This is a genomic window from Salmonella sp. SJTUF15570 (assembly GCF_043357055.1).
GTDB classification, from domain to species: Bacteria; Pseudomonadota; Gammaproteobacteria; order Enterobacterales; family Enterobacteriaceae; genus Salmonella; species Salmonella enterica.
This window is the reverse complement of record NZ_JBEUKJ010000002.1, coordinates 1-226681: the sequence shown is the minus strand read 5'-3', so window position 1 is coordinate 226681 and position 226681 is coordinate 1. Positions and strand designations below refer to the sequence as shown.

The following is a 226681-nucleotide window of genomic DNA, read 5'->3' as shown; positions in this document are numbered from 1 at the left end:
ATCTTTACCGTGCTGATCATCGCCATCCTGGTTGTGGGCTCCATCTGGATTATGTGGAACCTCAACTACAACATGATGATGCACTAAGAGCGGCGAGTATGATGTTTAAGCAATACCTGCAAGTAACGAAACCAGGCATCATCTTTGGCAACCTGATCTCGGTGATCGGGGGATTTCTGCTGGCCTCAAAGGGCAGCATTGACTATCCCCTGTTCATCTATACGCTGGTCGGGGTGTCACTGGTTGTGGCGTCGGGTTGTGTATTTAACAACTACATCGACAGGGATATCGACAGGAAGATGGAAAGGACCAAGAATCGGGTGCTGGTCAAAGGCCTGATTTCTCCTGGCGTCTCGCTGGTATACGCCACCCTGCTGGGTATTGCTGGCTTTATGCTGTTGTGGTTTGGCGCCAATCCTCTGGCCTGCTGGCTGGGGGTAATGGGCTTCGTGGTCTACGTTGGCGTGTACAGCTTGTACATGAAGCGTCACTCCGTCTACGGAACGCTGATTGGTTCTCTCTCCGGCGCAGCGCCGCCGGTGATTGGCTACTGCGCCGTAACGGGCGACTTTGACAGCGGCGCGGCGATCCTGTTGGCTATTTTCAGCCTCTGGCAGATGCCGCACTCTTACGCCATCGCCATTTTCCGCTTTAAGGACTATCAGGCGGCCAATATCCCGGTTCTGCCGGTGGTAAAAGGAATCTCAGTCGCTAAAAACCACATCACGCTGTACATCATTGCGTTTGCCGTTGCAACGCTAATGCTCACGTTGGGCGGTTATGCCGGTTACAAATACCTGGTGGTCGCCGCGGCGGTCAGCGTTTGGTGGCTCGGCATGGCGCTACGCGGTTACAAAGTGGAAGATGATAAGGTCTGGGCGCGCAAGCTGTTCGGCTTCTCTATCATTGCGATTACCGCGCTGAGTATCATGATGTCCGTTGATTTTATGGTGCCGAATTCGCAGAATCTGCTGACTTACGTCTGGTAACAAGCGTTGCTATTGAAAAAACCGCTGTGTCGCAAAACGGCGGTTTTTTTATTCATTTCATCAGGCAGTAACACCCCACGAGTTATCAATTCTGAATAATATGTAAATTATCCGTTTTCAGTAAATCAACTTTTTTACCATTGATTGTTGCCGTCGCTGACTTCACGGTGAAAGTAAGTTTATGGTAATCACATAAGTCACCGTTTTTCATCAGGAGATATCCCATCGACTTAAAAGAATCCCCCATACCCTGTTCAGTACCCAGAGTATTGAGACCCAAAGGAGGAAAAGCGACCACTCTTTCGTCGCTAACTCCAGCATCATTTTTTAATATCAATTCCACATGTAAGTTCGCAACATGAATTAACTTTTTCGTATTGACAACAAATCCAATCTGACACAGTGGAATATTATCAATCCTGCCAAATAATCCCGCATATTTTTCTAATGTTAACTCAGGAAGTTGCTGACTAAAATCATTACGACTCTTTCGATCTTTTTCACAATAATCAAGATAATCGCGTTGTGTCATCTTTTTTATATAGCTGTTATCGTAATAGTGCCAGGATTGTTGGCAATCGACATCTACACCCTGGCCATTAAAATACATCTGTGCTAAATAATCAGCGGCCGCCTGTAATTCTTTCTCATAAGCTTTTTTAAAAAAATACAGCGCTTTATCGTAATCAACGTTAACCAGTACGCCAGAATAGTACACACGACCTAACGTATACAATGCTTCTCCATTACCTTGCTGCGCCGCCATTTCATACCATTTCCTGGCTTTCTCTCCATCTGGTTGTAATCCCAATCCGGCGTGTTCATAAAGAAAACCTAACAGCGTCTGTGAGTCGGCATCCCCCTTCTCGGCCGAAATTCGGAGCCATTTCAGGGCTTCAGCAATATCTATCGTTTTCGTTGCATTATTAAAATATAAAGTAGAGACCAGTTTTGCCGTCTGATACGCGACCTTAGGATCACCCTCTCTCGCCCAGAGTATCGCTATCCGCGCAAGATGTGATGAGTCAAAACCTATTCGACTCAGCAGTTTTCGCTCATCTGATTGCGGGGCATAAAAATAGAAACTTAAGCCTTGAATAAAATGAGGACGAAATGAAAGGTCTCGATATGCCTCAAGTTTATTACTATAAACACTCCCAATTATACGTTCAATCACCTTTTTATCGAGATTGATATTGGATAAATTAATTTTTTCTCTAAGCTGTTTTGCTAATGTTTTCGCTTGTGTAATATCCTTTTGGGTACCGATGCCATACTCATAGAAATAAGCCGCATTAAAGCAACCATAATCACCGTCCAAATTACAAGCCTGTTCGTAGTACTTTATTGCCTGCGGAATATCCACAGATACTGAAACGCCGTACTCATAAATAAACCCCAACTCCGCCAACGCTTGAGCGTTATTATCTTTGGCTAACGCCTTTAGCTCATTTAGCGCCTGAACATCTTTCTGCGCAATACGGCTATACAACGCGTCAATATCATCACCTGCCTGGCATACCGATGCGAAAGAAAGCCCAAGCAGAAGCAAAAGATTCCATTTCCGTTTTATCATTTTTCATTCCCTTATTTTTTATCTAAAAAGCGCACACTGTCAGCTTTCAGCAAATCAACATTCTTATCGTTAATCGTTGCCGTAGCGGATTTCAGCGTAAAATGGATATCGCCGATCCCGTGACAAAAATCTTGAGTATACAGAGGGAGATCGTATGAGGTAACGAGAGGATCAACAGCATGATTTTGCATATCTATCCCCAGAGTATTCAAACCGAATGGCGGAATCATTAACGTTTCCTCAGTTGCCACTCCATCATCATTTTTCAGCTCAAGCGTAATATGCAAATTCGCCATGTTACGGATTTTATCTGTGCCAATCTGAAAAATTAGTGCGCATTCTTTCGGTTTAGCCGTTATCCCGCGAGAGAAAATACTCTCTTTTTTTAGGGTTACTTTGGGTAAAGCATCCGCGTTGTTTTTTCGACTCTGAATATCCGCTGCGCATTTACTTAAAAATATTTTTTCCTCAACCTTCTTACCTACATATCGAGATGCTTTCTTGTAATACGACCAGGCTTTATCACAATCAGGTGCAGTACCTAAACCGTTATAATACATCCAACTCAACGGCATCGTTGAACGCGAATTAGTACCATCATTTTCAACCTGCGTAAATAATGCCAGCGCTTTAGCGTAATCAGTGCGCCCTGTTGCGCCAGAATAATAGATTTTACCTAGCGCAATCTGTGCATCGCTGTCACCCTGCTCAGCCGCCTGCCCATACCATTTTTGTGCTTCCTGAATGTCTGGCTTAATCCCCCACTCATCGCCCTCTCCCCCCGAATAAATACCCCCCAAGAGAGATTGGGCCTCAACGACGCCTTTTTCCGCGGCGGCGCGAAACCATTTCAACGAGGCTGGCCTGGCCTTATAAGGCTCATCCACATAATGACCGGAGAAATCATTAAGGGCGAGTAACCCCAGTTGATAATCCATTTGTGGATCGCCGTCCTGCCCCCATAGCGTAGCAAGGCGGAACGTTTTTTCCTGATTAAATCCGATACGACTAAAAAAAAGCGCATCGCTCTCTGGCCTATTATTTAGAAGATTAAATAGTGCATTAATAAATTCTGGCCGCTGCGATTTATCCGTATCGGCCAATGCTTTTGCCGCGTAAATTTCTTGCGAAAACTTATCGATATACTCTTGCTCAATCAATAAATTATCCAGATTCATTTTCTTAGCATACATATTGGCCTGAGCGCTATCTTTCGCCACTCCGTCGCCATACTGATAAGCATACTTCACATTATAACAGCCGTAGTTACCGCCAAGCTCACAGGCCTGCTTGTAATACTGCAACGCCTGTTCGCGATTCATCGGTACATTAAGGCCGTATTCATGGATAAACCCCAGTTCATCCAGAACCGAAGCTCTTTTTTCCACAGGCAAAGCATCAAGATCCTTCTGGGTAAGCGCAGCATATTTTACATCATCTTTACCGTTGTTCTCTGATGCATTTACCTGGCTAACAAATAAAATACCCGCTAAAATACATAATGATAAACATTTAATTTCCATAACGAATTCACTCCTTGAATAATATAATAAATGCGACTGCTGACGAATTTTCTACCTGATAAACGCGCGCCATCACGCGGAAAGTTTGCTATCAGTCTCGGCGTTGTTGAATAAATCAAATTTTCAGAAGATGGACGAATCTGATCATTGCAGTCGTTTCAGAATCGGGCCCCTATGGCAAAGCAAAAGTTTAAAGTCACCCACCGGCCAGCCACACTCAGGCAGCGCGGTTCGCTGACAGTCTGGCTTGACGAGTTCTGCTATTGCAACATGGAGCAACAGCGCACACCGCCTGAAGGCCGTGGCTAACCGCTACACTATACTGATATGGCTCAGATAGCCACTACAGCTCAAGGAGATCGGAATATGAATGAGCACAAGGCTATGCTGACTCTCCCGATCGTCCCTATCGTGTTAACAATTTATCTCTTTTTTAGCTCAACTGTTTCAAAAACATAATATTTGCTAATTAACCCTCTATTTACCCGACACACTCCCCGCACTACACTACTCCCAGCTTTTATACAGAGGTGGCAATGAACGATTATAAAATGACGCCAGGGGAGCTGCGCGCCACATGGGGTTTAGGGACCGTCTTTTCGTTGCGTATGCTGGGCATGTTTATGGTTCTACCAGTACTGACCACATACGGTATGGCGCTACAGGGCGCCAGCGAAGCATTAATCGGCATTGCGATCGGCATTTACGGGCTGGCGCAGGCTATCTTTCAAATTCCCTTTGGGCTGCTGTCCGACCGCATTGGCCGCAAACCGCTGATTGTCGGCGGACTGGCGGTATTTGTCGCGGGCAGCGTCATTGCCGCGCTCTCCCACTCAATCTGGGGCATTATTCTGGGGCGAGCGCTACAAGGGTCCGGCGCTATTGCCGCCGCCGTCATGGCGCTCCTGTCTGACCTCACCCGCGAGCAAAACCGTACCAAAGCGATGGCGTTTATCGGCGTCAGCTTTGGTATCACCTTCGCGATTGCGATGGTATTAGGGCCGATTGTTACCCATAGTCTGGGATTGAACGCGTTGTTCTGGATGATCGCCGCCCTCGCCACTCTGGGCATTCTTCTGACGATCTGGGTGGTTCCCAACAGTACTAACCATGTGCTGAATCGCGAATCCGGGATGGTCAAAGGCAGCTTCAGTAAAGTGCTGGCGGAGCCGAGGCTGCTCAAGCTCAATTTCGGCATTATGTGTCTGCATATTTTATTGATGTCCACCTTTGTCGCCCTGCCCGGCCAGCTTGCCGATGCCGGTTTCCCTGCCGCCGAACACTGGAAGGTGTATCTGGCAACCATGGTGATCGCCTTTGCCGCCGTCGTGCCTTTTATTATCTATGCTGAAGTCAAACGGCGGATGAAGCAGGTATTCCTGTTCTGCGTGGGGCTCATTGTCGTCGCAGAAATCGTGTTGTGGGGAGCGGGCCAACATTTCTGGGAGCTGGTGATTGGCGTACAACTCTTTTTCCTCGCCTTTAATCTGATGGAGGCGCTGCTGCCTTCGCTTATTAGCAAAGAGTCGCCCGCGGGGTATAAAGGAACGGCGATGGGCGTCTATTCTACCAGTCAGTTTCTTGGCGTGGCGCTTGGCGGCTCGCTGGGCGGCTGGATAGACGGCACGTTTGATGGGCAAACCGTTTTCCTTGCCGGGGCCGTACTGGCGATGGTATGGCTGGCGGTGGCAAGTACCATGAAAGAGCCGCCCTATGTCAGCAGCCTGCGTGTGGAAATTCCAGCGGATATCGTTGCTGACGACAGGCTAAAACAGCGGCTGTTAGCAATGAAAGGCGTAAGCGAAGCGCTGATCGTGGCGGAAGAGCATTCCGCTTACGTCAAAATCGACAGCAAAGTGACCAATCGCTTTGAAGTTGAACAGCTTATCAGCAAAGGATGAATACTGCATTGCCGGATGGCGGCGAGGCTCTATCCGGCATAACAACTTAATCGCGGAAGTTTTTGAACTGGAACGGCTGGCCCAAATCGCCGCCGCGAACCAGCGCCATTACCGATTGCAGATCGTCACGTGATTTGCCCGTCACGCGAATCTCTTCCCCCTGAATTTGCGCCTGCACCTTCAGTTTGCTGTCTTTAATCAGCTTGACGATTTTCTTCTGCACGGCGCTTTCAATGCCCTGCTTCAGCTTCGCTTCCACATACCAGGTTTTACCGCTATGCACGAACTCGTCCGGTACATCCAGCGAAGCGCCTTCAATACCGCGTTTAAGCAGCTTGGCGCGCAGAATATCGAGCAACTGATTGACCTGGAAATCGGACTCGCTCAGCACCTTGATGGTTTTATTGGCATCGTTTAGTTCAATAGTCGCCTCTACGCCACGAAAGTCAAAACGAGACTCAACCTCGCGAACCGCGTTATCCACGCCGTTACGCGCTTCCTGCAGATCAACTTCAGAAACAATATCGAAAGATGGCATCTTTTCTTCTCCCTTCATTTTCGTTGCGTTGCATAATACCTGCAACGAGGCTTAACGAGAAGCTTAGCTGATGACGCTATAATTAGCGCCATAACACCTGGCGCTGTTGCAGGTGAGGAGGAACAATGAAAATTACTGTACTGGGATGCGGAGCCTTAGGACAACTTTGGCTTTCGGCACTGTGCAAACACGGACATGACGTACAGGGCTGGCTACGGGTGCCACAACCTTATTGCAGCGTAAATCTGATCGATACCGATGGTTCCTTTTTCAACGAATCACTGACGGCAAACGATCCGGATTTTTTGGCGAAGAGCGAACTGTTATTAGTCACGCTGAAAGCGTGGCAGGTTTCCGACGCAGTACGAACTCTGGCGTCAACCCTACCGGTGACGTCGCCTATCCTGCTCATTCATAATGGAATGGGAACCATAGAAGAACTGCAAAATATCCAACAGCCGATGTTGATGGGGACTATCACCCATGCTGCGCGCCGCGACGGTAATATCATTATTCATGTCGCTAACGGTACTACGCATATTGGCCCGGCACGCGAGCAAGACGGCGATTACAGTTATCTCGCCGATATCCTGCAGGGGGTACTGCCCGATGTCGCCTGGCATAACAATATCCGCGCAGAGATGTGGCGCAAACTGGCGGTCAACTGTGTTATCAACCCGCTCACCGCGCTTTGGAACTGCCCGAACGGCGAGCTGCGCCATCATACTGATGAAATCAACGCGATTTGCGAAGAGGTCGCCGCCGTGATTGAACGTGAAGGCTACCACACATCGGCAGACGATTTACGCTATTATGTTGAGCAAGTGATTGACAGTACGGCAGAAAACATCTCATCCATGTTGCAGGACGTGCGCGCCATGCGCCATACCGAAATTGACTACATCACCGGTTATTTACTCAAGCGCGCCCGCGTGCACGGTCTCGCCGTTCCGGAAAATAGCCGCCTGTTTGAAATGGTAAAGCGAAAGGAGAGTGAGTATGAGCGCTCAGGCACTGGTATGCCTCGCCCCTGGTAGTGAAGAGACCGAAGCGGTCACCACTATCGATCTGCTGGTTCGCGGCGGAATCCACGTCACTACCGCCAGCGTCGCCAGCGATGGCAACCTGACGATTGTCTGCTCGCGCGGTGTAAAGCTACTGGCGGATGCGCCGCTGGTTGAAGTTGCCGACGGCGATTATGACATCATCGTGTTGCCCGGCGGAATTAAAGGCGCCGAGTGCTTTCGTGACAGCCCGCTGCTGGTCGAAACCGTAAAACAGTTTCACCGCTCCGGGCGCATTGTCGCAGCCATTTGCGCCGCAGCCGCCACAGTGCTCGTGCCGCACGATATATTCCCTATCGGCAATATGACCGGTTTTCCGGCACTGAAAGATAAAATCCCCGCCGAACAGTGGCAGGATAAGCGTGTGGTGTGGGATGCGCGGGTAAAATTATTAACCAGCCAGGGACCGGGTACCGCTATCGATTTTGGTTTGAAAATCATCGACCTGTTGGCTGGTCGTGAAAAAGCGCATGAAGTGGCTTCGCAACTGGTGATGGCGGCGGGGATTTATAACTACTACGAATAAGAATGATTGCCGGATGGCGGCGTAAACACCTTATCCGGCCTACAAAACGGTACAGTCTGTAGGCCGAATAAGCGACAGCGCCATCCGGCAGTTATTTTACGGGCGTTCGCCCTGCGCCAGACGCGCATTAATATGCGCAATCACCCCAGGTAAATCCGCCAGTGAATCCACCACGTAATGCGCCCCGGCGGCGTACAGCTTGCTGGCCGCGTGCTCGCGGCGGACCGCAACGTCCTCTTTCGACATAGTCTGATAGGCGTCCCATGTTGCGCCGAATTCGTTACCCGATACCGCCAGCCCCACCGTCCACATCCCCGCGTTAAGCCCCTCGCTAATGCCCGGCGCGGCATCATCTACCTTCACACAGTGCGCGACCGCATCAATGCCCAGCGCAATCACGTTTTGCAGCGCCATCCACGGCCCCGGGCGGCCACCCGCGGCCAGGTCGTCCGTTGCCACCCAATGATCCGGACGATAACCATGCTCAGCGGCGGCGGGGACCAGGCGCTCCATCACCGCTCGTGGGTAACCGGAGCAGGAGCCTATCTTAATGCCCTCGACTCGTAGCGCCGCGATCGTGTCGATAACTCCGGCAATAGGAGAAGAAAAATCGACAACTTTAGCAATCTGTAACGGCATGAAAGCGGCGTAGATGGCATCAATATCTGCTGCGCTCATGGAGCGGCCAAACTTTGCCTGCCAGCGCGCGTCAACAGCAGGTAATTTTCCCAGCGCTTCAATGTGTTGCCATTTACCCAACCCCATTGGCACGCGTGCTTCGGCGAGGGTGATCTCCACATCAAATGCCTGACGGAACGCCTCGACGAAAATTTGCGTCGGCGCGAAGGAGCCAAAATCGACGGTGGTGCCCGCCCAGTCGAGAATAACAGCGTGAATACGGTTCATCATGGTTCCTTATTTCGTCCAGTACATGGCGGTACGAATGGCGGTCAGCAGGGCCGTGATATCGGCGGCATATACTTCGCCAATGTTGCCGATGCGGAAGCAGTCGCTTTGCGACACTTTGCCAGGATAGATAACAAAGCCCTGCTCTTTGAGGCGGCGATAAAATTCGCTAAAGCGATACTGCGGGTCTTCCGGTGAATAAAAGGCGGTGATAATGGGCGAGTGAAGTTCGTCATCCAGCAGCGTGTTAAAGCCCAGCGCCCGCATTCCGGCCACCAGGCTGCGCTGATTTTGCTGATAGCGTTGATGACGTGCCGCCACGCCACCTTCTTCCGCCAGCTCTTTCAACGCCTGGGCAAACGCGAGGACGGTATGAGTGGGCGAAGTAAAACGCCATTTGCCGTGGTTATCCTCCATGCAACGCCACTGGGCGTAGAGATCTAACGACAGCGAGCGGGAATGCCCTTTGCACGCGGCCAGTTTTTGCTCGCGGGCAATCACGAAGGCAAAACCCGGCACGCCCTGAATGCATTTATTGGCGGAGCTGATCAGATAGTCGATGTGTAATGCTGCAATATCCATAGGGATGCCGCCGAAGCTGCTCATGGCGTCAACGATGTAGGTTTTGCCATAGCGATGCGCCAGAGCGCCCACCTCATCAATGGGGTTGAGCATCCCGGTGGTCGTTTCGCTATGCACCATGGCGATATGGCTGATCGTCGGGTCGGCGTTGAGGATCGCGTCGATCGCCTGCACGTCCGGGCGCGCAACTTCGCCGCAGTCGTAAGCGTGATGGGCGATACCCATAAGGCCGGCCATCTCGACCATTCGTGCGCCGTATGCACCGTTGCTGACGATCAGCACCTTATCCTGCGGCCCCAATGCGCTGCCCAGTACGGCTTCCACAGCATAGCTACCGCTGCCTTGTAGCAGTACGGAGGTGTAGCCTTCGGAGGCCGTTGCCAGTTCGGTCAGCTGCTGGCGGATCTGTTCCACCACGCCGATATTGTAATCATCATCCCAGGTACAGCTATCGAACAACATCGCTTCTTTCACGGTACGAGAGGTGGTGAGCGGGCCAGGAGTCAGCAACAGATAGTTACGCGAAGTCATGTTATTTACCTTTGGTCTATACCAGATTGCATTTATCATGACGATCTTTGCCGCGACGGGTCAAAGAGAAAATCGCGCTGCAACAAAAAATTCATCTCTGCTTGTATAATGGCGGCAGGCAAAACGGAAGCGAGTAAGCATGAAATCTATCCCGGGCGATATCCCGCAGTACCTGTTGATCAAGGCGCAGCTTCAGGCGCGTATTCAGAGCGGTGCGTTGAAAAGCGGTGATAAACTGCCGTCTGAACGCGAACTGTGCGCGATCTTCAACACCACGCGCATTACTATTCGCGAAAGTCTGGCACAGCTGGAGTCCAGTGGGCTTATCTGGCGCGCCGATCGTCGCGGTTGGTTCGTTACGCCGGAACGCCTGTGGCTGGATCCGACCCAGAACACCAACTTCCATAAGCTTTGCCGCGAGCAGGGGCGGGAGCCAAAAACCGCGCTACTGAGCGGCGTGTTAACCACCGTGCCTGTCGAGGTCATGGAGCCCCTCCAGCTCCAGCCGTTTGATCAAATCTATCTGCTGACCCGTCTGCGTTACGCCGATGGCCGCGCCGTGTGCTACTGCGAAAACCATTGTTTGCCCGCCCGCGTGCCTGAGCTGCTGCAGTACGATCTCAACGGCAGCCTGACCGAGGTATACGAGTCGCACTACAACCTCGTCTATACCAGCATGCATCTGTCGTTCTACCCCACCGCCATGCCTGCGCAGGCCGCACAGGCGCTGGGAGTTATGGAAGGACGCCCGGCGCTGTTGCTGCGCCGTCTGAACTACGATCAACACGGGCGAGTGCTGGATCTGGATATCGAATACTGGCGTCACGACAGCCTGCGCATTGAGGTAGATACCCACTAGCGGGTGCGCCGGATGTTGGCTGCGGGCCTTATCCGGCCTGTCAATCGTATCGTCTCACGGCTATCCGGATAAGCGCAGCATCCTCCGGCGTGGACTGATTTATTTCTCTTTCATCGTTTTGTCATATAAGCCGTTTAGCGTAAAAAGCAAACCTGGTATAGGCCAGGAAATGCAACGTACGCTATGAGGCTATTACGATGAAACTTTCCCGACTTGCTCTGCTGCCTGTCTTCGCTCTCGCCAGCGCCCCGTCATGGGCGGAATCGGTGGTCACAGTGTACTCCATCGACGGGCTGCACGATGGCGATAACAGCTGGTACCAGGTGCAGTTTGACGCATTCACCAAAGCGACCGGCATTAGCGTACGCTATGTTGAAGGCGGTGGTGGCGTGGTAGTGGAACGCCTGGCAAAAGAGCGTACGAATCCGCAGGCCGACGTGCTGGTAACCGCGCCGCCATTCATTCAGCGCGCCGCCGCCGAAAAGCTGCTGGCGAACTTTAACACCGACGCCGCATCGGCTATCCCCGATGCCAACAACCTTTATTCGCCGCTGGTAAAGAACTATCTGAGCTTTATCTACAACAGCAAGCTGCTGAAAACTGCCCCGGCGAGCTGGCAGGATCTGCTTGACGGTAAATTCAAAAATAAACTCCAGTATTCCACGCCAGGTCAGGCCGCTGACGGCACGGCGGTGATGCTGCAGGCTTTCCACAGCTTCGGCAGTAAAGATGCCGGTTTTGCGTATCTCGGCAAGCTGCAGGCCAATAACGTCGGGCCATCTGCCTCTACCGGCAAGCTAACCGCGCTGGTTAATAAAGGTGAAATCTACGTCGCTAACGGCGACCTGCAAATGAACCTCGCGCAGATGGAACGTAACCCGAACGTGAAAATCTTCTGGCCGGCCAACGACAAAGGCGAGCGCAGCGCGCTGGCCATCCCTTATGTCATTGGCCTGGTCCAGGGGGCGCCGCAGAGTGAAAATGGTAAAAAGCTGATTAACTTCCTGCTGAGTAAAGAAGCGCAGACTCGCGTCAGCGAACTCTCCTGGGGAATGCCGGTACGCAGCGACGTGACGCCGAGCGACGAACATTACAAGGCCGCCACTGCCGCGTTAGAAGGCGTGCAGAGCTGGCAGCCAAATTGGGATGACGTAGCCGTTTCGCTGTCGGCAGATATTAGCCGTTGGCACAAAGTGACCGAAAGCGAGTAAGCCTGATGCTGATGAAAACGACTGCCGTTCACGTCCCTGCATCGCAGGGGACATCGGGGATAGTCCTCGACTCGCTGCGCGTTGCGTATCACGGCAACGTGGTGCTTAAACCGCTCTCTTTGACGATTGAACCTGGCGAAGTGCTGGCGCTGATTGGCCCATCAGGATCTGGAAAAACGACGGTGCTGCGTGCGGTTGCGGGCTTTGTGCAACCTGCAGGCGGTCGTATTCTGATTGGCGATACGGACGTCACCCATCTGCCACCCTATAAACGCGGGTTGGCGATGGTGGTGCAGAACTACGCCTTGTTCCCGCATCTGAAAGTGGAAGACAACGTCGCTTTTGGCCTGCGTGCGCAGAAGCAGCCAAAGGCGCTAATTAATGAGCGTGTAACGCAGGCGCTGAAAACGGTTGGCATGAGTGATTACGCCACCCGTTATCCGCATCAACTTTCCGGCGGCCAGCAGCAACGCGTGGCCATCGCCCGCGCGATTGCCGTGCGCCCGCGCGTGCTGTTGCTGGATGAACCACTGTCAGCGCTGGACGCACAGATTCGTCATAATATGGTGGAAGAAATCGCCCGTCTTCACCGTGAGCTGCCGGAACTCACTATTCTCTACGTCACCCACGATCAAACGGAAGCGCTCACCCTTGCCGATAAAATCGGCATTATGAAGGATGGCTCGCTGATTGCTCACGGCGAAACCCGCGCGCTATATCAGCATCCGCCCAATCGTTTTGCCGCCGAATTCTTAGGCCGCGCCAATATTCTCTCCGCCATCGCGCTGGGGATAACGGAGGCTCCGGGGCTGGTGGACGTCAGCTGCGGCGGTGCGGTGATTCGCGCGTTCAGCCGGGGCAGCCACCACGGTTACAACAAACTGCTGTGCATTCGTCCTCAGCACCTCAGCCTGACGCCGCGTTCGGCCGACAGCAACCGCTTCAACGCCACACTGCAATCGGTACACTGGCAGGGCGATTTAACCCATCTGTTGTGTGACGTTGCTGGCGAAACGGTGCGGATGGTGTTGACGCATGTCAATCCGCTGCCGCGCGTGGGCGACAAGCTGGCGCTGTGGTTCGAACCGGATGATGCGGTCCTGATTGAGGTATAACCATGTCACTCATTTTACCTCTGGAAAAACCGGCGCTTAACCTACGCCCGCTGCTGTGGCTGCTGCTCCCGTTGCTGGTGCTGGCGACGCTGTTTTTCTGGCCTCTGTCGCTCATCGTTGAACAGGCGCTACGCGGTGCCAATGGCGACATCGGGCTCGAGACCTTCCGCCAGGTGGTCGACTCGAAACGCTTTGTCGGCGCGTTGCTGAACACGTTGCAAATCGCCTTTTTCGCCACCGCCGGTTGCCTGCTGCTGGGCAGCGTGATGTCGCTGATTCTGGTGTTTATTCCTTTCCCCGGAAGCGAGTTGATTGGTCGGGTCGTCGATACTTTTATTGCGCTGCCGACCTTCCTGATTACGCTGGCGTTCACCTTTATTTATGGGTCAGCGGGTCTGCTCAACGGTACGCTGATGAGCCTGTTTGCCTTTGAGCTACCGCCGGTGGATTTTCTCTACTCGATGCAGGGGGTCATTCTGGCGGAGATCACGGTGTTCACTCCGCTGGTGATGCGGCCACTGATGGCCGCGCTGCGGCAAATTGATAAAAGCCAGCTAGAGGCAGCCAGCATTCTGGGGGCGCACCCGTTACGGGTGATTGGGCAGGTGATTTTCCCGGCGGCGCTACCGGCGCTGATGGCTGGTGGCAGCCTGTGCCTGCTGTTGACCACTAACGAGTTTGGCATCGTACTGTTTATTGGCGCGAAAGGGGTTAACACCCTGCCGATGATGGTTTACAGCAAAGCGATTCTGGAGTCCGACTATACGGTCGCCTGCATGATTGCGTTGATTAACATTGTCTTGTCGCTGGGGCTGTTCTCTCTCTATCGCCTGGCGGCATCGCGTACCGGCGTAAGGAGCCAGCCATGCTAATTTGGTCACCTAAAGGACGCGCAGCGGCGGGCGTTGTGGCTAGCGTACTGTTTATCGTGTTCTTTTTCCTGCCGCTGGCGGTGATTCTGATGTCCAGCCTTAGCCAGCAGTGGAACGGTATTCTGCCGAGTGGCTTCACGCTGAACCACTTTGTTAACGCTCTGCACGGTGCGGCATGGGATGCCCTACTTGCCAGCCTCACGATTGGCTTTTGCGCCAGCCTGTTTGCGCTGCTTTGCGGCGTTTGGGCAGCGCTGGCGCTGCGTCAATATGGGGTGAAAACGCAGAAATGGTTAAGTATGGTGTTCTATCTGCCGAGTGCGATTCCGTCAGTGTCCGTGGGCCTGGGCATTCTGGTTGCTTTCAGCCAGGGGCCATTGCAAATGAACGGCACCCTATGGATTGTGCTGACAGCGCACTTTGTGCTGATTTCCGCCTTTACCTTCAGTAACGTGTCGACCGGACTGGCGCGAATTTCCGCCGATATTGAAAACGTCGCGTCGAGTCTGGGGGCATCGCCCTGGTATCGTCTGCGTCACGTGACGTTGCCGTTATTGATGCCGTGGATGATGTCAGCGCTGGCGCTGAGTTTATCGCTCTCCATGGGGGAGTTGGGCGCGACGCTGATGATTTATCCGCCGGGCTGGACGACGCTGCCGGTGGCTATCTTTAGCCTGACCGACCGTGGAAATATCGCCGATGGCGCGGCGCTGACTATTGTGCTGGTGGCCATGACGCTGCTGCTGATGATGAAGCTGGAGCGCATTGCAAAACGGTTGGGACAGAAATAAAACGGTAGGCCGGGAGGACATAGCCGCCACCCGGCAAAGGAATTACGGGCGATACACCTTCACATTGACAAACCCCTGCTCGCGCAGATAGAGCGCCTGCAGGCGACTCATTACGCCGCGTTCGCACCATAGCAGCCAGGTTTTGCTCTGATCGAGATCGCCAAATTTAGTGCTCAGCTTGTAGAAAGGCAGCGAAACCACGTCCACACCTTCCACTTTCAGCGGCTTGTCATCCTGCTCGTCGACAGAACGGATATCCAGAATCACATCGTTGGCGCCAAAACCGCTAACGGTTTCTACTTCCACCACCTCCTGCTGGGTCTGCTGGGCGATTTCACGAATATCGACGTTGTTCGCTTCTTCTACCACCTTATCGAGAATACTGAAGTCGAAATTTTCTTCTTCGGCTTCAATTTTCGCTTTAATGGCTTTCACCGTCGGACTTTTTGAAATCACGCCACAGTATTCCGGCATCGTACGGGCAAAATCTTCCGTACCAATCTGGCGCGCCAGGTTGATAATGTGCTCTTTATCGTAAGAGATCAGCGGGCGCAGGATCAGCGTGTCAGACACGTTATCGATCAAGCGCAAATTGGTTAGCGTCTGGCTGGACACCTGGCCCAGCGCTTCGCCGGTCACCAGCGCCTGTACGCCGTAACGTTCCGCTACTTTCGACGCCGCGCGTACCATCATACGTTTGAGCACCACGCCCATCTGGCCGTCGTCAACTTTCTCCAGAATCTCGCCGACCACCGGTTCGAAGTTAATCGCCACAAAACGCACGCGATGGGAGCTGCCAAAGCGGTTCCACAGGTAATGCGCCACCTGGCGAACGCCGATTTCATGCGCCGCGCCGCCAAGGTTAAAGAAGCAGTAGTGTACGCGGCAGCCGCGACGCATCAGCATATAGCTGGAGACGCCGGAGTCAAAACCGCCGGAGATCAGCGACAGCACATCTTCCTGGGTGCCAATCGGGAAACCGCCAATACCTTCATAACGCCCTTTGATCAGCAGCAGGCGATCATCTTCCACTTCCAGATGCACCGTCACATCCGGGTTAGTGAGCTTCACGCGCGCCGATTCAATATGCTGATTTAATCCGCCGCCAACATAGCGCTCCACCTCAATGGAGCTAAACTCATGCTTACCGCGACGTTTTACGCGCACGCAGAAGGTTTTGCCTTCAAGCTGCTCGCGATACTGCGCCAACGCTTTCTCGAAAATGTCGTGCATATCGGTGAACGGCACATCTTCGACTTCAAGAATATGGTGAATCCCCGGAATGCGGGTCAGCGCGTCGCGAATCGCCAGACGCTGGTTTTCATCTTTGGCGCGAACTTCAATGTTATCCCAGTGACGGACAACCGCGAGGGTCTCATCGTAGTGCTTTAAAACGTTACGGATGTTCCCGGTTAAAATTTTTATAAAGCGCAAACGCACAGATTGGCTTTTGATAGTGATTTCCGGGAACAATTTAATGATAAACTTCATGGCGGCAATGGTTCTTTAGCAAGCTATCTAAGGCTTGTCGTGGAGAAATAGTACAGCAGCCCATACCTACGGCTGCATCCAGGCGCGGAAGTATATCACTATCACGGACATCTTGCGCATTTCCCCTTACCATTGCGCGTTATTTGCTTATCAGTGTGAGTCCGTTACCATAGACTTGTGCTGCCATTACAGAGAGTCAAACAGTCATCATGCCGAAGAAAAATGAGGCGCCCGCCAGCTTTGAAACTGCGCTGAGCGAGCTGGAACATATTGTTACCCGCCTGGAAAGCGGCGATTTGCCGCTGGAAGACGCGCTGAATGAATTCGAGCGCGGCGTACAACTGGCGCGTCAGGGGCAGGCAAAACTTCAGCAGGCGGAACAGCGCGTGCAAATTTTGCTGTCTGATAATGAAGAGGCTTCACCTGAGCCTTTTATCGCGGATAATGAGTAAATGGACTTTACGCAGCAGCTACAGGCTTGCGTAACGCAAGCGAATCAGGCGCTGAGCCGTTTTATCGCGCCACTGCCCTTTCAGAACACTCCCGTGGTCGAAGCCATGCAGTATGGCGCATTATTAGGCGGTAAACGCCTGCGGCCATTTCTGGTTTACGCCACCGGTCAAATGTTTGGCGTCAGTACGGCAACGCTGGATGCGCCAGCTGCGGCGGTCGAATGCATTCATGCCTATTCGCTGATCCATGACGACCTGCCAGCAATGGACGATGACGATTTGCGTCGCGGCCTGCCGACTTGCCATATTAAATTTGGCGAAGCCAACGCAATCCTGGCGGGAGACGCGTTGCAGACACTGGCGTTTGCCATTATCAGCGACGCGCCGATGCCGGAAGTCGCCGATCGCGATCGTATCGCGATGATCGCCGAACTGGCGAACGCCAGCGGCATCGCCGGTATGTGCGGCGGTCAGGCATTGGATCTGGCGGCAGAAGGCCAGCGGATCACTCTGGACGCGCTGGAACGCATTCATCGCCATAAGACCGGCGCGCTCATTCGCGCCGCCGTTAGACTTGGCGCGTTGAGCGCGGGCGATAAAGGACGGAATACTCTGCCGATACTTGACCGCTATGCAGAGAGTATCGGCCTTGCCTTCCAGGTTCAGGATGACATTCTGGATGTGGTGGGCGATACTGCAACGTTAGGTAAACGTCAGGGCGCAGACCAGCAGCTTGGCAAAAGTACCTACCCTGCACTTCTGGGTCTTGAGCAAGCCCGGAATAAAGCCCGGGACCTGATAGAGGACGCCCGTCAGTCGTTACATCAGCTGGCCGCGCAATCACTGGACACCTCGGCACTGGAAGCGCTAGCGAACTACATAATCCAGCGTGATAAATAAACCCCATATCCAATGAGCTTGCGATGAGTTTTGATATAGCCAAATACCCTACCCTGGCATTGGTCGACTCCACCCAGGAGTTACGACTGTTACCGAAAGAGAGTCTGCCGAAACTCTGCGACGAGCTACGCCGCTACTTACTCGACAGCGTAAGCCGTTCCAGCGGGCACTTCGCTTCCGGGCTGGGCACGGTAGAACTTACCGTGGCGCTGCATTATGTCTACAACACCCCGTTTGACCAGCTAATCTGGGATGTTGGACACCAGGCTTATCCACATAAAATCCTTACCGGTCGTCGCGACAAAATCGGCACCATTCGCCAGAAAGGCGGTCTGCATCCGTTCCCGTGGCGCGGAGAAAGCGAATACGATGTGCTGAGCGTTGGGCATTCCTCCACCTCCATCAGCGCCGGTATCGGTATTGCCGTAGCGGCGGAGAAAGAAGGCAAAGATCGCCGCACCGTCTGTGTGATTGGCGACGGCGCCATCACCGCCGGTATGGCGTTTGAAGCAATGAATCACGCAGGCGATATCCGGCCCGACATGCTGGTCATTCTGAACGACAATGAAATGTCGATTTCGGAAAACGTCGGCGCGCTCAACAACCATCTGGCGCAGCTACTTTCCGGTAAGCTTTACTCTTCTCTGCGCGAAGGCGGAAAAAAGGTCTTCTCCGGCGTACCGCCAATTAAAGAACTGCTCAAGCGTACCGAAGAACATATTAAAGGCATGGTTGTGCCGGGCACACTGTTCGAAGAGCTGGGCTTTAACTACATCGGGCCGGTCGATGGTCACGATGTCATGGGGCTTATCAGCACATTGAAGAACATGCGCGACCTGAAAGGCCCGCAGTTCCTGCATATCATGACCAAGAAAGGCCGCGGCTATGAGCCCGCGGAAAAAGATCCGATCACTTTCCATGCGGTGCCTAAATTTGATCCTTCCAGTGGATGTTTGCCGAAAAGCAGCGGCGGTCTGCCAGGCTATTCAAAAATCTTCGGTGACTGGCTGTGTGAAACCGCCGCCAAAGACAGCAAGCTGATGGCGATCACCCCGGCAATGCGCGAAGGTTCCGGCATGGTGGAATTTTCACGTAAATTCCCGGATCGCTATTTTGACGTCGCCATCGCCGAGCAGCATGCCGTCACCTTCGCCGCAGGTCTGGCGATTGGCGGCTATAAGCCCGTCGTGGCGATCTACTCTACTTTCCTGCAACGCGCCTACGATCAGGTTATCCATGACGTCGCTATCCAGAAACTGCCGGTCATGTTCGCCATCGATCGCGCCGGTATCGTTGGCGCGGATGGACAAACACACCAGGGCGCGTTCGATCTCTCCTATCTGCGCTGCATCCCGGATATGGTGATCATGACGCCAAGCGACGAAAACGAATGTCGCCAGATGTTATTTACCGGGTATCACTATAACGACGGCCCGACGGCAGTACGTTATCCACGCGGTAATGCGCAGGGCGTGGCGCTAACCCCGCTGGAAAAACTGCCTATTGGTAAAGGCCTTGTGAAGCGTCATGGCGAAAAACTGGCGATTCTGAACTTTGGTACCTTAATGCCTGAGGCGGCGAAAGTCGCCGAAGCGCTGAACGCCACGCTGGTCGACATGCGCTTTGTTAAGCCGCTGGACGACACGTTAATTCTGGAGATGGCCGCGCAGCATGACGCGCTGGTGACGCTGGAAGAAAACGCCATTATGGGCGGCGCTGGCAGCGGCGTAAACGAAGTGCTAATGGCCCATCGTAAACCTGTACCTGTGCTGAATATCGGTCTTCCGGATTTCTTTATCCCGCAAGGAACGCAGGAAGAAGCCCGCGCGGAACTGGGGCTCGACGCCGCAGGCATTGAAGCCAAAATCAAGGCCTGGCTGGCATAATCCCCTCTTTGCTCCTGCTATGCTTGAAGAGTGACGGGTATAACAGGAGCGGAGTCATGCAATACAACACGTTAGGAAATACAGATCTTCGGGTTTCCCGCCTTTGTCTGGGCTGCATGACATTCGGCGAGCCGAGTCGCGGCAATCACGCCTGGACGCTTCCCGAAGAGAGCAGCCGTCCCATCATCAAGCGCGCCCTGGAGGGCGGCATTAACTTTTTTGATACCGCCAACAGCTACTCCGACGGCAGCAGCGAAGAGATTGTCGGTCGCGCGCTGCGTGATTTCGCCCGGCGCGACGAGGTGGTGGTAGCGACGAAAGTCTTCCATCGCGTCGGCGATCTGCCGGAAGGATTGTCCCGCGCGCAAATCCTGCGCTCTATTGACGATAGCCTCACCCGTCTGGGAATGGAGTATGTCGATATCCTGCAAATCCACCGCTGGGATTACACCACGCCGATAGAAGAAACTCTGGAAGCGCTAAACGACGTGGTAAAGGCGGGTAAAGCCCGCTATATCGGCGCTTCCTCAATGCACGCCTCACAATTTGCCCAGGCGCTGGCGCTACAAAAACAACACGGCTGGGCGCCGTTTGTCACCATGCAGGATCACTATAACCTGATCTACCGCGAGGAAGAGCGTGAGATGCTACCGCTGTGCTGGCAGGAAGGCGTCGCCGTGATTCCGTGGAGTCCGCTGGCGCGCGGGCGCTTAACTCGCCCCTGGGGAGAAACCACGGCCCGGCTGGTCTCGGATGACGTGGGTAAAAATTTATACGCTGAAAGCGATAAAAATGATGCGCAAATAGCGGAACGGCTGGCTGGCGTCAGCGAGGCGCTTGGCGCAACGCGAGCGCAGGTCGCGCTGGCCTGGCTACTCAGTAAACGAGGCGTCGCCGCGCCGATTATCGGCGCTTCGCGTGAAGAGCAGTTAGATGAGTTGCTGAATGCCGTTGATTTAACGCTCAAACCGGAGCAGATTGCCGAACTCGAAACGCCGTACAAACAACATCCGGTGGTGGGATTTAAATAATCTGCCATTGCCCGATGGCGCGGCGCTTATCGGGCCTGCGAAATCGACATATTGTTCGGGGATAGGCCGGATAAGGCGTTTACGCCGCCATCCGGCAAACCCTTTAAATAATACCGAGCGGCCAGTGATGACCGATAAAATACAGTATGCCAGCGGATATCACGCCGGCGACGATATCATCGATCATAATTCCCATGCCGCCGTGCACGTTGCGATCAAACCAACGGATCGGCCAGGGTTTCCACATATCCAGAATGCGGAAAATAACGAACCCGGCAGCCACCCACTGCCAGTCCGTCGTCGGCAACGCCATTAGCGTTATCCACATACCGATAAATTCATCCCAGACAATACTGCCGTGGTCGTGTACGCCCATATCTTTCGCCGTCTGATGGCAAAGATAAACGCCAATGCAGATCCCAAACATCACAACCAGCGAATAAAGCTGCCACGGCAGAAACGTCATCAAATACCAGAAGGGGATCGCCGCCAGCGAGCCCATCGTGCCCGGCACCACGGGGCTCAGCCCGCTGCCAAAGCCGGTAGCGAGCAGATGCCACGGGTTGCGCAAATTCAAGCGGCTTTTCGCAACATCTTTATGGCGTGGCAAAATGGTCATATCCTTTCCAGTCAAAAGTGACAGGTTCTCCGTCACGCACAAAGGCGATCCCTTCGATATCCGCCGTCATTTGCCCGATACAGGTAAACGGCACGCCCAGATGACCAAGCGCGACATCCAGCGCGCCACGGTTCAGCTCCGGGACGGTAAAGCACAGTTCATAATCTTCGCCGCCGGATAACATCCAGCGAAGCTTTTGTTCGGGATCATTGGCATGTCCCCACAGTTCTTCGGAGTCAGGCAGCGCCTCCAAATCGATTCGCGCGCCGCAGTTGCTGGCTTGCAGAATGTGACCAAGATCGGAGATCAAACCGTCGGAAAGATCGATCGCCGAACTGGCGAGATCGCGTAGTGCCTGTCCTTGTAAAATACGCGGCGTCGGGCGCAGATGGCGTTTGACCAGATAGTCGGCATCCCCCCAGCTTCCCACGCGAAAATCACCCCGTAGAATCGCCAGCCCGGCAGCGCTATCGCCCAACGTGCCAGTAACATAAATCCAGTCGCCCGGTTTTGCGCCAGAACGTTTCAGCGCCCGACCGGCTGGCACAAGGCCATGAATACCGAGCGTCATCGACAGCGGGCCGCGCGTGGTATCGCCGCCAATGAGCTGCATGTCGTAGTAATCCAGTTGTTCAAACAGGCTGTCGCTGAACGCGGCAAGCCACGCCTCATCGACGTCAGGAAGCGTGAGCGCCAGCGTTAACCATGCCGGATCGGCGCCCATCGCCGCCAGATCGCTTAAATTCACCGCCAGCGCTTTATACGCCAGATCGGCAGGATCGATATCGGGTAAGAAATGGATGCCCGCCACCAGCGTATCGGTACTGATCGCCAGGGTCTGCTTTTCAGGAATATTCAGGAGCGCGCAATCGTCGCCAATACCGGTTTCAACATCAAGACGAGAGCTTCTTACACGGTCAAAATAACGGGCAATCAGGGAAAACTCGCCACATGCCATACGTTATGCCTCAGCAGAAAAAAAGAAAAGGCCGGAGACGGCGGGTATCATCCATCGCCCGCTATCTTTCCGGCCTGTGAATCACTTTTTGTTGGGACGAATCACCGGAGCTGCTTTATCCAGTACGCCGTTGACGAATTTGTGGCTGTCTTCAGCGCCAAAGGTTTTCGCCAGTTCAATCGCTTCGTTGATGGCCACTTTATAAGGCACATCGCTGCGTTTTGACAGCTCAAACAACGCAATACGCAGCACGGCTTTTTCAACCTGTCCCAGCTCTTCAAGCAGGCGGGACAGATACGGTTTCATTAAACCATCCAGGTACGCGCTGTTAGTCGCCACCCCGGATAGCAGTTCACGGAAATAGAGAACGTCGACGTCTTTTACGTCCTGTTCCGCCAGGAACTGGTATTCAACATCAGCGATGTCGTTCTGGGACAACTGCCAGGAGTAAAGCGCCTGGACGGCACACTCACGGGCGCGGCGACGAGCAGCAGGTTTCACGGAATTCCCCTTACAAAAAATCAGGCCTTAATGGCTTTCAATACATTAATCATTTCAAGCGCGGTCAGCGCAGCTTCTGCGCCTTTATTACCGGCTTTTGTACCAGCACGTTCGATGGCTTGTTCAATACTCTCGGTGGTCAGAACACCAAAGGCTACCGGCACGCCGCTGTCCTGGGCAACGCTTGCCAGGCCATTGCTGGCGCCGCCTGCCACATATTCAAAGTGCGCAGTCCCCCCGCGAATCACGGTTCCCAGCGCAACCACGGCGTCGTATTTACCGCTTTTCGCCAGCGCTTCGGTCGCCAGCGGCAGTTCATAGGCGCCAGGCACCCACACTACGGTAATATTATCATCTTTTACCTGACCAATACGCGTCAGGGCATCAACCGCGCCATCCAGCAGGCTGTCGTTGATAAACTGATTGAAACGCGCAATAGTGATGGCGACACGAGCGTCAGGGGCTGCAACGTTAGCTTTAATAATGTTCATATTCTCTCTTCCAGGGTTCATTTGGCCCCGCAGGGGGGCGGATTTTATCATAATAATTTGAGCGCTGCTCCCCTTTCGACGGGAGAACTCATGCGCTCACCATATGCAGGCAAACATCCGGGCCGACATGACGTATTTCGCTGAAGGTAAATTGCGGCGCGTCGGCGAGCTTCTCAAGCCCCGGCAATTCGCATAATCCCCGCGCCTGGGTTCCCAACAATTTAGGCGCGACATAGACAATCAGTTCATCCACCAGCCCGGCTTGCAGCAACGCGCCCGCCAGTCCCGGTCCGGCTTCAACCCATATGCTATTAATCTGCTGCCTGCCTAACTGCATCATCAGCACAACCAGATCCAAATGTCCGTTGTGCGCCGGCACGCTGATAGTACGAACCGAATCGGGCCACGCGCAGCTATCTTCCTGGGTACGCGCGATCCACGTTTCGCCAGGCTGCTGCACAATACGATGCGCAGGCGTTACCCGGTTTTGGCTGTCGATAACAATTCGCACCGGCTGGCGCAGATTTTCCTGCGGGTAAGACGCTTGCGTAGAGGCGTCTAACTCCGCCCAACGCACCGTCAAGGCCGGATCGTCAGCCAATACCGTCGCGCTACTGGTTAAGATAGCGTGGCTTTGCGCACGCAAGCGCTGAACGTCGCGCCGGGCCTGCGGCGAGGTGATCCACTGGCTTTCGCCGCTGGCCATCGCCGTCCGTCCGTCGACGGAGGCGCCCAGTTTAAGCTGAAGATAAGGGAATCCGGTACGCATCCGTTTGAGGAAGCCTTTATTGAGCGCCTCCGCTTCACTCATCATTAACCCGTGGCTGACCGCAATACCCGCCTGTTGCAGGCGATACAGTCCGCGCCCGGCGACCTGTGGGTTCGGGTCCTGCATCGCGGCGACCACGCGCGCGACGCCAGCCGCAATCAGCGCATCACAACATGGCGGCGTTCGCCCATGATGGCTACAGGGTTCAAGCGTGACATAGGCGGTTGCGCCTTTGGCTTTTGCGCCCGCCATCCGCAGCGCATGGACCTCGGCGTGCGGCTCTCCGGCGCGCTGGTGATAACCTTCGCCGACGATGTCGCCATTGTTAACAATGACACAGCCGACATTAGGGTTCGGGTGAGTGGTGAAACGTCCACGCTGCGCCAGTTTTAGCGCTCGCGCCATGTAAAACTCATCCTGCATGGCTTAGTCCTGTAGGCGAGCGATTTCTTCGCCAAAGTCTTTGATATCTTCGAAACTGCGATAGACGGAGGCAAAGCGAATATACGCGACTTTATCGAGTTTTTTCAGCTGCTCCATGACCAGGTTGCCAATCATCTTGCTGGGAACTTCACGCTCCCCAGTGGCACGTAATTGTGACTTAATATGGTTCAATGCCATTTCAACATCATCTGCGCTGACGGGTCTTTTTTCCAGCGCTCTCAACATGCCGCTACGCAGCTTATCCTCATTAAAGGGTTCGCGCACATCGTTGCTTTTTATCACGCGCGGCATGACCAGTTCAGCCACTTCAAAGGTCGTAAAGCGTTCATTACACACCAGGCACTGCCGACGGCGGCGCACGGACGAGCCCTCGCCTACAAGACGAGAGTCAATGACTTTGGTATCTACGGCGAAACAAAATGGGCAATGCATACGGCGTCCTGACCAGATGATTTAGGAAATGCTATTTTACCCTGAACTGGCGCGACAACAAAGGCGGAGCGCTTTTGAGATAAAGGATCGGTGCCTTTGTGCGTATAGCGCACTACCATTACGCTATCGAACCATGAAGGAAATGATCGACATGACAAGACGTTACCTAAGAATTCTCCTGGTGGGAAGTCTCTTGAGCCTGACCGCCTGCGCGCCGCAGAGCGAAGTTCGCCAGATGCATCAAAGCATTAGCACCCTGAATAAAGAGATGACCCAACTGAATCAGGAAACAGTAAAAATTACCCAACAAAATAAGCTGAATGCGGAGTCAACCCGCGGCGTCTATTTGTTGCCTGGCGCCAATACGCCTGCCCGGCTGGAGAGTCAGATCGGTACGCTACGTATGACATTGCTGGAGATTACGCCTGTCGCAGACGGCGCTCACGCAACGTTACGCATTCAGGGCGAGTCCCGCGATCCGCTGCCGGCATTCAGCGCTACCGTAGAGTACGGGCAAATTCAGGGCACTACGGAGAACTATCAGGAGGTGAATGCACAGAGCCTTCTGGTAAATGCCCCTGCCAGCTTGCTGGCGCCCAGTGATGTCAATATTTCGTTACCGTTGAAGGGGATCACACCGGCGCAGTTAGGCTTCATTCGCATCCATGATATTCAGCCTGTTAATCAATAAACGTTCTGGCGGAGCGTTTTGTGCGTTCCGCAACATCCCCCGCGCGACTTTTGTTGCCCTACTGACATTTCCGTCATTTATGACATGGATTGGTAATATTCATGAAAGATAGTACTGTCGCCGCGCCTAAAATGCGCAAACGTGAACGCAATCGATTACGTAAATGATAGATATGTGAAACAAGACATATTTTTGTGAGCAATGATTTTTATAATAGGCTCCGCAGAAACACGAAATATTTAGAAACGCAAATTGCGTTCTTTTCACTCCCGTAAGGGATTTCAAACAGTGGCATACATATGAAAAAAACTTTACTCGCAGTCAGCGCAGCGCTGGCGCTCACCTCATCTTTTACTGCTAACGCAGCAGAAAATGATCAGCCGCAGTATTTGTCCGACTGGTGGCACCAGAGCGTAAACGTGGTAGGCAGCTACCATACCCGTTTCTCGCCGAAATTGAACAACGACGTCTATCTGGAATATGAAGCATTTGCCAAAAAAGACTGGTTTGATTTCTACGGCTATATCGATATTCCCAAAACCTTTGATTGGGGTAACGGCAACGATAAAGGTATCTGGTCCGACGGTTCTCCGCTGTTCATGGAAATCGAACCGCGTTTCTCGATTGATAAGCTGACCGGCGCAGACCTGAGCTTCGGCCCGTTTAAAGAGTGGTATTTCGCCAACAACTACATCTACGATATGGGCGATAACAAAGCCAGCCGCCAGAGCACGTGGTATATGGGTCTGGGGACCGATATCGACACCGGCCTGCCGATGGGCCTGTCGCTGAACGTGTATGCGAAATATCAGTGGCAAAACTACGGCGCGTCCAATGAAAACGAATGGGACGGCTACCGTTTCAAAGTGAAATACTTCGTCCCCATCACCGATCTGTGGGGCGGTAAACTGAGCTATATCGGCTTTACCAACTTTGACTGGGGATCTGATTTAGGCGACGATCCGAACCGTACCAGCAATTCCATCGCTTCCAGCCATATCCTGGCGCTGAACTACGATCACTGGCACTACTCGGTCGTTGCGCGTTACTTCCATAACGGCGGACAGTGGCAGAATGGCGCAAAACTGAACTGGGGCGACGGCGATTTCAGCGCGAAATCTACCGGCTGGGGCGGCTACCTGGTCGTGGGTTACAACTTCTAAACCTGCAAAAAAGGCCAGAGGTCGCCCTCTGGCCCGTTTCGGGCGCATGCTGCCATGCGGCGACGAGTCGCGCCCACTTCACATTACTTCCGGCGATGCCACCAGCCTAAAAACAGACCTGTCGCAATCCCGACCAGCGTTGGTGCCGCCAGATCGTGCCAGATAGTAATGCTCAACTCTGTGAGCGTCATATTGCCGCCTTTGTTGCAATGGCAACGGTTCGCGGCTATCCTCAACTTGTCTAGGGTCAAGTTAGCCCCCGTAATGTTGCCGGTGAATACCGAACAATGTGCGGGGGTTTTCTCTTTCCAGCGACAAGGCCACCGGGGATCAAGCCCCCGCAACATTGCGCCTCACCGGGTTGCCCCGGCTTACCGCTGATTCTACTCTGCTCGCCAGTATCGGCAGGACTTAAAAACAAAAAAATCCCAACCTTGCGATCGGGATTCCAGTGACAATGTATGCGTTACAGGACGTTTGGGTCTGGCGACAAACTCCGGGGCTGAAAAAATGTCGGATTGCATCCGACCTACGAAAACTAATAATTCATTTATATTGCGGATTCCGTTGGGTGGAGCGAAGCGTAACCTAACATTCAACAGCACCAACAGCTTTGTCAGCAGCCTGCTTATTTCTTTTTGTTCATCATCGCTTTCAGATCGGCAAACGGGTTATAAGTCGCCTCGCCGACATCTTTTTGCGCATCTTCCCCGGCAATGACCGTCGAACCGTACTGATCGGCTTCGGTATATTTAGAATGCTCATGATCGTGGCAGTAGAGGCACAATAGCTCCCAGTTACTGCCGTCTTCCGGGTTATTGGTGTGGTCATGATCGATATGATGCACCGTCAGCTCACGCAGATTTGAATACACAAACTCACGGGAACAACGTCCGCACACCCACGGAAACAGCTTCAGCGCTTTTTCACGATAGCCGCTTTCCAGGCGCGCGTAGTTTTTGGGGATGATAGCCATGATAGTTCCTCATGCAATCGAGTTTATTCTGGATAATAAAAAGCCGCAGCACCCTGCGATGTTGCGGCTTTTTTCAGTCATGTTAACGCCAGCTTACGGCAGAATGGACGGCTGATCCGCCCCTTCTTTTTCGACTTTCTGCTGCAGCATATGCTCGCGCTTCATACCGAGTTTCAGCGCCAGCGCCGATGCGACATAGATAGAAGATGCCGTACCAATAGAGACACCGATCAGCATCGTCAGCGAGAAGCCTTCCAGTACCGGACCGCCGAAGAGGTACAGCATCAGAATTACCACTAACGTCGTACCGGAGGTAATCAACGTACGGTGTAGCGTCTGGGTCAGCGACACGTTAAAGATTTCGTAAGGCGTCCCGCGACGGATTTTGCGGAAGTTTTCACGAATACGGTCGGAGACCACGATACTGTCGTTCAGCGAGTAACCGATCACCGACATCAACGATGCCACAATGGTCAGGTCAATCTCGATATGGAAAAGCGACAGTATCCCCAGCGTAATGATCACGTCGTGCGCCAGCGCGATGACCACCCCTGCCGCCAGTCGCCACTCAAAGCGGAAACCGACATAAACGAGGATAGAGATCAACGCCACCAGCAGCGCCATGGCGCCGGTTTGCGCCAGATCGGCGCCCACGCTTGGCCCCACGAATTCAATACGCTTCACGGCCGCGTTCTGGTTGGTGGCTTCATTAATGATCGTCACCACTTTGCTACCCAGTACCTGACCGCCGGTTTCACCTTCGGTTGGCGGCATACGCACCATAATGTCGTGACTGCTGCCAAAGTTCTGCAACTGCGGCTCTTCATAGCCCGCTTTTTGCAGCGCTTCGCGCATCACGTCCATTTCAGCCGGTTTTTCCAGCGTGATTTCAATTACCGTGCCACCGGTGAAATCCAGCCCCCAGTTAAACCCGCGTACGCCCATAATGACAATGGCCGCGATCAGCAACAGCCCGGAGATGCCGAATGCCCAGAAGTCCCAGCGCATAAAGTCATAGACTTTACGGCCGTGGTTTAGTTGTTCAACAGTGTATTCCTGTGCCACATCGCACTCCTCAGATTGACAGCTTAGTGACGCGCTTGCCGCCATATAGCAGGTTTACGATAGCACGCGTACCGATAATCGCGGTAAACATCGACGTCGCCACACCGATACCGGTCGTAATCGCGAACCCTTTAATTGCCCCGGTACCGACAGCATACAGAATGATGACTTTAATCAGCGTCGTGATGTTCGCATCGAAGATGGAACTGAACGCGCCGGCATAGCCTTCGTTTATCGCCTGCTGTACCGTGCGGCCATTACTCAACTCTTCTTTGATACGTTCGTTAATCAGAACGTTGGCGTCGACCGCCACCGCAAGGGTTAACACGATACCCGCAATCCCCGGCATACTGAGCGTTGCCCCCGGCAACAGCGACATGATACCGACAATCAACACCAGGTTAGCCACTAACGCGCTGGTCGCAATCAGACCAAACTTCTTATAGAAGAAGATCATGAACAGGATGGAGACCACCAGACCGGCCAGACAGGCTTCCAGGCCCTGCTTGATGTTCTGCATACCCAGAGTCGGGCCAATGGTGCGCTCTTCAACGATCTGAATCGGCGCAATCAGGGCACCCGCACGCAGCAACAACGAGAGCTGACGCGCTTCGTTCGGGTTGCTGATACCAGTAATACGGAAGCTGTTACCCAGCCGGGACTGGATGTTGGCAATGTTAATCACTTCTTCCTGTTTCACCAGTACGGCGCGACCGTTAGCGTCTTTCTTACCGCTGTCTTTATACTCCACAAACAGGGTCGCCATCGGTTTGCCGATATTGTCCTTAGTGAAGTTAGACATGATATTGCCGCCTGCGCTATCCAGCGAGATGTTAACCTGCGGTTGGTTATATTCATCCTGGCTGGACGTCGAGTCGGTGATATGGTCGCCGGTGAGGATCACGCGTTTGTACAATACCACCGGCTGACCTTCGCGGGTCTGTTTCACTTCGGAATCGCCCGGTACGCGCCCGGCAGCAGCGGCGGCCTGGTCAACGTTGGTATTCACCAGACGGAATTCCAGCGTCGCGGTCGCGCCGAGAATTTCTTTCGCGCGAGCGGTATCCTGGATACCCGGCAGCTCAACCACAATACGGTCTGCGCCCTGGCGTTGTACGACAGGCTCCGCGACGCCCAGTTGGTTAACACGGTTACGCAGAATATTAATGTTCTGCTGAACGGCGTATTCGCGCGCTTCGCTCAGGCGCGCATCGGTCATTACCGCGCGAAGTTGATTGCCGCTCTGGCTGGAAATCACCAGGTCACGATGACGCGGCGTCAGATAGGCGATCGCCTCATCACGCGCTTTGCTGTCACGGAACGTGATGCTCAACCCATAATTATTTTCTTTACGAACGGTGGTATAAGGAATGCCTTTTTCACGCAGATCGCTGCGCAGGCTATCGATATTTTGTTCCTGGAGTTTACCTAACGCGGTATCCATATCCACTTCCATCAGGAAGTGAACGCCGCCGCGCAGATCAAGACCGAGCTTCATCGGATCGGCGTGAATAGCCGCCAACCAGCGCGGCGTAGCCGGCGCAAGGTTAAGCGCCACGACATATTTATCCCCCAGCACGCTCATCAGCGCTTCACGGGCGCGTAGCTGGGTATCGGTGGTGTCGAAGCGCGCAAGAATAGCGCCCTCTTCCAGTGCCACAGACTTAGCGGGAATTTTTTCTTCTTGTAACGTTTTCTGGACCTGGATCAGCGTTTGCTCACTGGCGGCGACGCCGCGCACGCCAGTGATTTGAACAGCCGGATCCTCACCATACAGGTTGGGAAGTGCGTAAAGCAGGCCGACGATAATTACGACGACCAGCATGATGTACTTCCACAAAGGATAACGGTTTAACACGGCAGTTCCCTTTGGGAAAACGAAATATTACAGCGCCTTCATGGTGCCTTTCGGCAGAACGGCAGCTACGAAGTCACGTTTGATAACCACTTCCGTGGTGTCATTCAGCGCGATGGCAATGTAGCCGGCTTCCGCTACTTTGGTCACTCGACCGACCAGACCGCCATTCGTCAGAACTTCATCACCTTTCGCAATGGAGTCCATCAGCTTTTTGTGCTCTTTGGTGCGCTTCTGCTGCGGGCGCAGGATCATGAAATAGAAAATCAGACCAAACACCACCAGCATTAAAATCAGAGACATCGGGCTGCCCTGCGCTGGAGCACCTGTTGCCGCTACCGCATCAGAAATAAAAAAGCTCATTCAAATTCCCTCATTATTAAAATTAATCAACGTTCAAAGGTGGAACGGGTCGCCCCTGACGTTGGTAAAACTCGGTTACGAAGCTCTCTAATTTACCCTCTTCAATAGCCTTGCGTAAACCCGCCATCAAACGCTGGTAGTAACGCAAGTTATGAATGGTATTGAGACGCGCACCTAATATTTCGTTGCAACGGTCGAGATGATGCAAGTAAGCGCGTGAATAATTGCGACAGGTGTAGCAATCGCACTCGGCGTCAAGCGGGCTGGTGTCGCTTTTATGCTTTGCATTACGAATCTTCACCACGCCGTCGGTCACAAACAGATGACCATTGCGGGCATTTCGCGTTGGCATGACACAGTCAAACATATCAATACCGCGACGCACCCCTTCCACCAGATCTTCCGGTTTGCCCACGCCCATCAGGTAACGCGGTTTGTCAGCCGGGATCTGCGGGCAAACGTGCTCCAGAATGCGGTGCATATCTGCTTTCGGCTCACCGACAGCCAAACCGCCGACAGCGTAGCCATCAAAGCCAATCTCTACCAGACCTTTCACCGAGATATCGCGTAAATCTTCGTAAACGCTGCCCTGAATGATGCCAAAAAGCGCATTCTTATTGCCAAGGCTATCAAAACGGTCGCGGCTACGCTTCGCCCAACGCAACGACATCTCCATCGAGCGTTTAGCATAGTCCCAGTCTGCCGGGTACGGCGTACATTCATCAAAGATCATCACGATATCGGAACCGAGATCGTACTGGATCTCCATCGACTTTTCCGGATCGAGGAAAATCGGATCACCGTTGATCGGGTTACGGAAGTGCACGCCTTGCTCGGTAATCTTACGAATATCGCCGAGGCTGAAGACCTGGAAGCCGCCGGAATCGGTAAGAATCGGCCCTTTCCACTGCATAAAATCGTGCAGGTCGCCATGCAGCTTCATGATTTCCTGACCCGGGCGCAGCCACAGGTGGAAAGTGTTGCCGAGAATAATCTGCGCGCCGGTCGCTTCCACTTCTTCCGGCGTCATGCCTTTCACGGTACCGTAAGTACCCACAGGCATAAAAGCAGGCGTTTCCACTACGCCACGATCAAACACCAGACGACCGCGACGCGCGCGACCATCGGTGGTATCTAACTCAAATTTCATTATCACTCCTGCGTCAGAAAAACAGTCCGACGTTTAACGACTCGCTACGGAATGATTCCATAGCTAATAAATTCCCGAAGGCGTCATCGGCGCAGCCAGTTTGGGGTCGACCAGCGCACAACCACCGGAGCGTACACGCAGTACGTGAGGATGGCGAGCACTGCCCGGCGTCAAAATGGCAAGTGAGATAGCCTTCTTACGGACGCTCAGAAATAGCCTGCGGATTGTACGTGATAAACATCGCGTCCCCGTAGCTAAAAAAGCGATATTTTTGTTCTACCGCAGTCTTATAGGCATTCATGGTGTGTTGATAACCGGCAAATGCGGAAACCAGCATAATCAACGTCGATTCCGGCAGATGGAAGTTGGTGATCAGCGCATCAATCACTTTGTATTGATAACCTGGATAAATAAATATTTGCGTATCGCCGAAGAACGGCTCTATCAAATCGCTTTTTGCCGCCTGCGCCGCGCTTTCCAGCGAGCGTACCGAGGTCGTGCCGACGGCGATAACCCGGTTGCGGCGCGCTTTCGCCGCCAGCACCGCGTCGACCACCTCTTGCGGCACCTCAGCATATTCGGAGTGCATGATGTGATCTTCAATGGTATCGACACGCACCGGCTGGAAAGTGCCCGCGCCGACGTGTAGCGTAACAAACGCCATTTCGACACCTTTCTCACGAAGCGCCGCCAGCAGCGGCTCGTCAAAGTGCAGCCCGGCGGTCGGCGCGGCGACGGCGCCCGGTTTTTCACTGTAGACCGTCTGGTACAGTTCGCGATCGGCGTCCTCGTCCGGACGGTCGATGTACGGCGGCAACGGCATATGGCCGATGGCGTTGAGAATATCCAGCACCGGACGCGGGTCATTAAACTCAACTTCAAACAGAGCGCCGTGACGCGCGGTCATGGTCGCGTGGATACTTTCGTCGTCGCCCAGTAGCAGTTCCGTGCCCGGTTTTGGCGCTTTAGAAGCGCGAATATGCGCCAGGATGCGTTTATCATCGAGCATACGTTCGACCAGCACTTCTATCTTGCCGCCGCTGGCTTTACGGCCAAAGAGCCGCGCCGGGATCACGCGGGTATTATTGAAGACCAGCAAATCGCCAGGGTTGAGCTTATCGAGCAGATCGGTGAAAGTACCGTGCGTCAGCGCGCCCGTCGGCCCCTCTAATGACAGCAAACGGCAGCGACTGCGTTCCGGCTGTGGGTAGTGGGCAATCAGGGATTCGGGTAGTTCAAAGGAAAAATCGGTAACGCGCATGACTCTGACTCAGACTAAAATAAGAGGCGGGTAGTCTAGTGCCGGGGCGTTCCCGCTGCAACCGTTACCCGCTTTTTGGACAGAGAATCAATAATGAATTTTCTTGCTCACCTGCATCTGGCGCACCTTGCCGACAGCTCGCTTTCCGGTAATCTTCTGGCCGATTTTGTCCGCGGTAACCCGGCAACGCATTATCCTCCTGACGTGGTAGAGGGTATTTATATGCATCGGCGTATTGACGTCATGACCGACAACCTGCCGGAAGTTCGTGAGGCGCGAGAGTGGTTCCGCCATGAAACTCGGCGCGTGGCGCCCATTACGCTGGACGTCATGTGGGATCATTTTTTATCGCGCCACTGGACGCAAATCTCCCCTGATTTTCCACTTCAGGCGTTTGTCGGCTACGCCCATGCGCAGGTCGCGACGATTCTGCCCGACTCCCCGCCGCGCTTTGTCAACCTGAATGATTATCTTTGGTCAGAAAAATGGTTAGAGCGGTATCGCGATATGGATTTCATTCAAAACGTGCTGAATGGCATGGCGAATCGCCGTCCCCGGCTGGATGCCTTGCGTGATTCCTGGTACGATCTGGACGCGCACTACGACGCGTTAGAAGAGAGCTTCTGGCATTTTTATCCGCGTATGATGGCACAGGCCGCCCGCAAAGCGCTGTGACGGCCTGATAGCGAGGGCGTGCGTCAGATCCGCCGTTGGCAGAAAGATGGTTCGCTGTCATAAAGGGGTCATCATTACGATTTATAATGACCCGATCGATAGGCAAAAGCTGTCTCATTGATTGTCAAGACCGCATTGTTTTGTCGCTTCGCCCTCCCTATACTGCCCGCGTTGCGTTCTAAAACCCTTAATATTGCAGGAGAATTATTATGGTACTGGTTACTCGTCAGGCCCCGGATTTCACCGCTGCGGCGGTACTGGGTAGCGGTGAGATTGTTGATAAATTCAACTTCAAACAGCACACCAATGGTAAAACGACCGTTCTGTTCTTCTGGCCGATGGACTTCACTTTTGTTTGCCCGTCTGAGCTGATCGCCTTTGATAAACGTTATGAAGAATTCCAGAAGCGCGGCGTTGAAGTAGTCGGCGTTTCTTTCGACTCTGAGTTTGTCCACAACGCATGGCGTAACACCCCTGTCGATAAAGGCGGCATTGGCCCGGTGAAATACGCAATGGTCGCCGACGTGAAGCGTGAAATTCAGAAAGCTTACGGTATCGAACATCCGGACGAAGGCGTTGCGCTGCGCGGCTCTTTCCTGATTGACGCAAACGGTATTGTTCGCCACCAGGTCGTAAACGATCTGCCGCTGGGTCGTAACATCGACGAAATGCTGCGTATGGTCGACGCGCTGCAGTTCCACGAAGAGCACGGCGATGTCTGCCCGGCGCAGTGGGAAAAAGGCAAAGAAGGCATGAACGCCTCTCCGGACGGCGTGGCTAAATACCTGGCTGAGAACATTTCCAGCCTGTAAGTCAGTGCATTGATAAAAGGCTCGCGAATGCGAGCCTTTTTTATGCGTGAGGTGTTACGAACCACCTCGCCTCAACGATTCATCCATACGGTCGCGGAAATCGCGGGTAAACGAAGTCTTCCCTCGCGGATGTCACCGCTTCCCGTTTTACATTGCCATCCGGCCACGTTCAGCAACAGCAACGCTTCCAGCGCCACTTCACAGGCCTCGCCCCGGTTAATCGCCACCAGCGCCCGCTGCTGCTGATAAACTCGCACGAATACCACTACGTCACCTTCGGCATACAGCGCCTGGCATCCGCCACGACGCAGCGCCAGGCTGCGCTGACGCAGTTTCGCCATACGCTGGTACAGCGCCAGCAAGCTGCCGTCCTGCTTGCGTTCATCCCACGGGAACGGTTTGCGGCACATGGGGTCATTTGCGCCGTCCACGCCGACTTCATCGCCGTAATAAATACATGGCACGCCGGGCCAGGTAAACAGCCAGACCACCGCCAGCGGCAGGCGCGCCGCGTCTTTACCCAGCAGGGTTTTAAAGCGCGCAGTATCATGGCTGTCGAGTTGATTAAACATGCGCAGTTGTTGCTGATGTGACAGCCCGGCGCGGTAGTTATCCATCCACGCGATACAGGTCCTGGCATCGATATGCTGTGGTTCGTAAGCGATATCAGTATTGGCGAGAAATCCCCACAGCGGGAAGGTGAAGCCGCGATAATTCATGGCGGCATCTTCCGCATCGGCCTGTAGCCACTGCCGCGCATCGCCGAAATGTTCCCCCACAATATAGGCTTCGGGCTGCGCCTCTTTTGCCGCCCGGGTAATACCGGCGACGTGCTGCAAATTATGACGCGCCCCGCCCGCCTCGCCCAGCATATGTACGACATCCAGCCGCCAGCCGTCCATATTCCACGGAGCCTTTAGCCAGTGACGAACGATACTGTCCTCACCGCGATAGATCTCATCCACCAGCGTTTCTGATTGATAATCGAGTTTCGGCAGGCTCGGATAACCCAGCCAGTCCAGCGCCACGCCTTGTGGTGAAAAGGAGTACCAGTCGCGCCACGGCGAGTCCGGGTGATGGCACGCGCCGCCAGTGCTGCGGTTATGCCTGTCAAACCACGTATGCGAGTCGCCGCTATGGTTAAACACGCCATCCAGCACCAGCCTCATGCCCTGCGCCTGGGTTTCACGCCGCAGGCGTAGCAGCGCCCGATCGCCGCCAAATTGCGGATCGACATGACGATAATCTTCCGTATCGTACTTATGGACGCTCGGCGCGGTAAATACCGGATTCAGATATAGCGCTGTGACGCCCAGTTTTTTCAGATACGGCAGCTTCTCACAAATGCCATTCAGACAGCCGCCGTAAAAGGTGGAACCACCCGCCTGGGGGGTGAGCGGTTCATCCCACTCTTTACGCACGATGTCGTGACCGGCAGCATGGTGGTAATACACCTTATCCTGCCCGGCTTCACGAGACTGGCTGCGGGCAAAACGATCCGGGAAGATCTGATAAAAAATTTGATCGGCGACCCACTGCGGGCCGCTGTCCGGAACATCAACGGCAAATTGTTCCAGACGCGCGGGCGGAAAGCAGCTAAATCCCTGCGGCGTAAACCAAAGCTGGCGGTCGTGCCAAAGCAATTTAAAGCTGTAACGGCGACGGGGTTGCCCTAACGCGATATTGAGCGTCGCTCGCCACGCCGTCACGCCCGGCTGCGGCTGGCGGCGCTGTTTGCGCATCGCCAGTGAGATTTCTTCATTATCGAATTCTGAGCGCAACGTCACGCGAGACGGCGGATTTTCTCCGCTCAGCCACAGCGTAATGGTTAATTTATCGTTATGTTGCTTCACAAATGGGGCAACCGGTAAGTGCCAGGCATTCAACATCTCGTATCCCCTCTACTGAAAATGGGGCCACCTTGCCATAGAGATTTAAAGGATAACTCATCATCCAGGGGTTTATTAGGGGAGGAGACTCCAGGAGGAGAAGCGGCTCCGCTTATCCGGTCTACCGTTGCCTACAGACCGGATAAGGCAGAGAAAAACGACTACGCCTGCGCCAATTGACGGTCGCGACGGCGTTTAAATATCCAGCCAATCAACAGCAGAACTATCCAGGCGAAGCCCACATACAGTGAGATGCGGGTATCCGGATGGTAGCCGATAAGCGCAATAATGAAGACCAGGAAAATCAGACCCGCTATCGTCGTTACGACACCGCCCGGCACCTTAAATTTCAGCGCTTTTACCTCTTCCGGCGGTAAACGACGACGGAAGGCGATTTGCGACAGCAGGATCATAATCCATACCCATACCGTCGCAAACGTCGCCAGCGAAGCAATCACCAGGAAGACGTTTTCCGGCATGATGTAGTTCAGGTAAACCGCAAACAGCAGCGCAATCGTCATCACCAGCACAGTAACCCACGGAATACCACGGCGTGACGTTTTGGCAAAAATTTTCGGCGCGCTCCCCTGCTCCGCCATACCATGCAGCATACGGCCTACGCCAAACACATCGGAGTTGATAGCGGAAAGCGAGGCGGTCAATACCACAAAGTTCAGAATGCTGGCGGCAAAGGTAATCCCCATATGCTGGAACGTCAGCACAAATGGGCTGCCGTTTGTGCCGACCTGATTCCACGGATAGATAGACATAATGACGAACAGCGTGCCGACATAAAATACCAGGATACGCATCGGTACTGAGTTAATGGCGCGCGGAATGGATTTCTCCGGGTCTTTCGCTTCCCCGGCGGTGATACCGATAATCTCAATCCCGCCGTAAGCGAACATCACCATTTGCAGCGACATGATCATTCCCAGCCAGCCATTGCTGAAGAAGCCGCCGTTGCTCCACAGGTTATGAATGCCGGTCGGCTGCCCGCCGTTGCCAATTCCCCACACAATGATGCCGATACCCGCGACAATCATGATAATAATGGTGGCGACTTTGAAGAAGGAGAACCAAAACTCCAGCTCGCCGAACACCTTGACGCTCATCAGGTTGATGGCGCAAATGATCAGCACCACGCTAAGTACCCAAATCCAGTGCGGCACGGCGGGGAACCAGACTCCCATGTAAATGCCGAACGCGGTCACGTCGGCAATGGCGACGATCAGGATCTCAAAACAGTAGGTCCAGCCGGTAATGTAGCCCGCAAGCGGGCCGAGGTTTTCCTGCGCATAGCGCGAAAATGAGCTGGCGGCAGGGTTGTGAACGGACATTTCCCCCAATGCGCGCATAATGATATATGCCGCGACCCCGCCAATAATATAGGCCAACAGCACGCTCGGCCCCGCCATTTTGATGGCGTCCGCCGAGCCGTAAAACAGGCCGGTGCCGATTGCCGAACCTAATGCCATAAAGCGAATGTGCCGGGTGCTCAGCCCACGCTTTAGCTTATTATTGCTTTCCATCAATTTCTGACCTATCAACACAATAAAAAACCACGGGGCGTTAAGCCCCGTGGTGTACACATATGTCAGCGATTTTAGTGAGCGCTGGAGGTCACCTGCCGACCCGCCGCGCGATCCCAGATAATCGCCAGGATCACCATCACCACCGTTGGCATCAACCACGCCAGTCCCTGTTCCGCCAGCGGCAAACGCTGACTCCAGGCTGGCAGCATATCGCCAAAAGCAGATGCTTTGATGCCGTCAAGGATACCAAAAAGCAGACTGATAAACATTGCCGGCGCGATGATACGGGTGGAATTATGCCACCATGAGCGGGTAAAACTTAATACAACCAGTGCGATACACGGCGGATAGATAGCCGTCAGCACCGGAATGGAGATTTGAATCAGATGGCTCAGTCCAAGGTTTGACACCACCATAGAGAAGCCGCCGAGAATAAAGACCAGCGTGCGGTAAGACAGCGGAATATACTGCGCGAAAAACTCAGCGCAGGCGCAGGTCAGCCCCACCGCCGTCACCAGACACGCGATAAAGATCAGCGCCGCCAGCAGGAAGCTTCCCGCGCCGCCAAAGGTATGCTGAACGTAGGCATGAAGAATCGCCGCGCCGTTCGCTGACTGATCGACCAGCGTCGCGCTGTCAGAACCTAAGCGGAACAAGGCAAGGTAAAGCAGCGTCAGCCCCACGCCCGCCATCAGGCCGGCCCAGACCGTGTAACGCGTCAACAGGCGCGCTTCGGTCACGCCGCGAGAACGCGCCGCGTTCACAATAACGATACCAAACACCATCGCGCCCAGCGTATCCATCGTCAGATAGCCGTTCACAAATCCGTTAGAAAAGGCCGCATTCTGATAAGCGTCCAGGGCGTTGCTGATTGGACCGGCAGGCCAAACGATAGCCGCGACGGAAAGGATGACCAGCGCAATAATTTTCAACGGCGCCAGAAAATTCCCCACCGTATCCAGCAGCTTACCCGGATAGAGGGAAACCAGAATAACGATAGCGAAATAGACCACGCTGTAAATCAGCAACGGCATTGCAGAATCGCCGGTCAACGGAGCAATACCGACCTCAAACGACACCGTCGCGGTACGCGGCGTCGCAAATAACGGCCCGACGGCCAGATAGCAAACGGTCGCCAGCAGGAGTCCCGCCACTTTACCAATCGGCGTACTGAGGCTGTCTACGCCGCCGCCGACTTTCGCCAGCGCCACAACAGTAAGAACCGGTAGCCCTACGGCGGTAATCAGAAAGCCAATAGCGGCTGTCCAGACGTGTTCACCCGCCTGCAAACCGACCATAGGAGGAAAGATAATATTGCCTGCGCCAACGAACAGCGCAAATGTCATAAAGCCCAGGGCGATGATATCGCGCGATTTTAACTGATGGGTCATAAAGTCTTACTGCCTGTGGATGGTGATGTTGTAAACATTAAAATTTTTGCCTTTCCCGGAGGATTATAAAGCGGCGTTTTTTATCAATTTCAGCGGGAAAAGCTCCCGGACCGATGCGGCGAAGAATTGTTTTTCGATTTACCGCGCAAATGCAGTCGTAATGACAGCACCTGAAGCGCAATTTAAACGCTTATAACGTTTTAAAGCAAGGTGGGATCTAAAAACCAGATGAATATAGCGATATGAAATTTACAACCAGAATAAAACACCATTCTCATGAAAAAGTTATGGCTAATCATGCGAACAAAAAATCACCAAACGTTGAATGTTTCAACGAGCCCGTCTTAACTGCAAAGAAAATAAGCCAGCATCCGCTGGCTTATGGAAAGTTATACTTACGAAAGGCAATTAATCACTATTTTTGGCAAGTAAACGTTCCGGCAGCACAAAGCTAAATCGCGTTCCTTTGCCAGGCGAACTGTCGATTTCAAGGCGGCTTTCATGGTGATTCAACGCATGTTTCACAATCGCCAATCCCAGGCCGCTGCCGCCCGTTTGCCGCGAACGCGCTTTATCGACGCGGTAGAAGCGTTCGGTCAGACGAGGAATATGCTCGGCAGCAATCCCCGGACCGTTATCTTGAATGCAAAATTCAGCGCCATGCGCGGCACGTCGCCAGCTCACCGTAATATGCGTTCCCGCCGGCGTATGGTTTACCGCGTTATACACCAGGTTTGAGATCGCGCTACGTAGCTGCTCTTCATTGCCCAGAACGCTAAGACTATCGTCGACCTCAAACGTAAAGGTATGTTTCTGCTGGCTGAGCGTCTGCGCTTCACGCTCCACGACCCGCAGCATCATCGGTACATCCACTTTTTCATTTAATAACAGCGCCGGAGCCGCCTCAATTTTAGACAGCGTAAGCAGTTGTTTTACCAGCCCTTCCATACGATACGTTTGCTCGCGCATCGTATGCAGCGCTTTCTCTCGCGTCGCCCCTTCCAGCGCCTGTTCCTGCATCATTTCCAGATAGCCTTGCAATACCGTCAAGGGCGTACGCAACTCATGGCTGACGTTGGCGAAAAAGTTACGTCTGGCGCCTTCAAGCTGATGCATTTGCGTCACATCGCGCGCCACCATCAGGAGTTGTTTATCGGTATAAGGCATGACGCGGATCTCCAGGTGCCGCCCGGTATTGAGCACCAAATGAAGCGGACGGGTGAAATCACGCGTTTTTAAATACTGGGTAAACTCCGGATAACGCAGTAGATTGAGAATATTCTGCCCGTTGTCATCCGGCCAGCGTAGCCCCAGTATCTGTTGCGCCAAACCGTTACACCAAAAAATGCCGCCCTCTTCTGTGGTCAGTACCACGGCATCAGGCAGCGACTCCGCGCCGCTGCGAAAACGTTTAATCAAGTTCCCCAGCTCGCGACGACGCTTCTTATTTCGCAACTGCATCTGGTGTAAACCGTATAACAGCGGTTCCCAACTTCCCCGTCCCGGCGGCGGCGTCATACTTCTGTCGACCCAAAGCCACCAGGAAAGACGTAATAAATTCCAGAAATGCCAGACAAGCAGTCCCGTCACCGCCGCCAGTAAAAACCACGGCAGATAACCAAAAAAAGCGCTAAGGATAAGCGCGGGGATGCAACAGAGCACCAGCTCCAGCACCAGCCTTTTCCATGACAGCCGTTCCAGCACGCGTCATACTCCCTCAAGAATGGAAAGCCTTCTCCGCCAGAAACCTGTGTTCTACTGGCGGAAAAGGCATTAAAAGCGGGTCGAAAAACGATACCCTGTCCCGCGTACCGTTTGCACCATCCGGTCGTGGCCGCTGTGCTCCAGCGCCTTACGCAAACGGCGAATATGCACGTCGACCGTCCGGTCTTCAACGTACACATTGGTGCCCCAGACATGATTGAGTAGCTGCTCGCGGCTGTAAACCCGTTCCGGGTGCGTCATAAAGAAATGGAGTAATTTAAATTCGGTCGGCCCCATATCCAGCGGGCTGTCGCCGGTCATCACGCGGTGAGAGCCAGGATCAAGGCTCAATCCCTGCATCTCGATCACCTCTTCGACCGCCATCGGCGAGATACGCCGCATAACGGCTTTAATGCGCGCCACCAACTCCTTGGGGGAAAACGGCTTGGTAATGTAATCGTCAGCGCCGGTTTCCAGCCCGCGCACACGATCTTCTTCCTCACCTCTCGCGGTCAGCATAACCACAGGAATATCCCGGGTCATGGCCTCACGTTTGAGATGTTTAATAAACTGTAACCCTGACCCGCCGGGCAACATCCAGTCAAGAAGGATGAGATCCGGCCAGGGTTCATTAAGTTTATTCACCGCACTGTCGTAATCTTCGGCTTCTACGGGCTGAAAGCCATTTTGTTCGAGCACGAAGCACACCATTTCACGGATCGGCGCCTCATCTTCTACGACCAGAATACGTCTCGCCATAATTTGCCCTGTTAGTCGTTAGTTATCAATGCCGCGCCATTATGCGTCAGATTTATGACAGATTTATGAAAAAAAAAGGCGGCATTGACAGCATGTTGATGATTTATGACACCGGTGAAACCGTGCATTACCGTGTACCGGCGGTAAATTGCGCCCAAAAATGGAGGGGCTGACGTGTATAATCCCGTTCACGCTTTTTTTGCATGGAACAATTATGCGCATCCTCCACACCTCTGACTGGCATCTGGGACAAAACTTCTACAGTAAAAGCCGCGCCGCGGAGCATCAGGCTTTTCTGGACTGGCTGCTGGAGACCGCGCAGGCCCATCAGGTGGATGCCATTATTGTCGCTGGCGATATTTTTGATACCGGTTCGCCGCCAAGCTATGCCCGAGAACTTTATAACCGTTTCGTCGTTAATTTACAGCAAACGGGCTGTCATCTGGTGGTGCTGGCCGGTAATCATGATTCCGTCGCCACGCTAAACGAATCGCGCGACATTCTGGCGTTTCTCAATACAACCGTGATCGCCAGCGCGGGCTATGCGCCGCGGCTACTTCATCGTCGCGACGGGTCTCCGGGCGCCGTACTGTGCCCCATTCCCTTTTTGCGCCCGCGCGACATTATTACCAGTCAGGCGGGGTTATCCGGCAGCGAGAAACAGCAGCAACTTCTTCATGCGATTGCCGATTATTATCAACAGCAGTATCAGGAAGCGTGCCTGCTACGCGGCGAACGAAAGCTGCCGGTTATCGCGACGGGACATTTAACCACCGTCGGCGCCAGCAAAAGCGATGCGGTTCGCGACATTTATATCGGTACGCTGGATGCCTTTCCGGCGCAGCATTTCCCCCCCGCGGATTATATCGCATTGGGACACATTCACCGCGCGCAATGTGTCGGCGGCACAGAGCATATCCGCTATTGCGGCTCGCCCATCGCCCTCAGCTTTGATGAGTGCGGCAAAAGCAAATGCGTGCATCTGGTGACCTTCGAGCAGGGGAAATGGCAAAGTACCGAAAGTCTGGCTGTCCCCGTGACTCAACCGTTGGCGGTTTTAAAAGGCGACCTGGCATCAATTACCGAACAGCTTGAGCAGTGGCGCGGCGTTGAGCAATCGCCCCCCGTCTGGCTGGATATTGAAATCACCACCGATGATTATCTGCACGATATCCAACGCAGAATACAGACATTAACGGAGTCACTCCCCGTAGAGGTATTACTGGTGCGCCGTAGCCGCGAACAGCGCGAGCGCTCGCTGGCGAACGAGCGGCGGGAAACATTAAGCGAGCTTAGCGTGGAGGAGGTTTTTGCGCGGCGTCTGGCGCTGGAAGCGTTAGATCCCCCGCAGCGCGAGCGCCTGAATCAGCTCTTTTCCAGCACGCTCTACGCGTTGAATGAGGAGCATGAGGCATGAAAATTCTCAGTTTGCGTCTGAAAAACCTGAACTCGCTGAAAGGAGAATGGAAGGTCGACTTTACCGCCGAACCGTTTGCCAGTAACGGGTTATTCGCCATTACCGGCCCGACCGGCGCGGGAAAAACCACCTTGCTTGACGCCATCTGCCTGGCGCTGTACCACGAAACGCCGCGCCTGAATACGGTATCGCAATCGCAAAACGATTTGATGACGCGCGATACGGCGGAATGTCTGGCCGAAGTGGAGTTTGAGGTAAAAGGCGAAGCCTGGCGCGCGTTCTGGAGCCAGAACCGAGCCCGAAATCAGCCTGACGGCAATCTCCAGGCCCCACGCGTAGAGCTGGCGCGGTGTTCAGACGGAAAGATCTTTGCCGATAAGGTAAAGGATAAACTGGAGATGATCGCCACGTTGACCGGGCTGGACTACGGGCGCTTCACCCGTTCGATGTTGTTATCACAGGGGCAGTTCGCCGCCTTTCTTAACGCCAAAGCGAAAGAGCGCGCAGAGCTTCTGGAGGAGCTCACCGGCACTGAGATTTACGGGCAGATCTCCGCACAGGTATTTGAAAAACATAAATCAGCCCGTCTCGAACTGGAAAAGTTACAAGCGCAGGCCAGCGGCGTCGCCCTATTGGCGGACGAACAGTTACAGCAACTGGAAGCCAGTTTGCAGGCGCTTACTGACGAAGAGAAACGCCTGCTGGCCGACCAGCAGGGACAGCAGCAGCACCTTCACTGGCTGACCCGAAAAAACGAGCTCCACACTGAATTACACGCCCGGCAGCAGGCGCTGTACGCGGCGCAAGAGGCGCGAGAAAAAGCGCAGCCGCAGCTCGCGGCGTTGACACTGGCGCAACCTGCTCGCCAGTTGCGCCCGCACTGGGAGCGCATTCAGGAACAAACCCGCGCCGTTGAGCGTGTTCGCCAGCACAGTGATGAAGTGAATGCTCGCTTACAAAGCGCATATCGCCTGCGCCAGCGTATCCGCGCCTGCGCGCATCGACAATTCACGCAACTGAACGCCACAGGGCAGCGGTTGAAGACATGGCTGGCGGAACACGACGGCATCCGCGTCTGGCGCAGCGAACTGGCGGGGTGGCGAGCATTATTAACACAACAATCCCACGATCGGGCGCAACTGAGCCAATGGCAACAGCAGTTGCTGAGCGATACGCGTCAGCGTGATGCGCTACCGCCGCTCACGCTCGACCTCACGCCACAGGCGCTGGCGGAAGCCAGAGCATTGCATACCCGGCAGCGTCCGCTACGCCATCGTCTCGCCGCGCTTCAGGGGCAAATTCTCCCGAAACAAAAGCGTCAGGCGCAGCTACAGGCAGCTATCGCGCGTCATCATCAGGAGCAGGCGCAATACACCCAACGTCTGGCGGATAAGCGTTTGAGTTATAAGACTAAAGCGCAGGAGCTTGCGGACGTTCGCACTATTTGCGAGCAGGAGGCGCGCATCAAAGATCTGGAAAGCCAGCGGGCGCACTTACAGTCCGGCCAGCCGTGTCCGCTTTGCGGCTCGACGACGCACCCCGCCATCGCCGCCTATCAGGCGCTGGAACTGAGCGCGAATCAAACCCGCCGCGACGCGCTGGAAAAAGAGGTCAAAACGCTGGCGGAAGAAGGCGCCGCGCTGCGAGGACAGTTAGATGCCTTAACGCAACAATTACAGCGGGATGAAAGCGAGGCGCAGTCGTTGTTGCAGGAGGAGCAAGCGCTTACTGAGGAATGGCAAACGCTGTGCGCTACGCTGGGCGTTCAGCTCCAGCCGCAAGAAGACCTCGCGGGCTGGCTGGCCGCCGCGGAAGAGCATGAGCAACAGTTGGATCAGCTCAGCCAGCGTCATGCTCTACAAACGCAAATCGCGGCGCATACTGAACAGGTAGCGCGCTTTACCGCGCAGATTGCGCAGCGTCAGGCGTCGCTGACGGCTGATTTGGCGCAGTATACGCTTTCCCTTCCAGCGCCAGAAGACGAAGCCTCATGGCTGAATGAGCGCGCTGACGAAGCGAAAATATGGCAACAGCGTCAGACCGAGTTCGCGGATTTGCAAACGCAGATCGACAGGCTTGCCCCGTTGCTGGAAACGCTACCGCAAACGGATACCGCGGATTCCGACGACGACGTGCCGCTGGATAACTGGCGGCAGGCGCATGATGAGTGCGTGTCATTACAAAGCCAGTTGCAAACCCTGCAGGAACAGACGACGCAGGAACAGCAGCGCGCCGCCGAGGCGATAGCGCACTTTGATGCGGCGTTAAAAAATAGCCCGTTTGACAGCCAGGCAACGTTCCTGGCGGCGTTGCTGGATGAAGAGACGGTGACCCGTCTGGAAAAACAACAACAAACGCTGGAAAGTCAGCTACAACAAGCGAAGGCGTTAAGCGCGCAGTCCGCGCAGGCGCTGGCTGACCATCAGCAACAGCCGCCCGCCGGTCTGGACCCAACGTGTACGGCGGAGCAGCTCGCGCAGCGGCTGGCGCAGTTGGCGCAACAACTGCGTGAAAACACGACACGCCAGGGGGAAATCCGCCAGCAAATTAAACAGGATGCAGATAATCGGCAGCGCCAACGGGCGCTGATGGCGGAAATGAAACAAGCCTCTCAGCAAGTGGAAGACTGGGGCTATCTCAATGCGCTGATCGGCTCTAAAGAAGGTGATAAGTTCCGCAAATTCGCCCAGGGACTGACGCTGGATAATCTGGTCTGGCTGGCGAATCATCAGCTCACCCGCCTGCATGGCCGCTATTTATTGCAGCGCAAAGCCAGCGACGCGCTGGAACTGGAGGTTGTCGATACCTGGCAGGCCGACGCCGTGCGCGATACGCGAACGTTATCAGGCGGCGAAAGTTTCCTGGTCAGCCTGGCGCTGGCGCTGGCGTTATCAGATTTGGTCAGCCATAAAACGCGCATTGATTCTTTGTTCCTCGACGAAGGCTTCGGCACGCTTGATAGCGAAACGCTGGACGCCGCGCTGGATGCGCTCGACGCGCTGAATGCCAGCGGGAAGACCATCGGTGTGATTAGCCACGTGGAAGCCATGAAAGAACGTATTCCTGTGCAGATAAAAGTGAAAAAAATCAATGGGCTTGGTTATAGCAAACTGGACAAAGCGTTTGCTGTGGAGTAACGCGAGGTCATCCTGCGCACAGCATACTGTCATGACATAGCATAATAATGAATACACAAAGATGGATAAGGAATGGTATTACCTCGCGCTTATCCGCAAGCTATACGTTGATTGGCTGTGACAATTCACAGCCACAGCGCGCAACATGCGCCTTTATTTTCGGCAGGTGGTATGAAAAAAGTTATTTTTTCTTTGGCGCTGGGTACGTTCGGACTGGGGATGGCCGAGTTTGGCATTATGGGCGTGCTGACGGAGCTGGCGCGCGATGTCGGGATAACGATTCCCGCCGCCGGGCATATGATCTCGTTTTACGCCTTCGGCGTCGTGCTGGGCGCGCCTGTTATGGCGCTCTTTTCCAGCCGCTTTTCGCTTAAACATATACTGCTGTTTCTGGTCACGCTGTGCGTGATGGGCAATGCCATATTTACCTTTTCCTCGTCATATCTGATGCTCGCCGTCGGCAGACTGGTTTCCGGCTTTCCGCACGGCGCCTTTTTTGGCGTCGGCGCCATTGTCCTGTCAAAGATTATCCGCCCCGGGAAAGTCACCGCCGCCGTCGCGGGTATGGTTTCAGGAATGACGGTGGCGAATCTGGTGGGCATTCCGGTCGGCACTTACCTGAGCCAGGAATTTAGCTGGCGCTACACCTTTTTATTGATCGCGGTTTTCAACATCGCCGTGCTCACCGCAATTTTCTTCTGGGTGCCGGATATTCGCGACAAAGCCCAAGGCAGCCTGCGCGAGCAGTTCCACTTCTTGCGTAGCCCCGCGCCGTGGCTCATTTTCGCCGCCACGATGTTCGGCAATGCGGGCGTTTTTGCCTGGTTCAGCTATATCAAGCCATTTATGATGTACATCTCCGGTTTTTCGGAGACGAGCATGACGTTTATTATGATGCTGGTCGGGCTGGGGATGGTGTTAGGCAATCTGTTAAGCGGCAAACTCTCCGGCAGATATACGCCGCTGCGCATCGCGGTAGTGACTGACCTCGTTATCGTGCTCTCTCTCATGGCGCTCTTTTTCTTCAGCGGATACAAAACGGCATCGCTGACTTTCGCGTTTATCTGCTGCGCTGGCCTGTTTGCGCTCTCTGCGCCGCTGCAAATCCTGCTGCTGCAAAACGCCAAAGGCGGCGAACTGCTGGGCGCGGCGGGAGGGCAAATCGCCTTTAATCTCGGTAGCGCGATTGGCGCCTGGTGCGGCGGGCTGATGCTGACGCTAGGTTTTGCGTACCACTACGTGGCGCTTCCCGCCGCCCTGCTCTCGTTTTCCGCCATGTCGTCATTGCTGGTATACGGACGTCTAAAACACAAGCAGCCATCGGTCACGCCGGTTGCCGGATGACGCGCCATCCGGCTAAAAACGTTACGCCAGCGGCCACAGCCAGGCCGCGCCGCGCACGCCGCTTGAATCGCCATGCCGCGCCTTACGTACCGGCGTCTCGCACTCGCCGCCAAAAACAAACGATTTCATCAGCGACGGAACCGTCTTGTACAGGCGTTCAACATTGCTCATACCGCCGCCCAGCACAATGACATCCGGATCCAGAATATTCACGACATGAGATAATGCTTTCGCCAGCCGCAGCTCATAACGGCTTAACGCCAGTTCCGCCACGGAGTCCTGCGCGTCGACCAGACGAATAATCTCATCGCCTTTTAGCGCGTTACCGCTCAAACGCTGGTAATCCGTGGCAAATCCCGTACCGGAAATAAAGGTTTCGATACAGCCTTGTTTACCGCAATAACAGGGAATTTCTTCGCGGTAACGCAACTCATCGTCATCCATCCACGGCAACGGATTGTGGCCCCATTCACCTGCCGTACCGTTGCCGCCGATGTGCACCCGGCCATTTAGCGCTACGCCCGCGCCGCACCCGGTACCGATAATCACCGCAAATACCGTTTGCGCCCCCGCCGCCGCGCCATCTACCGCCTCTGATACCGCCAGGCAATTGGCATCGTTGGCTAACCGCACTTCACGCTTCAGACGACGGCTCACATCGCTATCGAACGGCTGGCCGTTAAGCCACGTAGAGTTAGCGTTTTTCACCACGCCGGTGTAAGGCGAGAGAGAACCGGGAATGCCAATGCCGACGCTACCGGTCTGGCCGGTCGCCTGTTCCGCCATGTCGACCAGCGTAGCGATGGTTTCTATCGTTTGCTGATAATCCTCCCGCGGCGTAGGCAGACGATGGCGAAACCGCTGCTCTCCTGCATCATCAAGCGCAATGACTTCCGTTTTTGTGCCGCCTAAATCGATACCAATACGCACATACCGCTCCTCATTTTTTGGGAATATCAACAGGGTAGAATTCACCGTTCTGATTGGCAATGCAAGCCTGCCGACAATTCGTTACTATACCGCCTGGATTTAACGACAAGGCCGTGGAAATTATCATGCTGTGGTTCAAAAATTTAATGGTTTACCGTCTTAGCCGCGATATCACATTACGCGCCGAAGAGATGGAGAAACAGCTCGCCTCAATGACGTTTACCCCATGCGGTAGCCAGGATATGGCCAAAATGGGCTGGGTTCCGCCGATGGGCTCTCACAGCGATGCGTTAACGCACACCGCCAATGGCCAAATTATTATTTGCGCGCGCAAAGAAGAGAAAATCCTGCCATCGCCAGTGATCAAACAGGCTCTGGAGGCGAAAATCCAGAAACTGGAAGCCGATCAGGGACGCAAGCTGAAGAAGACGGAAAAAGATTCCCTGAAGGATGAAGTGTTGCATTCGTTGCTGCCGCGCGCGTTTAGCCGCTTCAGTCAGACAATGATGTGGATTGATACCGTTAACGGCCTGATTATGGTTGACTGCGCCAGCGCGAAAAAAGCGGAAGATACTTTGGCGCTACTGCGTAAAAGTCTTGGCTCGCTGCCGGTCGTCCCGCTGGCGCTGGAAAATCCGATTGAGCTGACGCTCACAGAGTGGGTGCGCTCCGGTACGGTCGCTCAGGGTTTCCAGTTGCTGGACGAAGCCGAATTGAAAGCGATGCTGGAAGATGGCGGCGTGATCCGCGCGAAAAAGCAGGATCTGGTCAGCGACGAGATCGCCGTTCATATTGAAGCGGGTAAAGTGGTCACGAAGCTGGCGCTCGACTGGCAGCAGCGTATTCAATTCGTCATGTGCGACGACGGCTCCATTAAGCGTCTGAAATTCTGCGATGAGCTGCGCGATCAGAACGAAGATATCGACCGGGAAGATTTTGCCCAACGTTTTGACGCGGACTTTATCCTGATGACCGGAGAGCTGGCGGCGCTGATTCAAAGCCTGGTGGAAGGATTAGGCGGCGAAGCGCAGCGCTAACCAGAGGGTCCCTCTCCGCCGGAGAGGGGACTCACCGTTACAAATAGCGGCACAGATACGAGGTGGGCTCAGCAACCTGGAGATGAAACTCGCTGTGGCCAGGCACGTTAAACACCTCACCGGCTGTATACACTTTCCATTCGACAGCTCCCGGCAACAGTACCTTCAACGCGCCGCTCACAACCGTCATCTCTTCGGGTTCGGCGGTGCCAAATGTATACTCCCCTTCCGCCATCACACCAACGCTGGCCCGGCCGATGCTACTGCTGGTAAATCCAATAGACTTCACTTTCCCGGAAAAGTATTCATTGCTTTGTAGCATAATCAGGCCCCGTCTCATTATTAAATTAACACCCAATATAGAGTCCTGACGTTCGGCCTGTCACGTAAAATTAGACAAGCAGTTCTGAAGCTAACCGCGCAATCAAAACATTAGAGAGTAAAACCGGCACATCCAGCGCCTGCTGTAAAATATCCCGATGACGCTGATGAAAACCCAGACAATCCAGCATAATGACGTCCGCGCCTTGATCCAATAGCGCCTGCCCGGCATCAATTAACTGTTGCTCAGAACCGTGAACCGGATTCGCCAGCGAATACACCGGCGGCATTTGCAATACCTGCCATTTTTTCTCCTGGGCCGCCAGAAGTTCTGCAACAGGCACAATCACGCCCACCTGATGTCCATCCACAATAGAGGCGACAAGCGGTGGAATAATACGCAGCGGTTCAAGCAAAATAGAATTACGGGCTGCCATACTTTTAATCGCCGCGGTGCTCATCAGTATAATGACATCGTAACCCTGATTATCCAGCACCTCGACAACGCTCTGTAAATCTCGCTCCACTTTCTGGCGGGAAACATGGGCTATCTGGTTATCATTCAGCAACGTCAAAAGCGGATCGTCGCCAGGCTCTACAGCGTAATCCGCCATAACGTCTTCCCGGCTCATTTTTCCCAGCAGGCTATGATGGGTGATGTGTTGTTCGTCGATGTATTCCGTCAGAAGCGGTAACACTTCGCTCATTGGCACAACGCCGATTGTGAGGATTGCCAACGACGCACTCATTTTTATTCCACCTTATTACTTCGTCGTAATTCCCGGGCAAATATTCACACGCTCACCGCGCTACCTGCCCTACAAATCTCAGAAAGCGTAGCAGCAGATGAGCAACGTATTGTGTAAAGATTCCAAATAACTCCAATATTGTATTGTTATCGCTTAATTTACGGTTTTAGTTGCCAGTATAAATGTTTCAAGAATGTGATGGAGATACAATTTAGGGGTACTCAGAATCCCTTCCGAGTGGTTCATGCGTCTATGATTTATCCGGATCTTCGTAACGTTTTTTCGCATCCATCGCTTCTTCTGCGGTCGGATGCTCGCTGATGAGCGAATCAGGTTTCGGATGGTCAGCCCGTAGCTGATACCACGTCACCGTCTGGCCCGGCGTGCCTTTTTCAATGGTGACGATATAAGCTTCCCGCGGATAAGGTGGTCTGGTTGGCATAGCGTTTCCTTTATTCTGGGTGAGCGTTAAGTATAGACATCTCCCTGTAACCGTTGCGTCGAGGGCGGCAGCGCCGCGATAATTTCAGAAACGACCTGGGCCGGCGTTTTCGTCGCGTCAATAATGTAATGCGCCGTTTCGCGATACAACGCGTCACGCTGCTCAAGCACTTCCCGAACCTCTTCGCTCAACGGCTTGCCGGTGAGGGTCGGGCGCAGATCCGCTTCAGGTTCAGCCTCAAGCCGGTTAACCAGCGTGGATACCGGCGCGCACAGATAAATCACTACGCCAACACGGTGCATATAACGTCGGTTATACTCCGTGAGAATAATACCGCCCCCCGTCGCCACGACAGTCGAAGGCGCGCTTACCGCCTCCAGGGCCGCGGTTTCCCGGGCGCGGAACCCTCCCCAGCCTTCTTTTTCAACGATATCAGCGACGCTCATCTGCACGTGCGATTGCAGCCAGCGGTCGGTATCTGCAAACCGAAAACCGGTTGCCTGCGCCAGCGCCATACCGATGGTGGTTTTCCCACAGCCCCGCGGGCCAACAAGATAAAGAGGTTGCATCATAGCAGGCGTTCCCCCAGGAACTGCGCATACGCAGGATTTGATATCAGCAATGTTATAATCATATCATCTAACTAGTACAACGCATAAATGTAAATAATAATTTACACAAAGGTACTAAAGTCACAATATTAGTACTATAGCAAGAATCAGAAATGAATAAACTGTAAATTTTTCATTACAGGATTTATTTTTTACGCTGGCTTTCCAGCCACCACTTATCCAGCTCGGCGGCAAAATGCTGACGATCGCGCGGCGAGAGACTGTTTGGTCCTCCCGTTTGTACGCCGCTGGCGCGTAGCGTGTCCATAAAGTCACGCATCGTCAGACGTTCGCGAATCGTGGCGTCGCTATAGCGTTCTCCCCGGGGATTAAGAGCCGCAGCGCCTTTTTCCAGCACTTCAGCCGCCAGCGGAATATCCGCGGTAATCACCAGATCGCCCGCTTCGCATTGACGCACGATTTCATTGTCCGCCACGTCAAACCCGGCGGCCACGCGGAGCGTGCGGATAAAACGCGAAGGCGGCACGCGCAAGGCCTGATTGGCAACCAGAATAAGCGGCAACTGCATCCGCTCGGCGGCGCGGTACAAAATTTCTTTAATGACATTCGGACACGCATCCGCATCCACCCAGATGGTCATAATGTCTCCCGTACGGTATACAATCTTTTATTGTCTCGCGCTTTTGTCTTTCATCAAAGTGCTGTTTCTCCTTCTGCCCGTTTTCAATCCGCGTTAAGCTAACCATTCCCCATAACACACAAACATAGGGAGTGACGAGATGGAGAAGAAAATCGGTTTTATTGGCTGCGGTAATATGGGCAAGGCTATTCTTGGCGGACTGATTGCCAGCGGTCAGGTACTTCCCGGCCAGATCTGGGTCTACACCCCCTCCCCCGATAAAGTTGCCGCCCTGCATGACCAGTACGGCATTAATGCGGCGCAAAGCGCGCAGGAGGTCGCTCAGGTCGCGGATATCGTTTTCGGCGCGGTAAAACCGGGCATTATGGTGAAAGTGCTCAGTGAAATCTCCTCCAGCCTGAACAAAGACTCGCTGGTGGTCTCTATCGCCGCAGGCGTAACGCTTGATCAGCTTGCGCGCGCGCTGGGACACGACCGTAAAATCATTCGCGCTATGCCGAATACGCCGTCGCTGGTCAACGCAGGAATGACCTCCGTCACGCCCAACGCGCTGGTCACACCGGAAGATACGGCTGATGTGCTGAATATTTTCCGCTGCTTTGGCGAGGCGGAGGTGATTGCTGAGCCGATGATCCATCCGGTGGTTGGCGTGAGCGGATCTTCGCCGGCCTATGTCTTTATGTTTATCGAGGCGATGGCGGACGCAGCCGTTCTTGGTGGTATGCCTCGCGCTCAGGCTTATAAATTCGCCGCGCAGGCCGTCATGGGGTCGGCGAAAATGGTACTCGAAACCGGAAAGCATCCCGGCGAACTGAAAGATATGGTGTGCTCGCCTGGCGGAACGACGATTGAAGCCGTACGCGTTCTGGAAGAACGTGGCTTCCGCGCTGCGGTAATAGAAGCGATGACGAAGTGTATGGAAAAATCAGAGGCGCTCAGTAAATCCTGAAGCCCGGCTGGACGTCATGCCGCCACTTCGGTGCGGTTACGTCCGGCATTCTTTGCTTTGTAAAGCGCCATATCCGCAGACTTTAACCATTCCCGATAATGACCGATTTGTGGCGTTAACGGCGCCACGCCCACGCTGATACGTAACATGACTTGCGGCGCGCCCGGCAAGCGTAAGGTATTTAGCCGTTCATGCACTCGCGACATGGCGGTAATCGCGCTGTCTGCCGGCGTTCCGCACATAATCACCGCAAATTCGTCGCCGCCAAAGCGCCCGATAATATCACTCCCGCGTAGCGTTATCTGTAATTGACGCGTCAGGGCGATAATAGCCTCATCCCCAACATCATGCCCCCAGGTATCGTTAATGCTCTTAAAATGATCGATGTCGATAATCAATAATGTCGCCTCCCGATGGTGGCGTCGGCTGTGATCGAATTCATTACGTAATAAAATTTCCCAGTGGCGTCGGTTATAGACGCCGGTCATGCCATCCCGCGAGCTCATCGCCTGCAAGCGTCGCTTATGTTCCGCTAATTTAATGGCCGTTTGATAACTTACCCAGGCGAACAGAAGCGGATACAACATAATGACGGGCAAAGAGAGCGTGACTTCCAGCGATGAGCTTCGCATAGCGACGGGTAGCCCGGTAAGCTGCAACGTCACCAGACATGACGCCAGCAAAAGGCCCATTCCGACAGTGAATAGCCGCCGCCCGCCAGCCCCCATCAGATTCATGCTCATCATCATAAACAGCGCGGCGGCAGGCAACATATTGACGCCCATCAGCGCGATCCACATGCCGGAGAGGATCGCATCCACTTTCAGGTTGTAAATTTCCTGGCGTAGCGGATCAAGGGCTTTCGCCGCCCACTGCCACGCCAGATGCGGCCAGACAAAAGACCAGCCGACCAGCAATAGCCACCAGCCGCCAAAGACAGGTTGCGACACTAACACGGCGGCTACCGGTAAAAACATCCCCCCTAACCCCACCGCACGCGGTAGCCTGATGCGCCGGGCGAAGCGCAATCCGGAGCGCTGACGATCATCAGAAGGGTCAGGCGGCGCTACCGCCTGTTCAACCGCTTTTCTGTAAAAATTTTCATCATTCATTATTTTTGGGAACATTTAGAAACAATTTTCCCAAATTATAGAAACAGAGCGCATGGAGGGAGTATGAAATTTCGGGTGAGTGTTTTTCAGGACTCACCCGATAGCACTACGCCGCTTTTTTCAGGCAGGCGCTCATAAACTTGCTACGGTCATCGCCTTTCAGTGATTGTTCCGTCGCCTGAACATTGCATTCACGCATTTTCTGCTGTTGCGGCGTCAGGCTTTTCTCGCCAGGGGCTGACTGACTGTTTTTCAGGCAGTCGCTAAGGTAGGTTTTACGCGCATCGCCTTTCAACGCTTGCGCTGTCGCCTGCTGATTACAGGTCGTCATGCGCTGCTGTTGCGGCGTTAACGGTTTCTCGGTTGCGCCGACGGCGGTTAAAAAGACCAGGCCAAAAAGTAAAGTCACCAGTAATGTTATTTTCATAGCACCATCCTTTTGTCAGTGTACGCATTACACGTTGTCCCTTTGGGAAATATCCCAGGGACTTTATATAAGTCTGGCTGTTACTGGCAAAAATACCACCCGGCAGTAAAAGTATTACTTACCGTTAGCAATATATGTTTTATTGATTGACAAACCGTAGGCTAATGTGCAACTCGATTATCCACAGTCACGCAGGATGCAGAAGAACAACGCATAACGTTACACTGTTATTACCATAGCCGCTTCGTTTTTATTTCGCTCTGTATTACCCAGAAGAAAATAAAAACGAAGCGGCTATGGTATTTCATAAAAGTAACGTTATAACAACTGTATTGTTTTAAAATACGATTAGTGCCGGGGGTGTCTCAGCAACTTTTTTACATATTGGCGCAGCAATTCCGTATCGTGATCAGGAACGCTGGCATCCGGCTTTACGCCTTCAAGTGCCCCCTCTACCTGACGTATCAACATCTCCTGCTCGTTTTGCGCCATGTTACGTAACATTGCTGTGACGATAATCTCTAACGCTTCTACCTGAGCAACCAGTTCTTTCGACTCTTCTTCTTTTTGGGCTAGCTTAAGCAACAACTCTGCTATGAGATTTTTCATGACCATATTTCCTTATTAGTTCCAGGGTGACGTTATCACTATGAAGAACCACTGCCTAGAGGCTGAAAGTACTATTTTTATGATACAGGAAGAACTTTACACAAATAATTATCACTGTCGCCGCAGCGAAACGTTTCTCAGACCGAAAACGAGACGATAATAAACCATCAAAAAACAATAATCACGCTATATCATAATTTAAGGTTATGCCATCTATAGAAAAACTTCACGGATAAAGAATATATCTTTTAATTTAAACCATATCGTAACGGCAGAAGCGCCGTTACGATGCACCGCTATTGGCCTTTCGCTTTTTGCGCGTTACGCCGACGACGTAACGCCAGGGTCAGTTGCCCGATATTGATCAACACGATCGCCGCCGTAGCGATAAAAACCCAGCGGAAACCGGCCATCGCCGATACCGTCGCGCCCATCAACGGCCCAACCACGTTGCCCAGGTACATAAATGACTGGTTGTAGCCAAAAATACGTCCGGTAATTTGGTCACTGGAGTATTTCACCAATAACGTTTGTACGGCGGGTAACATCGCGCCATCGGCAAAGCCTAACAAGAAACGCAACAGCCCCAACTGGAACGGCGTGGTGACCCAGGACATCGCGAAGAAAAGCAGCACTGCGCAGATAAGCGTGGCCATCAGAATTCTTTCCGTGCCGATTCTGTCGCCAAGTTTTCCCAGGCGAGGCGCGGAGATAAGCGCGGAGATACCGGGCACCGAGGCAATTAACCCGCTAAGAAAGGCGATGTTATTACTGTCCGGCATCATTGATTTGATAAACAGCGCCAGAATTGGACTGATGGAACCATTACAGAGTTGAATGACCATCGTGGTAAAAAACAAACTGATCACCAGCGCAGGATAAGGTAACGATGCAAAAACGGCTTTACCGCTCAGGCGTTCGCTTTTCCTGATGACCGGACGCACGCCTTCTTTAATTAAAAATAGCGTGACCAGAAAGCTCACCACCAACAGCATGGCGGTAATCAGAAATACCGCCCGCAGCCCGATATGATCCGCGACAAAGCCGCCCATTAACGGCCCGCCGATAACGCCGCTAATCTGCGCGGTAGAAAGCGTACTGAGCGCCCAGCCGCTACGTTCGCGCGGTACCTGAGAGGCTACCAGCGCCATGGCATTGGGGATATAGCCTGACGTTAACCCCATGATTCCGCGCAGCAGGAAAAGTTGCCAGACATGGGTCGCAAATGCCTGCAGTAGAATAGCTATCGCCATCCCGAGCGACGCGCGCAATAGCATCAGTTTACGCCCTTTACGATCGGCGAGACTGCCCCACATCGGCGACACAATGGCGGAAATAAGAAACGTGATGCTAAACGTTAACCCCGACCACATTGATAACGCTTCATGGGAAGAGACGCCAAGCTGGGAAATATAAAGGGGTAAGAATGGCAGGATTTGGCTGATTGCCAGCCCGGTAAAAAAACATCCAAACCAAACGGAAATTAGATTAACTTTCCAGGATTCCATAAGACTCGTAACGGTAAGTAGCTGAAAATACGCGTTAGCTTAGCAAGTTCTCTTTTTCCTGGTGGTTCCAGAGGTGCGATACGTCACACTTTGCTATTTTGTCTCCCCGTTCATCATTTTTGTGAAACATGTCACATTATATAGCCGCGCAAGGCAGACGTTTATGCTTTAACGACACACGCCGTAGCCCCGCATTCCAAGATGAAAATGGTTAGCATGAGCAGCGTTATAGTCAGGCCCGAGCCCATTGCCATAATAATGGCAACTGGCGTTTAACATAGCGCGTAACCAGGGCCCCGTCTCCTGACGCCCCCAGCCGCGCAGAACAGTGATTTTTCGGCCATCTGATAGCTGAAACCCGCTGACATCCAGCGCTTCTGCGCTGGCATGTTCACTGCGACGCGCATCCGGGCGGTGATAAATATTACGGCAGGCATAGCTGCCCAGATGTTCGATGCGGGTCAGGCGGCGCTTCATCCACGTTTCTGTTAAAGGTTTTGCCTGCTGTTCGACAAACAGCGCGGAGCGCAGCGCCAGCGGGCAGGAGGCTAAAAAACTGCTGCTCAGTTTGACCTGACCAAAATCTCTGACGCGCACAACATGGGACAAGGGACATTCACCAGCGCTATCCGCAACAGGTTGTGATGAAATTAATCCCTGTTGATTGGCCGCCGTCAACAGCTCCCGGCACTGCGACGGCGTCAGGCGCTGTAGTTTGAAGGTAGTGATCCAGCCTGGCGGATCGGCAAGTTGTAGCGGAGCAAAAGGATTATAATAAGAGGGAAGATAACGATATCCCAGCCCGCCAATACCGCCCAACAGCACAATAATCAGAAAACCCTTACCTCTCACGCGGCCTCCGTTCTCACATCCCATAAACATTATGGCAGAACCCCGCGAAACCCGCGTTTTGTCGTGGTAATGTATACGCTTTGCATTCGATGGAATGGGTTTTTAAGATGGCGAAATTGCGGGTAGGAATAGTATTTGGCGGTAAGTCGGCGGAACATGAAGTGTCTTTGCAATCAGCGAAAAATATCGTTGATGCGATCGATAAAACCCGCTTCGACGTGGTGCTGTTAGGGATAGATAAGGCAGGACAATGGCATGTTAACGATGCGGAAAATTATTTGCAGAATGCAGACGATCCGGCACATATCGCGCTACGTCCTTCGGCAATCAGTCTGGCCCAGGTGCCTGGCAAACATCAACACCAATTGATTAACGCCCAGAACGGGCAGCCGCTACCGACGGTAGATGTTATTTTTCCTATCGTCCACGGTACGCTGGGCGAAGACGGCTCATTGCAGGGGATGCTGCGCGTCGCAAACTTACCGTTTGTCGGTTCAGACGTGCTGAGCTCCGCAGCCTGCATGGATAAAGACGTCGCCAAACGACTGCTACGCGATGCAGGACTGAATATCGCCCCGTTTATTACACTCACCCGAACGAATCGTCACGCGTTTAGTTTTGCCGAGGTTGAATCCCGTCTGGGACTGCCGCTGTTCGTTAAGCCCGCCAATCAGGGCTCTTCGGTCGGCGTCAGTAAAGTCGCTAACGAAGCGCAATATCAGCAGGCGGTCGCGCTGGCTTTCGAATTCGATCATAAAGTGGTGGTGGAGCAAGGGATCAAAGGGCGCGAGATCGAATGCGCCGTATTAGGTAACGATAACCCACAGGCCAGTACCTGCGGCGAAATCGTACTGAACAGCGAATTTTACGCCTACGATACTAAGTATATTGATGATAATGGCGCACAAGTTGTCGTGCCTGCGCAGATCCCTTCCGAGGTGAATGACAAGATCCGCGCGATCGCGATCCAGGCTTATCAGACGCTGGGATGCGCGGGTATGGCGCGTGTCGATGTCTTCTTAACGGCAGACAATGAGGTCGTGATTAACGAAATTAATACGCTGCCAGGTTTTACCAATATCAGTATGTATCCAAAACTCTGGCAGGCGAGCGGATTGGGCTATACCGATTTGATCAGCCGTCTGATTGAGCTGGCGCTGGAACGCCATACGGCGAATAACGCCTTAAAAACCACGATGTAATAGCGCACGCCCGATAGCGCAACGTTTATCGGGCGTCTTTTACCTCACCATCTTCGCGCCGGCGAATGATGAACCCCGCCAGCCAGAAGCTAATAATCCACGTTACCAGCCCAACACCATAGGTTTGCCATCCTTTCGCCTCAAATCCCAGCAATCCTACGACGCCATTCAAAATAAAGATAAGGCCAATAGAGAAGGCATAGTAGTGCCAGTCACGACGAATTTTTACAGGCAAACGCATAACGACTCCGACGTATTAACAGCAACAAAAACGTATTTTTGCATACTTCTGGCGAGCGAGTCTGTGGGGGATACGGAATTTCTTAAATGTTAATTGATTTTGATAAAAGTGATCGTTTTGTGACAACTAACAAAAATTTACGCGATGGATACATTCCATATGTGAAATTACCATGATTCTGATATTGACAAACACAATGACCTGTCAGACTTCACAGTAAGCCGATGGCATAACGCCAGATCGTAGCCGATCATCCTGGAGGTCTTTATGGCTGATTTCACTCTCTCAAAATCGCTGTTCAGCGGGAAGCATCGAGAAACCTCCTCTACGCCCGGAAATATTGCTTACGCCATATTTGTACTGTTTTGCTTCTGGGCCGGAGCGCAACTCTTAAACCTGCTGGTTCATGCGCCGGGCATCTATGAGCATCTGATGCAGGTACAGGATACAGGTCGACCGCGGGTAGAGATTGGGCTGGGCGTCGGGACGATTTTTGGCCTGGTGCCCTTCCTCACGGGCTGCCTCATTTTCGCCGTTATCGCCGCGTTTTTACGCTGGCGTCACCGTCACCAATAAACCTTAGCGCGCTGGAGAAAATATCCCAGCGCGAAATTTATCGCCCCATACACCGCGCCCGCCGCTCATCAACTCGTTTAGCAAACCAGGCGGTCGTCAGCTTGCGCGTGATCTTCGGGCTTTCCAGTTGAATACCGGGCAACATTTCCCGCGCAAGCGTCTTGCCCGTTTTGGCCTCGGCCAGTTTATAGACTTTCTTGTAGAGCGCCGTTTTTTCAAACGCCAGGCTATCGCCTTTCTCCAGTTGGCTGCGAATTTCGCGCTCACTCATTCCCAACTGCCCTGCCAGTTTGCGCACCGCTAACTCTGTTTTGCCCGGTTCCTTGCTGTTATAACGAATCAGATCGCCATCCAGCGCCAGTTTTACCCCACTGGCTTTACTGACGGCATTCTGGAACGCAGCGTTACGGCTGGCGTACCATCCCGCGTTGAAGTCGGCGAAGCGGAAAACAGGCGCGCTGTAGTTCGCCGGGTAATTCAGCAAATGGTAGGTTCCAAACCACAATCCGCCACGGCGCGTAAAGACCTCCTGACGTACCGTACCCGCCATATTCCACGGATAGCCTTTCGCGTGCTGTTCGGCAAAGGCAATGCTGACCTGCATCGGGCCGCCCGTATGCACCGGGTTATATGCGCCAAATAGCGTCTGCCCCATAGGGACCATATTGATAAAGTCGTCAAAAATAGCGCTAAGCTGTTTTTCGGTTTTTACCGTGTCCAGGCGTTCGCTATAGCTCTTGCCGTTGGGGGAGTTAATTTTCAGCGCGGTGTGCACCAGAAACAGCGGAATGTGTAGTCGTTCAGCGCGGCGATCAATCTCCTGCCAGGCGATTTTACTTAGCCCCGGCACGACAGGATCCGCCTGATAACCGGACTCCTGCTGGGCGACAGCCAGCACCGAACAGATATTTTCTACCGTCGGCGCCAGCCCCTGGCTCTTAAACGTTGTCGCGATATCTTTCGCCCAGGCCTCTCTGTCTTTGACACTGGCCGGCATTTTCTGACGTACTACGCTTGCCACGTCGACAGGCTTCTCGCCCTTGCTCACCGGCTGCCCGGATTGACTACTACAGCCAGCCAATATGGCGACCGCCAGAAAAGGCAGAGGATAAAGACGGGACGCCGCCGACATAACGTTTCCTTCTGTTAGCTAAAAGAGTGGGTCACTTCCTGAACTGGCTGACCATCCAACTGACGTTCAAAGCTACGTAAACGTTTATAAATAGACATCAGCTCCACCAGCGTCGTCCAGGAGTTAATCAAATACTGGAACGAACCGCGCACCTGGCCAAACACGTTGGTAATTTGCGTCATCAGACCCAGCGTAATCGTACCGGCAACAATGGAAGGAAACAGCAGGAACAAACCGAAAACGTTATCGACCTGCAAATAGAGAATGCGCGCGATGTTGAAATACATATAGTGAAAGTAGAGACGGAAGTAGTTATGGCGCACCGCGCTAAACAGTTCACGGACGGTGGGCGGCGTGGCGCGGCTGGCGTCATCTTCACCGTAGACCAGCTCCTTACGATAAGCGGCTTCCACTCGCTGATTTTTAAATTCCAGCCCCGGCAATTTGATCCCGACGACCGCCAGCAGGCCCGTCCCCATTAATGACCAGACTATGGCGGCAATGACCAGGCCGTAAGGGATATGCCCTACGATGGGTAAATCCGGCACATGTGCTGACAGGGTGACTAACACCGGCAGAAAGGCGATGAGCGTCATGATGGCATTGATAAAACTCACGCCCATATTCTCCAGTGTAGAGGCAAAACGCATGGTGTCTTCCTGCACACGTTGGGCGGCCCCTTCGATATGGCGCAGGTACTGCCAGTGCGCCATATAGTGCTCATTCATTGCGGTACGCCAGCGAAATACATAGTGGCTGACAAAGAAGTTGTTCAGCACACCGATCACCACGGCGATAAGCGCAATACCGAGAAACACCCCCACTTCATGATAAAATTGACCAAGAGTGACCTTGTGCGGCGAGCTGAGCGCCGTTTGAATCAAATCATAGAATGGTGCGTACCAGGCGTTAACCGCAACGCCAACCTCCACCAAAAACCAGGTGACAAAAATAATGAGCGAGGTGCCAAGTATCGACCAGTACTGCCAGCGGTGCGGGCTATAGATGAACCAGAACGTTGCAAATAATCCCACGCAAATCAGGTAATAAGCATAAAAAATCAGATAGTCCAGCGACCAGAAGCGCGCTGCGCTGATAGGCACTTCATCGGATGCCCCCACAAGTCGCGCCACCCAATCTCCTCCTCCCGCCTGCCAGAAAATGACGGCGATCAGCGCCCAAACAAACGCCGACATGAAAAACGGCCCTGGCTTTGGGAAAAAAGATTTAAACATCATGCTCTCCTGCTAACTTCTTCTCTTTATTACGGCTGCTGTGACGGCGGCAATATCACGCCATGCCCACGCAAATGAAAGGGCTAAACCAGGCATTGTGACCTACGTTGTGACGCTTAGTTCGCACTTCTGCTCAACAGAATTGTTTCGACGAGTTTCATCCTAAGCAGGCAGGCTGACGCTATCAGGTTATCACAAGCGCTCTATCACAAAAGTAAACATTCTCCATCACGAAAACCCGCCGTTACGTTTTTTCACCCACTTTTTTCTCTTTAACGTTTTGCAATGTGCCGCCGGGTAGTATAAATACGCATAACCACCGTTATTTCACTTATGGACATCACCGTTGAAACGTAGTCTGCTTTTTACTGCCATGCTGTTTGCGGCATCACTTACTTCTGTCCAGGCGGCTCAGCCGATTGCCGATCCGGTTTTTGCCTCTGATATCGTTGATCGTTATGCCGAGCATATCTTTTATGGTAGCGGTGCCACGGGCATGGCGCTGGTGGTGATCGACGGCAATCAACGCGTGTTTCGTAGTTTCGGTGACACCAGACCGGGCAATAATGTTCGTCCACAGCTTGATTCGGTCATTCGTATCGCTTCTCTCACCAAGCTCATGACCAGTGAAATGTTGGTAAAATTGCTCGATCAGGGAACGGTAAAATTAAACGATCCTCTCAGCAAATATGCGCCTCCCGGCGCGCATGTCCCGACGTATCAAGGCACGCCGATTACGTTGGTCAACTTAGCGACCCACACCAGCGCGCTTCCGCGAGAACAGCCCGGCGGCGCGGCGCATCGTCCGGTATTTGTCTGGCCAACCCGCGAACAACGCTGGAACTGGCTCTCCACAGCAACGTTAAAAGTCGCGCCCGGTTCACAGGCGGCCTATTCCAATCTGGCGTTCGACCTGTTAGCCGACGCGCTGGCGACCGCCTCCGGCAAACCTTATACGCAACTGTTTGAAGAAAAGATTACTCGCCCGCTGGGAATGAAAGACACCACGTTTACCCCCTCTCCCGATCAGTGTAAGCGTCTGATGGTGGCAGAGAAAGGCGCAAGCCCCTGTAATAATACGCTGGCTGCCATTGGCAGCGGTGGGGTCTATTCTACGCCAGGAGATATGATGCGCTGGATGCAACAGTATCTGTCGTCAGATTTCTATCACCGTAGCCAACAGGCCGATCGTATGCAAACGTTGATTTATCAGCGCACACAGTTAAAGAAAATCATTGGGATGGACGTACCGGGTAAAGCCGACGCGCTCGGTCTGGGCTGGGTCTATATGGCGCCAAAAGACGGACGTCCAGGCATTATCCAGAAAACAGGAGGCGGCGGCGGTTTTATTACCTATATGGCGATGATCCCGCAATATAATATTGGCGCTTTTGTGGTCGTAACCCGTTCCCCCCTCACTCGTTTTACCAATATGAGCGACGGGATTAACGATTTGGTTACTGAGCTAAGCGGCAATAAACCGATTGCTATTCCTGCATCCTGAGTCGTCGCGCCTCGCGCTATATCAGACGAGGCGCAACCTTTTGTTAATATTCGGAGGGCAAACGGTTAATACTGATCAGTTTGCCTTTATTCATTTCAATGTAATTACCCTTACGCAGGGCCGCGAGAACTTCCGCCACCACCGATCGCGATACGCGCGTTCGTTGATGAATATAATTCATAACACCAATACGTGAGCGAAGTTCTTCATCCCACTCAATCATTGTCATTAACGTCGCACGAATCTGGTCGTAAGAATTATTACCAATGAGCTGCTTGTCACGAAGTTCCAGTACCTGACTTTTCCATACTATCCAACAGAAGGCTTCACGCCACAGTTGGTTCTGCTCAATGATGGCGAGAGTTTGTGATGATGAGAGGCGATAACCGATGCAACCGCTCTCCGCAATTAATTTATATTGTGCCTCTTTTTTCGCCACACCATCGGCTAAGCCGAAAATAAAGGGGGCCTGCACAATACCAATAAGAACTTTATCACCCCGAACTAACGAAACAACCCCCTCTAAAATAACAAAGGTATGGGTATTACTTTCATCAGGTGAACAGATAATCTCTTTATCATTAACAAACTCGAAACGCGTACCATGCTTAGAAAGGCATTTATCGAGTCTGTAGAATTCCTGTAGTGGCTTGCTTAAAGATAACATATGCATTCCTTGCAATAATGCCCGTCAAGTCCTTGACGGGCATTTTTCAGTTTAAATTACCTTTATTTCTCCTGAGAGAAAATGATTACCAGGTATATTTAACACCAACGTTTGCAGACCAGTCTTGATCAACATCACCGCCGCCGAGGTAGTTAGCATCGGTGTAGGCGCTGAAGTTCTTCGTGAAGCTGAACTGAGTACCCAGACCAACACGTACCGCAGAACCTTCTACGCCGTTGTCGATAGAGTCGCCGTTTACGTCAGCATCGTTGTTGGAGTCGTCGTAAACGTAAGCCAGTTTGAAGTACGGGGTCAACGCCTGATCTTCGCTGTAAGTGAAGGTATAACCTGCATCTACACCGAGTTCATAACGCATGCTGTCGTAAGACTGACCGTCAACTTTCATGTCGTTGCTCAGCTGGTAGTCGTCGCCAGACTGGAACAGACCGGATACGCTGCCGTAAGGCGTTACGTAGCCTGCATCACCCAGCTTCAGATCATAACCCAGTTTCAAGCCGAAGCCCCAGGCGTCAGAAGAGGTGTTGCCGTCAACGTAAGTACCGTCGCTCATATTAGCAGACAAATCGTTGTTGAAGTGAGAGTAGCTCAAGTTACCGTCAACAAAGATGTTGTTTGCGAAACGAGCGGAAGAGTAGATGTAGGCAGACTGGCTGTCCTGATCCACCTGACCGGTACGATCGCTCAGATCGCCTTTCGCGAAGCCTGCTGCCGCACCAACGATCCACTTAGCGTTGTTACCGTCAACTTTGGTATCAACACCGACCATGATGCCATTAACATCCTGATCGTAGTTAATGGTGCCGTTGTCGCCGTTGAAGTTACCGCCGAAGTAGCTTACCCATGCGCCGCCGTTATCCGCCAGGCCATGACGAGCGTTGGTCAGACGAGTACCAACGGTGTCTTGTTCCAGGTTCCAGATATTGGTGTTCGCAGAAGGAATGCTCAGCGCCATGTTAGCGTAGTCGGTCAGTTCCATCTGTTCCAGCACGACAGTGTTGCCTTCCTGCTTAGCCTGATAGGTGTAAGCACCCAGGTCAGCTTTGTTTGCTGCAGAGAAGGTCGCGTCGGTGTTTACGTCATTGACACGAATCAGCTCGTTGCCTTTGTAATCCGCAACAGAACCGGCACCAGTAGCGTTGTCGATGCGCACTTTATAGTTACCAGTTGCGGCTACAACGTTGTCAGTGTAGCTATTATCCGCTTCACCGTTAGCACTGTAAGTAGTATCAGCAGTGTTATCACCGTTGTAATAATCACCATTACCATTCACGGTCAAATGACCGTCAGAAGTCATAGCGATGACACCGTAACCATAGGTAGCGTTTGATGTATCGGTTGTGTTGGTGTGGCCGTTAACCAAATCAGCATTCAGCACATAGTCGCTGTTGTTGATGTTAAATACACCAGCGTTGGTCAGTTCCAGAGTATCTGTACCGAAAGAATCGGCATCAAATTCACCAGCACCGATGCTGAATTCACCGCCGTTTGATACGGTAATAGTGTTAGCATACAGATAAGCAGTTTCGTTTGTCAGATCAACTTTACTGTAGCTATCAACCGTCAGGTGATCGGTATCAACTTCACCATAGGAACTGAGGTTCATCGTTGAACCATTGGTCAATGTGATGGTGTCTGCGATTAAAGAAGAACTATCAGCTACGTTAACCTGAGAACCATTATTAACAGTTAGGGTATCGACGTTTGAAGTGTTTACCGTATCCCATTCAGAACCGTTATCCAGCGCTACAGTGAAGATACCGCTCTGGAAGGTCTTGTCATCAACAACGTTGCCCCATTTATCCACAGTAGAACTTGGTTCTAAGCTGTTAGTACCATCTTCAAGATCGTACATATCAGCCGGTGCGATATACTCATAGCTAAAGTATGCGTCACCTACCCACTTACTACCGTTATCCAGTTTGAGGTTCAGTTCATCAACGTTATCGTTGTCGTGACTCCAACCGCCATTCGTATCTTCTACGCCATCATTGTTGGTGTCATAACCGATTGGGCTGAAACCATCGCTGGCGCTGATAACACCATCGCCATTGGAATCAGCATTCGCGTCGTCAGCATTGTTGAAGTTACTCGTAAACACAACATCACCCATCAACGTTGAACCGTTGGTGAATGTAACGTTGTTCTTCATCGAATAGTATGAGTCAGGATCATCTGAGAACGATAAAGCAGTGTCATTCGGATTATGGTACCAGGTTCCTGTCGTTGTATCATAAACAGCGTTGCCAGAATAATCGCTTGGCTCTGAAGAGTTACCAAACCAACCGCTACCCTCAAGCGGAGTCACAGCCCCTGATGTAACAGTGGAATTGTCAACGACAATAGTGTTGTCCCAAGTATGAACATAAGCGCTATCCCCACCAGTAGCATATGTTGCGTCGTAAGTATCGCCCTGGCTCAGAGTAATACCTGCAACACGAGAGTTATTGGTGATATTAATATTACTTTCGACATCCAACGTTACAGCAGTGCCTAAAGAAGCTAATTCGGAAGTACGCCAATCTTCCGTAGTAACTTTTCCATCAGCATTATTATAATCATCGGTGAAGTAGAAATATTCATAATCATCATCGATAGTGGAGTTAGCGATATTGAGGGTAAATGTATCGCCATCATCCCAGTCATGATCAACATATGCTGTGTCATCCCACATATGTTGGGAAGTAATCATGCCATGGATGGTAGAATTGGTGATATTCAGTGTATTCGTAGAATCTGCGGTGTAGTCATTGTTCAGATAATACGTAGAAATAACACCATTTACAGTATCGTTGTTAAAGGATTGATCGAAATCGGTAGTTGCAGGATTGTAATAAACATAACCACCGTAAGTTACATAATCGGTGTCAGTATTGATCCCAGCGTACTGGGTAGTTGCGTCGTCATGATACCCAAAAGTGTTATAAGTAGTAGCATTCGCCTGAGAAGTGATTGCCAGAGTGCAAGCCAATGCTAATTGTGAGACTACAAGTTTCTTTTTCCAGGAGTGCATTTGTCATCCCTCCTCAGGGACGTAATATAGTTGATCCATCAATTATCAATGCATAAAAACATACAGATGTTTAGCAAGAAGGATTATGCGGCGTCATTGCTAAAAGGTTCAATTATTCTTTATCCTCAGTCCGGATTCGGATATGAATTAAAAGGACGTAATAAAAGGAAAATTTATAATTGAAAAGCATTCTTTTTCATGGTCTTACAAGAAAATAAAAAAACAAAACACATATAAGATAAATATGGATTAAAGAAAAACAAAATAAACATGAATAATGTTGAAACCCACATTTACTTAAATGACGATGAAATAAAACTAAAAACAACGTAAAACTAATTCTTATTTAAAATGATATAGTGCCTGAGGTATTAATCTTCGGTATATAAAAGAAGCGCCATGTTCTGCCGCCGCCGGGGCTGCGCCTGCTACGTTAAGGACCGTTTTCGTAAAACATCTGCCTGCAGATTCAGGTATACTGGGCCTTCGATTCCACAAACATCAGGCAGACCATGACAGACCTTATCCATCGCCCTCGCCGCCTGCGCAAATCCGCTGCGCTGCGCGCTATGTTTGAAGAGACAACACTTAGCCTGAACGACCTGGTGTTGCCGATCTTTGTTGAAGAAGAACTCGACGATTACAAAGCTATTGATGCCATGCCCGGCGTAATGCGTATCCCGGAAAAGCAGCTGGCGCGAGAGATTGAACGTATCGCAAATGCTGGCATTCGTTCCGTTATGACCTTCGGCATTTCTCACCATACTGATGACACCGGCAGCGATACCTGGAAAGAAGACGGCCTGGTGGCAAGAATGTCCCGCATCTGTAAGCAAACCGTACCGGAGATGATCGTCATGTCCGACACCTGCTTCTGCGAATACACCTCGCACGGCCACTGCGGCGTGTTGTGCGAACACGGTGTGGATAACGACGCGACGCTGGCCAACCTCGGCAAGCAGGCCGTTGTCGCGGCGGCGGCTGGAGCAGATTTTATTGCGCCCTCCGCGGCAATGGATGGACAAGTCCAGGCTATCCGCCAGGCGCTGGATGCCGCCGGTTTTACCGATACGGCAATAATGTCCTACTCCACTAAGTTCGCCTCTTCTTTCTACGGCCCCTTCCGTGAAGCAGCGGGCACCGCGTTAAAAGGCGACCGCAAAACGTATCAAATGAATCCGATGAACCGCCGTGAAGCGATTCGCGAATCACTGCTCGACGAAGCCCAGGGCGCGGATTGCTTAATGGTGAAACCGGCCGGCGCGTATCTGGACGTGCTGCGTGAAATCCGCGAACGCACAGAGTTGCCGCTTGGCGCTTACCAGGTGAGCGGTGAATATGCCATGATTAAATTTGCTGCTATGGCTGGCGCCATCGATGAAGAAAAGGTCGTGCTGGAAAGTCTGGGCTCGATTAAACGCGCCGGCGCCGATTTGATTTTCAGCTACTTCGCGCTGGATCTGGCTGAGAAAAATATTCTGCGTTAATTCTGTTACAGGGCGGCGCGCTGCCGCCCTTTCCCGACTTTACACCCCACTATTCAGTCGCTGAGCCTGACCCGTTGCCGGACGCGGCTTATCCGGCTTACGGCTATTCCTCGATCGCCTGGCGAATTTGCTGCAACGACGCGGGATCGTCAATGGTTGTCAGATCGCCCGGATCGCGGCCTTCGCAGATCGCCTGGATCGTGCGGCGAAGCATCTTTCCGGAACGCGTTTTGGGGAGCTGCGAGACAAACCAGACATGCGCCGGACGACCAAAGTGACCGATCTGGTTGTCCACCAGCGCCATAATCGCGTTTTCCTCGTCGCGCGCCGCCTCGCGATCCGCCAGCGTATCGCTCTGCTTCGGAATGACAAACGCCACCGCTACCTGCCCTTTCAGAGCGTCTTTTATCCCCACTACCGCCACTTCCGCTACGTTCGGGTAGCTGGAGATACTTTCTTCTATTTCTCGCGTCCCCAGCCGATGACCCGCAATATTAATCACATCATCGGTACGGCCCAGAATAAAGTAATACCCCTCGGCGTCGCGGATTCCCCAGTCGAAAGTGGCATAAACCTGACGGTTAAACAGCGACCAGTAAGTCTTCACAAAACGCGCATCGTCGCCCCAAATAGTCTGAATACAGCCCGGCGGCAGCGGCCCTTCGATCACCAGCATCCCCTTTTCATTTATGCCGCAGGGCTCGCCGGTGACTTCATTGAGTAGCTGGACGTTATAACCGTACATCGGCACGCCGGGACTTCCCAGACGCGGCGGCCTGTCATCCAGCGCACGCGCCAGCGCCATGATCGGCCAGCCGGACTCCGTCTGCCAATAATTGTCGATAACCGGCACACCCAGCGTCTCCGTCACCCAACTGGCCGTCGGCTCGTCCAGCGGCTCACCGGCCAGATAAAGCGCCTCCAGCGAGGAGAGATCGTGATTGCGGATTTGCGCCGTCGGGAATTTTTTCAGCACGCGAATCGCGGTCGGGGCGGAAAACATCCGGTTAACCTGGTATTTCTCGACAATTTTCCACCAGACCCCGCAGTCCGGGTACGTCGGCAGTCCTTCGTAAACAATAGTCGCCATGCCTGCCAGCAGCGGCGCGTAAACGATATAGGAGTGGCCGACGACCCAGCCGATATCCGATGCGCAAAAGAATACGCCGCCCGCCTTGCCGCCAAAAATGGTGTCCATCGAGGTTGCCAGCGCCACCGCATAACCGCCGACGTCGCGCTGGACGCCTTTCGGTTTGCCGGTAGTGCCGGAGGTGTAAAGAATGCACGAAGTTTCATTGGATTCCAGCCACGCCACCGGCACTCTCGCGCCGAAATGCTGCTGGCGCAACGTGGCAAAATCCAGATCGCGCCCATCCACCCACGCCATTTTCGCCAGCCCTCTGTCCACCAGCAGAACGTGTTTCGGCTGATGCTGCGCCTGCGCAATAGCGTCATCAAGCAGCTTTTTATACGGCAGGATTTTACCGCCCCGCGCTCCGGCATCCGCCGACACAATCAGCGCCGGTCTGGCATCGTCAATGCGCGCCGCCACGCTGTGCGAGGCAAAACCGCCAAAGACCACCGAATGGATCGCGCCAATGCGCGCGCAGGCCAGCAGGGTTATCTGCGCTTCGGCAATCATCGGCATATAGACCAATACGCGATCGCCACGCTGCACGCCCAGCGACAGCAGCATGGCGGCCACAGCGTTGACTTCATCATGCAACTGGCTGAAGGTAAATGTGCGCTCTTCATCGGTCTCTGATGAGACGGCAATCAGCGCCAGCGCCTCCGGCTGTTTATCCAGCCAGCGGTCAACGGCGTTATGACATAAGTTAGTGGTGCCGCCGCAAAACCAGCGGGCAAACGGTGGACGGCTATGATCCAGCGTCTGCGTAAACGGCTGTCGCCAGTCGATACGTCGGGCCTGCTCGGCCCAGAACGCCTCCGGTTCGTTAATGGAACGCTGATAAAATTCGCTAAAAGACATCACGCTCTCCTGTTGAACTTACGCCTTACTGCTGGCTGGCTCAGATGACATATAAATCGAGGTATTCGTTAACCGGCATCTGCTCCAGGCGGGCTCTGTCCAGGGAGACATCCAGAATGCGTTGCTGCTGGCGAGTCGGGAACTGACGCGCCAGGTTAATTTTAAATTTTTCGATAAGCTTCGGAATACCGTCGGCGCGGCGACGCGCATGACCAATCGGATACTCCACGACAACCTCGCCAAAGCGTGAGCCATCAGTAAACTCCACGGTGATCGCATTGCCGATAGCTCGTTTTTCCGGGTCGTGATAGTCGGCGGTAAAAGCCGGGTCCTCATAACACACGATTTTCTCGCGCAGGGCGTCAATACGCTTGTCCTGCGCCACCTCGTCTTCATAATCCGCCGCGGTTAACCGTCCGAACAGCAGCGGCACGGCGACCATATACTGGATACAGTGATCGCGGTCCGCCGGGTTATTGAGTGGGCCTTTTTTATCGATAATGCGGAGACAGGCTTCGTGGGTGCGGATGGTCACTTTCTCGATATCCGCTGCCGTTTTGCCCGCGGCCTGCATCTGCTCATACAGCGTCATCGCCGCTTCGACGGCGGTTTGCGAGTGGAATTCTGCCGGGAAAGAAATTTTAAATAGCACGTTTTCCATGACGTAGGAGCCGTAAGGTCGCTGGAAACGGAACGTTTCACCTTTGAATGAAACGTCGTAGAAGCCCCAGGTTTTGGCGGTGAGCGCCGAGGGATAGCCCATCTCGCCGGTTTTCGCCATCAGCGCCAGACGTACCGCGCGCGAAGTCGCATCGCCCGCCGCCCAGGATTTGCGCGTACCGGTATTCGGCGCATGACGATAAGTGCGCAACGACTGCCCATCCACCCACGCCAGCGATACCGCGTTGAGGATCTCATCGCGCGTCAGCCCCAGCATTTCAGCGACCACCGCGGTCGAGGCCACTTTCACCAGCAGCACATGGTCAAGCCCGACACGGTTGAAGGCGTTTTCCAGCGCGATGCAGCCCTGAATTTCATGGGCTTTGATCATCCCGCTCAATACCTGTTTCATGGTCAGCGGCGCTTTGCCGGCGGCGACGGCATTGCGTGACAACCAATCCGCAATCGCCAGAATACCGCCGAGGTTATCAGAAGGATGGCCCCACTCGGCGGCAAGCCAGGTATCGTTAAAATCGAGCCAGCGGATCATCGCGCCAATGTTAAAGGCTGCCTGTACCGGATCGAGCTGGAACTGGGTGCCCGGCACGCGTGCGCCGTTGGGCACCACCGTGCCTGGCACGATTGGCCCAAGCAATTTTTTACAGGCCGGGTATTCCAGCGCTTCCAGACCACAGCCGAGCGTGTCGAGCAGGCAATAATGCGCGGTGTCGTACGCCACCTTTGAGGTGATCTCGTAATTCATCACGTAATCCACGATATCGACGATTTCGCGGTCAAATTCCGGGCGGATGTTCAGTTCTTGGGTAGACATAGGGTACGTTTCCTGCGTTTTATTTTTAATAAGAGTGAGTTAGCAACGATCGTCTATCGAGACAAACGGACGATCTTCCGGCCCGGTATAGTTGGCAGAGGGGCGAATAATCTTGTTGTCCTGACGCTGTTCAATAATGTGCGCCGCCCAGCCGGTTACGCGGGCGATGACAAACAGCGGGGTGAACATTTCGGTAGGGACGCCCATCATGTTGTAGGAGACCGCCGAAAACCAGTCGAGATTCGGGAACATCTTTTTTGTCTCCCACATCACCGTTTCCAGACGGTCAGCGATGTGGTACATCTTCAGCGAGCCGCCTTCTTCTGAAAGCTGTTTCGCCACCCGTTTGATCACCTGATGGCGCGGGTCGGCGATGGTGTAAACCGGATGTCCAAAGCCAATCACCACCTCTTTGTTTTCCACACGTTTACGGATATCCGCCTCTGCCTCGTCCGGCGTTTCATAACGCTGTTGAATTTCCAGCGACACCTCATTCGCCCCGCCGTGTTTCGGGCCGCGCAGCGCGCCAATCGCGCCGATAATCGCGGAGTAGACATCCGAGCCGGTTCCGGCAATCACCCGGCTGGTAAACGTCGAGGCGTTGAACTCATGCTCGGCGTACAGCACCAGCGAAATATGCATCGCCTTTTCCCAGCTTTGGGTTGGCTTTTCACCGTGCAGCAGATGCAGGAAATGGCCGCCGATGGAATCATCGTCGGTTTCCGGCTGAATACGTTCGCCGTTGTGGCTGTAGTGATACCAGTAAAGAAGGATAGAGCTGAGCGAGGCCAACAGCTTATCGGCAATATCGCGCGCGCCGGAGACGGTATGTGCCTCTTTTTCCGGCAGGGTGCAGCCCAGCGCGGAAACGCCAGTACGCATCACGTCCATCGGGTGCGAGGCCGCCGGTAACGCTTCCAGAACGGTACGGACATTGGCGGGTAATCCGCGCAGCGCTTTTAATTTGCTTTTATACGCGTTCAGCTCGTCGCGGGTCGGTAATTTTCCGTGGATCAGTAAATGCGCGACTTCTTCAAATTCGCAGTGCTCCGCCAGATCGAGAATGTCGTAACCGCGATAGTGCAGATCGTTACCGCTTTTTCCCACGGTACACAGAGCGGTATTTCCGGCAGGTACGCCGGAAAGCGCGACCGATTTTTTAGGCTTAATGACATGCGTGTTGTTTTGCAGGATCGTCGTGTCTGTCATATTGTCCTCGTCATTATTGTAATGTGTAGGGTATTGAGGTGTGTAGGCCGTACCGTAGGCGGGATAAACGTAGTGCTATCCGGCATTGCCTGATGGCGGCTTCGCCTTATCAGGCCTACAGGCTACGATTTTTTATTCCTGTACAGCGCGTCCAGCTTCTCTTCGAACTGGTAGTAATTGATGCTTTCGTACAGCTCGTTGCGGGTCTGCATGATGTCGATCACGTTCTTTTGCGTCCCTTCCTGGCGCAGCACGGTATAGACTTTTTCTGCGGCGCGGTTCATGGCGCGAAACGCCGACAACGGATAGAGCGCCATCGCCACGTTTGCGCTGCGCAACTCGTCGGTCGTAAACAGCGGCGTCGCGCCAAACTCAGTGATGTTGGCGAGGATCGGCACCTGCGCCACGTCGGCGAACTGGCGGTACATCGACAGTTCGGTGATCGCCTCCGGGAACAGCATGTCAGCCCCCGCGTCCACGTAAGCCTGCGCGCGATCGAGAGCCGCCTCCAGCCCTTCCACCGCCAGCGCATCGGTACGCGCCATGATCACAAAGTTCGGATCGGTGCGCGCATCCACTGCCGCCCGAATTCTGTCTACCATCTCCTCTTTCGAGACGATCGCTTTGTTTGGACGGTGTCCACAGCGCTTAGCGCCAACCTGGTCTTCAATATGCAGCGCGGCGGCGCCCGCTTTGGCTATGGACTTTACCGTCCGCGCGACATTAAAGGCGGAGGAACCAAAGCCAATATCCGCATCCACCAACAGCGGCAGCGGGCAAACATCCGTGATGCGCCGGATATCGGTTAACACATCATCCAGCGTAGAAATCCCCAGGTCCGGCAGTCCGAGCGAGCCCGCCGCTACGCCGCCGCCAGAAAGATAGATAGCCTGATACCCGGCCCGTTGGGCCAACAGAGCATGGTTGGCATTGATAGCGCCGACAATTTGTAATGGATTCTCTTTAGAGAGCGCGGCGCGAAATGCCAGCCCCGGCGAATGTAAAGACATATCTCGTCCTCATGTTAGTAAATTGTTACTCAGAATGTATTCACCAAAGCAAAGGCTATGCCAGGCAAAGAGGCTGCGAGAAAATTAAATACAATGAGATTTAAAAACAGGTAATTACAGTCATTCCTGTTATGAATAAGCGCGATTAAGGGAAAAGAAAAACGTGTCAGCTAACGTTTCATGAAACGAATCGCCCTGTTTCATTGCAACATTTATGAAACACGTTTAAAACAAAAAATCGCCCCTTAAAGATGAACCTACTGCGATGACGACTGCTCACAGCGCTCCGCGCGATAATAGCGATAAACCGGTGATCTGGACGGTCTCCGTAACGCGTCTGTTCGAACTGTTTCGGGATATCAGCCTGGAATTCGATCATCTGGCGACCATCACGCCTATTCAACTCGGCTTTGAAAAGGCGGTGACCTACATTCGCAAAAAACTGGCGACCGAGCGCTGCGACGCGATTATCGCGGCGGGTTCGAACGGGGCCTATTTAAAAAGTCGCCTGTCAATACCGGTGATCCTCATCAAGCCCAGCGGATTCGATGTATTACAGGCGCTGGCGAAAGCGGGAAAGCTCACCTCGTCTATCGGTATCGTGACCTATCAGGAGACCATTCCGGCTTTACTTGCCTTTCAGAAAACGTTTCACCTCCGTCTTGAACAGCGAAGCTATGTCACCGAAGAGGACGCGCGCGGGCAAATTAACGAACTTAAGGCCAACGGTATTGAAGCCGTCGTCGGCGCGGGATTAATTACCGATCTGGCGGAAGAAGCGGGAATGACCGCCATCTTTATTTATTCCGCGGCGACCGTTCGTCAGGCTTTCCATGATGCGCTGGATATGACCCGTCTGACACGGCGCCAGCGCGTGGATTACCCATCCGGCAAGGGATTACAAACCCGGTATGAACTGGGCGATATACGCGGCCAGTCGCCGCAAATGGAGCAGCTCCGCCAGACGATTACGCTCTATGCCCGCTCCCGTGCGGCAGTGCTGATTCAGGGGGAAACAGGGACCGGAAAAGAGCTGGCGGCGCAGGCGATTCACCAGACGTTTTTTCACCGCCAGCCTCACCGTCAGAATAAGCCATCCCCTCCCTTTGTCGCCGTCAATTGCGGCGCGATTACCGAGTCGTTGCTGGAAGCGGAACTGTTTGGTTATGAAGAGGGCGCGTTTACCGGTTCACGACGAGGAGGCCGGGCGGGGCTATTTGAAATCGCACACGGCGGCACGCTGTTTCTGGATGAAATCGGCGAAATGCCCTTGCCCTTACAAACCCGACTTTTGCGCGTACTGGAGGAAAAAGCCGTCACTCGCGTCGGCGGACACCAGCCGATCCCGGTGGAGGTCCGGGTGATCAGCGCTACGCATTGCGATCTGGATCGGGAGATAATGCAAGGACGTTTTCGCCCCGATCTCTTTTATCGCCTGAGTATTCTGCGTCTGACGCTTCCTCCTTTGCGCGAGCGGCAGGCTGATATTTTGCCGCTGGCGGAAAGCTTTTTAAAACAGTCGCTGGCGGCGATGGAAATTCCGTTTACCGAATCGATACGTCATGGATTGACACAGTGTCAGCCGCTTTTGCTGGCCTGGCGCTGGCCCGGTAATATTCGCGAACTGCGTAATATGATGGAGCGCCTGGCGCTTTTTTTAAGCGTCGATCCCGCGCCAACGCTGGACAGGCAATTTATGCGGCAGTTATTACCTGAGCTTATGGTGAACACAGCAGAACTGACGCCTTCAACCGTGGATGCGCACACGTTACAGGATGTACTGGCGCGCTTTAAGGGCGATAAGAGCGCCGCGGCGCGTTATCTGGGGATTAGCCGCACCACTCTGTGGCGTCGTTTAAAAGCTGGTGCCAAAGACCAGTCGGATAATTAAGACAAATGACAGCGTCCTGAATGCCTGATGGCGCTACGTTTACTGCAGGCCGTCATCCGGCAAAACGGATGACGGTTGCCTGGAATAAAAATACCCGCCGGAAACCCAGGCGGGTATTTTTATGATGCAACGCTTTTATTTCTTTTTATAAATATCAGCCGTACCATGAATTTTATTTTCTGTCTGCCCGGACGTCAGCACCACCACATCCGCCCCTTTTTCATCCGCCTTTTTGATTAAATCTTCTCTGGCATCCAGCGGCGACATTTCCCCGGTGGTGGAAATCGTGCCAATTTTCGTGTATTCGGAGGCGACTTTATCAAAGTCCGTTTTTTTCATGATTTCTGCGGCATAAACGTTTGTCACGACAAACGCTAATGCGCCAAGCATAACCTTGTAGCCAGTTTTCATAGCAAAACCCTCGTTTTATTATTACGCCATCATCGCTTTATCAGAACAAAAAGGCCGTTCGGACTGATTAAATAAGTAGTGTAGATTGCTGGAAAAATCCAGTCAGCCCCCGCTCTGTCGGCGTAACAACGCGGATTAAAACGCCCCTGCTTTGTGATCTCACTCGCAATCATCTGGTTTGACTATTAATAAGATGAAGGGTATTTCTTGAGGCTAAGAGAAGAGTTGCCTATGGAGCCGTTTCATGCCGTTGTGCTTACCGTCAGTCTGTTTGTGTTAACCTTTTTTAATCCCGGCGCGAATCTGTTTGTGGTGGTGCAAACCAGCCTCGCATCAGGACGCCGGGCGGGAGTCATCACCGGCCTGGGCGTCGCCACGGGAGACGCCTTTTATTCCGGGCTGGGGCTTTTCGGTCTGGCGACGCTCATTACGCAATGCGAAGCGGTATTTTCTCTTATCAAAATTGTCGGCGGCGCCTATTTATTATGGTTCGCCTGGAACAGTATTCGCCACCAGGCGACGCCGCAAATGAGCACGCTCCAGACGCCAATTGCCGCTCCGTGGACGATTTTCTTTCGCCGGGGATTAATGACCGATTTATCCAATCCGCAAACCGTACTGTTTTTTATCAGTATTTTTTCCGTAACGCTTAGCGCAGAAACGCCCACATGGGCAAGGTTAATGGCCTGGGCCGGAATTGTGCTGTCATCCGTTATCTGGCGTATTTTTCTCAGCCAGGCCTTTTCGCTCCCCGCAGTCCGCCGCGCTTATGGGCGTATACAGCGCATTGCCAGCCGTGTTATCGGCGCCATTATCGGGATGTTTGCGCTCAGACTTCTCTATGAAGGCGTGACGCACCGCTAATGTTTGCCCGGTAGCCTTTGCTACCGGACGATAAGCGTTATCAAAACGCCCATGACACGCTGCCTACAATGCTACGCTCGGCGCCAAAATAACAATAAGAGAGCGAATTACAGGCAGCGACATAGCGTTTGTCCGTCAGGTTATTTACGTTGAGCTGGGCGCTCAAGCCATTTAACCCAATGCTGGATAAATCATACCCTACCACCATATCGACCAATGTATAGGACGGCAACGTGTGGGTATTCAGGCGATCGCTGGTCACGCCGTTGACGTACCGGATGCCGGAGCCCAAAGTCAGCCCCTCTAACAGACCGCTTTTCACATCGTAGCTTAGCCAGGCGCTGGCCTGGTTCCGTGGAGCATAAACCGCGCGCTTACCCTGCTCTTGCGGGCTACTTTTCTTATAACGGATATCAGTATAGGTATACGCCGCCTGCAAACGGACGCTATCCGACAAATGGCTAATGGCCTCCAGTTCCACCCCTTTAGACTCAATTTCACCAATCGAGCGGTACGGATCGGTAGGTTCTTCTTTGGTCGCGATATTGGTCTGGTTAATACGATACACGGCGGCGCTAAACTGGCTGTTCCCCCCCAGCGGTTCGTATTTTACCCCCGCCTCCCACTGCTTGCCTTTCATCGGTTCCAGCACATTGCCGTTTTCGTCGGCGAAGCTGGTCGGCGTAAACGCGGTAGAATAACTGAGATAGGGGGCGACGCCATTGTCGAACAGATAAAGCAACGCAGCACGGGTGCTGACGTTGTTTTTATCGAGATCGCTGCGTGAATCATGAAGTTTGTCGATGTTAGACACGCTGACCCGATCGTAACGACCGCCCAACGTAAAGCGCCAGCGATCCCATGACATCTGATCCTGTAAATAGTATCCGGTCTGCCGCAGCTTATGTTTTTCACGGCTATACAACGTAATGTAATCCGGCTGAGCGCCATAAACGGGGTTGAAAGCGTCAATCGGCGGAAACGCGCCATAATAGCCAGTAGTATGGTTACTGCGATCCTGATAATCGATCCCCGCCAGCAGACGATGATTAATCGCCCCGGTATCCACACTGCCGTCGAGCTGATTATCCAGCGCGATAGCCGACATTTTCTCCCCGGAGCCGGAATAGCCGCGATTCAGCGCCGTTTCATTCAACCAACCTGCGGCATAGACCTGATTCAACGTCACTTTGGTATGCAAATAGCGCAATTTTTGCCGTACCGACCAGCCGCTATCGAACAGATGCTCAATGTTATAACCCACCATATTTTCACGGCGATCGTATTTGTCGTAGTCATCTTCACCTTCAAAGAAAGTGTTAGAAATTTTTCCGCCGTTATAAGGTACAACCGTGCCTTGATAAGGCAGTCCGGAGTGGCTACCGCCTTCCGGATCACGGTGCAGATAGGCCATAAGATCAAGGCGCGTCCGATCGGTAATTCGCCAGGTCAGGCTCGGCATCAGCGCATAGCGTTCCTCTTTCAAGGGGGTAAACTGCGAATCGGCGTAACGTGTCATGCCGCTAAGACGCGCCGCCACACGTTCATTGTCATCCAGTGGGCCGGTCACATCAAAAGCCGCCCCGCGCTGGTTGTGATTGCCGGCAAACAGCTTCACCTCTCCCCCGGCATCAAACGCCGGTTTTCGCGACGTCAGCGCGACAATGCCGCCTGGCGATGAACGTCCATACAGAACGGACGCCGGGCCGCGTACCACCTCGATATCTTCCAGAAACCAGGGGTCAACCACCAACGAACTGTGCGAATTGGTGTCGCCCATCATTTTTAACCCGTCGAGATAGACGTTATCCAGACTACCGTCCGAAAAACCACGCAATACGATGTAATCAAAGCGGTTAGAGGCGCCTATCTGATTACTGTATACGCCTGGGGTGTAGCTGACCGCCTGACGCACGCTGGTTGCGCCCTGCTCTTCAAACTGCTGGCGGGTAATAATGGATACCGACTGCGGCGTTTCAATATCTGGCGTCGCCAGCTTGGTCGCGCCACTCTGAACGGGCGAGGTGACAATGACGGTATCATTTTTTGTGGTTTCCTGGGCAAAAAGAGGAAAAGTCGCGCCGCCGATAGCTCCGCCTATCAATAGCGCCATACGCGTTGTCGCAAACATGAACATCTCCAAAGGCATCTTTATTGTAAATAAGAATTATTACCCTTTAGAGATGACGGACCACTATGCGTAACGCCAGATTGCCTATGCGCAATGATAAAAAATCACCCAAAGCGGCAGAAAACCGGGTTAGCGGCGGATATTACCGCTCTGGCGGAGCGCGTTACGCACAGTGTCGGGACGCCGTCAGAGACGCGTCACGCAGCTCGCCGGGCGAGCAGCCATAACGCCGACGAAATGCCGTCGCAAAGTTTGTGGCATGTTGATAGCCTGACATCCAGGCGGCCTGCTGCACGCTGTATCCCTCCATCAGATAACGACGCGCGCGCGCCAGGCGGCAATCACGCAGATAATCAAACACGGTACACCCATAGGCATGGCGAAACTTGCACCGCAGGCTACTTGGACTCATTGCCGCCCGACGCGCCAGTTCGTTCAGCGTGTAGGCTTTTTCCGGCGTCTGCTCCAGTAAACGCCGAATGAGCTCCAGCCGCTGATATTCACCGGTGACGGGAAGTCCGCGTTTTTGCGTTGCGGGCTGACATAGATTGAGCGCATAGCCCAGCAATTGCAGCATGATGCCTTCCAGCATTAACTGGCGTGACGCCGCATGAGGTCCGGGCTGCTGCGCATAACGTAGCCCCGAAAGCAGAAACTCCGGCACCTGCCAGACCCTCGCCGAGGCCGCGCTACGTTCCCACTCGTCTGCCAGCGAGACAGGCAAACGCTCCCGCCACCCGCCGTCCGGGTACATTCCCAGCGATAAGGTGCGCAATTTGCTGTCTGCGCCGTGATGGGCGCGTATCGTCTGCTGCTCACTCAGTTGCGAGCAAAACGCCATCCCCGCGCTCAACAAAAAGGTCTGCTCATTGACAGCCAGCGCAACGTTACCTTCCAGCACCACCAGCATATACAGCGGACTGCTATGGCGAGAGGTGGTTTCATAAGGTTGTAACACGTGAACATCCGAGCGTGTAATGCAAATCCCGCCGGGAAGCGCTATCTCTTCGATATCGCCATGAAGTACGGGACTACTCTGCGTATACTGCGGTAACGCAGGGAAGCGGTAATCAATGCCATAACGCTCGCCAAACGCGATGAAGTCACTGACGGAAAAGATCTTTTTCATCGCCGGGGCGGCGGAAGAGTGACAGGAGATCGGAGACATTATCAATACCGTTTATCTGCGTTATACCAGAGCGTTAGCCACTGTGTAACCATATCACTGCGGCCCGGGAACGACAATAAAGATGAGAATAATTATCAACCGCTATTGAGGGGAGAAATAAGGCGAACAAAGGTGATCGATAAACGCCGATCTGTCGATAAAAACGCGCTTTCGCGAGAGACGAAAGCGCGTCCGGGGGGTATCAGTCAGGAGCGAAATCCTGCGGAGGTCATGAGCAGTCTGAACAACATTCCGACGCCCGCCAGCAGAAGCACGCTGGCGCACCATATCGCGACCATCCATACGACTCGCCGCGACCATTTTTTCACTTTAACCATCAGTGATATCCCTCTCCATGTCGCACTTTTCCACGGAAGACGTAGTAGCTCCAGAAGGTATAAGCCAGAATAATCGGGATGATTATCAGCGCCCCAACCAGCATAAAGCTTTGACTTTGCGGCGGCGCGGCGGCGGCATACAGCGAAATATCCGGTGGAATAATATTCGGCCAAATACTGATGCCTAACCCGCTGAACCCCAGAAAAATCAGCCCTAGCGTGAGAATAAATGGACGCGCATGGGATTCTGGTTTTTTCACGCTGCGCCATAGCCAGACGCTAAAAGCCAACACCAGCACAGGCACCGGCAGGAAGTAGTATAAATTGGGCAGCGTGAACCAGCGCTCGGCGATGTCGTCGTGGGTGAGCGGCGTCCACACGCTGACGCCTCCCATCACCAGCAACAAGACGATCAACAACGGGCGCGACAGCGCGCACATCCGGCTATGCAGCGGATCTTCGCTTTTCATAATCAGCCAGGTAGCGCCCAGCAGCGCGTAGGTGACAACCAGACCGACACCGCAGAACAGGTTAAACGGCGTCAGCCAGTCAAGCTGCGAACCGCTAAAGGTTCGCCCTTCCACCTGAAAACCGCTCACCACCGCGCCCACCACAACCCCCTGGGCAAAGGTCGCCAGGATTGACCCGACGATAAAGGATTTATCCCAGAACGCGCGATGCGACTCGGTGGCTTTAAAACGGAATTCAAAAGCGACGCCGCGAAAGATAAGACCAAGCAGCATAACCACCAGCGGGATAGTCAGCGCGTCGGTGATGACGGCATAAGCCAACGGGAACGCGCCAAAAAGCCCGGCCCCGCCCAGCACCAGCCAGGTTTCGTTCCCGTCCCATACCGGCGCGACCGAGTTCACCATAACATCGCGATCGTGTTTATCGCGAATAAACGGAAACAGGATACCGACGCCCAGATCGAACCCATCCATTACGATATACATCAGCGTGGCGAACACGATAATAGCAAACCAGATAACCGGAAGATCGATGGTCATTCGCGTTTCTCCTGCTCAAGCGATTCTCCCACGGCAGAGATAGGACGCGCGGGTCTGCCATCGGTTTCAGCGGTCGGTGTCTCCGCCGGCTGCGGCCCTTTCTGGATAAGGCGAATCATATAAATATAGCCAACCCCAAAGACCAGGGAATAGACCACAAAGAAGGCCAGCAAACTGATGCTCATCTGCAAGGTGCTGTGCGCGGAAACCGCATCACGCGTTCGCAGCAGGCCATAGACCACCCACGGCTGACGTCCTACTTCAGTCGTCACCCATCCGGCAAGGATGGCGATAAGCCCGGACGGCCCCATCCACAGCGCAAAGTGCATAAAGGGCCGCGAATGATACAGGCGGCGTCGGTAGCGCAGCCACAGGCTGGCCAGCCCCAGGAAGATCATCAGTACGCCCATGCCCACCATCAGACGGAAAGACCAGAACACCACGGTAGAGTTGGGGCGATCCTCTTTGGGATAATCTTTTAGCGCAGGCACCTGTTTGTCCAGGCTATGCGTCAGGATCAGACTGCCCAACACCGGGATCTCAAGCGCATAGCGGGTCCGTTCCGCCTCCATATCCGGCCAGCCTACCAGCGTAAGCGGCGTTGGCTCGCCGGGCGTATTTTCCCAGTGCCCCTCAATCGCGGCGATTTTGACCGGCTGATGCTTCAGGGTATTAAGGCCGTGCATATCGCCAATCAATGCCTGAACGGGCGCCACCACGACCGCCATCCATAACGCCATCGAGAACATACGGCGGATAGCCGGCGTATCGTTACCTTTCAGTAAATGCCAGGCAGCGGACGCGCCGACAAACATCGCGCTACTTAAAAACGCCGCAACGGACATATGCAACAGGCGATACGGGAACGACGGGTTGAAAATCACCGCGAACCAGTCCACCGGGACCACCTGACCGTTGTGAATTTCAAATCCCTGCGGGGTATGCATCCAGCTGTTAGACGCCAGAATCCAGAACGTCGACATTAACGTGCCCAACGCCACCATACAGGTAGACAAGAAATGCAGGCCCGGCCCGACTTTGTTCCAGCCAAAAAGCATCACGCCTAAGAATCCCGCTTCCAGGAAGAATGCGGTGAGCACTTCATAGGTTAATAAAGGCCCGGTGATACTGCCGGCGAACTGGGAGAAACCGCTCCAGTTCGTTCCGAACTGGTAAGCCATGACCAGACCGGAGACCACGCCCATCCCGAAGTTGACGGCAAAAATTTTGAGCCAGAACTGATAGAGCGAGCGCCAGACAGGATTACGCGTTTTTAGCCATAGACCTTCCAGTACCACCAGGTAACTGGCTAAGCCAATCGTAATCGCGGGGAAAATAATATGAAAAGAGACGGTAAAGGCAAACTGGAGTCTCGCTAAAAAGAAGGCATCAAACTCCATGTTCCCTCCCGTTTATATATAGTCACTTCGTGTAAAATATTCACTGTTCGCAACCAGGTTGAAACGAAACGGTTATTTTCCCCAAACGTAAAAACGTCGGGGAATATCCAGATAAATTACGATTTTTTTTGCGGCTGGCTGTCAGGCTTATCGCCCGACTCTGGCGCTTCGGAGGGGTCGTCTTTTTCGACAGCGAAACGGTAGTATCTATTTAGCATAACATGTCTCCCTTAGTTACATTCACTTGGCAATATCTACCTGGCCGTTATAAAAATAACGGCAAAACAAAAAAAAGCGTCTTCAAGACTATTTGCAATTTCAGCAAAATACGCGTAGCTGAAAGTTAAGAATAGACGTAAAACGATAACCTTCAAGTCAACGCGGTTTACGGGACGGGGGATTAGCACAGGGAGAATGACCGCAACGCTCGCTGCGCGGCGGCCATTTTATATGGTCTATCAAAAAGATAACCGTTAAGGTTCATTCAAACCCGTTAGTTTGCCTTCCCCTCAATCAAGCCATTGATGGTAGAAAATACCGCCGGCGCGCTGGTCGCTTCCGCAAACTCGACATTGATATTTTGCCGACGCAGCATATCGAAGAATTTACGTTGCGCATCAAGAATAACCTGATCGCCTACGCGCATATTTTCTGCTTTAGTTTCAACCAGTAAATAAACGCTGTCGGCGTCCTGACGCTCAATACGGTACACAAAATCCGGCGTAGTAGAGCCCCCCGTATATTTGGGGATCTGAATGGCCCGCTTAGGCAGTTTGCCAAACACAGAAACCTGTTGCGGATAATCGTATTTTAATAGCGGCAATTCTGGATCGACGCTGTCATAACGCAACGGCGGTATTTGATAGAGAGAACGGGGATCGTCTATCGCATTCTCATCCACATTTTTCCCCACAATTTCAGCGCTAATCTCCTCTCTGAACTGCCGTGCCGTGGAATCAAATACCGACGTTGAAGCCTGAAAATCGAGAGGCAGATAATCGTGGCGCTGCGCAAAATGCGCATTAATCCGCGTCTGTAATGCGCGGGTCATATTGTCCAACGAGATCTCGCTTAAATAGCGTGAATCTCCGTGCAAAACATCACGCAGCATCGCCATTAACACCGGGTGCAGGACGTTAACCGGCAGACTGGTGCGTAACGCCAGTTGCTTAAGAAAATGGCCATATTTCATGCCCGCCATAAATTCGCTGGCGGCTAATTCGCCTTCCCGCTGCGCCACTTCAAAACGGCCATTATCTTCATTCGATACCAGCCGTTGTTGAACCTGGCTTGGCTTCTGGCGTATATACAGCGCCGGATCGCGCAGCACCTCGGCGGCAATCTGTTCCAGAGACGCGCCGCTACGCTCGAATTGCAGCATATAACGGCGGGAAAACTGCTCCCAGATACTGCTAAGTTGTTCCCAATTCTCTTTGCGTAACCTGACTCGCAGTCGGGAGGCGGGCTTATTGTCACGAATGCGATCCGCTCGCACCCGCGCCTGCGTCAGCTCAGGGTAGAACTCCAGTAGCCACGCAAAGCCACTTTTGGTTTCCCCGTTAAGCGTGACGCTGGGTTTAAACTCATTACTCCGGTTGATCAGTTTTTTATCATCCAGATCTTCCAGCAAACGAAGCTCCGTAAACGCAGGATCGACTTTTTGCCGCTCGGTGACGATGAGTGTGATCATCGCCTCATCCAGTTTCTGCTCGTTAAGCTGAACTTTGCTGTCGCGATTAATCTCATCAACCAGCATACTGGCAAACGCTTTTTCATCATAACCAATCAGAAACGACAGTCGGGACGGCCACTCTTCCTGATGAACGCGATGGCCGTTTTCATCTACCGGTAGCCGCAGGCCGCGCCCCACTTCCTGAATTTTGCTCGACTCGCTACCGGAAGAACGTAATTTAGCAATGACAAAAACATTCGGGTTATCCCAGCCTTCGCGAAGCGTCCATTTTGAAAACAGAAAGCGGCGCGTTTCCCAGTTGCCGTGATGGTCTGAAAAACTGAGCAACTTCTCTTTATTTTTCAGAATATCATCTACCTCAGCCTGGATCGCCTCATCGCCGCTTCCGCGGTCTTCGCCAAAGTAACCAGCGTGGACGTTTTGGTTATCCGAGTGCAGGCTGGCGAGCGTGGCCTGCAGAAACGACAGATACTCCACTTCTCGCGGCAGGGTCTTGCGCTGATAATCGTCAATCAGTTGCGTCAGTTTCTTTTTCAGCAAACGCTCAAAAGTGACTTTCAACCAGCCTTCGTCATCACGATAGCTTTTAATACTGTCAATAAAGAAAAGGCTTAAGGTCTTAATACGCGGGGCATTATTTTCTGGCTCATTGCTGCGTAAGAAATTTGCCTGCTCGGTATCAAAATGCTTATCAATGGCGTCCTGAATAATCAGTTCCTGGTAGCTCGCGCCAAAGGTTCCTGGCACCAGCGCCATCCCTGCCTCCAGCTCCAGATCGTTCGACAACATTTTACTGCCGGCATATTCAATACTGCCCTCAAATCCTGCATCGACATCGGCGAGATTTTCGCCCACGCCAACCTCGGCAATTTTGCTCCCCCGTCGGAGGATTAATTTCTTTGCCGTGACGCTGTCAACGATATAACGATTGTTGGCCTGTTCTTCGGGGAGATTCGGGTAATAAATATCAATACCTTTCACCAAACCATCGTTAAAACTGTCCACCGCGTTGAGATCAAACTGCGGTTGCCGGCGATAGTAATCTTTACGTACACATTTATTTTTACCCTTACCTTCGACAATATCCGGGAAGGTAGCGCCAAAGCGGACGATCATTTGCGGCTGAATGGCCTGAATCGCTCGATAAAATTTGTTATCTCGCGCAAAACGATGCGGTTCATCAATAATGACCACCGGTCGCGTCATTTGCAGCCCTTTAACAGGCGACGTCAGCCCACCCAGGAGCGTTTGATCGTAATCGTCTCGCGTCATACTGGCGGAATTGAGCATTTGCGCATTGATCAGCAAAACCTGAATCGTATGGCTATCACGACGGCTGGCATCAGTAAAACTTAATAGCTGGGCCGGAAAATTTTTACGCCCCGACTTTACTTTAAAATCACCGGCGTTAATGGTGCAAAGTTCCATCCGCGTATTTTCGTAGAACTGTGAAAAATGCTGTCTGGCGTAATCGCTGGTGATAAAGTTCCGCGCGCCTTCTTTAATGGCTGGCGTCGGCACCACCAGCACAAATTTGAAGAGGCCATACTTCTGATGCAGTTCATACATCAACCGGGTATAGACATAGGTTTTGCCCGTCCCGGTCTCCATTTTAACGTCAATATTGGCCTTATCGTCGTAACGTTCCTTAATCAGCGGATTAGCATAGTGATTATGATCGGCCTGCGCGTGATCGATACCGGTGAAACTCGCCAGAATCGCCGCTAACGCCTGTTCCTGATGGGGAAGTTCTTCCAGTAAAATATTCATCATCATCCCCTCTTAATAACGCTTCACCAGGTTCACTTTTTGATCAAGCTGTTTTAAGCCGATTTCCAGTTCACGAATGGATTCAAGGTCGAAAGAGTAGCCGTAAATGACAATGGTCTGAACCGGAAGCTGGTGCGTACCAATGTGGTTGAGAAGATCGCGGGTCTGCTCGGTTCCCCATCGTTCATCAATCAGATACAGGCGCGTATTATCAACATACCTGGCGCAATAGCCGGAAAAATCAACGGTCTGTACGTCAATATCCATTTTATAACCATCGGCGACCAGCCATGTCGTTAATAAGGTCTCTTCGCCGCTTGCGCCGCCCGGCACGCCCAATCCTCTGGCGGAAAAAGGATTGATCATGTCGGTAAATCCTGACTCGGTAAAAGCGGCCAGTTGACCGCTGGTATTGATAAAATGGCCGGTAGCAATATCGAAGCTATCCAGATCGTCCAGCGTCTGCTGTGTCGGAGTGGCAAAACGATAATGTTTAAAACCGAGATCGCTATTGGTCGCGGGATTGTTGGCGCGGATCTTCGCCGCAACGCGTGTAATTCGCTCGCGGCTGATTTCATCAATAGTGTTATAACCTGCTTTTTTCGCGATAGTGTTATTGCTTAATGCCTGATCGATAGTACACAGAATAAACGTGCGCTGCCCCCCATCTTCTTCATTCAGCGCCATCACCGCATGGGCCGAAGTACCGGAACCGGCAAAAAAGTCCAGAACGACGCCGTCTTTATCGATAGCGAGCTTAATGATTTTCTTCAATAATGCGGTCGGTTTCGGCGTATCAAAAACGTTGTCGCCGAAGAGATCCAGAATCTCCTTTTTCCCCTCTTTATTCGACGCTACGTTATCCCAGTAATTGGTCGTTGGCTGCCCTTTACTGTGATGCGCGTACATGACTCGCTGGGGAATACCGCCGTTATCTTTGCCAAAATAGACCAGATTATCGGCCACCAGTTTTTGGTAACTGGCTTCAGGATAAGCCCATAGTCTTTCGTGTACCGTACCGTTCGGCGTGGTAATTTTATAGGTATAGCCGCCGCCGCTCAGCCCTTTTGACACCGTTAACGGCACCGGGCGCCATTTCCCTTCTGGAAACTGTTCGGTCGGTTCTTTATAGGATTTCTGAATATACTCTTTAGAAAGCGGTTCTAAACGTAAAGCGCCCTGACCGGTTTTGGCATAAACAAGAATGTATTCCCCCTGGATGGAAACGTTATCAGAGTCGTTAGAAATCTCTTTTTTGCGCTTCCACATCACATTGGTGACAAATCCGCCTTCGCCAAAAATCTCATCCATCATTAATTTAAGATTGGCGTACTCATTATCGTCGATAGAGATAAAAATAAATCCGGTATCTTTCAGGAGCTTCCTGGCCAGGAAAAGACGCGGATACATGAAAGATAACCACGCGGAGTGCGTCGATTTACCCTGAATGGATTTTAAACGTGCCAGTTCAGTATCATTAAGACCAAACATATCCTGCAACGCCCGATCGCTATATTCAAAATGATCGGGATAGACAAACCCGTCCGATCCGGTGTTATAAGGGGGATCGATATAGATCATATCGACGGTATCGGCGTAATTATTTTGCAGATGGCGTAACACATCCAGATTATCTCCGGTCAGAAAAAGATTATGGCTGTTTTTATTTTCTGCCAGAGTATTGTGTTCCACGTCAGGAACGATAACGGTAACGGATTTTTCACCCGCCTGTTTTTTTGCGTAATCTTTGCCAATAAAATCAATCTGATAACCGCTAGTCAGCTCATCAATATTACGCGCTTTCAGCGCGCGCTCAAATCTGGCGAGATCAAATCCGCCTTTCGCGATCAGTTCGCCCTGCTCGTTATAGCGATCGGCGATAAAAAATTCCGGTAATGCACGTTGTAACTCAGACAGAAAGGCGCTATTCGGGGCAACAGACTCGTTGTGTTTTTGGTTATCTTTCAACATGATATCTTCGCTCCGTTGACAATTTTAAGGTCCAACAATCAATTTCTTATAAAGAAAAAAGTAAGCGATGATTGTAATGGTCACGAAAGGCAGATGCCATCATTAACCTTTGTTGTTCGTTGAAAGGGCGTAAAAACCACAGGAGGAAGGAGCGCTCCCGGCGACAGTATGCGCCAGGAGCGTAGTGTTTACGAGCGATGACCGATGGCCGACTCCGGGAGGGCGTCGCTATCTGTACCGGAGATGACGACTCCCCGGGTCTCGCGACCAAATGCCACAAATACACAGATTAAAATAGCCACCGCGCCAGCCACGATCGCCATTGCCAACCCGTAATTGCCACCATGCGTTTCCGCGATGCGGGCCTGTAACGTCGCATTAACCGACGCCAGTAAATTACCGAGTTGGTAAACAAACCCTGGCAGCACGGCGCGCGCATTCGCCGGAACCAGCTCGTTCAGCCAGGTCGGCACGACACCCCAGGCGCCCTGCACCATAAACTGCATCAGGAACGCGCCCAGGCCAATCGTGAATGATCCGCTGGAAAATGCCCATAGCGGGAGTACCGGAAGCGCAAGAAAGGCGGCGATCATGATCGCTTTTTTACGCCCAATACGTTCCGATAGCGTACCGTAGAAAATACCGCCGAGCATGGCGGCAATGTTATAAAAAATCGCAATGATACTGATCAGATGCGGATCAAAACCATGCTGCATCTTCAGGAAGGTAGGATAGAGATCCTGCGTGCCGTGACTGAAAAAGTTAAAGAACGCCATGACCAGCACCAGATACAGACACAACTTCCACTGTTTGCGCAGAACAGGAAGCAGCGCGGTATTCTCTTTACGCGCTCTGGCCGCCAGCCAGACGGGGGATTCCGGCACTTTAAACCAGATATAAGGCAGCAAGACAACAGGCAGGGCGCCAATCAGGAACATGCCGCGCCAGCCTACCATACTGTAGAAGAGGCCAAAAATAACCGAGGCGAACAGATAGCCGCAGGGATAGCCCGCCTGAAAAATGCCCGACATCAGGCCACGCGAACGATCGGGAATGGTTTCCATCGCCAGTGATGACGCGACGCCCCATATCCCGCCCATCGCCACGCCGTACATGACCCGAAAAATCAGAAATGCCATGAAGGTGGGCGACCAGGCGGAAAGCAGTTCAAATACCGTAAAGAACAGAATATTGAGCATCAGTATCGGTCGACGTCCGTACTTTTCCGCCATTCGGCCAAATAGCAGCGCGCCAATGGGACGTACCGCCAGGGTCAGCATAATCGCAATGGAAACGTCCGATACGGAAGCGTGAAACCATTCGGCGAGATCGCTAAGTACAAAGACAAGGATAAAGAAATCAAACGCATCCAGCATCCAACTGGTAAAGCTGGCAAACGCCACATGTCGTTGTGTCGTCGTCCAGTTCAGGGGGGTGTACATAGGTAGTGTCCTGCATCAAAAAATAACATCAAGCTTTGAAGCGGCGAAACGCTGGAACGCTCCCGTCGTCAAAGCGACGTAACAAGGTAGCGTTGCGCTACTTATTTGTTATCTTTTTGTATATAGCAGGTAAAATGTTAGCAAAAATAGACAAATCATTACATATTATTAACAAAGCTTACTGGCACATGATTTGTCACATTTTTTATGGGGATTATCTCACGCCAAGAAAAGCGAAGCGTGGCTAGCGTATCGCGACCGGCCTGTCGCCAGACCGATCGCCATTGCCGATTACCTTTCGCGCGGCGGGAAACCGGCCTTTTGCAGGGCGGCGGCAATCTGCTCCGCGGATAGCGACGTTTCAACGTCAACCAGACGCGTCGCCGGGTCGGTTCTCACCGTCGCATTAGCATCAAGAGTCAGAATCGTCTTTTTTACCGTACTGGCGCAGCCGCCGCAGGTCATGTCATCAATATGGAACTGCATAGTGAACTCCTTTTGTTTGGGAACTGTTGCCAGTCTGGGCCTTGCCAGTGTTGGAAGGTCAAGCGTAATCTCAGGACTTACAGACGCTTTGCCAGTCCGTGGCGACGAGGACGGCGCAATACCGCTCCGGTACGCGCCTCCGGCTCGCTATCGTCAGGTTGTCCAAGCGTATGCAGAATGGGGCAATCTGGCAGCGCGTCGCCGGCGCAGCAGTGAATCAGCGCTTTGAGGGTTTGCGCCATGTGCTGCATGTTCTGGATACGTCTGTCCAGTTCATCAATGTGCGTCTGCGCCAGGCGTTTGACGTCAGCGCTTTGCCGCGACTGGTTATTCCAAAGATTCAGTAAGTCGCTGATTTCAGCAACTGAAAAACCGAGGTCGCGCGCGCGGCGTATAAAATGCAATTGATTAACATCAGCCTGGGTATAGGCCCGATAGCCGGAATCCGTCCGACTTGCCGCGGGAATCAGACCAATCTGTTCATAGTAGCGAATCATTTTGGCCGAGACTTTCGATGCTTTAGCTGCTTTACCGATGTTCATGACGCTCCTCCTCATGTCGTGGATGTGTCGGATGGGGTTGCCATCGGCGCCCGGAAACGGCGCAGCCGCAAAGCGTTGCCCAGCACGAACACGCTCGACATCGCCATCGCCCCTGCGGCGAATACCGGTGACAATAATATGCCCCAGACCGGAAATAGCGCGCCTGCCGCGACAGGAATCAGCGCCGTATTGTAAGCAAAGGCCCAGAACAGATTCTGGTGGATATTGCGTATGGTCGCTTTAGACAGCGCGATGGCATTCGGCACGCCTTGCAGGTTGCCGGACATTAGTACGACGTCGGCGGATTCCACCGCCACATCGGTGCCGGTGCCAATCGCCAGCCCCACGTCGGACTCCGCCAGCGCTGGCGCATCGTTGATGCCATCGCCGACAAACGCCACCTGCCCATACGCCGCTTTCAGGCGCCGTATCGCCTCGACTTTCCCTTCTGGCAATACCTCGGCAACCACGTCATCAATTCCTAACTGTCTGGCGATAGCCTGTGCCGTGCGGGCATTATCGCCAGTGATCATGGCGACCTTAATCCCGAGCTGATGTAAAGCGTTAATCGCGGCGGGCGTACTGGGTTTGATCGGATCGGCCACGGCGATAATCGCCGCCAGTTGACCGTCAATAGCCGCATAGAGCGGCGATTTCCCTTCCTGTCCTAACCGTTCGGCGGTGGTGGCGAAGCCGCTAATATCCACGCCAATTTCGCGCATATAGCGATCGGCCCCCACGTCAACACGCGTACCGGCAACGGTAGCGTATACGCCCATCCCGGTCACCGATTCGAAGCCGCTCATGCCTAGTAGCGCGATCCCTTCCTCTTCTGCCGACACGACAATCGCACGGGCAATCGGATGCTCTGAACGCGATTCTACCGCCGCGACTTTCGCCAGCACCTCACGGCGTTCAAAGCCGCTGGCCACGTCGAGATCGGTCAGTACCGGGCGGCCTTCGGTAAGCGTCCCGGTTTTGTCTACGGCCACCACCTTAGCGTCTTTGAGTAGCTGTAACGCCTCCCCCTTACGGAACAGCACGCCCATTTCCGCCCCACGACCGGTTCCCACCATAATAGAGGTCGGCGTCGCCAGGCCCATCGCGCAAGGACAGGCGATAATCAGAACCGCAACGCCATTGATCAGAGCGAAAGTCAGCGCTGGCGACGGCCCAAACGCCAGCCATACCACAAAGGTCAGCGCAGCAATAAGCATTACCATTGGGACAAACCACAGCGTCACTTTATCCACGACGGCCTGAATCGGCAGTTTTGAACCTTGCGCCTGTTCCACCAGACGAATGATTTGCGCCAGCATGGTCTGTCCGCCGACGGCGGTCGCCCGCAGCGTGAGCGCGCCTTTTTGGTTTACGGTACCGCCCACCACCGCGCTTCCTGCGGATTTCTCTACCGGTATCGGTTCGCCGGTAATCATCGACTCGTCAACGAAGCTGCGGCCTTCGGTCACTTCGCCGTCAACCGGGATCCGCTCGCCTGGCCGAACCTCCACACAGTCTCCCAGCACAACCTCGTCGACAGGGATATCCACGATGCGGCCCTCGCGTAACACATGCGCGACCCGCGCCTGTAGCCCCACCAGACGTTTAATCGCTTCGGAAGTCCGCCCCTTCGCCCTTGCCTCCAGAAAGCGCCCCAGCAGAATAAGCGCGACAATCACTGCGGCGGCCTCGTAATAGACGTTTACCGTCCCTTCAGGCAACAGGTCGGGCGTAAAGGTCGCCACCAGCGAGTAGCCGAACGCCGCTGCGGTTCCCACGGCGACCAGCGAGTTCATGTCCGGCGCCAGACGCGCCAGCGCCGGGAACCCTTTAAGGTAAAAACGGCGACCGGGGATCGTCAGCACCAACAGGGTCAGTGCAAATTGCCAGTACCAGCTTTGTTGCAGGCCAATCGTTTTTATCACCCACTCGTGCATACCAGGAATAAGGTGCGAACCCATTTCAAGCACAAAAACGGGGAGCGCCAGCACGCTGGCGAGAATCAGATCGCGCTTCAGCCTGACGCGCTCGGCCTCTTTTTTCTCTTCAGAGTCGTCTTCTCCCTGCCCCGCCGTCTCTACCGGTCGCGCCTCATACCCCGTTTTTTCAATCGCCGCGATCACCGCCTCCGCCGACGCCGTCCCGCGAACGGTGGCGCGCTCCGTCGCCAGATTCACCGTAGCGTCCGTTACGCCAGGCACAGCCTTAATACCTTTTTCAACGCGAGCGACACACGACGCGCAGGTCATACCTTCAATAAGCAAGCTTATCGTGTCGTGACGATTTTCTGACTGACTCATGACGACTTCCCCATCCTGACTATTCGGTATCAGAAAGCCTAAAGCTTGCCATTGTGGGAAGGTCAAGCGTATTCAGGCTGCACGGTTCGGCGAGAATGTGAGATGGCTCATAAAAGAGGATGATGCGAGACATTTACGCCACGATGCCGACCTACGTCCCGTAAAAACCCGCCAGGAACGCTTGACCTTTCCTTCGTTGTAACGCCTAGCCTTTGCCAAAAATTCTGCGGCAGCGTTGCGGAATGGCCGACACGCTGCGGTAAAGAGGGAAACGACATGCGTAGAACATTCAAAATTATGTTGATAGCCGGCGTCATCGCCGCCATCGGGGGCGTGATTTATATGGCCGGCGAAGCACTATGGGATAAAGACAACGCCGTCGGACCACCGGCCAGCGCGCCGCCTCCACCGTCGGTACCGGTTGCTAAAGCCCTTAGCCGCACACTCGCGCCTACGGCGGAATTCACCGGTTTTCTGGCCGCGCCGGAGACCGTGGAGCTGCGTTCGCGCGTGGGAGGAACCCTTGACGCCGTCAGCGTTCCGGAAGGACGTCTGGTAAGCCGCGGACAACTGCTGTTCCAGATCGATCCGCGCCCGTTCGAGGTCGCCCTCGACACCGCCGTCGCGCAATTACGTCAGGCTGAAGTACTGGCCCGCCAGGCGCAGGCGGATTTCGATCGCATTCAACGACTGGTCGCCAGCGGCGCCGTATCACGTAAAAACGCTGACGATGTCACCGCCACGCGTAATGCGCGACAGGCGCAGATGCAATCGGCCAAAGCCGCCGTCGCCGCAGCGCGCCTTGAACTCTCCTGGACCCGTATTACCGCGCCCATTGCCGGACGCGTTGACCGCATACTGGTGACCCGGGGCAATCTGGTCAGCGGCGGCGTAGCGGGTAACGCCACGCTTTTGACGACTATCGTGTCTCACAATCCCATGTATGTGTATTTCGATATTGACGAAGCCACCTGGCTGAAGGCGTTACGGCATACCCGCTCCGACAAAAATCCACCGGTAGTCAACATGGGGTTAACCACCGATAACGGGCTGCCTTATCAGGGCGTACTCGACTTTATGGGCAATCAGATGAACCGCAGCACCGGCACTATCCGGGCGCGCGCCGTGATTCCTGACCCCGACGGAATGCTTTCTCCCGGCCTGTTTGCCCGAATCAGTTTGCCCATCGGCGAGCCGCGGGAAACCGTGCTAATTGACGATCTGGCGGTGAGCGCCGATCAGGGCAAAAACTATGTGCTGATCGTCGGCAAGGAGAATCAGGTGGAGTATCGTCCGGTTGAGCTGGGACAAATGGTCGATGGACTCCGCGTCGTTACACAGGGAGTACAGCCGGGAGAAAAAATCATCCTCAAGGGGCTGGTGCGTCCTGGCATGACCGTTGCGCCGCGTCTGGTGCCGATGCGACAGAATGTGACCGACAAACAGACCGCGACATTGACTAAAGCGGACGGCGACAGTGCGCCGAAGGCGGTGCGCCAATGAAATTCACCCACTTTTTCATTGCACGACCCATCTTCGCCATCGTCCTGTCGCTGTTAATGCTGCTGGCTGGCGCTATCGCCTTTTTAAAACTGCCGCTGAGTGAATATCCGGCCGTTACGCCGCCCACGGTACAGGTTAGCGCCAGCTACCCCGGCGCTAACCCGCAAGTGATTGCCGATACGGTAGCCGCGCCGCTGGAACAGGTGATCAACGGCGTTGACGGCATGTTGTATATGAATACCCAGATGGCCATTGATGGTCGCATGGTTATCTCTATCGCCTTCGAACAGGGAACCGATCCTGATATGGCGCAAATTCAGGTGCAAAACCGGGTATCCCGCGCGCTGCCTCGCCTGCCCGAAGAAGTCCAGCGAATTGGCGTTGTAACGGAGAAAACGTCCCCCGATATGTTGATGGTGGTTCATCTTGTCTCGCCGCAAAAACGCTATGACTCGCTTTACCTGTCTAACTTCGCCATCCGGCAGGTTCGCGACGAACTGGCCCGTTTACCCGGCGTCGGCGATGTTCTCGTCTGGGGCGCGGGCGAGTACGCCATGCGCGTCTGGCTGGACCCGGCGAAAATCGCCAACCGCGGTCTTACCGCCAGTGATATCGTTACGGCGTTGCGGGAACAAAACGTACAGGTCGCCGCCGGTTCCGTCGGGCAACAGCCGGAGGCCTCCGCCGCTTTTCAGATGACGGTAAACACGCTGGGCCGCCTGACCAGCGAAGAACAGTTCGGCGAGATTGTGGTAAAAATCGGCGCTGACGGCGAGGTGACGCGTCTGCGTGATATCGCCCGCGTCACGCTGGGCGCAGATGCCTATACGCTGCGCAGTTTACTGAATGGCGAAGCGGCGCCAGCGTTACAGATTATTCAAAGTCCGGGCGCCAATGCGATTGACGTTTCTAACGCGATTCGCGGCAAAATGGATGAGTTGCAGCAAAACTTCCCGCAGGATATCGAATACCGGATTGCCTATGATCCTACGGTCTTCGTGCGCGCATCGCTACAATCGGTGGCGATTACGTTGCTGGAAGCCCTCGTGCTGGTCGTCCTTGTCGTGGTGCTGTTCCTGCAAACCTGGCGGGCGTCCATTATTCCTCTGGTGGCGGTTCCCGTTTCGCTGGTCGGCACCTTTGCCTTGATGCACCTGTTTGGCTTTTCGCTGAATACGCTTTCGCTGTTTGGTTTGGTCCTGTCGATAGGCATCGTTGTTGATGACGCCATCGTTGTGGTCGAAAACGTGGAACGGCATATCTCGCAGGGCAAAAGCCCCGGAGAGGCGGCAAAGAAGGCGATGGATGAAGTCACTGGTCCCATTCTTTCTATTACCTCGGTGCTAACGGCGGTCTTTATCCCTTCCGCATTCCTGGCGGGCCTGCAGGGTGAGTTTTATCGTCAGTTCGCGTTGACCATCGCTATTTCGACCATCCTTTCGGCCATTAACTCGCTGACGCTCTCCCCTGCGCTGGCTGCCATTTTGCTAAGACCGCACCACGATACTGCGAAGGCTGACTGGCTAACGCGGTTGATGGGCACGGTCACTGGCGGTTTTTTCCATCGCTTTAACCGTTTCTTCGACAGCGCGTCGAACCGCTATGTTAGCGCCGTCCGTCGGGCCGTGCGCGGCAGCGTCATTGTGATGGTGCTCTATGCCGGCTTTGTGGGGCTGACCTGGCTTGGCTTCCATCAGGTGCCGAACGGGTTTGTGCCTGCGCAGGATAAATACTATCTCGTCGGCATCGCCCAGCTCCCAAGCGGCGCATCGTTGGATCGCACAGAGGCGGTCGTGAAACAAATGTCCGCTATCGCGCTGGCGGAACCCGGCGTTGAAAGCGTCGTCGTCTTCCCCGGCCTGTCGGTTAACGGCCCGGTAAATGTGCCAAATTCGGCGCTGATGTTCGCCATGCTAAAACCCTTTGACGAGCGTGAAGATCCTTCACTTTCCGCTAACGCTATCGCCGGAAAGCTAATGCACAAATTTAGCCACATTCCCGACGGGTTTATTGGCATCTTCCCGCCGCCGGTTCCAGGGCTTGGCGCGACGGGCGGCTTTAAATTGCAGATTGAAGATCGTGCGGAACTGGGATTTGAAGCGATGACAAAGGTGCAAAGCGAGATTATGTCTAAGGCGATGCAGACGCCCGAACTGGCCAATATGCTGGCCAGTTTCCAGACGAATGCCCCGCAATTACAGGTGGATATCGACCGGGTAAAGGCGAAATCAATGGGGGTATCGCTCACCGACATCTTTGAAACGTTGCAAATTAACCTCGGCTCGCTTTACGTCAACGATTTCAACCGATTTGGCCGTACCTGGCGGGTGATGGCGCAGGCCGATGCGCCATTCCGTATGCAACAAGAGGATATCGGCCTGCTTAAAGTCCGCAATGCGAAGGGCGAGATGATCCCGCTTAGCGCTTTCGTCACGATTATGCGCCAGTCGGGGCCGGACAGAATCATCCATTACAACGGCTTCCCCTCGGTAGATATTAGCGGTGGACCGGCTCCGGGCTTCTCCTCCGGACAGGCGACGGACGCGATTGAAAAGATCGTGCGTGAAACGTTGCCGGAAGGGATGGTCTTCGAATGGACCGATCTGGTTTATCAGGAAAAACAGGCCGGCAACTCTGCGCTTGCTATCTTTGCGCTGGCGGTGCTGTTGGCCTTCCTGATCCTGGCGGCGCAGTACAACAGTTGGTCGCTGCCCTTCGCCGTCCTGCTTATTGCGCCTATGTCATTACTCTCAGCCATTGTCGGCGTGTGGGTATCTGGCGGAGATAACAATATCTTTACGCAGATTGGTTTCGTGGTGCTGGTCGGCCTGGCGGCCAAGAACGCCATTTTGATTGTCGAGTTTGCCCGCGCCAAAGAACACGACGGCGCAGACCCGCTGACCGCCGTGCTGGAAGCGTCCCGCCTGCGTCTACGTCCTATCCTGATGACCTCATTCGCCTTTATCGCAGGTGTAGTACCGCTGGTACTCGCGACGGGTGCCGGCGCGGAAATGCGACATGCGATGGGCATCGCCGTGTTTGCCGGCATGTTGGGCGTCACGCTCTTCGGCCTGTTATTGACGCCTGTATTTTACGTGGTGGTTCGCAGGATGGCATTAAAGCGTGAGAACCGCGTTGATTCACATGATCAACAAGCATAATGATGGGAATGGCATAATGAAGATCACTTTTACAGGCTATCGGCAGACCGCCACGCTGGCGACGCTTGCTTTCGTCACCACGCTTGCTGGCTGTACGATGGCGCCGAAGCACGAACGCCCCGCATCGCCGACTGCGATGGTCTATCCCTACGCAACGTCAACCGTTTCTGGCGCGCCGGATGCCGCTGACATTGGCTGGCGTGATTTCTTCCACGATCCGCTTCTACAGGAACTGATCGCGATCGCGTTACGCAATAATCGGGATTTACGCAAGGCAGGGCTCAATGTTGAAGCCGCCCGGGCGTTATACCGTATTCAGCGCGCGGAGATGCTGCCGACGCTCGGCATCGCCACCGCCATGGACGCCGGTCGCACTCCCGCCGATCTCAGCGTCACGGACGAGCCTGAGATTAACCGACGCTACGAGATGGCTGGGGCGACGACGGCCTGGGAACTGGATCTCTGGGGGCGAGTGCGAAGCCTTAGCGACCAGGCATTAGCCGCCTATATGGCGCTTGATGAGACGTACATTGCGGCGCGAATGAGCCTGGTTTCCGAAGTCGCCAGCGCCTGGCTGACGCTACGGGCTGACCGGGAGCTGCTGCGCTTAACCGAAGATACGCTGGCCGCGCAAAAAAGTTCATACACATTGACAACCCAGCTTGCCCGGACAGGCAACGCCACACAGCTCGATCTGCGTATGGCGGAGATCGCGCTGCGTTCTGCGGAAATCAATCGCGCGGCGTATACGCGACAGTTGGCGCGGGATCGTAACGCGCTTGAATTGCTGTTGGGCCAGCCGCTCACGCCTGAACTGTCGCGTCGACTAAACGAAGCGGTCACGCTTACGGAAGGCGCGATCCCGACCACACTGCCAGGCGGATTACCGTCAGATCTGCTGGTACGCCGCCCGGATATTCGCGCCGCCGAGTACAGGCTGCGTGGCGCAAACGCCCGGATAGGCGCAGCGCGCGCCGCCTTCTTCCCGACCATCAGCCTGACAGGCGCGGCGGGAACGGCCAGCGCGTCTCTTAGCGGACTCTTTGAACCGGGATCGGGAAGCTGGCGTTTTCTACCGCAAATCACCTTGCCTCTCTTTCACGGCGGCGCATTACGCGCTGACCTGGATAGGGCGCATGTCCAAAAACAGATTGAAATCGCCAGGTATGAAAACGTTATTCAGCAAGCCTTTCGCGACGTGGCGGATGGTCTGGCGGGACAGCGTACGCTGAATGACCAGGTGCAATCAGAACAACGCGCGGTTGAAGCCAGTCAAATCGCCTATGAGCTGGCCGGACTCCGTTTTCAGGAAGGCGTCGATGACTACCTTACGCTGCTTGATACCCATCGTATGCTTTATGGCGCGCAACAGCGCCTGGTACGCACACGGCTCATGCAACAGCTAAATATCATTAATCTGTATAAAGCATTAGGCGGCGGTTGGCGGGAATACAGCGAGAAAAAGCAAGGTTAGCCCAAATAGCGCGCGCGTCGCCAGTGCGGCGCGCGCGCTAAACAGGCATATATTGCCTGCAAAATAAGGTTAACGAGGGCAACGATAAACGTTCCCGCTTAACGTGACATTGGTTTGTTTGCTTGAGCCAGAACCGTGCCATGAACTTCCTGTCTGGCCTGCACGCTGGGTTAACAGGACTACCGTATTTCCGCCCATTTTATAAGCTTTGTTTTTCAGATCGTTACGGGCCCCCGTTTCCAGGTTACTGTTGGAAGTCCAGCCACCGGTAAAGAAATTCCCCTGGCTGCCCGTGATATCCCCTAAGTAGCTGCATTCCTTACCTGGCTCGCTGGTCATCACCCGTACCTGTTCAGCGCCATAATTCAACGAATTAGCGCTACATGCGGTTAAAGCCAAGCCGACGAAACATACTAAGATCTTTTTCATACTAATACCTGGTCTATTAATCATTAAATAATAACGCGTTCTTGCTTCTGAACGCCGTCAAGGAACTATATTTAAGATGTAACGAATGTCTTTCATTTGCTGAAGAAAAGTCTCTGTCATGATGCTATCATGTATGCTTGAGGCTATTTCTTGTTCAGTTTTTTCAATATGCTCTCTGAGCCTTATTTTTGTTTTTTCGTCAAGCGCCGAGATAAGTATCTTAATGGCAAGCAGCATAGTAGGATTGATGCTTTCACACTCTCTCATCGTTAACTTTTTCATCTTGTTTGCTTCAAGCCTGATCGGCGTTTTTGTCTACACGGCAAATTTTAGATGCGAAGATATGGCGACTTCTTTGGTAAATAAATAGCAAATGGAAAAAGCGTTTGAAGCCATATTTACGACAGATACGCAATCTATGAATGTACAAAGTCTTACGACTCATGCCATAGCTACTGGCGATCTGACTCATCGACTTTTTATATAAAAAGTGCCATAACAACTCCTCCTCCTTTTTTGTCAACGGCGCAAGTTCACCGACCGCTACTTCGTTTGCACAAGCGTATTTAATGAAATGCTCAATAAAAACAGGCTTTGCCAAATCGGGATCGATATCAGGATCTCTATCGCAGCCATGTGGATAAAGTTTTCCAATATCTCTGCGCGTGAGCCAGATTCGACGAGCATGTGGATAATGCTGCATGAGCGCCTTAAAACCTTTCCAGACCCCCTGAATCAAAACTCGTCCATCAATAATAATTATGATATCTTCGCTAGCTGATATCTGACACGAATTATATTCTCCATTGAGTGGGAACATAAAGCACTTCCCATCCTCAAAGAGTGAAGCGATGCCTAAATAAGTATAATAATCATCCGTTAAAACTATACCTATCGTTTTTAACGGAAGTTGTTCCGATAGTGAATTTATCATAATTTCATCAATAGAATAACGCTACGGTGAGTGTTTTATCTTCCTCTTAAGATTACCTGAGCGCTCATAACCATCCCTATTCTGTAGCAGCGCCATATTATTTTTAATTCCTTGCCATAAACGTAACGCTTATACTTTTAATATCAGAAGCGATAACCTACGCTGACACCAAATGTATTGGTATCCACAGCGAAGAAACGACTGGCTTCCCATGATGCATCGATAGATATACTCTTAACTGGATTAAATATTACGCCAGCGCCGTAGGCAAAGGAGTCTTCTTTTGAGTGTTTATTAAATTTCATCGTCGCTATACCCGCATTGCCGTACAGGCTCACATAGTCATTAAAACGATATGTTGGTCCAAACATCAAAGAACCATAGTCCACAGAATCGGAACCATTTTTATGCAATTTCCCCTCTTTCCAGGTGTAATTCTCCATTTCATTGCGCGTCGCGGTGAATGAGCCTAACATCCCCCAGGTCTCATTGAACTCGTAACGATATTTAAAATTAAAGCCTCGCAGATCTTTGCTATCGCTATTTTTCAATGAACTGAGATGAGTTTGTGCATAACCAAACGATACGGTGTGCTGATCGTTAGCCAAAGCTAAAGGTGACGCTAATAATAAACCTAAAAAAACAAGGAACGAAGACCGTCTTTTCATTAAAACCACTCCATTTTTGATATATAATTAAGGCGGTACCGGAACTTATGGCACACAAATAGCATTTAGATTAAGAGCACCTAATGCGCTTATTACCAGTCATGCCAACTGCGGAGGTAATATAACCTGATATATTCGATAATGGATATGAAATCAGTCTTACAGAGTTCTTACTTTTTTATTAATGGCGGATTCATAGTTGCTTCAGACCCGATCCTGGCATCACATCCGTCAGGCGGACAGCGAGAGGTTATCAGCGAGTATCAGTCACCTCCTTGAAGAGTTAAAAATTCATAACTAATTGTTTTATATGTATTTTAATTGATTATTGAGTTAACCTTTACCCTTGCGGAGGGCAATTTCGCAACTCGCTGTCTGACGCATTCAGACAACATTCAGATCTACTGCGCGGTACAAACGTTATAAAGCTGCCGATTAAGAGAATAAAAAAAGGTTTTCTCACCCACTTTAGATATTCGAATCTCATTAGCCGCTTCCGGATGCAGAACCCGTAAATATGATAACAGATCGCCAGCCGTGTCCGTGGCAAAGACTTTTACCTGGGATACTTCGAACGTATAAACACCAGGCGCTGTTCGATGTAAATTTTTCATATACACGTCCCGGTATAATATTTTTACACCGTTATCTTTTGTTTTTATTTCATATTGAAGCGTAATTCTCTTCATCTTAAAATCAAGAACAAGACTGCCATCGGCATGGATATCTTTAGGTTGTATCGTCGTTACCGTTCTTGTCGTACATAAAAATTCATTAGTATTAATAGAACTATGGTTACTGTTTCGTACCCAAACTACCATCAGTACGACTGAAACAGCCAACATTCCAAGCGTCGCAACGCTTAATAACGTTCTTTTATGGAAATGCATTTCGGCTCCGCTATATCAAGTTGGTTAAGACACTGGACAAAAATATTTGTATTAGGAACGCGAATGTAATAAATGATTTTTCCGTTTTGTTTATGTATTTCATTACTCATCTCAGAGTACGCTTCAACGATATCCGTCAGATGGGTTTTATCATGCCCGACACTATAAAAAGTGTATCCATCATACGAACCCTGGAGGGTAAAGTAATCAATATTTTCACCCTTAACTTTATACATCATAAAAAACATCAGAAGCGCGGCCAGGCAAAAGTAGAGCCAATCTTTTCTATTCACAGCGCCCGGTATTGGGGTAATAATAGTGTCATCGTGCCGCACTTCAACCGTCGATACTTCTGTTTCAGCAACAGAAGGCAACGGCGTATTTTGCGCCTCATCACTCAACGGTTCAATGGAAACTGAGAGTAAAACACCCACGCGAGGACGAGTCACAACAGACGCCCCCTTAAGACCAATTTTATCAAATGATCCTCGTAGCTGGTTAATCAGTTTATAATAACTGGCATCAGAGACCACGACACCTTTGCGCCCCCAGACATAGTTAATTAAATCATCTTTTTTAAAAAGGCCTTCATGAAAAGCGATAAGCAAACTGCGTTCCGATTCAGATATCGTTATCGACTCTCCGGCGCAGGAAAGCGTCATTCGTTCACAATCAAGAATAACTCTTTTGTCAATCAGATAATTGTTCTGACTCATAAAAATATCCGCCCCAGTGCTATCACGTTTCTTCACGGCATAAACATATTACCAGGATATATCGCGCTATTGAATTTTTTTCCGTAGCGAGCTCCTGTATTATTCAGCCACCAGGCCACTCGCAGATTCGTTTTCCCCCTTGAGCAAACCATTTTGCCTCTGGGCCGACTTGCCAAGCCAGCTCATAAAGTCATTAGCCCCCATCGGCCTGGCATAAAGAAATCCCTGAACGAATCCTACCCCGTGGCTTAAGATGTAACGCAATTGGTGCTGGGTACTGACCCCTTCGGCAACCACATTGAGTCCCAGTCGCTGACTCAGCGTAATGATAGTATCCAGGACAGGAACATCATCGCTGCTGGTATCAATGGTATCGATAAACGTTCTGTCTATTTTAAGATAGTCTACAGGTAATTGTTGGAGATAGGAGAGTGAGCAATAGCCGGTCCCAAAATCATCAATCGCTATTAACACGCCTTTTTCACGGAGCGTTGAAAGTTTTTCCGCGACCTGTGAAGGTTCTACAATCAGGCTACGTTCGGTGAGCTCCAACATAAGCGTTATCGTTCCCAAACGAGTCCTGAGCGCCTCTATATCTTGTATAAAACCGTCATCCATAAGATGCGCAGGCGATATATTTACGCTGATATAGAAATCATCCGGTACAGTCCAGTTTATCACGTCATGAGCAATCAGTTCGAACAGATGACGAGAGAGTGGAATAATCATGCCTTCATTTTCTGCGGCGGTAATAAAAATATCCGGGGTTATAAAACGGCCATCCGGTTGCGGCCAGCGCATTAGCGCCTCCACGCCACCGCAACTACCGTGTTTAACATTAAAAACAGGTTGATAATGTACCGTAAACTCATTGTGCGTTATTCCCCTGGCAATCTCCCGGGCCAGAGATAAACGTTTTAAATACCAGCGCCTGTAGAACAACATCATCCCTACAGAAAGACACAATGACAGCGGAACAAAAATAAAAAGGTTTTGTAACCAGTATGCCGATAACGTTGAGAAGGGGGTTCGCACCATCAGCTGGATAGTGTGATCGGTTGAGGCGAACCGCTGCGTTAAAAACGCCTTACCGCGCAACGTCGCAGCGCTGGTAATCGCCTCCCCTGCGCCGAATGTCAGGCTAAAGGCTGATGCTCTCTCTGCTGCCAATATCTCCATGAGCTCCTGGACATACTGCGAATCCACAATGACGAAGGCCGCTTTATTCGCTGCTACTTTTTTCACATAAACCACAACAAGGCGATCGGGTCCTTCGGCCATACTACCGATAGATCGCAACCACCGTTCCGGATAAGAAGCAGGTAAAGAAAGCCCTGCCAGCCGGGAAAAATGATAGCGTTCGGTTCCTGTGACAAAGGAGCAAGTGATATCACCATTTTCCAGAAACCCAATGTCACGGACATAAGGAGTGAAGGCCCGCGTTCTGGACAGTTCTTTCAGCGTATCAGTACAGGAACTCTCAGCCAGTCTGGCGGCTTTTCCGGCGACTTGCCAGGAGGCGGCAGATATATCCGCGCTAAACCGCAGCAGCGTATTGGCGCTGACGGCGATATCTCGTTTTAGCTGGAAGATACCCGCGAGTAACCCCACCAATATCATTACGATCAGTGGAACGGCAATAAACAACATCAGAAATAGCTTTCTTACTTTCAAATCATTGCCCTCTTACCGGCCTTCCTTTTGCCACTGTACGCTTTTATAGGATAACTAAAGTAACATTAATATAGAAAAGCAATATTGAGAGATAGGTTATACGTTCTTAATGATAGCAAGATGGCACTCCCTGTGCCGAAAATAGACAAGAAAATATCAATACCCAACAGGTGCAGGATACTATCGTTAAAATAAGCGATAGCAGATATCTAAATTCAATATGTTAGCCAGATGCCAGGTTCGCTGCCTGATGAGGCATAACCATCACGGAACGAATTCCCATCAATACAGGGATTATTGGCTACAACTCAACGTTACTACTGGTGGTACACACATTATACAAATGTCGATTAAGCGAAAACATGTAGGTATTTTTCCCAATTTTGACCATCTTTAACTCATTAATCGTACCAGGCTGTAACAGTCTCAACCAGGAAAACAAATCGCCAGCAGTATCAGACTCAAAAGTCTTAACTGAATTGACTTTAAAAGTAAATGTTTTCATACCCGTTCTGCGCAGTTTGCTGATGCAGATATCACGAAAAAAAAGCCGTTTCTCTTTCGTATCGGTAGTAACATCGTAGTGCAGGGTAATCCTGCCGGATTTAAGATCCAGCACAAGCCCACCATCCATGTACAATTTTCGTGGTTCAATATACGCTTCTGATTTTGTCGTGCATATAAGATTATTGGTTCTATAAGAGTCACGATTTACCCACTCAAGCGCTATTACCGATCCGATTGCGACAATGGCGATAAATATTACAAATATAATCAGTAACGTTCTTTTACTGTAATACATTTTGGCACCGCCATTTCAACAGGATTTAAGCATTGCAGAAAAATATTCATATTAGGCTCCCTGATATAATAAAGATGGCGTCCATTTTGCCGGTAAATTTTAATTTTCAGAGAGTTAAAAGCAAAAACTACTTCACTTAATGTGACCTTATCCTCTTTTGTTTTATAGATTGCATAATCGTTATATTCGCCAAGATATGTAAAAAAACTATCAGGGCTGTTACGAACAGGCGCTTTATATATAGTAAATACACCATAGAGCAATGCCAGAAGAATGGCTCCTGTTAATACCACAAATACGCTGTGACGTTTAATTTTGTAAAATATGTTCTCCCGAGTCGGGGAGCCTTTAACGTTTTCATCACTCACCTTTAGGGAGGTGATTTTTTTTATAGGTTCAATGGCAACAGACAGCGATACCCCCACCCGAGGGCGAGTTACGATATCAGATGGCTGTAGACCGATGCTACTAAACTCATTTCTCATTTGATTAATGAGTTTATAGTAACTTGATTCTGAGACGCAGCCTCCACGATTTTCCCAAACAAAATGAATAATATCTTCTTTTTTGTAAAGACCATGCCAAAAAGCAAGAAGCAGATGGGTCTCAGCTTCTGATATTCTGATTATCTCATTACCATGCGATAAGGTCATCTTCGTACTATCAAATACAACACGCTTATCAAGTAAAAATATGCTTTCATTCATGACAATCCTAAAGGTAACTGCATCCATCATTCAGACGACATATTATCATGCTCAAAAAAGAATTCAGCCCCCTAATTAACCTGAGTTTAACTTATAAGTCTCACTTATAGTAAACAATAATTGACACAAGTATTACCTGCACATTACAAATCAAACAGTTATAGGTAAATCTGAACACTTTTCTTTACCTTAACGCAAACTCAGGAAACTTCTGAAAGGCCAAAAGTAAGAAAAAAGTAAGACTAATTATACTGTTTCAGAAGCACATTTCAGAAAATTTACCTTAATCTCACCATCGTATTATCCATCGGGAGGTTTAACTGATGCGGATTTTACATAGCAAAAATGAGCAGGTTTGTATTGCAACATAGTCTATCTATTCAGACGCGGAGAGAATTGTTACCGGATTACACTCAATCAAATGATAACACTATCAGTTGTACTAATGAGATGTATGGACGAAAGCGCTTATCGCTCTATTTCATGATAAGAGAAATAAGTCTGTTTGTTTTATATCGCATTATCAATAGTCAGGAGGGTATAGCTCACATCCAAAAATAGAGTTAATGATCGTTATTTTTACCACTCCTCCATAAGCACGAAACATTCGGGCGAATTGCACTCGTCCTGAAAAAGTAAAGATTAATACAGGAACATTATCATATGTCTATGAAAAAATATTTAGCAATGATCACAGGCTCGCTTCTTGTCTCCAGCAGCGCGATGGCTGTTTCTGATAACACCATCACCTTTCAAGGGGAAGTCTCTGATGAAACATGCTCTGTCGTGATTAATGGTAATCAGGCTAAACCCGTCGTGTTATTGCCAACAGTAAGTACTAAAGATTTATCAGAACAAGGGAAAACTGCGGGGCCAATAACGTTTGATATTGGGCTGTCCGGGTGTACCGGCTCTAAGGACAAAACAACAAAAATTTCCACTGTCTTTGTCGGTAATCAGGTCACCAGTAACGGTAACCTGGGTAATACTGGCAGCGCGAAAAATGTTGAAGTCCAATTACTCGACACTTCAGGGGAGCCAATCAATCTGACCGGCGGCTTTACTGGCGACGGCGACCTACAGCTGGAACCAAATGCTTCTGAAGCGAGCGCGACTTATACCGCGCGGTATTACTCTACCGGGAAAGCAGAGGCTGGGACAGTCGCTGCCACCCTTCAATACGCCGTTTCGTATAAATAATTGTCGCTACGGTCTGGCGTTGAAACGCCAGACCATTTTCAATCGCCAGGGAGTTGTTGAGATGAAAATGGATACCCGACATTCCGCATTATATTACTTAATAGTTTTTCTATTCCTGGCCCTACCCGCCACAGCATCGTGGGCGAGCGTTACTATTTTGGGTAGCCGAATAATTTACCCATCAACAGCCTCCTCCGTAGATGTGCAGTTAAAAAATAATGATGCAATACCTTATATCGTACAAACCTGGTTTGATGATGGCGATATGAATACCAGCCCGGAAAATAGCAGCGCGATGCCGTTTATTGCCACGCCGCCAGTATTTCGTATTCAACCCAAAGCAGGCCAGGTGGTACGCGTAATTTATAACAACACAAAAAAATTGCCGCAGGATCGTGAATCAGTATTCTGGTTTAACGTATTACAGGTACCACCAACGAATATTGGCAGCGACAGCGGGCAAAATAAAATGTTGGTGATGCTGCGCTCAAGAATAAAACTTTTCTATCGTCCTGACGGGCTAGGTAAACCTGATAATCTGGCGAAAAAACTACAGATTAAAACGGTAAATAAGGGTTCCGGAAAAAGCGGTATTGTTATTGTTAATCCGCAGCCCTGGTTTGCCTCTTTAAGTAACCTGAATGTAAAAGTGAACGGCGCTTCGTATAACCTGGATGCTGACATGATTGCCCCTTTCTCCAGTCAAACCTGGTGGCTGCCGGGCAAACGGTCACTCAAATCCTTCTCCGGTACAGTCACCGTTACTTTGGTTAACGACCTGGGCGCAAGGATAAGCGAGAGCTACGATGTCCCCCACCATTAATTTGAACCGCAAAAGCCTTGCGCTATTGATCGCCATAGTTTGCTCAGGCTCCGCGCAGGGTGAAGAGTATTATTTTGATCCTGCGCTACTTCAGGGGGCCACTTACGGACAAAATATTGCCCGTTTTAATGAACAGCAAACGCCTTCCGGAGACTATCTTGCCGACGTTTACGTTAATGGCACGCTGGTAGCCTCGAGCACTAATATTCGATTTAATGCTGTAAAAGAGGGTCAACAAGCTGAACCCTGCCTGCCCTTATCGGTGATGAAAGCGGCACAGATAAAATCACTCCCCGCGACCGACGCTGCGACCGACGCTGCGACCGAGTGTCGCCCGCTCAGGGAGTGGGTGCCTCATGCCGGTTGGCAGTTTGATAGCGCCACGCTTCGCCTGTTGCTGACGATTCCAATGACCGAACTTACGCACAAACCGCGCGGTTATATCTCCCCTTCAGAGTGGGATAGCGGCGCGCTGGCGCTGTTTTTACGCCATAACACAAACTGGACCCACACCGAAAATACCGACAGCCATTATCGCTACCAATACTTATGGAGCGGTTTAAACATGGGCGTTAACCTCGGACTTTGGCAGGTCCGTCATCAAAGTAATCTGCGCTATGCCAATAGCAACCAGAGCGGAAGCGCCTGGCGCTATAATAGCGTTCGAACCTGGGTGCAAAGACCTGTCGCGTCTATTAACAGTATCCTGTCGCTGGGCGATAGCTATACGGACTCCAGCTTATTCGGCAGTCTGTCTTTTAACGGAGCTAAACTAGTCACCGACGAGCGGATGCGCCCGCAGGGCAAACGCGGTTATGCGCCGGAAGTTCGGGGCGTAGCGGCCAGTAGCGCGCACGTGGTAGTAAAACAACTGGGGAAAGTGATTTATGAAACCAACGTTCCGCCGGGCCCATTTTATATTGACGATCTGTACAACACCCGTTATCAAGGCGATCTGGAGGTAGAGGTTATCGAGGCCAGCGGTAAAACCTCACGTTTCACCGTGCCTTATTCTTCCGTGCCGGATTCGGTACGTCCCGGTAACTGGCACTATTCGCTGGCCTTCGGCAGGGTTCGTCAGTACTACGATATTGAAAATCGTTTCTTTGAGGGAACGTTCCAGCACGGCGTTAATAACACCATTACTCTCAACCTCGGTTCACGAATTGCGCAGCGTTACCAGGCATGGCTGGCGGGCGGCGTCTGGGCCACCGGTATGGGCGCGTTCGGCCTTAACGCCACCTGGTCGAATGCGCGCGCAGAGCATAACGATCGCCAGCAAGGCTGGCGCGCGGAACTCAGTTACAGCAAAACGTTTACCACCGGCACTAACCTGGTACTGGCGGCTTATCGTTATTCAACCAACGGCTTTCGCGATCTTCAGGACGTGCTCGGCGTACGCCGGGAAGCAAAAACGGGGATTGATTACTACTCCGACACGCTGCATCAGCGCAATCGCCTGTCCGCGACGGTAAGCCAGCCGTTAGGACGGCTTGGCACGCTTAACCTCAGCGCCAGCACCGCAGACTACTACAATAACCAATCGCGTATAACACAGCTACAAATGGGGTATAGCAACCAGTGGCGGAATATAAGCTACGGGGTGAATATCGCACGACAGCGCACCACCTGGGATTACGATCGCTTTTATCACGGCGTTAACGAACCACTGGACGTGAGTAGCCGACAAAAATATACCGAAACCACAATGTCGTTTAATGTCTCTATACCGCTGGATTGGGGCGAAAACAGAACGTCTGTCGCCATGAATTATAACCAGTCCAGTCAAAGCCGTTCCTCAACCGTATCCATGACCGGCAGTAGCGGTGAAAACAGCGACCTGTCATGGTCGGTTTATGGCGGCTACGAGCGTTATCGCAATAGTAATAGCGATAGCAGCGCGCCAACGACGTTTGGCGGTAATCTACAACAAAACACCCGGTTTGGCGCACTTCGCGCCAACTATGACCAGGGTGATAACTATCGTCAGGAAGGACTGGGCGCGTCCGGCACCCTGGTACTCCACCCTGGCGGTCTGACGGCTGGCCCCTATACCAGCGATACCTTTGCGCTTATTCATGCCGATGGCGCGCAGGGCGCGATCGTACAAAATGGCCAGGGCGCTGTGGTTGATCGCTTTGGTTACGCCATTCTGCCTTCGTTATCTCCTTACCGCGTCAATAACGTTACGCTCGACACCCGTAAGATGCGCAGCGATGCCGAACTGACGGGAGGAAGTCAGCAGATTGTGCCGTATGCCGGCGCCATCGCGCGTGTCAATTTCGCCACTATCAGCGGCAAAGCAGTGCTGATCTCCGTGAAGATGCCGGATGGCGGCATACCGCCAATGGGCGCTGATGTTTTCAACGGTGAAGGCACAAACATCGGCATGGTCGGCCAGAGTGGGCAGATTTATGCCCGTATCGCCCATCCGTCGGGTTCTCTACTGGTGCGCTGGGGAACAGGGGCAAACCAGCGTTGCCGGGTTGCCTACCAACTCGATCTTCACACCAAAGAACCGTTTCTCTATCTGAACAAAATCTGCGAGAAGGAATAGCACAATGCTTTTTAGTTTCCGAACGCTATTGTTTATCACCAGCCTGTTCGTCAGCGCCGGAACATGGTCTTCATGTATCAAAGTCACCGATAAGAGCGCGCTCTCTGACGCGGCGATAAAAGCGGGCTACACGGCGCAAAACTGGATCGGCGCAACTGACACAAATACCGGTAATATCGGTTTGCCAACGGTGATTAGCATCAGTAATAGTGAAACATTTCAACCCTCCGGCACACTATTGGCCAGTGGGATCGGTAACTTCCTGACGGCCGCCACCGAAACGCCCTATTCCAGTAAACAGGTACTTTACCGCTGCGATACCGCCGATGCCGGGAAGCTCTATGAGATGTATTCGACAAATGGCGATAGCGCTTTTGCGGGGGCATTTTTTACTCCCGAAGTAGAAGGCGCCTATTATGATGTGGAGCGTAATGTTGCTGTCCGTATGACAAACCTCAGTACCGGCGAATATTACAGCCGTTTCTGGAAAGAACGCCAACTTACCGCAGACAGTTGGTTTCAGGATGACAAATATATTTATATTCCTGCCAGCGCGTTTAGCAACGTGCTATATGAGATGTTTAAAATTGACTCAAGAAAATATTTTGCCTACCAGAATCCAATGGACCGAGATACCTGGACGCAGCCTCGGGGTTATATCGCGTTTAAAGGCCCAGGCTTGATTACCGAGCGGATCAAAGCGGGACTGGATCATGCCAGCGATTATTATGGCTGGCCCAGCTATTGGCCCGGGGCATGGAGTACATATAATAGCGTCACCTATGTTCGCGGCGCGTTATGTAAAATCACAGATTATCCTGCGATCGTGAAAATTCCCCCTGTCGCCGTCGGCATATTAGCCGCCGGAGGCAATAGCCAGGCGCCTTTCCACGTCAGCCTGGAATGTGAGTCCGGCGCCGTGTCCAGTGCCCTCCCGTCCACCAGCGCCGCTAATGTCGCAATGGGGTTTGTCGTTAATCAACCCACCGCCGTGGCGGCGGCGCGTCGCCTGGGGCTAACCACATCCGCAGGCGGTCTGTCGTGGCTACTGGACACCCATTATGGCGAACCTGGCGTAGCTTCCGGAGTGGGTATCCGCATCTATAACGATGCCGGTACGCCGATTAACCTGTTACCCGATCGGATCAAGACAGGCACTGGCAACGCCCGAGGCTGGTATGGCTATAAAGATTTAACCACACGGGTATCATCCGGTTCAGTAGAAACCTACAGCGGTGATTTTACTGCCTCGCTTGAGGCGATCGGCGGACAAACAGTAACGGCAGGAAGCGTGAATGCGCAATTACAGGCAGTGGTTAGTTTTCAGTAAAGTCATATTAACGTTACTTGGGTTGACGGGATGGTATGGCCCGGCACAAGCCGCCGTTAATATTGACAGAACCCGAATTATTTTTGCTTCAGATGAGGTCGCTCAATCGTTGACATTATCCAACGATAATACAACGCCGATGCTGTTACAGGTATGGACCGACGCCGGAAACATTGACGCCTCTCCGGATAACAGCAAAACGCCGCTGGTGGCGCTGCCGCCGGTATTTAAAATGCAGCCAGGAGAACTGAGAACGCTTCGCCTGCTCCTGAGTTCCCGCCAGCAGCTGGCAACGGACCGGGAGAGTCTCTTCTGGCTAAACATTTATCAGATACCGCCAGTCACCCAGGACATTAAAAACCACCCGCGAAAACTGGTGTTACCGCTTCGTTTGAGGCTAAAAATTTTAATTCGCCCGACTGGGCTAAAAGCGCCCACGGAAGCGGAGGAGAAAAAATTACGCTTTATTGCTAAAGAGAATACTATACGGATAGTTAACCCCACCTCGTGGTATATGAGTTTAACACTAACGACGGACGACAAGAAAAGTATCGGCGATATCATGGTTGCGCCGAAAACAGCACGTGATGTGCCGCTAACACGCTCGCCAACGCCGGGAGCATCGATAAATTATGCAGTAATCAATGATTCCGGGAACTGGCGACAATATACCGCCATACTGGAAAAATATATTAGTAAGAGTGATTTTATTGCTGAGTTTTGATGGGAAATATTCAGGGATACGATCGTATCCCTGAGACAGGCCAGAATTCAGCATGTACCATTGTCAAAAATAGCATTAAGCTGATATTTTACTTTTTGCACGGCATCTTTGTTCTGTTGAGTTCCCTTCTCCTCAACAGACATATCCCATACTTTTTCATTATCTGATTCAATTAATGTGTAGAACGTATTATTATTACGCATCATATAACCGCGAAAATTATTTTCGATGCCCGTTGTCACAGGCTTAGCAGCCCCTGAAATAACAGACTCCGTCTCTTTATTGAAAAGCTGATATTGAATATTTGCGCAGTTTAAATCACAGGGAGAACATTTAAGATTTAAAACAAGCAGTATCGTGTTATTTTCAAAAACAAGGGCATAATGATTGCTGGCAGATGAACATAACGGGAATAGCGCGAGAAGGAGAATTATTATCAATTTCATATGCTTATATAGACTCCATCAAAGAAAACTTTCATTTCACGCCCCTGAGAATAGCGAAAGGCATACCATGCAGAACGAATGCTTTCCGAGCTGACGTCCTCATAGACATTTATACCATGCTCAGCAAGTATGCGAGAAAGAAAATGAGAAGATTGTTATGACAGAAAAGGTTGTAACGATAACAGGAACAATACCTGTTTCATATTCATTTAATTAATAATATTAATTTTCTATTTCATCTTTGGTAATACCCCCAATGGATTTTCCGCCTATAATGCTGCACAGGTAGCTGCTTCTCTTTTGCTGTGAGAAAACATTACATTGGTATAACTAATGAGAATGAGCAGAGGCATTAAGTCACGTAATATTGCGTTTCCTCTGTTAAGGCTTTTGTGTGAAAAGAGCATTACTTTTAGTCAGTTAGGTAGCATTACATAAGCATAACTAAATTTGAGAAAACCTCGAAAAATCAGCATATTGAATTGATGTATGGTATTGTTTTTTAAAAGGATTTTAATTGCCAACCTGCGATAATACGCTTAAGATGAACACATATCTATTGAGCTAAAGTAGTCGCTCAATCAATCTGATTGTTATGGAGTGAGTGTGTGATACTTACAATGCCATCCAGCCGATACCAATAGAATTCTCAACCTCCGATAATCGTCACCCAAAAATCAGGAGATAAAATATGACGTTAAAACCAGGTGAGAAATCCGGTAATAATGGAGGTATCTATGTGGAGGTTGGGCCGCGTGGGGGGATAAAAGATAACTTCGCCACGATAGCGGAAACAAAACCGCGCCACCAACGCAACGCCCTAAAAGCTACTGGGTGCTGGCAAAAAGAACACCTAACAGTAAACGTAAGTCAGAGCATCTGGCGCCACGACAGTTGGCGCCGACTGATCACAGTACGCCCGGTGCTTTACCGCCTGGAAAGCATTGTGCAAGATGCTCCGTGAGGAAATCGATGCAGATTTTGATACGTTCAGAACTTGATGAACGCCGGGTATATACAGCCCAGATATTCGCTTCCTGATACCACTGAGGCAACACGCGAACCAGCTCACCTCGTTCAATATACTGCGCAACATCCCATTCCGACCGCAATGTAATGCCATGGCCTTTCAGGGCCCAAATAAGCACCACACTGCCGCTGTTGGAAGAATGAAAACCGTTTAGTCGGCAATGTGTCTGCTGCTTACCGTCCGTTAATATCCAATTGCCAAATGCCGAGTTTTTTTCCTGAATCATTAGGCAATCGTGCTGCACAAGCGCACTAACAGACTCTGGCTTGCCGTGGCGTTCGAGGTATTCAGGGGAAGCACACAGGATCCGTCGATTAGTGGCTAACTGCCGTGCGATATACAATTCGTTGATATCATCCCCAACGCGAATTTCAATATCGATCCCCTCTTCCACCAGATCCACTTCACGATCCGTTAGCGTGAGTTTTACCGTAATATCAGGATAGGCGATCATAAATGACGACAGCGCCTCTGCGACATATTTATGCCCAAAACCAAATGAGCAGTTGATGGTGATATTACCAGCCAACACACCACGTTGATTATCCAAACGACTTACAAAACCATCCATTTCACTGACGACCTGCATAGCCCCACCCAGCGCATTTTCGCCTTCCGGTGTGAGACGCATCACTCTGTTATTTCGAAAAAAAAGCCGGGCGTTGAGACATTTTTCAAGGATAGCGATACGTTTGCTGATATAGGAGGGAGATAACCCCAGCTCCAGCGCTGCCCGGGCAAATCCACCGTTGCGAGCAACGGTGACAAAAACGAAAAGATCTTCAACAGAAGGCCAGCCCTCAAGGGGCTGGCGATGTTTTTTTCCTACAGGTGTCGTTTTCATAGCATCAGTGCGAAGTTGCAAAGGATGACCGAGTTATAACACTGAATGTAAAAAGGACTGAAGTTTCTGGATAAAGTACTCAGGACACTCTTCCTGCGGGGAGTGTCCGCAAGGCAATGCTTCCCCCTGAACGTTTAGCGCCTTTTCTTTCCAGGTACCAACCACATCATATAGTTGCCCTACCGTTCCCAGTCCTCCCCACAGCAACTGTAACGGACACCGGATACGCGCCGACGTATCTGCGGCATCATCGTCCAAATCAATCGTCGCAGCAGCCCGGTAGTCCTCACAGATCGCGTGGATCATCTCAGGGTTCTGGTAACAGCGCAGGTATTCATTGAATGCTTCCTGCGAGGTCGCGCCCTCTATTTTTAGCTGGCCAGAAATATGCTTACGCAGAAAAAATGCCGGATCGTGCGCAATCATCGTTTCGGGTAACGGGAAAGGTTGAATCAGGAAAAACCACCAAAAGTAACGCGTAGCAAAGGATTTATCGGTCAAGGCGTACATCGTCGCGGTTGGAGCAATGTCGATAAAAGTACAACAGGTCACACGATCCGGATAATCCAGCGCGAGCCTGTGTCCTACGCGTCCGCCACGATCATGCCCTACGAAGGCAAAACGGGAAAAGCCGAGCGCGTCCATTAACATGACGATATCCTGCGCCATGGTGCGCTTTGAATAGGTACGGTGCGCCGGATCGCTCGTTGGTTTATCGCTGTCGCCATAGCCACGCAAATCCGGCAAAATGACTGTATGATTTTGCGCCAATGTCGGTGCGACTTTCCGCCATGTTGTATGATTCTGCGGATGCCCATGTAGCAGTACCAAAGGTGAACCGCTGCCTCCGATAGCCACTCTTACCGTCAGACCATTTTCCAGACGAACATCCTTGAGCGCAAACCCCGGAATAAACGGAGAGGCGCCGCATTCAATCAGTGTACTCATCACTTTCTCCCGTCATGCCAGCTAACAGAGGATGTTAAATAACGGCTATCCCGGACGACATTGCGCAGGGTTCCAATATGTTCAATCTCAACTTCAATAACATCACCATCGTGTAAAAACAGCGGTGGAACGCGTTTTTTGCCCACTCCACCAGGCGACCCTGTGAGGATCGTGTCGCCAGGGGAAAGCAGAGTAAATGTGCTTATATAAGCAATGAGTGAAGCGATAGGATGGATCATATTTGCCGTAGATTCGTTCTGCACCTCCCGCCCGTTTAGTCGTGTCAGTAAACGTAGCATCTGGGGATCGGGAATGTCGTCTGTGGTCACCAGACACGGACCGAATGATCCTGTCGAAGGCCAGTTTTTTCCAGCCGTAAACCAGCTATGCTGCCAGTCCCTCACTGAACCATCCATATAGCAGCTGTATCCGGCGACATAATCTAAAGCATCCTCAGCGCTGACCCGGGAGCATCGCCGCCCAATCACTACGGCTAATTCACCTTCGTAGTCGAACTCATTGGTATTTTCAGGCTTCAGCAGCATGCCATTATGCCCGGTCTGAGAATCCGCAAAGCGGACAAAAAGGGTTGGGGCCGGGTTGGTTTCATTAAACTCAATACGCTTATCGGCGTAATTCATTCCGACACAGATGATCTTCTGCGGATCGTCAATCACCGGCAGAAAAGTGACTTCCTGGTAGTAATAATCCGCCGGCTCATCACACCATAACGCCGCATCCGTCAGCGCATTAGCGCACAGTAGAGATTTCAAAGTGGGATATTTGTCGCCAAGCCGCTGCGAGAGATCAATTATTCCGGTTTCCTGCATAATGCCGTAGCGTTTGCCACCGTTCACAAGATATTGAACCAGTTTCATTGCAGTCTTCTTCCTTAGCCGCGCGGGGATGCAGGGCGTTTTAACCACGGCCGCCGTGAATAATGCGCAACCTCAAAATTTTCAATCTCCGGTAAGTATTGCAATGTCCAGGCTATCGCATCTTCGCCTGCGGCCAGCATCGCCCGTTTGAGTTCACTGATCACAAAGGAGATCGTTTCCTCTGCCGTCGTAATTTCGCAGCGATCGAGTGAAACAGTGATAGAATTGGTATCAGCACTCGCGGCAAGCTGCGCCAGGCGCGCCAAAGCAGGTTCATCTAATGAGACCGTGAGGATCCCGTTGCGTTGGCAGTTATCATCGAAAATGCCTGCAAATGTGCTACCTATCAGCCCCCGTATTCCCAGTTGTTTTAATCCCCATACGGCGTGTTCACGACTCGATCCACAGCCAAAATTGGGGCCAACCAGCAGGAATGTCGCGCTCTGCCAGCCCGGCATGTTCAGAATAAAATCAGGATTTGGTTGGCCGCCAGCCATAAAGCGACGATCGAAAAACACCCCTTTATCCAGCCCCTGGCGATCGATCCCTTTCAGGAACTGTTTTGGCATAATCACATCAGTGTCGATATTCGGTTCCAGCATCGGCGCAATTCGCCCGCTGATTTGCTTAAACGTATCCATCTTATTCCCCTGCCTGAAGTAATGACCGAACATCGACCAGATGCCCCGCTACCGCCGCCGCCGCAACCATCGCCGGGCTCATCAAATGCGTTCTTGCTCCAGCGCCCTGTCGTCCAGGGAAATTACGGTTCGTACCTGATGCACAGCGATCGCCGGGCGACAACACATCTTCATTCATCGCAAGGCACATTGAGCAACCCGACTGCCGCCATTCAAAACCGGCAGCAATAAAGATTTTCGCCAGTCCTTCTTCTTCCGCCTGGCGTCTTACCATTGTTGAACCAGGCACAATGATCCCGCGAACATGGCTGGCGATTTTGCGCCCTTCAAGCACCTTCGCAACGGCACGCAAATCCTCAATGCGACCATTTGTGCATGAACCAATAAAAGCGTGAGAGATACGAATATCTTTCAGCAACATGCCAGCCGTTAATCCCATGTAATGAAGGGCCTTCTCAAGCGCCAGGCGCTTAAGCGGATTGGTTTCCTGTTCCGGGAAAGGGACACGTCCGGTGATGGAACCTGTTTGATCCGGACTGATTCCCCAGGTGACTTTAGGCTCAAGATCATGGCAGTTGATCGCCACCGTCTTATCAAATACCGCATCAGCATCGCTGCTCAACTGTGACCATTCCAGCAATGCCTGCTGCCAGAGTTCACCTACAGGCATTTGCGGTTTACCGTAGATATAGTCAAAAACCTTTTTATCCGGCGCAATAATGGCACCACGCGCCCCCGCTTCTACCGCCATGTTGCAGAGCGTCATTCGTCCTTCAACGCTCAACGCGCTGATGGCCTCACCCACAAATTCAATGGCATATCCGGTCGCGCCATCAGCGCCAATACGTTCAAGCAATTCAAGAACAATATCTTTTGCGGAACAGGCGAAAGGTAGCTCTCCCTGAACACTTACGCGCATGGTTTTGAGCTTGCGGTAAACCAGCGTCTGCGTGGCCAGCAGATGTTCAATTTCCGACGTCCCGATACCAAAGCCCAGCGCGCCAAATGCACCGTAGGTTGTCGTGTGACTATCCCCGGCGGCGATCACCATGCCAGGCATCACTAGCCCTTGTTCATGAGCAACCACGTGTTCAATCCCCTGACGCGGATCCAGCACATCAAATAATGTGATGCCAAAGTCAGCGGCATTTTCCCGAAAGTAATCAACCTGTAGCTGTCCTCCCGGATCGGTCATTAAGTCATCCCGTTGCGACCGCGTGGGATTAACATGGTCAATATTCAATAAAAACGTGTCGGGGTGCCGAACGGTGCGGCCGCGTTCTCTTAACCCGCTAAATGCCTGCGGGCTGGTATATTCATTCAGTATTGAACGATCAATATAAAGTAAAACATGTCCTTCGTTATCAAGTTCACAAATGGTATGTGACTCAACTAATTTTTCATACAGCGTTTTAGCAGACATATATATTCCTGGAGCAACGAATATCCGGGTAGCCAAATATTCACAATTTAAGCTTTTAGCTATAGTGACACATTAATGAAAAAATGATGATTCCATTATGGAAAGTATAAAAACACACTTCGTGTCTATAATCAGAAACTCTCCTGAACTGACTGTGTTTTGATTTGCGGTTTTTTCTCATATTTTGCGAAAATAAACCGGCAGATAAATAATCCTATCCCCAGCATCATCAAACATGATACCGCAATAGCATTCCATCCCTGCCAGGAGAAAAGATACCCGTTTAAATACCCCATTACTGCACCGCCAGCGTAGTAGCAAAGCAGATAAAACGATGTCGCCTGTCCTTTTGCGTTTGGACTCCGTGAACTGACCCAGGCTAATACGGTGGAATGAGCAGAGAAAAATGCGACTGACAGTAAAACGATACCTGAAATGAAAACCCACAGAGAAGGGGCGATTAGCGTAAGAAATGCACCGACCATCATACAGATGATCAGCAAACTGAGCGCATTCATCGACCCAATATTCAACGCGACACGGGCAGCATATGGCGCAAGAAAAAAAGTTAATGAGAAGCTAACTGGAATCAAACCTATCCAGGTGTAGCTCAGCTCATAAGGCGGTCGATGCAGGTAAAACGCCAGAAAATTAAAGATGGACGTAAAAGAGCCGAAAAGAATAAATCCAATGACAAAACATAATGATACGCGGATATTCTTAAAATGTTCCAACCCGCCTTTCAACACTGCACCAAGCTGTAGTGAAGGTGTAGGAACAAACTGTCGGGATGTCGGGAGAAACAACTTCACCGCGAGTGCCATAGCAATCAGAACACCACCGAAGATAAAGAAAATCGTATCTATAGATACATGCTCCATCATCAAAGTTGCAAACACACGACCAGACATACTCCCTAGCGAATTGCCAAAAATAAAATATCCAGTAACAATCCCTGCCAAAGCAGGAGAGACTTCTTCACTGATATAGACTGTAACGGCCGCCGTAATACCACTTACTGCAATGCCGAGCAAAGCGCGGTATACCACCAGCATCGGCCATGATGATGCTGTTGCGCACAGTAGAGTTAAAATACCTCCTGCCAGCAACGAATAAAAAATGATTGGCTTTCGCCCAAAACGGTCAGATAACGTGCCGCTAAATAACATGGCTAATGCCAGAAACCCCACCTCAGCAGACAAAATCATCCCTACCTGATTCAATGGGATATTATAAACCTCACTTAACTTTGGTAATAAAGCCTGGATTGAATATAAAGAAGCTAACTCTGCCAAACCCGCCAGAGGTAATATCATTAAAATAGGCAAGTACTTACCTATTGTCTCTTCAATATTATTTTTCATACACAATGTTCCGTAAAAGATCCTGATTGCCATCTGCCTGTTTGCCAACAAACATCCGTGTATACAATATTTATCTTTTACGTTTGCAGAATTGACAGCGTTCACATTTTATTTTTCTTAATAGAGACAAAATGGAATCAAGTGTTTTATGAAATGTAGATCATCTAAGAATGACGCGGTAATGGCAACGTAGTAAGTTATGAACTATATATTTATTCAATAAATATATAGACATTAATTTGACGAAAAGAAATGAATCGGCAGTCCAAAACTGTCACTGGCAACCCCTTCTGGACGCCGCCATCCTTAGATGGAAACGTCCGTTAGCGTTTTATTCGATAGTCAGCTCACACGAGTTCTTTGAGCTGCTCCTGCATATAGGTCGAAAAATACTCTGGGTTTTTGATAAGGATGCGGTTACCGGAGGCGACTTTTTCTGCCCATCCGGCCACTTTTTTCGTGAACTCAGGATTCCATCCCTCCTGCTCACCCCGTGCCATCACAACTTCCGGACTCGCTGGCACACCTAAGTCATGCAAATACTTTAGAATTCCCTTAGCGGTGCTTTCATCCATTGAATGGGGCACTGACGCCGAAGTATTCATACCACCAATAAAATCCAAGGCTTTTTCAATTGCTGTTGGCATGCTCTTATCCTTAAAATTAACCACGTGAGAGACACCTTGATACTATGTACCCAACTCCGCCGGGATATCAAAGAGAACATCGCCTTTCTTTGACTTACCCCGCAGCTAAACGCTTTCGCGGCTATTTTCTGCACTATTTTTTGGCTTCTCCGGCTAAAACCAGCCCGGTCGCCACCGCATTGCGCGGGCCTTCAGTACCACGGATATTACCCTGCCCGGCGACAACGCCGTACTGCGCCATCGTTATTGATAATGGCGGCATCGGTGGATCCTGCGCCTAAATCGAGGATCGCCAGCGGAGCGTCGCATCCAGGCGTCGTTAACGCGCCAGCCACAGCCATGTTGGCTTCCACACCACCGACTTCAACTGGGGTATTTAACCGGGCGCTTAGCTCGCTGGCGATAGCCTGCATCTGTAAGCGGTACGTCTGGCATCAGCGTCGTCATCAGATAAACCGGCGTCAGCGGTTCCACCTTGTCTGTGATAACGTCTTCCGGGAAGCATTCAGTGACGCAAAACAACGCTATGGTGCGCCACGCCTGACGGATGAGCTTCGTGCTCAGGGTTACCAGTTCAACGTGAAAACCGTGGCGGCCAGCCTGCGTCGGCAGGGGCTGCGGGCGAAAGCCTCGCGCCGGTTCCGTCCGGTCAGTTACCGCAAACATGGTCTGCCAGTCTCAGAGAATCTGCTGAAGCAGGACTTTTACACCAGCGGCCCGAATCAGAAGTGGGTGGGTGACATCACGTATCTTCGCACTGGTGAAGGCTGGCTTTATCTGGCCGTGGTTATCGATCTGTGGTCGCGGTCAGTCATTGGCTGGTCAATGTCATCACGGATGACGGCACAGCTGGCCTGCGATGCGCTACAGATGGCGTTGTGGCGGCGTAAGCGCCCGGAAAATGTCATCGTGCATACAGACAGAGGCGGTCAGTACTGTTCAACGGATTACCAGAGCTTACTGAAACGCCATAATCTGCGGGGGAAGTATGAGCGCCAGAGGTTGTTGTTACGACAATGCCTGTGCGGAAAGCTTCTTCCATACGCTGAGGGTGGAATGTATCCACGGAGAGGACTTTGTCAGCCGGGAAATAATGCGGACAGCAGTGTTTAATTATAGTGAGTGTGATTACAATCGGTGGCGTCGTCACAGTGCCTGTGGCGGTCTCAGTCCAGAACAATTTGAAAACCAGAACCTCGCTTAGGGTTGTGCCCATATTACGCGGGTAGGATCACAGTTCTTTCCTTCTGCCACAAGTTTTCGGGCATCATCACGACGAGAACTGGCATCTGCAAGTGTGATCGTCGGATACACACCCAGCGAGATCATTTTTGGCTTACCGGCAAAACGATAACGGAACCGCCAGCTCTTGCTTCCATTAGGTTCAATTAGCAATGACAACCCTTGCCCATCTCCGAGTGTATAGGCTTTAGTTTCAGGCTTAGCGCGGCGAATCTGCATATCGTTTAAAGGCATGTGGATAGGAATCCAAGACCGAACAGGAACATATACACAATCCTATACACCTTCAGTGTCGGATTCTACTGGATGGTTACGGACGGTGATGGACAAAAAAGCAATAAAGTCGTTATTAATCAGTGTATTTATGGATGAATACGGACGTTTGAGGAACTTGATATGGTGCCGATAATAGGAGTCGAACCTACGACCTTCGCATTACGAATTATAAGAATCCACTTCTAATTCAAAGCATTACCCCATCAACACTGCGCTCACACGTCCCACCACATCAAAACATGTAAAGCCTTGCAAGCCATTGCGAGGCCTTATGTGTCTCAGTTTTGTCACACCTTGTATTACGACTTGCATAGCCAATGAAGATAAACGTGACGACAAACGGCGCAGCAGTCTTCTTTTCCTTCATACTTTCCCCACCCAGCATGCATACCTTTATGCCATAACTGAAGTTTATGTCTGTTATGAGCAAGAAGCGGAAGTTGGCAGTTTTGTGGACTGTCCCCACAAAAGTGACTACAGAAATAGTTGCAATTCATAATTGATCATGGGTTGTCAGTTAAACTCGTGGCGATTTAAATAGACTAATTGGGAGTGCGTCCATTACTTATATCTTGTAATGTTAACTATCAGAAATGATACAAAGATAATATGTCTTTAAAGAAAAGGCTGATGGCGAAAAGTGGCCCGATGAGGGCCACAATACGGCTGTCACTTAGACGTAAATATCAATGGTGCCAGCGGTATTTGTATCGTCTTTTTTCTCTTCTTTTTTATCAGGCTGAACTGTCGCGTCTTCATTCTTTTTCTCTGCCTGCTGCCTTAACAACTGCTCCAGTTGAGCCATGAGGCTTTCAATTTGCTTCTGTACCAATGCAGCCATTTCTTTTTTCTGCTGTGTCGTCATCCCCTCTTCCGATGAGATTTTCCCAAGCTTTTCAGTCAGCACCTGAATTTGTCTTGTGATTTTGGCTATTTCTGATGTTCCTTCCGGGGCGGAGTTGTTTGAAATAACGGTTGAGGTATTTCCCTGAATTGTGACAGACATAGATTTCTCCTTTTAAAAAAGCACTATCGGCATGCACAAAAAAATCTTTAATCGTATTTCTTGTGTCATTAATTGTTTGATGTTCAGATTGTTTTCCTCGCGGGCTGGCGCGCCTCAGAAAGTAAAGCTTGTTGACAGGGGTAAACGTTCGGCAATAATTTTCTGCCGCATGCGGGTGTTGCATAAAACGTGCTACGTTCCTTTATCGACAGGTCAGGTCACCGCTCACCCGCCGACGAGAAAGCAACACTGACATGCTAAAGCAAAAAATAGATGAATAAGTTGAGTTGTGCATATGTAGCCTGACCGTCACAAAGTATATGGTGTCTGTACCAGTAAGATGATGGCCGGACTCTTTAAAAACGAGCTGACCTGCACAATACAGGATGGACTTAGCAATGGCTGCTCCTGGCACATAGCAGACCAGAGACACTGGCGTAAAGCCATGGAGGATCGGTGGGAGGAGGTAAAAATCCTCTCATGCAAAAAATACGCAAAATCGATAACAGTTGGAAATCATTCAATACTCGCACTATCGAAAGTTCGCCAGCCAGCCGCAGCACGTTCTTGCATACGACGTGGCTGCGGCTTCCAACATTAGACAAATAACTCTTTAAATTGCTTTTAAATTATTTCGTTTGAATGCCAGTAACAGGAAATCGTTTATATAGGGTTGATAGCCCAACGTTATAGATACGTGCAACATAACGCCGTGATTTCCCTGCCGCTATGAGCGCTCCCATCTGTTGCCACTGCTCGTCGCTAAACTTCGGTCTACGCCCACCAATCCGGCCTTTGGATCTGGCAATAGCCAAACCAGCTAAAGTTCGCTCGCTATTCAAATCAGATTCATACTGCGCAGCAGAAAGAATATTACGGAAATTATAGCGACCACTTGCTGTTTTCAGGTCTACGCCATCTGTAATACTCCGAAAATTAACACCTTTTTCGTGCAGATTTTGAAACATCAATAGCGCATGCAGCACATTTCTCCCTATCCGATCTAACTTCCAGACAATCAACTCATCTCCACTTTTCATCACCGTAATTAATTCCTTTAACACAGGGCGATTAGCTGTTCTGCCACTGGCATATTCTTCATAAATTCGCTCACAGCCAGCTGACTCAAGTGCAAGACGTTGCAACTCTGTATCCTGATGATTTGTTGATACACGAACATACCCGTAAATCATGAGTGCTTCTCCTGTTGTAAAAACAGGAGAAGAGGCGAAATATCACCTGATTCAGAAAAATATTTGAAAGGTTGGTTTAGGCGAAACGATAAATCTGGCTGCGGGCGCAGTCCAGAAAACTGGCGATGAGATGAACGGGAAGTTAACCCTGCCACAGACATCTTCCTTCGGCGTGAATACTAATAACACACTGGGCGGTAGTTCCATCGCTATCGGTGATTGAGCTTTGGACGCCTGCCACCAATACGACCTTTTGAACGCACCACTTCCAACCCGGCTCTGGTACGCTCAACGATCAGCTCACACTCCATTTCAATGCCAGAACGGCAAGGCTCCTCCTGAGCGAAAAGGACTTTTTTTGAAAGTTTCTGGAAAATAAAAATAGTACTATTTGTAGCATTAATTGAATCAGCCGATTTTTTCTAATTCATCAATCAGATGGACATAGCATTTGCTATAAAAAATAAAAGTATTCCTGCTATCTATATATAAATGAGTTATGTACATATAAAAGGATCATTACCGTGACAAAAATAACTTTATCTCCCCAAAATTTTAGAATCCAAAAACAGGAAACCACACTACTAAAAGAAAAATCAACCGAGAAAAATTCTTTAGCAAAAAGTATTCTCGCAGTAAAAAATCACTTCATCGAATTAAGGTCAAAATTATCGGAACGTTTTATTTCGCATAAGAACACTGAGTCTTCTGCAACACACTTTCACCGAGGAAGCGCATCTGAGGGCCGGGCAGTGTTGACAAATAAAGTCGTTAAAGATTTTATGCTTCAAACGCTCAATGATATAGATATTAGAGGTAGTGCGAGTAAAGACCCCGCATACGCCAGCCAGACCCGTGAAGCTATACTATCGGCAGTTTACAGCAAGAATAAAGATCAGTGTTGTAATTTGCTCATCAGCAAAGGGATCAACATAGCGCCTTTTCTTCAGGAAATTGGCGAAGCAGCGAAAAATGCAGGTCTGCCCGGAACAACCAAAAATGACGTTTTTACGCCAAGCGGCGCAGGGGCCAATCCTTTTATAACTCCGTTGATTTCATCAGCAAACAGTAAGTATCCACGTATGTTTATCAATCAACATCAGCAGGCATCCTTTAAAATCTATGCGGAGAAGATCATTATGACAGAAGTTGCACCACTGTTTAATGAGTGTGCTATGCCGACTCCACAGCAATTCCAACTGATACTAGAAAACATTGCTAATAAATATATACAAAACACTCCCTGAACACTGAAAAACCAAAAAATATGCGGAGCCTCTTCCTGATTAATATGAACCAATAGTATCCATAATTTTCCCCAGGAACTAACTCCGGAGCTAAACCGTCATTTACCAGTGCTAAAATTATACACTCAACCATCAAAAAAATAGCCATTGCTGCTATATAACATATAGCAGCAGTCTCTACTACATATCTATATTTTTATATCTGAGCTGGTTTCTCCGGCCAGTCTGGGTTAGCTGTATCCACCCGGTTTACCATTACGCTATAAAGTTCCCATGCTTCCAGCCGTTTAATCTCTTCATCTGTGGCAATTTTCAGTTTTACCGCCCGCGCCAGTGGCGCAATAACTGACTCAGCCTCAGCAAGAAGTTCCGCTTTTCTGGCTTCAGCCTGTGCAACCAGCTCTTCAGGTGTATATTCGCGATGCTCAACCAGTACCGGGCCTCCTTTCCTGTGCTCAATATATTTTCCGTCCACCTGGCCCTGCATCAGCTCGCGATAATACTCATCTGTCAGGGGAATTAAATCGTCAGGGGAATTATCGGATTCGGTATCCGGTTGCCAGAAAAAACCTTTTTCTTTAAAGCTGTAATAATATTCGCTCATTGATATTTATCTCCCAAGTGCAAGCCAGGCTACAGGAAAATTATTGACCAGATTGGCCATTCCTGATGACTTGGTGGCGGCAAAAAACTGACTGTTGCTCACCGGGTATCCGAATGCGTTATCCACCTGGGTGCCCTGAGCGTTGGTATTGGTTACAAAAACGGCAAAGCAACCAACAGGGAAAGCGCGCGGGAAATTGTAGGTTCCGTTTGAGTTACCAAGTGTTCCCCACTGCATTATAAATCCGGTGCTGTCGTCCAGAATCCAGCCCCAGTCCTGAATGCTGCCGGTATTTTTACGGGCGAAAGTCTGGTTAACATAATCCCATGTGGCGCGGGTGTTGATGTTGTTGTCACGAACTGCCAGTTCACTATTGATCCAGTCAATCGTTCCACGGGTATTTAGCTGATTAGTAATCCAGATACTCAGCCAGTTATTCCCCCACACTGAACCAAAAATGTCACCATTAGTGGTCATGCGCGCATTATCGAAATGAATATCGGTGAGCATGTGTAATCCGTTGCCATCGATATAACCCACTTTGGCAGCGTTACAGTAAATATCCAGTACGCCATCCGCGCTGCCGATAAATCCACTGTCACTGTCACCGATATTTATACACGGTGTGCTGCCGTCAAAAACGCCGGTTCCGATATTGCCGATACTCACGCGTTTTGTTGGATTGAGGGTTTCTTTTAAACCGATATTTTGTACAAACCGCGGCTTGTCAGGAATGTCTGCACCGTTCTGTGATTTTTGTAACGCATCGGCGGCACGATTTATCGTTTCTTCTAAACCAAGGTTTTCGAGAGCCGTTTTCACCGTGCCGTCCGATTTGATATCGCCAAACGGATTCTTGCGGCTTAACAGCAGCGCACGAAGCGCGGTAAGCAGCTGGTCGTGCCGCCCCTTCTCCAGGCTGGCACCGGATGCCTCCACCACGCTGCAAAGCTCCTCCTGCAACATGTCAAAGTAGTCATCATCCAGATCGGTGGCAGGCGTTCCGGTCTGGGGGTTACCACGGGTAAAACCGTTCTTACCCGCGCCGAACTTATCCTTCTGCGCGGTTTTCGTGTCTATACGATGCATGGATTACTCCGGATATTTAAAAATTACGTAGGTATGCGAAGGGCAGAGTTTGTTAAGCACGCACTCGACAACGGTGTCGCCCCAGATACGCAGTGCGGAATCACAGGGATCGCCACATGTCATCCAGGTGGTGTTGGTGGCGGCTGGCATGTTGACCTGCCAGTAATACCGCCATTCCGGCGCATTCACCGCGTCAGTACAGGCCGATGAGCAGGTGAACGTACTTTTATCGTATCGCGTGATAGTGGCGTCTGGTCTGCCCAGGGCAGCAAGCTGTGCAAGGTAAAAATCCTCATTGATGCCGCCCGCCAGATTAACCTTCGCATCCAGCCGTTGCTGACGCTGGCGAAGGGTCTGTGTCCCTGCGGGAATACATTCATCCGGCAGACCGCACAGACGCTCCCAGCGGTTTATCAGTTCAGTGGTGGTGCGCGGATCCAACTCCCGCATCAGGGCATCCGCACGCTGATGAACACGGGTTAATGACGGTGCCGCACCTGCAATCGCCGGATCGCTGGCTGACCACGCCGGACCGGGCGGCAGCAGTGCCGACAACAGACGGATGTAATCATCGTTTGTCACGTCCATGAAATCGTCCCCAGAACCGCCAGTTCATTTTTTGCAATGGAGATATTGTCTGCCGGTGCAAGCAACTGATGGCTGTATTCCCCGTTCGCACCGGAAATCGCCTCACTGATACGCGATACCTTCAGTTCTCCCTGCGGATAACCATCACGCAGCAGGAACGAACGCAACTCCGCGGTGATGACAGCCCGTATTTCCGGTGTGTCCGGCGTCACACGGATATGAAAATCCACCGTATGTGCCACCGGCCTGAACACATACAAATCAGAGCCTGCCACCGGGGCCAGTGGCTCGATATGTTGTCTTGCCGCCGTTTCCGTTGATTCTTCCGGAATGGGATTAATCAGGTCACTGCTGGCAATCATCACACCGACAGTTCCCGTTCCCATCCAGTGACGGTATGTCCATGCGCGGGTAATGCCGGGCACTTCTTTAGCCCAGACGACATAGTCCCCGTCAGCCCCGCCCTGAGGCGTCCAGTAATACCGCTCAATGACGCGGGCGCGCCACGTTTCCAGCTCTTCAGTATCAAATCCGCCTGTCAGGGTGTCAGCCACACCGGAAGACGGCAGACCATTCACCGGCGTGACCAGGATTAATGCCGTACCGTCGTCAGCGTTACCGACCGCACCTGCACTTGAGCAGGCGATCGGCACGCGCAGGACACCACCAGAGCTGGTTGCATCGGCAGTTGCCGTGTACTGAACCAGGTCATCGCGCTGAATAACACTCCCGGCAGTCACCTTCAGGCCATCGCTGACACCTTCCCAGCGCATATACCCGCTGGCAGCCGTGGCCTCCTTGCGCGGACACCGTTTCATCGCAGCATGTCGCGCCAGCCAGGACTCATCGCACAGGTCAGGCAGCATGTTCATTGCCAGATAATCGATGTAACCGTAAACCGTATGCAGCGCCGCCGCATACACCTTTGCCCGCACGTCTTCATCCATGCGCCGGAGCGTGTCGCTGACGTCCAGCCTGGCGAATAAATCGTTACGGAGCATACTGATATTTTCTGCCAGCGTCGGGCGCTGAAATTCACTGTCCGCCATGCGTTATCGCACTCCACAGATCATCAAAAGAAATCATTACCGGTCCGTCACGACGCCAGAGAGTGATACTGTTACCCAGTTCATTAATCCCGGTGCGGCGGATATCCAGATCAATACGGGACACCACGCCGTCATCAATCATCCATTGCAGGCATTCGCGGATATACCCCCTTACCGTCTGCACCAGCTGATTGGTCAGTTTGCTGCGCTGAAGCAGCCACAGTCGGGAGCCGTAACGGTCATTCTGTACCGCAGGCCAGGTATCCCCCCACCATCCCATCGGGACGTCGGCATTATCATCAGGCTCCGCCCGCCGCCAGGTGAACAGGGAAATCACCACGGCGCGGGTCAGCGGATCCAGCGGTGCGCTGGCGCAGGTGCGTTTACCGTTCACCGTCAGCCACAGTTCCATCATGCCTCCATCGCTTTATCCGGTTTGTCGGTGTTACTGCCCTGACCGTTCTCTCTGTGACGATGGCCGTTATAGGCAAGCCGCATCGCTGACATGGTGGTGCCGCCGGAATCGCACAGGTCTTTCACCTGTCCGGTCACTTCCAGGTCCATTTCAAAACGCGCTTTAGGTGAATTGCGAAACGTGATCGTTTTACCTGCACCGTCCACCACGAGCCCCTCCCGGGTCAGCGTCACGGACTGCCCCTGATCGTCATAGACAGCCACCTCACCCGTCTGCAGCCCTTTCAGGCGGTAGCGCCGGTCCGACACCGTAACAACCACCGCATGAGAACGGTCGCCATCCGGAAACAACACCACCGCTTCCGCACCGCTGTTTGCCCTTGAGGTAAAACCGTAGGGTTCAAGATGTTCAACCCCGGCTTTGGGTTCACCGGCAATCAGGGACACATCCACGGTCTGACATTTCGTGGCGGCACTGATGCTTTTCACCACGGCCCGCCCAATCAGGCCGAGGAGTTGTCGCTGCATGGCTTCAATCGTCCTCATCAGAACGGGTCCTCCTGTACTCTGGCTTTTTTCTTTTTCCGCGCGCCGGGGGCTTCGGGTTCAGGCAGATAAGCATCAGGTGGGCCGACACGGATTTCCGTCAGGGTGCCGTTCTGGTCCTGAGTAAACGTGACTTCCGAAACAAGCAGTTCGGTATTGTCGAAACCACAGACCGGATCAAAGACAATCACCCGCTGGTTGGGCTGCCACAGCGTACCGTTACCCTGTCGCCAGCCCTGCACCACATAGGTGGTTTCATCCGTCCGCGCCGCCCGTTGTCGGGCTTCAAAGTCCGCACGGGCAATACAGCCTGCCCCCGTAGCCTGCCCTGTCTGCCTGATATACATCGGACGGTAACGGGCAATAAATGCGTCCTCTGTGCGGGCCCGCAGCGCGGTGGTGGTGGCCTCACCGAAATCATCGTCGTTTCCGGCACGCTGCCCCGCCACCTGGTAAACAGAAAACCGCTCCCGGATACTCTTCTCCGTATCGCAGGAAAGGATGTTTTCCCCGAGTACCAGCGCAGTATGTGCCCGCGTTGAGCCAATACCGCCAATCACCAGCCTGCCGTGCGGGTCGTCGTAAGCCAGTGCCTGCTGCTGACCGAGTATTTTGTTGATTACCTCAATCACCGTTTCACCGTGATCAGGCTGGACATCAGGAATAACACCCGACGGCGCACCGTTGTTCACCACCTCAATGCCGAAAGGCGCAGCAAGCGCCTGCGCAATCTGTACCAGCGATCGTCCATTAAACTGTGTCGGTTCGGCTGCACAGTCAATCAGGTCAGCGGTCAGACTGCGTCCGGCAATACCGGTGCTGACCGAACGGGCATCGTAACGAACGGGCGTCGCCTCCACCCAGCCGGTGATCACCAGCTCATCACCAATCAGCACCTCCACTTTTGAACCGTTTTTAATGCGCGGCTGAAGCGTGGTGATACCCTCATCTCCCGGCCACTGGCGGGTGATCTCCACACTGAAATCCCGCGCCAGCCGTTCAATACCGGCACCGATGCGCACCGATGTCCAGCCATTCCACTCCCGGCCATTTACCCGTAGCGTGACATTGTCGTTCATTGCACTGGCACCTTCAGAGGGATCACCGGCACAAAGCCGGGATGCGTAATGGCATTACGCCGGATAATGTCCGCGTCACGCGCCGCGTTATCAAACCAGGTCGCCGCCAGCACCAGCGCGGGTAAAACCTCATCCGGTGTGCGCTGAATGATCCGTGCAGACTGTTCAAGGCGCGTGTTGATATCCGCATTCAGATCTGCTTTCACCCGGCGCAGCGCCAGAAACAGCGCATCGCTGGTTGTACGGGACAACTCCTTATCAATTGCCGTATTCAGTGTGTCGCGAATGTCAGTCAGTTCTTCCCACGTCGGCAGGTCAACCGTGTTTTTCACCGCCGGTGCATTGTTCAGTGCCGGATGCGTGACGGAAGGCCAGCCAGTGCTCTGCGCGGGTGTTGTTGCCTGCCCCACTGCGGAATTCTGCATCACCGCGGAAGTTGTTGGCGCAGGCAATCGGGTGACGGCATACGCCGCTTCGCTGATTGCGGTCGTACGAAGGGTGCTGGCAACCACGTTACGCTGCTGCGTCGCCGTGGCGGTGGTTTTACTGTCCGTTTTCCAGACGCCGCGCGGTTGCAGATCGCTGCCGAGGCTGACACCGGAAAGCGTTTTGATCATGGTGACCAGGTCGCTGGCGTTACCATAAAGGCGTTTCCCGGTACGCCACATTTTCTGCACCTGCTCAACGAAATTTTTGCCTGACGATGGCGGCGGCAGAAGTACCGAGATATCCCCCTGCAACAGCCTGGCGGCATCCGATACGGCAGAATCCACCACTTTCATCGCATCAGAAACATACCCCAGCATTATGCTGGCATTACCGATAACGTCGTTCTGCACGAAATCCGCCACACCATCGATACTGAAACCGCTGAAGCTGTCACTGATGCAGTCATCCAGTGCAGAACAGGATGACATCAGCGTCTGCGCCGTCGCCGCACCTGATGTGGGGTAAGAGAGTTCTCCTGCTTCGACAAACTTCAGGTCAAAGCGGACAATACGCCCTTCACTTTTCGATGTGCTGACCCGAACTTCCCCGTCAACACAGACTTTCAGCTCACCATATGTCGGGTGGACAAGCGTGCCGGGACCGGGTTTATTCAGCGCGTCAATCAGGCGATCGCGCTGGTCAAAGCAGTCATCTCCCACCACATAAGCTGTGATGGACGGGCGGAAAGTGACTTTTCCCAGATCTTCGGTATAGGGCTTGTCGCGGTTCGGATATTCGTGTGTTTCCACACGGCGACCGGTTCCCGCACTTTCTTCTTCAACCTTAAACGGTACGCCGCGAAATGACGCATCCTGAAGCCTGTCTTTCCACGTCATATAAACTCCGGATACAAAAAACCCGCCAAATCTGCTTTGTCAGTTATTTACATCGCAGAAGATGTGGCGGGAACCTAATATTTTTAATTACTATCTGAGTTGAACATCAATGGAATAAATATCACCACTCTTTATAAATTTAGAATCTGTCCTTTCATCAAAAGATTCAAATGACTGTACCTTTAAAAACTTTTTCATTTTATTTTCAAAAATACTTTCATTAACACCAGTTAAATACTTGAACGCTCTACCAGCAAGGACCTCATTACTTAAATCCATTGTGTTTTTATTGTCTTTGAAAAACCAAACAATAACCTTTTGTGGGCATGATGGATTATAAACAGATATATAAAACTGCGGCTCATATTTTTCATCAGCGTCATCACTAAGCATTTCTTCAGAAGATAATTCTCTTCTGAATTCATATTGCCGCTTAGTTATTCCTTCGTCCTTTATTATCTCTTGCTTAACTGGTGCAATACCTATAGAAGAGATTAATTCTGACTCATTAAAGCTGAACTTACACTCTTCCGCAGCCAAGTTAAAAGATAAAAGTGCAGATATAAAAAAAACAAAGATACGCATAATCATCCCTTCAATCATTTGTAAGGAATGATTATATTAACTACTTAAAGCTGAAAACCCAAATTATGCCAGACAAAAACACATTAATCATTTTGTACACTACCTGAACCGCGTATAGCCAACATCATGGCTGACATCAAAACCGCTGGATCGCGTTTCCATAACCCGCATACCCGGAGGCGAATTCACAAAAGATACCTTGATCTCACCATCAACTTTTGGCACAGAAGCTTTGTTAATCATGAAGGGATTCGAGCCTGTGGCATCGGAGGCGTTGTTTGACTGAGCCGGATCCACCGCCGGATAAGGTGTGTATCCCCGCGCCGGTATTCCCGTCCCATAAGCATCATAAGCACCCGCGCCCCACTGCGCAGAGTTAATGGCATCGACCGTGTCACCGAAACTGTCGGTAAACCACTCAATAATTGGCTTCAGCTTGTCCCACATATCCTGAAACCACTTAACAACCGGTCCCCAGTTATTGATCACCATCCCCAGCGGCGACCAGGCAAAAACCTTCTTCAGAAGTTCCCAACCTGCCTCAAAATAAGGACCAATGGTTTCCCAGAGCTTCTTGAAATAAGGTCCGACAACATCCCAGTTAGTGATAATTAATCCCGCAGCCAGAGCAATCGCCGTCGCAATCATGCCAATCGGCGTCATCGACATAATCCTGCTGACAATACTGATGGCACTGCCCACGCCCATCAATCCCAGTTTCAGAATCGCAAGACCGGCAGCAAGCCCGACGACGCCGCGAATAACCCGGGGATTTTCATCCGCAAACTTCGTGAATTTCTCCCCCAACTCCCCCAGCCATTGTGTGATATTTTTAGCGTCACCAGAAAATGCGCCGCCAATAGCCGCAAGGCCGTTAGTTGCGGTCCCTGTCATTGCCTCCCACAGGTTGGACAGCGTACCAAGCTGTGCCTGAACACGTTTATTCAGGCTGGCCTGTTTATTCATCTTCTGCTGGATCTGATCGTAGCCATCCTTTCCTTTATCGATTAGTGCATTGACCACCTGAATGGTTTCGGCATCATCACCAAATATTGCCTTAAGTACATCTGTTCGCTTAACGTCGGTCAGTTTTCGCAGCTTTGCCAGTTGCCTGAACATGTTATCAAGACCGCCAAAACTTCCTTTGCCGTCAGTAAAATCGAGCTGTACCCCGAGTTTCTGGCGGGCCATAACTTTATTAACGTCCCTGATTTTCTTAACGCTTAATCCGGACTGGATAACTTTTCGCAGGGCATTACCTGCCGACTCCCCGTTCATCCCCATCTGATCCATCATGACGCTGATGGGGGCAAGGCTCTGTGCAGCCTGAAGACCATCCTTGTTCACCATCTTCAGAACAGAACTGGTTTTAGTGAAGAAGGACAACATGTTGGTATCGTCAACGCCCAGATAAAACGCCTTCTGGATAGTGTCGAACAGCCCCATCATGTCTTCTGACGCCGTTCCGGTAGCATCCTGCATCTTTGCAGCAAACTCAGCAGCCGCTTCCGGTGTTTTTTTCAGTTGTACCGCAAGATAAGCTGTCGCTTTACCCACACCACCCAGAATGTTTTCTGCCGGGATCCCCTGACGCACCAGCATCTGCATCATGTTCTGGAAATCAGCCGTTGTACCAGGTAGCTGGTTACCCAGGCCAATAGCCAGTTTATTGATGTCCTGAAAGCTCTTTCCAACCTCGCCGTTCGCATCCATCATGGCGACTTTCAGCCCGGTGGCGGCGTTTTCCTGATCGGCATAAGATTTCAGGGAAAGCGTCAGACCCGCTGCCAATCCGCCCCCAAGCGCCAGCCCACCCTGTGACGCTTCTTCCGCCTGGCGTTTAAATCCCCGGATTTTCTTTTGCATTTTCGACAGCGCGGGAGAAAGCCTGTCGACACCGGTGATCAACGCCTTAAGCTCAAATTCAGCCATGTGTGCGTTTCTCCTGCTCTATCCTGTTTGCCTGACTGACCAGCAAGGGAATTTCACTGATCGGCATACTCAGCAATTCGAAGGGATTAATGCGCCAGTAGCTGGCGCAGTCAAAGAAGCGATCAGTGAGGTATTCAGCCGTCAGGCCTGGAGGAAAAAACCAGCCACAAGCCACGCCGCTGCATTCAGGTCTGCCGGAGACATCTGGTCGACAGAGCTTTGCGGCACTTTCGCCAGCCGCACAATGTATTTCGACACCACATGCGCCAGAAGTCTGACGGACTCATCCTGATTCATCTGGTAGGGATACCCCAGCTCGCGGACATCCTTCCCGGTGGGTTCATCAAACTCCAGTACGGAGAGTGTCTCACCATGAGCGATAATCGGTTTCTTTAACTCAAGCTCTTTCATTACTGGTAATCCCCTTCTTCACCGTGGAACTCAAGATCAACCGTGCCTTCTTCGGCATTATGGTTCGCTTCTCCGTGCAGCCAGGCGGACGACAATACATAGACCTGACCGTTCGCCAGCTCGGCAGTGATGGTCATCTCATCAGACGAGGTGATTTTGCTCACCGGAAAATTCTTCGGCACCTTGAAGGTCCCTTTGACATAAGGCGCACGGTGAGTTTCCTTGCGGTCCACTGAACCGTCCAGGCCGATGATGTCATCATTGACCGTCCTGTTCATGGGCACCTCAATGCCGCCGGTCAGCGATAGCTGCTGACCGTCAATTTTGAAATAACAGGTTCCCCCGATACGGGCCATTATGCAGACTCCTCTGAATACTGAAGACGGAACTGGTTAACCACGGCAAAAACACGCAACTGGTTAACATAGTCAGGCGGGAACAGCGTGTTCAGGCGGTTCGGATCGCTGGCATCACGCTCCACAACCAGGTACTGCTTAAACAGTTCGTAGTTTTCCACGATCCCCGCACGCTCAAGCTGACGGTAGGTTGCCAGCAGTTCCCCTTTGATTACCGCCGGGGTGACAATCGCCTGACCGGGACCAAAGCGGGTACCGTCGCTGGCAAGCTTGTGACGCCCGTACTTACTGGTAATGACGGATTTCAGTTTGCGCAGTACATACGCACTGGTATGCAGCGTCTCGCTGTCGAGGTAGCTGTTATCCGCAACCCCGTAAGCATTTTTCCTGTACGTGGTGACATCACGCTGAATGCGCAGCACCCCGCTTTCGACATACGCCGTTGCCACGCCATGAGACAGCAGGGTCTGCTGCTCGGTCATCGTGAACCGTTTCCCCTTCGGCGCAGGCAGCATACCCACCAGCTCACCGGTCTGCGTGGGACGTGCCGGATCGTTGCGGATAAACACCGCTGCGCGGGCGGTACGGCTTGCCGCCAGCTCGTCGGCAGGCGTCTGGGTGTCTTTTTCGTACCCCGCCAGGGTAATGTGCTGCTGGTTAAACTGGTCACCTGCGGTCACCAGTTCTGACAGCGTGCCGGTCTTTGCCGTATACACATGACCATACAGCTGACGCGCATAGCTCCAGCGACCGCTGGTATCGTTCATCTCGGTCACCAGCGTGTTAACGGAGGCCGTGTCGTTGAACGGCAGGCCAATATAATCAAACGGCTCATCCGCCATTGCAGCCACCGCGCCGGTGAGAACCGGAGCACCCGTTCCGGCGGTACCCGTCGCCACGGCAATCTGTACGCCCGCTGGCAGCACTTCGCCCCCACCAAAGCCGTAGTAATTGAGGCTGACAGGAATTTCATTCCCGCAAAGCCCCTTATGACGCGCGGTCAGTGTGACCACGCCTGCCGAAGATGAAGCCGTAAACGGCAGGGTCGGAACGGCATTGATGGCATCCTGGATACTGCTGGCAATCATCGTGACGTTATCGCCGTTAGTCACCGGTGCCTGCACGCGGGTACGTCCCACATACACATTCACCGTGCCGGTTTCGGTTGCCGCCCCGGTCACCGTCAGCGTAACCGTTGCCGCCGCGCCTGTGGATTCAGGAACGGCAATCACATACAGCTCGCCAAACGGGTCAGTCTGGCGATAAGCCTCGACCATACGCGCCAGCTGACTTCCCGCACCACAAATCTGGCGTGCATAGTCTGCCGACGGCATCAGTACCAGACTGTTGGCAACAATCTCTGCACCGTTATTGGCATGACCAATCAGCAGCGATGCTCCGCTGTCCTGTGCAGTATTCGCCGCCTGGTTATCCATTTCCGCATAAAACAACGGAACCAGCGTATTCGACGGAATGGTGTTAAAGCTTATCGTCATCGGTATTCACCTTTTTATTCACGCGCCGGATATCACCAGCTGCTTCACGGCGCAGCCAGTAGTTGTTCTCGTCAACATTTCGCCCTTCGGCGGGCAAAAGGTCGCCGCGGGCAGGATCAGGAACTGACCGCCCTTTAACAGGTTTGACAAACATGAGGATCCTCAGGAAGGAAGAGTTATTTCGGTGTGATGTTCGATATCGCCGTCAGGCCCGTTACCGGGCTCGAGATAATCAACATCAATCGCCAGCGTTTGCAGTTCATCCAGACTGTTCAGATCATCCTGCTGGCGGGTATCGTCTTCAGTCAGCTCGCTGATGACCGAAAAATCGAACTGATAAATCAGCTCATGACGATTCAGATCCAGCAGCGTGCCGCCGTCATAGGTAATCGGGTTACCGCACGCCTCCGGGTTCCAGCCCAGCAGAGCCTTAAAGAGCATCTGCCGGACATCGTCCACCACATCATACGAGGCAAACTGACCGCGCTCATCACGCCCGTTACTCAGTATGACAACCACGGAGAAACCCTCTTTCAGCTCCTGCCAGTAGTCGGTCTGGCTTTTGTTTTCTCCCGGAGAATCATCACCCGGTACCACATATGCCGCCGGGAGCTTCAGCTTTCCGACCTCCGGCAGATTTTTGAACTGGGCCGCGCCTGCAACCCGGTTTTCAAAATACGGACAGCGGGCACGCAGTGCAGCAATAACAGGCGTCAGTTTCATCTGTGTCGTCGCTCCGGCTTCAGTGATTTACGCAATTCCCGCGCCAGAAAATAGCGTGTCCAGCTGCGGTTCTTTTCAAGCGTTTCCACCATGAAGTTATTACGTGGAGCAAGTCGCCAGCCGCTGCCACCGGATGCACCACGATGATGGCTGCGACGACGCTTTTCCCCTCGCCTCACGCCATAGAACAAAAAAGCCGGATAAAAATCACCGGTGATACGGCGGTTTCCCTCTCCATTACGCTGGTTAGGGGCTATACGTGCCATAAAACCAGGGCGATGTTTACTGGCTCTGGGTACCATGTAACCAATCGAACGAGCCAGGCGTCCGGTCTGATAACCGGGGTTTTCACCCGGTGCCGACCGCGCACGGCGCATCACCAGCCGACGGGCATCACGCATATGACGCTGACCAATCGTGACAAACGCCCGCCGGACACGGGCGCGGTTAAAGCGCATCTCCGCGGGCTGCTGAAAATCAACGTGCAAAAAGGAAGTCGTCATTGTTGCCTCCGTGACTCTGCCTACATTCGCCCAGCTCCGTACACTCCAGCAGCAGAAAGCGCCGCGCCCCGTTCAGATCGCGCTGACGTTTCACCCGGTACACACTGTCACCGCAGACCACCTCATAATCAGCGGTGATCCCCCGGCGGTAACGAATGGTGATGTAATGGGTGATGGCGTCCCCGGTCTGCGCGGTTTCCTGCCAGGTGGTGGCACTGGTCTGGATAACCTTCGCCCATGTCCGGAACGTAACCGGGTATTGAGGCTCCACGCCAAAGTTATCCGCGGGCATATCCACCCGCAGGCGGATCAGGACGCGTTTATTCAGTTCACCGGGGTCCGGCAGAATGTAGGTTGCGCTGGTCTGCGCCTGACGAATTTTCATTGCGGAAAGTACCTGTACGGGCCGACAAGCCAGCCAAAACTCTGCGGCATGTCGAGTTTCTCCACTTCCGTAACCGACGAGCGGTTTTCGTAAAAATGGCTGATAAGCATCAGCATCCCCAGACGAATATCATCCGGCAGGTGCAGCCCGTCCGGATCGCTGTCCGGAATGGTTTCATCCGGTGCATAGAGCTTCCGGTTCAGATACGTTTCCGTCCGCTTTTGTGCCGCACATGCCAGCAGTTGCAGATGGCGGTCATCAGTATCGAAATCCTCATCCAGCCGGAGTTGGGCTTTAATCTCTTCCATTGTCAGAAGCATACTCAGCCCTCTTTACTGGTCGTGGCTTTTTCTCTTTTGCCGCTTTACTGCTTTTTGCACTGATTCCGCGCTCTGCTAACCCGGCCTGAAGTGCAATCTCCTGCACCCGGGCAGGAAGCGCCCCGTCGTCATACTCACCGGCCTGAATGACCTCAACACGCATACCGTCCGGTGACCATTTCAGATCTTGTTTCAGGATCATGATTCTTCACCCGTCAGAACAGGGGGCGCGGTTCCGCGCCCCTGAGTGATTACGCCGCTGCAATCTTCAGCAGTTTGATGGCCTGCGAATCGACCAGCATCCCGCCGGTGCGCTTGGTGGTATAAAAACCGACAAACGGTTTATTGGTGTACGGGTCACGCAGAATGCGGGTGCCGATACGGTCAACGATGGTGTAACCCCGTTTGAAGTTACCAAATGCAATGGCTTTCGCATCAGCGGCGATATCCGGCATCTGTTCGTTTTCAGCGATACCGTAACCCGCCAGAGAGGACGGCTGCCCCAGTTCCAGCCCCGGACGCCACAGATAGTTACCCTCGGTGTCTTTCAGCAGACGGATGGCAAACAGGCTGTTGTTGTTCATCATGAACTTCGCGCCAGTGCGGTGTGCCTTACGCAGCGTGTAAATCAGTTTGATAATGGCGTCTGCGGTCACCGCGGTCGCTTCGCCGGATACAATATGCTGAAGTTTGCCGAACGCCCGGACCTTGTCGGTTTCATCAGTGGATTCATACGCCAGGAACCCTTTCGGCTTCTTGGTGCCATCGCCTGAGGTAAAGGCAATTTCTTCCTGTTCGGCAAATTCGGTTGCCAGCTCGCTGTTGATCCAGGCCTCCACGTTGAAGAAGGCATCGTCCAGCATTTTCTGGGTAGCCTGCGGGTTGCCGTAGATTTCCCCCATGAGAGGTTCAATCAGCTCCAGTCTGGAGGTGGCAGTCTGGGATCGCGTATCCGTTTCCCCCACCCATCCGGAAGCCGTACCGCCCAGATTCACCAGTTTTTTGTAGTCGGAACCGCCAACGGTGATCACCGTGGCTTCCTGACGCATCACCACTTCATCTTTCAGCAGGTTAAGAATGTTGCGATCCAGTTCTTCCGGCACGGCGTAGCCACCGTCTTCATCGGTACCCACCTGCAATGCCTTACGCTCCAGATCGCGCAGACCGTCTTCACGGCCTTTACGTAGAAAGCCCACAAACGCCTCTTTATGCTCGGTGGCCAGTTTATTTTGCGCTCCACCTGCCGGACGTTTCAGCTCAAGCAGCTCTTTTTCAAGGTCGCTTTTGAGATTTTCCAGCTCGCTGAGTTTCCCGTTCAGGGTTTCCACCTGCCCGGCAAGCTTGCCTTTTTCCTGCTCAATCGCATCCACGCGCTTGTCGTTCTTTGCTTTGAAGTCGTCAAACTTCTGCTGCAGCTCCTGCGCGACCTGTTCGACATCTTTAATATCAACCGCCATCGTATTTCTCCTGATTAGAAGTTCAGATTTTTCAGTGCATTCAGTGCATTCAGTGCAGAGCCCACATCCTCAGCGTCGCGCAGGGACAGTGCGCCATAGCCCCCGGCCATGAATGCTTTGGCCTGGGTACGGGAGAGTCCGACATCACGCAGGACTCTTTCGATTTTTTTCTGTTCGGGGATTTCCCCGCGGGCCAGTGCGTTCTTGACGTCGCTGATCCGCGCCTCGTCGTTAGACGGGAACGTCACCAGGCTGACTTCCCAGAGGTCGATTTCTTTCAGCAGAAAGGCTTCTTTGCTCCGGTCGTATTCCCAGTCTTTCAGGACGTACCCAATAGAAAGGCCGGTTAACGAACCGGCCTTCATGTGTGCATGTGCGCGTTTTGCGAGGGGATCATCATCAATAAGCAACCGTCCCCTGACGTAAAGCCCGACATCGTCTTCCTTCATTTCGGTGTAAACACCGATGGGTTCATCCATGCGGTGCTGCCAGAGCAGCGCAGGTAACGCTTTTCTGTCACTCCACGCCCGCAGGGAAGCAGCAAATGCCCCGGACATCACCACATCATCGTGGCTGTCCTTTACACCAAAGACGGAGCCATACCCTTCAAACTCACCGGAGTCACTGACAGATTTCAGACTCAGCGGTACATCAAGACGTTGTTTCGTCTGCATTGGCGTTATCCTTCTGCTTACCGGCTTTACTGCCATCGGAGGGTTTCGTGGTCATGTTCATCGGTGTGAGATAGACATCACCACCGGGACGCGGATTCATATCTTCCAGGTCGCGGCAGTCATTGGGAGAGTAAATTCCCCAGTTGATCCCGGTGGCGTAGGCTTCAAAACGGGACTTCATATCCCCGCGCAGTAACGCCCCGGCGTTAAATTTGGCGTAATAAACGCCCTGCTTACTTTTTCGTACCAGTCCGGTGTTGATCCGCTGTTCGATGCGGGTCAGATACGGCACCAGTGAATAGTTGATAAATCCCAGCCCCAGCTCTTCGATATTATTGAAGGTGGCGCGATCGGTGTTCTGCACCATGTGCAACGGCACCCGGAACAGACGACAGATTTCTTCAAGCTGAAACTTGCGGGTTTCCAGGAACTGGCTGTCCTCGGCGTTCAGCGCCATCGACTTCCAGTCCAGCCCCATCTCAAGGATCATCGGGCGGTGAGCATTGCCAAGCCCGGTGTGACGCTCCTCAAAATCTTTCTTCAGGCGCTCATAAGCCTGATCCGACAGCGTCTGCTCTGTACGCAAAACACCCGATGTCACCGCGCCATTGCTGAACAGTCTGGCCCCGTGCTCTTCGGTCGCTGCCGCCAGCGATATTGCCTCGCGGGCATAGGCGATGGGATTCAGCCCCACCAGTCCGTCCAGCGTCAGCGTACGCACATGCCAGATATCCTCCTGGCTCAGTACATCCGTGGAGCCATCCGGGAATGTGACCTGATAGACCGGTTCCCAGCTACTGTTAAGCTTCGGTACCACACTGCCGGGATCGACGGGCAGCAGTTCAGCCACTTCGCCAAATGCTTTCACTTTGTAGGCGTAAAAGTTTCCCCTCAGGCACAGACAGGTGACCACCAGCTCCCAGAACTCCTGCGGCGTCATATAGCCATTGGGATGCGTGGAGATCAGTTTATGCAGACGTTCGCCGGTGGCTCTCTGCTTCAGGCTGCCGTTCAGGTGATACAGATTGCAGGGCAACATCCCGACCGACTCTGCCAGCACTCTGACGCAGGAAAAAACCGCCGTCAGTCGCATGGCCCGCTGACTGCTGATCTGCTTTCCGGTATAGGTGTCATACGACAGCCCGATGGCATCCGCCAGCTCTGCTGGCGTGGTCACCGGTGCGTCACTTTTTCGTTGAAATAATCCCGAAAAGAACACTATTTACCTCCGCCGACAGACGACTGTGTACGGTCGAGATATCGCGCCACCAGCCACGACCAGAACAGGCACAGCGCCCCGGCAACAACAAAACCCGCCGGGGGATAAATCAGCCAGGCACCATACGCCAGCAAAAGCGCACCCAGCACGCCCACCAGAGGCGCGAGAATCAGCATGATCATAATTACCTCAGTTAAAGCGAGCGGATCCCATAGGACTCAATGTGGTCAGACAGCGTGTCTTCTTTCTCGTACAGCATGGCTCTGCCAACCGCCATAATCAGCGCAACTGCACCATCGATTTTGTTTTCCGCCTGCTCTTTGACGGGCTTCACTAAATCATCGTTACCTGGCATGTTTTTGCCGACCACATTGCCGATACACCAGGTCATGATGGGATTGCCGTCATGATGAAAGCGTCCCGATTCAATCGCTGCCTCCAGCTCTTTCATCGGGTCGGACATATTGGCGAAGTTCTGGACGATAGTAACGGGATTCAGGTCTTCATCAGCAAGGTCATGTGACAGCCCGGTCGCTCCAAAAGGGTCGATGGGTGACTCACTGACCGGGCTGATTTTGTTCGCCGCTTTGGCCTCTTCGAGGATGTAGCGATAATCCACCTCTGCACCATCGGTAACGGTCAGAACGCCCATTTCCACCCATTTCTGAAAGCGTTCGGCTGTCCGGCGATCTTCATTTTTCTCGACGCTGTACACCGTGTCATACGGTACCCAGAAACGCGGGGCCACACTGTAGTAATGCGTTTTACCGTCAATCTCGCGGGTATAAAGTCGCGCCATGCTGTTCATATCCAGCTTACGCGCCAGGTCAAAGGCCAGAATGCACGGCTGCCCCTCGAACTGCTCAAGAGTCAGTGATTTATCCTCGCAGCTCTGCCAGCTCACCAGGTTGAAATACGCCGAACGCGCCGACACCCAGATATTGAGGTGTTTTGTTTTAAAGACGTTTGCCAGACGGGCATTATTTTTCGCACGCTGCTGCTGACTTAACAAAAATTCGCGATAAACCGACACGCCAATATTTGGATTGGCTTTTTCCAGCACCTGCGGGTCGGTCCAGTCGTCACCTTCATCAACGGTATAGATGATCCCGAACAGTTCATCGTTAGGCACCGAGCCGTTGAGCATCTCGATGACTTCCCGCCGTTTGTCGTAGCACGGCCCCTCAATGTTGTACCCGGCGGTGGTGATGGCCCACATCAGTGGCTGACGTCGCGCCCCCATCCCGGTAAGCATTGTGGTATAAAGCGCATCGGTGGCATGCTCGTGATATTCATCCACCACGGCACAGTGGGGTGATGAACCATCACCTGGGTTGCCGATCAGCGGTTCAAACCGCGCGCCATCCTCCGGACGGTTCATGTTTGAGGCGTTAACCTCAATCCCGAACGCTTCTGTCAGCATGGGTGTGCGTTTACACATCAGTCGCGCCGGGCGAAAGACTTCCCACGCCTGTTTCTCTGTCGTGGCACCGGAATACACTTCCGCGCCAAACTCGTTATCACAGGCAAAACAATACAGGGCAACACCGGCAGAGATTGCTGATTTGCCGTTCTTACGGGGGATTTCGGTGTACACCTCCCGGAAGCGGCGCAACCGGGTGCCTTTATTGACCCAGCCAAACGCACAGCAGATCACAAATAGCTGCCACGGCTCCAGCGTGATGGGCATCCGTTTGAATGCCCACTCCCCCTTGGTGTGCGGCAACAGCTGAATAAATTTCGCGGCCCGTTCAGCCAGGTCCTTGTCGAAGCGGTAACGAAACGACTTACTTTTTTCCGCCATCAGGTCATCAAGATGGCGCTGGCAGGCCTGAATCACAAACTGGCAGGCAACAATCTTTCCGCGCACGACATCCCGGGCATACTGATTGGCTGCATTTACGTTGGGGTAAGATTTCCGGCTCATGATTCGATGATTTTCAGATTGTCAGAAACGGGTTAGTGGCTTTCTTCTTCCCCGCCAGGCCAATCAGACGCTGGCGGCTGCTGGGGTCGAGTCCGAGCATTGCCCCCGTGCTGCTCATCTCGGACTCCTGTTCTTTTTTGGCGGTCAGCTCCGGATTTTTGACCATGCCGCCCATTGCACCGGTGATGGTGTTGCCCTGTCTGGCAATATTTTTCACGGCACGTCGCCAGAATTCATAGGCCACACACCACCGCTCAAGTACCGCCAGGTCAGTCACGCACAGCAGGCCCTGACCGCAGAGTTCTTTGGTTGTCAGTTGCCACATGATCGTGGCGAGAGGGAGATCTTCTTCAGCGAACCACTCCGGTGGCTCAACACCTTTGATGGGCGTAAAAACAGGTTCATCTTTATTCAGGGCTCGCTTGCCGGGGTTTCCGGCCAGCGCCTTGCGCGCCGTTGGCTTGGGGCGACGCCCGGAACGCCCCGCCGTTCCAGCCATATGCGGCACTCCTGGTTAAATTTCATTTTTCGCGGGTATAAAAAAACGATGGGGCGGGCAGTCCGGAAGACGTCAGGTCACAGGGATTTGACCCGCCCCTCCCCTCAGACAGTTGAGAATTATTATCACTTTAACCGTTCACGGGCCGTCTTCGCCTTATGGCAGGGCCAGCACAGACTCTGCAGATTACTGTCGGCATCAGTGCCGCCATGCGCTTTAGGAACGATGTGGTCAACGGTTTTCGCCTCACGCACCACACCAGCATGCAGACATGACTGACATAAACCTTTGTCACGCTTCAGGACGCGCTCGCGGATACCGTCCCACTTCGAACCATAACCGCGCTGATGACGGGACTGGCCCGGCTTGTATTGCTTCCAGCCTTCGCTTTTGTGGCTTTCGCAATAGCCTGACGGGTCTGTGGTTGTAGAGCGGCAGCCGCGAACACGGCAGGCTTTTGGGATTCGTGGGGGCATATGCACTCCAATGAAGAAGCCACCGACATAGCCTCCTCCATTCATAGTGAAACTATTTTCATCTACCCAGTAATGAATTCTTTGAAGAGTCGAGATCAATACAACTCACTAATGGGAGAGGTTTGTCCAACACGTTGGACAAGCCTCCCGTTTGATTTACTTGACACTATAGAAGGACAGAATGCCTTCCTCACTCGAATAACATCAATTAAGGAGGTTCAACATGTTTCATTCCACAAGTCATCAGTCTGTAATTATGGTAGCATCAGTTTGTGCCACATACCTTTTCCGCTTCACTTTGAGTCTGATTCATTTCTACCTGACCGGCTCGCCTCTATCTTTCTAATCCCCGCTTTGTCAATATTGCATTGACCCAACGCTGACAACAGACTCACATTCAACTCCAGACTGGCACCATACGTCAGCGGATTGGGTATAAACGGTACAGAAGTATCAGAAGTCAGGCTGGCTGGCAGTGGTGCCACCGGAGCGCTCACGTAAACCGTTCGCGAATTTCCGCAACCGGTCAGCAGCGGCAGCAGGCACAGGACGTGAAGCACAATCATCATCCGCAACAGCCACTTTGATATCTTCCTGGGTTCTCTGTGACTCCAGTGTGATCTGCTGTTTTGCATGCTGGTTAGCCTCCAGAACTGTATTGACGATTTGCAGTGATTGCAGGACGTTATTGGTAATGACAGTTGCCGATTTGGCATTTTGTACAGCCTCATCAGCACGTTTCTTTTCGTGCTGATATTTGCTGTAGTAGTGGTTGGCAGACCAGATGAAAGAACCGATGACAGTAAAGAAGAATGCAGCGATAACCAACTTATAGCTCAACTTCATTTACCACCCCACCAGCCTCTTTAAACCGGGCAATCAGATCACCGATTTTATGTTCATACTGACCGTAACCAGCACCCGGCAATGAAGCCCAGATATTGCTGCAACGGTCGATTGCCTGACGGATATCACCGCGATCAATCATCGGCAAAGCGCCACGCTCTTTAATCTGTTGCAATGCCACAGCGTCCTGACTTTTGGGAGAGAAGTCTTTCAGGCCAAGCTGATTACGGTAGGCATCCCACCAACGGGAAAGAAGCTGGTAACGTCCGGCGGCTGTTGATTTGAGTTTGGGGTTTAGCGTGACAAGTTTGCGAGGGTGATCGGAGTAATCAGTAAACAGTTCACCACCGACAATAACATCATAACCGTGGTTACGTGTCGGTTGTCGCCCGTTATCCGTTCCTTCTGACCATGCAACCATATCCAGGAAAGCTTTACGCTGGGAATTTAGTACCTGCATAAATTACTCCTTCGAGCTACCAAACTTGTTACCGATTACTCTCATTGCAGCCCCACGAATAGCATCGACACCGATCAGCCCCACTCCACCACCAATGGCAACAGAAAGTGATTTAGGCCATCCGACATACTCAAGAGCGGATGCAAAGGTCAGCGTCAGAGCACCACAGAGTAAAATCTCGAGCGTTTTTCGCTTCCAGCCACCACCGCCACCAAAATAGGCAATACGTAAACCAGCCATAACGATCGACATAATTACTGCGCCCAGCGGTGTGTCTCCACGCCACCAGCTCTGTAACAATTCAAGTAAGTCAGACCAGGAATGAGGATCGTTATGCATTTTTATAATTCCCACCTCCGGTTATCGGAAGTGCAACGAGTGAAGGGAAAGAAGCTGGTTATAGCGCTGAGTCGCAAAAGTTGCGTAGTGCACAAAAAAGGCCGCCTACAGGCAGCCTCTTTTTATAATTCATTGAGTTAACAACATTTAAATGCTGGTGGTATAGAAGGTTTTTCACCAGAACGACAAGCCGGACACCATGACTGAACGATATGCCTTCCGTCTCCCATATCCCTATAACCAAAGTCTATTGTTTTATAAAAAACGTGCACTCCGGCATCAGCAGAACATTTTGGGCAAGATTTATATTCAACGCCATCTTGTTCAACTTCTCGTGAATAACTTAATGACTGCTCACAAACAGAACAACGCTCCACCATATATGCTCTCCTGTTTTTGATAGAGATTTATGGGTAGCAATTCCATTCAAAAGAAACATTGAAGGGTGTCACTTTTTCAAAATGAGCGTAGCTGGCTGCCAGTTTTTTGTACAACACACTTTAAGGAAGGAGAGCCTTAAAAACACAATTGACATCAATAAAAAACCGCTCGGTGGCGGTTTCTTGAAGATTATCAACGGTAGACACACAAAACCCATCGTTAGGAGAATCCTAACCAGATTTTTTGAAAAATGCAAGAATCATGTCGCTATCTTCGGCGAAAATCATTTATCTCGTCACTTTTCTTAATTGCGCCTCAGCATATGCTTCTTCCTGCCAGCACTTTGTCACCAGTTTATCAATGACATCTGCATATCCTTTGTACCACTCATAATCCGTCAGGTCTGGTACCAGCTTCTGGACATGATGCCGCGCCAGTGTGGTTGGTAAACGGCTAAACCGGTTTCCATTGCAACGCCCACAAATCTTATAAACAGGCGTGCCATGAAGCCGGGTTCTTTTTTCATCCAGGACAATACCTTTACCCTTACACCCTCTGCACGCTGTGCTGACTTCTCCCTTACCATGGCAATGCTGACATAGTTCCTTCACCCACTCTTCCTTGACAACAGATTCCCCGCTTCTGGAGTGTTTCACCACTTCGCGCAATACATTATGAAATCCAGTACCAGCACAATGCTCACAGCGAGCCTTACTTGCCGCAGACCTGGAATAATCAGCAAAGGCAAAATTCACAAGGTAAGGGATGATCTGTAACCGGGTTTCTTCACTCAATTTATTCAATGTCGGGTTATCCAGTGCCATCGCGTAATTGAGCAGACCTTCAATCGCAAACTGAGGATCCTGAACACCAACTTTTGCCAGGAATAAGGCAAAACCCAGTGGTGCTTTCGACTGCACCATCCCCTGCGCAGCCATCACATCTGTAATTGTTAAACCACCCGAGCCTGTCGCCGGTGCGTCATCACTCAATTTTGGAGATTTTGGGGAGTAATATTTTGGTAAGGCTTCAAGGTTCATGCTCGTTCTCCACTTACGCCAGTACGCCTATTGCCAGCGCACGATCGATAAAACGAAATATCAGCTCCAGCTGGGAGCCATACTTCTCTTCAAATGCCACGGTATCCGCATGCAGCTCGTCGTGATGCTTTCTGCACAAAGGCAACACAAAGAGGTCATGCGCTTTTGTACCCATTCCACCCTGACCGTGACCTATCAGGTGGTGGGGATCATCAGCAGGCTTTCCACAACATGCACACGGCTGCGTCTTAACCCAGCGCGTGTACTTTTCATTAACCCAGCGGCGACGTTTTGGACGTAACATAAAAGACTCCGGCGACTCCGGATCCACTTTCAGCGCCAGCACCTTTTTCGCTTTATCCTGGATGATGCTGGTGGCAGGAACCGAATGTACAAGGTCACTTTCCCGGGTGGCCGCCTGCACAACAGGCTTCGGTAATCTCAGTGCCTTACGGGCTGCGCTTTCCGGTAAGGCATCCGCCAGATCATTACGAACCAGCCACCAGCACAGTTCCGGCATTGTCACAACGTGACTGTCATCAAAACCGAGATCCCGACGCACAACAGACAACACCCAGCGGGCACAGTTATCCGTTGCCATTGATTCCAGCCGTTCCGTGAACTGATCGCGCAGCTGGTTATCGCAGTGCCAGCACAGACGGATTGCGCCCGGAGCGTGTCGCATTGTGGTCATGTTCTCGCTGTGCCAGTCGGAATGAGGCCACTGGCAGCCTTTTTCACGAAGTAACCAGCTTTCAAGACATTCCACGCCACCAGCACGACGGATCACCGCCTCATTGCGGAACACAGCCCGAACGGCAGGATCATCCGCCAGTGGTTGTGATGCCGCCGGAACGGCACCACTGGCAAAAGATGAATAACGTTCCGGCTCAGGCTCCAGCAGGACACGCCCCTGCATAAACAGGGGCATCAGCTCTGAACCGGGTCTGAACAATACGATCCCCATACGCGGGGCAATCTCAGGGGTCAGTAGCGCTCTCACGGTCACCTCAATGAACGGTATCGAGCAGCTTTAACAGCTCAGGGAATCGGGATTCGAAGAAATGCGGCTGCGTCTCACGCGGATTTGCCGGACTGGTGATGTTCTTGCCGAACATGCAGCCTTTCGCCGTCAGCGACCAGAATTTTTTGATGTTATTAATCGCGGTACGGCTGTATCGTTCGCGCTGTTCGACGATCCCCAGTTTCACCATCTGGTGATATGCCTGATTAGCCGTAAGGCGGATACCATACTGTTTCAGCAGTGCACTCAGTGATAGTGTCGGGCGACTTGAGCCATCGTGTGCATCAGCAGGGGCATCAATGGCATAGCGCGGTGCCAGATTCGGTAAGCCAACAGCCTCCTGGAGTTTCTGACAGGCACCAAGCACAGATGAGTTAGACAGATTTAACTCCCGACGCATAAAGTCCAGCAGAATCACGCCAGCCTGCATCTTGTCAGCAGCCTGCCCGGATAATTTTTCCGGTGCGCTGGTTACCATATCGAAAGTACGGATCACCTTCAGATGAAATGACGGGCTGATCCACATTGCATAGGCATACACCAGTTCTTTGCAGACATACGTCCCCTGGTTATTTCCGCCACGAATAACGTTAACTGGCTCTATATTGACCGAGTTGCAAATCTGCAACTCGCTTATTAAACGTTCAGTTTGCTCATTGCGGAGCCAGAATGCAGGCTTATGCTTATCCAGAGAACCAGCAGCCCTGTGCAGATCGTTCAGGCTGTAACGCCCAAAAGCATCACGACGAACTTCAATACCATCAATGACCATCAGATTATTCATACTTCGTTTCTCCTCTCAATCAGGCGGCTGCACCCGCCGTTTTCTCGTACTTACTGATAGTGATCTCGACCTTCCCTTCCGGGATAACCGGTCCCCACTCCACCAGCATTCTTTTCACCTGACTGTCGTCTTCCCACACACCCGCGTGGGTCAGGGCGTCAAACAGCGCCTTGTTATAGTTGTCCAGATCGCGGATCCGGTTATCCGGAGGAAACAACACGATCTCCACTGAAGCAGGTGCCGACGTTGGTTTTGGCAGACGACGTAACTGCTCAACTATTGCTGCACACGCCGTGCTCTGGAATTTGCGCCCCGCCGCGCTTATCAGGCTCTTACCTGCAAACGCTCCTTTGTTGGGGTGTCGCCAGTACGTGTTCACGCTGGGCGGAAAAGGCAGGATCAGCTTCATACTTTCAGGCCCCTCTCATGTAACCAGTGGGCTGCACGCAACCTGGCGTTTTCCTCACCGGCAAGCAGTGCGCGGATAATCCCGGCCGCCTCGCTGTCGTCGTCCTTCACCGCGGTATGAAGCGTTATCCCCCGGGCCACGCCACGCTTTATCGTGATGACGCCTTTTTTCTCCAGTGCGCGAAGATGCTCCACCGCTGCATTCACCGAACGGTATCCCAGCATGGTTGCCACCTCCTGATTGGTTGGCGGGAAGCCACGTTCTTTCTGATAAGAAATCAGCATATCCAGCACCTGCTGCTGGCATTGAGTTAACGTCGTCATGCCGCCATCTCCCTGACCAGTTTTTCTGCCTGCTGGCGAACCTGCGCCAGAAAGGCCTCACCACATGCCTCAAGTTCGTCGCGCCCGATGTAGCTGATTGCCGGTCCCTTCCAGGTCTTGTCGAAAACAGCAATAGCACCAGCGAAGAAAGCTCCTGTCGGCACCTGCTTCTCATCCTTCGGGATAAACCAGGCAGGCAGTTCAAAACCAATACGCCCGCGAATAAAAGCAATATGGTCCGCATCTTCCGGCCACCACACTTCGCTGGTGGCAGCTTTGATCAGGAAAACATAGCGCCCGCCCTTATCACGCATGGCACTGGCATGTTTCATGATGTAACGCATGCCGGTGATGTATTGCCCCTCATGCTGACTGGCGCGGCTGTATGGGGGATTACCAAAGGCAGCACCTTTAAGCTCCGCAAGACGTTCTGACCAGTCATGCGCCAGCGCGTTGTCTTCCGCCGTGTAATACGCGGCACATTTGGCGTTATCACCGTCAGTGAACAGATCCAGAACAAACGGACCAAACAAGGTGTTAATTCCCCAGAAAATGTTGTCCGGCGTGCGCCACTGATCGCCCACTTCCTTCAGTTCATGGGCTGGTTTGTTCCGCAGTTCTACCAGCGCCTGGCAATATTTATTACTCATTAAGCCCCCACGTAAAAAGCATCCGCAATGTCTCCGGAAGTACAGCCCGGATGGGCTTCAATGAATTTCTGAACGTCATTTAACAGACTCATGATCACCCCCTGAATCCTGCCGGGATCTGGCTGTAGTCCACGTTGTCGTAACTGGCTTTGAAGTACGGGTCTTCGCGTTTTTCTGTGTACGTGCTGACGGACGGCGATAAGCGCAGGGAAAGCTCATCCCATTTTTCCCGCAGCTTCGACGGGCTGAGCACGTTACGGCACCAGAACGGATCGCGGCTGACGCGGCTGTACATCTCGCAGATTTGTTTGTGAGTACGACCATCCTGCACACACATCAGGCGAATTTCGTTTGCCCAGGCTGTCCAGTTCGGTTCTTTGGGACGAACCACCTCGCCGTCACATTCGGCGGCCTGCTCGTACAGGGCGATGATTTTTTTCCAGAGCCACTGTGCGCAGGTCAAATCATCCTGCGTTCCCCACTGGCGCTTTTTAGGGCTGAATACAACCGCATCAGGATGGCGAGTTAAAAACTCCTGTTCAGCCGTCTGCGTGTCCGGTTGCGAAGCGTCCGGACGAGAAGTTTTTTTATCTGACGGATCATGTTTTGATTTTACTGACGGATCCCCGCCAGATTCTGACGGGTGAAAACCCGCTTTTTTGCCAGATTTCGACGCATCAAATTTTGACGGGTCAGATTTTGATGCGTCAGATTTTGACGGGTCAGAATCTGACAGTTGAGAAAATGCCGCTGCCTGAAGCTTCGCAACGTTAAGCTGATAAACATTCGACGCATTGCGGTTACCCTGGCGACGCGCCTTACGCGTTAACCAGCCTTCTGCTTCCAGCCGTGCGATAGCCGTTCTGACGGTACTCATTCCCGCGCCAATCTGGCGGGCAATGGTTTCAATTGATGGCCAGCACACACCTTCGTCATTACTGAAATCAGCCAGGCGGGCCATAATTGCCACGCTGGATAATTTCATGCCTGATGCAGCGCAACCATCCCATACATAGCCGGTTAATTTAGTGCTCATGACCGACCTCTATTTCCCTGAATTTACGACGAAACTGTTCGAGCGGGCTGAAGCACTCATGCTCATAGCCTTCGCGGAGGTAGATAACTCGTTGTGTTTCCGGCTCCCAACGAATGACTCTGACGGGCACTCCGTAGTGATCTTTGAACCAGCGGTTAACTTGTCGCAAAGGACTGTCTCCTTCTGCCGGTTGAAATCACCCACAGCCCACTCAGCAAAGCTGTGGGTTACAATTTCCCTGTCACCTGGTACATTAACTGCATAGCAATACTCCACCTTCGCTTTTCCACCCGGTACAGGAAGCGCAATCAGTTGCGAGCGACGGTAGTGTGTTGTTAAACTGTTCATGCGTTAGTTTCTCCACAGTCACGACACGCCACGGCGCCCGGAGCTGCACACTCGCGGGCGTCATTACTTTCTGAAATGCAAAAGATTTTGTAGACCAGTGCTGCATGCTCCTGCAGCTTCGAAATTGAGAGATACAGCTCGTCGTTAATTGCTGTCTTCTCATGCGGTTCCACCACACCGTCTTCGATTGCCGAACGAATCTGCTTTGAGTAACTCCCGATCTGTTCGATGACTTCCAGCAGGCGCTGGTTTATATCGGCGTTCTCTACTTCCTCAATTTCAGGAAGCGATACGAACACCCCACCAGCAGACTGTGCGACAGCATCCGCAATGTAGTGAGTGCCAGCTGCGCGCTGTAAAACCATTGCCCATCCCAGCGGGAAAATCTGATCGCCATCGGCACGAAGGCGGTTAAATAATGCGTTCTCTGTTACATCCAGCCAGTCAGCAGCTTCAGCGTAACCACCCGGCAACGCCGCGATAGTTTTTCTGACAGCTTTCACGTACCACTTAGGCTGTTTTTCTACTTTCCAGTGATGCTTACCCACGGCTATCTCCTTAAAACTGTGGTTACTTTTCATCTGATGAATCTTTAATCTTTTGAAAAATATCTGGACGTAATTTTTCTTTTGATATGCCAGTGGTCTTTTCAATGAATATCGAGAGCTTTGCAGGGGGACGCTTTTCTCTGTTCAACCAGTTCCAGACATGTTGTTGCTTTACTAAATGACCGCTGCTGGCTGTGAGCTTCCGAGCCAATTCTGATTGACCACCAGCCAGAGCGATTGCCTCCGATAAGGCTAATTGCTCAGGTGTCATAGCTTTCTCCTTTTTAGGTAGTTAAGTTGTTACGAGTTGCAAGAATACAACATTAACAACTTTTATCACAACTTTTAGGTGTTGGAAAGCTAAAACATAAAGTTGTAACCTCATCAAAAAAGAGAGGGATATGTTGTGAAAACACTGGCAGAACGATTAAAGATAGGTAGAGAGAAAGCTGGCATGAGCCAAGCTCAACTAGCTGAAAAAATTGGACTTTCACAACAATCTGTAGCCAAAATAGAGAATGGCGAAACTCTACAACCGCGCAAAATTAAAGAAATTGCAAAAGTTTTAGGTGTATCACAAAAGTGGTTACAACTTGGTATTGAAGACAACGCATCCATACCTGATCTTGTTGTAAAAGAAGCAGAAAGCACCGCATTAGACCCCGATATTTTCGTAAACATTCCTGTTTTAGATGTCGAGTTATCGGCAGGTAACGGATGTCTGGCTGAAATAGTTGAATCAGCTATTGACTGGTTTCCATTAAGAAGAGCAGATTTGAGAAAATCTGGCGTATGTGCATCTAATGCCAAGATCGTAAAAATATGGGGGAACAGTTTATTACCGGTTCTCAATAATGGAGATCTTGTTGCCGTTGATATTTCTCAAACCGTTCCTATTCGTGATGGCGATCTTTATGCCGTACGAGATGGTGTATTGCTAAGGGTTAAAATACTTATCAACTTACCTGACGGTGGCTTGATTCTTAGAAGCTTCAACAAAGATGAGTACCCAGATGAAATACTCACCTTTGAAGATAGACGAGCCAGAATTCATGTTATAGGTAGGGTATTCTGGTCATCGCGAACTTGGTAATGCATCGAAAAGCATTTCTTCAGAAATAATTTTAAGTTTTGCACCATTATCATCCCTATAAGATATAGCCTTTTCGATCTTCCTTCCGTGACTTGAGAATTTCCAATCACGGGAGGAAAGCGTCCCAATTACTAAAAAATCCAACTTTTGAGTAATTCCACTACTGATGTTCCCACCAGCATTTTTAATCAAATTTTCAACTACGGCTCTCTTTCCTGCAACAAAAGTGCCTGTAAGACAATAGGTTTTACCCTCTAACTCTATCGAAGCCCCTACATCAATAGGCAGCCTGGTCGCCAAACCATCCACCACTCCACTTTCCAAGTCACATCCTGTGAAGTCTACTAATGCCTTATGTAGAGTTAAACTCTCATCTTCAGTAATAACACCATCTTTAAGAATTTCCTTTACAAGTGCATAAAGTTTTTTTCCTGGGTAGTTGTTCTTCAAAGCTCCATTTTGCTCAAGCCACCAATTAAGATATCTTATTTCTTCTTGAGTTAAGTTCCGATCAGCAATTAATCCTTTACATAGTCCATTAAGTAAATGGACATCTACATCCTTGGAGTAAAAATCAATTTCAGGGATATCAAGAATTTCCCTCTGTATTTGGAGAAGGCTATTTTTAAGGTCATCACGTTCTTCTGATGTGATTATTCCATCTGCAAGAATATCCGACACCCGTGCTGATAGACTTTTTATAACTCCATTATTGATAATCTGCTTTGCTTCAAGTAACCATGTATCTAAGTAAAGAACCTCCTCTTCACGGACAACTCCATCTGCAATAATTCCATCAATGATGCTAATCAAGTTAGCAAATAACTTGTCCCGGTTCTGTGTGTAATTAAAAGCGTAAAGCGCGTCTTCCATACAACCTCCTTTTTTTGATAATCCTTGCACTCCTTGGCTACTCGTTCAAACCACATAAAGTTGTTGACAACATTCAAAACCACAACTAAATTACAACTTAAAGGTGTTAAAACAACGAACAGGCAGGACGCCCACGAAGTAGCCCGCCTGGTACGTACGAAGACCGGGATGATTCGTTAGCGGATGATTTCAGTGGAGAGAATAGATGAATGAGCAGAATTTGAAGCATGTGATCGCATTGTTGCTGGAAGACGCTAAACGTTTGCAGCAGATAGAGCCAAATGCAGGCACTGAGGCCCGTATTTTGTTAGCAAAACAGGCATTAAAGACTTGCGGGGCGCAAGACCCTGATCGAACCAAGTTCATGAATTTCATGGCTAACACGATCACCCCCCTGCCATGCAATGGAGAGAGGGTGAGCCGTGTTTATCACGACACAATGGTTAAGGCATTAAGAATCGAGCTTGATGGGCTTAGGCGTAAGATCGTGATGAACAAAATCGTTGCCAACTAAGGAAGCAGACGGAAGTAAGCATGCGCTTTGTTCAAATTTGCAGACAAATATATTTGCGTCAACACCAGCACTGTTAGCAATGGAAAAAGTTTGATCAAGGATTTGTTGGCAGTTCATTGTGCTTTTGAGGATATATCCCTCTGGAATCAGTCTGCAGCAGCTATCGTCAGACTCTTTGATTGTTTTCTGGTACAGAAAGTTAAGCATTAATTCTTCAAATTTTTTGGTCTGTTCGGCTGTTGCTTCAAACAGACGAACGTGAACATAAAACTGGTTCATTAGGTTTCCTTGCTGGCTGTGTGAGAACTCCAGCATACCACCGAGCCTGAAGTGGTGAAAAGACAGGCAATAGTTTCATTGCTGTGTGTAGTCTTGGAGGTACCAGCTTGTACCCTTGCTTCCGGCTGGTACCGTCCTTTTTACAAAACAGAGAAGAGCATCACCGGACGACGAGCTCATAACCCAATCCATCCGGGCGGCTGCCACCGCAGATGTTCTTCTCTGTTTTGTGGAGAAACTAACCGCCCCTACGGGGGCATTCATGGAAATGTAATTGACTCAATAATCGCCGGACGGTGAGGGCTTCCTTTTACCCGAATTCAGCGCGGTGCAGCGCATATACGTGGAGAACAAAATGTCATTTATTAAAACTTTTTCCGGGAAGCATTTTTATTATGACAGGATAAATAAAGACGACATCGTTATTAACGATATCGCGGTTTCCCTTTCAAATATCTGTCGCTTTGCAGGACATCTTTCACACTTCTACAGTGTCGCCCAACATGCGGTGCTTTGCAGCCAGCTGGTGCCGCAGGAATTTGCTTTTGAAGCTTTAATGCATGATGCAACAGAAGCATATTGCCAGGACATCCCCGCGCCACTGAAACGACTTCTTCCTGACTATAAACGGATGGAAGAAAAAATAGACACCGTAATCCGTGAAAAATACGGGTTACCTCCTGTTATGAGCACGCCAGTGAAATATGCCGATCTCATTATGCTGGCAACCGAACGCCGCGATCTCGGGCTTGATGATGGCTCTTTCTGGCCTGTACTGGAAGGCATCCCGGCAACAGAGATGTTCAAAGTTATTCCACTGTCACCAGGCCATGCCTACGGGATGTTTATGGAACGTTTTAACGAGTTATCGGAGTTACGCAAATGCGCATGAATGTTTTCGAAATGGAAGGGTTTCTTCGCGGGAAATGTGTACCGCGAGATCTGAAAGTGAACGAAACAAATGCTGAGTACCTAGTACGTAAGTTCGACGCGCTTGAAGCTAAATACGAGACGCTGGCGGCGGAGAATGCGCGGCTGAATAAATTTATCGTACAGAGTTGCTATGTGTTTAATGGCGAGCAGGATGAAATATCTGATGCGTATATCTGCGCAGCAGGCGGAGGTATGCCGCAAATTCCAGCCACCGATGCTTTTCTGGCTGAAATTCGTGCGGAGGCTCGCAACGAGGGAATTAACTATACCGCAAGTCGTCTTGCTGCTGCTTTCAACCACGGATTTATCAATAAGTCTTTACGTGAAGTTTTCGACGTTACGCGCATGATTCTGTCAGCGAAAGAAGAGTTAGCTAATGAACCGCATCCGATTGATGGCCTGTCCGGTGAATATGCGGAGAAATCCCTTGAAGAATGGGCGGAGCAGATTCGCAAAGGAGGCAACCAGTGACTGGACATGCAGCAATCCTCGACATGTGCTGTGGCAGTCGCATGTTCTGGTTCGATAAGAATGACGACCGGGCGATATTTAGCGACATCAGAAAGGAAGAGCACACATTATGTGATGGACGACGCCTGATAATTAGCCCTGACCTGATAGCAGATTTTCGTGCATTACCATTTGCAGACGCATCGTTTCCGGTTGTTGTATTCGACCCTCCGCATCTTGAGCGTGTTGGTGATAACGCCTGGATGGGAAAGAAATATGGACGGCTGAATAAAGATACCTGGCGTGATGATTTGCGGCAGGGATTTAAAGAAGCCTTTCGTGTGTTGTGGCCAAACGGTGTTCTGGTTTTTAAATGGAATGAAACGCAAATACCGGTAAGCCAGATTTTGGCACTGACAGACAGAAAACCTGTTATCGGTCAACGAACAGGAAAAAACGATAAAACCCACTGGATTATTTTTATGAAAGAGGCAACCAGTGAGTAATTATCTGTACTGGTCTGGCTTAGTGGCTAACATCGCGCTCATGTTGTTCGTGGCTCTTTGCATCTGGGTTTGGTTTATCTGGCCTTTTGTAGAGGCCATGAGCATAACTCGGTGCTTTATTTGCGCATCAAAGACTTCTGGATGCAAACCAACTGTAAGAGCAATTATCAGAACTTTAAAATACTGGTATCTGGATTTGCTTTTCGGCAGGGGCTGGACGCGAATTAGTAACCGCCAGTTTGAATGGGAAGGCGTCGGTAACTGGCGAATTCACAGCAGCAAAGAAACGCAGGAGGTGAAGTAATGAATAACTTAATGATCGACCTTGAGACGATGGGGAAAAATAAGGATGCACCGATCGTTTCCATTGGCGCGGTGTTCTTCACTCCAGAAACCGGAGACATCGGACAAGAATTCTATACGGTTGTTAGCCTGGAAAGTGCTATGGGGCAAGGAGCTACACCTGACGGCGATACCATCCTGTGGTGGTTGAAACAAAGCCCTGAAGCACGAGCTGCAATCTGTATTGATGATACTTTGTCGATCAGCGATGCTCTCTCAGAACTAAATCATTTCATTAACCGGCACGCAGCCAATACGAAATATTTAAAAGTCTGGGGTAACGGGGCCACCTTCGACAACGTAATTTTACGTGGAGCTTATGAGCGAGCAGGACAAATCTGCCCGTGGGCATACTGGAATGACCACGATGTACGCACGATCGTTACGCTTGGGCGTTCCATCGGATTCGACCCCAAAATGGACATCCCTTTCGATGGCGAACGGCACAACGCCCTAGCCGATGCCCGTCATCAGGCAAAATATGTTTCCGCTATCTGGCAGAAATTAATTCCTGCCACCAGCACAGAATTATGATTTTCCCGGGTGCAGCCGGTTTTGATGGAGAAAATTATGAATACCTTGTTTTTACTGATGGCTGAATTCAATACCCCTAACATTGAACTCTCAGCAGTTAGCCAAAAGTACTTTGGCATGAGTCCAGCCACGGCAGAAGCAAAAGCAAACGCTTGTAAGTTGCCCGTTCCAACATATCGCATCGGCACATCACAAAAAGCAAAACGTTGCATCAATATTCAGGATCTTGCGGAATACATAGACAAAAGGCGAGAAGAAGGGCGTGCTGAGTGGGAAAGGGTCAGAACCCATAAACAAAGGCTCATTTAAATAGAATATGAATAAACCCATCCAAAGATGGGTTTATTCATAATGTTGAAGAGCAGCGAGTATCAGTTTTTTATGCCGTTTAACCATAGTTTTAGATATCTCAACTGCACATCGAACTTGTCTCATACAATGATCTGTAATGCGACCTTTTAGCACGTCACCATATTGGATGGCTATTTTCTCTTTAATAATTTCAAGATCGAAAGCAGCATGAGCCTCAATGCAATTAACAAATGAGTCCCATTTAAGAAAATCATGGTCCTCTCTATTAATTTCGACCTGACAAGCCATAAGATCATTGTTTCTCTTAATAAATTCATTTATATCTGAATTTATTAGAAGAACTAAAAGAGGTTCACAGCAAACAACCACCATATATTTTACTTTAGGTGGGGTCGTAAAATCACAATGAAGATACAATACATCACCGGGTGATATACCTCTTTCACGACTAAAATTAGCCTTAAAATCAGGAGGGAAACAATCACCCAGCATAAGTATCAATATCCGTTCTTCAGATAATCCAGTATTAATTTGCTATTTTTTAGCTGTGCAACTATCGATTCCAAAGACATCTCACCATTGTGATCTGCCTGTTCCCATGCCGCGTCATGGCTCATGGTTCTGATAGCTTCAAAGGACATGTTTCCAAGCATCGCGATAGACTTATCAATACACTCTAAATCTGAGTCACTAAAAAAGTCTTCATCAGCTTCACGGCTCGGCACAATCGTCATACCTGATACAGAAAATGCTTTTCGCACAGAATCGACATCACAACCATTAGGAATGTAACGTCCATCTCCACGAGCAATTTTTATAATATCGTATGTGTTGCTTGCTACAGGCCCATCCTTCATAGCGTTATAGTGATCGCCCGTTATGAGGCGTCCAAAACTTTCAAGGTGAAACCTGTCAGCATAATAAAGAATTTTTCCGACATGATAGATATCTGGGATCGGTGCTTTAGAGGCGACGTACAGAATGGCCTCTAAAGCCTTTTCTGAATCAAACCTTACATTTAGCATCAATACACCCTTCATCCAAACAACATCGTCAAGCTCTGGCAAATGCAACCGCATCCGCCTTCTACAATCTTAAAGTCTTCACCTACGCTAGGTCAATTGAAGTGATGAGCAAATGATGCTTTCTAAGAAGAACAGGTTCCCAATAGGCTCCCACAAAGTGTATAACTACTTGTTTTTCAAAAACGGTACATCCTATCGAGCATAGGCGCGATGGAGAAGCGATAAGCAGGAAAAGCGGAGGACTGGGTTTCAGGCTGCATGGCGAATAAATAAGCATCCGGTTAAAAAAGGGGCGTTACTATAGCATAACGCTAAACCGGAGGCGTAGCGCCTCCGGTGAAAGCACCTCAGAATGTCATTGTAAGCTGCGCGCCTGCCCCCCAGGTTTCATCTTCGCCGTACAGTCCCATTAAATCGAGATGCACACGGTTAAAGGGCGCAAAGCCAAGACCGCCGGTAACCACATTGCTATCGTTATTTTTCACATCCGCACGATACCCTGCGCGCACCGCCAGCCATGACAACGGTCGAACTTCAGCGCCGACACCCACGTACTGTGAATTGTCTTCGCTCTTAAAGCCTTTCGTTTCCGTCAGATCGCCATCGGCGCTTACGGTCAGCAAATCGTTATGCCATGCGATGCCCGCGGTAACCAGGGGGCGGATTTGGTATGTATCTTTGTAGTTGGTGGTTTCTCCCGTCATACCATTAGTGATGTAAATATCTTTCGTATCGATATCGCGAGATACCAGATTTTGCCCGCTCAGCCCCAACGTCCAGTTTTCACCGATATCGGCAGCAAGCCCCGCATCAATGTTAAAACCCGTATCGTCATTGCGATAACGGCTGCTATTCCAGTCGCTACTGTCGTAGTTATAAATTGAGGTGGTGTAGTTATAGAGCCAGGTTTTTTGCAGTTTTGGCGTAACGCCAATGGAAACAGGCACCTCGCCCACCACAAACTGCTTCGCCAGCGCAATACCGTAGTCAGATACAATCGCTACCCGCCCCGACGCGGTAGAGTTTAAATGCTTTGTAATTTCGTCAGACCCCAGCAAAGCAGCGCGTCCTGCTTCACGAAGCGCAACACGTTCATCATGCTGGATATCGCGCAGATACTGAATATCGTTCTGATCAATGGACGAACTGACGCGCCCATGCGCATAACCTTTGGCAATAAACGCCACGGAAAGCGTTTGCCCTGGAATACTTACCGCCAACCCGGCGCCGGCATTGGCGCGGGCGGTTTTTCCGTTGAGATATTCCAGCTCATCGGCCAGGTCGCGCGCGGCGCCCTGAAATTGATTCAGCACGCCTCGCGGATTGAGCAGAATTTGCCCCAGCGTAAGGTTATCGACGACCTCATCGTAGTAATCCACTTTATCGCTGATATCGTCAATTTCATCCTGGAGATTGTCTTTATCCGTAATCTGGACGCCGACCGCAGGAAGGACAACAGTGATATTGTCTTCCGGTTTGGCTTTTGCCAGTAACGCCGGATTTAACAGTACTCCGCTGCCATAATTCGCGGACGCAACGCCCGTCCCGCCCATTGCGTCATTACGCGCTTCCGTCCAGGTATTGGCGGCGCTCGCCTGCTTTGCCATAAAAAGCGAGACCGCGATAGCAATCAGTGAAAGTTTGACGTTTTTGTTCACAGTTAGCCCATCTTATTATCAAGTGAAGTAATCCCTCCGCCACGCTTTACCGGACAGAGGCGAACTATTGCTGTGAAATAGTGATGTTAAATCCTGTTGTTATAATATCGACCCTCATTATGTATAGATGAGAATACTGGCGCGGAAAAGCTTAGCAGGCGATATATTGTCGCGGGGTAATTTCAGAGTTTTAAGCAGCTCGTGGTAAAGTAACGGATTAGACTTTCATGCCATTCGAGGTGCTACATGGAAAAGACCACAACGCAAGAGTTACTGGCGCAAGCTGAAAAACTCTGCGCGCAGCGCAACGTGCGCCTGACGCCTCAGCGCCTCGAAGTGCTGCGCCTGATGAGTCTGCAACAGGGTGCCATCAGCGCATACGATTTGCTCGATTTGCTGCGCGAAACGGAACCACAGGCCAAACCGCCCACCATCTACCGCGCGCTGGATTTTTTGCTCGAACAGGGTTTTGTCCATAAAGTGGAATCCACCAATAGTTATGTGGTTTGCCACCTGTTCGACCAGCCGACGCACAGCTCGGCCATGTTTATCTGCGATCGTTGTGGCGTGGTGAAGGAAGAGTGTGCCGAGGGCGTGGAAGACATCATGCATACGCTGGCGGCTAAAATGGGCTTTGCGCTACGACATAACGTTATTGAGGCGCACGGTCTGTGCCCTGAGTGCGTAGAAGTGGAAGCGTGTCGCCATCCGGGCGACTGTGGTCACGACCACTCGGTGCTGGTGAAGAAAAAACCGCGTTAGCCTGAACGGAAAAACGGGCGGCAGTAGAGAGGGGCACGCCCGCATTCATAAGCAAACAGTGGGAAGCACATCCATGTACTCCTGGTAGGGGAAAACATATTACCAGCGATAGTTGTTACGGGTTTCCCAGTCAACAACCTCTTTTTCCGCCTGATCTTTCTGGTAACCGTAACGCTCCTGGATTTTACCTACCAGTTGGTCGCGTTTACCTTCGATAACGGTCATATCGTCATCGGTCAGTTTGCCCCATTGTTCTTTCATTTTACCTTTAAACTGTTTCCAGTTACCGCCGGCTTCGTCTTTATTCATCATCTTGTCCTCATCATTCGGTTAGGAATAGCAGGTGTTATTCGCCCAAATGCACTGCAATTTCTGCTGGACGTGATAATAATTGTAGGCAGGAATTCGGCCTTCGGTTTTATATTCAGAATTTTTAACCGTCACGATCTGGCAAACCATGTACCCTCGCGCCAGTGACGACGCCAGATAAGGCTCAACGACAGACCGCGAAGCGCCAGGAACACGGTTAATGCCAGCCATAAACCATGATTTCCTAATACCGGCAGGGCGAAGAGCGTCAGCGCGAATCCTCCCGCGGCGACTGCCATGCTATTGCGCATTTCGGCAGCGCGCGTCGCGCCAATAAACATACCGTCGAGCAGATAGCACCATACGCCCACCAGCGGTAATACCACCTGCCAGATAAGATACCGATCCGCCAGTAGCTGTATTTGCGGCAATGAGGTCAGTAACGCGACAATATGTTCGCCTGCCAGGGCATAGACTGTGGAAAACAACAAGGCCACAATTCCTGACTGACGACACGCTGCTCGCCAGACGTCCAGTAGCTTGCTACCGTCACGCGCGCCGTAAGCCTGACCGGAGTGCGCCTCCACCGCATAAGCAAAACCGTCCAGCGCATAGGCCGTAAAGGTGAGTAAGGTCATCAGGACTGCATTTACCGCGATAATATCGCTGCCCAGCCGCGCGCCTGACACCGTGATTGCGCCAAAACAAAGCTGAAGAAGCAATGAGCGCAGCATGATATCGCGATTGAGCGCCAAAAGGCGGCGCACGTTGCCGCGCCAGGCCTGTTTTAGCATATCCAGCGACACACCGCGGAGATGGAGAACTTTACGTACCATCATAAAGCCGATCAGTAACGTGGCATATTCTGCGATGACCGTCGCCAGGGCGGCGCCCTGCACGTTCATATGAAGTCCCATCACCAGCCACAGGTCGAGCGCGATGTTGAGAATATTGCCCACGACCAACAAGATAACCGGCGCCCGCGCATACTGAACGCCTAACAGCCAACCGAGCAGTACCAGATTCGCCAGTGACGCGGGAGCGCTTAGCCAACGAATTTCAAGGAAGCGTCTCGCCTGCACCAGGACAGCGTCGTTCCCGCCGACAATATGTAAAGCCAGCTCGATAAGCGGCGTGCGAAATAGCACAATCATCACGCCAGCGCCCAGCGCCAGCAATAACGGTTGAATGAGCGCCCGGGCTAACGCCTGCGGATTTTTGGCGCCAAATGCCTGCGCCGTTAGGCCGGTGGTGCTCATACGTAGAAATAGCAGCAGCATGAAAAGAAAGCTGGTGGCAGTCGCGCCCACCGCCACGCCGCCCAGGAAAACCGGGCTGTCCAGATGACCAATCACCGCCGTATCGACCAGCCCCAGTAAGGGGACGGTGATGTTAGAAAAAATCATCGGCAGCGCGAGACGCCAGAGAGCTTTATCAGAGGAGGTAAAAAGCGGCATGGAGAAAAGCCTGACAAGGAGTTAAACGAAACGAGCGCATTGCCGGATGGCGACGTAACGCCTTATCCGGCCTACAAATTAATCATCTCAGGAACTGCATTCCCGTAGGCCTGATAAGCGCAGCGCCATCAGGCTGCACGATTGCCGGATGACGGCTTACAAGGAGATTAAAAAGAGACTACAACCATTCCCCGTTGCGAATGACGCCTACCGCCAGCCCTTCAATCGTAAAGCTTTGTTCGCGCAGATCCACCACTATCGGTGTAAACTCGCTGTTTTCCGGCAGCAGCTCCACTTTATTGCCCTGCTTTTTCAGGCGTTTTACTGTCACTTCATCGTCAATGCGAGCGACAACCACCTGGCCATTACGGACGTCCTGCGTTTTATGTACCGCCAGCAAATCCCCATCCATAATACCGATGTCTTTCATCGACATACCGCTCACGCGCAGCAGGAAATCGGCGCTGGGTTTGAACAGTGAAGGATCGACCTGGTAATGGCCTTCAATATGCTGCTGCGCCAGAAGCGGTTCACCCGCCGCGACACGCCCGACAAGCGGTAATCCGTCCTCTTCTTCCTGTAACAGACGGATACCTCGCGATGCGCCGGAAACGATTTCAAGCACCCCTTTGCGCGCCAGCGCTTTAAGGTGTTCTTCCGCCGCGTTTGGGGAACGGAACCCCAAACGCTGCGCGATTTCCGCACGCGTCGGTGGCATACCTGTCTGGCTGATGTGATCCCGGATGAGATCAAACACCTCTTGTTGCCTGGCCGTTAACGCTTTCATTCCGCCCCCTGGGTGTATATACAGTCATGCTGTGAGTATATACAGTTAAAGGTGATTTTGGAACCACAAACGGCGCAAAAAACAAGAGATTTATAAAATTTGGAACCTTTATCGAAAATGTGACCATAACAGGATGCCCCAGGTCATCAGGGCAACGAAAATAGACAGTAGCACCGCAGCCGATCCCATATCTTTCGCACGGCCGGAAAGCTCATGGTATTCAGAACCGATGCGGTCAACGACCGCTTCAATAGCGCTGTTGAGGATTTCAACAATCATGATAAGTAAAACGGAACCTATCAATAACACACGGGTAATCGCATCCACATCCAGCCAGCAGGCGATGATGACGCCCAGCAATACCGCGATACTTTCCTGGCGAAACGCCGCTTCGTGAGTCCATGCGGCGCGAAATCCTTTCCAGGAATATCCTGCCGCTTTGATAATTCTGGTGAATCCAGTGGTATTATTGGCCATCAAAAGAACCTTTTTACATTATTAACGTCAATGACATTATACGGTTGCCCTGCACGATTCGGACTGCCGTAACGCAGCGCGAAGTATGACGGGATACAACAGAAATTCGCTAAACTTTCTGATATCCTTGCACCGCATTTGCATTATTAACCAGAGGCTTTACATCGTTTATGTCCGGCTGGCCACGAATTTACTACAAATTACTGAATTTACCATTAAGCATACTGGTAAAAAGCAAGTCTATTCCGGCGGAACCCGCCCAGGAATTGGGGCTCGATACTTCTCGCCCCATTATGTATGTCTTGCCATACAACTCAAAAGCGGACTTACTGACGCTGCGGGCGCAATGTCTGGCGCACGATCTCCCGGATCCGCTGGAGCCGCTGGAGATCGACGGCGCGCTGCTGCCACGCTATGTATTTATTCACGGCGGACCGCGTGTCTTTACCTATTACACGCCAAAAGAAGAGTCGGTGAAACTTTTTCACGATTATCTCGATCTGCATCGGAGTAATCCGGCTTTGGACGTGCAGATGGTGCCCGTTTCCGTGATGTTTGGCCGCGCGCCGGGTCGTGAAAAGGGAGAAGATAACCCGCCTTTACGTATGCTGAACGGCGTACAGAAATTCTTTGCCATCTCCTGGCTGGGTCGCGATAGCTTTGTCCGATTCTCGCCGTCCGTCTCATTGCGTCGCATGGCTGATGAACACGGCACCGATAAAATCATCGCGCAGAAGCTGGCTCGCGTGGCGCGTATGCACTTTGCCCGCCAGCGCCTGGCGGCGGTTGGCCCACGCCTGCCCGCCCGTCAGGATCTGTTTAACAAACTGCTGGCCTCGAAAGCGATCGCCCGCGCGGTAGAAGACGAAGCGCGCAGTAAAAAAATCTCTCATGAAAAAGCGCAGCAAAACGCCATTGCGCTGATGGAAGAGATCGCGGCGAACTTCTCTTACGAGATGATTCGTTTGACCGACAGGATTTTGGGGTTTACCTGGAACCGACTGTACCAGGGGATTAACGTGCATAACGCCGAGCGCGTACGCCAACTGGCGCACGACGGGCATGAAATCGTCTATGTGCCCTGTCACCGCAGCCATATGGACTATTTGCTCCTTTCTTATGTGCTGTACCATCAGGGGCTGGTTCCGCCGCACATTGCCGCCGGTATTAACCTTAATTTCTGGCCCGCTGGCCCGATTTTCCGTCGTCTGGGCGCGTTCTTTATTCGTCGCACCTTTAAGGGGAATAAACTCTATTCCACCGTCTTTCGCGAATACCTGGGCGAGCTGTTCAGCCGCGGTTACTCGGTTGAGTATTTTGTCGAAGGAGGACGTTCGCGTACCGGACGTTTGTTAGACCCGAAAACCGGCACCCTGTCGATGACTATCCAGGCGATGCTGCGCGGCGGTACCCGTCCAATTACGTTAGTGCCTATTTACATCGGCTATGAGCACGTCATGGAAGTGGGCACCTATGCGAAAGAACTGCGCGGCGCGACAAAAGAGAAAGAGAGCCTGCCGCAGATGCTGAAAGGCTTGAGCAAGCTGCGCAATCTGGGTCAGGGCTACGTTAACTTTGGCGAACCGATGCCGCTCATGACGTACCTGAACCAGCATGTGCCGGAGTGGCGCGAATCTATCGACCCTATAGAGGCCATACGCCCAGCCTGGCTGACGCCGACGGTAAATAGTATCGCCGCCGATCTGATGGTGCGTATTAACAACGCTGGCGCGGCAAACGCGATGAACCTGTGTTGTACCGCGCTGTTAGCGTCGCGTCAGCGCTCGCTCACCCGCGAGCAGCTCACCGAGCAGCTTGATTGCTATCTCGATCTGATGCGCAATGTCCCTTATTCCACAGACTCAACCGTTCCTGCCGCCAGCGCTGGCGAGCTCATCGCTCACGCGCTGCAGATGAATAAGTTTGAGGTCGAGAAAGACACCATTGGCGATATCATCATTCTGCCGCGCGAGCAGGCGGTGTTGATGACCTACTATCGTAACAATATCGCGCATATGTTGATTATGCCTTCGCTGATGGCGGCGATTATCACCCAGCATCGTCGCATTTCGCGTGATGCGTTGCAGCAGCATGTTGAAGCGCTCTATCCGATGTTAAAAGCGGAGCTGTTCCTGCGCTGGGAGCGCGAGGAGTTAGCCTCGGTCATTGACGCGCTGGCCAGTGAAATGCAGCGTCAGGGGCTAATTACCCTGCAGGATGATGAACTGCATATCAACCCGACGCATTCCCGTACGCTGCAACTGCTGGCGGCAGGCGCGCGTGAAACGCTACAGCGTTATGCCATTACGTTCTGGCTGTTGAGCGCCAATCCGTCCATCAACCGCAGTACGCTGGAGAAAGAAAGCCGTACCGTGGCGCAACGTCTGTCTGTCCTGCACGGTATTAACGCGCCGGAGTTTTTCGACAAAGCGGTGTTCAGTTCACTCGTGTTGACGCTACGGGATGAGGGTTATATCAGTGATACGGGCGATGCCGAACCGGCAGAAACGATGAAGATATATCAGATGCTTGCCGATCTGATTACCTCTGATGTCCGTCTGACGATTGAAAGCGCGACGCAGGGCGAGTAAGCCAGTGCCTGAAATGCCCGATGGCGTAAGCTCATCGGGCGACTGATATGACGTATTGAAAATTTTGGCTTTGCAGGCCGGGTTCGCCCGGCATGACATCAGAAGTGCCAGTAACTCATCGCCAGCCCTAAAAATAGCACCAGGCCAACGTAGTTATTGTTCATAAAGGCTTTAAAGCAGGCTTCACGCTCACGGTTCGCAATCAGTTTTTGCTGGTAGACAAACAGCGCGCCCGCCACCAGCACAGCCCAGTAATATCCCCATCCCAGACCATTCAACCAGCCGATCAGCGCCATTAACGCCATGACGCCAAGCTGCAGAATCCCGATAATCAATGTGTCATAACGACCAAACAGGATCGCCGTCGATTTAATGCCTATCTTGATATCATCATCTCTGTCGACCATCGCATATTGCGTATCGTAAGCCACCGCCCAGAGAATATTGGCGAGGAACATCAGCCAGCAGCTCAACGGCAGGGATTCGCTCACCGCGGCGAACGCCATGGGGATTGACCAGCCGAAAGCGGCCCCCAGCACGACCTGCGGCAGGTGGGTGTAGCGTTTCATAAAGGGATAAACCCAGGCCAACGCCAGCGCCGCCACGGAAAGCAGAATCGTCATGGCGTTCAGCGTCAGCACCAACAGAAACGCCAGCAGCACCAGCACCACAAACAGGTTGCGCGCTTCTTTCTCTGTCACGGCGCCGCTGGGTAAAGGTCGGTTGACCGTACGTTTTACATGTCCGTCAAATTTACGATCGGCATAATCATTCACCACGCAGCCCGCCGCGCGCATTAACCACACGCCAGCGACAAAAACCGCCAAAATCCACAGCTGAGGCATACCCGGCGTCGCCACCCATAGCGCCCAAAGCGTCGGCCAGAGCAGCAGCAACGCGCCAATAGGCTTATCTGTACGCATCAAACGGTGAAACGCCAGCAGCTTACTCTGCGTCAGACTCCACTCCATCTTTATCTTCCTCTCAGTACAGCGGCGATGCAGGTAAAAAAAGCTCGGTAAGCAACAGCGGTTTTCCGCTCAACCGCAGTCGAGAGCGGCGCCCCCACAGCGTTGCATCGCGTCCAATTTCAATAAAATCGCGGGTCAGTGTCGATGATGTAAATAGATAACGTCCAAGCGGGGTTTTACCCAGATGTTGTAAGACCTGTTCAGGTCCGCACAGCGTGGATTCCGGTACCACGGTACGTCCGGCAAGCCAGGGCTCGCCGTCAGCGCAAAGCAGTATCTCACGTAACCAGTAGCGGGACTCGGATGGCAGTAAACCTGATGCTTCCTCGACCTCACTTTGGCCGACAAACGCTTCCCGAATCAGCGTCACGCTTACCCGCTTTCCCTGCTGCTCAAAACGTTTAGTCATAGAATCTTCCAGCAACAGCCAGTCCAGCAAATGGGGTTCAAGCGCAGGAATCGCATCAAAATAGCGCAGCGCACGCAGTCGCGTTAACGCAGGGTGTGACATGCCTTACTCTCCGATTCATAACCTAAAGTCATTGTATCTCAGAAAAGACATTACGGGGGGCGCAATCACAATTAAGTGATCTGTTGCGCAACAAAAAAATAACAATTCGCATGAAATGACAAAAAAAGGTGCGCCAGGAGACGCACCAGTTGCTGCAAAATCAGCACTGTGGGGAAACAATTACCCCTTGCCTTTTACACTGCTGATAAAGGTGGAACGGGCAGATGTCGATCCCAGACGTTCGGCCTCATCAAGCAGTTTCAGCGCTTTATCGACGTCGCCTTTCGCTACGGCATCCTTAATCGCTTTATTAAAGTAGCTTTCCGTATCGTTCAACATCGGTTCGCTTTTCTTCGGCGCGACTGGCGCTGGCGCAGCGACCGGCGCGGCGGTATTGCCTACCGTTACCGGCCCGGTACCGGACGAGCCAAACAACGGCCCGACCAATACGCTGGAGCTGCTGTTGGTTTTCACCTTCAGTTTCACCACGCCGTCAGTGGTATGGCGAGCAACTGGATCGGGAATATCCGGGATAGAGTTACCGACGCCTTTGGCATAGGCTTTTGCCGGATCGAGCAGCGTAGTAGTTTGCTGAAGATCTTTTTCGGTCGTAAACACCAGAACATAGAGTTTCTGCTGCCCCAACGCAGGCGTCAGGCGCATCACGCCTTCCAGCCGGTCTGCGCTCATGACGCCCGGCTGCTGATAAGTAAAGTAACTGCTGGGGAAGAACGCCGAAGGCGTCATATTTTGGTCAAGAATCAACACGTTTGGCGCAAAAACGCTGGCTTGCTTATTGACCTCGCTGGTCAGAGTTAATGTCAGCTCGCCGATATTCGCCGGAACACTATAAGCGGCGACCGGGCCGGTAATGCCGGCGACGTCAAGGCGCTGGCCGCCCGTCGCCAGTTGGGTAGACTGCGTTTTTGACTGATCTACAGGCGTCCAGGTTAATTGCTGTAGCGCAGCAGCAGGAATAGCGGGCGCGGCGCTGGTATTTTGCGGTACATAGTTCACTTCCGCCAGGCTGATACCCGGCACGCTGGCGAACAGCCCTGCGGTTAAACAGAGGGCGACGAGACTTTTCTTCATTTTCATTATTCTCACCTCAATAAGGCGGGTTCAGCGGTAGCCAGGCAATAGCGCGCCAACCCAAACATATCGCCGAATGGCGGCTGGCGCCTTATTCGGCTTACAAGCATCATCAGACCTGATGTTTCAGAGGGGCTTGCGCCCCTCGTTACGTCAGATGACCATCGTATTACCACCAGATTTCCATCTGGGCGCCGAAGGTCCACTCATCGCTATCGCCACGGCTGTTGGTGGAAATGCCGGAGTTAGTCGCTGCGGCATAACGGGAAATGTTATCGCCGTCTTTGATATAGCCCCATTTCTCATCCCATTTCGCGTAGGTGGCGAAAATACGGATAGCCGGACGCGACCAGATGCTGTCGCCCGCCTGCCACTGTTGCGCCAGGGTGATTTTATATTGATTGTTACGATCGCCGGTCTGCTGAGATTTCACGTTGTCGTAGCCGACTTCCAGCAGGGTACTCATGATTGGCGTCCACTTGTACATTGGACGTACGCCCACGGTCCACCACTCAGTACCCAGGTTATTATCCCAATCGATATTCTGGTACATACCGACGTACATCAAATCCCATTTATCACCAAGCGAGATGGCGCCATGATCCAAAATACGCCACATATCGCCATTATTATTGATGACCTTATTGGCATAATTAATTTTGGTTCCATCAGGCAATTCTTCAGTGAAAGATGAAGAACCGTCGGAACCGCGCGCCTGGCCTTTACCCTGCGTGGTCATGGCATCGCTGGCATATTGCACGACAAACTTGTTATAGCCTTTCAACATGCTTTGCGTGTGTTCGGCGGTGAACATCCAGCCGTCTTTCGATGCCCCATCAGCCAGCTTATAACCATCGGTCGTATTGGCGCGACCGTAATCAACGCCCAGCTCCAGTACGCCGTCCGGGTTCGTTTGCAGACCAGCCAGACGTACGTCAAAGACGTCGTTAGCGGTATCTTTTACTTCATCATAAATATTCTGGCTGCTGAAGGTGTAAGAGCCGCCCGCTTCAGTAGAGCGGGTCGCCGCCAGTGAAAGCTTACCGAAGCCCAGATCGATATTTTCGATACCCGCGCCAGGACCTGAAATATCCCAGTAGTAGAAGTCGATCATGTGTACGTCATGACGCTGATAGAAGCGCTTACCGGCCCAGATGGTAGAGCCCGGCAGCCATTCAATCAGGTTTTTACCCTGCACGTTCGCTTCGCGGAAGGCGGGATCGGTCGATTCCCAGTCGTTCTGCTGGTTAACCGAATAGGCGACGTTGGTGTCGAAATAGAAGCTCTTATCGCCCTCTTTCCACACTTCCTGGCCCAGTTTCAGTTCCGCATAGGTTTCACATTCGTTACCAAGACGGTATTTACTTTGTGCACCGGTCACCTGGAAACATTGTTGTTCGCCGCCGCTTCCCGTCCAGCCAATACCGGAACGGGCGTAACCGTGGAAATCGACAGCCATTGCCTGAGCGGACATTACGCCCGCTGCGACAGCAACTGCCAGTGGGAGTTTGCGCAGAGTAATCATCATTCTATCTCCTGAGATCATTGCTTTTCTTTAAACGCTGCCACCTTCTAAAACTGCGAATGGTTTTGCGTTTCGTTTTTTTATGGAGGCCTTAAACACCCGGCTCTTGATGCAGACGACGACATGCGCTGCCATCCTCGCGGAACAGATGACAGCGCTCTGGCGGCAGGCCGATAGCGAATGTGGCGCCCTCTTCTACCAACACCACGTCATTCTGGCGATAAACCAGGTTTTGACGGATGGCGGGGATCTGGATATGAATTTGTGTTTCGTGCCCTAACTGCTCGACCACCTGGACCTCGCCTTCCAGGGTGACATCGGCGATATCGCTCGGCAGCAGGTGTTCCGGCCGAATGCCTAAAGACATATTGGCGCCGACCTGCACGCCGCGACTTTCGACCGGCAGCCAGATTTGCTGGCGATTCGGCAGTTCGACCTGGACTTGTTCAATCGCGGTGGCGGTCACTTTCACCGGCAGGAAGTTCATCTTCGGCGAGCCGATGAAGCCCGCGACAAAGCGGTCCGCCGGATAGTGGTACAGCTCCAGCGGCTTACCGACCTGCGCGACGCGACCGGCGTCCAGCACCACGATTTTGTCGGCCAGCGTCATCGCCTCGACCTGATCGTGGGTGACGTAAATCATCGTGCGGCCCAGACGTTTATGCAGGCGAGAAATTTCAATGCGCATCTGCACGCGTAGCGCGGCGTCCAGGTTAGAGAGCGGTTCGTCCAGCAAAAACACACGCGGCTCCGCTACCAGCGTGCGGCCAATCGCTACGCGCTGACGCTGACCGCCGGAAAGCGCTTTTGGCTTACGTTCCAGCAGATGCGCCAGTTGCAGCACTTCCGCCACCTGGTTGACGCGTTGATTCATTACCTCTTTTTTGGCGCCCGCCAGCTTGAGGCCGAAAGACATGTTTTCTGCAACGGAGAGATGGGGATAGAGCGCATAAGACTGGAATACCATGCCCACGCCGCGCTCGGCAGGCGGGATATCATTCATACGGGTTTCCCCGATAAACAGGTCGCCACTGGTGATGGTTTCAAGCCCGGCGATCATACGCAGCAAGGTCGATTTACCACAGCCTGACGGTCCCACAAACACCACGAACTCCCCGTCATGGATATCGAGGTTAATATCTTTCGATACCACCACGTCACCCCAGGCTTTCGTTACATTTCGTAGCTGTACGCTCGCCATGCCCTTCTCCCTTCGTTACAACCTGTCATTGACAGCAACATTCATGATGGCCTGACTATGCGCGATCCCTGACTGGGGTAAATCCTCCACCCCCCGGCTTTTTTATGGGGGAGGAGGCGGGAGGATGAGGACACAGCGCCTGAGACCACGGGCGCGGACAGAAAAGGAATTTCGTGATGCCGCCCGCAAAAATCGGCGTGTTTTTATGTGCGCCAGCACGCATTACTCACATTTATGTAACACAGATCACATAAAGCCGGGGTGGGGCGTAGGGGCGGGGAGGATGGAAAGAGGTTGTCGTATAAAGAAACTAGAGACCGTTAAACCACCTCTGTGTACATCACCAAAAAGGATGGGAGATATGAAGATTAAAACTGGCGTAGGCATCCTCGCATTATCCGCACTTACGACGATGATGATTTCCGCCCCGGCTCTCGCCAAAATTGAAGAAGGTAAACTGGTTATCTGGATCAACGGCGACAAGGGCTATAACGGTCTGGCCGAGGTCGGTAAAAAATTTGAGCAAGACACCGGCATTAAAGTGACCGTTGAGCACCCGGATAAGCTGGAAGAGAAATTCCCGCAGGTGGCTGCCACCGGCGACGGTCCTGACATTATCTTCTGGGCGCACGACCGTTTTGGCGGCTACGCGCAGTCTGGTCTGCTGGCGGAGGTCACTCCGGATAAAGCGTTTCAGGACAAACTCTATCCGTTTACCTGGGATGCGGTACGTTATAACGGCAAGCTGATCGCCTACCCCATCGCCGTTGAAGCCCTCTCCCTGATTTATAACAAAGACCTCGTCCCGAACCCGCCGAAAACCTGGGAAGAGATCCCGGCGCTGGATAAAGAGCTAAAAGCGAAAGGGAAGTCGGCGATAATGTTCAACCTGCAAGAGCCGTATTTCACCTGGCCTTTAATCGCCGCTGACGGCGGTTACGCGTTCAAATTTGAAAACGGCAAGTATGACGTGAAAGACGTTGGCGTCGACAACGCCGGCGCGAAAGCGGGCCTGACTTTCCTGATCGATATGATCAAGAACAAAAATATGAGCGCCGATACCGATTACTCCATCGCCGAAGCGGCCTTCAATAAAGGCGAAACGGCAATGACCATCAACGGTCCGTGGGCATGGTCGAACATCGACAAGAGCAAAGTCAACTACGGTGTCACCCTGCTGCCGACCTTCAAAGGCAAACCCTCGAAACCGTTCGTCGGCGTGCTGAGCGCGGGGATTAACGCTGCCAGCCCGAATAAAGAGCTGGCGAAAGAGTTCCTCGAAAACTACCTGCTGACCGATCAGGGTCTGGAAGCGGTGAACAAAGATAAACCGCTGGGCGCTGTGGCGCTGAAATCTTTCCAGGAGCAGTTAGCGAAAGACCCCCGTATCGCCGCCACCATGGATAACGCCCAGAAAGGCGAGATCATGCCGAATATTCCGCAGATGTCCGCCTTCTGGTATGCGGTACGTACGGCTGTGATCAACGCCGCCAGCGGCCGTCAAACCGTGGATGCCGCGCTGAAAGATGCACAAAGCCGTATCACTAAGTAATGCCGCGAGCCTGTGCCGGATGGCGGCATAAATGCCTTATCCGGCCTACAACACACCGTAGGCCCGATAAGCGCAGCGCCATCAGGCACATCTCCGGCCAGGAAGTTTCAACGCTGTAGAGGAAAACCCCCATGGATGTCATTAAAAAGAAACACTGGTGGCAAAGCGACCAGCTTAAATGGTCAGTAATTGGTCTGCTGGGCCTGCTGGTGGGTTACCTTGTAGTTTTAATGTACGTACAAGGGGAGTATCTGTTCGCCATCATGACGCTGATTTTAAGCTCTGCTGGCCTGTATATTTTCGCAAATCGTAAAACCTATGCCTGGCGCTACGTTTACCCTGGCCTCGCCGGCATGGGGCTGTTTGTGCTATTCCCCCTGGTGTGCACCATCGCCATCGCCTTTACTAACTACAGCAGCACCAACCAGCTCACCTTTGAACGCGCCCAGCAAGTGCTGATGGACCGTTCTTATCAGGCAGGAAAAACCTATAACTTCGGTCTTTACCCGACCGGCGACGAGTGGCAACTGGCCCTCACCGACGGAGAAACGGGCAAACATTACCTGTCTGACGCATTTTCCTTCGGCGGCGAACAAAAATTACAGCTGAAAGAGACCGATGCCCTGCCGGGCGGCGAACGCGCCAATCTGCGGATAATCACCCAGAACCGTCTGGCGTTGAACCAGATAACCGCCGTCCTGCCGGATGAAAGTAAAGTGATTATGAGCTCGCTGCGTCAGTTTTCCGGTACCCGTCCGCTGTACACACTGGCTGATGACGGCCTGCTGACCAATAACCAGAGCGGCGTAAAATACCGGCCAAATAACGATAGCGGTTATTATCAGTCGATCAACGCCGACGGAAGCTGGGGTGATGAAAAACTCAGTCCTGGTTATACCGTTACTATCGGTGCGAAAAACTTTACGCGCGTCTTTACCGACGAAGGGATCCAGAAGCCCTTTTTCGCTATCTTCGTCTGGACCGTGGTCTTTTCGGTCCTCACTGTGGTGTTAACCGTGGCGGTTGGGATGGTATTGGCCTGCCTCGTACAGTGGGAAGCGCTGAAAGGTAAAGCTATCTACCGCGTCCTGCTGATTCTGCCCTACGCCGTACCGTCGTTTATTTCAATTTTGATTTTCAAAGGGTTATTCAACCAAAGCTTTGGTGAAATCAATATGATGCTGAGCGCGCTGTTTGGCATTAAACCTGCCTGGTTCAGCGACCCCAACACCGCGCGGGCAATGGTGATTATCGTGAATACCTGGCTGGGCTATCCCTACATGATGATCCTGTGTATGGGGCTGCTGAAAGCGATTCCGGATGACCTGTACGAAGCCTCCGCAATGGACGGCGCCGGTCCGTTTCAGAATTTCTTTAAGATCACCTTACCGCTGCTGATTAAGCCGCTAACGCCGCTGATGATCGCCAGCTTCGCCTTTAACTTTAATAACTTTGTCCTGATTCAACTGTTGACCAACGGCGGGCCAGACCGTCTCGGCACCACCACGCCTGCCGGTTATACCGATCTGCTCGTCAGCTACACCTACCGTATCGCCTTTGAAGGCGGCGGCGGTCAGGACTTCGGTCTGGCGGCGGCCATTGCCACGCTGATCTTCCTGCTGGTAGGCGCGCTGGCAATAGTGAACCTGAAAGCCACGCGTATGAAGTTTGATTAAGGGAGATAATAACAATGGCTATGGTCCAACCCAAATCTCAGAAACTGCGTCTCTTCATCACGCACCTGGGGCTGCTGATTTTCATCGCAGCGATTATGTTCCCGCTGCTGATGGTCATCGCTATCTCGCTACGTGAAGGGAACTTCGCCACCGGAAGCCTGATCCCGGATAAAATCTCCTGGGAACACTGGCGGCTGGCGCTGGGTTTCAGCGTGGAACATGCGGATGGTCGGGTAACGCCGCCTCCCTTCCCGGTCCTGCTGTGGCTGTGGAACTCGGTGAAAATCGCCGGTATTACCGCCATCGGCATCGTGGCGCTCTCCACCACCTGCGCCTACGCTTTCGCACGAATGCGTTTTCCAGGTAAAGCAACACTGCTTAAAGGGATGCTGATTTTCCAGATGTTTCCGGCGGTTTTGTCTCTGGTAGCGCTGTATGCGTTATTTGACCGCCTGGGACAATACATTCCATTTATCGGTCTGAATACGCATGGCGGCGTGATCTTCGCCTATCTTGGCGGCATTGCGCTGCATGTCTGGACGATTAAAGGCTACTTCGAAACTATCGACAGCTCGCTGGAAGAGGCCGCCGCGCTGGATGGCGCAACCCCGTGGCAGGCATTTCGCCTGGTGCTGCTGCCGCTTTCCGTACCGATTCTGGCGGTGGTGTTTATTCTGTCGTTCATCGCGGCGATTACCGAAGTTCCGGTCGCCTCGTTGTTACTGCGCGATGTGGACAGCTATACGCTGGCCGTGGGTATGCAGCAATATCTCAACCCGCAAAACTATTTGTGGGGCGACTTTGCCGCCGCCGCCGTCCTTTCCGCTATTCCTATCACTCTGGTGTTCCTGTTGGCGCAACGTTGGCTGGTCAACGGCCTGACGGCAGGGGGTGTGAAAGGTTAAGTTTTATCGAAGTACCTGCCCGGCAACGGGCAATGCCACTGCCCTCAACTTATGTTATCCCCACTTATGGTCGTATTTTGGCGCTCTTCGGAGCGCTTTTTTTATGCGTTATAGACAGCGGCTGATTTATTGCCACGCCATACGTCCGTTACGGTGTGGCGACGCCTATTCTCGCCGTAGTCGGTTCGAATTACATAACCACAACGTGATAACCAACAGGAGGATCGCCGCCGAATAGAGTAATACATCCATTGGCGTTTTATGATCGACAATGATCAGGCGCACAATCGCCGTGATCCCAATGTACACGAAATAGCGCAGCGGAAAGTGAAGGCCAGACTTAAAGTACTTCACAATCAGCGCAATAAATTCGAAATAAAGAAAGTAGATCACCAGCCCTTCCACCAGTTCATATTTGCTGGCTTGCTCAGGCACGAATAATGCATCCGCCAGATGAACCGTCTCTTTACCGAGAAAAACGACCAGGATCAGACCGAGGGTAAGCAGCCCCAAATTTAGTACGTTTTGTAAAATCGTGGCGATAAACTCAAGACGTGAGCGCGATAATGGCATCATAACAGCCCCCTCTTTCTCTGCGGCGAGATTTCTGTATAACGCACAAATGTGACGGGCATCTATATTTTTTATTTATGTTTATATTTTGTTCAATAAGATAATTTGCCGGATAGCGCCGTGAACGCCTTATCCGGCCTGAGTATTAACGGAAATTTACGTTCCTGTCACTGGTCATATCATACAGGCCAAACTTACGCCCAAGCTGTTGACCACCGTCACGCGTCAGCGGCGTCCAGCCAATTGCCGCACGACTTCGGGTTGGGCCGGACGAGAAGAGATCCAGCGGCACGGAAACATATACGCCTTTGGTAAAATCCCCTTCCCCATATTCATCCGGCGACGCATCGGTAATCGTCGCGTAACCGCCGACAACGACGCCGCTATCGAAGCGTTTGGCGATCTCCAGCGTACCGCCTTTATCGCCCGCCAGATACTGACCAACGCTGGCTTTCACCAGCACATCCTGGGCGAACGACGGCGTCCAGTATGCGGTCAAATGTCCGGTCTTCACGCTGTAATCGGTAAACTTCATCATATCCTGCGCGCTACGCCAGTCACGCTGTTTCACGTAGTTGGCATCCAGACCAAACGCCCAATTGCTGTCTACCGGGCGATACAGGACTTCCGCCCCGGCACCGCCAAACATGGTCTCCAGATAACCGCCGTAGACCTGCCCATAGAAACCATTGCCAAAATACTGGAAGTAGTTGGCCTGTAGGTTATTCACATAAACATCGTTCTGCACATACTCACGGACATGCGTACGCACCCGCGGCAGATGCGAGTCCTTCGGCGGATTGGTGTAGTTAAATTTGTCGTAGTTGTTGGCGATATTGGCAAACACGCTGCCCGTGGTGAGCAGATGATCTGTGACCCACAGATCCGCGGTTCCCATTACGCCCAACTGATACATATAGAAGTTTTCCGGGCCGCCTACCGACTGATTCAGCACGGGATCAAGATGAAAATCAACGCGCGACTTGTCGATATACCAACCCTGTTCAGTACTCTCTGGCACGATCGGCTCCACGCGTTTTTGCGCCAGCGGAGTTTCATGTCCCAGCGGTTCGCCTTCCAGATGGCGTTTCAGGCTGGCGACATCGGTTTCAGTGGTGACCTGCGGCAGATTAAGGCGGTTTTCCGTCACGCGGATCGTGCGGATCCCCTCCGGCAGATCGTTCATGACGATCCGGTTAGCGCGCACGATCCCTTCACGGGAGTCGCGGTACTTCACCTGTTCACCGGTAACGTATAGCGTATCGCCTTTGACCTGGATTTTCGGGTCCGCCAGACCGGCATTATATTTCAATAACGTTAATTGATTAGCCACTACCGAATGTTGCAGGATGGCATCCTGCGGCTGTGGCCGGTATTGCGGGCGTGAATTGTCATGATACGCGGGACGTAAATCGTTGAAATTGGTGCGCAGCGTAACGCCAAACATAAAGGTGTTGCCGCGCTCGTAGCTGAGGTTAACGTCGGCCCAATCGGTGACGCGGTAAATGGCGCCGACGTTAAACTTGCTCTTCTGCTCCAGTTTACCCGCAAAATCCTGCTGATAATTATTGCCTTCATACTCCAGCTTCAGGCGTAGCGGTTGCCACGGGGTCTGATATTCTACGCCGCCAAACAGTGAGGCCGGGCCGTGAAACATATCGCTACCGTCGACGGAACCGGCCTCTTTATAGCTGTTATCACGCGAACAGAATTTATCACTATACGAACAGAAAGGATTAGACACATTGCCGCTGGTGCCAAGATAGCCCCAGCCGAGACCTAATGAAAAATCAAATGGCCCCCAGGCCTTACTCGCTACAATATATTCCGCATCAAACAGCCCCGTCCCGCCGATATCGCGCGCGCCAACCGCCACCTGCGGCATCCAGTAACTCTCTTCCCACAACCGCAGTTTCACATCAAACGCTTTATCTTTGTAAGTCTGGTCGCCGGAGAATGATTCCACGCTGCTGTACTTTTTCGTACGGACATCGGTATAGCGCAACGTGGTTTCCAGCCACGGGAAAAGCTGAACCGAAGCCGAGTAGTAGCGGTACTGATCGTTATCACGATAGTTCAGGCTCATCTCCCCTTCACGCGCCATACGCGCTGTCGGCGTTTGCAGCAGGCCCACGCCGCCAAAGTCAGATTGTGAAGGCCCAACAGGGGCTGGATATGTTTCGGCATGGCAGGCCGCGCTAATACCCAGCGCCAGCACGCTGAGCAGATGTGTTTTTTTCATTATTCCGGTATCCGCTGCGTCAGGGTATGAAGAATGTCGGCATTTATCGCCTTCGGCGTGCCGCGCCAAAGGGAATCGGCAAAACCGACAAAAATAATGCTGCCGGGCATTGGCTCGATATGACGTTTATTCCAGTAAGCCACCGGCGCTTTTTGGCTGCGTCCATCAGGGTAAACCACCCAGGCATAGCTACGATCCGCGCCGCTGAGTAAGCGCTGACCCTCAAGATAACTGGCGACGTCCCGCCCAGGGACGAACGGCTGGCTGCCCGGCTGGCTAATCAAGCCAAAGAGCGTCACCTGCGTGGGTTGCGGCCCGACCCAGAGCGTGTAGTGACCTTGCAGCGGCGGGTTACCTCGTTCGCTCACCCGAACCACGTCAGGATCAAGGTTCACTAATTGTCTGCCCGTCACCTTCACCGCCTGAATCTGTCGGCGTAGTGTGTTTATCGCCGCCGCCGCATCGCCATCTTCCTCAGCGCCGAGCGCCGCCAGTCGCCCGAGAAGTTCCTGCTGCTGCTGACGCGCCGTCACGGTCGCCTGTTCTTCGCCTATCACCGCCGCAGGCCACCAGCTCGTTGCCAGGCGCGGCTGTCCGACTAAATCGAGCAGACGTTCAGCGTCTGTCAGCGTTTTAGGCTCGCTATTACCCTGGGTAAAAACGGTAACAGTGCCGCTGGCAAAGACGGATGACGCGATAAAGGCCAGTGCCAGCGCGCTTATCATCCTTTTCATCATGATTTTGCCGCCTTAATCAGCGTGGTTTTCACCGGAAAGTAATTCGCGCCCAGATACTGTTCCGTCTGGCGAATTTGGCCTTCGCTATCAATCCAGTAGCGATTACGCCAGCGCGTTTGATCGGTCGTCACTTCTTCATCTAACACCCGCACGGCGGTCTCTTCACTGCCGACGTTCACGCTATCGGTCCCTCGCCATGTAAAAACGGAGCGGGCGGTGGCGTAACGCACTTGGCGATGTTCGGTCCAGCCCAGGGTGCGAGTCCAGGTCGCGCCATCGATAATCTGTCCTGGTTTCGCCAGCGGGTCGGCCGCCAGATTATTCACATCGATCAGGTTGTCACCGCTGAGCAGAGTTTTGACCAGACGGCCATGCTGCGTCACGATCGTCGCGCCATCCTGCGTCACCCATTTCTGCTGCCCGTTTTCCGAGAAAGCGAGCACCACAAACAGTTGAGGACCGCCGTTAAGCTGCATGTACTGGCTGGCATAAGGCATGTTTTGAATATCGTCATCCGTTAGCTGTACGCCTGGCGTACCGAACAAACTGTCCCACAGTGAATCGCCCAGGCCTTTGGTGGTGGCCGAACACGCCTGTAATAGCAGGCAAATCAGGATAAGTGCGAGTCGCTTCACGACGCTTCTCCAGAGGGGCAAAATAACCACACCGGAGTGTGGTTATGGTTAAACGTACCGATACTACTGGGTACTGGTGGTCGTGGTGGTCGTGGTTCCGGTATTGGAACCATCGCCGCCGCCGGTTGCCGCTAACGCGACGCCCACCGCCGAACTTACGGTGCTAACGCTGGTAGCGGAAGAGCTTCCCGCCGATACCGACGTCGCTGCCGACCCTGCCGCTTCACCCACCTGAACGGGGGCTGCCGAGACAGATGTCGCCGCAAGCGCGGTTATGGCAAAAATGCCATACAGTACTTTTTTCATCATAATTTCCCTTCATTGAATGAATGGAGATTTACCCAAAAGAATTTCGGGCGCTACCGAGTATACACAACCAAAGCAGGCGGATTATGTCCGGGAGAAATAACAGCGAGGTTTTAGGATAATTAAACTTTAAAGAAGTAACGCCTACATTATTTAATTAACAAACAAATAAAATCAATAAGTTAAAATTAAACTAAAAGACATCAGCATCCGTATAATCTGAAAATAACGCAGAGTGATTTTCTGGTTATTGCTTATTTTAGGATTAAGCTCAATATAAAATTGTGGGAATAAAGACGGACAAGCGGAATTATCTTATAAAAAAAGCCGATGTGAATATCGGCCTTTTTATTATCTTATTCTCTTTTTGCCGGATGGCGGCGAAACGCCTTATCCGGCCTACAGACGCTATGCATTACGTAGACCGGATAAGCGCAGCGCCATCAGGCGCGCCAGGCTTTATAACGGTTAATCAGACCGTTGGTAGAGCTATCATGGGACGAAATAGCTTTATCATCGCCCAACTCCGGCAGAATACGGTTAGCCAACTGTTTACCCAACTCAACGCCCCACTGGTCGAAAGTAAAGATGTTCAGGATGACGCCCTGCGTAAAGATTTTATGCTCATACAACGCAATCAGCGCACCCAGGCTGAACGGCGTAATTTCGCGCAGCAGGATAGAGTTGGTCGGGCGGTTGCCTTCAAACACTTTGAATGGCACAACGTGTTCAAGCTGCGCCGGATCTTTACCCTGATCGCGATATTCCTGCTCAACCACTTCGCGGGATTTACCAAACGCCAGCGCTTCGGTCTGCGCGAAGAAGTTAGACAGCAGCTTCTGATGATGATCGGATAGCGGGTTATGGGTGATAGCCGGGGCGATAAAATCACACGGCACCATTTTAGTACCCTGGTGAATCAATTGATAAAACGCGTGCTGACCGTTGGTGCCTGGTTCGCCCCAGATAATTGGGCCTGTCTGGTAATCCACGGCGTTGCCGTTACGGTCAACGTATTTACCGTTGGATTCCATGTTACCCTGCTGGAAGTAGGCGGCGAAACGGTGCATATACTGGTCGTACGGCAGAATGGCTTCGGTTTCCGCGCCGAAGAAATTGTTGTACCAGATGCCAATCAACGCCAGCAGAATGGGTAGGTTTTTCTCCGCCGGAGTGGTGGAGAAATGCTTGTCCATCGCGTGCGCGCCGGAAAGCAGCTCGACAAAGTTGTCGAAACCGACGGACAGAATAATGGACAGCCCGATGGCAGACCACAGCGAGTAACGACCACCGACCCAGTCCCAGAACTCGAACATATTGGCCGTGTCGATACCAAATTCGCCGACCGCTTTGGCGTTAGTGGAGAGCGCAGCAAAGTGTTTCGCCACGTGTTTTTCATCGCCTGCAGTTTTCAGGAACCAGTCGCGCGCGCTGTGGGCGTTGGTCATGGTTTCCTGGGTGGTGAAAGTTTTAGAAGCGACCAGGAACAGTGTGGTTTCAGGGTTCACTTTCTTCAGCACTTCAGCGATGTGGGTGCCATCGACGTTAGAGACGAAGTGCATGTTCAGATGGTTTTTATACGGACGCAGCGCTTCGGTCACCATGAACGGGCCGAGGTCGGAACCGCCGATACCGATGTTCACCACGTCGGTGATGGCCTTACCGGTGTAGCCTTTCCACTGACCGGAGATAATCGCTTGCGAGAAAGTTTTCATCTTCTCAAGCACGGCGTTCACTTCCGGCATCACATCTTTGCCGTCCACGATGATCGGCGTATTGCTACGGTTACGCAGCGCCACGTGCAGCACGGCGCGGTCTTCGGTGCGGTTGATCTTCTCGCCGGAGAACATGGATTTAATCGCGCCGGCCAGATCGGTCTCTTTCGCCAGATCCTGTAATTTTGCCAGCGTCTCTTCGGTGATGCGGTTTTTGGAGAAATCCACCAGCATCAGATCGTCAAACGTCGCGGAAAATTTAGCGAAACGGTCGCTATCGTTCGCGAAAAGCTCAGCGATCGTAACGTCTTTCATTTCATCGTAGTGTTTCTGGAGCGCCTGCCAGGCAGAAGTCTGCGTTGGATTGATGTTTTTCATTAGCAATACTCTTCTGATTTGAGAATTGTGACTGGGATCGATTGTAACGCCAGTCACAGAAAAGTGTGATTGTTTTAGTGCCGTTGCCCCAGGCACTGTCGAATGAGGATAAAAAGTATATACCCTAAATAATTCGAGGTGCAGAAAGGCGGCAAGTGGGTGAGTCGCCGGGCGCATAGATAAGCCAACATTCCTACAAACGGGTATCGGGGTTATAAGCGCTGTTACTGAGCCTAAACTCAGCATAAAAAATCCGCATAATCCCAACGTTGACAGTCCAGGCCACAACTTTTATTTATAAATACGTTACTTGCATTTGCGCCTGCACCGGTTTCTGTTCTGCCCTTGTGCCATGGTCGCGTTTTTCATTTCCTGACACGAGGTTGATATGACAGAGATCGTTGTTTCCAAATTTGGCGGTACCAGCGTCGCTGATTTTGACGCCATGAACCGTAGCGCGGATATTGTACTTTCCGACGCCAATGTTCGTTTAGTCGTGCTTTCCGCGTCTGCCGGCATCACTAATCTGCTGGTGGCGCTGGCCGAAGGGATGGAGCCTGGCGAACGTTTCGCTACGCTCGACGCCATCCGTAAAATCCAGTTCGATATCCTTGATCGTCTGCGTCATCCGAATGTCATTCGCGAAGAGATTGAACGCCTGCTGGAAAACATCACTATTCTGGCGGAGGCGGCATCGCTGGCGACATCGGCAGCCCTGACCGATGAACTGGTCAGCCACGGCGAGCTGATGTCTACCCTGCTATTTGTTGAGATCCTGCGTGAACGCGACGTACAGGCCCACTGGTTCGACGTGCGCAAAGTGATGCGTACCAGCGATCGCTTTGGTCGTGCGGAACCGGACGTCGCAGCGCTTGCGGAACTGGCCGCGCAGCAGTTGCTCCCGCGCCTGAGCGAAACGTTGGTCATTACTCAGGGCTTTATCGGCAGTGAAAGCAAAGGCCGCACCACGACGTTAGGCCGCGGCGGCAGCGACTATACGGCAGCGTTGCTGGCTGAAGCGCTCCATGCCGCGCGGGTTGATATCTGGACAGATGTGCCCGGTATTTACACCACCGACCCGCGCGTAGTGCCCGTCGCGCAGCGAATTGATGAAATCGACTTTGAAGAAGCGGCGGAGATGGCAACCTTCGGCGCAAAAGTACTGCATCCAGCCACCTTACTCCCGGCCGTGCGTAGCGATATCCCGGTCTTCGTTGGCTCCAGTAAAGATCCGCAAGCGGGCGGTACGCTGGTGTGCAATAAAACCCAAAACCCGCCGCTGTTCCGCGCGCTGGCGCTGCGCCGCAATCAAACGCTATTGACGCTGCACAGCCTGAATATGCTGCACTCACGAGGTTTCCTGGCAGAGGTGTTCGGCATTCTGGCGCGGCATAATATTTCGGTAGATCTGATTACCACTTCGGAGGTGAGCGTCGCGCTGACGCTGGATACTACCGGCTCCACCTCCACGGGCGATACGTTACTGACCCAATCCTTATTGATGGAGCTTTCCGCGCTGTGTCGGGTCGAAGTTGAAGAAGGACTGGCGCTGGTCGCGCTGATTGGCAACAACCTGTCAAAAGCCTGCGGTGTTGGTAAAGAAGTGTTTGGCGTCCTGGAACCGTTCAACATTCGCATGATTTGTTACGGCGCCTCCAGCCACAATCTGTGCTTCCTCGTGCCGGGAGACGATGCCGAGAAAGTGGTGCAAAAGCTACATCAGAACTTATTTGAATAATCGCCCTGACACGGCAGCGGGTGAGCGCTATCAGGCAATACGCTGCCGGATGGCGACGCAAGCGCCTTATCCGGCCTGTCGCAGCTCCCGGCGTATAGCGCTTGTCGCTATACGCCATACCCGATATCGCTTACAACATACGCCGCTGGTGCTGTTTTTCCGTGTGGACCCGCTTAACGATTTTATAGATCCACTGCAGTGTCAAATTGTACTTTTTGGCCAGCTCCGCATAATTACGCCCATCGCACTCGCTGTAAATCTGATAATCCCGTTCCGAAGCCCGACCAGAGATACCTTTGGGGAAATAAATGCTTTGCCCGCCCCAGTTGCGCATCATTCTGTCAGCAATTGCCTGACCGGCATTTTCGGCTGACGCGCTATCAATATTCATGCTTTCAATAAGTACCTGCGACGCATGAAACGCCAGATCGTTAATAATCTCCGGAAGCCGAACCATTTCTTTTGATTTCTGAATCATATTTTATCTCCATATCCAGCACCATGCTCCCCGTGACGGCACCAAAAAGGGAAGCGTAAAGAACGGTGCAATAACTACCTATCAATATATTCAAAATATATATAAATATTTACTATCAACGGCATTTAATTATAAATTAAAAGAATGTATATATCGTTTTCAATTTATAATATGTATTTATTTTATAGGTGAAGTTAGCCTTCACTGATGTCATCATTTTACACAATACTGTATGTATATACAGTTAATTTTTTGCATTTTTTTCTGCGTTCGATCAAAAAGATCGCTTTCCTCACGATCGCGTGAGTTTTTAAACTGACTTTAAAAATCAATAAGATAATTTTAATCAAAGATTATTATGACGCAGCAATACCGCCATCGTAGCCTGCCACAGACACATACTGACTCTCCGCAGGCAGCCTCTACCCCCTGCCCCGAAAGCTTTATTTATTCGTTTATTTGTTGGCATTTGACACCATGCGCTAAACATTTTTTAAAGTTATTTATTAAAGCCCTTTTCGTTCTTCCGCTATGGGGAAAAGCGATACTTCTCTCTCAATTATCAGGAGATAGAGTATGCGAAAAATTATTGTTCCCCGACTTTCCGGCTGGCTGATTGCCTCTGTCGTACTGTTTGCGCTTATCGGCTGGACATCATCAGCGCAAATTCCGGTCGTCATCTATAAACTCAGCCTGGTTTCGTTATCAGCGGTGCTGGGTTACTGGCTCGACCGCAGTCTTTTCCCCTGGGCGCGTCCCGACTCCTTTTGCCCCTGGGAAGAATCGCTGTGCTGCGCCGCGGCGATGATTCGTCGCGCGATCATCGTTGCGGCAATTTGCCTTGCCGTCGCGCTGGGGCTGTAACGATGCGTTATCAATACGTATGCCTGGTCTGCGCTATGACTTTCTTGTCTGCCGACGCTGCCGAACCGCCGCGCGCTTCTCTGCAATGGCGAAACGAAGTGATTCGTACCGCGCGCGAAATCTGGGGGCTTAACGCCCCCGTTGCTGATTTTGCCGGGCAACTACATCAGGAATCCGGCTGGGCGCCTGACGCGCTTTCTCCGGCTGGCGCGCAGGGTATGGCGCAATTTATGCCCGCAACGGCAAAATGGGTAAGCCAGTTGTACCCGGAACTCCATGAAAACAAACCGTTTAATCCCGCCTGGGCGATACGCGCGTTGGTGCAGTATGACCGCCAGTTGTGGAAAAGCGTGTCAGCAAAAAATAGCTGCCAGCGAATGGCTTTCACTCTGAGCGCCTATAACGGCGGGCAAGGCTGGGTTAACAGAGATAAAAAGCTGGCCGCCGCAAAGGGGTTGGATGCGTCCATCTGGTTTGAACATGTAGAACGCGTTAACGCCGGGCGCAGCGCCGCGAACTGGCGCGAGAATCGTCACTACCCCAAAGCGATTTTATACCAACATGCTCCCCGTTATTTGCAATGGGGGCAGGCTAGCTGCATTCATTAATCAGAGGGAGTAATGAAACTCAGTATCGATTTTTGGGAAGTCATCTCCCTCTTACTTTCGTTTGTTGGATTAATGTTTGCCGCCGGTAAATTGCTGCTGGCGCAAATTGAAAAACGGCTGAATGAACGTTTTGAAGCACTGGAAGCTGCCCGGCGCGAATCAGAAGCGGGCTGGTCCAGGCTGGAGAGAGAATTTCTGGAATTTCGCGCCGATTTACCGCTGCATTATGTCCGCCGCGAGGATTATCTTCGCGGCCAGGCCGTTCTGGAAGCAAAACTGGATGCGCTATATAGCAAAATAGAACTGATTCAACGAGGTAACCATTAAACAAATCCCCGCCGTTTATACGCCGGGGATTTTTTATTTGTTTTAACTTTTTTCTCTAAAGGAGATTAAAAGACGCCTCGCGCCTGATACATCAAAATACATCTGAACGATAACGAAGAGAGAATATTATCTCTCCCGGTAAATCAAGGAAAACCGTATATGGAAACATTATCTGTTATACATACCGTGGCGAATAGACTACGTGAATTAAACCCTGATATGGATATACATATTTCATCAACCGATGCGAAAGTATATATCCCAACAGGACAGCAGGTAACGGTATTAATTCACTACTGCGGTTCGGTTTTTGCCGAACCAGAAAATACGGATGCCACGGTACAAAAACAACTAATCCGGATTTCCGCCACTGTTATTGTTCCGCAAATAAGTGACGCGATAAACGCGCTGGATCGTCTACGTCGTTCGTTGGGGGGCATTGAACTTCCCGACTGTGATCGTCCGCTCTGGCTGGAAAGCGAAAAATATATCGGCGACGCCGCAAACTTCTGCCGTTACGCCCTGGATATGACCGCCAGCACCCTGTTTATCGCGGAACAGGAAAGCAAGGACTCCCCCCTGCTGACAATCGTTAATTATGAGGAAATTCAATGAAATATATCTACAGTGGCCCGGCAAGCGGCGTCACGCTCGCCGACGGTCAGGAAGTCTTACTGTGGCCCAATAGCGAAATCTCGCTGCCGGAAGATAACGAGTGGGTAATCACCATGATTGCCCGCCGTCACCTGGTGCCAGTGGTTACGCAAGAAGTAGAAACTAATGAAGAGGAAATTGTCCATGGCAGCTAATTACCTGCACGGTGTAGAGACCATTGAGATCGAAACCGGCCCACGTCCGGTTAAGGCGGTTAAATCTGCGGTTATTGGTCTGATCGGCACCGCGCCATGCGGCCCGGTTAACCAGCCAACGCTGTGCCTTTCTGAAAGCGACGCGGCGCAGTTTGGCCCAGGCCTGGCAAATTTCACCATCCCGCAGGCGCTGAAGGCGATCTACGATCACGGCGCGGGGACGGTCGTGGTGATTAACGTGCTGAATCCGGCGGTACACAAAAGTACCATTCCCAGTGAAACCGTGAAGGTTGATGACAACGGTCAGATTCAACTCAAGCACGGGGCCGTGCAAACGATGAACATTGGCCGCAGCACGAACGCCGGAAACGCTTATATCAAAGGCACCGATTACACCATTGATATGCTGACCGGTAAAATCACCTGCATGGGGACCAACCTGAAACCCGGCGTTCAGGCCTATGTAAATTATACTTACGCGGACCCCACCAAAGTGACTGCCGCCGATATTATTGGCGCGGTAAACACCGCGGGTGACCGTACCGGTATGAAGCTATTACAGGACACCTGGAACCAGTTTGGTTTTTACGCAAAGATCCTGATTGCGCCGGTCTTTTGTACGCAAAACTCGGTCGCCGTTAAGCTTATCGCTCAGGCAGAAGCGCTGGGAGCCATTACCTACATTGATGCGCCCATCGGCACGACTTTCCAGCAGGTTCTGGCAGGGCGCGGCCCGCAGGGGGCGATTAACTTCAATACCAGTTCCGATCGCGCGCGTCTGTGCTATCCGCACGTTAAAGTGTACGACAGCGCGACGGACAGCGAAGTCCTGGAACCGCTCTCCTCCCGCGCCGCTGGCCTGCGCGCTAAAGTGGATCTGGAAAAAGGCTTCTGGTGGAGCAACTCCAATCAGGAAATTCAGGGCATTACCGGCGTAGAGCGCTCGCTGTCAGCGATGATCGACGATCCGCAAAGCGAAGTGAATCAACTGAACGAAAACGGCATCACCACCATCTTCAACAGCTATGGCTCCGGTTTGCGCCTGTGGGGCAACCGTACTGCTGCCTGGCCGACCGTTACTCATATGCGTAACTTTGAGAACGTGCGCCGTACTGGTGATGTGATTAACGAATCGATTCGTTATTTCAGCCAGCAGTATATGGATATGCCGATAAACCAGGCGCTGATCGATGCGCTAACCGAATCGGTGAACACCTGGGGTCGCAAGCTGATTGCCGACGGCGCGCTGTTGGGCTTTGAATGCTGGTACGACCCGGCGCGTAACGAACAGACTGAACTGGCAGCCGGGCATCTGTTGCTGAGCTACAAATTCACCCCGCCGCCGCCACTGGAACGTCTGACGTTTGAAACCGAAATTACCTCTGAATATTTAGTTTCTCTGGAGAGCAATCGCTAATGGCTGGAAAAATTCAAATTAACCGTATTACCAACGCCAATATTTATCTTGATGGTAATAATCTTTTAGGTCGCGCGAGTGAAATTAAACTGCCTGATATCAGCATGATTATGCAGGAGCATAAAGCGCTGGGGATGGTCGGTAAAATTGAGCTGCCTGCCGGTTTTGACAAACTGGAGGGCGAAATTAAATGGAACTCGTTTTACCACGACGTCATGCGTAAAACGGCAAACCCGTGGCAGGCGGTGGCATTGCAGTGCCGCTCCAGCATCGATTGTTATAACTCGCAGGGTAAAGCGGATCAGTTAGCGCTGGTGACGCATATGACCGTAATGTTTAAAAAGAACCCGCTGGGAACGTTTAAACAGAATGAAAACCCGGAATTCAGCAGCGCCTTCGGCTGCACTTATATTAAACAGGTGGTTGACGGTGAAACGCTTCTTGAACTGGATTATCTGGCGAATATTTTCCGCGTAAATGGCACGGATCAATTAAATGCCTACCGCAATAATATTGGCGGTTAATTACTTCGGGGCTACGGCCCCGAATTTAACACGACGAATAAGGACTACACCATGAACGAAAAATATACCCTGCAATTCCCGTTTACCTCCGCCGCCGGGGAACGTATCGACGTTCTGCAATTACGTCGCCTGAAGGTAAAAGATATGCGCGCCGCGCGACGCGCCAGCGATAAACCGGAAGAGTGGGATGAGCCGCTGATGGCGGCTATGACCGGGCTGGTAACCGAAGATCTGGCGGAAATGGATCTGCTGGACTATCAGGCATTGCAGAAACGATTTCAGGCCATGCTTAGCATGGCTACAGAACCCACAGCAGTTGTGGCAGGCAATGGCGCTGCTGGCGAGGTGGTTTCGCTTTCCGCCCAGTGAAATTGACGCGCTGTCGGTTGACGATTTTACCCGCTGGCTGGACGAAGCCAGCGCGCAAATTAAACACGAATACGACTCGCAGGCTTAATGCCTGCGGGTTTCCAGACCCAAGCCCGGTTCACTCCTTCCCTGTCCTTTTTCCGGCAAGCAGCCTGTTACCGGGCAACTTATACGAGACACTATTTTGGCCAACGACATTATTACTCAGCTTCAGGCGCGTAATGAGACGTTGACGCAGGCAATAGCCCGTTACGGCTCACTCAACGCCAGCACGCTGCACACGCTCAGCTTTGAGCAAACAAAAATCACCCGGCTTACGCAACAGCTCGCTAACTCTGCCCTTCGCCGGGAAGAGAACGATAAACAGCGCGCCGGGTTGCTGGAAAAAACACAAACGTTCGCCGGACAGCTCGGCAAGCTCCTGAACGTTGAGACTCCCGACTGGAAGCTGCCTTACGAATTTCAGGGCAACATGGTCGATATGGCGGCGAAAGGCGGCATGAATAACACCGCGCGGGACGCCCTGAGCCTGAATATCCGCGACTGGAGCCTTGATTTCAATCAGGATCAAAAAGATCTGCAAAGCGCCGCCGCCACGATGATCGAAGGCGGCGTCAGCGCATTGCAGGATCTTAGCCGCTACATGCCCGATATCGCCAAAGCCGCAACCGCCTCCCGCGACAGCGCGCAAAGCTGGGCACAGGCGGCTCTGGCCACTCGCAACAAACTGAACATCGCCCCTGACGACTTCCGTTTTGCGCAAAATATGCTGTACAGCGTGGCAAAAAGCGGCGGCGGCTCCGTTGCAGAGCAAACCCAGTGGATTAACGCCTTTGCCGGAAAAACCGGCGCTCAGGGGAAAGAAGGCATTGCGGAACTGACCGCAACGATGCAAATCGCCATGAAAAACGCCCCTGACGCAGGCGCGGCGGCAGCGAATTTCGACCATTTCCTGAAATCTACCTTCTCGAAAGAGACGGACAGTTGGTTTGCCCGCCAGGGCGTGGATCTTCAGGGATCGCTGCTGGAGCATCAGCAAAACGGCATCGGCATCACCGAAGCGATGACCCACATCGTGCAAATGCAACTGGAGAAAATGAACCCGCAGATCCTCGACACCTTCAGGCAAACCATGAAGATTGAGGATCTTTCCGCGCGCGGCGACGCGCTACAGGCCATGGCGGAGAAATTTAACCTCGGCGCGATGTTCGGCGATGCGCAAACGCGGGATTTTCTCGCCCCGATGCTGGCGAATATGGCCGAATATCGCCAGCTAAAAGCCTCCGCAATGCAGGCGGCGGGGCAACATTTTATTGATGATGACTTCGCCGCGAAAATGACATCGCCCGGAGAACAGACCAAAGCGTTACAACTTTCACTTAACGATCTGTGGCTGACTGTCAGCCTGGAACTGATGCCCGCGATTGGCGAACTGGCGCAAAGTATCACGCCGCTGGTGCGGCAGTTCAGCGCCTGGCTGCGGGAAAACCCGGCGCTGGTGCAAGGGGTCGCTAAAGTCGTTGGCGTTATCTGGCTGTTCAACGGGGCGCTGAATATTCTCAGGCTGGGAGCAAACCTCATTGCGTCACCGTTTATTCGCCTGATCGATATCTTCCTGAAGGTCAAAGCCGGTCTGGCGCTGGGCGGCGGCAGTCGCGCGCTGTCGGTTCTGAAATCGTTTGGCAACGGTGCGAAAAGCCTGACGATGCTGCTGGGAAACGGCCTGATAAAAGGGCTACGGCTGGTCGGCCAGACGTTTATCTGGCTGGGTCGGGCGCTGCTGATGAACCCTGTCGGCCTGACTATCACCGCTATCGCAGGCGCCGCATACTTACTTTATCGCTACTGGGAACCGATTTCCGGTTTCTTTGCCGGAGTCTGGGAGCGTATCAAAACCGCCTTTGACGGAGGCATTGCAGGCGTCACGCGTCTGATTCTCGACTGGTCGCCGCTGGGGCTGTTTTACCGCGCCTTCGCCAGCGTACTGGACTGGTTTGGCACTGAACTCCCCGCCAGCTTCAGCGAATTTGGCGGCAATATTCTGGATAGCCTGATCAACGGCATTCTGAATGCGCTTCCTTTCCTGAACGGGGCGATTGAGAAGATAAAAGCGCTGATCCCCGACTGGGCGAAAAGCGCGCTGGGCATCAGCGCTGAAATGCCGTCTGTCGCCGCCGCCGTCCCCGGTATTGCCGGAACAATGGTCGCGCAACAGGCCGGCGCGCCGCTGGCATCGGGAGCGAAAGCGGTGACAACCTCGGCCAAAACGATGACCTCGCCGCAGCCAATGAAGACGAAAAGCGCCGCCACGCCGCCGACGCCAGCCGCGCTTCCCGGCAAATCCGGCGGGAAACCTTATATGCTGCCCTCCCGCGCGCAAAGCAACGTGCAGGTACACTTTTCCCCGCAGGTTACCGTGCAGGGAAGCGGCGCGAATGCCGCCAAAGATATCAACAACGTGCTGTCACTGAGCAAACGCGAACTGGAGAGAATGATTAACGATGTCATGGCGCAACAACGGCGCCGGGAGTACGCATAATGTATGCCGTATTAGGCGAAATAGAATTTGACGTCGTCGCTTACTGGGACGAATTTGAAAGCACGATGGGCGTGGATTATACCAGCCATGCCCGTATTGAAGGGAAACCGGGCGTGCAATTTATCGGCGATAAGCTGGACAAGATCACCCTGAAATTCAACTTTCATAGTCAGTATTGCCAGCCGACCACCGAGCTGAACCGTCTGCGGGAAGCGATGACCGCGCACCAGGCGATGGCGCTGGTGTTCGGCAACGGCGATTATCGCGGCTGGTTCGTGATTACCGATCTGACCGCTACCCACCAACACACCGATCCTTACGGTAACGTCATTGCCCAGGGCGGCAGTCTGTCTCTACAGGAATACACCGGCGATCCGAAGAGCCCGTTGCTGCCTCCGGCCATCACCACCCAGGAACCGAACATTGACGAGATGTTGGATGAGCTTCCCGACGTTAGCGATTCCTGGTTTGATGAACTGCTGAGCGCCGTTGAAGAGGGTATGCGTGAAGCCAAAGAGATGATGGATGAGGTGGCCGACGCCATTGATGACATCAAAAAAACGATCGCCCAGGCGAAAGAGCTGGTGAAGGAAGCCAAAGCGCTGAAAGAAAAATGTGGCGATATCGTCGATTCGCTGAAAAAAACCATGAGTTCGATAGACGCGCTGTTCCAGCAGCCGCTGGATTTGCAAACGCTGGCCGGGCTGCCGAAAGCGCTGGCGGCAAAAATGCAGGAACTGGTCGACAGTCTGCCGGGGATCCGCGAATGCGCGGGCGATGCCGGCACGCTTATCGAACACGCTGAATCGCTGTTTGACGCTATCACCAGCAGCGTCGCGGAAGCGACTTACGACAGCGCCGCGACGCTGGTCAATCAGGCGCGCGGCACGCTGCAAACAAGCGCTCCTGACGTGAGCCAGCTTGCCGCCGCCGATATTACGAGGAGTCTGTAATGCGCTACCTTGAACATGTCACCACCGACGGCGAACGCTGGGATAATCTCGCCTGGCGCTATTACGGCGATGCGCTGGCCTACGAACGCATCATCGCGGCCAATCCGCACGTCGCTATTATGCCGGTTTTGCCGTCAGGCGTGCGGCTGGTCATCCCGGTTATCAGCGTCACGCAAACGACCCCGGAGCTACCGCCATGGCTGAGATAACGGTATCCGGCGGGGTGTTCGCCACCCTGACGCCCATTTTTACCCTTTGGTACGGACATAAAGAGATCACTTACGACATCGCGCCTTATGTCACCAGCATCAGTTACAGCGATAGCATTAAAAACGAGTCGGATGTTATTGCCATTGCGCTGGAAGATAGCGCCGGGCGCTGGGTAAACGAATGGTATCCGGGAAAAGGCGACACGCTGGCGCTGCGCCTGGGCTACCAGGGCGAAGATCTGCTCGATTGCGGAACCTATATCATTGATAAAATTGATATCAGCGCGCCGCCTTCGACGGTCAATATCGACGGTATCGCCACCTCGGTCAGCAAAGCGCTACGCACCAAAAACAGCCAGGGCTTTGAGGAGACGACGCTTTCCGCCATCGCCAGTCGCATCGCGCAAAAACACGGTTTAACGCTGGTGGGCAAGATTGCGCCGCTGACGATTGATCGGGTTACGCAATATGCCGAAACCGACGTGGCGTTTCTCAAACGGCTGGCGAGTGAATATGGCTATACCGTGAAAGTGACGGCGACGGAGCTGATCTTTTCGCATCTGCCGACGCTACGCTGTCTGGCGCCGGTGAAGACGCTCAGGCGGACGGATATTTCGCACTACACGTTCAAAGATACCATCAACCGGATCTACAAAAACGCCACCGTGCAGCATCAAAATAGCAAGCAAAAAGAACTGGTTATCTACACCCATGACAGCCAGGAAAAAGCCCCGGCGCGCGGTGCGGCGACCAGCGCCGATACCCTGAAGATTAACAGTCGCGCTCCGGATACCGGCGCGGCGCAGGCTAAAGCCAATGCCGCGCTGGACAGCCACAACGAATACCAGCAAACCGGCACGCTCAGCATGATGGGCTGCCCGCAGTTGACGGCGGGCAACAAGATAGAACTGAGCGATTTTGGCGTACTTTCCGGGCAGTGGCTGATTGATAAATCCATGCACAAACTCACGCGCAGCGGCGGCTACACTACCGAAATCGACATTTCACGCGGACCGGCAACCAGCCAGTAAGGAGACAATATGAAAGGCGTTACCCGCCAGACGGGCATTATCAGCGATATTGATGAGGCGGTCGTGCGCGTCAGAGTCACTCTACCGGAGTGCGATAACCTGCGCAGTAACTGGCTTGCGGTGCTGCAACGCAACACGCAGGACAATAAAGATTACTGGTTGCCGGATATTGGCGAACAGGTCGAAGTGCTGCTCGACGACAACGGCGAGGATGGCGTGGTGCTGGGCGCGGTCTACTCCAGCGTGGATACCGCGCCGCTGGCCTCGCGCGACAAGCGCTACGTGCAGTTTTCCGACGGCGCGGCCTTTGAATATGACCGTGCGTTACACCAGCTCACCGTCAACGGCGGCATAGAAAAAATCGTCATTGAAGTGAAGGAACGTACGCAGCTTACTTCACCGCAAGTAGAGGTCAGGGCGCAGCACGTTACGGTGATATCAGAAACCGTAGACGTGGCGGCCACCTCCGTGGGCGTCAAGGCGGTAGATGTCAACGTGGAAGCGTCCCATACGGGCATTAAAGCGCTGAATGTCACCGTCGATGCGCCGCTCAGCACCTTTACCGGCGACGTTACCGTGATGAAAAAACTCACCTGGCTTGGCGGTATGGCAGGCAGCGGCGGCGTCGGAAACAGCGCGGTTATCACGGGCAACGTGAATGTCCTCGGCAACGTTAACGCCAGCGGCACGCTGATGGACAACGGCGGCAACTCTAACCACCACTCTCACTAACCTGCAAATTGCTGCTGGATGGTGGCTTCGCCTTATCCAGCCTGCAAAAGGTGCATAAACACCGGCCCGGTAAGCGCAGAAGCGCCACCGGGCAAATTGCTGGAGGATATTTATTTCAGCGCAACGTGATTAAGCCCTTTTCCCGCGCTATTTCCGATGAAAATGTAATCACTTTGCGCTGCAAATATTGCATATATGTATATTGGAAAACTAACGCTATTTTTTACTTTAACTTCGCCCTGTTTACATAAAATCTGCTGTTCAGGAATGATCCTCTCAGTTTTGTCTGGTAGACTTCGCTGAATTACAACTTCTTGATTGCTATAATGATAAAATTATTTATAAAGTACGTTTCGATAGGCGTACTTAATACTGCTTTGCACTGGGCTATCTTTGCCCTTTGCGTCTATGGATTTCAAACAAGTCAGGCTTTGGCAAACGTAGCGGGCTTTGCTGTCGCTGTCAGTTTTAGTTTTTTCGCTAACGCCCGGTTTACCTTTGGAGCCAGCGTATCAACCGGACGTTATTTGCTGTACGTCGGTTTTATGGGCGTGCTGAGCGCCGTCGTGGGATGGACAGGCGACAAGTGTGCTATGCCTCCCATTTTTACGCTCATTGTATTTTCCGCAATTAGCCTTATTTGCGGATTTTTATATTCCAGATTCATTGTTTTCAGGAATGAGAAATGAAAATTTCATTAGTGGTTCCCGTCTTTAATGAAGAGGACGCGATCCCTATTTTCTATAAAACGGTCAGAGAATACAGTTCACTTAAACCTTATGACGTTGAGATTGTCTTCGTTAATGATGGGAGTCACGATGCGACTGAATCAATCATCAGCGCATTAGCTGTTGCCGATCCTCTTGTTGTTCCGATCTCATTTACCCGCAATTTTGGTAAAGAACCTGCACTTTTTGCCGGATTAGATCACGCGACCGGAGATGTGGTGATCCCTATCGATGTTGATTTACAAGATCCCATCGAAGTAATCCCACATTTGATCAATAAATGGCAGGCTGGTGCAGAAATGGTGCTGGCTAAGCGTATCGATCGTTCAACGGATGGCCACCTGAAGCGTAAAAGCGCTGAGTGGTTCTACAGGCTGCATAACAAAATCAGTACACCAAAGATTGAAGAGAATGTCGGTGATTTTCGATTGATGTCGCGCGAGATTGTAGAAAATATCAAGCTATTACCAGAACGTAACCTTTTCATGAAAGGTATACTTTCATGGGTTGGAGGTCAAACAGATGTTGTCGAATATGCCCGTGCTGAACGTGTCGCAGGTAGCTCAAAATTTAATGGCTGGAAACTCTGGAACCTGGCGCTGGAGGGGATTACAAGTTTTTCTACTTTCCCTTTGCGTATCTGGACGTATATAGGAGTGAGCGTTTCTGCCCTCTCCCTGATATATGCCATGTGGATGATCATTGATAAATTGATGTGGGGAAACCCTGTTCCTGGTTATCCTTCGCTTATGACCGCGATTCTCTTCTTAGGCGGCATCCAGCTTATCGGCATAGGCATCATGGGTGAATATATCGGACGCGTTTACACGGAGGTGAAGCAAAGACCCCGCTATATCGTGAAAAACAAAAAAACAATGATGGAATAATGATTACTATGCTCAAGATATTACCGAAAACGGCGATGATACTACTGGCTTTTTTGGCCATTTTTCTTATTGAATGGTATACCCCCATTCACTCTGATGATTACCGCTATTACCTTTTAGGAATTTCGCCGGAATCACATTTTCATCATTATATGACATGGAGTGGCAGGATTATAGCTGATTACACCAGCGCACTCATCCTGTATACACGTTCTCAACTCGTGTATTCCATCAGCGCTGCCGTTTCGACACTGGTATTTTGTTATTTCATTGTGAAGACACCCTCAGGTACATTACGCTGGAATAAATCCGACTACTTATTATTCCCACTAATATTCTTCACTTACTGGATTTCGAACCCGAATTTGGGTCAAACCACTTTCTGGATCGTTGGTGCTGCGAATTATTTGTGGACGAATCTGTTCGTTGTTGCATGGCTGTTCTTCTTTTACACCATAACAATAAAAAACAGTAAAGCGATCAGCCCGTGGGTTGCATTACTAAGCTTTATGGCAGGCTGTTCCAATGAAAGCGTCTCACCTTTCGTCTCGCTTATTTCTGTTCTGGCCATTGCATACGAGTTATGGCAAAACAAATCTGTTTCGCGCAATAAGATAGTTTATAGTCTCTGTGCAATCGCAGGTTCATGCGTATTGATACTTTCTCCGGGCAATTTCATCCGCGCCAGCGGCAAAGAATTCTGGTATGGAAGGCCGATTTTTGAACGTATTTTCATTCACTTAAAAGAACGCGTTCATAACCATCTGGCGCTGATCTGGATAGCTTATGTTGTTTTGTTATTGCTGGTCTTACTGGTCATATTCAATAAGCAGATTCGCGCCAAAATTGATAAAACGTCCCTTATCTGCGCTGCGTTAGTCGTATGTATAGGTATTGGCACTTCCTTAATCATGTTCGCGTCGCCGTCCTACCCCGATCGGGTTATGAACGGTACGTTTATGTTTTTCCTTTTAGCTATCTCCTTCATCGCTTACGCCCTGTTGAAAAGCGGCGTTAAGGCTGGAGTCGTCGGCGTAACTGCCGTGACTGTTCTCTGTGGTATCGTATTCCTTTGGTCCTATTCATTGATGCTTAACGGTTATAAAAAAACGGCCGGACAGGAAATCGTAAGACAAAAAATCATTACTAAAGAAATAGCGGCAGGTAAACAGAAGTTTATCATCCCTGACTATTATTTCGTCAAGTTGCAAAATAGCGGTGGTCATTTTGGTTTATTCCATGATCCTGCTGTTTACGGCGAGTATTATCATGTACAAGCTATTTTCAAAAAGAAAGTCAATTTTGATTATTCTGTAATCGCTAATGGAGCGAAGCACAGCCTTTCCAATGAAACGACGGCTTATAGCAACACCCGCGGGGATTTCGCTATTATCAGCCGGGAGCAGCTAACGGGTTCGATCACACTCTCGGTTAATGGACGGCAGAAAACGATTCCAGTTGAAAAAATGAAGCACGCAGAAATCAATGATGAATTCTGGTACTACGCTTCTGTAGGCAAAGGTGAAATTACAGCAATTTCATTTTAACTTTACGTAAAACGCAATCTTCGCCATTTAACAAAATGTGCATCAACACAGGCCCGGTAAGCGCAGAAGCGCCGCCGGGCAAAACACATTCTGACCCCGCCATCAATTATTTCCTTAAAGCGCTTTAATATCTCTCCCCCCGCCGGAAGGCGAAAATAGCCTCATGAACACGAAAACACGACCCTCGACCCTGCACTGGCAACCTGCCTTGCAACGTCCTGAAGAATACGTCTGCGGGCTGGATGATATTCATCAGGCAATACACATCATTCTGCGCACGCCGCGCGGCAGCGATCCCCACAGGCCGCTTTTTGGCAGCAATCTGTGGCGCTATATCGATTACCCGATCGAGCGGGCCATTCCGCACGTTGTTCGGGAGTCGGTGGAAGCGATTCGCATGTGGGAACCCCGCTGCCGGTTGCTGAAGGTGACGCCGACGATTGACGGCGAACACCTGACGTTACGCGTGCAATGGCGCGCCGCAGACGGCGTAATCAACTCAACGGAGGTGTTATGGCGATAGCCGAACCCGACTTTATTGACCGCGATCCCGCGCAAATCACCAGCGAGATGATTGCGCAATATGAAGAAGCCAGCGGTAAAAAACTCTATCCGGCGCAGGCTGAGCGGCTGCTCATTGACCTGTTTGCTTATCGTGAAAACCTTGTCCGCATCGCCATCCAGGAGGCAGCGAAGCAAAACCTGGTCGCGTATTCCCGTGCGCCGATGCTGGATTATTTAGGCGAGCTGGTTGGCGTTCACCGTCTGCCCGCTCAGGCGGCAAAAACCACGCTGCAGTTTTCTGTTACTCAAGCGGCTAAAAGTAACCTGGTGATTCCACAGGGTACCCGCGCCAGCGCGTCGGATAGCGTGATGTTCGCCACCGATGAAGATGTTCTGTTGCCTGCGGGCAGCCTGAGCGTTGCGGTAACTGCAACCTGTGTAGTGACCGGTGAACCCGGCAACAACTGGCAGCCTGCGCAAATTAGCGCGCTGGTGGATCGGGTGGGCAATTACGATATCAGCGTCACCAATCTGACGGCCTCAAGTGGCGGCTGCGGCGAAGAGAACGACGACGCGCTACGTAAACGCATCCAGCTAGCGCCGGAAAGTTTCAGCAACGCGGGCAGCTATGGCGCCTATCGCTTCCATACGCTCTCGGTCAGCCAGTCGATTATCGACGTGGCGGTGCTGGGGCCGGATGAAGGGCTGGCGGAAGGCTGCGTGGAACTCTATCCGCTGACCCTGAACGGACTGCCGGGGCCGGAGCTTCTTGCCCAGATCGAACGGGAGGTGAGCAAAGAGAAAAAGCGCCCGCTAACCGATAAGGTGAGCGCTAAATGTTCTCCGCGCGTGGCTTATCAGATCCGCGCCCGGTTGACGCTGTTTACCACCGCCGATCAGGAGACGACGCTTGCCGCCGCGCGTGAAGCGATTAATACATGGACGCGCTCGCGCCAGACCCGGCTGGGCCAGGACATTGTGCCAAACCAGATAATTAAAGTGCTACAAGTGGATGGCGTTTACGACGTCGCGCTGGATATGCCCGCGAAAAAGGTATTGCAGGCGCACGAATGGGCGGAATGTACGGCTATTGACGTGACGATTGCCGGAGTCAGCGATGGATAAACTGCTTCTGCCGCCGCCGCTGGCCAGCGACGAACGTTTCTCGGTTCTGGCAAATATTGCCGCCGAACGCTTTGCGCAAATCGACCTGACGGCGTTGCTGGTCTATCTGGTGGATATCGTTGATGCCTCGGCACTGCCCTCGTTGGCCGGACAGCTTCATGTTCAGGGGCTGGAGGGCTGGCTATTTGCCGCCAATGAACAGGAGAAACGAGAGTTAATTAAACAGGCGATTGAACTGCATAAATATAAAGGAACTCCCTGGGCCGTTCGCCGTGTACTGGAAATATTATCCTTACCCGGCACGATTTCCGAATGGTTTGAGTATGGCGGTAAAGCTTATTTCTTCAAGGTTGAAATTAAGCTAATCAATCAGGGCATGGATGAAAATCTGTTTAATAATCTGGTCGATCTTATTCATGAGTATAAGAACGTGCGCTCAAAGCTGGAAGCGTTAATTGTCTGGATAATTAACCAAAGCGCTATTCCTGTTATCGGCAGCGCGCTTTACGGTGGAGAAATAACGACCGTCTTACCCTTCCAGGTTCTGGAAGTTCAACAAACTAAACCGTTCTATTTCGGTACAGGGCAATGGAGCCTTGAAATTACATCTATTTACCCGGAGTAATTATGGATAATGAGTTTTATACCCTCCTGACCGACAGGGGAATGGCGAAAATCGCCAGCGCCCTTGCGGACAAAAAACAGCTACATCTGCAAAAGATGGCGGTTGGCGACGGCGGCGGACAATATTATGAACCGACCGCCAGCCAGACCAATTTACGCCACGAAGTCTGGCGCGGCGAGATGAATACGCTGACCGTTGCGCCGAATAACCCTAACTGGCTGATTGCCGAGTTGGTACTGCCGGAGGATGTTGGCGGCTGGTACGTGCGTGAAGTGGGCGTATTCGACGACGAGGGCGAGCTGATCGCCATCGGCAAGTTCCCGGAATCCTACAAACCGCTGTTGCCCGGCGGCTGCGGCAAGCAGGTCTGTATCCGCCTGATTATGGAAGTTTCCAACACCACGGCGGTCACACTGACCGTCGATCCGAGCATCGTGCTGGCGACGCGCGACTATGTGGATGTCCGGCTGGACGAGCATGAACATTCGACAAATCACCCGGATGCGACATTAACGCAGAAAGGCTTTACGCAACTCAGTAACGCCACCGACAGCGATGACGAAACCAAAGCGGCTACGCCAAAGGCGGTAAAAGCGGCGATGGCGGAAGCGCGTAATCACACGCATACCTGGAACCAGATCACTGGCGTTCCGGACGGTACGCTGACGCAAAAGGGGATTGTTAAGCTTAGTAGTGCTACTGACAGCACCAGCACAACGGAAGCGGCAACGCCGAGCGCGGTCAAGGCGGCGATGGATAAGGCGAATGCGGCAGCTCCGGCGAACCATACTCACGTCTGGAACCAGATTATCGGCGTCCCGGACGGCACGCTGACGCAAAAAGGGATTGTGAAGCTTAACAGCGCGACGGACAGCACCAGTACCACAGAAGCGGCAACGCCCAGTGCGGTAAAGGCGGCGATGGATAAGGCAAACGCGGCGGCCCCGGCCAGCCATATACACGCCTGGGGGCAGATCACCGGCGTCCCGGACGGTACGCTGACGCAAAAAGGGATCGTGAAGCTTAATAACGCCACCGACAGCACCAGTACGACGGAGGCGGCGACGCCGAGCGCGGTAAAGGCGGCGTATGACAAGGCGAGCGCAGCGGCTCCGGCTAATCATTCCCATTATCAGTTTTTTACGGCTAACGGTACGTTTACGGTACCTGATGGGGTGACTCAGGTCTTTGTGGAAATGTTAGGAGGCGGTGGAGGTGGTGGAGGTGGAGGGCATACGAGTAATACAGATGGTCTTCTCTATTGTTCAGGTGGTAATGCTGGCAAAAGTGGAGAGCCAGAGATTGCTATTGTCCCCGTTATTGCGGGAAATAATTATCCAGTAACCGTGGGGGCTGGGGGCGCTAGTGGGGCTGGTGGTGTATTACCTAATAGCAACCCTACTGGAAACGTGGTGCAAGTAGGACAGGCTGGGAATTCTGGGATCAACGGTGGAAACTCAATTTTTATAGATGTTGTCGCCAACGGGGGGGCAGGAGGAGCGGGAGGCATTGTTCAGTCAAGAATACCTTTAAGCGGTTTTAACCAGTTGGACTCTATATCAGGTGGTAATGCTGAAACTACTTCCTTTGGGAAAGGAGGAACTGGCGCAGTTTTATCTAACGGAAGCAATGCGAGTGGCTACGGAGCTGGAGGTGGTGGTGGAGCGTCGGTTAACAGCTTAAATATAGCCTTATCAGGATACGCTGGTGGACGCGGTTCTAGCGGTTTTGTAAAAATCTCATGGTGAATATATGACTCAGTATGCGTACTACCATCCAATAACAATGGAAGTTATCGACTGGATTGATACTTCCTTTTTAAATGTAATATTACCTGATTCCGTTATTCAGGTAACAGATGAACAGTGTTGGTTGAAAGACAAGCCTTGCTGGGTATGTCTTGATCCTCTTACCTTCATCACAAAACAACCTCCTAGTAAATTTCACAGATTGCAGCGAGATCAGTGGGTGTATGATGCGGCATTATTTGCCGCGACTCTGGAAGCTACAAAATCACAGGTTATACAGGCAATTAAAGTTCAACGCGACAAAGTCACTGCTGACTATGTCATTATCGACGGCAACCACTTCCACAGTGACGCTAACAGCCGTATTCAGCAAATGTCACTCACCAGAATGGGCCAGGCAAAACAGGTGCCAGAAGGGTTAATGTGGCAGACCAAAAATAACGGTTTGACTGAACTGACCAACGAAATCGCCGCGCAGTTTGAAACCGTCACTATGGATCACGATATGCACCTGTTTGCCAACGCGCAGCGGCATATTGCGGCGGTAGAAGCGCTGGGGGATATCCAGGAAGTGCTCGACTACGACTATTCATCAGGCTGGCAGCCATGAGTCAAACCACCGTCTGGCTCGCTTGCTATAAGGGGCGATCGGAGTATCGCGGCATCGCCAGGTTTGCCGACTGGCTCACGCGCAAGGTCACGCGCGGTATCTACTCTCACTGTGAACTGGCGGTGGCGCACGGCGGTAATGAATACCTCTGCTACTCTGCATCGTTTCGCGATCGCGGCGTGCGGGGAAAGATAATACCGTTACCGGACGATAAGTGGGATAAGCTACCGTTAAAGGCCACGTTGCCGGAAGTGGAAGTCTTTTTCCGCAAACATAACGGCAAACGCTATGACTGGCAGGGCGCGCTCGGTATCGCGCTGTATAACCGGGAGCGCAAAGATAAACTGTTTTGCAGCGAGTTTTGCGCTGAATTTCTCGGACTAAACGATAGCTGGCGCTACTCCCCCAGCCACCTTTATGCCTTAGTCAGTAGCTGGCAATACGATTGTTGAATCTCTCGCCGGGTATAAAGCCCGGCGGTGTTGAATTAAGTAATACCCGTTAGTATTTATTTGTTAGCATCAAATGTTCAGTTTGCATAGCAAATGAAGTATTATAAAAAACCATCTTATAGTCTTTTTACCAATTGATACGTGCCCCCCCTACGATAATAACATTTATTTAACAAGCTGGCTTTCTTCATTGGAGGAAGAAAAAATCAAACTCTTACATTGTTTATTATTTTCCATATCTAAAAAAGGAAGTGGATTACGGGAATACTGGCGGCATGAGATTATTCGCAGGAATGAATTTTCATTATGTCGATTACTTATGCAGGCCAATAACAATCGCCGTCGTAATTTTTTATTTTGGTGGCGTCTGGAAAATGAGATGTATATCTATGGTTCAAAAAAAAACAGAAAAAACTGGATTATGGATTAATCGCAAGCTAAATTTCAAATTTGGAATTGATATAGAGCTGGGAGCAGTAAAAAGGGGAAATAAGATCACTCCCATCCCAACGCTCATTTTATATCTCCCCATGGAAATATAAAAGACAAAACAATCATTAAAACATTTATCAACTTATATTACATATATCAATAACATTATAAACAAATAAATTACATTCACATCTTGAATGTAATTAAACTTCGATAACCATATGAACACTAATTTTGTTGCAATATAAAGCACATTAAATATAGTGGAACACGGCTAAAAACACCTAATATTCACAGGGGAATATAATGATTATTGTTTCTGTGCTCAGACAAAGCAAAGACTTCACCACAAAACATGCTCAATGGTTACATAAGCAGCTCAAAGGTTATGATTCTGTTTGTTTAACAGATGCGCTAAAGATAAAAGGAGTAAATACGGCGCCTCTTTTGTATGATTGGCCAGGATGGTGGGCAAAACTAGAACTTTTCAATCCACTGCATCCTGTTCTTGGTAATGAGGATATTCTCTATATTGATATAGATAGCGTTATTGTGGGAGATATTACTCCTCTGACAACCATGAAAAAAATAACATTACTTAATGACTTTTCTCAGCATGGTGCTTCAGTTGCGCCAGCAACAGGTATTATGTTTATTCCTGCACCCGCAAAAAAAAATGTGTGGGATGAATTTATGAAAAATCCTGAAAAGGAAATCAATGCCATAAGAACCCCGCCCTATCATGGCGATCAAGGATTTATCGGCAGAATATGTCAAGATGCTGAAAGATGGCAAAACATCTTACCCGGAAGAATTATTAGTTACAAAGCTAATATAGCAACACCAAAAATGATTGGTTTTAACCCTGAACTATACGATGGGACAGGTAATGGAAAATTACCTGACGGAGCAAGCATAGTCTGTTTTCATGGTTCCCCTCGCCCCTGGAACACAGCATTGCCTTGGGTGCCTTACTTTAGTTTAAAAAACACAATCCAAAGCAAAGTGAAACAATATAAGTTATCACTGCGTTAAAGCTTCCTTCTCTTCAATGCCGGCGCTTTTCTTTACGCCACCAGAACCTCTATATATTTCTAATACGGTAGCGTAAGCGCCATCGGGCGATGCGTTGCCGGATGGCGACGCAGGCGCGTCATCCGGCCTGCCACGTGCCCACACTGGATCATGAGCGTAATTTGTTTGAATAATCTTCCTTCACGCGATAAACAATAACTATGGTCTGGCTAGATCCTGACCCGTTGATAACAAACACAACATACTTGCAAGGAAAACAACATGCTCGCCGTCATTACCCGGCTGTTCCCGTTATGGGCGCTGCTGCTCTCTCTCATTGCGTATTACACACCATCCACCTTTACTCCTGTTGGGCCGTGGGTCGCGACACTACTGATGTTGATTATGTTCGGTATGGGGGTCCATCTTAACGTTGACGACTTTAAACGCGTGCTCTCCCGACCAGCCCCTGTCGCCGCAGGGATATTCCTGCACTATCTGGTAATGCCGCTCGCGGCATGGCTGCTGGCGTTGCTGTTTAAGATGCCGCCAGATCTGTCCGCCGGGATGGTACTGGTCGGCAGCGTAGCCAGCGGCACCGCCTCTAACGTAATGATCTATCTGGCGAAGGGAGACGTCGCGCTCTCAGTCACCATTTCATCGGTCTCCACGCTGGTCGGCGTGGTCGCCACACCACTACTCACGCGCCTGTACGTCGATGCCCATATTCAAGTCGACGTGATGGGTATGCTGCTGAGCATTCTACAGATTGTGGTCATTCCAATCACGCTGGGGCTGGTGATTCACCATCTGTTTCCGCGCGTAGTGAAAGTGGTAAAACCTTATCTGCCAGCATTCTCGATGGTGTGCATTTTGGCAATCATCAGCGCGGTGGTCGCGGGTTCAGCTTCACATATCGCCTCCGTCGGCTTTATGGTGATCATCGCGGTGATCCTGCATAACACCCTTGGCCTGCTTGGCGGCTACTGGGGTGGGCGTCTGTTCGGTTTTGATGAGTCAACCTGTCGAACGCTGGCGATCGAAGTCGGGATGCAGAACTCTGGTCTTGCTGCTGCATTGGGTAAAATCTACTTTGGCCCGCTCGCAGCGCTGCCTGGCGCGCTGTTCTCAGTGTGGCACAACCTTTCAGGGTCACTACTGGCTGGTTACTGGTCCGGGAAATCGATTGTTGAAAAATCGGGCGAAACGGCAAAGGTAAATTAAAATATTGCCGGGTGGCGCAAGCTTACCCGGCTTACACGCTATCCGCCCGTTGCGTATTGCCGTAGACTAAATGCATCGGCTAACTGAGGGCACCCGTATGGCACTCCCCCGCATTACTCAAAAAGAGATGACCGAGCGCGAACAGCGCGAACTGAAAACGTTGCTGGACCGCGCCCGTATTGCGCACGGTCGTCCGCTGACCAATTCTGAGACCAACAGCGTAAAAAAGGAGTACATCGATAAGCTGATGGCGCTGCGTGAGGCTGAAGCGAAAAAAGCCCGCCAGTTGAAGAAAAAGCAGGCGTATAAACCCGATACGGAAGCGTCATTCTCCTGGTCGGCGAATACGCCGACGCGCGGCAGACGTTAACGTCCTTTCTTCTTTCGTCCCGGCGAGGTAAAGCGCTTACCGCTTGATGCCGGGCGCGCTTTCTCATTGCTTTTTTCGATCGCAACGACCGGTCGCTTAATACCCGTGGTCTTCGGCTTCGCTTTGGCCTTTGGTTTGGCTTCGGAAGAGGAACGCTCAATCAACTTAAACAGATCGATCAGCTCATCGTCCGTCAGATCGCGCCACTCGCCCAGCGGAATCCCGCTCAGGCTGACGTTCATAATGCGCGTACGCTCCAGTTTCGTCACTTCATAACCAAAGTATTCACACATACGACGGATCTGACGGTTTAATCCCTGCACCAGGGTAATGCGAAAGACAAACGGCGCCTCTTTTTTCACCTTACATTTTTTGGTGACGGTACCCAGAATCGGCACGCCAGCGCCCATACCGCGTATAAACTCGTCGGTAATCGGTTTATCCACCGTCACCAGATACTCTTTTTCGTGATCGTTACCGGCACGCAGAATCTTATTGACCAGATCGCCGTGGTTAGTCAGAAATATCAGCCCCTGCGAGTCTTTATCCAGACGACCAATCGGGAAGATACGTTTGCTGTGGTTCACAAAATCGACAATATTGTCGCGTTCGCCGTCTTCAGTGGTACTGACAATGCCAACCGGTTTATTCAGCGCAATCAGCACTAAATCATCCGCTTCTCGCGGCTCAATCAACCGACCATTTACTTTAACAATATCCCCTGCGACTACCTGATCGCCAATGGCGGCGCGTTTGCCGTTGATAAAGACATTGCCCTGTTCGATAAAACGGTCCGCCTCGCGACGCGAACAGATGCCGCTTTCACTGATATATTTATTAAGCCGGGTAGATGTGTCGGTCAGCATATTTACTCTCTGAGAAATTTTTCTACATAAACGTCGGGAATGTGACTTACCACATCAAATCGTCGGGAACTTTAAAATCGGCATACGGATCATCTTCGTCCTGCTCTTCCTGACTCAGCGCACTGTTTACGATAATACTGTCCGCATCTCGTTGTGCGATTTTATCGGCGACGCTCGCGGGAATAATCGCATATTCACATTCACCGCTGTTATTGATAACCAGACGCGCAATCGCGAGACGCCCATTAATCAGTTGCGTCTGAGTGAGCTTATCCACGTCTATTTTTTTGATGACGTTATTATCGGTGAAGTTAAAACCAATATCGCCTTTAGATACATTGATTCTATTCATTTCAATAAGTTGCTTAACCTGAGCTTTAAACTCTTTCGCTAAAACCGCTTGTTTTTGCTGTTCACTGAGTTGTTTATCACGCTCAAGTTGCGCCTTTTTATTTTCTTCCACCGCCTCTCTGGCCTCACGAGCCTGAACGCGTGATTTTTTAGCCGTGCGCTGGACTTTGGCCATTTTTTTGCTGGTCACTAATCCCGCTTGTAGCAGTTGCTCTTGTAAGGTCAGTTTTGCCATTTTCGTCTCTAAACGTGTTAAATAATTTTGCGGATTATACCTGTAATTTTTCAGGCGACACCAGATGGCAGATCTGGCCTGTCGTCACTTTTAGCGACCGCGCTTTGCCTGTGACACGCGTAACATCATGAGCCATATCAGTAAGACATTAAATGGATAATGGTAGCATTATTACGTTTTGACATTTCCTGATGAGGTGGAGAAGTAATGGAACTGCTTTTATTAAGTAACTCGACGCTGCCGGGTAAAGCCTGGCTGGAACACGCTCTGCCGCTGATAGCGAATCAGTTGAACGGTCGACGCTCAGCCGTGTTTATTCCGTTTGCCGGCGTCACGCAAACATGGGACGAGTACACGGATAAAACCGCAGAGGTACTTGCGCCATTAGGGATAAACGTCACAGGGATTCATCGTGTCGCCGATCCGCTTGCGGCGATTGAGAAAGCGGAAATCATTATTGTCGGTGGCGGAAATACCTTCCAGCTACTGAAAGAATCGCGTGAACGCGGGCTGCTGGCGCCGATGGCGGACAGGGTAAAACGCGGCGCGCTGTATATCGGCTGGAGCGCAGGCGCCAACCTTGCCTGCCCGACTATCCGCACGACCAACGATATGCCGATCGTCGATCCAAACGGTTTCGACGCGCTGGATCTGTTCCCGCTGCAAATTAATCCTCACTTCACTAACGCCTTGCCGGAAGGTCATAAGGGCGAGACCCGCGAGCAGCGTATTCGCGAACTGCTGGTGGTCGCGCCGGAACTGACAGTGATTGGTTTGCCGGAAGGTAACTGGATTCAGGTGAGCAACGGCCAGGCGGTTCTCGGCGGCCCGAATACCACCTGGGTGTTTAAAGCAGGCGAAGAGGCCGTGGCGCTGGAAGCGGGTCATCGCTTTTAATCCCTGGAACATTGAATGCCGAATGGCGGGCCTACGCGCATGTTCTCCGTAGGCCCCGCCATCCGGCATTTCACTTAATACTCGCCCCGTTCCTCGTCCTGATCCGGCTGTTCCAGTACGCTATAGGCGACCGAACAGAACAGTGAGTTAAGACGCTTCATATCGCCCAGCAGCCCTAAATGGAGCGAGCTGGTTTCAATGCTTTGCACGTTCTGCTGGTGCAGGCGGTCGACATGCGCATGTGAGTATCGGCGATTAAGTATACGGAAGCGATGTTTACTGCGGCGCAACCGACGGGCGCTGGTGACATCGCCGGAGAAAAAGACCGACATCGCCAGTTGCAGATTACTGAGCAGTTGATCGTAAAGCGCATCCAGCTCTTTCAATCCTTCTTCTGAAAATGCCCGACGCGCCGCCAGCGACTTGTCGGCAATCTCACTGCCCATTCGCTCGATAATATCCGACGCCTGTTCGAGGTTCAGGGCCATCTCAATAATCTCCGCCCACCGGCGGGACTCCTCCGCCGCCAGCTCGTCTTTTGGCATTCGCGCCAGATAAAGCTTAATCGCGGTGTAGAGCACGTTAACGTCATCCGCCAGCTTGCGCAGCGCTTTCTCTTCACGCGGCTCGCCGTGCATGACCTTTTTTAGTCCTTCCATCATCTGTTCCATCGCATCGCCAATGCGCAACACCTCGCGGGCAGCATTAGCCAGCGCCAGCGTTGGCGTATCCAGCGCGCTGACATCCAGATGTTTCGGCTTCAGATGGGTATCCAGTTCAGGCTCATCACGAATAATTCGTTTACAAAAACGCGCCATCAGCTCGGCAAATGGCACCATCGCCAGGCAGCGCACCAGGTTATAGAAAACGTGGAAATAGATCACCAGCTCTGATTTCGGTAGCGATAGCTCATCCATCAGATTCGCCAGCGGATGGACAAACGGCAGGATGACCAGGCTGCCGATCAATTTGAACAATAGGCTGCCGAGCGCTACGCGACGCGCGGCAGCATTGGCGGCGCTGTTATTGAGCATCGCCAGCAGCCCCGATCCCAGATTGGCGCCGATGACCAGGCACAACGCCACCGGGAACGATATAATCCCCGCCGCCGTCAGGGTCGCCGTCAGCAACACCGCCGCCAGGCTGGAATAACTGATGATAGCGAACATCGCGCCAATCAGCGCATCCAGCATAATGTCGCCCGTCAGCGACGCGAAAATGACCTGCACGCCATTAGCCTGAGTGATCGGCGTCACTGCCTGCACAATCAGCTCCAGCGCCAGTAGAATCAGGCCAAGCCCGATACCGACGCGACCCAGCTGCCCGGCGCGGGACTGCTTACGTCCCAAAAAGAAAATCACGCCGATAAAAATCAGCAGCGGCGATAGCCACGACAAGTCAAAGGTGAGAATACGCGCCATTAGCGCAGTACCCACATCGGCGCCCAGCACGATCACCAGCGCGGGCGTCAGGGCGACAAGATCCTGGGCGACAAACGACGTTACCAATAAAGTGGTGGCGTTACTGCTTTGTACCAGCGCGGTAACACCGATACCCGCACAAAAGGCGAGTGGTTTCTTTTCCACGCTGCGGCTGAGGACAGTACGTAGACGCGCGCCAAACACGCGCATTACGCCAGTACGAACGATATGTGTTCCCCATACCAACAGCGCAACGGCAGAAAGTAGATGGAGCAAAGTTAACACGGCGTCAGGTTCTCCTTATCGTTATACGTTTTCCTGAAGCTCACTTGCGATAAATTGCCTGATGGCGCACAGCGTTAAGGCCTGCTGGCGTTGCACGCCACCGGGCTTACCATACGTAATACGGTATGCTGGATAAGGCGTTTACGCCGCCATCCGGCAAATTCAGCGTAGAGCCTTCCTTCAGTATAAGGGTTTAATTGTAAGAAAGAGACAAGGCACCCAATGAGTGCCTTGTATGTTGTAAGGAAAAGTGACGATTTTATGAATCAGTCCGCATCGTAACCCAGGTTCGGCGCCAGCCACCGCTCAACGTCCTCAACGCTCATTCCTTTACGGAAAGCATAATCTGTCACCTGATCGCGCTGGATCTGCGCTACCGCGAAGTATTTGCTCTCAGGATGGCTGAAGTACCAGCCGGAGACCGACGCGCCAGGCCACATGGCGAAAGATTCGGTGAGCTTCATCCCGGTGTGTTTTTCGACATCCAGTAGCTGCCAGATAGTGCCTTTTTCGGTATGTTCCGGGCAGGCAGGATAACCCGGCGCCGGGCGAATCCCCTGGTAGTTTTCGCGGATTAATTCGTCGTTACTCAGGCTCTCGTTCGGCGCATATCCCCAGTAAACCTTACGTACACGCTCATGCAGATACTCGGCAAACGCTTCCGCCAGACGGTCGGCAATCGCTTTCACCATGATCTTGTTATAGTCGTCGTGTTGCGCTTCGAAGGCGTCCGCCAGCGCATCCTCCTCCAGACCGCCGGTCACCGCGAAAGCACCGATGTAATCCGCTTTGCCGCTCAGTTTCGGCGCGACAAAATCCGCCAGACAGTAGTTGGCAAAACCGACTTTCTCGGTCTGCTGGCGCAGGTGGTGGCTGACCGTCAGAACATGAGTACGGGTTTCGTCGCGATAAATTTCGATGTCATCGCCAATGCGGTTCGCCGGGAACAGGCCCACCACGCCACGCGGATTCAACAGTTTCTCGGCGCTCAGTTTATCCAGCATATCATTGGCGTCTTTAAACAGACGCTGCGCCTCAACGCCCACCACCTCATCTTCCAGAATGCGCGGGTATTTGCCGGCCAGCGACCAGGTCATAAAGAACGGCGTCCAGTCGATGTAGTTGCGCAGAGTTTCGATGCTGGCTTCCACCTCCTGCACGCCCAGACGGTGGGCTACCGGCGGGGTGTAGCGTTCCCAATCGAATGCCAGATCATTATCGCGCGCCGCTTCCAGCGTGACCGGCGGCGTGCGCGGTTTTTTGCGGGCGTGCTGAATACGCACGGTTTCGTACTCTTTGCGGGTACGGGCGACAAAGTCATCGCGCTGGTTGTCGGAGAGTAGCGCCGCCACCACGCCCACGGTACGCGAAGCATTCTGCACGTAGACCGTCGGACCGCTGTAGTTCTGCTCGATTTTCACCGCCGTATGCGCTTTCGAAGTGGTTGCGCCGCCGATCAGTAGCGGGATAGTAAAGCCCTGACGCTCCATCTCTTTCGCCACGTTGACCATTTCGTCCAGCGACGGGGTAATCAGCCCGGAAAGACCGATCAGATCGGCATTCACTTCACGCGCCGTTCTGAGGATTTTCTCCGCTGGCACCATCACGCCAAGATCGACGATTTCGTAGTTGTTGCATTGCAGCACCACGCCAACAATGTTCTTGCCAATGTCGTGCACATCGCCCTTCACGGTGGCAATCACCATCTTGCCGTTGCTGGAGCCTTTTTCTTTGCTGGCTTCAATAAACGGCTCCAGGTAGGCCACCGCTTGTTTCATCACGCGGGCGGATTTCACCACCTGCGGCAGGAACATTTTCCCTTCGCCGAACAGGTCGCCGACCACGTTCATGCCGTCCATCAACGGCCCTTCAATCACCTCAATCGGACGGGAGGCCTGCTGGCGGGCTTCTTCGGTATCCTGTTCGATAAATTCGGTAATGCCTTTCACCAGCGAGTATTCGAGACGCTTTTTCACGTCCCAGCTACGCCATTCCGCCTGCTGGGCGTTGGCAGCTTCGTCGGTTTTGCTGCCGCGGTATTTCTCCGCCAAATCCAGCAAACGCTCAGTGCCGTCATCGCGACGGTTAAGAATGACATCTTCAACCGCATCGCGCAGTTCGGCAGGCAGGTCGTCATAAATCGCCAGCTGTCCGGCGTTGACGATACCCATGTCCATGCCGTTGCGGATGGCGTAGTAGAGGAATACCGCGTGGATAGCCTCACGTACCGGGTCGTTGCCGCGGAACGAGAAGGACACGTTAGACACGCCGCCGGAGATCAGCGCGTGCGGCAGCTCGCGTTTGATGTCTTCACAAGCGCCGATAAAGTCCTGCGCGTAGTTGTTGTGCTCTTCAATACCGGTCGCCACGGCGAAGATATTCGGGTCGAAGATGATGTCTTCCGGCGGGAAACCCACCTCTTCGGTGAGAATTTTGTAGGCTCGGCGGCAAATTTCGATTTTACGCTCGCGGGTGTCGGCCTGGCCCTGCTCATCAAAGGCCATCACCACCACTGCCGCGCCGTAGCGACGTAGCAACTTCGCATGATGAATAAAGGCTTCCACGCCCTCTTTCATCGAAATAGAGTTGACGATGCCTTTACCCTGAATGCACTTCAGCCCTTTTTCGATAACCTCCCATTTGGAGGAGTCGATCATGATTGGTACACGGGCAATGTCCGGCTCACCGGCAATCAGGCTGAGGAAACGCACCATCGCCGCTTCGGCGTCGAGCATCCCCTCATCCATATTGATATCAATAATCTGCGCGCCGCTTTCTACCTGCTGACGGGCGACGTCCAGCGCTTCGCTGTATTTCTCTTCTTTGATCAGCCGTTTAAATTTGGCCGAGCCGGTGACGTTAGTACGCTCGCCGACGTTGACAAACAGGCTATCGTCGCCAATGTTCAGCGGCTCCAGGCCGGAAAGGCGGCAGGCGACCGGGATATCCGGCAGCTGGCGCGGCGGCAAACCGGCAACGGCGCGGCTCATGGCGGCGATATGCTCCGGCGTAGTGCCACAGCAGCCGCCAACGATATTCAGGAAGCCCGCTTCCGCCCATTCGCGAATCTGTTTCGCCATGGTGTCGGCGTCGAGGTCGTACTCGCCGAAAGCGTTCGGCAGGCCGGCGTTCGGGTGCGCGGTGACGTAGCATTCGGCAATCCGCGACAGTTCCTGGACGTACTGGCGCAGTTCATCTGGCCCCAGCGCGCAGTTAAGGCCAAAAGTGAGCGCCTCGGCGTGGCGCAGCGAGTTATAAAAGGCTTCGGTCGTCTGGCCGGAGAGGGTACGACCAGAGGCGTCGGTGATGGTGCCGGAAATCATGATCGGCAGATCAACGCCCAGCGCTTCAAACTCTTCTTTCACCGCAAACACCGCCGCTTTGGCGTTGAGGGTGTCGAAGACGGTTTCAATCAGGATCAGATCTACGCCACCTTCCACCAGCGCTTTGGTGGATTCACGGTAGGCCGCCACCAGCTGATCGAAGGTGATATTACGAAACGCCGGGTCGTTGACGTCCGGCGAAATGGAGGCCGTGCGGTTAGTTGGACCAAGCACGCCCGCAACAAAGCGTGGTTTTTCTGGTGTTCGCGCCGTCCATTCATCGGCGCAGGCGCGCGCCAGTTTGGCCGCCGCATAGTTAATTTCCGCCGACAGGGATTCCATCCGGTAATCCGCCATCGCAATGGTTGTCGAGTTAAAGGTGTTGGTTTCGATGATATCCGCGCCAGCCTCAAAGTAGGCGTTGTGGATAGCGGCGATCACCTCCGGCTTGCTGAGTACCAGCAGGTCATTGTTGCCTTTCAGGTCGCAGGGCCAGTCGGCAAAGCGCTCCCCGCGGAAATCTTCTTCATGTAGACGATAGCTCTGGATCATGGTGCCCATACCGCCGTCCAGCACCAGAATACGTTCATTTAACTGCGCACGCAGTTGTTCAACTTTGCTGCTCACACTCGCTCCCGACAACGCTCCACGTAACGAGCCATACTGGCACAAAGCGTGCTGGCGGAAAAGAGAACAACGGGCAACATGAGACATGTTCAGCTTGCCACCCACTTCTGTCGCTTTGCCGGATGGCGGCGCAAGCGCCTTATCCAGCCTACAAATTACTTTGGCAGCTCCCAAAGCGTAGGCCTGATAAGCGAAGCGCCATCGGGCATCCTGTGATGTCACTCATCCGATCAGTTCAGGAACTCTTGCATTATAATTGAATAAAACGAAAATGATTTCCACGATACAGAAAAAGGAGTCTGCCATGGTTGCCCCTGTTCCCGCGAAACGCGGGAGAAAACCTGCCGCTACCACTGCACCCGTAACCGGGCAGGTTCAGTCTTTAACTCGCGGTCTGAAGCTACTGGAGTGGATTGCCGAGTCCAACGGCAGCGTCGCGCTGACCGAACTGGCGCAACAGGCGGGTTTGCCTAATTCCACGACTCACCGTCTACTCACCACCATGCAGCAACAGGGTTTTGTCCGCCAGGTTGGTGAGCTGGGCCACTGGGCCGTAGGCGCACACGCGTTTATCGTCGGCAGCAGCTTCTTACAGAGCCGTAATCTGCTGGCGATTGTCCATCCGATTTTGCGCAAGCTGATGGAGGACTCCGGCGAAACGGTAAACCTTGCCGTACTCGATCAGAGCGACCATCAGGCTATTATTATCGACCAGGTGCAGTGCACACAATTGATGCGCATGTCCGCCCCTATTGGCGGCAAGCTGCCCATGCACGCCTCTGGCGCGGGCAAGGCGTTTTTATCACAGCTCAGTGAGGAACAGGTTACCAGTCTGCTGCACCGCAAGGGGTTGCACGCTTATACCCATGCGACGCTGGTGTCGCCGATCCATCTGAAAGATGACCTCGCCCAAACACGCAAGCGCGGCTATTCCTTTGACGACGAAGAACATGCGCTCGGTCTGCGCTGCGTGGCCTCGTGTATTTATGACGAACACCGCGAACCGTTTGCGGCCCTCTCTATTTCCGGCCCCTGCTCACGCATTACCGACGATCGCGTCACCGAACTTGGCGCCATGGTGATTAAAGCGGCGAAAGAGGTGACGCTGGCCTATGGTGGAACTCGCTGAAATGAGCAGCCTGAAATTATACTGGCAGGAGAAGTACCCACAGGCCTTCTGTTGGTCTTTCGGTGATTCGCCGGCGCTGGCCGACGAGCTGGCGGCGCTAGTGGTCGCCGGTAAAAAGCGTGGCACCTGTAGCTCGCTGGTTAGCTATCAGAAAGAGCAGCCCCCTGTCACGCCCGGGTCATATCACATTGTGCTCAACGGCACAGGCGACGCCGTGTGCGTCATACGCACGCTGGCGCTCAGGCTGATCCGTTTTAACGAGATGAGCGCCAATCTCGCCGCACTGGAAGGCGAAGGCGATCTTAGCCTGGCGTACTGGCAAGCGGCACACCGGGCCTTTTTTGAGCGCGAGGGTAATTGGTCGCCGGAGATGGAACTGGTTTACGAAGAGTTCGCCGTACTTGAGATCGCGCCGTAACGCACGCTAAAGCGCTGGCGACGTCGATAGGCATACACATCTTCTACATGCCCTTCTTTAATACGCGTCTGTAGCGCGCGCCAGTAATCGGCGCGAAACAGGTCGGCATGCATCTCTTCAAACAATGGTCCGATACGCGGATCGGCACACAGCCAGTGGCGAAACTCCTCCGGGAAAACATCACCTGGCGAGACGCTATACCAGGGTTCGCTGGCCAGTTCGTCTTCCGGATAACGCGCTGGCGGAATATCGCGGAAATTCACTTCCGTCATGTAGCAAATTTCATCGTAGTCGTAGAACACCACGCGGCCATGACGGGTAACGCCAAAGTTTTTAAACAACATATCGCCGGGGAAAATATTAGCGGCGGCAAGCTGGCGAATCGCATTACCATATTCTTCTATCGCATCGCGCAACTGCTGGCCTTCTACCTGTTCCAGCCAGATATTGAGCGGCACCATGCGACGTTCAATATAGAGATGGCGAATGACGATATGTTCCCCAAGATCGGTAATCTTCTCTGGCACTTCTTGCCGTAACAGCGCCATCAGCGCCGGATCAATTTGCCGTTTATCCAGTACGAAATTCTCAAACTCCTGGGTATCCGCCATACGACCGACGCGATCATGCTCTTTTACCAGTTGATAACAGGCACGCACATGGGCGGCAGACATCTCTTTCTGCGGGGCGAATTTGTCTTTAATGATTTTAAATACCCGGTCGAAACCTGGCAGGGTAAACACCAGCATCACCATGCCGCGGATGCCAGGCGCCTCAATGAATTTCTCATCGCTTTCAGCCAGATAACATAAATATTCGCGGTAGCTTTCGGTTTTCGCATGTTTCTGGCAGCCAATCGCCATATACAGTTCGGCAGTGGTTTTACCCGGCAGGATTTCACGCAACCACTCAACCAGCGCGGCAGGCAGCGGCGCATACACCATAAAATAAGAGCGGGCAAAACCAAACACAATGCTCGCTTCTGCCGTGGTGGTCAGGCAGGTATCGACAAACAGTTCCCCCTCATCAGTACGATGTATCGGCAATAAAAACGGCAGCGTACCGTCAGGTGTGGTTAATTTACCTACCAGCCAGGCCGCTTTATTACGGTAAAACAACTCATTCGCCACCTGGACATGGCAGCGAGGTAGCGCGTCCTCGCCCAGTGTTTCAGTCAGGTGCGCGATAATATAGCGGATATCCCGGCTTTTATTCTGCCAGGGCAGACGCAGCGGTAAGTCACTGAGTATGCGCATCAACAGCGTCTCCCAGCCGTGATCGGGAAAGAAGTCTTTGGCCAGCGGGCGCGGGATAGTACGAAAGCGGCGCTCCGGTTGCGAACTGAAAATAAACAACCGCTCGGGTGTTAACGAGCGGTGGTCAAATAACCGGCAATAAACGGAGTTGAAAAAGCTCTCCGCAATCTCGAAGCGCGGGTAATCCGGCAACAGCCGGGTGTAATGCTCTTTAACGCGTAAAAGGAAATCCGCGTCGGTACTTTTGCCATCGGTAATACAGCGCAATTGCTCCACCACCAGACCCACATGATGATCATAGAGGTGGATACGGCTTTTCATCGCCTGTTGGACGGCGTGCCAGTCGGCCTGTTCAAAACGCTGCTGCGCGCCGGAAGTCACTTCCAGAAATCGACCATACTGCGCGTCAAAGCCTTGCAGGATGGTTTGAGCAATCAGTAATTCCAGGCCACGCGGCATTTTTTTCCCTCATCCGGCACCACGTCATGCCGGATGGCGCGTTCGCTTATCCGGCCTACGCTATCTGTAGGCCCGGTAAGCACAGCGCCACCGGGCATCAATCAAAACTGCGATTCTTCGGTGGAACCCGTTAACGCGGTAACGGATGACGCGCCGCCCTGAATAATGGTGGTGACTTTGTCGAAGTAACCAGTACCCACTTCCTGCTGGTGGGAAACAAAGGTGTAGCCATCTTTCGCCGCAGCGAACTCGGGTTGTTGAACCTTCTCAACATAGTGCTTCATGCCCTCGCCCTGCGCGTATGCATGCGCCAGGTCGAACATGTTGAACCACATGCTGTGGATGCCCGCCAGGGTAATAAACTGGTATTTGTAACCCATGTCCGACAACTGCTGCTGGAAGCTGGCAATGGTCTTGTCGTCCAGATTCTTCTGCCAGTTGAAGGATGGTGAACAGTTATAGGCCAGCAGTTTGCCCGGATACTTCGCGTGGATAGCATCGGCAAAACGACGCGCCAGTTCGAGATCCGGCGTAGAAGTTTCGCACCATACCAGATCGGCATACGGGGCATACGCCAGACCGCGGCTGATCGCCTGCTCAATGCCCGCATGGGTGCGGTAAAAACCTTCGCTGGTGCGTTCGCCGGTAATAAAACCGCTGTCATAGGGATCGCAGTCGGAGGTGATCAGATCTGCCGCATCCGCATCGGTACGCGCAATCACCAGCGTCGGGACGCCCATCACATCAGCGGCCAGACGCGCAGCAACCAGTTTCTGAATCGCCTCCTGCGTGGGGACCAGCACCTTGCCGCCCATATGGCCGCATTTCTTCACCGACGCCAGCTGATCTTCGAAGTGAACGGCCGCTGCACCGGCTTCAATCATCGATTTCATCAGTTCGAAGGCATTCAGAACGCCGCCAAAACCGGCTTCCGCATCAGCAACGATCGGCAGGAAGTAATCCACATAGCGCGGATCGTTGGGTTCAATACCGGATGCCCACTGGATCTGATCTGCACGACGGAAAGTGTTGTTGATCCGATCCACTACCGCCGGAACAGAGTTTGCCGGGTACAACGATTGATCCGGATACATGCTGGATGCCAGGTTGGCATCTGCCGCCACCTGCCAGCCTGAAAGATAAATCGCCTCAATACCGGCTTTCGCCTGCTGCAACGCCTGACCGCCGGTCAGCGCGCCAAGGCTGTTGATATAGCCTTTTTTCGCTTCACCGTGCAACAGCCGCCACATTTTCGCGGCGCCGAGCTGCGCCAGCGTGCACTCCGGGTTAACCGAGCCGCGTAATTTCACCACCTCCTCCGCGCTGTACGGGCGGGTGATGCCTTCCCAGCGCGGTTGTGTCCACTCTTTCTGTAATTCTTCGATTTGTTGAGTACGGGTTTTCATGTGCAGATGCTCCATATTGTTATGTGGTGAATTAAGCCAGTAAGCGATAGCCCGGCAGGGTGAGGAAGTCGATTAAGTCATCTGAGGTGGTGATTTGCTCCATCAGACGTGCGGCATCGTCGAAGCGCCCGCTGCTGTAGCGGTGCTCGCCCAGTTCGTCCTGGATTACCCGCATCTCTTCCGCCAACATTTCGCGGAAAAGCGCTTTCGTTACGGGTTTTCCATTGCTTAGTGTTTTCTCATGGTAAATCCACTGCCAGATAGAGGTTCGTGAGATTTCCGCCGTCGCGGCATCCTCCATCAGACCGTAAATCGGTACACAGCCATTGCCGGAGATCCACGCTTCAATGTACTGCACTGCCACGCGAATATTGGCGCGCATTCCCGCTTCTGTGCGTTCGCCTTCACATGGCTCCAGTAACTGTTCAGCGGTAATCGGCGCATCTTCATCACGGGTAATGAACAGCTGATTTTTGTGCTCGCCCAGTACCTCGTTAAAGACGGCCATTGCGGTATCCGCCAACCCGGGATGCGCAATCCACGTGCCGTCGTGGCCGTTGTTCGCTTCCAGCGCTTTATCCGCTTTCACTTTGGCAAGGACCTGATTGTTGCGTTCAACGTCTTTGCTCGGGATAAACGCCGCCATACCGCCCATCGCGAACGCGCCGCGCTTGTGACAGGTTTTGATCAGCAGGCGCGAGTAGGCGCTCAGAAACGGTTTGTCCATCGTTACCACCTGTCTGTCCGGCAAGACGCGATCCGGGTGATTTTTCAACGTTTTGATATAGCTGAAAATATAATCCCAGCGACCACAGTTGAGACCGACGATATGATCACGCAGCGCATGAAGAATCTCATCCATCTGGAAAACAGCAGGCAGCGTTTCAATCAACAGGGTCGCTTTGATCGTACCGCGCGGCAGATTGAAGCGGTCTTCGGCGTAGCTGAAAACTTCACTCCACCAGGCTGCCTCCTGCCAGGCTTGCGTTTTCGGCAGGTAAAAATACGGGCCGCTACCTTTAGCGAGCAGCGCTTTATAGTTGTGGAAAAAGTACAGAGCAAAATCAAACAGGCTGCCGGGAATGGCTTCCCCCCGCCAGGTAACATGTTTTTCTGGCAGATGTAGACCACGTACACGACAAATCAATACGGCCGGATCGGGCTTGAGCTGATAGATTTTTCCGGCTTCGTTGGTATAGCTAATGGTGCCGTTCACCGCATCACGCAGGTTGATTTGACCATCAATAACTTTATTCCAGTCCGGCGCCAGCGAGTCTTCAAAATCCGCCATAAACACTTTCACATTTGCGTTCAGGGCATTAATCACCATTTTACGTTCAACCGGCCCGGTAATTTCTACTCGGCGATCCTGTAAATCCGCCGGAATACCACGAATCTGCCAATTACTTTCTCTAATGGAAGTGGTTTCCGAAATAAAATCAGGCAACTTACCGTTATCAATATCCTGCTGTTGCTGGATACGTGCAGCCAGGAGTTTATTGCGTTTTGGCGTAAAACGGGTGACTAACTCCGTCAAAAACTCGACTGCCTCAGCGGTCAGGACTTGCTTTTCCAGCTCGCCTTGCGGCCTGGTAAAGGTTAATTCATCAGTTGTGGTTGCCTGTGGATTCATCATGCAGCTCCTCGTTGTTGATCCAGATACATCCCCAATGCGAACGAAGGATCACTGTGCGCTTTTCGTTCAACACAACTAAGACTACTCAATTAAATTTCAAAATCAAAAACAATTTCCATTTTTAATTTAATTATACATTAACCTATTGATAACAATGTAAATTAAATTTAATTACATGATGAGGTGCGTTTCGGAAATAAAAAAGGCACCCGAAGGTGCCTGATTCAACATGCTGAAACGCTTTAGGATCGTCAGAAGCAGAAGATTAATCCAGGGTTGGATTCATGTGACGCAGATCATATGGCGTAATCTGGTAGACATAATAGTTGAGCCAGTTAGTAAACAGTAAATTACCGTGGCTGCGCCAGGTTGCGCGCGGTATGTTTTGCGGATCGTTTTTTGGGAAATAGTTGTACGGAACCTCCGGATTTAACCCGGCCTCAACGTCACGAAAATATTCACCCGCTAACGTATGAGCGTCATATTCAGGATGACCGGTGACAAACGCAATACGTTTATCTTTGCTGGCAAACAGGTACGCATCCCCTTCTTCTGTTTCGGCCAGAATTTCAAGATCCGTATAATCCCGTATCAGCGCCGCCGGGAAATCGGCATAGCGTGAGTGTGGCGCAAGAAACGAATCATCAAAACCACGCGTTAACAGAGCATGTGGATGAAGGATGTGATGTTCATAGACGCCGGAAAGTTTATCTGCACGGGTCTGCTTAGGGATACCATACAGAATATTGAGTGCGGCCTGAACGGCCCAACAGACAAATAGCGTCGAAGTAACGTGATCTTTCGCCCATTCCAGCACCTGCCTAATCTGCGGCCAGTAAGCCACGTCATTAAATTCCACCAGACCCAGCGGCGCTCCGGTCACGATAAGCCCATCAAAGTTCTGATCGCAGATATCGTCGAAGTTACAGTAAAAGTTGTTCAGATGCTCGGCTGGCGTGTTCCTCGACTCGCGGGCATCTATCCGCAGTAGTTGAATATCGACCTGCAATGGCGAGTTCGATAGCAAACGCAGAAACTGATTTTCCGTTTCAATCTTCTTCGGCATCAGGTTAAGGATAAGTACCTTTAGCGGGCGAATTTCCTGACCTGATGCGCGAGAAGTCGTCATGACGAAGACATTCTCCTCACGTAAAAAATTGACGGCGGGTAGCTCGTCCAGCACGCGAATCGGCATAACCTGATAACCTCACGACATACGTTTAAACGTTTAGACATCCAGATAGCTGAAGATACTCAGAAATCAGGCGAATGTCGAGTCTGCAAGTTCAAGGTGAGAAAGTTTCACGACAGCATTTGCATTAGAATAGAAGTAAGCAAAAAAGGAGTGAAGATGATGATTAACATTCGCCGTTCAAGGCATGAGGAAGGGGAAAAACTGATTGCGATCTGGCGTCGCTCAGTCGATGCCACGCACGATTTTCTGTCAAACGCTTATCGGGCCGAACTGGAAGAGCTGGTGAGCGATTTTCTGCCAGAAGCGCCACTATGGGTTGCCGTGACCGATCAGGATGAGCCGGTAGGATTTATGCTGCTTACCGGCGAACATATGGATGCGCTGTTTGTCGATCCGGACGTGCGTGGTCAGGGTATCGGTAAGAGATTAGTTGAACATGCGTTAACACTGGCGCCGGGGTTGACAACCAATGTTAACGAGCAAAATACACAAGCTGTTGGATTTTATAAGAAAATGGGATTTAAGGTGACAGGACGTTCGGAGGTCGACGATCTTGGGAAACCGTATCCATTGTTGAATTTAATTTATCCGTGAGTAGCGGTGCTGCCTGATAAGTGCATGCAGGCCGGATAAGGCGAAACTGCCATCCGGCGGTGCCGGTTGCCTGATGGCGCTGCGCTTATCAGGCCTACATTTTTACAGTTACCACACACGCAAAGAAGCCCGTCCAGACGGACGGGCTTCTTCACTTGTCTGATGCCTGGCAGTTTATGGCGGGCGTCCTGCCCGGCACCCTACGGGCCGTTGCTGCGCAACGAGTGCTCACCGACAGACTACAGATAAAACAAAAGGCCCAGTCTTTCGACTGAGCCTTTTGCTTTATTTGATGCCTGGCAGTTCCCTACTCTCGCATGGGGAGACCCCACACTACCATCGGCGCTACGGCGTTTCACTTCTGAGTTCGGCATGGGGTCAGGTGGGACCACCGCGCTACGGCCGCCAGGCAAATTCTTTTGTGCTCTGTACGCAATTCTTTATCGCATCAGCGGCGTTGCCTGCGCTCGTAAAGTCAGTCACATACTTCTGTATGCTCCTTCCTTTCCTTCGCTTGCCGCCTTGCTGCTGCGCAAATTATTGCGTACTCAACTCTGAATCACTGCTGAAAATCGTCTCTCATCCGCCAAAACATCTTCGGCGTTGTAAGGTTAAGCCTCACGGTTCATTAGTACCGGTTAGCTCAACGCATCGCTGCGCTTACACACCCGGCCTATCAACGTCGTCGTC

230 protein-coding genes, 2 rRNA genes and 14 pseudogenes (1 of these 246 cut by a window edge) are annotated in these 226681 nt (G+C 52.0%); 87 read left to right on the top strand and 159 right to left on the bottom strand.

Going from position 1 to position 226681, the window contains the following annotated elements; translation table 11 throughout:
- Positions 1-87, top strand: partial view of a cytochrome o ubiquinol oxidase subunit IV gene (locus tag ABVN44_RS04685; protein ID WP_000019878.1) — the 3' end only. The gene continues 243 nt to the left of window position 1, outside the view; 87 of the gene's 330 nt are visible here — the last part of the coding sequence; the start codon falls outside the window, past its left edge; its stop codon occupies positions 85-87.
- Between the two features lie 11 nt (positions 88-98).
- Positions 99-989, top strand: coding sequence for a heme o synthase (gene cyoE, locus ABVN44_RS04680; protein ID WP_000971352.1), 891 nt, complete (start codon positions 99-101; stop codon positions 987-989).
- 85 nt (positions 990-1074) lie between these two features.
- Here the strand turns inward: cyoE and ABVN44_RS04675 are convergent, their stop codons facing one another.
- Entirely contained in the window at positions 1075-2565 is a 1491-nt protein-coding gene (locus ABVN44_RS04675; protein ID WP_023231317.1) for a tetratricopeptide repeat protein, read from the bottom strand.
- 11 nt (positions 2566-2576) lie between these two features.
- Positions 2577-4088, bottom strand: coding sequence for an SEL1-like repeat protein (locus ABVN44_RS04670; RefSeq protein ID WP_023231318.1), 1512 nt, complete (start codon positions 4086-4088; stop codon positions 2577-2579).
- Between the two features lie 174 nt (positions 4089-4262).
- Here ABVN44_RS04670 and ABVN44_RS04665 point away from each other — a divergent pair.
- A pseudogene (locus ABVN44_RS04665) lies at positions 4263-4394 on the top strand (IS5/IS1182 family transposase); the annotation flags it as partial.
- Between the two features lie 230 nt (positions 4395-4624).
- Positions 4625-5989, top strand: a complete 1365-nt coding sequence (locus tag ABVN44_RS04660; protein ID WP_001000938.1) for an MFS transporter — start codon at positions 4625-4627, stop codon at positions 5987-5989.
- A gap of 46 nt (positions 5990-6035) precedes the next feature.
- Here ABVN44_RS04660 and ABVN44_RS04655 read toward each other — a convergent pair whose 3' ends face one another.
- The gene (locus ABVN44_RS04655; RefSeq protein WP_001138913.1) at positions 6036-6527 is read right to left on the bottom strand and encodes a YajQ family cyclic di-GMP-binding protein; all 492 of its coding nucleotides are present in this window, start codon (positions 6525-6527) and stop codon (positions 6036-6038) included.
- Positions 6528-6652: 125 nt separating this feature from the next.
- On the opposite strand from ABVN44_RS04655, the gene panE reads away from it, so the two are divergent.
- On the top strand, positions 6653-7564 hold the full coding sequence (gene panE / locus ABVN44_RS04650; RefSeq protein WP_000705816.1) for a 2-dehydropantoate 2-reductase: 912 nt from the start codon (positions 6653-6655) through the stop codon (positions 7562-7564).
- The gene (gene yajL / locus ABVN44_RS04645; protein ID WP_001275807.1) at positions 7527-8117 is read left to right on the top strand and encodes a protein deglycase YajL; all 591 of its coding nucleotides are present in this window, start codon (positions 7527-7529) and stop codon (positions 8115-8117) included. The genes panE and yajL overlap by 38 nt, the downstream gene beginning before the upstream one ends.
- A gap of 96 nt (positions 8118-8213) precedes the next feature.
- Here yajL and phnX read toward each other — a convergent pair whose 3' ends face one another.
- The gene (gene phnX, locus ABVN44_RS04640) at positions 8214-9023 is read right to left on the bottom strand and encodes a phosphonoacetaldehyde hydrolase (RefSeq protein WP_023231319.1); all 810 of its coding nucleotides are present in this window, start codon (positions 9021-9023) and stop codon (positions 8214-8216) included.
- 9 nt (positions 9024-9032) lie between these two features.
- Complete coding sequence (phnW, locus tag ABVN44_RS04635; RefSeq protein ID WP_023231320.1) at positions 9033-10136, bottom strand: 2-aminoethylphosphonate--pyruvate transaminase; 1104 nt, start codon at positions 10134-10136, stop codon at positions 9033-9035.
- A 139-nt stretch (positions 10137-10275) separates the two neighbouring features.
- Between phnW and phnR the strand changes: the two genes are divergently transcribed.
- The 5 genes from phnR to phnV all read left to right on the top strand — a co-directional run bounded on the left by phnR (position 10276) and on the right by phnV (position 14984).
- On the top strand, positions 10276-10995 hold the full coding sequence (gene phnR, locus ABVN44_RS04630; protein ID WP_000836268.1) for a phosphonate utilization transcriptional regulator PhnR: 720 nt from the start codon (positions 10276-10278) through the stop codon (positions 10993-10995).
- A 197-nt stretch (positions 10996-11192) separates the two neighbouring features.
- Complete coding sequence (gene phnS / locus ABVN44_RS04625) at positions 11193-12206, top strand: 2-aminoethylphosphonate ABC transporter substrate-binding protein (RefSeq protein WP_023231321.1); 1014 nt, start codon at positions 11193-11195, stop codon at positions 12204-12206.
- 5 nt (positions 12207-12211) lie between these two features.
- A complete protein-coding gene (gene phnT / locus ABVN44_RS04620) occupies positions 12212-13321 on the top strand; it encodes a 2-aminoethylphosphonate ABC transport system ATP-binding subunit PhnT (protein ID WP_023231322.1) in 1110 nt (369 codons plus the stop codon).
- 2 nt (positions 13322-13323) lie between these two features.
- Complete coding sequence (gene phnU / locus ABVN44_RS04615) at positions 13324-14193, top strand: 2-aminoethylphosphonate ABC transporter permease subunit (RefSeq protein WP_001658871.1); 870 nt, start codon at positions 13324-13326, stop codon at positions 14191-14193.
- Positions 14187-14984: a 2-aminoethylphosphonate ABC transport system, membrane component PhnV gene (phnV, locus tag ABVN44_RS04610; protein ID WP_023231323.1), complete on the top strand. Its 798-nt coding sequence runs from the start codon at positions 14187-14189 to the stop codon at positions 14982-14984. The genes phnU and phnV overlap by 7 nt, the downstream gene beginning before the upstream one ends.
- A 42-nt stretch (positions 14985-15026) precedes the next feature.
- Here the strand turns inward: phnV and thiI are convergent, their stop codons facing one another.
- Entirely contained in the window at positions 15027-16475 is a 1449-nt protein-coding gene (thiI, locus tag ABVN44_RS04605; RefSeq protein ID WP_000668649.1) for a tRNA uracil 4-sulfurtransferase ThiI, read from the bottom strand.
- Positions 16476-16684: 209 nt separating this feature from the next.
- Here thiI and xseB point away from each other — a divergent pair, with 209 nt between their 5' ends.
- The 5 genes and pseudogenes from xseB to ABVN44_RS04580 all read left to right on the top strand — a co-directional run.
- Complete coding sequence (xseB, locus tag ABVN44_RS04600) at positions 16685-16927, top strand: exodeoxyribonuclease VII small subunit (RefSeq protein ID WP_001124944.1); 243 nt, start codon at positions 16685-16687, stop codon at positions 16925-16927.
- Entirely contained in the window at positions 16928-17827 is a 900-nt protein-coding gene (gene ispA, locus ABVN44_RS04595) for a (2E,6E)-farnesyl diphosphate synthase (RefSeq protein WP_000348074.1), read from the top strand. It begins immediately after the preceding gene.
- A 23-nt stretch (positions 17828-17850) separates the two neighbouring features.
- Positions 17851-19713, top strand: coding sequence for a 1-deoxy-D-xylulose-5-phosphate synthase (gene dxs / locus ABVN44_RS04590; RefSeq protein ID WP_000006777.1), 1863 nt, complete (start codon positions 17851-17853; stop codon positions 19711-19713).
- 56 nt (positions 19714-19769) lie between these two features.
- The gene (locus tag ABVN44_RS04585) at positions 19770-20744 is read left to right on the top strand and encodes an aldo/keto reductase (RefSeq protein WP_001199869.1); all 975 of its coding nucleotides are present in this window, start codon (positions 19770-19772) and stop codon (positions 20742-20744) included.
- Positions 20745-20751: 7 nt separating this feature from the next.
- Positions 20752-20843 (top strand): annotated as a pseudogene (locus tag ABVN44_RS04580) (hypothetical protein); the annotation flags it as partial.
- 4 nt (positions 20844-20847) lie between these two features.
- Here the strand turns inward: ABVN44_RS04580 and pgpA are convergent.
- The 6 genes from pgpA to nrdR all read right to left on the bottom strand — a co-directional run bounded on the left by pgpA (position 20848) and on the right by nrdR (position 24958).
- Positions 20848-21363 carry a phosphatidylglycerophosphatase A gene (pgpA, locus tag ABVN44_RS04575; RefSeq protein ID WP_000154063.1) on the bottom strand — a complete coding sequence of 172 codons (516 nt, stop codon included), beginning with the start codon at positions 21361-21363 and terminating at the stop codon, positions 20848-20850.
- Positions 21341-22321, bottom strand: a complete 981-nt coding sequence (gene thiL, locus ABVN44_RS04570; protein ID WP_000752133.1) for a thiamine-phosphate kinase — start codon at positions 22319-22321, stop codon at positions 21341-21343. The genes pgpA and thiL overlap by 23 nt, the downstream gene beginning before the upstream one ends.
- A gap of 81 nt (positions 22322-22402) precedes the next feature.
- Positions 22403-22822: a transcription antitermination factor NusB gene (nusB, locus tag ABVN44_RS04565; protein ID WP_000801129.1), complete on the bottom strand. Its 420-nt coding sequence runs from the start codon at positions 22820-22822 to the stop codon at positions 22403-22405.
- Between the two features lie 20 nt (positions 22823-22842).
- The gene (gene ribE / locus ABVN44_RS04560) at positions 22843-23313 is read right to left on the bottom strand and encodes a 6,7-dimethyl-8-ribityllumazine synthase (protein ID WP_001021372.1); all 471 of its coding nucleotides are present in this window, start codon (positions 23311-23313) and stop codon (positions 22843-22845) included.
- Between the two features lie 88 nt (positions 23314-23401).
- Positions 23402-24505 (bottom strand): bifunctional diaminohydroxyphosphoribosylaminopyrimidine deaminase/5-amino-6-(5-phosphoribosylamino)uracil reductase RibD, encoded by a 1104-nt coding sequence (gene ribD / locus ABVN44_RS04555; RefSeq protein WP_129339474.1) that lies wholly within the window; start codon positions 24503-24505, stop codon positions 23402-23404.
- Between the two features lie 3 nt (positions 24506-24508).
- Positions 24509-24958 (bottom strand): transcriptional regulator NrdR, encoded by a 450-nt coding sequence (gene nrdR / locus ABVN44_RS04550; protein ID WP_000543533.1) that lies wholly within the window; start codon positions 24956-24958, stop codon positions 24509-24511.
- A gap of 151 nt (positions 24959-25109) precedes the next feature.
- Here nrdR and ABVN44_RS04545 point away from each other — a divergent pair, with 151 nt between their 5' ends.
- Positions 25110-25649, top strand: a complete 540-nt coding sequence (locus tag ABVN44_RS04545; RefSeq protein WP_000198486.1) for a DUF3251 domain-containing protein — start codon at positions 25110-25112, stop codon at positions 25647-25649.
- A gap of 299 nt (positions 25650-25948) precedes the next feature.
- Positions 25949-26812 carry a nucleoside-specific channel-forming protein Tsx gene (locus ABVN44_RS04540; RefSeq protein WP_000752021.1) on the top strand — a complete coding sequence of 288 codons (864 nt, stop codon included), beginning with the start codon at positions 25949-25951 and terminating at the stop codon, positions 26810-26812.
- A gap of 83 nt (positions 26813-26895) precedes the next feature.
- Here the strand turns inward: ABVN44_RS04540 and ABVN44_RS04535 are convergent, their stop codons facing one another.
- From ABVN44_RS04535 to queA, 7 genes are all read right to left on the bottom strand, one after another.
- The gene (locus ABVN44_RS04535; RefSeq protein WP_000176312.1) at positions 26896-27003 is read right to left on the bottom strand and encodes a type I toxin-antitoxin system toxin Ldr family protein; all 108 of its coding nucleotides are present in this window, start codon (positions 27001-27003) and stop codon (positions 26896-26898) included.
- A 437-nt stretch (positions 27004-27440) separates the two neighbouring features.
- Positions 27441-27788 (bottom strand): HNH nuclease YajD, encoded by a 348-nt coding sequence (gene yajD / locus ABVN44_RS04530; RefSeq protein ID WP_000974818.1) that lies wholly within the window; start codon positions 27786-27788, stop codon positions 27441-27443.
- Positions 27789-27881: 93 nt separating this feature from the next.
- Positions 27882-28853, bottom strand: a complete 972-nt coding sequence (gene secF / locus ABVN44_RS04525; protein WP_000046629.1) for a protein translocase subunit SecF — start codon at positions 28851-28853, stop codon at positions 27882-27884.
- 10 nt (positions 28854-28863) lie between these two features.
- A complete protein-coding gene (gene secD / locus ABVN44_RS04520; protein ID WP_000934811.1) occupies positions 28864-30711 on the bottom strand; it encodes a protein translocase subunit SecD in 1848 nt (615 codons plus the stop codon).
- A 27-nt stretch (positions 30712-30738) separates the two neighbouring features.
- Positions 30739-31071, bottom strand: coding sequence for a preprotein translocase subunit YajC (gene yajC / locus ABVN44_RS04515; protein ID WP_000007628.1), 333 nt, complete (start codon positions 31069-31071; stop codon positions 30739-30741).
- A 22-nt stretch (positions 31072-31093) separates the two neighbouring features.
- A complete protein-coding gene (tgt, locus tag ABVN44_RS04510; RefSeq protein ID WP_000667305.1) occupies positions 31094-32221 on the bottom strand; it encodes a tRNA guanosine(34) transglycosylase Tgt in 1128 nt (375 codons plus the stop codon).
- A gap of 196 nt (positions 32222-32417) precedes the next feature.
- Positions 32418-33482, bottom strand: coding sequence for a tRNA preQ1(34) S-adenosylmethionine ribosyltransferase-isomerase QueA (gene queA / locus ABVN44_RS04505; protein WP_023232057.1), 1065 nt, complete (start codon positions 33480-33482; stop codon positions 32418-32420).
- A gap of 93 nt (positions 33483-33575) precedes the next feature.
- Here queA and acpH point away from each other — a divergent pair, with 93 nt between their 5' ends.
- Complete coding sequence (gene acpH / locus ABVN44_RS04500; RefSeq protein WP_393954243.1) at positions 33576-34157, top strand: ACP phosphodiesterase; 582 nt, start codon at positions 33576-33578, stop codon at positions 34155-34157.
- Positions 34158-34366: 209 nt separating this feature from the next.
- Positions 34367-34969 (top strand): peroxiredoxin, encoded by a 603-nt coding sequence (locus ABVN44_RS04495; protein WP_000244731.1) that lies wholly within the window; start codon positions 34367-34369, stop codon positions 34967-34969.
- Positions 34970-35040: 71 nt separating this feature from the next.
- On the opposite strand, the gene malZ is transcribed toward ABVN44_RS04495, so the two are convergent.
- The 5 genes from malZ to phoB all read right to left on the bottom strand — a co-directional run bounded on the left by malZ (position 35041) and on the right by phoB (position 42247).
- A complete protein-coding gene (malZ, locus tag ABVN44_RS04490) occupies positions 35041-36858 on the bottom strand; it encodes a maltodextrin glucosidase (RefSeq protein ID WP_023232056.1) in 1818 nt (605 codons plus the stop codon).
- 161 nt (positions 36859-37019) lie between these two features.
- Positions 37020-38390 (bottom strand): proline-specific permease ProY, encoded by a 1371-nt coding sequence (gene proY, locus ABVN44_RS04485; RefSeq protein WP_000445556.1) that lies wholly within the window; start codon positions 38388-38390, stop codon positions 37020-37022.
- 74 nt (positions 38391-38464) lie between these two features.
- Complete coding sequence (brnQ, locus tag ABVN44_RS04480) at positions 38465-39784, bottom strand: branched-chain amino acid transporter carrier protein BrnQ (RefSeq protein WP_000149625.1); 1320 nt, start codon at positions 39782-39784, stop codon at positions 38465-38467.
- Between the two features lie 408 nt (positions 39785-40192).
- Positions 40193-41488, bottom strand: a complete 1296-nt coding sequence (phoR, locus tag ABVN44_RS04475) for a phosphate regulon sensor histidine kinase PhoR (protein ID WP_023232055.1) — start codon at positions 41486-41488, stop codon at positions 40193-40195.
- Between the two features lie 69 nt (positions 41489-41557).
- Positions 41558-42247 (bottom strand): phosphate response regulator transcription factor PhoB, encoded by a 690-nt coding sequence (phoB, locus tag ABVN44_RS04470; RefSeq protein ID WP_000113921.1) that lies wholly within the window; start codon positions 42245-42247, stop codon positions 41558-41560.
- Between the two features lie 214 nt (positions 42248-42461).
- Between phoB and sbcD the strand changes: the two genes are divergently transcribed.
- The 3 genes from sbcD (at position 42462) to araJ (ending at position 48145) form a co-directional block, all read left to right on the top strand.
- Complete coding sequence (gene sbcD / locus ABVN44_RS04465) at positions 42462-43664, top strand: exonuclease subunit SbcD (RefSeq protein WP_023232054.1); 1203 nt, start codon at positions 42462-42464, stop codon at positions 43662-43664.
- Entirely contained in the window at positions 43661-46801 is a 3141-nt protein-coding gene (sbcC, locus tag ABVN44_RS04460) for an exonuclease subunit SbcC (RefSeq protein WP_001748989.1), read from the top strand. Before sbcD ends, sbcC begins: the two co-directional genes overlap by 4 nt.
- A 171-nt stretch (positions 46802-46972) precedes the next feature.
- Complete coding sequence (araJ, locus tag ABVN44_RS04455) at positions 46973-48145, top strand: MFS transporter AraJ (RefSeq protein WP_000755630.1); 1173 nt, start codon at positions 46973-46975, stop codon at positions 48143-48145.
- Positions 48146-48166: 21 nt separating this feature from the next.
- Here the strand turns inward: araJ and mak are convergent, their stop codons facing one another.
- Positions 48167-49075 carry a fructokinase gene (gene mak / locus ABVN44_RS04450; protein ID WP_023232052.1) on the bottom strand — a complete coding sequence of 303 codons (909 nt, stop codon included), beginning with the start codon at positions 49073-49075 and terminating at the stop codon, positions 48167-48169.
- Positions 49076-49200: 125 nt separating this feature from the next.
- Between mak and rdgC the strand changes: the two genes are divergently transcribed.
- Positions 49201-50112, top strand: coding sequence for a recombination-associated protein RdgC (rdgC, locus tag ABVN44_RS04445; RefSeq protein WP_000964305.1), 912 nt, complete (start codon positions 49201-49203; stop codon positions 50110-50112).
- Between the two features lie 37 nt (positions 50113-50149).
- Here the strand turns inward: rdgC and ppnP are convergent, their stop codons facing one another.
- The 5 genes from ppnP to ABVN44_RS04420 all read right to left on the bottom strand — a co-directional run bounded on the left by ppnP (position 50150) and on the right by ABVN44_RS04420 (position 52836).
- Positions 50150-50434 carry a pyrimidine/purine nucleoside phosphorylase gene (gene ppnP, locus ABVN44_RS04440; protein WP_023224693.1) on the bottom strand — a complete coding sequence of 95 codons (285 nt, stop codon included), beginning with the start codon at positions 50432-50434 and terminating at the stop codon, positions 50150-50152.
- Positions 50435-50504: 70 nt separating this feature from the next.
- Positions 50505-51182, bottom strand: a complete 678-nt coding sequence (locus tag ABVN44_RS04435; protein WP_001276437.1) for an AroM family protein — start codon at positions 51180-51182, stop codon at positions 50505-50507.
- 250 nt (positions 51183-51432) lie between these two features.
- On the bottom strand, positions 51433-51624 hold the full coding sequence (gene yaiA, locus ABVN44_RS04430) for a protein YaiA (RefSeq protein ID WP_001143161.1): 192 nt from the start codon (positions 51622-51624) through the stop codon (positions 51433-51435).
- A gap of 26 nt (positions 51625-51650) precedes the next feature.
- Complete coding sequence (gene aroL, locus ABVN44_RS04425; protein ID WP_000983570.1) at positions 51651-52196, bottom strand: shikimate kinase AroL; 546 nt, start codon at positions 52194-52196, stop codon at positions 51651-51653.
- Positions 52197-52380: 184 nt separating this feature from the next.
- Positions 52381-52836: a YaiI/YqxD family protein gene (locus ABVN44_RS04420; protein WP_000158134.1), complete on the bottom strand. Its 456-nt coding sequence runs from the start codon at positions 52834-52836 to the stop codon at positions 52381-52383.
- A gap of 139 nt (positions 52837-52975) precedes the next feature.
- Here ABVN44_RS04420 and proC point away from each other — a divergent pair, with 139 nt between their 5' ends.
- The gene (gene proC / locus ABVN44_RS04415) at positions 52976-53785 is read left to right on the top strand and encodes a pyrroline-5-carboxylate reductase (protein WP_000412193.1); all 810 of its coding nucleotides are present in this window, start codon (positions 52976-52978) and stop codon (positions 53783-53785) included.
- A gap of 14 nt (positions 53786-53799) precedes the next feature.
- On the opposite strand, the gene adrA is transcribed toward proC, so the two are convergent.
- The 5 genes from adrA to ABVN44_RS04390 all read right to left on the bottom strand — a co-directional run bounded on the left by adrA (position 53800) and on the right by ABVN44_RS04390 (position 58323).
- Positions 53800-54912 (bottom strand): diguanylate cyclase AdrA, encoded by a 1113-nt coding sequence (adrA, locus tag ABVN44_RS04410; protein ID WP_000484097.1) that lies wholly within the window; start codon positions 54910-54912, stop codon positions 53800-53802.
- Between the two features lie 91 nt (positions 54913-55003).
- Complete coding sequence (gene psiF, locus ABVN44_RS04405; RefSeq protein WP_000705165.1) at positions 55004-55324, bottom strand: phosphate starvation-inducible protein PsiF; 321 nt, start codon at positions 55322-55324, stop codon at positions 55004-55006.
- A gap of 348 nt (positions 55325-55672) precedes the next feature.
- Positions 55673-55933, bottom strand: a complete 261-nt coding sequence (gene iraP, locus ABVN44_RS04400; RefSeq protein WP_001518423.1) for an anti-adapter protein IraP — start codon at positions 55931-55933, stop codon at positions 55673-55675.
- A 296-nt stretch (positions 55934-56229) separates the two neighbouring features.
- Positions 56230-57441 (bottom strand): multidrug efflux MFS transporter, encoded by a 1212-nt coding sequence (locus tag ABVN44_RS04395; RefSeq protein ID WP_000446772.1) that lies wholly within the window; start codon positions 57439-57441, stop codon positions 56230-56232.
- A gap of 168 nt (positions 57442-57609) precedes the next feature.
- Positions 57610-58323, bottom strand: a complete 714-nt coding sequence (locus ABVN44_RS04390) for an extensin family protein (RefSeq protein WP_000480794.1) — start codon at positions 58321-58323, stop codon at positions 57610-57612.
- 77 nt (positions 58324-58400) lie between these two features.
- On the opposite strand from ABVN44_RS04390, the gene ddlA reads away from it, so the two are divergent.
- Positions 58401-59495: a D-alanine--D-alanine ligase gene (gene ddlA / locus ABVN44_RS04385; RefSeq protein WP_001096588.1), complete on the top strand. Its 1095-nt coding sequence runs from the start codon at positions 58401-58403 to the stop codon at positions 59493-59495.
- Between the two features lie 25 nt (positions 59496-59520).
- Here the strand turns inward: ddlA and ABVN44_RS04380 are convergent, their stop codons facing one another.
- Entirely contained in the window at positions 59521-59736 is a 216-nt protein-coding gene (locus ABVN44_RS04380; RefSeq protein WP_001239242.1) for a DUF2754 family protein, read from the bottom strand.
- A 267-nt stretch (positions 59737-60003) separates the two neighbouring features.
- Between ABVN44_RS04380 and ABVN44_RS04375 the strand changes: the two genes are divergently transcribed.
- On the top strand, positions 60004-60312 hold the full coding sequence (locus ABVN44_RS04375) for a YaiY family protein (RefSeq protein WP_000763139.1): 309 nt from the start codon (positions 60004-60006) through the stop codon (positions 60310-60312).
- 37 nt (positions 60313-60349) lie between these two features.
- Here ABVN44_RS04375 and yaiW read toward each other — a convergent pair whose 3' ends face one another.
- Entirely contained in the window at positions 60350-61444 is a 1095-nt protein-coding gene (gene yaiW, locus ABVN44_RS04370; protein ID WP_023232050.1) for a surface-exposed outer membrane lipoprotein YaiW, read from the bottom strand.
- A gap of 14 nt (positions 61445-61458) precedes the next feature.
- The gene (sbmA, locus tag ABVN44_RS04365; protein ID WP_000477023.1) at positions 61459-62679 is read right to left on the bottom strand and encodes a peptide antibiotic transporter SbmA; all 1221 of its coding nucleotides are present in this window, start codon (positions 62677-62679) and stop codon (positions 61459-61461) included.
- 346 nt (positions 62680-63025) lie between these two features.
- Here sbmA and ampH point away from each other — a divergent pair, with 346 nt between their 5' ends.
- Entirely contained in the window at positions 63026-64183 is a 1158-nt protein-coding gene (gene ampH, locus ABVN44_RS04360; RefSeq protein WP_000830777.1) for a D-alanyl-D-alanine-carboxypeptidase/endopeptidase AmpH, read from the top strand.
- A 43-nt stretch (positions 64184-64226) separates the two neighbouring features.
- Here the strand turns inward: ampH and iprA are convergent, their stop codons facing one another.
- A complete protein-coding gene (iprA, locus tag ABVN44_RS04355; protein WP_000950242.1) occupies positions 64227-64850 on the bottom strand; it encodes a hydrogen peroxide resistance inhibitor IprA in 624 nt (207 codons plus the stop codon).
- Positions 64851-64935: 85 nt separating this feature from the next.
- Entirely contained in the window at positions 64936-67881 is a 2946-nt protein-coding gene (locus tag ABVN44_RS04350) for an autotransporter outer membrane beta-barrel domain-containing protein (RefSeq protein WP_023232049.1), read from the bottom strand.
- A 512-nt stretch (positions 67882-68393) separates the two neighbouring features.
- Here ABVN44_RS04350 and hemB point away from each other — a divergent pair.
- Positions 68394-69368, top strand: a complete 975-nt coding sequence (gene hemB, locus ABVN44_RS04345) for a porphobilinogen synthase (protein WP_000130728.1) — start codon at positions 68394-68396, stop codon at positions 69366-69368.
- 103 nt (positions 69369-69471) lie between these two features.
- On the opposite strand, the gene prpE is transcribed toward hemB, so the two are convergent.
- The 4 genes from prpE to prpB all read right to left on the bottom strand — a co-directional run bounded on the left by prpE (position 69472) and on the right by prpB (position 75069).
- Positions 69472-71358, bottom strand: a complete 1887-nt coding sequence (gene prpE / locus ABVN44_RS04340; RefSeq protein ID WP_023232048.1) for a propionate--CoA ligase — start codon at positions 71356-71358, stop codon at positions 69472-69474.
- 40 nt (positions 71359-71398) lie between these two features.
- The gene (locus ABVN44_RS04335; protein WP_010835256.1) at positions 71399-72850 is read right to left on the bottom strand and encodes a bifunctional 2-methylcitrate dehydratase/aconitate hydratase; all 1452 of its coding nucleotides are present in this window, start codon (positions 72848-72850) and stop codon (positions 71399-71401) included.
- A gap of 39 nt (positions 72851-72889) precedes the next feature.
- Positions 72890-74059 carry a 2-methylcitrate synthase gene (gene prpC / locus ABVN44_RS04330; RefSeq protein WP_000132746.1) on the bottom strand — a complete coding sequence of 390 codons (1170 nt, stop codon included), beginning with the start codon at positions 74057-74059 and terminating at the stop codon, positions 72890-72892.
- Between the two features lie 122 nt (positions 74060-74181).
- On the bottom strand, positions 74182-75069 hold the full coding sequence (gene prpB / locus ABVN44_RS04325; RefSeq protein ID WP_023231393.1) for a methylisocitrate lyase: 888 nt from the start codon (positions 75067-75069) through the stop codon (positions 74182-74184).
- A gap of 265 nt (positions 75070-75334) precedes the next feature.
- Between prpB and prpR the strand changes: the two genes are divergently transcribed.
- On the top strand, positions 75335-76960 hold the full coding sequence (gene prpR, locus ABVN44_RS04320; protein ID WP_023231392.1) for a propionate catabolism operon regulatory protein PrpR: 1626 nt from the start codon (positions 75335-75337) through the stop codon (positions 76958-76960).
- A gap of 135 nt (positions 76961-77095) precedes the next feature.
- On the opposite strand, the gene yahO is transcribed toward prpR, so the two are convergent.
- On the bottom strand, positions 77096-77371 hold the full coding sequence (gene yahO / locus ABVN44_RS04315; RefSeq protein ID WP_000848026.1) for a DUF1471 family periplasmic protein YahO: 276 nt from the start codon (positions 77369-77371) through the stop codon (positions 77096-77098).
- A gap of 231 nt (positions 77372-77602) precedes the next feature.
- Here yahO and ABVN44_RS04310 point away from each other — a divergent pair, with 231 nt between their 5' ends.
- Positions 77603-78235 carry a LysE family transporter gene (locus ABVN44_RS04310; protein ID WP_000433131.1) on the top strand — a complete coding sequence of 211 codons (633 nt, stop codon included), beginning with the start codon at positions 77603-77605 and terminating at the stop codon, positions 78233-78235.
- Between the two features lie 40 nt (positions 78236-78275).
- Here the strand turns inward: ABVN44_RS04310 and foxA are convergent, their stop codons facing one another.
- The 13 genes and pseudogenes from foxA to golT form a co-directional block, all read right to left on the bottom strand.
- A complete protein-coding gene (foxA, locus tag ABVN44_RS04305; protein ID WP_109821309.1) occupies positions 78276-80384 on the bottom strand; it encodes a ferrioxamine B receptor FoxA in 2109 nt (702 codons plus the stop codon).
- A 145-nt stretch (positions 80385-80529) separates the two neighbouring features.
- Entirely contained in the window at positions 80530-81534 is a 1005-nt protein-coding gene (gene foxR, locus ABVN44_RS04300; protein WP_000074609.1) for a ferrioxamine uptake transcriptional regulator FoxR, read from the bottom strand.
- A gap of 95 nt (positions 81535-81629) precedes the next feature.
- Positions 81630-81822, bottom strand: a pseudogene (locus ABVN44_RS04295) (hypothetical protein).
- Positions 81741-81926 (bottom strand): DUF2474 domain-containing protein, encoded by a 186-nt coding sequence (locus ABVN44_RS04290; protein WP_305954967.1) that lies wholly within the window; start codon positions 81924-81926, stop codon positions 81741-81743. The pseudogene ABVN44_RS04295 and the gene ABVN44_RS04290 overlap by 82 nt, the downstream one beginning before the upstream one ends.
- Positions 81872-82882: a cytochrome d ubiquinol oxidase subunit II gene (cydB, locus tag ABVN44_RS04285; protein WP_000151047.1), complete on the bottom strand. Its 1011-nt coding sequence runs from the start codon at positions 82880-82882 to the stop codon at positions 81872-81874. Before cydB ends, ABVN44_RS04290 begins: the two co-directional genes overlap by 55 nt.
- Positions 82879-84282, bottom strand: a complete 1404-nt coding sequence (locus ABVN44_RS04280; protein ID WP_023231390.1) for a cytochrome ubiquinol oxidase subunit I — start codon at positions 84280-84282, stop codon at positions 82879-82881. The genes cydB and ABVN44_RS04280 overlap by 4 nt, the downstream gene beginning before the upstream one ends.
- A 116-nt stretch (positions 84283-84398) precedes the next feature.
- Complete coding sequence (gene ssaA / locus ABVN44_RS04275) at positions 84399-84500, bottom strand: small effector SsaA (RefSeq protein WP_000934834.1); 102 nt, start codon at positions 84498-84500, stop codon at positions 84399-84401.
- A gap of 275 nt (positions 84501-84775) precedes the next feature.
- Positions 84776-87748 (bottom strand): type III restriction-modification system endonuclease, encoded by a 2973-nt coding sequence (locus ABVN44_RS04270; protein ID WP_001651666.1) that lies wholly within the window; start codon positions 87746-87748, stop codon positions 84776-84778.
- 9 nt (positions 87749-87757) lie between these two features.
- Positions 87758-89716 (bottom strand): site-specific DNA-methyltransferase, encoded by a 1959-nt coding sequence (locus ABVN44_RS04265; RefSeq protein ID WP_023231389.1) that lies wholly within the window; start codon positions 89714-89716, stop codon positions 87758-87760.
- A gap of 188 nt (positions 89717-89904) precedes the next feature.
- Positions 89905-91158, bottom strand: coding sequence for an MFS transporter (locus ABVN44_RS04260; RefSeq protein ID WP_023231388.1), 1254 nt, complete (start codon positions 91156-91158; stop codon positions 89905-89907).
- 291 nt (positions 91159-91449) lie between these two features.
- Positions 91450-91644 (bottom strand): gold resistance metallochaperone GolB, encoded by a 195-nt coding sequence (gene golB, locus ABVN44_RS04255; protein ID WP_001159470.1) that lies wholly within the window; start codon positions 91642-91644, stop codon positions 91450-91452.
- 77 nt (positions 91645-91721) lie between these two features.
- Complete coding sequence (gene golS, locus ABVN44_RS04250) at positions 91722-92186, bottom strand: Au(I) sensor transcriptional regulator GolS (protein ID WP_001020583.1); 465 nt, start codon at positions 92184-92186, stop codon at positions 91722-91724.
- 11 nt (positions 92187-92197) lie between these two features.
- A complete protein-coding gene (gene golT, locus ABVN44_RS04245; RefSeq protein WP_023231387.1) occupies positions 92198-94486 on the bottom strand; it encodes a gold/copper-translocating P-type ATPase GolT in 2289 nt (762 codons plus the stop codon).
- A gap of 276 nt (positions 94487-94762) precedes the next feature.
- Here golT and mdsA point away from each other — a divergent pair, with 276 nt between their 5' ends.
- Genes mdsA through mdsC form a run of 3 tightly spaced genes read left to right on the top strand, consistent with a single transcriptional unit; the run spans position 94763 to position 100624 of the window.
- A complete protein-coding gene (gene mdsA / locus ABVN44_RS04240; RefSeq protein ID WP_023193432.1) occupies positions 94763-95989 on the top strand; it encodes a multidrug efflux RND transporter periplasmic adaptor subunit MdsA in 1227 nt (408 codons plus the stop codon).
- A complete protein-coding gene (mdsB, locus tag ABVN44_RS04235; RefSeq protein ID WP_369561815.1) occupies positions 95986-99150 on the top strand; it encodes a multidrug efflux RND transporter permease subunit MdsB in 3165 nt (1054 codons plus the stop codon). Before mdsA ends, mdsB begins: the two co-directional genes overlap by 4 nt.
- Positions 99151-99166: 16 nt before the next feature.
- Positions 99167-100624, top strand: a complete 1458-nt coding sequence (mdsC, locus tag ABVN44_RS04230; protein WP_001533995.1) for a multidrug efflux transporter outer membrane subunit MdsC — start codon at positions 99167-99169, stop codon at positions 100622-100624.
- A gap of 69 nt (positions 100625-100693) precedes the next feature.
- Here mdsC and ABVN44_RS04225 read toward each other — a convergent pair whose 3' ends face one another.
- The 9 genes and pseudogenes from ABVN44_RS04225 to ABVN44_RS04185 all read right to left on the bottom strand — a co-directional run bounded on the left by ABVN44_RS04225 (position 100694) and on the right by ABVN44_RS04185 (position 107444).
- Complete coding sequence (locus tag ABVN44_RS04225; protein WP_000722978.1) at positions 100694-101053, bottom strand: DUF4156 domain-containing protein; 360 nt, start codon at positions 101051-101053, stop codon at positions 100694-100696.
- A gap of 57 nt (positions 101054-101110) precedes the next feature.
- On the bottom strand, positions 101111-101335 hold the full coding sequence (locus ABVN44_RS04220) for a membrane protein (RefSeq protein WP_000737127.1): 225 nt from the start codon (positions 101333-101335) through the stop codon (positions 101111-101113).
- A gap of 10 nt (positions 101336-101345) precedes the next feature.
- Positions 101346-101987, bottom strand: a complete 642-nt coding sequence (locus ABVN44_RS04215) for a helix-turn-helix transcriptional regulator (RefSeq protein WP_000610827.1) — start codon at positions 101985-101987, stop codon at positions 101346-101348.
- Between the two features lie 143 nt (positions 101988-102130).
- A complete protein-coding gene (locus tag ABVN44_RS04210; protein ID WP_000830237.1) occupies positions 102131-102655 on the bottom strand; it encodes an Ail/Lom family outer membrane beta-barrel protein in 525 nt (174 codons plus the stop codon).
- Positions 102656-103056: 401 nt separating this feature from the next.
- The gene (locus ABVN44_RS04205) at positions 103057-103545 is read right to left on the bottom strand and encodes a hypothetical protein (protein ID WP_000545419.1); all 489 of its coding nucleotides are present in this window, start codon (positions 103543-103545) and stop codon (positions 103057-103059) included.
- On the bottom strand, positions 103518-104261 hold the full coding sequence (locus tag ABVN44_RS04200; protein WP_023231385.1) for a transcriptional regulator: 744 nt from the start codon (positions 104259-104261) through the stop codon (positions 103518-103520). Before ABVN44_RS04200 ends, ABVN44_RS04205 begins: the two co-directional genes overlap by 28 nt.
- Positions 104262-104360: 99 nt before the next feature.
- Positions 104361-105935 (bottom strand): EAL domain-containing protein, encoded by a 1575-nt coding sequence (locus ABVN44_RS04195; RefSeq protein ID WP_072103694.1) that lies wholly within the window; start codon positions 105933-105935, stop codon positions 104361-104363.
- Positions 105936-106436: 501 nt separating this feature from the next.
- Positions 106437-106737: pseudogene (locus tag ABVN44_RS04190) on the bottom strand (hypothetical protein).
- Positions 106710-107444 (bottom strand): hypothetical protein, encoded by a 735-nt coding sequence (locus ABVN44_RS04185; protein WP_159314414.1) that lies wholly within the window; start codon positions 107442-107444, stop codon positions 106710-106712. The pseudogene ABVN44_RS04190 and the gene ABVN44_RS04185 overlap by 28 nt, the downstream one beginning before the upstream one ends.
- Positions 107445-108107: 663 nt before the next feature.
- Between ABVN44_RS04185 and ABVN44_RS04180 the strand changes: the two genes are divergently transcribed.
- From ABVN44_RS04180 to stbE, 5 genes are all read left to right on the top strand, one after another.
- Complete coding sequence (locus ABVN44_RS04180; protein WP_000062033.1) at positions 108108-108644, top strand: fimbrial protein; 537 nt, start codon at positions 108108-108110, stop codon at positions 108642-108644.
- A 61-nt stretch (positions 108645-108705) separates the two neighbouring features.
- A complete protein-coding gene (stbB, locus tag ABVN44_RS04175; RefSeq protein WP_000781485.1) occupies positions 108706-109467 on the top strand; it encodes a fimbrial biogenesis chaperone StbB in 762 nt (253 codons plus the stop codon).
- Entirely contained in the window at positions 109451-112024 is a 2574-nt protein-coding gene (locus ABVN44_RS04170; protein ID WP_023231383.1) for a fimbrial outer membrane usher protein, read from the top strand. The genes stbB and ABVN44_RS04170 overlap by 17 nt, the downstream gene beginning before the upstream one ends.
- A 4-nt stretch (positions 112025-112028) precedes the next feature.
- Positions 112029-113354: a fimbrial usher protein StbD gene (gene stbD, locus ABVN44_RS04165; RefSeq protein ID WP_023221527.1), complete on the top strand. Its 1326-nt coding sequence runs from the start codon at positions 112029-112031 to the stop codon at positions 113352-113354.
- Entirely contained in the window at positions 113320-114078 is a 759-nt protein-coding gene (gene stbE / locus ABVN44_RS04160) for a fimbrial biogenesis chaperone StbE (protein WP_023231382.1), read from the top strand. The genes stbD and stbE overlap by 35 nt, the downstream gene beginning before the upstream one ends.
- Before the next feature lie 47 nt (positions 114079-114125).
- On the opposite strand, the gene ABVN44_RS04155 is transcribed toward stbE, so the two are convergent.
- Positions 114126-114524 carry a hypothetical protein gene (locus ABVN44_RS04155; protein WP_023231381.1) on the bottom strand — a complete coding sequence of 133 codons (399 nt, stop codon included), beginning with the start codon at positions 114522-114524 and terminating at the stop codon, positions 114126-114128.
- Between the two features lie 691 nt (positions 114525-115215).
- Between ABVN44_RS04155 and ABVN44_RS04150 the strand changes: the two genes are divergently transcribed.
- Positions 115216-115488, top strand: a complete 273-nt coding sequence (locus ABVN44_RS04150; RefSeq protein WP_023231380.1) for a hypothetical protein — start codon at positions 115216-115218, stop codon at positions 115486-115488.
- On the opposite strand, the gene ABVN44_RS04145 is transcribed toward ABVN44_RS04150, so the two are convergent.
- The 9 genes and pseudogenes from ABVN44_RS04145 to ABVN44_RS04105 form a co-directional block, all read right to left on the bottom strand.
- Entirely contained in the window at positions 115433-116398 is a 966-nt protein-coding gene (locus ABVN44_RS04145; protein ID WP_023231379.1) for a LysR family transcriptional regulator, read from the bottom strand. The two genes, ABVN44_RS04150 and ABVN44_RS04145, sit on opposite strands and share 56 nt — an antisense overlap.
- A gap of 33 nt (positions 116399-116431) precedes the next feature.
- Positions 116432-117346: an alpha/beta fold hydrolase gene (locus tag ABVN44_RS04140; RefSeq protein WP_000105592.1), complete on the bottom strand. Its 915-nt coding sequence runs from the start codon at positions 117344-117346 to the stop codon at positions 116432-116434.
- Complete coding sequence (locus ABVN44_RS04135) at positions 117346-118224, bottom strand: fumarylacetoacetate hydrolase family protein (protein WP_000780212.1); 879 nt, start codon at positions 118222-118224, stop codon at positions 117346-117348. The genes ABVN44_RS04140 and ABVN44_RS04135 overlap by 1 nt, the downstream gene beginning before the upstream one ends.
- 14 nt (positions 118225-118238) lie before the next feature.
- Complete coding sequence (gene leuD / locus ABVN44_RS04130) at positions 118239-118865, bottom strand: 3-isopropylmalate dehydratase small subunit (protein ID WP_000379342.1); 627 nt, start codon at positions 118863-118865, stop codon at positions 118239-118241.
- A 1-nt stretch (position 118866) separates the two neighbouring features.
- On the bottom strand, positions 118867-120288 hold the full coding sequence (gene leuC / locus ABVN44_RS04125; RefSeq protein ID WP_393954241.1) for a 3-isopropylmalate dehydratase large subunit: 1422 nt from the start codon (positions 120286-120288) through the stop codon (positions 118867-118869).
- Positions 120289-120419: 131 nt separating this feature from the next.
- Positions 120420-121658, bottom strand: a complete 1239-nt coding sequence (locus ABVN44_RS04120; RefSeq protein ID WP_077248364.1) for an MFS transporter — start codon at positions 121656-121658, stop codon at positions 120420-120422.
- 341 nt (positions 121659-121999) lie between these two features.
- Entirely contained in the window at positions 122000-122323 is a 324-nt protein-coding gene (locus ABVN44_RS04115; protein WP_001573898.1) for a DUF1889 family protein, read from the bottom strand.
- Between the two features lie 109 nt (positions 122324-122432).
- Positions 122433-122540 carry a diol dehydratase reactivase ATPase-like domain-containing protein gene (locus ABVN44_RS04110; protein WP_021294037.1) on the bottom strand — a complete coding sequence of 36 codons (108 nt, stop codon included), beginning with the start codon at positions 122538-122540 and terminating at the stop codon, positions 122433-122435.
- A pseudogene (locus ABVN44_RS04105) lies at positions 122509-122721 on the bottom strand (diol dehydratase reactivase ATPase-like domain-containing protein); the annotation flags it as partial. The pseudogene ABVN44_RS04105 and the gene ABVN44_RS04110, both read right to left, overlap by 32 nt.
- Before the next feature lies 1 nt (position 122722).
- Between ABVN44_RS04105 and ABVN44_RS04100 the strand changes: the two are divergent.
- Positions 122723-123503 (top strand): annotated as a pseudogene (locus ABVN44_RS04100) (IS3 family transposase); the annotation flags it as partial.
- 17 nt (positions 123504-123520) lie between these two features.
- On the opposite strand, the pseudogene ABVN44_RS04095 reads toward ABVN44_RS04100, so the two are convergent.
- The 4 genes and pseudogenes from ABVN44_RS04095 to ABVN44_RS04080 form a co-directional block, all read right to left on the bottom strand.
- A pseudogene (locus ABVN44_RS04095) lies at positions 123521-123775 on the bottom strand (Arm DNA-binding domain-containing protein); the annotation flags it as partial.
- A 715-nt stretch (positions 123776-124490) separates the two neighbouring features.
- Positions 124491-124823: a FlxA-like family protein gene (locus tag ABVN44_RS04090; RefSeq protein ID WP_032214357.1), complete on the bottom strand. Its 333-nt coding sequence runs from the start codon at positions 124821-124823 to the stop codon at positions 124491-124493.
- A 202-nt stretch (positions 124824-125025) separates the two neighbouring features.
- Complete coding sequence (locus tag ABVN44_RS04085) at positions 125026-125277, bottom strand: hypothetical protein (RefSeq protein ID WP_071587521.1); 252 nt, start codon at positions 125275-125277, stop codon at positions 125026-125028.
- A gap of 175 nt (positions 125278-125452) precedes the next feature.
- A complete protein-coding gene (locus ABVN44_RS04080; protein WP_000639149.1) occupies positions 125453-126016 on the bottom strand; it encodes a recombinase family protein in 564 nt (187 codons plus the stop codon).
- Positions 126017-126104: 88 nt separating this feature from the next.
- Here ABVN44_RS04080 and ABVN44_RS04075 point away from each other — a divergent pair.
- A pseudogene (locus ABVN44_RS04075) lies at positions 126105-126236 on the top strand (phage tail protein); the annotation flags it as partial.
- Between the two features lies 1 nt (position 126237).
- Here ABVN44_RS04075 and ABVN44_RS04070 read toward each other — a convergent pair.
- Positions 126238-126330, bottom strand: a pseudogene (locus ABVN44_RS04070) (DNA-invertase); the annotation flags it as partial.
- Between the two features lie 210 nt (positions 126331-126540).
- On the opposite strand from ABVN44_RS04070, the gene sopE reads away from it, so the two are divergent.
- Positions 126541-127263, top strand: a complete 723-nt coding sequence (sopE, locus tag ABVN44_RS04065) for an SPI-1 type III secretion system guanine nucleotide exchange factor SopE (protein ID WP_000161707.1) — start codon at positions 126541-126543, stop codon at positions 127261-127263.
- Between the two features lie 196 nt (positions 127264-127459).
- Here sopE and ABVN44_RS04060 read toward each other — a convergent pair whose 3' ends face one another.
- From ABVN44_RS04060 to ABVN44_RS03850, 43 genes and pseudogenes are all read right to left on the bottom strand, one after another.
- Complete coding sequence (locus ABVN44_RS04060; protein ID WP_000006335.1) at positions 127460-127867, bottom strand: tail fiber assembly protein; 408 nt, start codon at positions 127865-127867, stop codon at positions 127460-127462.
- A 6-nt stretch (positions 127868-127873) separates the two neighbouring features.
- A complete protein-coding gene (locus tag ABVN44_RS04055) occupies positions 127874-128104 on the bottom strand; it encodes a hypothetical protein (protein WP_227004537.1) in 231 nt (76 codons plus the stop codon).
- 462 nt (positions 128105-128566) lie between these two features.
- A pseudogene (locus ABVN44_RS04050) lies at positions 128567-128956 on the bottom strand (hypothetical protein); the annotation flags it as partial.
- A gap of 3 nt (positions 128957-128959) precedes the next feature.
- Complete coding sequence (locus ABVN44_RS04045) at positions 128960-129544, bottom strand: YmfQ family protein (protein ID WP_000383548.1); 585 nt, start codon at positions 129542-129544, stop codon at positions 128960-128962.
- Entirely contained in the window at positions 129535-130593 is a 1059-nt protein-coding gene (locus tag ABVN44_RS04040; protein WP_022630974.1) for a baseplate J/gp47 family protein, read from the bottom strand. Before ABVN44_RS04040 ends, ABVN44_RS04045 begins: the two co-directional genes overlap by 10 nt.
- A complete protein-coding gene (locus ABVN44_RS04035) occupies positions 130580-131005 on the bottom strand; it encodes a phage GP46 family protein (protein ID WP_000424732.1) in 426 nt (141 codons plus the stop codon). The genes ABVN44_RS04040 and ABVN44_RS04035 overlap by 14 nt, the downstream gene beginning before the upstream one ends.
- Positions 131005-131553 (bottom strand): phage baseplate assembly protein V, encoded by a 549-nt coding sequence (locus tag ABVN44_RS04030; protein WP_022630975.1) that lies wholly within the window; start codon positions 131551-131553, stop codon positions 131005-131007. The genes ABVN44_RS04035 and ABVN44_RS04030 overlap by 1 nt, the downstream gene beginning before the upstream one ends.
- Positions 131553-132632 (bottom strand): phage baseplate assembly protein, encoded by a 1080-nt coding sequence (locus ABVN44_RS04025; RefSeq protein ID WP_000999499.1) that lies wholly within the window; start codon positions 132630-132632, stop codon positions 131553-131555. The genes ABVN44_RS04030 and ABVN44_RS04025 overlap by 1 nt, the downstream gene beginning before the upstream one ends.
- Positions 132629-133957, bottom strand: a complete 1329-nt coding sequence (locus tag ABVN44_RS04020) for a DNA circularization protein (RefSeq protein WP_000219913.1) — start codon at positions 133955-133957, stop codon at positions 132629-132631. Before ABVN44_RS04020 ends, ABVN44_RS04025 begins: the two co-directional genes overlap by 4 nt.
- A gap of 90 nt (positions 133958-134047) precedes the next feature.
- Positions 134048-134542, bottom strand: coding sequence for a hypothetical protein (locus ABVN44_RS04015; RefSeq protein WP_001219112.1), 495 nt, complete (start codon positions 134540-134542; stop codon positions 134048-134050).
- A gap of 99 nt (positions 134543-134641) precedes the next feature.
- Positions 134642-136474 carry a phage tail tape measure protein gene (locus ABVN44_RS04010; RefSeq protein WP_022630976.1) on the bottom strand — a complete coding sequence of 611 codons (1833 nt, stop codon included), beginning with the start codon at positions 136472-136474 and terminating at the stop codon, positions 134642-134644.
- 141 nt (positions 136475-136615) lie between these two features.
- A complete protein-coding gene (locus ABVN44_RS04005; RefSeq protein WP_000661047.1) occupies positions 136616-136885 on the bottom strand; it encodes a phage tail assembly protein in 270 nt (89 codons plus the stop codon).
- On the bottom strand, positions 136885-137241 hold the full coding sequence (locus tag ABVN44_RS04000; RefSeq protein ID WP_000090998.1) for a phage tail tube protein: 357 nt from the start codon (positions 137239-137241) through the stop codon (positions 136885-136887). The genes ABVN44_RS04005 and ABVN44_RS04000 overlap by 1 nt, the downstream gene beginning before the upstream one ends.
- Positions 137241-138737, bottom strand: coding sequence for a phage tail sheath subtilisin-like domain-containing protein (locus tag ABVN44_RS03995; RefSeq protein WP_022630977.1), 1497 nt, complete (start codon positions 138735-138737; stop codon positions 137241-137243). Before ABVN44_RS03995 ends, ABVN44_RS04000 begins: the two co-directional genes overlap by 1 nt.
- Complete coding sequence (locus ABVN44_RS03990; protein ID WP_000497751.1) at positions 138721-138891, bottom strand: DUF2635 domain-containing protein; 171 nt, start codon at positions 138889-138891, stop codon at positions 138721-138723. The genes ABVN44_RS03995 and ABVN44_RS03990 overlap by 17 nt, the downstream gene beginning before the upstream one ends.
- An 8-nt stretch (positions 138892-138899) precedes the next feature.
- A complete protein-coding gene (locus ABVN44_RS03985; RefSeq protein ID WP_000779279.1) occupies positions 138900-139460 on the bottom strand; it encodes a hypothetical protein in 561 nt (186 codons plus the stop codon).
- Positions 139457-139963: a hypothetical protein gene (locus ABVN44_RS03980; RefSeq protein ID WP_022630978.1), complete on the bottom strand. Its 507-nt coding sequence runs from the start codon at positions 139961-139963 to the stop codon at positions 139457-139459. Before ABVN44_RS03980 ends, ABVN44_RS03985 begins: the two co-directional genes overlap by 4 nt.
- Positions 139938-140348, bottom strand: a complete 411-nt coding sequence (locus tag ABVN44_RS03975) for a phage head closure protein (protein ID WP_000702388.1) — start codon at positions 140346-140348, stop codon at positions 139938-139940. The genes ABVN44_RS03980 and ABVN44_RS03975 overlap by 26 nt, the downstream gene beginning before the upstream one ends.
- Positions 140345-140668 (bottom strand): head-tail connector protein, encoded by a 324-nt coding sequence (locus ABVN44_RS03970; protein ID WP_000927719.1) that lies wholly within the window; start codon positions 140666-140668, stop codon positions 140345-140347. Before ABVN44_RS03970 ends, ABVN44_RS03975 begins: the two co-directional genes overlap by 4 nt.
- A 2-nt stretch (positions 140669-140670) precedes the next feature.
- Positions 140671-140870, bottom strand: a pseudogene (locus ABVN44_RS03965) (hypothetical protein).
- Between the two features lie 49 nt (positions 140871-140919).
- On the bottom strand, positions 140920-142125 hold the full coding sequence (locus ABVN44_RS03960; protein WP_000257507.1) for a phage major capsid protein: 1206 nt from the start codon (positions 142123-142125) through the stop codon (positions 140920-140922).
- A 14-nt stretch (positions 142126-142139) separates the two neighbouring features.
- Complete coding sequence (locus ABVN44_RS03955; RefSeq protein ID WP_022630979.1) at positions 142140-142799, bottom strand: HK97 family phage prohead protease; 660 nt, start codon at positions 142797-142799, stop codon at positions 142140-142142.
- Positions 142777-144018: a phage portal protein gene (locus tag ABVN44_RS03950; protein WP_001514795.1), complete on the bottom strand. Its 1242-nt coding sequence runs from the start codon at positions 144016-144018 to the stop codon at positions 142777-142779. Before ABVN44_RS03950 ends, ABVN44_RS03955 begins: the two co-directional genes overlap by 23 nt.
- Positions 144018-144200 (bottom strand): protein YmfR, encoded by a 183-nt coding sequence (gene ymfR / locus ABVN44_RS03945; RefSeq protein WP_000605606.1) that lies wholly within the window; start codon positions 144198-144200, stop codon positions 144018-144020. The genes ABVN44_RS03950 and ymfR overlap by 1 nt, the downstream gene beginning before the upstream one ends.
- Positions 144201-144211: 11 nt before the next feature.
- A complete protein-coding gene (locus ABVN44_RS03940; protein WP_000088161.1) occupies positions 144212-145945 on the bottom strand; it encodes a terminase large subunit in 1734 nt (577 codons plus the stop codon).
- 13 nt (positions 145946-145958) lie between these two features.
- Complete coding sequence (locus tag ABVN44_RS03935) at positions 145959-146444, bottom strand: phage terminase small subunit P27 family (RefSeq protein ID WP_000929174.1); 486 nt, start codon at positions 146442-146444, stop codon at positions 145959-145961.
- 125 nt (positions 146445-146569) lie between these two features.
- The gene (locus ABVN44_RS03930) at positions 146570-146920 is read right to left on the bottom strand and encodes an HNH endonuclease (protein ID WP_023200328.1); all 351 of its coding nucleotides are present in this window, start codon (positions 146918-146920) and stop codon (positions 146570-146572) included.
- Positions 146921-147213: 293 nt separating this feature from the next.
- Complete coding sequence (locus ABVN44_RS03925) at positions 147214-147489, bottom strand: peptidase (protein ID WP_118998233.1); 276 nt, start codon at positions 147487-147489, stop codon at positions 147214-147216.
- Positions 147374-147766, bottom strand: a complete 393-nt coding sequence (locus tag ABVN44_RS03920; RefSeq protein WP_023259402.1) for a DUF2570 domain-containing protein — start codon at positions 147764-147766, stop codon at positions 147374-147376. Before ABVN44_RS03920 ends, ABVN44_RS03925 begins: the two co-directional genes overlap by 116 nt.
- A complete protein-coding gene (locus tag ABVN44_RS03915; protein WP_023200327.1) occupies positions 147750-148226 on the bottom strand; it encodes a glycoside hydrolase family 104 protein in 477 nt (158 codons plus the stop codon). Before ABVN44_RS03915 ends, ABVN44_RS03920 begins: the two co-directional genes overlap by 17 nt.
- Before the next feature lie 3 nt (positions 148227-148229).
- Positions 148230-148565 (bottom strand): phage holin, lambda family, encoded by a 336-nt coding sequence (locus ABVN44_RS03910; RefSeq protein ID WP_023200326.1) that lies wholly within the window; start codon positions 148563-148565, stop codon positions 148230-148232.
- 137 nt (positions 148566-148702) lie between these two features.
- Complete coding sequence (locus tag ABVN44_RS03905) at positions 148703-148945, bottom strand: hypothetical protein (RefSeq protein ID WP_001306866.1); 243 nt, start codon at positions 148943-148945, stop codon at positions 148703-148705.
- 288 nt (positions 148946-149233) lie between these two features.
- The gene (locus tag ABVN44_RS03900) at positions 149234-149986 is read right to left on the bottom strand and encodes an antitermination protein (RefSeq protein ID WP_023200325.1); all 753 of its coding nucleotides are present in this window, start codon (positions 149984-149986) and stop codon (positions 149234-149236) included.
- 13 nt (positions 149987-149999) lie between these two features.
- A complete protein-coding gene (locus tag ABVN44_RS03895; RefSeq protein ID WP_012513026.1) occupies positions 150000-150989 on the bottom strand; it encodes a DUF968 domain-containing protein in 990 nt (329 codons plus the stop codon).
- Positions 150990-150996: 7 nt separating this feature from the next.
- Positions 150997-151794, bottom strand: coding sequence for a KilA-N domain-containing protein (locus ABVN44_RS03890; protein WP_001061375.1), 798 nt, complete (start codon positions 151792-151794; stop codon positions 150997-150999).
- Positions 151795-151813: 19 nt separating this feature from the next.
- Positions 151814-152203 (bottom strand): RusA family crossover junction endodeoxyribonuclease, encoded by a 390-nt coding sequence (locus ABVN44_RS03885; RefSeq protein ID WP_000767130.1) that lies wholly within the window; start codon positions 152201-152203, stop codon positions 151814-151816.
- Positions 152200-152526, bottom strand: a complete 327-nt coding sequence (locus tag ABVN44_RS03880) for a LexA family transcriptional regulator (RefSeq protein WP_000210148.1) — start codon at positions 152524-152526, stop codon at positions 152200-152202. The genes ABVN44_RS03885 and ABVN44_RS03880 overlap by 4 nt, the downstream gene beginning before the upstream one ends.
- On the bottom strand, positions 152523-153176 hold the full coding sequence (locus ABVN44_RS03875) for a phage N-6-adenine-methyltransferase (protein ID WP_000066917.1): 654 nt from the start codon (positions 153174-153176) through the stop codon (positions 152523-152525). The genes ABVN44_RS03880 and ABVN44_RS03875 overlap by 4 nt, the downstream gene beginning before the upstream one ends.
- Before the next feature lie 14 nt (positions 153177-153190).
- Positions 153191-153274 (bottom strand): annotated as a pseudogene (locus ABVN44_RS03870) (hypothetical protein); the annotation flags it as partial.
- The gene (locus ABVN44_RS03865; RefSeq protein WP_000104967.1) at positions 153271-154212 is read right to left on the bottom strand and encodes a helix-turn-helix domain-containing protein; all 942 of its coding nucleotides are present in this window, start codon (positions 154210-154212) and stop codon (positions 153271-153273) included. The gene ABVN44_RS03865 and the pseudogene ABVN44_RS03870, both read right to left, overlap by 4 nt.
- On the bottom strand, positions 154202-154381 hold the full coding sequence (locus ABVN44_RS03860) for a DUF4222 domain-containing protein (protein ID WP_001250269.1): 180 nt from the start codon (positions 154379-154381) through the stop codon (positions 154202-154204). The genes ABVN44_RS03865 and ABVN44_RS03860 overlap by 11 nt, the downstream gene beginning before the upstream one ends.
- Positions 154382-154556: 175 nt before the next feature.
- Complete coding sequence (gene ymfL, locus ABVN44_RS03855) at positions 154557-155108, bottom strand: protein YmfL (protein WP_058652097.1); 552 nt, start codon at positions 155106-155108, stop codon at positions 154557-154559.
- 22 nt (positions 155109-155130) lie between these two features.
- Positions 155131-155379 carry a YdaS family helix-turn-helix protein gene (locus ABVN44_RS03850; RefSeq protein ID WP_000187185.1) on the bottom strand — a complete coding sequence of 83 codons (249 nt, stop codon included), beginning with the start codon at positions 155377-155379 and terminating at the stop codon, positions 155131-155133.
- Between the two features lie 135 nt (positions 155380-155514).
- Here ABVN44_RS03850 and ABVN44_RS03845 point away from each other — a divergent pair, with 135 nt between their 5' ends.
- The gene (locus ABVN44_RS03845; RefSeq protein ID WP_000853319.1) at positions 155515-156201 is read left to right on the top strand and encodes a helix-turn-helix transcriptional regulator; all 687 of its coding nucleotides are present in this window, start codon (positions 155515-155517) and stop codon (positions 156199-156201) included.
- Here the strand turns inward: ABVN44_RS03845 and ABVN44_RS03840 are convergent.
- Positions 156184-157074, bottom strand: a complete 891-nt coding sequence (locus tag ABVN44_RS03840) for a BRCT domain-containing protein (protein WP_000389078.1) — start codon at positions 157072-157074, stop codon at positions 156184-156186. The genes ABVN44_RS03845 and ABVN44_RS03840 overlap by 18 nt on opposite strands.
- Positions 157075-157279: 205 nt before the next feature.
- Between ABVN44_RS03840 and ABVN44_RS03835 the strand changes: the two genes are divergently transcribed.
- Positions 157280-157588, top strand: coding sequence for a hypothetical protein (locus ABVN44_RS03835; protein WP_047624181.1), 309 nt, complete (start codon positions 157280-157282; stop codon positions 157586-157588).
- Here the strand turns inward: ABVN44_RS03835 and ymfI are convergent.
- Positions 157526-157867, bottom strand: a complete 342-nt coding sequence (gene ymfI, locus ABVN44_RS03830) for a protein YmfI (protein WP_001307125.1) — start codon at positions 157865-157867, stop codon at positions 157526-157528. The two genes, ABVN44_RS03835 and ymfI, sit on opposite strands and share 63 nt — an antisense overlap.
- Before the next feature lie 355 nt (positions 157868-158222).
- Here ymfI and yfdR point away from each other — a divergent pair, with 355 nt between their 5' ends.
- From yfdR to ABVN44_RS03805, 5 genes are all read left to right on the top strand, one after another.
- On the top strand, positions 158223-158759 hold the full coding sequence (gene yfdR, locus ABVN44_RS03825) for a 5'-deoxynucleotidase (RefSeq protein ID WP_080192526.1): 537 nt from the start codon (positions 158223-158225) through the stop codon (positions 158757-158759).
- Complete coding sequence (locus tag ABVN44_RS03820; protein WP_001242734.1) at positions 158750-159271, top strand: hypothetical protein; 522 nt, start codon at positions 158750-158752, stop codon at positions 159269-159271. Before yfdR ends, ABVN44_RS03820 begins: the two co-directional genes overlap by 10 nt.
- The gene (locus ABVN44_RS03815; protein ID WP_021563902.1) at positions 159268-159756 is read left to right on the top strand and encodes a class I SAM-dependent methyltransferase; all 489 of its coding nucleotides are present in this window, start codon (positions 159268-159270) and stop codon (positions 159754-159756) included. The genes ABVN44_RS03820 and ABVN44_RS03815 overlap by 4 nt, the downstream gene beginning before the upstream one ends.
- A 303-nt stretch (positions 159757-160059) precedes the next feature.
- Positions 160060-160632 (top strand): 3'-5' exonuclease, encoded by a 573-nt coding sequence (locus ABVN44_RS03810; protein ID WP_024146004.1) that lies wholly within the window; start codon positions 160060-160062, stop codon positions 160630-160632.
- Positions 160633-160668: 36 nt separating this feature from the next.
- The gene (locus ABVN44_RS03805; protein ID WP_001093914.1) at positions 160669-160941 is read left to right on the top strand and encodes a pyocin activator PrtN family protein; all 273 of its coding nucleotides are present in this window, start codon (positions 160669-160671) and stop codon (positions 160939-160941) included.
- A gap of 33 nt (positions 160942-160974) precedes the next feature.
- On the opposite strand, the gene ABVN44_RS03800 is transcribed toward ABVN44_RS03805, so the two are convergent.
- From ABVN44_RS03800 to ABVN44_RS03785, 4 genes and pseudogenes are all read right to left on the bottom strand, one after another.
- A complete protein-coding gene (locus ABVN44_RS03800; protein ID WP_000900143.1) occupies positions 160975-161436 on the bottom strand; it encodes a hypothetical protein in 462 nt (153 codons plus the stop codon).
- A gap of 5 nt (positions 161437-161441) precedes the next feature.
- A complete protein-coding gene (locus tag ABVN44_RS03795) occupies positions 161442-162023 on the bottom strand; it encodes a Panacea domain-containing protein (RefSeq protein ID WP_001535325.1) in 582 nt (193 codons plus the stop codon).
- 140 nt (positions 162024-162163) lie between these two features.
- A pseudogene (locus tag ABVN44_RS03790) lies at positions 162164-162229 on the bottom strand (hypothetical protein); the annotation flags it as partial.
- 87 nt (positions 162230-162316) lie between these two features.
- Complete coding sequence (locus ABVN44_RS03785; RefSeq protein ID WP_001039335.1) at positions 162317-163627, bottom strand: conjugal transfer protein TraF; 1311 nt, start codon at positions 163625-163627, stop codon at positions 162317-162319.
- 246 nt (positions 163628-163873) lie between these two features.
- Between ABVN44_RS03785 and zur the strand changes: the two genes are divergently transcribed.
- On the top strand, positions 163874-164389 hold the full coding sequence (gene zur / locus ABVN44_RS03780) for a zinc uptake transcriptional repressor Zur (RefSeq protein ID WP_023231879.1): 516 nt from the start codon (positions 163874-163876) through the stop codon (positions 164387-164389).
- A gap of 99 nt (positions 164390-164488) precedes the next feature.
- Here the strand turns inward: zur and ABVN44_RS03775 are convergent, their stop codons facing one another.
- The 5 genes from ABVN44_RS03775 to ABVN44_RS03755 all read right to left on the bottom strand — a co-directional run bounded on the left by ABVN44_RS03775 (position 164489) and on the right by ABVN44_RS03755 (position 167419).
- Positions 164489-164698 carry a CsbD family protein gene (locus ABVN44_RS03775; protein WP_001030592.1) on the bottom strand — a complete coding sequence of 70 codons (210 nt, stop codon included), beginning with the start codon at positions 164696-164698 and terminating at the stop codon, positions 164489-164491.
- A 21-nt stretch (positions 164699-164719) separates the two neighbouring features.
- Complete coding sequence (locus ABVN44_RS03770) at positions 164720-164833, bottom strand: hypothetical protein (protein WP_001575282.1); 114 nt, start codon at positions 164831-164833, stop codon at positions 164720-164722.
- Positions 164830-166155, bottom strand: coding sequence for an MATE family efflux transporter DinF (gene dinF, locus ABVN44_RS03765; protein ID WP_001128112.1), 1326 nt, complete (start codon positions 166153-166155; stop codon positions 164830-164832). The genes ABVN44_RS03770 and dinF overlap by 4 nt, the downstream gene beginning before the upstream one ends.
- Positions 166156-166333: 178 nt before the next feature.
- Positions 166334-166942: a transcriptional repressor LexA gene (gene lexA, locus ABVN44_RS03760; protein WP_000646079.1), complete on the bottom strand. Its 609-nt coding sequence runs from the start codon at positions 166940-166942 to the stop codon at positions 166334-166336.
- A 108-nt stretch (positions 166943-167050) separates the two neighbouring features.
- The gene (locus ABVN44_RS03755) at positions 167051-167419 is read right to left on the bottom strand and encodes a diacylglycerol kinase (protein WP_000002900.1); all 369 of its coding nucleotides are present in this window, start codon (positions 167417-167419) and stop codon (positions 167051-167053) included.
- A 170-nt stretch (positions 167420-167589) separates the two neighbouring features.
- Here ABVN44_RS03755 and plsB point away from each other — a divergent pair, with 170 nt between their 5' ends.
- Positions 167590-170010: a glycerol-3-phosphate 1-O-acyltransferase PlsB gene (gene plsB / locus ABVN44_RS03750; protein ID WP_000017360.1), complete on the top strand. Its 2421-nt coding sequence runs from the start codon at positions 167590-167592 to the stop codon at positions 170008-170010.
- A gap of 98 nt (positions 170011-170108) precedes the next feature.
- Here plsB and ubiA read toward each other — a convergent pair whose 3' ends face one another.
- The 5 genes from ubiA to malK form a co-directional block, all read right to left on the bottom strand.
- Positions 170109-170981, bottom strand: a complete 873-nt coding sequence (ubiA, locus tag ABVN44_RS03745) for a 4-hydroxybenzoate octaprenyltransferase (protein ID WP_000455249.1) — start codon at positions 170979-170981, stop codon at positions 170109-170111.
- Between the two features lie 13 nt (positions 170982-170994).
- Positions 170995-171492 carry a chorismate lyase gene (ubiC, locus tag ABVN44_RS03740; RefSeq protein ID WP_000019230.1) on the bottom strand — a complete coding sequence of 166 codons (498 nt, stop codon included), beginning with the start codon at positions 171490-171492 and terminating at the stop codon, positions 170995-170997.
- Positions 171493-171672: 180 nt separating this feature from the next.
- Positions 171673-172590 carry a maltose operon protein MalM gene (gene malM / locus ABVN44_RS03735; protein ID WP_000782497.1) on the bottom strand — a complete coding sequence of 306 codons (918 nt, stop codon included), beginning with the start codon at positions 172588-172590 and terminating at the stop codon, positions 171673-171675.
- Positions 172591-172753: 163 nt separating this feature from the next.
- Positions 172754-174112: a maltoporin gene (locus ABVN44_RS03730; protein ID WP_023232172.1), complete on the bottom strand. Its 1359-nt coding sequence runs from the start codon at positions 174110-174112 to the stop codon at positions 172754-172756.
- Between the two features lie 88 nt (positions 174113-174200).
- A complete protein-coding gene (gene malK / locus ABVN44_RS03725; protein ID WP_000179176.1) occupies positions 174201-175310 on the bottom strand; it encodes a maltose/maltodextrin ABC transporter ATP-binding protein MalK in 1110 nt (369 codons plus the stop codon).
- Between the two features lie 361 nt (positions 175311-175671).
- Between malK and malE the strand changes: the two genes are divergently transcribed.
- The 3 genes from malE (at position 175672) to malG (ending at position 179443) form a co-directional block, all read left to right on the top strand.
- Positions 175672-176862, top strand: coding sequence for a maltose/maltodextrin ABC transporter substrate-binding protein MalE (gene malE / locus ABVN44_RS03720; RefSeq protein WP_000695415.1), 1191 nt, complete (start codon positions 175672-175674; stop codon positions 176860-176862).
- Between the two features lie 131 nt (positions 176863-176993).
- Complete coding sequence (gene malF, locus ABVN44_RS03715; protein WP_000382573.1) at positions 176994-178538, top strand: maltose ABC transporter permease MalF; 1545 nt, start codon at positions 176994-176996, stop codon at positions 178536-178538.
- 14 nt (positions 178539-178552) lie between these two features.
- Entirely contained in the window at positions 178553-179443 is an 891-nt protein-coding gene (gene malG, locus ABVN44_RS03710; protein ID WP_001252081.1) for a maltose ABC transporter permease MalG, read from the top strand.
- Positions 179444-179608: 165 nt separating this feature from the next.
- Here the strand turns inward: malG and psiE are convergent, their stop codons facing one another.
- From psiE to pgi, 6 genes are all read right to left on the bottom strand, one after another.
- Entirely contained in the window at positions 179609-180019 is a 411-nt protein-coding gene (gene psiE, locus ABVN44_RS03705) for a phosphate-starvation-inducible protein PsiE (RefSeq protein WP_000982752.1), read from the bottom strand.
- A gap of 142 nt (positions 180020-180161) precedes the next feature.
- Positions 180162-182258, bottom strand: a complete 2097-nt coding sequence (locus tag ABVN44_RS03700) for a YjbH domain-containing protein (RefSeq protein ID WP_023193770.1) — start codon at positions 182256-182258, stop codon at positions 180162-180164.
- The gene (locus tag ABVN44_RS03695; protein ID WP_000977891.1) at positions 182258-182995 is read right to left on the bottom strand and encodes a capsule biosynthesis GfcC family protein; all 738 of its coding nucleotides are present in this window, start codon (positions 182993-182995) and stop codon (positions 182258-182260) included. The genes ABVN44_RS03700 and ABVN44_RS03695 overlap by 1 nt, the downstream gene beginning before the upstream one ends.
- Positions 182992-183630, bottom strand: coding sequence for a YjbF family lipoprotein (locus ABVN44_RS03690; RefSeq protein ID WP_000824804.1), 639 nt, complete (start codon positions 183628-183630; stop codon positions 182992-182994). The genes ABVN44_RS03695 and ABVN44_RS03690 overlap by 4 nt, the downstream gene beginning before the upstream one ends.
- Before the next feature lie 63 nt (positions 183631-183693).
- A complete protein-coding gene (gene yjbE / locus ABVN44_RS03685; RefSeq protein WP_001541297.1) occupies positions 183694-183936 on the bottom strand; it encodes an exopolysaccharide production protein YjbE in 243 nt (80 codons plus the stop codon).
- Between the two features lie 443 nt (positions 183937-184379).
- Positions 184380-186029: a glucose-6-phosphate isomerase gene (gene pgi, locus ABVN44_RS03680; protein WP_000790028.1), complete on the bottom strand. Its 1650-nt coding sequence runs from the start codon at positions 186027-186029 to the stop codon at positions 184380-184382.
- A gap of 388 nt (positions 186030-186417) precedes the next feature.
- Here pgi and lysC point away from each other — a divergent pair, with 388 nt between their 5' ends.
- On the top strand, positions 186418-187767 hold the full coding sequence (gene lysC, locus ABVN44_RS03675; RefSeq protein WP_000136394.1) for a lysine-sensitive aspartokinase 3: 1350 nt from the start codon (positions 186418-186420) through the stop codon (positions 187765-187767).
- A 130-nt stretch (positions 187768-187897) separates the two neighbouring features.
- On the opposite strand, the gene ABVN44_RS03670 is transcribed toward lysC, so the two are convergent.
- Positions 187898-188245: a Mor transcription activator family protein gene (locus ABVN44_RS03670; RefSeq protein ID WP_000615248.1), complete on the bottom strand. Its 348-nt coding sequence runs from the start codon at positions 188243-188245 to the stop codon at positions 187898-187900.
- A gap of 576 nt (positions 188246-188821) precedes the next feature.
- Between ABVN44_RS03670 and ABVN44_RS03665 the strand changes: the two genes are divergently transcribed.
- The 27 genes and pseudogenes from ABVN44_RS03665 (at position 188822) to ABVN44_RS03535 (ending at position 209893) form a co-directional block, all read left to right on the top strand.
- Complete coding sequence (locus ABVN44_RS03665; RefSeq protein ID WP_001226439.1) at positions 188822-189109, top strand: putative holin; 288 nt, start codon at positions 188822-188824, stop codon at positions 189107-189109.
- Between the two features lie 2 nt (positions 189110-189111).
- The gene (locus ABVN44_RS03660) at positions 189112-189717 is read left to right on the top strand and encodes a lytic transglycosylase domain-containing protein (RefSeq protein ID WP_023232173.1); all 606 of its coding nucleotides are present in this window, start codon (positions 189112-189114) and stop codon (positions 189715-189717) included.
- A 12-nt stretch (positions 189718-189729) separates the two neighbouring features.
- The gene (locus tag ABVN44_RS03655; protein ID WP_000777266.1) at positions 189730-190044 is read left to right on the top strand and encodes a membrane protein; all 315 of its coding nucleotides are present in this window, start codon (positions 189730-189732) and stop codon (positions 190042-190044) included.
- A 159-nt stretch (positions 190045-190203) separates the two neighbouring features.
- Positions 190204-190659: a Gp37 family protein gene (locus ABVN44_RS03650; RefSeq protein ID WP_000449433.1), complete on the top strand. Its 456-nt coding sequence runs from the start codon at positions 190204-190206 to the stop codon at positions 190657-190659.
- Complete coding sequence (locus ABVN44_RS03645; RefSeq protein ID WP_000875314.1) at positions 190656-190853, top strand: hypothetical protein; 198 nt, start codon at positions 190656-190658, stop codon at positions 190851-190853. Before ABVN44_RS03650 ends, ABVN44_RS03645 begins: the two co-directional genes overlap by 4 nt.
- Positions 190843-192270 (top strand): phage tail sheath family protein, encoded by a 1428-nt coding sequence (locus ABVN44_RS03640; protein WP_000729848.1) that lies wholly within the window; start codon positions 190843-190845, stop codon positions 192268-192270. The genes ABVN44_RS03645 and ABVN44_RS03640 overlap by 11 nt, the downstream gene beginning before the upstream one ends.
- On the top strand, positions 192270-192794 hold the full coding sequence (locus ABVN44_RS03635) for a phage major tail tube protein (protein ID WP_000907495.1): 525 nt from the start codon (positions 192270-192272) through the stop codon (positions 192792-192794). Before ABVN44_RS03640 ends, ABVN44_RS03635 begins: the two co-directional genes overlap by 1 nt.
- Before the next feature lie 51 nt (positions 192795-192845).
- A complete protein-coding gene (locus tag ABVN44_RS03630; protein WP_001003641.1) occupies positions 192846-193163 on the top strand; it encodes a phage tail assembly protein in 318 nt (105 codons plus the stop codon).
- Positions 193123-193251, top strand: coding sequence for a GpE family phage tail protein (locus ABVN44_RS03625; protein ID WP_001185655.1), 129 nt, complete (start codon positions 193123-193125; stop codon positions 193249-193251). The genes ABVN44_RS03630 and ABVN44_RS03625 overlap by 41 nt, the downstream gene beginning before the upstream one ends.
- 96 nt (positions 193252-193347) lie before the next feature.
- A complete protein-coding gene (locus tag ABVN44_RS03620; RefSeq protein WP_023232174.1) occupies positions 193348-195702 on the top strand; it encodes a phage tail tape measure protein in 2355 nt (784 codons plus the stop codon).
- Positions 195702-196655, top strand: a complete 954-nt coding sequence (locus tag ABVN44_RS03615) for a phage tail protein (protein WP_023232175.1) — start codon at positions 195702-195704, stop codon at positions 196653-196655. Before ABVN44_RS03620 ends, ABVN44_RS03615 begins: the two co-directional genes overlap by 1 nt.
- On the top strand, positions 196655-196864 hold the full coding sequence (locus ABVN44_RS03610; protein WP_001269717.1) for a tail protein X: 210 nt from the start codon (positions 196655-196657) through the stop codon (positions 196862-196864). Before ABVN44_RS03615 ends, ABVN44_RS03610 begins: the two co-directional genes overlap by 1 nt.
- Positions 196852-197895, top strand: coding sequence for a phage late control D family protein (locus ABVN44_RS03605; RefSeq protein ID WP_048349019.1), 1044 nt, complete (start codon positions 196852-196854; stop codon positions 197893-197895). The genes ABVN44_RS03610 and ABVN44_RS03605 overlap by 13 nt, the downstream gene beginning before the upstream one ends.
- Before the next feature lie 9 nt (positions 197896-197904).
- Positions 197905-198627 carry a phage baseplate assembly protein V gene (locus ABVN44_RS03600; RefSeq protein WP_023232414.1) on the top strand — a complete coding sequence of 241 codons (723 nt, stop codon included), beginning with the start codon at positions 197905-197907 and terminating at the stop codon, positions 198625-198627.
- A gap of 326 nt (positions 198628-198953) precedes the next feature.
- Positions 198954-199316: a GtrA family protein gene (locus tag ABVN44_RS03595; RefSeq protein ID WP_000593182.1), complete on the top strand. Its 363-nt coding sequence runs from the start codon at positions 198954-198956 to the stop codon at positions 199314-199316.
- Positions 199313-200242, top strand: coding sequence for a glycosyltransferase family 2 protein (locus ABVN44_RS03590; RefSeq protein ID WP_023138093.1), 930 nt, complete (start codon positions 199313-199315; stop codon positions 200240-200242). The genes ABVN44_RS03595 and ABVN44_RS03590 overlap by 4 nt, the downstream gene beginning before the upstream one ends.
- Positions 200242-201789, top strand: coding sequence for a DUF6056 family protein (locus tag ABVN44_RS03585; RefSeq protein ID WP_023232413.1), 1548 nt, complete (start codon positions 200242-200244; stop codon positions 201787-201789). The genes ABVN44_RS03590 and ABVN44_RS03585 overlap by 1 nt, the downstream gene beginning before the upstream one ends.
- 163 nt (positions 201790-201952) lie before the next feature.
- A complete protein-coding gene (locus ABVN44_RS03580; RefSeq protein WP_001093501.1) occupies positions 201953-202312 on the top strand; it encodes a GPW/gp25 family protein in 360 nt (119 codons plus the stop codon).
- Positions 202303-203418 carry a baseplate J/gp47 family protein gene (locus tag ABVN44_RS03575; protein ID WP_000951734.1) on the top strand — a complete coding sequence of 372 codons (1116 nt, stop codon included), beginning with the start codon at positions 202303-202305 and terminating at the stop codon, positions 203416-203418. The genes ABVN44_RS03580 and ABVN44_RS03575 overlap by 10 nt, the downstream gene beginning before the upstream one ends.
- A complete protein-coding gene (locus ABVN44_RS03570) occupies positions 203411-204043 on the top strand; it encodes a phage tail protein I (RefSeq protein ID WP_023232412.1) in 633 nt (210 codons plus the stop codon). The genes ABVN44_RS03575 and ABVN44_RS03570 overlap by 8 nt, the downstream gene beginning before the upstream one ends.
- Positions 204044-204045: 2 nt before the next feature.
- A complete protein-coding gene (locus ABVN44_RS03565; protein ID WP_023232411.1) occupies positions 204046-205791 on the top strand; it encodes a tail fiber protein in 1746 nt (581 codons plus the stop codon).
- 4 nt (positions 205792-205795) lie between these two features.
- The gene (locus ABVN44_RS03560) at positions 205796-206401 is read left to right on the top strand and encodes a DUF4376 domain-containing protein (protein WP_031619505.1); all 606 of its coding nucleotides are present in this window, start codon (positions 205796-205798) and stop codon (positions 206399-206401) included.
- A complete protein-coding gene (locus ABVN44_RS03555; protein WP_023232409.1) occupies positions 206398-206853 on the top strand; it encodes a hypothetical protein in 456 nt (151 codons plus the stop codon). Before ABVN44_RS03560 ends, ABVN44_RS03555 begins: the two co-directional genes overlap by 4 nt.
- 251 nt (positions 206854-207104) lie before the next feature.
- Positions 207105-207395: pseudogene (locus tag ABVN44_RS03550) on the top strand (hypothetical protein).
- A 196-nt stretch (positions 207396-207591) separates the two neighbouring features.
- The gene (locus ABVN44_RS03545) at positions 207592-208320 is read left to right on the top strand and encodes a hypothetical protein (RefSeq protein ID WP_000587738.1); all 729 of its coding nucleotides are present in this window, start codon (positions 207592-207594) and stop codon (positions 208318-208320) included.
- Positions 208321-208581: 261 nt separating this feature from the next.
- Positions 208582-209523, top strand: a complete 942-nt coding sequence (panS, locus tag ABVN44_RS03540) for a ketopantoate/pantoate/pantothenate transporter PanS (protein ID WP_023232407.1) — start codon at positions 208582-208584, stop codon at positions 209521-209523.
- Between the two features lie 97 nt (positions 209524-209620).
- On the top strand, positions 209621-209893 hold the full coding sequence (locus tag ABVN44_RS03535) for a DUF3811 domain-containing protein (protein WP_001207628.1): 273 nt from the start codon (positions 209621-209623) through the stop codon (positions 209891-209893).
- On the opposite strand, the gene rluF is transcribed toward ABVN44_RS03535, so the two are convergent.
- The 3 genes from rluF to ABVN44_RS03520 are packed head-to-tail and all read right to left on the bottom strand — an operon-like array spanning position 209890 to position 211481.
- Positions 209890-210759 (bottom strand): 23S rRNA pseudouridine(2604) synthase RluF, encoded by an 870-nt coding sequence (gene rluF / locus ABVN44_RS03530; RefSeq protein ID WP_000954610.1) that lies wholly within the window; start codon positions 210757-210759, stop codon positions 209890-209892. The two genes, ABVN44_RS03535 and rluF, sit on opposite strands and share 4 nt — an antisense overlap.
- A gap of 46 nt (positions 210760-210805) precedes the next feature.
- A complete protein-coding gene (locus ABVN44_RS03525; protein WP_023138099.1) occupies positions 210806-211345 on the bottom strand; it encodes a DUF2058 domain-containing protein in 540 nt (179 codons plus the stop codon).
- Between the two features lie 34 nt (positions 211346-211379).
- Positions 211380-211481 carry a hypothetical protein gene (locus tag ABVN44_RS03520; protein ID WP_001541281.1) on the bottom strand — a complete coding sequence of 34 codons (102 nt, stop codon included), beginning with the start codon at positions 211479-211481 and terminating at the stop codon, positions 211380-211382.
- 71 nt (positions 211482-211552) lie between these two features.
- On the opposite strand from ABVN44_RS03520, the gene pepE reads away from it, so the two are divergent.
- Positions 211553-212242, top strand: a complete 690-nt coding sequence (gene pepE, locus ABVN44_RS03515) for a dipeptidase PepE (protein ID WP_000421776.1) — start codon at positions 211553-211555, stop codon at positions 212240-212242.
- Positions 212243-212316: 74 nt separating this feature from the next.
- Here pepE and ABVN44_RS03510 read toward each other — a convergent pair whose 3' ends face one another.
- Positions 212317-213948, bottom strand: a complete 1632-nt coding sequence (locus tag ABVN44_RS03510) for a Na/Pi cotransporter family protein (protein ID WP_000956811.1) — start codon at positions 213946-213948, stop codon at positions 212317-212319.
- 266 nt (positions 213949-214214) lie between these two features.
- Positions 214215-217898 (bottom strand): methionine synthase, encoded by a 3684-nt coding sequence (metH, locus tag ABVN44_RS03505; protein ID WP_023232406.1) that lies wholly within the window; start codon positions 217896-217898, stop codon positions 214215-214217.
- A gap of 304 nt (positions 217899-218202) precedes the next feature.
- Between metH and iclR the strand changes: the two genes are divergently transcribed.
- Together iclR and ABVN44_RS03495 are read left to right on the top strand one after the other, a co-directional pair.
- Positions 218203-219027: a glyoxylate bypass operon transcriptional repressor IclR gene (gene iclR, locus ABVN44_RS03500; RefSeq protein ID WP_000226430.1), complete on the top strand. Its 825-nt coding sequence runs from the start codon at positions 218203-218205 to the stop codon at positions 219025-219027.
- A gap of 10 nt (positions 219028-219037) precedes the next feature.
- Positions 219038-219445, top strand: coding sequence for an ASCH domain-containing protein (locus ABVN44_RS03495; protein ID WP_077248407.1), 408 nt, complete (start codon positions 219038-219040; stop codon positions 219443-219445).
- Here ABVN44_RS03495 and aceK read toward each other — a convergent pair.
- From aceK to metA, 4 genes are all read right to left on the bottom strand, one after another.
- A complete protein-coding gene (gene aceK / locus ABVN44_RS03490) occupies positions 219409-221160 on the bottom strand; it encodes a bifunctional isocitrate dehydrogenase kinase/phosphatase (protein ID WP_001137277.1) in 1752 nt (583 codons plus the stop codon). The genes ABVN44_RS03495 and aceK overlap by 37 nt on opposite strands.
- A gap of 101 nt (positions 221161-221261) precedes the next feature.
- On the bottom strand, positions 221262-222566 hold the full coding sequence (aceA, locus tag ABVN44_RS03485; RefSeq protein WP_000857882.1) for an isocitrate lyase: 1305 nt from the start codon (positions 222564-222566) through the stop codon (positions 221262-221264).
- Positions 222567-222597: 31 nt separating this feature from the next.
- A complete protein-coding gene (gene aceB, locus ABVN44_RS03480; protein WP_129339505.1) occupies positions 222598-224199 on the bottom strand; it encodes a malate synthase A in 1602 nt (533 codons plus the stop codon).
- Positions 224200-224467: 268 nt separating this feature from the next.
- Positions 224468-225397: a homoserine O-succinyltransferase gene (gene metA, locus ABVN44_RS03475; protein WP_023232405.1), complete on the bottom strand. Its 930-nt coding sequence runs from the start codon at positions 225395-225397 to the stop codon at positions 224468-224470.
- 156 nt (positions 225398-225553) lie between these two features.
- On the opposite strand from metA, the gene ABVN44_RS03470 reads away from it, so the two are divergent.
- A complete protein-coding gene (locus ABVN44_RS03470) occupies positions 225554-225991 on the top strand; it encodes an acetyltransferase (protein WP_000973248.1) in 438 nt (145 codons plus the stop codon).
- A 294-nt stretch (positions 225992-226285) separates the two neighbouring features.
- Here the strand turns inward: ABVN44_RS03470 and rrf are convergent.
- Both rrf and ABVN44_RS03460 read right to left on the bottom strand, forming a co-directional pair.
- Positions 226286-226401 (bottom strand): 5S ribosomal RNA (gene rrf / locus ABVN44_RS03465).
- Between the two features lie 197 nt (positions 226402-226598).
- Positions 226599-226681, bottom strand: a 23S ribosomal RNA gene (locus ABVN44_RS03460); the annotation flags it as partial.

What these genes read in the sequence shown, in the direction of transcription:
- cyoE (WP_000971352.1), top strand. Translation starts at nt 99, where the DNA reads ATGATGTTTAAGCAATACCTGCAAGTAACGAAACCAGGCATCATCTTT.
- ABVN44_RS04675 (WP_023231317.1), bottom strand. Translation starts at nt 2,565, where the DNA reads ATGATAAAACGGAAATGGAATCTTTTGCTTCTGCTTGGGCTTTCTTTC.
- ABVN44_RS04670 (WP_023231318.1), bottom strand. Translation starts at nt 4,088, where the DNA reads ATGGAAATTAAATGTTTATCATTATGTATTTTAGCGGGTATTTTATTT.
- ABVN44_RS04660 (WP_001000938.1), top strand. Translation starts at nt 4,625, where the DNA reads ATGAACGATTATAAAATGACGCCAGGGGAGCTGCGCGCCACATGGGGT.
- ABVN44_RS04655 (WP_001138913.1), bottom strand. Translation starts at nt 6,527, where the DNA reads ATGCCATCTTTCGATATTGTTTCTGAAGTTGATCTGCAGGAAGCGCGT.
- panE (WP_000705816.1), top strand. Translation starts at nt 6,653, where the DNA reads ATGAAAATTACTGTACTGGGATGCGGAGCCTTAGGACAACTTTGGCTT.
- yajL (WP_001275807.1), top strand. Translation starts at nt 7,527, where the DNA reads ATGAGCGCTCAGGCACTGGTATGCCTCGCCCCTGGTAGTGAAGAGACC.
- phnX (WP_023231319.1), bottom strand. Translation starts at nt 9,023, where the DNA reads ATGAACCGTATTCACGCTGTTATTCTCGACTGGGCGGGCACCACCGTC.
- phnW (WP_023231320.1), bottom strand. Translation starts at nt 10,136, where the DNA reads ATGACTTCGCGTAACTATCTGTTGCTGACTCCTGGCCCGCTCACCACC.
- phnR (WP_000836268.1), top strand. Translation starts at nt 10,276, where the DNA reads ATGAAATCTATCCCGGGCGATATCCCGCAGTACCTGTTGATCAAGGCG.
- phnS (WP_023231321.1), top strand. Translation starts at nt 11,193, where the DNA reads ATGAAACTTTCCCGACTTGCTCTGCTGCCTGTCTTCGCTCTCGCCAGC.
- phnT (WP_023231322.1), top strand. Translation starts at nt 12,212, where the DNA reads ATGCTGATGAAAACGACTGCCGTTCACGTCCCTGCATCGCAGGGGACA.
- phnU (WP_001658871.1), top strand. Translation starts at nt 13,324, where the DNA reads ATGTCACTCATTTTACCTCTGGAAAAACCGGCGCTTAACCTACGCCCG.
- phnV (WP_023231323.1), top strand. Translation starts at nt 14,187, where the DNA reads ATGCTAATTTGGTCACCTAAAGGACGCGCAGCGGCGGGCGTTGTGGCT.
- thiI (WP_000668649.1), bottom strand. Translation starts at nt 16,475, where the DNA reads ATGAAGTTTATCATTAAATTGTTCCCGGAAATCACTATCAAAAGCCAA.
- xseB (WP_001124944.1), top strand. Translation starts at nt 16,685, where the DNA reads ATGCCGAAGAAAAATGAGGCGCCCGCCAGCTTTGAAACTGCGCTGAGC.
- ispA (WP_000348074.1), top strand. Translation starts at nt 16,928, where the DNA reads ATGGACTTTACGCAGCAGCTACAGGCTTGCGTAACGCAAGCGAATCAG.
- dxs (WP_000006777.1), top strand. Translation starts at nt 17,851, where the DNA reads ATGAGTTTTGATATAGCCAAATACCCTACCCTGGCATTGGTCGACTCC.
- ABVN44_RS04585 (WP_001199869.1), top strand. Translation starts at nt 19,770, where the DNA reads ATGCAATACAACACGTTAGGAAATACAGATCTTCGGGTTTCCCGCCTT.
- pgpA (WP_000154063.1), bottom strand. Translation starts at nt 21,363, where the DNA reads ATGACCATTTTGCCACGCCATAAAGATGTTGCGAAAAGCCGCTTGAAT.
- thiL (WP_000752133.1), bottom strand. Translation starts at nt 22,321, where the DNA reads ATGGCATGTGGCGAGTTTTCCCTGATTGCCCGTTATTTTGACCGTGTA.
- ribE (WP_001021372.1), bottom strand. Translation starts at nt 23,313, where the DNA reads ATGAACATTATTAAAGCTAACGTTGCAGCCCCTGACGCTCGTGTCGCC.
- ribD (WP_129339474.1), bottom strand. Translation starts at nt 24,505, where the DNA reads ATGCAGGATGAGTTTTACATGGCGCGAGCGCTAAAACTGGCGCAGCGT.
- nrdR (WP_000543533.1), bottom strand. Translation starts at nt 24,958, where the DNA reads ATGCATTGCCCATTTTGTTTCGCCGTAGATACCAAAGTCATTGACTCT.
- ABVN44_RS04545 (WP_000198486.1), top strand. Translation starts at nt 25,110, where the DNA reads ATGACAAGACGTTACCTAAGAATTCTCCTGGTGGGAAGTCTCTTGAGC.
- ABVN44_RS04540 (WP_000752021.1), top strand. Translation starts at nt 25,949, where the DNA reads ATGAAAAAAACTTTACTCGCAGTCAGCGCAGCGCTGGCGCTCACCTCA.
- ABVN44_RS04535 (WP_000176312.1), bottom strand. Translation starts at nt 27,003, where the DNA reads ATGACGCTCACAGAGTTGAGCATTACTATCTGGCACGATCTGGCGGCA.
- yajD (WP_000974818.1), bottom strand. Translation starts at nt 27,788, where the DNA reads ATGGCTATCATCCCCAAAAACTACGCGCGCCTGGAAAGCGGCTATCGT.
- yajC (WP_000007628.1), bottom strand. Translation starts at nt 31,071, where the DNA reads ATGAGCTTTTTTATTTCTGATGCGGTAGCGGCAACAGGTGCTCCAGCG.
- tgt (WP_000667305.1), bottom strand. Translation starts at nt 32,221, where the DNA reads ATGAAATTTGAGTTAGATACCACCGATGGTCGCGCGCGTCGCGGTCGT.
- queA (WP_023232057.1), bottom strand. Translation starts at nt 33,482, where the DNA reads ATGCGCGTTACCGATTTTTCCTTTGAACTACCCGAATCCCTGATTGCC.
- acpH (WP_393954243.1), top strand. Translation starts at nt 33,576, where the DNA reads ATGAATTTTCTTGCTCACCTGCATCTGGCGCACCTTGCCGACAGCTCG.
- ABVN44_RS04495 (WP_000244731.1), top strand. Translation starts at nt 34,367, where the DNA reads ATGGTACTGGTTACTCGTCAGGCCCCGGATTTCACCGCTGCGGCGGTA.
- malZ (WP_023232056.1), bottom strand. Translation starts at nt 36,858, where the DNA reads ATGTTGAATGCCTGGCACTTACCGGTTGCCCCATTTGTGAAGCAACAT.
- proY (WP_000445556.1), bottom strand. Translation starts at nt 38,390, where the DNA reads ATGGAAAGCAATAATAAGCTAAAGCGTGGGCTGAGCACCCGGCACATT.
- brnQ (WP_000149625.1), bottom strand. Translation starts at nt 39,784, where the DNA reads ATGACCCATCAGTTAAAATCGCGCGATATCATCGCCCTGGGCTTTATG.
- phoB (WP_000113921.1), bottom strand. Translation starts at nt 42,247, where the DNA reads ATGGCGAGACGTATTCTGGTCGTAGAAGATGAGGCGCCGATCCGTGAA.
- sbcD (WP_023232054.1), top strand. Translation starts at nt 42,462, where the DNA reads ATGCGCATCCTCCACACCTCTGACTGGCATCTGGGACAAAACTTCTAC.
- sbcC (WP_001748989.1), top strand. Translation starts at nt 43,661, where the DNA reads ATGAAAATTCTCAGTTTGCGTCTGAAAAACCTGAACTCGCTGAAAGGA.
- araJ (WP_000755630.1), top strand. Translation starts at nt 46,973, where the DNA reads ATGAAAAAAGTTATTTTTTCTTTGGCGCTGGGTACGTTCGGACTGGGG.
- rdgC (WP_000964305.1), top strand. Translation starts at nt 49,201, where the DNA reads ATGCTGTGGTTCAAAAATTTAATGGTTTACCGTCTTAGCCGCGATATC.
- ppnP (WP_023224693.1), bottom strand. Translation starts at nt 50,434, where the DNA reads ATGCTACAAAGCAATGAATACTTTTCCGGGAAAGTGAAGTCTATTGGA.
- ABVN44_RS04435 (WP_001276437.1), bottom strand. Translation starts at nt 51,182, where the DNA reads ATGAGTGCGTCGTTGGCAATCCTCACAATCGGCGTTGTGCCAATGAGC.
- yaiA (WP_001143161.1), bottom strand. Translation starts at nt 51,624, where the DNA reads ATGCCAACCAGACCACCTTATCCGCGGGAAGCTTATATCGTCACCATT.
- aroL (WP_000983570.1), bottom strand. Translation starts at nt 52,196, where the DNA reads ATGATGCAACCTCTTTATCTTGTTGGCCCGCGGGGCTGTGGGAAAACC.
- ABVN44_RS04420 (WP_000158134.1), bottom strand. Translation starts at nt 52,836, where the DNA reads ATGACCATCTGGGTGGATGCGGATGCGTGTCCGAATGTCATTAAAGAA.
- proC (WP_000412193.1), top strand. Translation starts at nt 52,976, where the DNA reads ATGGAGAAGAAAATCGGTTTTATTGGCTGCGGTAATATGGGCAAGGCT.
- adrA (WP_000484097.1), bottom strand. Translation starts at nt 54,912, where the DNA reads ATGTTCCCAAAAATAATGAATGATGAAAATTTTTACAGAAAAGCGGTT.
- psiF (WP_000705165.1), bottom strand. Translation starts at nt 55,324, where the DNA reads ATGAAAATAACATTACTGGTGACTTTACTTTTTGGCCTGGTCTTTTTA.
- iraP (WP_001518423.1), bottom strand. Translation starts at nt 55,933, where the DNA reads ATGAAAAATCTCATAGCAGAGTTGTTGCTTAAGCTAGCCCAAAAAGAA.
- ABVN44_RS04395 (WP_000446772.1), bottom strand. Translation starts at nt 57,441, where the DNA reads ATGGAATCCTGGAAAGTTAATCTAATTTCCGTTTGGTTTGGATGTTTT.
- ABVN44_RS04390 (WP_000480794.1), bottom strand. Translation starts at nt 58,323, where the DNA reads ATGTTTATGGGATGTGAGAACGGAGGCCGCGTGAGAGGTAAGGGTTTT.
- ddlA (WP_001096588.1), top strand. Translation starts at nt 58,401, where the DNA reads ATGGCGAAATTGCGGGTAGGAATAGTATTTGGCGGTAAGTCGGCGGAA.
- ABVN44_RS04380 (WP_001239242.1), bottom strand. Translation starts at nt 59,736, where the DNA reads ATGCGTTTGCCTGTAAAAATTCGTCGTGACTGGCACTACTATGCCTTC.
- ABVN44_RS04375 (WP_000763139.1), top strand. Translation starts at nt 60,004, where the DNA reads ATGGCTGATTTCACTCTCTCAAAATCGCTGTTCAGCGGGAAGCATCGA.
- yaiW (WP_023232050.1), bottom strand. Translation starts at nt 61,444, where the DNA reads ATGTCGGCGGCGTCCCGTCTTTATCCTCTGCCTTTTCTGGCGGTCGCC.
- sbmA (WP_000477023.1), bottom strand. Translation starts at nt 62,679, where the DNA reads ATGTTTAAATCTTTTTTCCCAAAGCCAGGGCCGTTTTTCATGTCGGCG.
- iprA (WP_000950242.1), bottom strand. Translation starts at nt 64,850, where the DNA reads ATGTTATCTTTAAGCAAGCCACTACAGGAATTCTACAGACTCGATAAA.
- ABVN44_RS04350 (WP_023232049.1), bottom strand. Translation starts at nt 67,881, where the DNA reads ATGCACTCCTGGAAAAAGAAACTTGTAGTCTCACAATTAGCATTGGCT.
- hemB (WP_000130728.1), top strand. Translation starts at nt 68,394, where the DNA reads ATGACAGACCTTATCCATCGCCCTCGCCGCCTGCGCAAATCCGCTGCG.
- prpE (WP_023232048.1), bottom strand. Translation starts at nt 71,358, where the DNA reads ATGTCTTTTAGCGAATTTTATCAGCGTTCCATTAACGAACCGGAGGCG.
- ABVN44_RS04335 (WP_010835256.1), bottom strand. Translation starts at nt 72,850, where the DNA reads ATGTCTACCCAAGAACTGAACATCCGCCCGGAATTTGACCGCGAAATC.
- prpC (WP_000132746.1), bottom strand. Translation starts at nt 74,059, where the DNA reads ATGACAGACACGACGATCCTGCAAAACAACACGCATGTCATTAAGCCT.
- prpB (WP_023231393.1), bottom strand. Translation starts at nt 75,069, where the DNA reads ATGTCTTTACATTCGCCGGGGCTGGCATTTCGCGCCGCGCTCTCTAAA.
- prpR (WP_023231392.1), top strand. Translation starts at nt 75,335, where the DNA reads ATGACGACTGCTCACAGCGCTCCGCGCGATAATAGCGATAAACCGGTG.
- yahO (WP_000848026.1), bottom strand. Translation starts at nt 77,371, where the DNA reads ATGAAAACTGGCTACAAGGTTATGCTTGGCGCATTAGCGTTTGTCGTG.
- ABVN44_RS04310 (WP_000433131.1), top strand. Translation starts at nt 77,603, where the DNA reads ATGGAGCCGTTTCATGCCGTTGTGCTTACCGTCAGTCTGTTTGTGTTA.
- foxA (WP_109821309.1), bottom strand. Translation starts at nt 80,384, where the DNA reads ATGCCTTTGGAGATGTTCATGTTTGCGACAACGCGTATGGCGCTATTG.
- foxR (WP_000074609.1), bottom strand. Translation starts at nt 81,534, where the DNA reads ATGTCTCCGATCTCCTGTCACTCTTCCGCCGCCCCGGCGATGAAAAAG.
- cydB (WP_000151047.1), bottom strand. Translation starts at nt 82,882, where the DNA reads ATGACCATCGATCTTCCGGTTATCTGGTTTGCTATTATCGTGTTCGCC.
- ABVN44_RS04280 (WP_023231390.1), bottom strand. Translation starts at nt 84,282, where the DNA reads ATGGAGTTTGATGCCTTCTTTTTAGCGAGACTCCAGTTTGCCTTTACC.
- ssaA (WP_000934834.1), bottom strand. Translation starts at nt 84,500, where the DNA reads ATGCTAAATAGATACTACCGTTTCGCTGTCGAAAAAGACGACCCCTCC.
- ABVN44_RS04270 (WP_001651666.1), bottom strand. Translation starts at nt 87,748, where the DNA reads ATGATGAATATTTTACTGGAAGAACTTCCCCATCAGGAACAGGCGTTA.
- ABVN44_RS04265 (WP_023231389.1), bottom strand. Translation starts at nt 89,716, where the DNA reads ATGTTGAAAGATAACCAAAAACACAACGAGTCTGTTGCCCCGAATAGC.
- ABVN44_RS04260 (WP_023231388.1), bottom strand. Translation starts at nt 91,158, where the DNA reads ATGTACACCCCCCTGAACTGGACGACGACACAACGACATGTGGCGTTT.
- golB (WP_001159470.1), bottom strand. Translation starts at nt 91,644, where the DNA reads ATGCAGTTCCATATTGATGACATGACCTGCGGCGGCTGCGCCAGTACG.
- golS (WP_001020583.1), bottom strand. Translation starts at nt 92,186, where the DNA reads ATGAACATCGGTAAAGCAGCTAAAGCATCGAAAGTCTCGGCCAAAATG.
- golT (WP_023231387.1), bottom strand. Translation starts at nt 94,486, where the DNA reads ATGAGTCAGTCAGAAAATCGTCACGACACGATAAGCTTGCTTATTGAA.
- mdsA (WP_023193432.1), top strand. Translation starts at nt 94,763, where the DNA reads ATGCGTAGAACATTCAAAATTATGTTGATAGCCGGCGTCATCGCCGCC.
- mdsB (WP_369561815.1), top strand. Translation starts at nt 95,986, where the DNA reads ATGAAATTCACCCACTTTTTCATTGCACGACCCATCTTCGCCATCGTC.
- mdsC (WP_001533995.1), top strand. Translation starts at nt 99,167, where the DNA reads ATGAAGATCACTTTTACAGGCTATCGGCAGACCGCCACGCTGGCGACG.
- ABVN44_RS04225 (WP_000722978.1), bottom strand. Translation starts at nt 101,053, where the DNA reads ATGAAAAAGATCTTAGTATGTTTCGTCGGCTTGGCTTTAACCGCATGT.
- ABVN44_RS04220 (WP_000737127.1), bottom strand. Translation starts at nt 101,335, where the DNA reads ATGAAAAAGTTAACGATGAGAGAGTGTGAAAGCATCAATCCTACTATG.
- ABVN44_RS04215 (WP_000610827.1), bottom strand. Translation starts at nt 101,987, where the DNA reads ATGATAAATTCACTATCGGAACAACTTCCGTTAAAAACGATAGGTATA.
- ABVN44_RS04210 (WP_000830237.1), bottom strand. Translation starts at nt 102,655, where the DNA reads ATGAAAAGACGGTCTTCGTTCCTTGTTTTTTTAGGTTTATTATTAGCG.
- ABVN44_RS04205 (WP_000545419.1), bottom strand. Translation starts at nt 103,545, where the DNA reads ATGCATTTCCATAAAAGAACGTTATTAAGCGTTGCGACGCTTGGAATG.
- ABVN44_RS04200 (WP_023231385.1), bottom strand. Translation starts at nt 104,261, where the DNA reads ATGAGTCAGAACAATTATCTGATTGACAAAAGAGTTATTCTTGATTGT.
- ABVN44_RS04185 (WP_159314414.1), bottom strand. Translation starts at nt 107,444, where the DNA reads ATGAATGAAAGCATATTTTTACTTGATAAGCGTGTTGTATTTGATAGT.
- ABVN44_RS04180 (WP_000062033.1), top strand. Translation starts at nt 108,108, where the DNA reads ATGTCTATGAAAAAATATTTAGCAATGATCACAGGCTCGCTTCTTGTC.
- stbB (WP_000781485.1), top strand. Translation starts at nt 108,706, where the DNA reads ATGAAAATGGATACCCGACATTCCGCATTATATTACTTAATAGTTTTT.
- ABVN44_RS04170 (WP_023231383.1), top strand. Translation starts at nt 109,451, where the DNA reads ATGTCCCCCACCATTAATTTGAACCGCAAAAGCCTTGCGCTATTGATC.
- stbD (WP_023221527.1), top strand. Translation starts at nt 112,029, where the DNA reads ATGCTTTTTAGTTTCCGAACGCTATTGTTTATCACCAGCCTGTTCGTC.
- stbE (WP_023231382.1), top strand. Translation starts at nt 113,320, where the DNA reads ATGCGCAATTACAGGCAGTGGTTAGTTTTCAGTAAAGTCATATTAACG.
- ABVN44_RS04155 (WP_023231381.1), bottom strand. Translation starts at nt 114,524, where the DNA reads ATGAAATTGATAATAATTCTCCTTCTCGCGCTATTCCCGTTATGTTCA.
- ABVN44_RS04150 (WP_023231380.1), top strand. Translation starts at nt 115,216, where the DNA reads ATGACGTTAAAACCAGGTGAGAAATCCGGTAATAATGGAGGTATCTAT.
- ABVN44_RS04145 (WP_023231379.1), bottom strand. Translation starts at nt 116,398, where the DNA reads ATGAAAACGACACCTGTAGGAAAAAAACATCGCCAGCCCCTTGAGGGC.
- ABVN44_RS04140 (WP_000105592.1), bottom strand. Translation starts at nt 117,346, where the DNA reads ATGAGTACACTGATTGAATGCGGCGCCTCTCCGTTTATTCCGGGGTTT.
- ABVN44_RS04135 (WP_000780212.1), bottom strand. Translation starts at nt 118,224, where the DNA reads ATGAAACTGGTTCAATATCTTGTGAACGGTGGCAAACGCTACGGCATT.
- leuD (WP_000379342.1), bottom strand. Translation starts at nt 118,865, where the DNA reads ATGGATACGTTTAAGCAAATCAGCGGGCGAATTGCGCCGATGCTGGAA.
- leuC (WP_393954241.1), bottom strand. Translation starts at nt 120,288, where the DNA reads ATGTCTGCTAAAACGCTGTATGAAAAATTAGTTGAGTCACATACCATT.
- ABVN44_RS04110 (WP_021294037.1), bottom strand. Translation starts at nt 122,540, where the DNA reads ATGGCGCAGTACGGCGTTGTCGCCGGGCAGGGTAATATCCGTGGTACT.
- ABVN44_RS04090 (WP_032214357.1), bottom strand. Translation starts at nt 124,823, where the DNA reads ATGTCTGTCACAATTCAGGGAAATACCTCAACCGTTATTTCAAACAAC.
- ABVN44_RS04080 (WP_000639149.1), bottom strand. Translation starts at nt 126,016, where the DNA reads ATGATTTACGGGTATGTTCGTGTATCAACAAATCATCAGGATACAGAG.
- ABVN44_RS04060 (WP_000006335.1), bottom strand. Translation starts at nt 127,867, where the DNA reads ATGAGCGAATATTATTACAGCTTTAAAGAAAAAGGTTTTTTCTGGCAA.
- ABVN44_RS04055 (WP_227004537.1), bottom strand. Translation starts at nt 128,104, where the DNA reads ATGCAGTGGGGAACACTTGGTAACTCAAACGGAACCTACAATTTCCCG.
- ABVN44_RS04045 (WP_000383548.1), bottom strand. Translation starts at nt 129,544, where the DNA reads ATGGACGTGACAAACGATGATTACATCCGTCTGTTGTCGGCACTGCTG.
- ABVN44_RS04040 (WP_022630974.1), bottom strand. Translation starts at nt 130,593, where the DNA reads ATGGCGGACAGTGAATTTCAGCGCCCGACGCTGGCAGAAAATATCAGT.
- ABVN44_RS04035 (WP_000424732.1), bottom strand. Translation starts at nt 131,005, where the DNA reads ATGGAACTGTGGCTGACGGTGAACGGTAAACGCACCTGCGCCAGCGCA.
- ABVN44_RS04030 (WP_022630975.1), bottom strand. Translation starts at nt 131,553, where the DNA reads ATGAGGACGATTGAAGCCATGCAGCGACAACTCCTCGGCCTGATTGGG.
- ABVN44_RS04025 (WP_000999499.1), bottom strand. Translation starts at nt 132,632, where the DNA reads ATGAACGACAATGTCACGCTACGGGTAAATGGCCGGGAGTGGAATGGC.
- ABVN44_RS04020 (WP_000219913.1), bottom strand. Translation starts at nt 133,957, where the DNA reads ATGACGTGGAAAGACAGGCTTCAGGATGCGTCATTTCGCGGCGTACCG.
- ABVN44_RS04015 (WP_001219112.1), bottom strand. Translation starts at nt 134,542, where the DNA reads ATGCGTATCTTTGTTTTTTTTATATCTGCACTTTTATCTTTTAACTTG.
- ABVN44_RS04010 (WP_022630976.1), bottom strand. Translation starts at nt 136,474, where the DNA reads ATGGCTGAATTTGAGCTTAAGGCGTTGATCACCGGTGTCGACAGGCTT.
- ABVN44_RS04005 (WP_000661047.1), bottom strand. Translation starts at nt 136,885, where the DNA reads ATGAAAGAGCTTGAGTTAAAGAAACCGATTATCGCTCATGGTGAGACA.
- ABVN44_RS04000 (WP_000090998.1), bottom strand. Translation starts at nt 137,241, where the DNA reads ATGGCCCGTATCGGGGGAACCTGTTATTTCAAAATTGACGGTCAGCAG.
- ABVN44_RS03995 (WP_022630977.1), bottom strand. Translation starts at nt 138,737, where the DNA reads ATGACGATAAGCTTTAACACCATTCCGTCGAATACGCTGGTTCCGTTG.
- ABVN44_RS03990 (WP_000497751.1), bottom strand. Translation starts at nt 138,891, where the DNA reads ATGTTTGTCAAACCTGTTAAAGGGCGGTCAGTTCCTGATCCTGCCCGC.
- ABVN44_RS03985 (WP_000779279.1), bottom strand. Translation starts at nt 139,460, where the DNA reads ATGAAACTGACGCCTGTTATTGCTGCACTGCGTGCCCGCTGTCCGTAT.
- ABVN44_RS03980 (WP_022630978.1), bottom strand. Translation starts at nt 139,963, where the DNA reads ATGACGACTTCCTTTTTGCACGTTGATTTTCAGCAGCCCGCGGAGATG.
- ABVN44_RS03975 (WP_000702388.1), bottom strand. Translation starts at nt 140,348, where the DNA reads ATGAAAATTCGTCAGGCGCAGACCAGCGCAACCTACATTCTGCCGGAC.
- ABVN44_RS03970 (WP_000927719.1), bottom strand. Translation starts at nt 140,668, where the DNA reads ATGCTTCTGACAATGGAAGAGATTAAAGCCCAACTCCGGCTGGATGAG.
- ABVN44_RS03960 (WP_000257507.1), bottom strand. Translation starts at nt 142,125, where the DNA reads ATGGCGGTTGATATTAAAGATGTCGAACAGGTCGCGCAGGAGCTGCAG.
- ABVN44_RS03955 (WP_022630979.1), bottom strand. Translation starts at nt 142,799, where the DNA reads ATGCAGACGAAACAACGTCTTGATGTACCGCTGAGTCTGAAATCTGTC.
- ymfR (WP_000605606.1), bottom strand. Translation starts at nt 144,200, where the DNA reads ATGATCATGCTGATTCTCGCGCCTCTGGTGGGCGTGCTGGGTGCGCTT.
- ABVN44_RS03940 (WP_000088161.1), bottom strand. Translation starts at nt 145,945, where the DNA reads ATGAGCCGGAAATCTTACCCCAACGTAAATGCAGCCAATCAGTATGCC.
- ABVN44_RS03935 (WP_000929174.1), bottom strand. Translation starts at nt 146,444, where the DNA reads ATGGCTGGAACGGCGGGGCGTTCCGGGCGTCGCCCCAAGCCAACGGCG.
- ABVN44_RS03930 (WP_023200328.1), bottom strand. Translation starts at nt 146,920, where the DNA reads ATGCCCCCACGAATCCCAAAAGCCTGCCGTGTTCGCGGCTGCCGCTCT.
- ABVN44_RS03925 (WP_118998233.1), bottom strand. Translation starts at nt 147,489, where the DNA reads ATGATGATTGTGCTTCACGTCCTGTGCCTGCTGCCGCTGCTGACCGGT.
- ABVN44_RS03920 (WP_023259402.1), bottom strand. Translation starts at nt 147,766, where the DNA reads ATGAAGTTGAGCTATAAGTTGGTTATCGCTGCATTCTTCTTTACTGTC.
- ABVN44_RS03915 (WP_023200327.1), bottom strand. Translation starts at nt 148,226, where the DNA reads ATGCAGGTACTAAATTCCCAGCGTAAAGCTTTCCTGGATATGGTTGCA.
- ABVN44_RS03910 (WP_023200326.1), bottom strand. Translation starts at nt 148,565, where the DNA reads ATGCATAACGATCCTCATTCCTGGTCTGACTTACTTGAATTGTTACAG.
- ABVN44_RS03905 (WP_001306866.1), bottom strand. Translation starts at nt 148,945, where the DNA reads ATGGTGGAGCGTTGTTCTGTTTGTGAGCAGTCATTAAGTTATTCACGA.
- ABVN44_RS03900 (WP_023200325.1), bottom strand. Translation starts at nt 149,986, where the DNA reads ATGAACCTTGAAGCCTTACCAAAATATTACTCCCCAAAATCTCCAAAA.
- ABVN44_RS03890 (WP_001061375.1), bottom strand. Translation starts at nt 151,794, where the DNA reads ATGAATAATCTGATGGTCATTGATGGTATTGAAGTTCGTCGTGATGCT.
- ABVN44_RS03885 (WP_000767130.1), bottom strand. Translation starts at nt 152,203, where the DNA reads ATGAAGCTGATCCTGCCTTTTCCGCCCAGCGTGAACACGTACTGGCGA.
- ABVN44_RS03880 (WP_000210148.1), bottom strand. Translation starts at nt 152,526, where the DNA reads ATGACGACGTTAACTCAATGCCAGCAGCAGGTGCTGGATATGCTGATT.
- ABVN44_RS03875 (WP_000066917.1), bottom strand. Translation starts at nt 153,176, where the DNA reads ATGAGTAATAAATATTGCCAGGCGCTGGTAGAACTGCGGAACAAACCA.
- ABVN44_RS03865 (WP_000104967.1), bottom strand. Translation starts at nt 154,212, where the DNA reads ATGAGCACTAAATTAACCGGCTATGTATGGGATGGTTGCGCTGCATCA.
- ABVN44_RS03850 (WP_000187185.1), bottom strand. Translation starts at nt 155,379, where the DNA reads ATGACACCTGAGCAATTAGCCTTATCGGAGGCAATCGCTCTGGCTGGT.
- ABVN44_RS03840 (WP_000389078.1), bottom strand. Translation starts at nt 157,074, where the DNA reads ATGGAAGACGCGCTTTACGCTTTTAATTACACACAGAACCGGGACAAG.
- ABVN44_RS03835 (WP_047624181.1), top strand. Translation starts at nt 157,280, where the DNA reads ATGAATGAGCAGAATTTGAAGCATGTGATCGCATTGTTGCTGGAAGAC.
- ymfI (WP_001307125.1), bottom strand. Translation starts at nt 157,867, where the DNA reads ATGAACCAGTTTTATGTTCACGTTCGTCTGTTTGAAGCAACAGCCGAA.
- yfdR (WP_080192526.1), top strand. Translation starts at nt 158,223, where the DNA reads ATGTCATTTATTAAAACTTTTTCCGGGAAGCATTTTTATTATGACAGG.
- ABVN44_RS03820 (WP_001242734.1), top strand. Translation starts at nt 158,750, where the DNA reads ATGCGCATGAATGTTTTCGAAATGGAAGGGTTTCTTCGCGGGAAATGT.
- ABVN44_RS03810 (WP_024146004.1), top strand. Translation starts at nt 160,060, where the DNA reads ATGAATAACTTAATGATCGACCTTGAGACGATGGGGAAAAATAAGGAT.
- ABVN44_RS03805 (WP_001093914.1), top strand. Translation starts at nt 160,669, where the DNA reads ATGAATACCTTGTTTTTACTGATGGCTGAATTCAATACCCCTAACATT.
- ABVN44_RS03800 (WP_000900143.1), bottom strand. Translation starts at nt 161,436, where the DNA reads ATGCTGGGTGATTGTTTCCCTCCTGATTTTAAGGCTAATTTTAGTCGT.
- ABVN44_RS03795 (WP_001535325.1), bottom strand. Translation starts at nt 162,023, where the DNA reads ATGCGGTTGCATTTGCCAGAGCTTGACGATGTTGTTTGGATGAAGGGT.
- zur (WP_023231879.1), top strand. Translation starts at nt 163,874, where the DNA reads ATGGAAAAGACCACAACGCAAGAGTTACTGGCGCAAGCTGAAAAACTC.
- ABVN44_RS03775 (WP_001030592.1), bottom strand. Translation starts at nt 164,698, where the DNA reads ATGAATAAAGACGAAGCCGGCGGTAACTGGAAACAGTTTAAAGGTAAA.
- dinF (WP_001128112.1), bottom strand. Translation starts at nt 166,155, where the DNA reads ATGCCGCTTTTTACCTCCTCTGATAAAGCTCTCTGGCGTCTCGCGCTG.
- lexA (WP_000646079.1), bottom strand. Translation starts at nt 166,942, where the DNA reads ATGAAAGCGTTAACGGCCAGGCAACAAGAGGTGTTTGATCTCATCCGG.
- ABVN44_RS03755 (WP_000002900.1), bottom strand. Translation starts at nt 167,419, where the DNA reads ATGGCCAATAATACCACTGGATTCACCAGAATTATCAAAGCGGCAGGA.
- plsB (WP_000017360.1), top strand. Translation starts at nt 167,590, where the DNA reads ATGTCCGGCTGGCCACGAATTTACTACAAATTACTGAATTTACCATTA.
- ubiA (WP_000455249.1), bottom strand. Translation starts at nt 170,981, where the DNA reads ATGGAGTGGAGTCTGACGCAGAGTAAGCTGCTGGCGTTTCACCGTTTG.
- ubiC (WP_000019230.1), bottom strand. Translation starts at nt 171,492, where the DNA reads ATGTCACACCCTGCGTTAACGCGACTGCGTGCGCTGCGCTATTTTGAT.
- malM (WP_000782497.1), bottom strand. Translation starts at nt 172,590, where the DNA reads ATGAAAATGAAGAAAAGTCTCGTCGCCCTCTGTTTAACCGCAGGGCTG.
- ABVN44_RS03730 (WP_023232172.1), bottom strand. Translation starts at nt 174,112, where the DNA reads ATGATGATTACTCTGCGCAAACTCCCACTGGCAGTTGCTGTCGCAGCG.
- malK (WP_000179176.1), bottom strand. Translation starts at nt 175,310, where the DNA reads ATGGCGAGCGTACAGCTACGAAATGTAACGAAAGCCTGGGGTGACGTG.
- malE (WP_000695415.1), top strand. Translation starts at nt 175,672, where the DNA reads ATGAAGATTAAAACTGGCGTAGGCATCCTCGCATTATCCGCACTTACG.
- malF (WP_000382573.1), top strand. Translation starts at nt 176,994, where the DNA reads ATGGATGTCATTAAAAAGAAACACTGGTGGCAAAGCGACCAGCTTAAA.
- malG (WP_001252081.1), top strand. Translation starts at nt 178,553, where the DNA reads ATGGCTATGGTCCAACCCAAATCTCAGAAACTGCGTCTCTTCATCACG.
- psiE (WP_000982752.1), bottom strand. Translation starts at nt 180,019, where the DNA reads ATGATGCCATTATCGCGCTCACGTCTTGAGTTTATCGCCACGATTTTA.
- ABVN44_RS03700 (WP_023193770.1), bottom strand. Translation starts at nt 182,258, where the DNA reads ATGAAAAAAACACATCTGCTCAGCGTGCTGGCGCTGGGTATTAGCGCG.
- ABVN44_RS03695 (WP_000977891.1), bottom strand. Translation starts at nt 182,995, where the DNA reads ATGATGAAAAGGATGATAAGCGCGCTGGCACTGGCCTTTATCGCGTCA.
- yjbE (WP_001541297.1), bottom strand. Translation starts at nt 183,936, where the DNA reads ATGAAAAAAGTACTGTATGGCATTTTTGCCATAACCGCGCTTGCGGCG.
- pgi (WP_000790028.1), bottom strand. Translation starts at nt 186,029, where the DNA reads ATGAAAAACATCAATCCAACGCAGACTTCTGCCTGGCAGGCGCTCCAG.
- lysC (WP_000136394.1), top strand. Translation starts at nt 186,418, where the DNA reads ATGACAGAGATCGTTGTTTCCAAATTTGGCGGTACCAGCGTCGCTGAT.
- ABVN44_RS03670 (WP_000615248.1), bottom strand. Translation starts at nt 188,245, where the DNA reads ATGATTCAGAAATCAAAAGAAATGGTTCGGCTTCCGGAGATTATTAAC.
- ABVN44_RS03665 (WP_001226439.1), top strand. Translation starts at nt 188,822, where the DNA reads ATGCGAAAAATTATTGTTCCCCGACTTTCCGGCTGGCTGATTGCCTCT.
- ABVN44_RS03660 (WP_023232173.1), top strand. Translation starts at nt 189,112, where the DNA reads ATGCGTTATCAATACGTATGCCTGGTCTGCGCTATGACTTTCTTGTCT.
- ABVN44_RS03655 (WP_000777266.1), top strand. Translation starts at nt 189,730, where the DNA reads ATGAAACTCAGTATCGATTTTTGGGAAGTCATCTCCCTCTTACTTTCG.
- ABVN44_RS03650 (WP_000449433.1), top strand. Translation starts at nt 190,204, where the DNA reads ATGGAAACATTATCTGTTATACATACCGTGGCGAATAGACTACGTGAA.
- ABVN44_RS03645 (WP_000875314.1), top strand. Translation starts at nt 190,656, where the DNA reads ATGAAATATATCTACAGTGGCCCGGCAAGCGGCGTCACGCTCGCCGAC.
- ABVN44_RS03640 (WP_000729848.1), top strand. Translation starts at nt 190,843, where the DNA reads ATGGCAGCTAATTACCTGCACGGTGTAGAGACCATTGAGATCGAAACC.
- ABVN44_RS03635 (WP_000907495.1), top strand. Translation starts at nt 192,270, where the DNA reads ATGGCTGGAAAAATTCAAATTAACCGTATTACCAACGCCAATATTTAT.
- ABVN44_RS03630 (WP_001003641.1), top strand. Translation starts at nt 192,846, where the DNA reads ATGAACGAAAAATATACCCTGCAATTCCCGTTTACCTCCGCCGCCGGG.
- ABVN44_RS03625 (WP_001185655.1), top strand. Translation starts at nt 193,123, where the DNA reads ATGGCGCTGCTGGCGAGGTGGTTTCGCTTTCCGCCCAGTGAAATTGAC.
- ABVN44_RS03615 (WP_023232175.1), top strand. Translation starts at nt 195,702, where the DNA reads ATGTATGCCGTATTAGGCGAAATAGAATTTGACGTCGTCGCTTACTGG.
- ABVN44_RS03610 (WP_001269717.1), top strand. Translation starts at nt 196,655, where the DNA reads ATGCGCTACCTTGAACATGTCACCACCGACGGCGAACGCTGGGATAAT.
- ABVN44_RS03605 (WP_048349019.1), top strand. Translation starts at nt 196,852, where the DNA reads ATGGCTGAGATAACGGTATCCGGCGGGGTGTTCGCCACCCTGACGCCC.
- ABVN44_RS03600 (WP_023232414.1), top strand. Translation starts at nt 197,905, where the DNA reads ATGAAAGGCGTTACCCGCCAGACGGGCATTATCAGCGATATTGATGAG.
- ABVN44_RS03595 (WP_000593182.1), top strand. Translation starts at nt 198,954, where the DNA reads ATGATAAAATTATTTATAAAGTACGTTTCGATAGGCGTACTTAATACT.
- ABVN44_RS03590 (WP_023138093.1), top strand. Translation starts at nt 199,313, where the DNA reads ATGAAAATTTCATTAGTGGTTCCCGTCTTTAATGAAGAGGACGCGATC.
- ABVN44_RS03585 (WP_023232413.1), top strand. Translation starts at nt 200,242, where the DNA reads ATGATTACTATGCTCAAGATATTACCGAAAACGGCGATGATACTACTG.
- ABVN44_RS03580 (WP_001093501.1), top strand. Translation starts at nt 201,953, where the DNA reads ATGAACACGAAAACACGACCCTCGACCCTGCACTGGCAACCTGCCTTG.
- ABVN44_RS03575 (WP_000951734.1), top strand. Translation starts at nt 202,303, where the DNA reads ATGGCGATAGCCGAACCCGACTTTATTGACCGCGATCCCGCGCAAATC.
- ABVN44_RS03570 (WP_023232412.1), top strand. Translation starts at nt 203,411, where the DNA reads ATGGATAAACTGCTTCTGCCGCCGCCGCTGGCCAGCGACGAACGTTTC.
- ABVN44_RS03565 (WP_023232411.1), top strand. Translation starts at nt 204,046, where the DNA reads ATGGATAATGAGTTTTATACCCTCCTGACCGACAGGGGAATGGCGAAA.
- ABVN44_RS03560 (WP_031619505.1), top strand. Translation starts at nt 205,796, where the DNA reads ATGACTCAGTATGCGTACTACCATCCAATAACAATGGAAGTTATCGAC.
- ABVN44_RS03555 (WP_023232409.1), top strand. Translation starts at nt 206,398, where the DNA reads ATGAGTCAAACCACCGTCTGGCTCGCTTGCTATAAGGGGCGATCGGAG.
- ABVN44_RS03545 (WP_000587738.1), top strand. Translation starts at nt 207,592, where the DNA reads ATGATTATTGTTTCTGTGCTCAGACAAAGCAAAGACTTCACCACAAAA.
- panS (WP_023232407.1), top strand. Translation starts at nt 208,582, where the DNA reads ATGCTCGCCGTCATTACCCGGCTGTTCCCGTTATGGGCGCTGCTGCTC.
- ABVN44_RS03535 (WP_001207628.1), top strand. Translation starts at nt 209,621, where the DNA reads ATGGCACTCCCCCGCATTACTCAAAAAGAGATGACCGAGCGCGAACAG.
- rluF (WP_000954610.1), bottom strand. Translation starts at nt 210,759, where the DNA reads ATGCTGACCGACACATCTACCCGGCTTAATAAATATATCAGTGAAAGC.
- ABVN44_RS03525 (WP_023138099.1), bottom strand. Translation starts at nt 211,345, where the DNA reads ATGGCAAAACTGACCTTACAAGAGCAACTGCTACAAGCGGGATTAGTG.
- ABVN44_RS03520 (WP_001541281.1), bottom strand. Translation starts at nt 211,481, where the DNA reads ATGGCTCATGATGTTACGCGTGTCACAGGCAAAGCGCGGTCGCTAAAA.
- pepE (WP_000421776.1), top strand. Translation starts at nt 211,553, where the DNA reads ATGGAACTGCTTTTATTAAGTAACTCGACGCTGCCGGGTAAAGCCTGG.
- iclR (WP_000226430.1), top strand. Translation starts at nt 218,203, where the DNA reads ATGGTTGCCCCTGTTCCCGCGAAACGCGGGAGAAAACCTGCCGCTACC.
- aceK (WP_001137277.1), bottom strand. Translation starts at nt 221,160, where the DNA reads ATGCCGCGTGGCCTGGAATTACTGATTGCTCAAACCATCCTGCAAGGC.
- aceA (WP_000857882.1), bottom strand. Translation starts at nt 222,566, where the DNA reads ATGAAAACCCGTACTCAACAAATCGAAGAATTACAGAAAGAGTGGACA.
- aceB (WP_129339505.1), bottom strand. Translation starts at nt 224,199, where the DNA reads ATGAATCCACAGGCAACCACAACTGATGAATTAACCTTTACCAGGCCG.
- metA (WP_023232405.1), bottom strand. Translation starts at nt 225,397, where the DNA reads ATGCCGATTCGCGTGCTGGACGAGCTACCCGCCGTCAATTTTTTACGT.
- ABVN44_RS03470 (WP_000973248.1), top strand. Translation starts at nt 225,554, where the DNA reads ATGATGATTAACATTCGCCGTTCAAGGCATGAGGAAGGGGAAAAACTG.